General features: G+C 60.5%; 212 protein-coding genes, 1 tRNA gene and 4 pseudogenes (1 of these 217 cut by a window edge). 113 read left to right on the top strand and 104 right to left on the bottom strand.

The genetic code is table 11. The features are described from left to right. A protein-coding gene (locus tag EEQ99_RS07175) for a hypothetical protein (protein ID WP_063474527.1) crosses the window boundary here: on the bottom strand, positions 1-279 show its beginning. Its footprint begins 795 nt before the window's first position; 279 of the gene's 1074 nt are visible here — the first part of the coding sequence; its start codon is at positions 277-279; its stop codon lies off the left edge, out of view. Between the two features lie 81 nt (positions 280-360). Between EEQ99_RS07175 and EEQ99_RS07170 the strand changes: the two genes are divergently transcribed. Both EEQ99_RS07170 and EEQ99_RS07165 read left to right on the top strand, forming a co-directional pair. Next, a complete protein-coding gene (locus EEQ99_RS07170) occupies positions 361-831 on the top strand; it encodes a MaoC family dehydratase (RefSeq protein WP_063474526.1) in 471 nt (156 codons plus the stop codon). Next, on the top strand, positions 828-1295 hold the full coding sequence (locus EEQ99_RS07165) for a MaoC family dehydratase (RefSeq protein ID WP_063474525.1): 468 nt from the start codon (positions 828-830) through the stop codon (positions 1293-1295). Before EEQ99_RS07170 ends, EEQ99_RS07165 begins: the two co-directional genes overlap by 4 nt. Positions 1296-1319: 24 nt before the next feature. Here EEQ99_RS07165 and EEQ99_RS07160 read toward each other — a convergent pair whose 3' ends face one another. From EEQ99_RS07160 to petA, 4 genes are all read right to left on the bottom strand, one after another. Next, positions 1320-1862, bottom strand: a complete 543-nt coding sequence (locus EEQ99_RS07160) for an adenine phosphoribosyltransferase (RefSeq protein ID WP_018243044.1) — start codon at positions 1860-1862, stop codon at positions 1320-1322. Between the two features lie 114 nt (positions 1863-1976). Further along, positions 1977-2861 (bottom strand): cytochrome c1, encoded by an 885-nt coding sequence (locus tag EEQ99_RS07155; protein ID WP_047611264.1) that lies wholly within the window; start codon positions 2859-2861, stop codon positions 1977-1979. 25 nt (positions 2862-2886) lie between these two features. Next, positions 2887-4167: a cytochrome b gene (locus EEQ99_RS07150; RefSeq protein ID WP_127430183.1), complete on the bottom strand. Its 1281-nt coding sequence runs from the start codon at positions 4165-4167 to the stop codon at positions 2887-2889. 14 nt (positions 4168-4181) lie between these two features. Next, positions 4182-4760 carry a ubiquinol-cytochrome c reductase iron-sulfur subunit gene (petA, locus tag EEQ99_RS07145; RefSeq protein ID WP_063474524.1) on the bottom strand — a complete coding sequence of 193 codons (579 nt, stop codon included), beginning with the start codon at positions 4758-4760 and terminating at the stop codon, positions 4182-4184. 284 nt (positions 4761-5044) lie between these two features. Between petA and EEQ99_RS07140 the strand changes: the two genes are divergently transcribed. Then, positions 5045-5977: an endonuclease/exonuclease/phosphatase family protein gene (locus EEQ99_RS07140; RefSeq protein ID WP_063474523.1), complete on the top strand. Its 933-nt coding sequence runs from the start codon at positions 5045-5047 to the stop codon at positions 5975-5977. On the opposite strand, the gene EEQ99_RS07135 is transcribed toward EEQ99_RS07140, so the two are convergent. After that, on the bottom strand, positions 5933-7846 hold the full coding sequence (locus EEQ99_RS07135) for an ABC transporter ATP-binding protein (protein ID WP_063474522.1): 1914 nt from the start codon (positions 7844-7846) through the stop codon (positions 5933-5935). The two genes, EEQ99_RS07140 and EEQ99_RS07135, sit on opposite strands and share 45 nt — an antisense overlap. A 162-nt stretch (positions 7847-8008) precedes the next feature. On the opposite strand from EEQ99_RS07135, the gene EEQ99_RS07130 reads away from it, so the two are divergent. Further along, entirely contained in the window at positions 8009-8239 is a 231-nt protein-coding gene (locus EEQ99_RS07130) for a CopG family ribbon-helix-helix protein (protein WP_028757016.1), read from the top strand. Positions 8240-8326: 87 nt separating this feature from the next. Here EEQ99_RS07130 and EEQ99_RS07125 read toward each other — a convergent pair whose 3' ends face one another. Next, positions 8327-10183 carry an ABC transporter ATP-binding protein gene (locus EEQ99_RS07125; protein WP_127430182.1) on the bottom strand — a complete coding sequence of 619 codons (1857 nt, stop codon included), beginning with the start codon at positions 10181-10183 and terminating at the stop codon, positions 8327-8329. 385 nt (positions 10184-10568) lie between these two features. Between EEQ99_RS07125 and EEQ99_RS07120 the strand changes: the two genes are divergently transcribed. Continuing rightward, positions 10569-11030, top strand: coding sequence for a tRNA (cytidine(34)-2'-O)-methyltransferase (locus EEQ99_RS07120; protein ID WP_028757014.1), 462 nt, complete (start codon positions 10569-10571; stop codon positions 11028-11030). Positions 11031-11245: 215 nt separating this feature from the next. Next, positions 11246-12892 carry a Na/Pi cotransporter family protein gene (locus tag EEQ99_RS07115; protein WP_028757013.1) on the top strand — a complete coding sequence of 549 codons (1647 nt, stop codon included), beginning with the start codon at positions 11246-11248 and terminating at the stop codon, positions 12890-12892. Between the two features lie 3 nt (positions 12893-12895). On the opposite strand, the gene EEQ99_RS07110 is transcribed toward EEQ99_RS07115, so the two are convergent. Then, positions 12896-13156: a hypothetical protein gene (locus tag EEQ99_RS07110; RefSeq protein WP_017965345.1), complete on the bottom strand. Its 261-nt coding sequence runs from the start codon at positions 13154-13156 to the stop codon at positions 12896-12898. A 177-nt stretch (positions 13157-13333) separates the two neighbouring features. Here EEQ99_RS07110 and hemF point away from each other — a divergent pair, with 177 nt between their 5' ends. The 3 genes from hemF (at position 13334) to EEQ99_RS07095 (ending at position 14916) form a co-directional block, all read left to right on the top strand. Beyond that, positions 13334-14245 (top strand): oxygen-dependent coproporphyrinogen oxidase, encoded by a 912-nt coding sequence (hemF, locus tag EEQ99_RS07105; protein WP_028757012.1) that lies wholly within the window; start codon positions 13334-13336, stop codon positions 14243-14245. Between the two features lie 103 nt (positions 14246-14348). Further along, positions 14349-14618: a hypothetical protein gene (locus EEQ99_RS07100; RefSeq protein ID WP_028757011.1), complete on the top strand. Its 270-nt coding sequence runs from the start codon at positions 14349-14351 to the stop codon at positions 14616-14618. Between the two features lie 112 nt (positions 14619-14730). Then, the gene (locus tag EEQ99_RS07095; RefSeq protein WP_010029983.1) at positions 14731-14916 is read left to right on the top strand and encodes a DUF1059 domain-containing protein; all 186 of its coding nucleotides are present in this window, start codon (positions 14731-14733) and stop codon (positions 14914-14916) included. Between the two features lie 66 nt (positions 14917-14982). Here EEQ99_RS07095 and EEQ99_RS07090 read toward each other — a convergent pair whose 3' ends face one another. From EEQ99_RS07090 to EEQ99_RS07080, 3 genes are read right to left on the bottom strand one after another with little or no spacing between them, the layout of a single operon-like run. Further along, complete coding sequence (locus tag EEQ99_RS07090) at positions 14983-16236, bottom strand: CCA tRNA nucleotidyltransferase (RefSeq protein ID WP_063474521.1); 1254 nt, start codon at positions 16234-16236, stop codon at positions 14983-14985. Continuing rightward, a complete protein-coding gene (locus tag EEQ99_RS07085; protein ID WP_028757009.1) occupies positions 16233-16883 on the bottom strand; it encodes a CoA pyrophosphatase in 651 nt (216 codons plus the stop codon). Before EEQ99_RS07085 ends, EEQ99_RS07090 begins: the two co-directional genes overlap by 4 nt. Then, positions 16880-17503, bottom strand: coding sequence for a DUF1285 domain-containing protein (locus tag EEQ99_RS07080; protein WP_028757008.1), 624 nt, complete (start codon positions 17501-17503; stop codon positions 16880-16882). Before EEQ99_RS07080 ends, EEQ99_RS07085 begins: the two co-directional genes overlap by 4 nt. A gap of 158 nt (positions 17504-17661) precedes the next feature. On the opposite strand from EEQ99_RS07080, the gene EEQ99_RS07075 reads away from it, so the two are divergent. The 5 genes from EEQ99_RS07075 to EEQ99_RS07055 are packed head-to-tail and all read left to right on the top strand — an operon-like array spanning position 17662 to position 24908. Beyond that, positions 17662-18672, top strand: coding sequence for an AAA family ATPase (locus EEQ99_RS07075; RefSeq protein ID WP_028757018.1), 1011 nt, complete (start codon positions 17662-17664; stop codon positions 18670-18672). Between the two features lie 13 nt (positions 18673-18685). After that, positions 18686-19606 carry a DUF58 domain-containing protein gene (locus tag EEQ99_RS07070; protein WP_029867938.1) on the top strand — a complete coding sequence of 307 codons (921 nt, stop codon included), beginning with the start codon at positions 18686-18688 and terminating at the stop codon, positions 19604-19606. Then, positions 19603-22416, top strand: a complete 2814-nt coding sequence (locus EEQ99_RS07065; protein ID WP_127430181.1) for a DUF4159 domain-containing protein — start codon at positions 19603-19605, stop codon at positions 22414-22416. Before EEQ99_RS07070 ends, EEQ99_RS07065 begins: the two co-directional genes overlap by 4 nt. Before the next feature lies 1 nt (position 22417). Beyond that, positions 22418-24487, top strand: a complete 2070-nt coding sequence (locus tag EEQ99_RS07060) for a membrane protein (protein ID WP_029867936.1) — start codon at positions 22418-22420, stop codon at positions 24485-24487. Between the two features lie 4 nt (positions 24488-24491). After that, positions 24492-24908 (top strand): GNAT family N-acetyltransferase, encoded by a 417-nt coding sequence (locus EEQ99_RS07055; protein WP_029867935.1) that lies wholly within the window; start codon positions 24492-24494, stop codon positions 24906-24908. On the opposite strand, the gene EEQ99_RS07050 is transcribed toward EEQ99_RS07055, so the two are convergent. Further along, complete coding sequence (locus EEQ99_RS07050; protein ID WP_080759849.1) at positions 24909-25472, bottom strand: GNAT family N-acetyltransferase; 564 nt, start codon at positions 25470-25472, stop codon at positions 24909-24911. Between the two features lie 194 nt (positions 25473-25666). On the opposite strand from EEQ99_RS07050, the gene EEQ99_RS07045 reads away from it, so the two are divergent. Beyond that, entirely contained in the window at positions 25667-26653 is a 987-nt protein-coding gene (locus EEQ99_RS07045) for a glutathione S-transferase family protein (protein WP_029867932.1), read from the top strand. A gap of 6 nt (positions 26654-26659) precedes the next feature. On the opposite strand, the gene EEQ99_RS07040 is transcribed toward EEQ99_RS07045, so the two are convergent. After that, positions 26660-27139, bottom strand: coding sequence for an NUDIX domain-containing protein (locus tag EEQ99_RS07040; RefSeq protein ID WP_029867931.1), 480 nt, complete (start codon positions 27137-27139; stop codon positions 26660-26662). Between the two features lie 70 nt (positions 27140-27209). Between EEQ99_RS07040 and EEQ99_RS07035 the strand changes: the two genes are divergently transcribed. The 4 genes from EEQ99_RS07035 (at position 27210) to EEQ99_RS07020 (ending at position 30380) form a co-directional block, all read left to right on the top strand. Next, complete coding sequence (locus tag EEQ99_RS07035) at positions 27210-28118, top strand: metallophosphoesterase family protein (RefSeq protein WP_029867929.1); 909 nt, start codon at positions 27210-27212, stop codon at positions 28116-28118. 159 nt (positions 28119-28277) lie between these two features. After that, positions 28278-28838, top strand: coding sequence for a tetratricopeptide repeat protein (locus EEQ99_RS07030; RefSeq protein WP_029867928.1), 561 nt, complete (start codon positions 28278-28280; stop codon positions 28836-28838). A 187-nt stretch (positions 28839-29025) separates the two neighbouring features. Further along, a complete protein-coding gene (locus EEQ99_RS07025; protein ID WP_029867927.1) occupies positions 29026-29535 on the top strand; it encodes an RNA polymerase sigma factor in 510 nt (169 codons plus the stop codon). Positions 29536-29537: 2 nt separating this feature from the next. Further along, entirely contained in the window at positions 29538-30380 is an 843-nt protein-coding gene (locus EEQ99_RS07020) for an anti-sigma factor family protein (RefSeq protein WP_029867926.1), read from the top strand. 97 nt (positions 30381-30477) lie between these two features. Here EEQ99_RS07020 and EEQ99_RS07015 read toward each other — a convergent pair whose 3' ends face one another. Then, entirely contained in the window at positions 30478-31506 is a 1029-nt protein-coding gene (locus EEQ99_RS07015) for a quinone oxidoreductase family protein (RefSeq protein ID WP_052215152.1), read from the bottom strand. A 5-nt stretch (positions 31507-31511) separates the two neighbouring features. Here EEQ99_RS07015 and EEQ99_RS07010 point away from each other — a divergent pair. Beyond that, positions 31512-31998 (top strand): annotated as a pseudogene (locus EEQ99_RS07010) (winged helix-turn-helix transcriptional regulator). 12 nt (positions 31999-32010) lie between these two features. On the opposite strand, the gene leuA reads toward EEQ99_RS07010, so the two are convergent. The 4 genes from leuA to EEQ99_RS06995 all read right to left on the bottom strand — a co-directional run bounded on the left by leuA (position 32011) and on the right by EEQ99_RS06995 (position 36060). Then, positions 32011-33744: a 2-isopropylmalate synthase gene (gene leuA / locus EEQ99_RS07005; protein WP_029867923.1), complete on the bottom strand. Its 1734-nt coding sequence runs from the start codon at positions 33742-33744 to the stop codon at positions 32011-32013. A 157-nt stretch (positions 33745-33901) separates the two neighbouring features. After that, entirely contained in the window at positions 33902-34027 is a 126-nt protein-coding gene (locus EEQ99_RS35360; RefSeq protein WP_254959063.1) for a hypothetical protein, read from the bottom strand. 60 nt (positions 34028-34087) lie between these two features. Next, positions 34088-35287 carry a benzoate/H(+) symporter BenE family transporter gene (locus EEQ99_RS07000; RefSeq protein WP_029867922.1) on the bottom strand — a complete coding sequence of 400 codons (1200 nt, stop codon included), beginning with the start codon at positions 35285-35287 and terminating at the stop codon, positions 34088-34090. A 188-nt stretch (positions 35288-35475) separates the two neighbouring features. Beyond that, positions 35476-36060, bottom strand: a complete 585-nt coding sequence (locus EEQ99_RS06995) for an ATP-dependent Clp protease proteolytic subunit (RefSeq protein WP_029867921.1) — start codon at positions 36058-36060, stop codon at positions 35476-35478. Between the two features lie 330 nt (positions 36061-36390). On the opposite strand from EEQ99_RS06995, the gene EEQ99_RS06990 reads away from it, so the two are divergent. Further along, on the top strand, positions 36391-37164 hold the full coding sequence (locus tag EEQ99_RS06990; protein ID WP_029867920.1) for a DUF2076 domain-containing protein: 774 nt from the start codon (positions 36391-36393) through the stop codon (positions 37162-37164). 134 nt (positions 37165-37298) lie between these two features. On the opposite strand, the gene queF is transcribed toward EEQ99_RS06990, so the two are convergent. The 6 genes from queF to EEQ99_RS06960 form a co-directional block, all read right to left on the bottom strand. After that, a complete protein-coding gene (queF, locus tag EEQ99_RS06985) occupies positions 37299-37763 on the bottom strand; it encodes a preQ(1) synthase (RefSeq protein WP_029867919.1) in 465 nt (154 codons plus the stop codon). Further along, positions 37763-38677 carry a CDF family cation efflux transporter EmfA gene (emfA, locus tag EEQ99_RS06980; protein WP_047611305.1) on the bottom strand — a complete coding sequence of 305 codons (915 nt, stop codon included), beginning with the start codon at positions 38675-38677 and terminating at the stop codon, positions 37763-37765. Before emfA ends, queF begins: the two co-directional genes overlap by 1 nt. 217 nt (positions 38678-38894) lie before the next feature. Then, positions 38895-39566, bottom strand: coding sequence for a DUF2161 domain-containing phosphodiesterase (locus EEQ99_RS06975; RefSeq protein WP_047611309.1), 672 nt, complete (start codon positions 39564-39566; stop codon positions 38895-38897). A 15-nt stretch (positions 39567-39581) separates the two neighbouring features. Further along, entirely contained in the window at positions 39582-39821 is a 240-nt protein-coding gene (locus tag EEQ99_RS06970; protein WP_029867916.1) for a hypothetical protein, read from the bottom strand. Positions 39822-39952: 131 nt separating this feature from the next. Further along, positions 39953-42142, bottom strand: coding sequence for an anthranilate synthase (locus EEQ99_RS06965; protein WP_127430180.1), 2190 nt, complete (start codon positions 42140-42142; stop codon positions 39953-39955). A gap of 264 nt (positions 42143-42406) precedes the next feature. Continuing rightward, positions 42407-44641: a TonB-dependent hemoglobin/transferrin/lactoferrin family receptor gene (locus tag EEQ99_RS06960; RefSeq protein WP_127430179.1), complete on the bottom strand. Its 2235-nt coding sequence runs from the start codon at positions 44639-44641 to the stop codon at positions 42407-42409. A gap of 271 nt (positions 44642-44912) precedes the next feature. On the opposite strand from EEQ99_RS06960, the gene EEQ99_RS06955 reads away from it, so the two are divergent. Further along, positions 44913-45860 carry an extensin family protein gene (locus EEQ99_RS06955; protein WP_029867913.1) on the top strand — a complete coding sequence of 316 codons (948 nt, stop codon included), beginning with the start codon at positions 44913-44915 and terminating at the stop codon, positions 45858-45860. A gap of 67 nt (positions 45861-45927) precedes the next feature. Here the strand turns inward: EEQ99_RS06955 and EEQ99_RS06950 are convergent, their stop codons facing one another. Then, positions 45928-47607, bottom strand: coding sequence for a formate--tetrahydrofolate ligase (locus EEQ99_RS06950; RefSeq protein WP_029867912.1), 1680 nt, complete (start codon positions 47605-47607; stop codon positions 45928-45930). 157 nt (positions 47608-47764) lie between these two features. Here EEQ99_RS06950 and EEQ99_RS06945 point away from each other — a divergent pair, with 157 nt between their 5' ends. Continuing rightward, positions 47765-48295, top strand: coding sequence for a TIGR00645 family protein (locus EEQ99_RS06945; protein WP_080759844.1), 531 nt, complete (start codon positions 47765-47767; stop codon positions 48293-48295). A gap of 60 nt (positions 48296-48355) precedes the next feature. On the opposite strand, the gene EEQ99_RS06940 is transcribed toward EEQ99_RS06945, so the two are convergent. Then, a complete protein-coding gene (locus tag EEQ99_RS06940) occupies positions 48356-50005 on the bottom strand; it encodes a COG3904 family protein (protein ID WP_127430178.1) in 1650 nt (549 codons plus the stop codon). A gap of 331 nt (positions 50006-50336) precedes the next feature. On the opposite strand from EEQ99_RS06940, the gene EEQ99_RS06935 reads away from it, so the two are divergent. Further along, positions 50337-51062 carry a helix-turn-helix transcriptional regulator gene (locus tag EEQ99_RS06935; RefSeq protein ID WP_029867909.1) on the top strand — a complete coding sequence of 242 codons (726 nt, stop codon included), beginning with the start codon at positions 50337-50339 and terminating at the stop codon, positions 51060-51062. Between the two features lie 46 nt (positions 51063-51108). Then, complete coding sequence (locus EEQ99_RS06930) at positions 51109-51570, top strand: PAS domain-containing protein (RefSeq protein WP_029867908.1); 462 nt, start codon at positions 51109-51111, stop codon at positions 51568-51570. Positions 51571-51617: 47 nt separating this feature from the next. On the opposite strand, the gene EEQ99_RS06925 is transcribed toward EEQ99_RS06930, so the two are convergent. The 3 genes from EEQ99_RS06925 to EEQ99_RS06915 all read right to left on the bottom strand — a co-directional run bounded on the left by EEQ99_RS06925 (position 51618) and on the right by EEQ99_RS06915 (position 54646). Beyond that, the gene (locus EEQ99_RS06925; protein WP_127430177.1) at positions 51618-52748 is read right to left on the bottom strand and encodes a DUF2333 family protein; all 1131 of its coding nucleotides are present in this window, start codon (positions 52746-52748) and stop codon (positions 51618-51620) included. A 148-nt stretch (positions 52749-52896) separates the two neighbouring features. Continuing rightward, positions 52897-53970: a hypothetical protein gene (locus tag EEQ99_RS06920; protein ID WP_047614310.1), complete on the bottom strand. Its 1074-nt coding sequence runs from the start codon at positions 53968-53970 to the stop codon at positions 52897-52899. A 73-nt stretch (positions 53971-54043) separates the two neighbouring features. Continuing rightward, on the bottom strand, positions 54044-54646 hold the full coding sequence (locus tag EEQ99_RS06915; protein WP_029867904.1) for a thymidine kinase: 603 nt from the start codon (positions 54644-54646) through the stop codon (positions 54044-54046). Between the two features lie 237 nt (positions 54647-54883). On the opposite strand from EEQ99_RS06915, the gene EEQ99_RS06910 reads away from it, so the two are divergent. From EEQ99_RS06910 to aptA, 6 genes are all read left to right on the top strand, one after another. Continuing rightward, the gene (locus EEQ99_RS06910; protein WP_029867903.1) at positions 54884-55840 is read left to right on the top strand and encodes a choline ABC transporter substrate-binding protein; all 957 of its coding nucleotides are present in this window, start codon (positions 54884-54886) and stop codon (positions 55838-55840) included. Positions 55841-55913: 73 nt separating this feature from the next. After that, positions 55914-56759, top strand: coding sequence for a choline ABC transporter permease subunit (choW, locus tag EEQ99_RS06905; protein WP_097542069.1), 846 nt, complete (start codon positions 55914-55916; stop codon positions 56757-56759). After that, complete coding sequence (choV, locus tag EEQ99_RS06900) at positions 56756-57808, top strand: choline ABC transporter ATP-binding protein (protein ID WP_029867902.1); 1053 nt, start codon at positions 56756-56758, stop codon at positions 57806-57808. Before choW ends, choV begins: the two co-directional genes overlap by 4 nt. A gap of 31 nt (positions 57809-57839) precedes the next feature. Beyond that, the gene (locus EEQ99_RS06895; RefSeq protein ID WP_029867901.1) at positions 57840-58589 is read left to right on the top strand and encodes a HugZ family pyridoxamine 5'-phosphate oxidase; all 750 of its coding nucleotides are present in this window, start codon (positions 57840-57842) and stop codon (positions 58587-58589) included. Between the two features lie 116 nt (positions 58590-58705). Further along, a complete protein-coding gene (locus tag EEQ99_RS06890; protein ID WP_003561417.1) occupies positions 58706-59023 on the top strand; it encodes an ArsR/SmtB family transcription factor in 318 nt (105 codons plus the stop codon). A 357-nt stretch (positions 59024-59380) separates the two neighbouring features. Beyond that, positions 59381-60706, top strand: a complete 1326-nt coding sequence (aptA, locus tag EEQ99_RS06885; RefSeq protein WP_029867900.1) for an omega-aminotransferase AptA — start codon at positions 59381-59383, stop codon at positions 60704-60706. A 104-nt stretch (positions 60707-60810) separates the two neighbouring features. Here the strand turns inward: aptA and EEQ99_RS06880 are convergent, their stop codons facing one another. Both EEQ99_RS06880 and EEQ99_RS34485 read right to left on the bottom strand, forming a co-directional pair. Further along, positions 60811-61725 (bottom strand): HD-GYP domain-containing protein, encoded by a 915-nt coding sequence (locus tag EEQ99_RS06880; protein WP_047614315.1) that lies wholly within the window; start codon positions 61723-61725, stop codon positions 60811-60813. Between the two features lie 134 nt (positions 61726-61859). After that, positions 61860-62096 carry a hypothetical protein gene (locus tag EEQ99_RS34485; protein WP_155295704.1) on the bottom strand — a complete coding sequence of 79 codons (237 nt, stop codon included), beginning with the start codon at positions 62094-62096 and terminating at the stop codon, positions 61860-61862. A 114-nt stretch (positions 62097-62210) separates the two neighbouring features. Here EEQ99_RS34485 and EEQ99_RS06875 point away from each other — a divergent pair, with 114 nt between their 5' ends. Next, positions 62211-63314: a branched-chain amino acid ABC transporter substrate-binding protein gene (locus EEQ99_RS06875; RefSeq protein WP_047611329.1), complete on the top strand. Its 1104-nt coding sequence runs from the start codon at positions 62211-62213 to the stop codon at positions 63312-63314. 119 nt (positions 63315-63433) lie between these two features. Then, complete coding sequence (ade, locus tag EEQ99_RS06870; RefSeq protein WP_127430176.1) at positions 63434-65131, top strand: adenine deaminase; 1698 nt, start codon at positions 63434-63436, stop codon at positions 65129-65131. Positions 65132-65202: 71 nt separating this feature from the next. Here ade and bglA read toward each other — a convergent pair whose 3' ends face one another. Further along, the gene (gene bglA / locus EEQ99_RS06865; RefSeq protein WP_127430175.1) at positions 65203-66849 is read right to left on the bottom strand and encodes a beta-galactosidase BglA; all 1647 of its coding nucleotides are present in this window, start codon (positions 66847-66849) and stop codon (positions 65203-65205) included. A 285-nt stretch (positions 66850-67134) separates the two neighbouring features. Here bglA and EEQ99_RS06860 point away from each other — a divergent pair, with 285 nt between their 5' ends. The 7 genes from EEQ99_RS06860 to EEQ99_RS06830 all read left to right on the top strand — a co-directional run bounded on the left by EEQ99_RS06860 (position 67135) and on the right by EEQ99_RS06830 (position 74197). After that, positions 67135-68715, top strand: coding sequence for a peptide ABC transporter substrate-binding protein (locus EEQ99_RS06860; protein ID WP_097542066.1), 1581 nt, complete (start codon positions 67135-67137; stop codon positions 68713-68715). 48 nt (positions 68716-68763) lie between these two features. Next, on the top strand, positions 68764-69687 hold the full coding sequence (locus tag EEQ99_RS06855; protein ID WP_047611335.1) for an ABC transporter permease subunit: 924 nt from the start codon (positions 68764-68766) through the stop codon (positions 69685-69687). Further along, positions 69684-70601, top strand: coding sequence for an ABC transporter permease (locus tag EEQ99_RS06850; protein ID WP_127430174.1), 918 nt, complete (start codon positions 69684-69686; stop codon positions 70599-70601). Before EEQ99_RS06855 ends, EEQ99_RS06850 begins: the two co-directional genes overlap by 4 nt. Beyond that, entirely contained in the window at positions 70602-71594 is a 993-nt protein-coding gene (locus EEQ99_RS06845; RefSeq protein WP_047611339.1) for an ABC transporter ATP-binding protein, read from the top strand. Beyond that, on the top strand, positions 71587-72573 hold the full coding sequence (locus tag EEQ99_RS06840; RefSeq protein WP_127430173.1) for an ABC transporter ATP-binding protein: 987 nt from the start codon (positions 71587-71589) through the stop codon (positions 72571-72573). The genes EEQ99_RS06845 and EEQ99_RS06840 overlap by 8 nt, the downstream gene beginning before the upstream one ends. Positions 72574-72739: 166 nt before the next feature. Beyond that, positions 72740-73081: a hypothetical protein gene (locus EEQ99_RS06835; RefSeq protein ID WP_063474504.1), complete on the top strand. Its 342-nt coding sequence runs from the start codon at positions 72740-72742 to the stop codon at positions 73079-73081. A 195-nt stretch (positions 73082-73276) separates the two neighbouring features. Then, entirely contained in the window at positions 73277-74197 is a 921-nt protein-coding gene (locus EEQ99_RS06830) for a sugar kinase (RefSeq protein WP_127430172.1), read from the top strand. 150 nt (positions 74198-74347) lie between these two features. On the opposite strand, the gene gstI is transcribed toward EEQ99_RS06830, so the two are convergent. After that, positions 74348-74536, bottom strand: a complete 189-nt coding sequence (gene gstI, locus EEQ99_RS06825) for a glutamine synthetase translation inhibitor GstI (RefSeq protein ID WP_063474502.1) — start codon at positions 74534-74536, stop codon at positions 74348-74350. 433 nt (positions 74537-74969) lie between these two features. Between gstI and EEQ99_RS06820 the strand changes: the two genes are divergently transcribed. Next, entirely contained in the window at positions 74970-76010 is a 1041-nt protein-coding gene (locus EEQ99_RS06820; protein ID WP_047611346.1) for a glutamine synthetase beta-grasp domain-containing protein, read from the top strand. A gap of 238 nt (positions 76011-76248) precedes the next feature. Then, positions 76249-77430 carry a glycosyltransferase family 4 protein gene (locus tag EEQ99_RS06815; RefSeq protein ID WP_063474501.1) on the top strand — a complete coding sequence of 394 codons (1182 nt, stop codon included), beginning with the start codon at positions 76249-76251 and terminating at the stop codon, positions 77428-77430. 5 nt (positions 77431-77435) lie between these two features. On the opposite strand, the gene EEQ99_RS06810 is transcribed toward EEQ99_RS06815, so the two are convergent. Next, entirely contained in the window at positions 77436-78449 is a 1014-nt protein-coding gene (locus EEQ99_RS06810; protein WP_063474500.1) for an alpha/beta hydrolase, read from the bottom strand. Between the two features lie 161 nt (positions 78450-78610). Between EEQ99_RS06810 and EEQ99_RS06805 the strand changes: the two genes are divergently transcribed. Beyond that, positions 78611-79048 carry a MarR family winged helix-turn-helix transcriptional regulator gene (locus EEQ99_RS06805; protein WP_063474499.1) on the top strand — a complete coding sequence of 146 codons (438 nt, stop codon included), beginning with the start codon at positions 78611-78613 and terminating at the stop codon, positions 79046-79048. A gap of 292 nt (positions 79049-79340) precedes the next feature. Here the strand turns inward: EEQ99_RS06805 and der are convergent, their stop codons facing one another. The 3 genes from der to EEQ99_RS06790 all read right to left on the bottom strand — a co-directional run bounded on the left by der (position 79341) and on the right by EEQ99_RS06790 (position 82356). Then, positions 79341-80756, bottom strand: coding sequence for a ribosome biogenesis GTPase Der (gene der / locus EEQ99_RS06800; RefSeq protein ID WP_047611354.1), 1416 nt, complete (start codon positions 80754-80756; stop codon positions 79341-79343). A gap of 16 nt (positions 80757-80772) precedes the next feature. Next, entirely contained in the window at positions 80773-81456 is a 684-nt protein-coding gene (locus EEQ99_RS06795; protein ID WP_063474498.1) for a tetratricopeptide repeat protein, read from the bottom strand. 315 nt (positions 81457-81771) lie between these two features. Beyond that, positions 81772-82356 carry an NnrU family protein gene (locus EEQ99_RS06790; RefSeq protein ID WP_063474497.1) on the bottom strand — a complete coding sequence of 195 codons (585 nt, stop codon included), beginning with the start codon at positions 82354-82356 and terminating at the stop codon, positions 81772-81774. Positions 82357-82748: 392 nt separating this feature from the next. Here EEQ99_RS06790 and EEQ99_RS06775 point away from each other — a divergent pair, with 392 nt between their 5' ends. Next, a complete protein-coding gene (locus EEQ99_RS06775) occupies positions 82749-83738 on the top strand; it encodes a polysaccharide deacetylase family protein (RefSeq protein WP_097542064.1) in 990 nt (329 codons plus the stop codon). A 210-nt stretch (positions 83739-83948) separates the two neighbouring features. Here EEQ99_RS06775 and sbmA read toward each other — a convergent pair whose 3' ends face one another. Together sbmA and EEQ99_RS06765 are read right to left on the bottom strand one after the other, a co-directional pair. Further along, a complete protein-coding gene (gene sbmA / locus EEQ99_RS06770; RefSeq protein WP_063474495.1) occupies positions 83949-85214 on the bottom strand; it encodes a peptide antibiotic transporter SbmA in 1266 nt (421 codons plus the stop codon). Between the two features lie 126 nt (positions 85215-85340). Beyond that, on the bottom strand, positions 85341-86525 hold the full coding sequence (locus tag EEQ99_RS06765; RefSeq protein ID WP_174824438.1) for a YbfB/YjiJ family MFS transporter: 1185 nt from the start codon (positions 86523-86525) through the stop codon (positions 85341-85343). A 166-nt stretch (positions 86526-86691) separates the two neighbouring features. On the opposite strand from EEQ99_RS06765, the gene EEQ99_RS06760 reads away from it, so the two are divergent. Beyond that, positions 86692-87267 (top strand): PadR family transcriptional regulator, encoded by a 576-nt coding sequence (locus EEQ99_RS06760; RefSeq protein ID WP_047611365.1) that lies wholly within the window; start codon positions 86692-86694, stop codon positions 87265-87267. Between the two features lie 226 nt (positions 87268-87493). On the opposite strand, the gene map is transcribed toward EEQ99_RS06760, so the two are convergent. From map to glpK, 6 genes are all read right to left on the bottom strand, one after another. Continuing rightward, positions 87494-88252 (bottom strand): type I methionyl aminopeptidase, encoded by a 759-nt coding sequence (gene map, locus EEQ99_RS06755; protein WP_047611367.1) that lies wholly within the window; start codon positions 88250-88252, stop codon positions 87494-87496. A gap of 39 nt (positions 88253-88291) precedes the next feature. Beyond that, a complete protein-coding gene (locus tag EEQ99_RS06750; protein ID WP_063474692.1) occupies positions 88292-89353 on the bottom strand; it encodes an LLM class flavin-dependent oxidoreductase in 1062 nt (353 codons plus the stop codon). Positions 89354-89613: 260 nt separating this feature from the next. Further along, the gene (locus EEQ99_RS06745) at positions 89614-90081 is read right to left on the bottom strand and encodes an SRPBCC family protein (RefSeq protein ID WP_063474494.1); all 468 of its coding nucleotides are present in this window, start codon (positions 90079-90081) and stop codon (positions 89614-89616) included. Positions 90082-90181: 100 nt separating this feature from the next. Next, positions 90182-91441: an RNA polymerase sigma factor gene (locus tag EEQ99_RS06740; protein WP_063474493.1), complete on the bottom strand. Its 1260-nt coding sequence runs from the start codon at positions 91439-91441 to the stop codon at positions 90182-90184. Then, a complete protein-coding gene (locus EEQ99_RS06735; protein ID WP_011653034.1) occupies positions 91438-91812 on the bottom strand; it encodes a YciI family protein in 375 nt (124 codons plus the stop codon). Before EEQ99_RS06735 ends, EEQ99_RS06740 begins: the two co-directional genes overlap by 4 nt. 160 nt (positions 91813-91972) lie before the next feature. Further along, positions 91973-93466, bottom strand: a complete 1494-nt coding sequence (glpK, locus tag EEQ99_RS06730) for a glycerol kinase GlpK (protein ID WP_063474492.1) — start codon at positions 93464-93466, stop codon at positions 91973-91975. 158 nt (positions 93467-93624) lie between these two features. On the opposite strand from glpK, the gene EEQ99_RS06725 reads away from it, so the two are divergent. The 4 genes from EEQ99_RS06725 to xdhC all read left to right on the top strand — a co-directional run bounded on the left by EEQ99_RS06725 (position 93625) and on the right by xdhC (position 99241). Next, entirely contained in the window at positions 93625-94401 is a 777-nt protein-coding gene (locus tag EEQ99_RS06725) for a 3-hydroxybutyrate dehydrogenase (RefSeq protein ID WP_063474491.1), read from the top strand. A 28-nt stretch (positions 94402-94429) separates the two neighbouring features. Continuing rightward, positions 94430-95896, top strand: a complete 1467-nt coding sequence (gene xdhA / locus EEQ99_RS06720; RefSeq protein WP_127430171.1) for a xanthine dehydrogenase small subunit — start codon at positions 94430-94432, stop codon at positions 95894-95896. A gap of 79 nt (positions 95897-95975) precedes the next feature. Next, the gene (gene xdhB / locus EEQ99_RS06715) at positions 95976-98315 is read left to right on the top strand and encodes a xanthine dehydrogenase molybdopterin binding subunit (protein ID WP_063474489.1); all 2340 of its coding nucleotides are present in this window, start codon (positions 95976-95978) and stop codon (positions 98313-98315) included. A gap of 107 nt (positions 98316-98422) precedes the next feature. Continuing rightward, a complete protein-coding gene (xdhC, locus tag EEQ99_RS06710) occupies positions 98423-99241 on the top strand; it encodes a xanthine dehydrogenase accessory protein XdhC (RefSeq protein WP_063474488.1) in 819 nt (272 codons plus the stop codon). Here xdhC and EEQ99_RS06705 read toward each other — a convergent pair. Then, a complete protein-coding gene (locus EEQ99_RS06705; RefSeq protein ID WP_047611388.1) occupies positions 99214-99405 on the bottom strand; it encodes a hypothetical protein in 192 nt (63 codons plus the stop codon). The two genes, xdhC and EEQ99_RS06705, sit on opposite strands and share 28 nt — an antisense overlap. A gap of 101 nt (positions 99406-99506) precedes the next feature. On the opposite strand from EEQ99_RS06705, the gene EEQ99_RS06700 reads away from it, so the two are divergent. Next, positions 99507-100403 carry a LysR substrate-binding domain-containing protein gene (locus tag EEQ99_RS06700; protein WP_063474487.1) on the top strand — a complete coding sequence of 299 codons (897 nt, stop codon included), beginning with the start codon at positions 99507-99509 and terminating at the stop codon, positions 100401-100403. Between the two features lie 87 nt (positions 100404-100490). On the opposite strand, the gene EEQ99_RS06695 is transcribed toward EEQ99_RS06700, so the two are convergent. Continuing rightward, entirely contained in the window at positions 100491-100823 is a 333-nt protein-coding gene (locus EEQ99_RS06695; protein ID WP_018243137.1) for a hypothetical protein, read from the bottom strand. A 164-nt stretch (positions 100824-100987) separates the two neighbouring features. After that, complete coding sequence (locus tag EEQ99_RS06690) at positions 100988-101674, bottom strand: Type 1 glutamine amidotransferase-like domain-containing protein (RefSeq protein ID WP_063474486.1); 687 nt, start codon at positions 101672-101674, stop codon at positions 100988-100990. A gap of 115 nt (positions 101675-101789) precedes the next feature. Here EEQ99_RS06690 and puuD point away from each other — a divergent pair, with 115 nt between their 5' ends. The 3 genes from puuD to EEQ99_RS06675 all read left to right on the top strand — a co-directional run bounded on the left by puuD (position 101790) and on the right by EEQ99_RS06675 (position 105600). Next, a complete protein-coding gene (puuD, locus tag EEQ99_RS06685; RefSeq protein WP_063474485.1) occupies positions 101790-103028 on the top strand; it encodes a urate hydroxylase PuuD in 1239 nt (412 codons plus the stop codon). Further along, complete coding sequence (gene guaD / locus EEQ99_RS06680) at positions 103025-104335, top strand: guanine deaminase (protein ID WP_063474484.1); 1311 nt, start codon at positions 103025-103027, stop codon at positions 104333-104335. The genes puuD and guaD overlap by 4 nt, the downstream gene beginning before the upstream one ends. Before the next feature lie 122 nt (positions 104336-104457). Beyond that, positions 104458-105600 carry an alpha-hydroxy acid oxidase gene (locus tag EEQ99_RS06675; RefSeq protein WP_063474483.1) on the top strand — a complete coding sequence of 381 codons (1143 nt, stop codon included), beginning with the start codon at positions 104458-104460 and terminating at the stop codon, positions 105598-105600. A 221-nt stretch (positions 105601-105821) separates the two neighbouring features. On the opposite strand, the gene EEQ99_RS06670 is transcribed toward EEQ99_RS06675, so the two are convergent. From EEQ99_RS06670 to EEQ99_RS06660, 3 genes are read right to left on the bottom strand one after another with little or no spacing between them, the layout of a single operon-like run. Continuing rightward, positions 105822-106262 carry a hypothetical protein gene (locus EEQ99_RS06670; RefSeq protein WP_063474482.1) on the bottom strand — a complete coding sequence of 147 codons (441 nt, stop codon included), beginning with the start codon at positions 106260-106262 and terminating at the stop codon, positions 105822-105824. Further along, complete coding sequence (locus EEQ99_RS06665) at positions 106259-107587, bottom strand: phosphatase PAP2/dual specificity phosphatase family protein (RefSeq protein ID WP_127430170.1); 1329 nt, start codon at positions 107585-107587, stop codon at positions 106259-106261. Before EEQ99_RS06665 ends, EEQ99_RS06670 begins: the two co-directional genes overlap by 4 nt. Positions 107588-107596: 9 nt before the next feature. Then, a complete protein-coding gene (locus EEQ99_RS06660) occupies positions 107597-109381 on the bottom strand; it encodes a bifunctional alpha/beta hydrolase/class I SAM-dependent methyltransferase (RefSeq protein WP_063474480.1) in 1785 nt (594 codons plus the stop codon). A 201-nt stretch (positions 109382-109582) separates the two neighbouring features. Between EEQ99_RS06660 and EEQ99_RS06655 the strand changes: the two genes are divergently transcribed. The 4 genes from EEQ99_RS06655 to EEQ99_RS06640 all read left to right on the top strand — a co-directional run bounded on the left by EEQ99_RS06655 (position 109583) and on the right by EEQ99_RS06640 (position 113824). Beyond that, positions 109583-110194 carry a CDP-alcohol phosphatidyltransferase family protein gene (locus EEQ99_RS06655; RefSeq protein WP_063474479.1) on the top strand — a complete coding sequence of 204 codons (612 nt, stop codon included), beginning with the start codon at positions 109583-109585 and terminating at the stop codon, positions 110192-110194. Between the two features lie 95 nt (positions 110195-110289). Beyond that, a complete protein-coding gene (locus tag EEQ99_RS06650) occupies positions 110290-111429 on the top strand; it encodes a PspA/IM30 family protein (protein ID WP_373289053.1) in 1140 nt (379 codons plus the stop codon). 5 nt (positions 111430-111434) lie between these two features. After that, a complete protein-coding gene (locus tag EEQ99_RS06645; RefSeq protein WP_063474478.1) occupies positions 111435-112082 on the top strand; it encodes an OB-fold-containig protein in 648 nt (215 codons plus the stop codon). Further along, positions 112079-113824, top strand: a complete 1746-nt coding sequence (locus tag EEQ99_RS06640; protein WP_063474477.1) for a flotillin family protein — start codon at positions 112079-112081, stop codon at positions 113822-113824. The genes EEQ99_RS06645 and EEQ99_RS06640 overlap by 4 nt, the downstream gene beginning before the upstream one ends. 120 nt (positions 113825-113944) lie before the next feature. On the opposite strand, the gene EEQ99_RS06635 is transcribed toward EEQ99_RS06640, so the two are convergent. The 8 genes from EEQ99_RS06635 to EEQ99_RS06590 form a co-directional block, all read right to left on the bottom strand. Further along, positions 113945-114685 carry a metallophosphoesterase family protein gene (locus EEQ99_RS06635; RefSeq protein ID WP_127430169.1) on the bottom strand — a complete coding sequence of 247 codons (741 nt, stop codon included), beginning with the start codon at positions 114683-114685 and terminating at the stop codon, positions 113945-113947. A gap of 273 nt (positions 114686-114958) precedes the next feature. Next, positions 114959-115315 carry a hydroxyisourate hydrolase gene (gene uraH / locus EEQ99_RS06620; RefSeq protein ID WP_063474475.1) on the bottom strand — a complete coding sequence of 119 codons (357 nt, stop codon included), beginning with the start codon at positions 115313-115315 and terminating at the stop codon, positions 114959-114961. After that, positions 115312-115812: an ureidoglycolate lyase gene (locus tag EEQ99_RS06615; protein ID WP_028758999.1), complete on the bottom strand. Its 501-nt coding sequence runs from the start codon at positions 115810-115812 to the stop codon at positions 115312-115314. The genes uraH and EEQ99_RS06615 overlap by 4 nt, the downstream gene beginning before the upstream one ends. 4 nt (positions 115813-115816) lie before the next feature. After that, positions 115817-116179 (bottom strand): HepT-like ribonuclease domain-containing protein, encoded by a 363-nt coding sequence (locus EEQ99_RS06610; protein ID WP_047611413.1) that lies wholly within the window; start codon positions 116177-116179, stop codon positions 115817-115819. Continuing rightward, entirely contained in the window at positions 116176-116676 is a 501-nt protein-coding gene (gene uraD / locus EEQ99_RS06605; protein WP_028758997.1) for a 2-oxo-4-hydroxy-4-carboxy-5-ureidoimidazoline decarboxylase, read from the bottom strand. Before uraD ends, EEQ99_RS06610 begins: the two co-directional genes overlap by 4 nt. Next, on the bottom strand, positions 116676-117599 hold the full coding sequence (gene puuE, locus EEQ99_RS06600) for an allantoinase PuuE (protein WP_063474474.1): 924 nt from the start codon (positions 117597-117599) through the stop codon (positions 116676-116678). The genes uraD and puuE overlap by 1 nt, the downstream gene beginning before the upstream one ends. Positions 117600-117710: 111 nt before the next feature. Then, complete coding sequence (locus tag EEQ99_RS06595) at positions 117711-118418, bottom strand: DUF1045 domain-containing protein (protein WP_063474473.1); 708 nt, start codon at positions 118416-118418, stop codon at positions 117711-117713. 114 nt (positions 118419-118532) lie between these two features. Beyond that, positions 118533-119711: an NAD(P)/FAD-dependent oxidoreductase gene (locus EEQ99_RS06590; RefSeq protein ID WP_063474472.1), complete on the bottom strand. Its 1179-nt coding sequence runs from the start codon at positions 119709-119711 to the stop codon at positions 118533-118535. Here EEQ99_RS06590 and mnmC2 point away from each other — a divergent pair. Beyond that, complete coding sequence (gene mnmC2 / locus EEQ99_RS06585; RefSeq protein WP_063474471.1) at positions 119710-120450, top strand: tRNA (5-methylaminomethyl-2-thiouridine)(34)-methyltransferase MnmC2; 741 nt, start codon at positions 119710-119712, stop codon at positions 120448-120450. The genes EEQ99_RS06590 and mnmC2 overlap by 2 nt on opposite strands. Here mnmC2 and EEQ99_RS06580 read toward each other — a convergent pair. Continuing rightward, entirely contained in the window at positions 120447-123812 is a 3366-nt protein-coding gene (locus EEQ99_RS06580; RefSeq protein WP_063474470.1) for a response regulator, read from the bottom strand. The two genes, mnmC2 and EEQ99_RS06580, sit on opposite strands and share 4 nt — an antisense overlap. 295 nt (positions 123813-124107) lie before the next feature. Between EEQ99_RS06580 and EEQ99_RS06575 the strand changes: the two genes are divergently transcribed. Continuing rightward, entirely contained in the window at positions 124108-124416 is a 309-nt protein-coding gene (locus EEQ99_RS06575; RefSeq protein WP_063474469.1) for a hypothetical protein, read from the top strand. Positions 124417-124588: 172 nt separating this feature from the next. Here EEQ99_RS06575 and EEQ99_RS06570 read toward each other — a convergent pair whose 3' ends face one another. Together EEQ99_RS06570 and EEQ99_RS06565 are read right to left on the bottom strand one after the other, a co-directional pair. Then, the gene (locus EEQ99_RS06570; RefSeq protein WP_063474468.1) at positions 124589-125974 is read right to left on the bottom strand and encodes an MFS transporter; all 1386 of its coding nucleotides are present in this window, start codon (positions 125972-125974) and stop codon (positions 124589-124591) included. Between the two features lie 197 nt (positions 125975-126171). Continuing rightward, positions 126172-127119, bottom strand: a complete 948-nt coding sequence (locus EEQ99_RS06565) for a dihydrodipicolinate synthase family protein (protein WP_047611424.1) — start codon at positions 127117-127119, stop codon at positions 126172-126174. A 160-nt stretch (positions 127120-127279) separates the two neighbouring features. Between EEQ99_RS06565 and EEQ99_RS06560 the strand changes: the two genes are divergently transcribed. From EEQ99_RS06560 to EEQ99_RS06550, 3 genes are all read left to right on the top strand, one after another. Continuing rightward, entirely contained in the window at positions 127280-128308 is a 1029-nt protein-coding gene (locus EEQ99_RS06560; RefSeq protein WP_063474466.1) for a LacI family DNA-binding transcriptional regulator, read from the top strand. Positions 128309-128448: 140 nt separating this feature from the next. Next, complete coding sequence (locus EEQ99_RS06555; RefSeq protein WP_127430168.1) at positions 128449-129564, top strand: DNA alkylation repair protein; 1116 nt, start codon at positions 128449-128451, stop codon at positions 129562-129564. 246 nt (positions 129565-129810) lie between these two features. Further along, entirely contained in the window at positions 129811-131490 is a 1680-nt protein-coding gene (locus EEQ99_RS06550) for a DEAD/DEAH box helicase (protein WP_063474464.1), read from the top strand. 160 nt (positions 131491-131650) lie between these two features. On the opposite strand, the gene EEQ99_RS06545 is transcribed toward EEQ99_RS06550, so the two are convergent. Further along, positions 131651-132553 carry a DMT family transporter gene (locus EEQ99_RS06545; RefSeq protein ID WP_063474463.1) on the bottom strand — a complete coding sequence of 301 codons (903 nt, stop codon included), beginning with the start codon at positions 132551-132553 and terminating at the stop codon, positions 131651-131653. Between the two features lie 362 nt (positions 132554-132915). Between EEQ99_RS06545 and EEQ99_RS06540 the strand changes: the two genes are divergently transcribed. The 3 genes from EEQ99_RS06540 to EEQ99_RS06530 are packed head-to-tail and all read left to right on the top strand — an operon-like array spanning position 132916 to position 136103. After that, positions 132916-134325, top strand: a complete 1410-nt coding sequence (locus EEQ99_RS06540) for a circularly permuted type 2 ATP-grasp protein (RefSeq protein ID WP_047611432.1) — start codon at positions 132916-132918, stop codon at positions 134323-134325. Next, positions 134325-135266, top strand: coding sequence for an alpha-E domain-containing protein (locus EEQ99_RS06535; RefSeq protein WP_063474462.1), 942 nt, complete (start codon positions 134325-134327; stop codon positions 135264-135266). The genes EEQ99_RS06540 and EEQ99_RS06535 overlap by 1 nt, the downstream gene beginning before the upstream one ends. 12 nt (positions 135267-135278) lie before the next feature. After that, on the top strand, positions 135279-136103 hold the full coding sequence (locus EEQ99_RS06530; protein ID WP_063474461.1) for a transglutaminase family protein: 825 nt from the start codon (positions 135279-135281) through the stop codon (positions 136101-136103). Positions 136104-136239: 136 nt separating this feature from the next. Here EEQ99_RS06530 and araD read toward each other — a convergent pair whose 3' ends face one another. From araD to chvE, 6 genes are all read right to left on the bottom strand, one after another. After that, a complete protein-coding gene (araD, locus tag EEQ99_RS06525; RefSeq protein WP_047611438.1) occupies positions 136240-137979 on the bottom strand; it encodes an L-arabinonate dehydratase in 1740 nt (579 codons plus the stop codon). A gap of 61 nt (positions 137980-138040) precedes the next feature. Further along, positions 138041-139474: an aldehyde dehydrogenase family protein gene (locus EEQ99_RS06520; RefSeq protein ID WP_047611439.1), complete on the bottom strand. Its 1434-nt coding sequence runs from the start codon at positions 139472-139474 to the stop codon at positions 138041-138043. Positions 139475-139542: 68 nt separating this feature from the next. Then, complete coding sequence (gene araD1 / locus EEQ99_RS06515) at positions 139543-140538, bottom strand: AraD1 family protein (RefSeq protein WP_063474460.1); 996 nt, start codon at positions 140536-140538, stop codon at positions 139543-139545. Between the two features lie 119 nt (positions 140539-140657). Beyond that, positions 140658-141869 carry a multiple monosaccharide ABC transporter permease gene (mmsB, locus tag EEQ99_RS06510; protein ID WP_047614346.1) on the bottom strand — a complete coding sequence of 404 codons (1212 nt, stop codon included), beginning with the start codon at positions 141867-141869 and terminating at the stop codon, positions 140658-140660. Then, positions 141866-143404 carry a multiple monosaccharide ABC transporter ATP-binding protein gene (gene mmsA / locus EEQ99_RS06505; protein WP_047611458.1) on the bottom strand — a complete coding sequence of 513 codons (1539 nt, stop codon included), beginning with the start codon at positions 143402-143404 and terminating at the stop codon, positions 141866-141868. The genes mmsB and mmsA overlap by 4 nt, the downstream gene beginning before the upstream one ends. Before the next feature lie 95 nt (positions 143405-143499). Next, the gene (gene chvE / locus EEQ99_RS06500; protein WP_047611463.1) at positions 143500-144564 is read right to left on the bottom strand and encodes a multiple monosaccharide ABC transporter substrate-binding protein; all 1065 of its coding nucleotides are present in this window, start codon (positions 144562-144564) and stop codon (positions 143500-143502) included. 271 nt (positions 144565-144835) lie between these two features. On the opposite strand from chvE, the gene EEQ99_RS06495 reads away from it, so the two are divergent. Both EEQ99_RS06495 and EEQ99_RS06490 read left to right on the top strand, forming a co-directional pair. Beyond that, on the top strand, positions 144836-145840 hold the full coding sequence (locus EEQ99_RS06495) for a LysR family transcriptional regulator (protein ID WP_047611800.1): 1005 nt from the start codon (positions 144836-144838) through the stop codon (positions 145838-145840). Between the two features lie 74 nt (positions 145841-145914). Then, positions 145915-146385: a hypothetical protein gene (locus EEQ99_RS06490; protein WP_127430167.1), complete on the top strand. Its 471-nt coding sequence runs from the start codon at positions 145915-145917 to the stop codon at positions 146383-146385. On the opposite strand, the gene EEQ99_RS06485 is transcribed toward EEQ99_RS06490, so the two are convergent. Further along, positions 146386-146673, bottom strand: a complete 288-nt coding sequence (locus tag EEQ99_RS06485) for a hypothetical protein (protein WP_127430166.1) — start codon at positions 146671-146673, stop codon at positions 146386-146388. Positions 146674-146986: 313 nt separating this feature from the next. On the opposite strand from EEQ99_RS06485, the gene iolG reads away from it, so the two are divergent. After that, positions 146987-147979: an inositol 2-dehydrogenase gene (iolG, locus tag EEQ99_RS06480; protein WP_127430165.1), complete on the top strand. Its 993-nt coding sequence runs from the start codon at positions 146987-146989 to the stop codon at positions 147977-147979. A 129-nt stretch (positions 147980-148108) separates the two neighbouring features. Here the strand turns inward: iolG and EEQ99_RS06475 are convergent, their stop codons facing one another. Beyond that, entirely contained in the window at positions 148109-149332 is a 1224-nt protein-coding gene (locus EEQ99_RS06475; protein ID WP_097542038.1) for an ROK family transcriptional regulator, read from the bottom strand. Between the two features lie 229 nt (positions 149333-149561). On the opposite strand from EEQ99_RS06475, the gene xylF reads away from it, so the two are divergent. The 4 genes from xylF (at position 149562) to EEQ99_RS06455 (ending at position 153262) form a co-directional block, all read left to right on the top strand. Further along, on the top strand, positions 149562-150602 hold the full coding sequence (gene xylF, locus EEQ99_RS06470) for a D-xylose ABC transporter substrate-binding protein (RefSeq protein WP_047614359.1): 1041 nt from the start codon (positions 149562-149564) through the stop codon (positions 150600-150602). A gap of 264 nt (positions 150603-150866) precedes the next feature. Then, a complete protein-coding gene (locus EEQ99_RS06465; protein WP_047611475.1) occupies positions 150867-152180 on the top strand; it encodes a sugar ABC transporter permease in 1314 nt (437 codons plus the stop codon). Between the two features lie 14 nt (positions 152181-152194). Next, entirely contained in the window at positions 152195-152977 is a 783-nt protein-coding gene (locus tag EEQ99_RS06460; protein WP_047611477.1) for an ATP-binding cassette domain-containing protein, read from the top strand. Positions 152978-153185: 208 nt separating this feature from the next. Next, positions 153186-153262 (top strand) — tRNA-Arg (locus EEQ99_RS06455). A gap of 997 nt (positions 153263-154259) precedes the next feature. Here the strand turns inward: EEQ99_RS06455 and EEQ99_RS35590 are convergent. Further along, positions 154260-154373: pseudogene (locus tag EEQ99_RS35590) on the bottom strand (transposase domain-containing protein); the annotation flags it as partial. A 67-nt stretch (positions 154374-154440) separates the two neighbouring features. Further along, positions 154441-154890 (bottom strand): hypothetical protein, encoded by a 450-nt coding sequence (locus EEQ99_RS06440; protein WP_127430356.1) that lies wholly within the window; start codon positions 154888-154890, stop codon positions 154441-154443. 197 nt (positions 154891-155087) lie between these two features. On the opposite strand from EEQ99_RS06440, the gene EEQ99_RS06435 reads away from it, so the two are divergent. Together EEQ99_RS06435 and EEQ99_RS06430 are read left to right on the top strand one after the other, a co-directional pair. Next, positions 155088-155441, top strand: a complete 354-nt coding sequence (locus EEQ99_RS06435) for an RT0821/Lpp0805 family surface protein (protein ID WP_047611481.1) — start codon at positions 155088-155090, stop codon at positions 155439-155441. A gap of 1122 nt (positions 155442-156563) precedes the next feature. Further along, the gene (locus EEQ99_RS06430) at positions 156564-156890 is read left to right on the top strand and encodes a hypothetical protein (RefSeq protein ID WP_047614374.1); all 327 of its coding nucleotides are present in this window, start codon (positions 156564-156566) and stop codon (positions 156888-156890) included. A gap of 74 nt (positions 156891-156964) precedes the next feature. Here the strand turns inward: EEQ99_RS06430 and EEQ99_RS06425 are convergent, their stop codons facing one another. Continuing rightward, a complete protein-coding gene (locus EEQ99_RS06425; RefSeq protein WP_127430163.1) occupies positions 156965-157903 on the bottom strand; it encodes a sialate O-acetylesterase in 939 nt (312 codons plus the stop codon). A 416-nt stretch (positions 157904-158319) separates the two neighbouring features. Between EEQ99_RS06425 and EEQ99_RS06420 the strand changes: the two genes are divergently transcribed. Beyond that, on the top strand, positions 158320-159696 hold the full coding sequence (locus EEQ99_RS06420; protein WP_127430162.1) for a peptidoglycan L,D-endopeptidase MepK: 1377 nt from the start codon (positions 158320-158322) through the stop codon (positions 159694-159696). Between the two features lie 45 nt (positions 159697-159741). Here EEQ99_RS06420 and EEQ99_RS06415 read toward each other — a convergent pair whose 3' ends face one another. Next, on the bottom strand, positions 159742-160017 hold the full coding sequence (locus EEQ99_RS06415; RefSeq protein WP_047611492.1) for a DUF982 domain-containing protein: 276 nt from the start codon (positions 160015-160017) through the stop codon (positions 159742-159744). 244 nt (positions 160018-160261) lie between these two features. Here EEQ99_RS06415 and EEQ99_RS06410 point away from each other — a divergent pair, with 244 nt between their 5' ends. The 10 genes from EEQ99_RS06410 (at position 160262) to EEQ99_RS06365 (ending at position 173504) form a co-directional block, all read left to right on the top strand. Then, positions 160262-160534, top strand: coding sequence for a BON domain-containing protein (locus tag EEQ99_RS06410; protein WP_063474447.1), 273 nt, complete (start codon positions 160262-160264; stop codon positions 160532-160534). Positions 160535-160674: 140 nt separating this feature from the next. Continuing rightward, positions 160675-161070, top strand: coding sequence for a DUF1236 domain-containing protein (locus EEQ99_RS06405; RefSeq protein ID WP_063474446.1), 396 nt, complete (start codon positions 160675-160677; stop codon positions 161068-161070). A gap of 99 nt (positions 161071-161169) precedes the next feature. Next, positions 161170-162030, top strand: a complete 861-nt coding sequence (locus tag EEQ99_RS06400) for a DUF1236 domain-containing protein (RefSeq protein ID WP_028759114.1) — start codon at positions 161170-161172, stop codon at positions 162028-162030. 831 nt (positions 162031-162861) lie between these two features. Then, positions 162862-163818 carry an NAD-dependent epimerase/dehydratase family protein gene (locus EEQ99_RS06395; protein ID WP_063474444.1) on the top strand — a complete coding sequence of 319 codons (957 nt, stop codon included), beginning with the start codon at positions 162862-162864 and terminating at the stop codon, positions 163816-163818. Positions 163819-163849: 31 nt separating this feature from the next. Beyond that, positions 163850-165070, top strand: coding sequence for a glycosyltransferase family 2 protein (locus EEQ99_RS06390; RefSeq protein ID WP_127430161.1), 1221 nt, complete (start codon positions 163850-163852; stop codon positions 165068-165070). Beyond that, positions 165064-168066 (top strand): trifunctional glycosyltransferase/class I SAM-dependent methyltransferase/polysaccharide deacetylase, encoded by a 3003-nt coding sequence (locus tag EEQ99_RS06385; protein WP_127430160.1) that lies wholly within the window; start codon positions 165064-165066, stop codon positions 168064-168066. Before EEQ99_RS06390 ends, EEQ99_RS06385 begins: the two co-directional genes overlap by 7 nt. Before the next feature lie 2 nt (positions 168067-168068). Beyond that, positions 168069-169142 carry a glycosyltransferase family 2 protein gene (locus EEQ99_RS06380; RefSeq protein WP_174824446.1) on the top strand — a complete coding sequence of 358 codons (1074 nt, stop codon included), beginning with the start codon at positions 168069-168071 and terminating at the stop codon, positions 169140-169142. Continuing rightward, the gene (locus tag EEQ99_RS06375) at positions 169135-170886 is read left to right on the top strand and encodes an ABC transporter ATP-binding protein (RefSeq protein ID WP_028758123.1); all 1752 of its coding nucleotides are present in this window, start codon (positions 169135-169137) and stop codon (positions 170884-170886) included. Before EEQ99_RS06380 ends, EEQ99_RS06375 begins: the two co-directional genes overlap by 8 nt. Positions 170887-170891: 5 nt before the next feature. Beyond that, positions 170892-172007: a glycosyltransferase family 2 protein gene (locus EEQ99_RS06370; RefSeq protein ID WP_210294324.1), complete on the top strand. Its 1116-nt coding sequence runs from the start codon at positions 170892-170894 to the stop codon at positions 172005-172007. A 1290-nt stretch (positions 172008-173297) separates the two neighbouring features. Then, positions 173298-173504: a hypothetical protein gene (locus EEQ99_RS06365; protein WP_028758125.1), complete on the top strand. Its 207-nt coding sequence runs from the start codon at positions 173298-173300 to the stop codon at positions 173502-173504. A 408-nt stretch (positions 173505-173912) separates the two neighbouring features. Here EEQ99_RS06365 and EEQ99_RS06360 read toward each other — a convergent pair whose 3' ends face one another. The 7 genes from EEQ99_RS06360 to EEQ99_RS06330 form a co-directional block, all read right to left on the bottom strand. Beyond that, positions 173913-174161: a hypothetical protein gene (locus EEQ99_RS06360; protein WP_028758126.1), complete on the bottom strand. Its 249-nt coding sequence runs from the start codon at positions 174159-174161 to the stop codon at positions 173913-173915. Positions 174162-174263: 102 nt separating this feature from the next. Next, positions 174264-174971: a TfuA-like protein gene (locus EEQ99_RS06355; RefSeq protein WP_028758127.1), complete on the bottom strand. Its 708-nt coding sequence runs from the start codon at positions 174969-174971 to the stop codon at positions 174264-174266. Continuing rightward, entirely contained in the window at positions 174968-176140 is a 1173-nt protein-coding gene (locus tag EEQ99_RS06350) for a YcaO-like family protein (protein ID WP_127430158.1), read from the bottom strand. Before EEQ99_RS06350 ends, EEQ99_RS06355 begins: the two co-directional genes overlap by 4 nt. Before the next feature lie 42 nt (positions 176141-176182). Continuing rightward, positions 176183-176395, bottom strand: a complete 213-nt coding sequence (locus tag EEQ99_RS06345; protein WP_028758129.1) for a hypothetical protein — start codon at positions 176393-176395, stop codon at positions 176183-176185. A gap of 20 nt (positions 176396-176415) precedes the next feature. Next, a complete protein-coding gene (locus EEQ99_RS06340) occupies positions 176416-178260 on the bottom strand; it encodes a hypothetical protein (protein WP_063474437.1) in 1845 nt (614 codons plus the stop codon). 9 nt (positions 178261-178269) lie between these two features. Next, complete coding sequence (locus EEQ99_RS06335; RefSeq protein ID WP_028758131.1) at positions 178270-178695, bottom strand: helix-turn-helix domain-containing protein; 426 nt, start codon at positions 178693-178695, stop codon at positions 178270-178272. A gap of 171 nt (positions 178696-178866) precedes the next feature. Continuing rightward, complete coding sequence (locus tag EEQ99_RS06330) at positions 178867-179559, bottom strand: class I SAM-dependent methyltransferase (RefSeq protein ID WP_244604783.1); 693 nt, start codon at positions 179557-179559, stop codon at positions 178867-178869. Positions 179560-180073: 514 nt separating this feature from the next. Between EEQ99_RS06330 and EEQ99_RS06325 the strand changes: the two genes are divergently transcribed. Then, on the top strand, positions 180074-180961 hold the full coding sequence (locus tag EEQ99_RS06325) for a DUF6030 family protein (protein ID WP_063474436.1): 888 nt from the start codon (positions 180074-180076) through the stop codon (positions 180959-180961). 6 nt (positions 180962-180967) lie between these two features. Here the strand turns inward: EEQ99_RS06325 and EEQ99_RS06320 are convergent, their stop codons facing one another. After that, positions 180968-181342, bottom strand: coding sequence for a hypothetical protein (locus EEQ99_RS06320; RefSeq protein WP_244604782.1), 375 nt, complete (start codon positions 181340-181342; stop codon positions 180968-180970). A 205-nt stretch (positions 181343-181547) separates the two neighbouring features. Here EEQ99_RS06320 and EEQ99_RS06315 point away from each other — a divergent pair, with 205 nt between their 5' ends. The 13 genes from EEQ99_RS06315 (at position 181548) to EEQ99_RS06255 (ending at position 192815) form a co-directional block, all read left to right on the top strand. Then, positions 181548-182621 carry an endo-1,4-beta-xylanase gene (locus EEQ99_RS06315; RefSeq protein WP_047611512.1) on the top strand — a complete coding sequence of 358 codons (1074 nt, stop codon included), beginning with the start codon at positions 181548-181550 and terminating at the stop codon, positions 182619-182621. A gap of 31 nt (positions 182622-182652) precedes the next feature. Then, positions 182653-183804 (top strand): glycosyltransferase, encoded by a 1152-nt coding sequence (locus EEQ99_RS06310; protein WP_063474434.1) that lies wholly within the window; start codon positions 182653-182655, stop codon positions 183802-183804. Beyond that, positions 183804-184310 (top strand): acyltransferase, encoded by a 507-nt coding sequence (locus EEQ99_RS06305; RefSeq protein ID WP_047611515.1) that lies wholly within the window; start codon positions 183804-183806, stop codon positions 184308-184310. Before EEQ99_RS06310 ends, EEQ99_RS06305 begins: the two co-directional genes overlap by 1 nt. Then, on the top strand, positions 184307-185209 hold the full coding sequence (gene pssM, locus EEQ99_RS06300; protein ID WP_063474433.1) for an exopolysaccharide glucosyl ketal-pyruvate-transferase: 903 nt from the start codon (positions 184307-184309) through the stop codon (positions 185207-185209). The genes EEQ99_RS06305 and pssM overlap by 4 nt, the downstream gene beginning before the upstream one ends. 147 nt (positions 185210-185356) lie before the next feature. Continuing rightward, entirely contained in the window at positions 185357-186859 is a 1503-nt protein-coding gene (locus EEQ99_RS06295; RefSeq protein ID WP_028758138.1) for a lipopolysaccharide biosynthesis protein, read from the top strand. 30 nt (positions 186860-186889) lie between these two features. Continuing rightward, a complete protein-coding gene (locus tag EEQ99_RS06290) occupies positions 186890-187921 on the top strand; it encodes a polysaccharide pyruvyl transferase family protein (protein ID WP_063474432.1) in 1032 nt (343 codons plus the stop codon). A gap of 12 nt (positions 187922-187933) precedes the next feature. Next, entirely contained in the window at positions 187934-188755 is an 822-nt protein-coding gene (locus EEQ99_RS06285) for a galactosyl transferase (RefSeq protein ID WP_028758140.1), read from the top strand. A gap of 84 nt (positions 188756-188839) precedes the next feature. Then, entirely contained in the window at positions 188840-189784 is a 945-nt protein-coding gene (locus tag EEQ99_RS06280) for a glycosyltransferase family 2 protein (RefSeq protein ID WP_028758141.1), read from the top strand. Positions 189785-189808: 24 nt separating this feature from the next. Then, positions 189809-190693 carry a glycosyltransferase family 2 protein gene (locus EEQ99_RS06275; protein WP_063474431.1) on the top strand — a complete coding sequence of 295 codons (885 nt, stop codon included), beginning with the start codon at positions 189809-189811 and terminating at the stop codon, positions 190691-190693. Next, the gene (locus tag EEQ99_RS06270; RefSeq protein ID WP_028758143.1) at positions 190690-191673 is read left to right on the top strand and encodes a glycosyltransferase family 2 protein; all 984 of its coding nucleotides are present in this window, start codon (positions 190690-190692) and stop codon (positions 191671-191673) included. The genes EEQ99_RS06275 and EEQ99_RS06270 overlap by 4 nt, the downstream gene beginning before the upstream one ends. Continuing rightward, positions 191660-191887, top strand: a complete 228-nt coding sequence (locus tag EEQ99_RS06265; RefSeq protein WP_125853694.1) for a hypothetical protein — start codon at positions 191660-191662, stop codon at positions 191885-191887. Before EEQ99_RS06270 ends, EEQ99_RS06265 begins: the two co-directional genes overlap by 14 nt. Beyond that, positions 191884-192342: a glucuronosyltransferase gene (locus EEQ99_RS06260; protein WP_025554622.1), complete on the top strand. Its 459-nt coding sequence runs from the start codon at positions 191884-191886 to the stop codon at positions 192340-192342. Before EEQ99_RS06265 ends, EEQ99_RS06260 begins: the two co-directional genes overlap by 4 nt. After that, the gene (locus EEQ99_RS06255) at positions 192339-192815 is read left to right on the top strand and encodes a glycosyltransferase (RefSeq protein WP_025554624.1); all 477 of its coding nucleotides are present in this window, start codon (positions 192339-192341) and stop codon (positions 192813-192815) included. The genes EEQ99_RS06260 and EEQ99_RS06255 overlap by 4 nt, the downstream gene beginning before the upstream one ends. Positions 192816-192858: 43 nt before the next feature. On the opposite strand, the gene EEQ99_RS06250 is transcribed toward EEQ99_RS06255, so the two are convergent. From EEQ99_RS06250 to EEQ99_RS06235, 4 genes are all read right to left on the bottom strand, one after another. Next, the gene (locus tag EEQ99_RS06250; RefSeq protein ID WP_063474430.1) at positions 192859-193554 is read right to left on the bottom strand and encodes an SGNH/GDSL hydrolase family protein; all 696 of its coding nucleotides are present in this window, start codon (positions 193552-193554) and stop codon (positions 192859-192861) included. Between the two features lie 242 nt (positions 193555-193796). Continuing rightward, positions 193797-195107, bottom strand: a complete 1311-nt coding sequence (locus EEQ99_RS06245) for an HlyD family type I secretion periplasmic adaptor subunit (protein ID WP_025554628.1) — start codon at positions 195105-195107, stop codon at positions 193797-193799. Between the two features lie 15 nt (positions 195108-195122). Beyond that, positions 195123-196889 carry a type I secretion system permease/ATPase gene (locus EEQ99_RS06240; protein ID WP_025554630.1) on the bottom strand — a complete coding sequence of 589 codons (1767 nt, stop codon included), beginning with the start codon at positions 196887-196889 and terminating at the stop codon, positions 195123-195125. 492 nt (positions 196890-197381) lie between these two features. Continuing rightward, complete coding sequence (locus EEQ99_RS06235) at positions 197382-199007, bottom strand: right-handed parallel beta-helix repeat-containing protein (RefSeq protein WP_063474429.1); 1626 nt, start codon at positions 199005-199007, stop codon at positions 197382-197384. Between the two features lie 682 nt (positions 199008-199689). Here EEQ99_RS06235 and rapA2 point away from each other — a divergent pair. Continuing rightward, a complete protein-coding gene (gene rapA2, locus EEQ99_RS06230) occupies positions 199690-200397 on the top strand; it encodes a calcium-binding lectin RapA2 (RefSeq protein ID WP_047611531.1) in 708 nt (235 codons plus the stop codon). Between the two features lie 119 nt (positions 200398-200516). Here the strand turns inward: rapA2 and EEQ99_RS06225 are convergent, their stop codons facing one another. The 5 genes from EEQ99_RS06225 to EEQ99_RS06205 all read right to left on the bottom strand — a co-directional run bounded on the left by EEQ99_RS06225 (position 200517) and on the right by EEQ99_RS06205 (position 207276). Further along, the gene (locus EEQ99_RS06225; RefSeq protein WP_063474428.1) at positions 200517-201221 is read right to left on the bottom strand and encodes a hypothetical protein; all 705 of its coding nucleotides are present in this window, start codon (positions 201219-201221) and stop codon (positions 200517-200519) included. Further along, positions 201221-203497 (bottom strand): polysaccharide biosynthesis tyrosine autokinase, encoded by a 2277-nt coding sequence (locus EEQ99_RS06220; RefSeq protein WP_047611534.1) that lies wholly within the window; start codon positions 203495-203497, stop codon positions 201221-201223. The genes EEQ99_RS06225 and EEQ99_RS06220 overlap by 1 nt, the downstream gene beginning before the upstream one ends. Before the next feature lie 51 nt (positions 203498-203548). Further along, a complete protein-coding gene (locus tag EEQ99_RS06215; RefSeq protein ID WP_082008782.1) occupies positions 203549-204277 on the bottom strand; it encodes a sugar transporter in 729 nt (242 codons plus the stop codon). A gap of 73 nt (positions 204278-204350) precedes the next feature. Next, positions 204351-205562: an SLBB domain-containing protein gene (locus tag EEQ99_RS06210; protein ID WP_047611536.1), complete on the bottom strand. Its 1212-nt coding sequence runs from the start codon at positions 205560-205562 to the stop codon at positions 204351-204353. Positions 205563-205851: 289 nt separating this feature from the next. Next, complete coding sequence (locus EEQ99_RS06205) at positions 205852-207276, bottom strand: O-antigen ligase family protein (protein WP_097594188.1); 1425 nt, start codon at positions 207274-207276, stop codon at positions 205852-205854. Positions 207277-207585: 309 nt separating this feature from the next. Here EEQ99_RS06205 and EEQ99_RS06200 point away from each other — a divergent pair, with 309 nt between their 5' ends. Further along, complete coding sequence (locus tag EEQ99_RS06200) at positions 207586-208185, top strand: transglutaminase-like cysteine peptidase (RefSeq protein WP_029867831.1); 600 nt, start codon at positions 207586-207588, stop codon at positions 208183-208185. Positions 208186-208452: 267 nt separating this feature from the next. After that, positions 208453-209781, top strand: a complete 1329-nt coding sequence (locus EEQ99_RS06195) for a UDP-glucose dehydrogenase family protein (protein WP_097594187.1) — start codon at positions 208453-208455, stop codon at positions 209779-209781. A 223-nt stretch (positions 209782-210004) separates the two neighbouring features. On the opposite strand, the gene EEQ99_RS06190 is transcribed toward EEQ99_RS06195, so the two are convergent. Continuing rightward, a complete protein-coding gene (locus EEQ99_RS06190; RefSeq protein WP_029868398.1) occupies positions 210005-210796 on the bottom strand; it encodes a metallophosphoesterase in 792 nt (263 codons plus the stop codon). A 72-nt stretch (positions 210797-210868) separates the two neighbouring features. After that, a pseudogene (locus EEQ99_RS35585) lies at positions 210869-211018 on the bottom strand (TolC family protein); the annotation flags it as partial. A gap of 391 nt (positions 211019-211409) precedes the next feature. On the opposite strand from EEQ99_RS35585, the gene EEQ99_RS06180 reads away from it, so the two are divergent. Next, positions 211410-211661 carry a KTSC domain-containing protein gene (locus tag EEQ99_RS06180; protein ID WP_029868399.1) on the top strand — a complete coding sequence of 84 codons (252 nt, stop codon included), beginning with the start codon at positions 211410-211412 and terminating at the stop codon, positions 211659-211661. A 207-nt stretch (positions 211662-211868) separates the two neighbouring features. On the opposite strand, the gene EEQ99_RS06175 is transcribed toward EEQ99_RS06180, so the two are convergent. From EEQ99_RS06175 to ung, 3 genes are all read right to left on the bottom strand, one after another. Then, positions 211869-212474 carry an alpha/beta hydrolase gene (locus EEQ99_RS06175; RefSeq protein ID WP_029868400.1) on the bottom strand — a complete coding sequence of 202 codons (606 nt, stop codon included), beginning with the start codon at positions 212472-212474 and terminating at the stop codon, positions 211869-211871. Positions 212475-212485: 11 nt separating this feature from the next. Beyond that, entirely contained in the window at positions 212486-213418 is a 933-nt protein-coding gene (locus tag EEQ99_RS06170) for a VOC family protein (protein WP_029868401.1), read from the bottom strand. A gap of 135 nt (positions 213419-213553) precedes the next feature. Then, the gene (gene ung / locus EEQ99_RS06165; RefSeq protein ID WP_029868402.1) at positions 213554-214255 is read right to left on the bottom strand and encodes a uracil-DNA glycosylase; all 702 of its coding nucleotides are present in this window, start codon (positions 214253-214255) and stop codon (positions 213554-213556) included. Positions 214256-214494: 239 nt separating this feature from the next. Between ung and EEQ99_RS34875 the strand changes: the two genes are divergently transcribed. The 3 genes from EEQ99_RS34875 (at position 214495) to EEQ99_RS06155 (ending at position 217808) form a co-directional block, all read left to right on the top strand. Then, positions 214495-215919, top strand: coding sequence for a phosphomannomutase (locus EEQ99_RS34875; protein ID WP_174824436.1), 1425 nt, complete (start codon positions 214495-214497; stop codon positions 215917-215919). Between the two features lie 39 nt (positions 215920-215958). Next, positions 215959-217386, top strand: coding sequence for a mannose-1-phosphate guanylyltransferase/mannose-6-phosphate isomerase (locus tag EEQ99_RS34870; protein WP_063474422.1), 1428 nt, complete (start codon positions 215959-215961; stop codon positions 217384-217386). 116 nt (positions 217387-217502) lie between these two features. Continuing rightward, the gene (locus EEQ99_RS06155; RefSeq protein WP_047611819.1) at positions 217503-217808 is read left to right on the top strand and encodes a hypothetical protein; all 306 of its coding nucleotides are present in this window, start codon (positions 217503-217505) and stop codon (positions 217806-217808) included. A 56-nt stretch (positions 217809-217864) separates the two neighbouring features. Here EEQ99_RS06155 and EEQ99_RS06150 read toward each other — a convergent pair whose 3' ends face one another. Continuing rightward, positions 217865-218821, bottom strand: coding sequence for an endonuclease/exonuclease/phosphatase family protein (locus EEQ99_RS06150; protein ID WP_029868433.1), 957 nt, complete (start codon positions 218819-218821; stop codon positions 217865-217867). A gap of 282 nt (positions 218822-219103) precedes the next feature. Between EEQ99_RS06150 and EEQ99_RS06145 the strand changes: the two genes are divergently transcribed. Then, complete coding sequence (locus tag EEQ99_RS06145) at positions 219104-220120, top strand: NAD-dependent epimerase/dehydratase family protein (RefSeq protein ID WP_029868434.1); 1017 nt, start codon at positions 219104-219106, stop codon at positions 220118-220120. Positions 220121-220150: 30 nt separating this feature from the next. On the opposite strand, the gene EEQ99_RS06140 is transcribed toward EEQ99_RS06145, so the two are convergent. Further along, complete coding sequence (locus tag EEQ99_RS06140) at positions 220151-220465, bottom strand: hypothetical protein (protein WP_029868435.1); 315 nt, start codon at positions 220463-220465, stop codon at positions 220151-220153. Positions 220466-220713: 248 nt separating this feature from the next. Beyond that, entirely contained in the window at positions 220714-220866 is a 153-nt protein-coding gene (locus EEQ99_RS34480) for a hypothetical protein (RefSeq protein WP_009988813.1), read from the bottom strand. Between the two features lie 448 nt (positions 220867-221314). On the opposite strand from EEQ99_RS34480, the gene EEQ99_RS06135 reads away from it, so the two are divergent. The 6 genes from EEQ99_RS06135 to EEQ99_RS06110 all read left to right on the top strand — a co-directional run bounded on the left by EEQ99_RS06135 (position 221315) and on the right by EEQ99_RS06110 (position 227540). Next, entirely contained in the window at positions 221315-222016 is a 702-nt protein-coding gene (locus EEQ99_RS06135) for a CerR family C-terminal domain-containing protein (protein ID WP_097596444.1), read from the top strand. Further along, on the top strand, positions 222013-223023 hold the full coding sequence (gene hlyD, locus EEQ99_RS06130) for a secretion protein HlyD (RefSeq protein WP_097596443.1): 1011 nt from the start codon (positions 222013-222015) through the stop codon (positions 223021-223023). The genes EEQ99_RS06135 and hlyD overlap by 4 nt, the downstream gene beginning before the upstream one ends. Continuing rightward, a complete protein-coding gene (locus tag EEQ99_RS06125) occupies positions 223020-224777 on the top strand; it encodes an ATP-binding cassette domain-containing protein (RefSeq protein ID WP_047611561.1) in 1758 nt (585 codons plus the stop codon). Before hlyD ends, EEQ99_RS06125 begins: the two co-directional genes overlap by 4 nt. Beyond that, positions 224774-225901: an ABC transporter permease gene (locus EEQ99_RS06120; RefSeq protein ID WP_047611563.1), complete on the top strand. Its 1128-nt coding sequence runs from the start codon at positions 224774-224776 to the stop codon at positions 225899-225901. Before EEQ99_RS06125 ends, EEQ99_RS06120 begins: the two co-directional genes overlap by 4 nt. A gap of 1 nt (position 225902) precedes the next feature. Beyond that, positions 225903-227015 carry an ABC transporter permease gene (locus EEQ99_RS06115; protein ID WP_047611565.1) on the top strand — a complete coding sequence of 371 codons (1113 nt, stop codon included), beginning with the start codon at positions 225903-225905 and terminating at the stop codon, positions 227013-227015. A 129-nt stretch (positions 227016-227144) separates the two neighbouring features. Continuing rightward, on the top strand, positions 227145-227540 hold the full coding sequence (locus EEQ99_RS06110; protein WP_097596442.1) for a DUF1236 domain-containing protein: 396 nt from the start codon (positions 227145-227147) through the stop codon (positions 227538-227540). On the opposite strand, the gene EEQ99_RS06105 is transcribed toward EEQ99_RS06110, so the two are convergent. The 4 genes and pseudogenes from EEQ99_RS06105 to EEQ99_RS06090 form a co-directional block, all read right to left on the bottom strand. Further along, a complete protein-coding gene (locus EEQ99_RS06105; RefSeq protein ID WP_028758592.1) occupies positions 227541-227753 on the bottom strand; it encodes a hypothetical protein in 213 nt (70 codons plus the stop codon). Positions 227754-227851: 98 nt separating this feature from the next. After that, a complete protein-coding gene (locus EEQ99_RS06100; protein ID WP_097622352.1) occupies positions 227852-229381 on the bottom strand; it encodes a winged helix-turn-helix domain-containing tetratricopeptide repeat protein in 1530 nt (509 codons plus the stop codon). 103 nt (positions 229382-229484) lie between these two features. After that, positions 229485-230528: a Gfo/Idh/MocA family protein gene (locus EEQ99_RS06095; RefSeq protein WP_028758594.1), complete on the bottom strand. Its 1044-nt coding sequence runs from the start codon at positions 230526-230528 to the stop codon at positions 229485-229487. Positions 230529-230537: 9 nt separating this feature from the next. Next, positions 230538-230686: pseudogene (locus EEQ99_RS06090) on the bottom strand (ThuA domain-containing protein); the annotation flags it as partial.

Here is a 230686-nt window from a genome sequence, read left to right as displayed (position 1 = left end):
CACGAGGATAGCGGGCGGCACCGCGTAAAGCGGCGCAAGCCCCCAGAGGCCGCCGAGCGCCACGACGACGCCGATGGTGATCAGCACGTCGTGGAAGCCGCGCACGAAACGCGGCGTCTCCGTATCCGACCAGGCCTGTCCTTCAGCCGCCATTGCCGGCTGCGCCTCGGCGACGGCCACACCGTGCGCGATCAGAAACGGCAGAAGCCGCTCTCCGGCCTCCGGCGAAATCAGTCCCTGGCGCCCCGCCTCGTCGAGTATCGACCTCAGTTCCGTCATGCCGGTTTATCTCCCCGGAATCATTGAGCCCGCGCGGATGCTATTGTAAGCATTGTGCGCTGCATATGGCGGGAGGAGCGAATGTCGGCAGAAAAGCTTTCCTTCGAGGATTTCCAGCCCGGCCGCCGCTTCGCGCTCGGCCCGAAGCTGGTGATCGCTGAGGAAATCATTGAGTTCGCAAGCGAATTCGACCCGCAGCCGATGCATCTCGATGAGGCGGCCGGCCGCGCCAGCATTCTCGGGGGGCTCGCCGCGTCCGGATGGCACACCTCTTCGATGTTCATGCGCATGATGGCCGACAGCTATGTGCTGCATTCGCTCTGCGAGGGTGCACCGGGCGTCGATCTGATGGAATGGCGCAAGCCGGTGCTTGCCGGCGACACGCTGTCTGGCCATTCGACCGTCCTCGAAGCCCGGCCGATGCGCTCGCGCGCCGGAATGGGCATCGTCAAGTTTCGTCATGAGGTCGGAAACCAGCGCGGCGAACTCGTCTGCGTCTCGGAGAATTCGGTGATGATCCGTATGCGTCCCACCTCGGAGCTGTCAGCATGAGAATGTCGGAACTTTACGCCGTCGGCGAGAAGGTCGAGATCGGCAGCTACGCCTTTACCGAAGAAAACATCATCCGTTTCGCGACGCGCTACGATCCGCAGCGTTTCCACATCGACAAGGAAGCCGCCAAAGACACGCTCTTCGGCGGCCTCTGCGCTTCGGGCTGGCACACCACGGCCGCCTGGATGCGGACCTTCCTCGCCTTTTGGGAAAGGCAGAGCGCCGCACTCGCGCAGGAGGGCCTGACGTCGCCGAACCTCGGCCCCTCGCCCGGCTTCCAGAAGTTGCAATGGCTGCGGCCGGTCTTCGCAGGCGACGTCGTCACCTATTCCGTCGCCTTCCTCGCCAGCCGGCCGCTCGCGTCGCGGCCGGGCTGGCACCTCAACACCATCCTCTGCGAGGGCGTCGATCAAAACGGCGATGCCGTAATCCGCTTCGAAAGCAGCGTGCTCGAATTCGACTGACGCTGCCGCATAGTAGCCACGGACTCAGTGACCGGAGAATTCGACCAGCGTGTGCACGACGACGCCGAGCTCTTCCAGCTTCTTGCGGCCGCCGAGATCCGGCAGATCGATGACGAAGCAGGCGCCGACCACTTCGGCGCCGATTTGGCGCAGCAGCTTCGTGGCACCCACCGCCGTGCCGCCGGTAGCGATCAGGTCGTCGACCAGGATCACCTTCTCGCCGGGCTGCACCGCATCGCGATGCATCTCCATCTCGTCGACGCCATATTCCAGGCTGTAGGCGATGCGCACGGTCTCGTGCGGCAGCTTGCCCTTCTTGCGGATCGGCACAAAGCCCGAGGAAAGCTGGTGCGCCACCGCGCCGCCGAGGATGAAGCCGCGCGCCTCCATGCCGGCGATCTTGTCGATCTTCATGCCCGCATAGGGCTGCACGAGTTCGTCGACTGCTCGGCGGAAAGCGCGGGGGTTGCCGAGCAGCGTGGTGATGTCACGGAAGATGATGCCCGGCTTGGGATAGTCGGGAATGGAGCGGATGCTGGCTGCGAGCTCCGAAGTCGTATTGTCCATGGAAAATCCATATCTGCGAGCGCATGAAACTGGCCGCACCCTATCAATTGACAGGAATGGAACCAACAAAAAAGGCGGCCTGCAAGCCGCCTTTCGAATTCCGGTAGGGAACGCTCAGTGTTCCTTGTTGGCGTAAACCGAGCGCTTCGTCAGGTAGATCAGCACCGTGAAGATCGCCAGGAAGATCATGACCATGAAGCCGGTGCGCTTGCGCTCTTCGAGATGCGGCTCGGCGGCCCACATCAGGAAGGCGGAAACGTCCCTGGAATACTGCTCGACGGTCGCCGGCGCGCCGTCGTCATAGGTCACCTGGCCGTCGGAGAGCGGCTTCGGCATGGCGAGGACGGCGGCGGCATGGAAATAAGGGTTATAATGTCCACCCTGAGGCACCTGGAAACCGGCCGGCGGCTCTTCATAGCCGGTCAGCAGCGAGTGGATGTAGTCCGGTCCGCTTTCCTGATATTGGGTGAAGATATCGAAGACGAATTGCGGGAAACCGCGCTCGACCTCGCGGGCCTTTGCGATCAACGAAAAGTCGGGCGGAGCCGCGCCATTGTTGGAAGCAGCCGCCGCTTCCGCATTGGGGAAAGGCGACGGGAAGTGATCGGAAGGGACCGCCTTGCGGGTAAACATCTCGCCGGCGGCGTTCGGGCCATCCTGGACCTCGTAATTCGCGGCGAAAGCCTTTACCTGCGCCTCGGAATAACCGAGCTCGTCGAGCATGCGGAAAGGCACAAGGTTCATCGAATGGCAGGCGGAACAGACTTCGGTATAAACTTTGAGGCCGCGCTGAAGCTGAGCCTTGTCGTAATGACCGAACGGTCCGGCAAAGCTCCATTCTTCCTCTTTCGGCTCCTTCAGCGGATAGTGCGGCGTCGCGCCTTCCTCGTGATGGGCAGGTGCTGCTCCATTCGCGGGCGCCGCTTCCTCGGCGAAGGCTGCGCTGCCGAGAACGACAGCGACGGCGAGCGGCAGAATGCTTGCAACAAGCGTTTTCATATTTCTATTCCCTTCCGTCGCGCGCTTACGCATTGGCCGCTGCACTGGCGGCAGCTGTCTTGTTGCGCTTTTCGAGCACCGCTTCGGTGATCGAGTTCGGGATACGGCGCGGCGTTTCCACCAGGCCTAGAACTGGCATCGCGACCAGGAAGAAAGCGAAGTAGAGGAGTGTGCAGATCTGCGAGATCGTGGTGAACAGCCCTTCCGCCGGCTGCGAACCGAGCCAGCCGAGGATGATCGCATTGATCACGAACAGCCAGTAGAACAGCTTGTACCAGGGGCGGTAGACGGCCGAACGGACCTTCGAGGTATCGAGCCACGGCAGGAAGAACAGCACGATGATCGCGCCGAACATCACCAGCACGCCGCCGAGCTTGGAGTCGATCGGGCCGATGTTGAAGGTGATCGAGCGCAGCATCGCGTAGAAGGGCAGGAAGTACCATTCCGGAACGATGTGGGCCGGCGTCTTCAACGGGTCGGCCGGGATGTAGTTGTCGGCATGGCCGAGGAAGTTCGGCAGGTAGAAGACGAAATAGGCATAGACCAGCAGGAAGACCGAAACGCCGAGCGCATCCTTCATCGTCGCATAGGGCGTGAAGCGAACCGTGTCGGTCTTCGTCTTGACCTCGACGCCCGTCGGGTTGGTCTGGCCGACGATATGCAGCGCCCAGATGTGCAGGACGACGACGCCGGCGATCATGAAGGGCAGCAGGTAGTGCAGCGAGAAGAAGCGGTTCAGCGTCGGCTGGTCGACGGCAAAGCCGCCGAGCAGGAACTGCTGGATCCATTCGCCGACCAGCGGGAAAGCCGAGAAGAAGCCGGTAATGACCGTCGCACCCCAAAAGGACATCTGGCCCCAGGGCAGGACGTAGCCCATGAAACCGGTCGCCATCATCAGGAGGTAGATGACCACGCCAAGGATCCAGAGGATTTCGCGCGGCGCCTTGTAGGAGCCGTAGTAAAGACCGCGGGCGATGTGCAGGTAGACGGCGACGAAGAAGAAGGATGCACCGTTGGCATGCATGTAGCGCAGCAGCCAGCCGTGGTTGACGTCGCGCATGATCTTTTCAACGGAGTTGAAGGCGATCGTCGTGTCGGCGGCGTAGTGCATGGCGAGCGTGACACCCGTCAGGATCTGCACCACCAGCATGACGGCGAGCATGGCGCCGAAGGTGTAGGCATAGTTCAGGTTACGCGGAACCGGATAGGCGATGAAGCTGTCATAGACCATGCGCGGCAGCGGAAGGCGCGCATCGACCCATTTCTCGAGGCCGGTTGATGGCTCGTAGCTGGAATGGCCACTCATTAATCAGTCTCCCCTCAACCGATCTTGATTTTGGTATCGGACAAAAATGAAAAGGTCGGAATCGCCAGGTTCTGCGGCGCAGGACCCTTACGAATACGGCCGGCCGTGTCGTAGACCGAGCCATGGCAGGGACAGAACCAACCATTGTATTCGCCGGCCTGGCCGAGCGGCACGCAGCCGAGATGTGTGCAGGTGCCGATCATGACGATCCAGTTTTCCTTGCCCTTGCCGCCCGAACGGTCAACACCCGTTGCCTGAGCGTCGACAGGAAGGTTTGCATTGCGCGCGACCGGATCCTTGAGGTCCGACAGCGGAACATCGGCTGCGGCCGTCACTTCTTCCGGGGTACGGTTACGGATGAAGATCGGCTTGCCGCGCCATTTGACCGTCAGCGACATGCCGGGCTCGAGGCTGGCAACGTCGACTTCGATGGAGGCGAGAGCGAGCGTCGAAGCATCAGGACGCATCTGATCGATGAACGGCCAAGCGACCGAAACGGCGCCGACGGCGCCTGCCATACCAGTGGTGAGATAAAGGAAATCACGGCGAGTGGGTTCGCCCATGCCCTCGCTTGTCGTTTCGTGTTCGCTCACGGCTAACATCCTCTGCGCAATTTTCGCGGAATTCCGCCCTACCCCCTCTACCGGCGAATCTCTCTGGACACAATTCGGCCATAGATTCCCCGGCAATCCGGCGCGTTCTATGCTTGATCGCAAATTATGTCCAGCCTTGACAAGGGGATGAGGGCACAATGTCGCGGGAAATTTCGGATGAATTTTTTAAGGCAAACACGCGCTCGCCATTATGTTGCATTGCAACAAAAAAGCCGGCGTGATAGGCGCAGTCACAACCACGCCAGCGAGCCGGACCGGAGCGGATGAGAGACACGATTTTTTGCGTATTCAGCGTCCTCACCACCCTCGTCCTCGCCATCGTCTCTCTGCGCTATGTCAAAGATTTCTACCTGCTTTCCTTCTTTTACAGCTTCCAGCTCCATCTGGCGGCGGCCGCGGCGGCCGCCTCGATCGCGGCCCTTCTCGTCAAGCGGCACTGGTATGGGTTTCTGACGCTCGGCGTATCGCTGGTTCTTGCCGTCCACGGCGCCGTGATGATGCGCGAATTCGTCGAGCCCGCGGTCGATCAAAGCCGCCCGGTCCTCTTCAAGCTGATGTCCTTCAATATCGAGAACGATAATTTCGCGAACGGGGCAGCGATCGCCGACATGGCCATTGCCTCAGGCGCCGACGTCGTCAACATCCTGGAGGCCGAACCGCTGCTGTCGGAATTGCCGCGGCTGTTGAAGACCTACCCTTATTACATCGGCTGCGGTGTCGGCATGGAGCAATGCGATACGCTGGTCCTGTCGAAGCGCCCGCTTATCGAACCTCGTATCCGCAGCCTCGGGCTCCTATGGCGCAACCGGCTGACGATCTCGACGATCGATTTCGACGGCCAGAAGGTCAATTTCCTCGCCGCGCACCTGACCAAACCCTATTACGACGAATTCCACGGCCTTGAGATCGCAGACCTCGCGGAGATTATCCCTTCCCTGCCGGGACCGCTCGTTCTTGCCGGTGATTTCAATACGTCGATTCTGGCGCCCGACGTGCAGTATCTCATGCGCAGCCAGGGCCTGGGCACGGCATCGCTGGAGCCGGCGACATGGCCAATCCGCGCCGGTGCTTTCGGCATTCCGATCGATCATATCTTCAGCAGGGCGCCCCTGCGGCTGAAATCGGTCCGCCGCATCGAGGACAGTTTCGGATCAAACCATTTTGGCCTCATGGCGGAATTCGTCGTCGACCCTTGAGCCCACATCCTCGTCCGTCGCGAGGAAGCCGCCGGACTGGCGTGCCCAAAGTTCGGCATAGAGCCCGCCGCGGCGAAGCAGTTCGTCATGGCTGCCCTCCTCGATGATCCGGCCGAGATCGACGACGATCAGCCGGTCGAGTGCGGCGATCGTCGACAGCCGATGGGCGATCGCAAGCACCGTCTTGCCTTCCATGATCCGGTGGAGATTGGACTGGATCGCTTCCTCCACCTCCGAATCGAGCGCCGACGTCGCCTCGTCGAGAACAAGGATCGGGGCATCCTTCAGCATGACGCGGGCAATGGCGATGCGCTGGCGCTGCCCGCCAGACAGTTTGACGCCGCGCTCTCCGACATGCGCATCGAAACCTCTGCGGCCCTGCTGATCCTGCAGGCGGGCGATGAAGTCGATGGCTTCGGCGCGCTTGGCCGCCTCGACCAGCCCCTCCTCGCCGGCATCCGGCCGTCCGAACAGGATATTGTCACGCACCGAACGGTGCAGCAGCGAAGTGTCCTGGCTGACGACGCCGATCTGCATCCTGAGCGATTCCTGCGTCACGGCTGCAATATCCTGGCCGTCGATGAGAATGCGGCCGTCCTGGATGTCGTAGAGTCTTAGAAGCAGGTTCATCAGGGTCGACTTCCCCGCGCCCGAACGGCCGACGATTCCGACCTTTTCGCCCGGTCGGATGGTCAGAGAGAAATTCTCGACGACCGGCTGATGACCCTTGCCGTAGCGGAAGGAAACATTGTCGAAGCGGATGCCGGGATGCCGGATCACCAGGTTTTTGGCATCGGCCCGGTCGACGAGCCCCAGCGGCTGCGAGATCAGCTCGGCGGCGTTCTGGATGGTGCCGAGATTGCGCATGATGCCGTTGAACTGCGTCATCAGCCGTCCGAGCAGGAAATTCAGGCGGAGCACCAGCGCCAACGAGAATGCCACAGCACCGGAACTGACCAGGCCGCGCAGCCACAAATCGACGCTCAGCCCCGCCATCGTCACGATCATCAGGCCGGAGAGCAGCGCCATGGAGGCCCTGACACCAGTGATGAACCGCGTGAAACGCAGCACCGTATCCTGATAGATATCGAAGCCCTGCCGCATATAGCGGTCGCTCTCCTCATCGCGCGCAAACAGCTTCAACGTCTGCATGTTGCTGTAGGAATCGACCATCCGGCCATTCAGCATCGATCCGGCTTCCGCCGTTTCGCGGGAATGATGGCGAATTCGCGGAACGAAGTGGCGGGCAAGCAGGCTGAAGGCGCCAAGCCAGAACAGCACGACGGCGGCAAGGGAGAAGTCCAGCCGGGCGACGAGCACGAGCGTCGTTACGGCATAGATGCCGACGAACCAGACGCTTTCCATCAGCGAGGTGACGAGATCACCGGTTGCCTGCCCGGCCGACCAGACCTTGGTGACGATACGTCCGGAGAAATCGCTCTGAAAGAACGATAAAGACTGGCGGGAGACATGGAGATAGGACTGCCAGCGTGCTAGATTATAGAAACCAGGCGTGATCACCTGCTGATCGACGAGCGCGATCAGGAAGGCGACGACGAAGCGCACACCCCCGATGAGGGCGAGCATGCCGAACAGTTCGCCGCCATGGGCTGCGAGAAGTCCGCTCCAGCCGGCGCCGGGCTTGATACTGCCGAGGATATCGACCAGCCGGCCGACGAACCAGAAGAGCGCCGCCTCGATTGCCGCCGATGTCCCGCCGAGAACGAGCATGGCGATGAACGGCATCCTCGCCTGGCCGATATAGAACCAGACGAAGCCGAGCGTCGAACGCGGGGGCTGGAGATTGGCGCGTGGACGGAACGGATCGATCCAGGTTTCGAACAGGCGGAGGATGGGGCGCAGGAACATAGAAGCGATATAGGCGGATTGAGGGGAGCGGCAAAGAGAATGAAAAGCGGACGCAAGCTTATATTTTTGTAATAAACGATAACATCGGCGGCATCGCCATTGACTGCCCCCGAACCCGTCACAATCTGACGTTATGATCGCGTGTCACCGGAGAGAAGGTCCATGGAAACGAAAATGCTCGATGCGCATATTCCGCTTCCGCTTGCAGAGAGGCTGGATGCCCTGGCCATCGACCTGGCGCAGCCGCGCGACGAAATCGTCACCGAGGCCATCACCGCATGGATCGACCAGGAGGAGCGCCGCCGCATCACGGCGCTGCGCACGATCGCCGCCGCCAACACCATCGTCCTGATCGAACATCACCGCGCGATCGACTGGGCCGACAGCCTTTGAACGGATAGCAAACGCGCCGGCAAATTCGAAGCAACCCTGAGAATTCAAGAGGCTCTCCCCGCTTTCGCAGGGAGGGCCTCTTTCATCTTATTCCGCAGCCTCTTCCGCTTCCTCGGCGTGATCGGAGAGGAAGCCGCCGGACTGGCGGTTCCAGAGGTCGGCATAGATACCGCCGCCCTCGATCAGTTCGCTGTGCGAGCCGGCCTCGATGATCCGGCCCTTGTCGAGCACGATCAGCCGGTCCATCTCCGTCAGCGTCGAAAGCCGGTGGGCGATCGCGATCACCGTCTTGCCCTCCATCAGGGCAAAGAGGTTCTCCTGGATTGCCGCTTCGACTTCCGAATCGAGCGCCGAAGTTGCCTCGTCGAGCACCAGGATCGGCGCGTCCTTCAGGAAAACGCGGGCGATCGCGATGCGCTGCCGCTGACCGCCAGACAGCTTGACGCCGCGTTCGCCGACCTGCGCGTCGAGCCCCTCGCGGCCCTGCATGTCGACGAGGCCTTCGATGAACTCCCAGGCATTCGCACGTTTGGCGGCCTCGATTATCTCGACGTCCGAGGCATCGGGACGGCCATAGGCGATGTTGTCGCGGATCGAGCGATGTAGCAGCGACGTATCCTGCGTCACCACGCCGATCAGCGAGCGCAGGCTTTCCTGCGAGACGCCGGCGATGTCCTGCCCGTCGATGGTGATGCGGCCGGCCTCCAGGTCGTAGAGGCGCAGCAGCAGGTTCATCAGCGTCGTCTTACCGGCGCCCGAGCGGCCGACCAGGCCGACCTTCTCGCCCGCCTTGATGTCGAGCGACAGATTGTCGATGACACCCTTGCTCTTGCCGTAGTGGAAGCGGATGCGGTCGTAGTGGATCGCGCCCTTCTTCGCCGTCAAGGTGGGCGCGCCCGGCTTGTCGACGATGTCGTGTTGCTTGCTCATCATCTCCATGCCGTCATAGACCGTGCCGATATTCTCGAACAGCGCCGAGACTTCCCACATGATCCATTGCGACATGCCGTTGACGCGCATGGCAAGACCAATGGCGATGGCGATGGCGCCGACGGAGATCGCTCCGTTCAGCCAGAACCAGATCGACAGGCCCGAAATGACGAAGAGCGCAACGCAGTTGTTCAGATAGACGCTGATGTGGAAGAGCGTCACCTTGCGCATCTGCTTGTGCACGGTCTGCAGGAACTCATCCATGCCCTCCTTGGCATAGACCTCCTCGCGGCCCGCATGCGAAAACAGCTTGACGGTGGCGATATTCGTATAGCTGTCGACCACGCGCCCCGTCATCATCGAGCGCGCATCCGCCTGGGCGGCCGCGATCTTGCGAAGCCGTGGCACGAAATAGGCGACGATGCTGATATAGACGGCGAGCCAGACGAGGATCGGGATCATCAGCCGCCAGTCGGCCGCTGCGATGACGATGATCATCGTCAGGAAGTACGTCACGACATAGACGAAGACGTCGAGGATCTTCATCACCGTCTCGCGCACGGCGAGCGACGTCTGCATCACCTTGGTGGCGACACGCCCGGCAAACTCGTTGGCGAAGAACGACATGCTGTGGCGCAGCAGGAAGCGGTGCATCTGCCAGCGTGCGATCATCGGATAATTGCCGAGCATCATCTGATGCATGATGAGAGAATCGAGCCCCGCCGTCAGCGGCAGACCGACCAGCACAAGCGCCGCCATCCAGAAAAGCTTGTGACCCTCCGTCTGCAGGAAGGTGGCGCGGTCGGCATTGGTCAGCCAGTCGACGATGTCGCCCAGGAACTGGAACAGCGCCACTTCGCCGACGGCGATCAGCGCTGTCAGCAGCGCCATCAGGCCGAGCCAGGGGGCTGCCGGCTTGCTGTAATGCCAGCAGAAGGCAAAGAGACCCTTCGGCGGGGCGACAGGCTCCTCGCTCGGAAAGGGATTGAGTCGCTGTTCGAACCAGCCAAACATGAAATTGCTCCGAAACGTCAGCGTTTCGGCTCCCGGCTTCGCGCCATCCCAGCGCCATGCAAGCACATATGGGAACCGAACGTTCAAGGGGCGAGGCCGAAACAGCCGCACAATGGATCAAAAGGGGGATTTCAGAAAGAAATGCGCACTAGCGGCGGCGTGTCGCCTTAATCGGCATCACGGCGGGAAGGCGCATATCGAGCAAAATATTCATTGTGACCCTCCCTGCTGGCGATTGAAGATAGGCATGGATAACGCGAAAACCGCGAAAATTCCAGCCCTGTATTGCCGTAAATTGAACGTTTCCTGGTCAAAACGCGCCCTGTTGCGCCGAAATCACAGTTGCATTAGGCCTTTGACGGCGAAAGCGGAAAGACGGCGCATCATGACTTTACTCAGACTGGCACTCTATCAGCCGGATATTCCTGGCAATACCGGCACGATCCTGCGCCTTGCCGCCTGCCTTGGCTTCGCGGTCGATTTGATCGAGCCCGCCGGCTTCGATGTGTCCGACCGCAACCTGAAACGGGCCGGCATGGATTATATCGCCGCCGCGGCCCTCACCCGCCATGTCAATTGGGACCGCTTCGAAGCGTGGCGCCTGACCACCGGCGGCCGCCTGATCCTCGCCTCGACCAAGGCGGCGGAGCGCTACACTGATTTTGCCTTCCGCCCGGACGATATCCTGCTCTTCGGCCGCGAAAGCGCCGGCGTGCCGGATCAGGTCCATGAAGCAGCCGATGCACGCATCCTGATCCCAATGGTCGACGGCCAGCGCTCGATCAACGTCGCTGTTTCGGCCGCCATGATCGTCGGTGAGGCAATGCGCCAAACCGTCTGGACCTGACGAACGCGGCGCCGGCGGAGCAAAGCCTGCGGAATTGCCGATCCGCTCCAGAATATGTCGCAAAATAGCGTTGTCTATCTGTGAAACCAGCGTATATTTATTAGCCGGGCAATCAAAAATTCAATATTGGCCTCCATGATTTCAATAAGTTGGAATAGCTATGCGAGGAAAGCAGCACTTCTCCAGATCTGTGAAAGAAGAATAAAAACAACAAAATGGACTCTACAATCATCATGATCAACCTGTTCGGCGCCGTGGCTCTGCTGCTGTTCGGCCTCGCGCAGGTAAAGGATGGCGTATCCAGAGCCTTCGGAGCCCGCCTCAGAACGGGTCTGGCGACCGGTACGCGCGGCAGTCTTCGTTCTTTCCTGTCGGGTCTCGTTGCAACGGTCGCGCTGCAGAGTTCGACGGCAACGGCGCTGATGACCGCCTCCTTCGTCGAACGTGACCTGATCAAGCCGCGCATGGCGCAGATCGTTCTGCTCGGCGCCAATGTCGGTACCGCGATCACAGCCTGGATCGTCGCCACCGGCATCGAATGGCTTTCCCCGCTTCTGATCCTCGCCGGCATCGTGCTTTACCGCGGCCGCTCCAGCACCAGCCAGGGCGGCGGCACGGCGCTGATCGGCATCGGGCTGATGCTGCTGTCGCTGCACCTTCTCGGCCTTGCGACGGAGCCCATGCGCGCCTCTCCCGCCCTTGCGGCCTTCATCGGCCTGCTGGACGGCGCCCTGCCCGTGGCAATGATCGTCTCGGCGGCACTCGCCTTTGCGTCCTCGTCGAGTCTTGCGGTGGTGGTGCTCATCCTGTCGCTTGCCTCGGCCGGCGTGGTCTCTGCCGAACTCGTCATCGTGCTCGTGCTCGGCGCCAATCTCGGCGGTGCGATACCGCCTGTGGTCGCGACATTGTCCGGCCCGGCTTCGGCGCGGCGCGTCACTCTCGGCAATCTCGCCATCCGCACGCTCGGCTGTCTCATCGCCCTGCCGCTGGCGGGCTACGGTGCGGAACTCATCCAGATGCTGCCCTTTGGCCCGGCCAAGCTGCCGGTCGATGCGCATCTTGCCTTCAACCTTCTGCTGGCAGCAGTTGCCTGGCCATTCTCCAGGCCGCTCGCCGCCCTGATGGCCAGGCTGGTGCCGGATCAGGCCGAGCCTGACAGTGCCCCGAAATATCTGGATGCGCAGGAGCTTTCGACGCCGGTCGTGGCCCTCGCCAGCGCCACCCGCGAAGTGCTCGGCGTCGGCGACCTGATCGAGCGCATGCTGATCCGGGTCTCCGAAGCCTTCGAGCGCAACGACGCATCCAAGCTTGCCGAGATCCCCGCCCTCGAAGAGCGCGTCGACCGACTGCAGCAGGCAGTGAAGGTCTATCTCTCCAGACTTGGCCGCGAGGGTCTCAGCGATGAGAACGCCCGCCGCTCGATCGTCGTCATCGACTATGCGATCAACCTCGAACATATGGGCGACATCATCGAGAAGGGCCTGTTGGAGCAGGTGACGAAGAAGATCTCGCTTGGCCTGAAATTCTCCGAGGACGGTCATCAGGAACTGCGCAAGTTGTTCGATCTGACGATCGACAATCTGCGCGTCGCCCAGACGATCTTCGTCACCCGCGATTTCAATCTCGCGCGTCAGATGATGGAGGTGAAGGTCGAGGTGCGCCGGATGGAAAAACAATCTGCCGAGCGCCACCTCGAACGTCTGCGCGATGGCCGCGCCGACAGCCTGCAGACGAGTTCGCTGCATCTCGACATGCTGCGCGACCTGAAGCGCATCAACGCCCACATCGTCTCCGTCGCGCATCCAATCATGGATGAAAGCGGCCTCTTGATCGAAAGCCGCGTACGCACCACTGCGAAGTGACGATCAGTCGGCCGAAGGCAGGCGGCGCATGGTGAATTCGATCTGGTCGCCGTCGAGCTGGCGCCAGCTTTCCACCTCGGTCCAGTAGGCGGCTTTCGGATATTCGTCGAACCATTCGCGCGCCTTGGCCCGCGCGTCCATGAGGCCGAGGCAATATGTCTCACGCACGAAATGGTCCTTCTTGCGCGGAGGATTTTCCGCCCGATGTCTCGCTATCCTGCGCTTCAGCCCATCGAAGGATGGAGGTCCTGGAACTTTTTTCATCTAACCTACCTCTTGGGAAAAGGTAGTATCGAAATACTTGATTTGCGAGTCGAATCTCGGAAGCGCCCAGCCGTGCTTGGCCACGCTTGGCGAGATGCTGCGCCAACTGCTAATCATGGCGCGCAATCAAGAATGAGCGAGTCGCTTCCACAGCGGATGTGACCGCCGGAGGCGCAAATGGAAAGACCGGAACTGCCGATCGGCTTGCCTGACGATATCGAAGAGAAGAAGGCTGCCGCCCGCAATTGGTTCGAGGGATTGCGCGATACGATCTGCGCCTCCTTCGAAGCCATCGAAGACGAATTGGAAGGGCCGCTCTCCGACCAGGAACCCGGCCGCTTCGTCGCCAAGGACTGGTCACGCGAAAACGGCGCCGGCGGCGGTGGCCGGATGTCGATGATGGAAGGCCGCGTCTTCGAAAAGGTCGGCGTCCACACCTCCACCGTTCACGGCGAATTCTCCCCGGATTTCCGGACGCAGATACCAGGTGCCAAGGATGATCCGCGTTTCTGGGCCTCGGGCATCTCGCTGATCGCCCACCCCGTGAACCCCAACGTTCCCGCCGTGCATATGAACACCCGCATGGTGGTCACATCAAGCCGCTGGTTCGGCGGCGGCGCCGACCTGACGCCGGTGCTGTCGCGCCGCCGGACCCAGGAGGACGAGGACAGCCAGCTCTTCCACAAGGCGATGGAGATCGCCTGCCGCAATCACGCCGTCGCCGATTACGATGCCTACAAGGCCTGGTGCGACGAATATTTCTTCCTGAAGCACCGCAATGAGGCCCGCGGCATCGGCGGCATCTTCTACGACTGGCTGCATTCGAGCGAGGAAGCCGGCGGCTGGAACGCCGATTTCGCCTTCACGCGCGATGTCGGCCGGGCCTTCGCCATGGTCTATCCGAAGATCGTTCGCTCCAACTTCAACAAGTTGTGGACAGAGGCCGATCGCGACGAACAATTGATCCGCCGGGGCCGCTACGTCGAATTCAATCTGCTGTATGATCGCGGCACGATCTTCGGCTTGAAGACCGGCGGCAATGTGGAATCCATTCTCTCCTCGCTGCCCCCCGTCGTCCGTTGGCCGTGAGACTGTGATATCTCATCGATAAATTCGAGTTGATAGACCTTCACGAAAATTCAGCGCGTCCTAACTTTATATGTATGTGCGTAACAATCGGAGGAGGATTGTCATGACGATACAAAGTGGCTCGCCTACGTCCACGGATGTCCAGGAAACATCCCGCACGATCGACACATCCGAGTTTTTGACGCGCATCGCGGAGAAACTGCGGGCCAAGAGCGGCTCGGATTTGCCGCTGTCCTGCTTCATCGAGCAGGTCAAGCTGCAACTGGCCGGTGGGAAATCACCGGAACAGCTGCAGAACGAAGCCGCGGCCGCCAACAGCAACATGCCCGGCCAGCTTTCGGATACCTACAAAGCCTGGGCGATGCCCGACTGAAAGACCTTCTCCGGTCGTCATCTTATGCCGGCCGGAACCTTCTCCTCCTCCGCACATTCATCAATCGCGTGAAAGCGCGATGGCCGTTGCGTTTCAGACAGAGGAGAAAACCATGCGACTTTTCGAATGCGGCACGCTCGTTCCCGGCTGCGCTTGGCACACCCGGGCGGATAACGACGCAGAAGTGGTTCGCCGCGCCGTCGAGCACCTGAAGACGGCCCACGGCGAAACGACCATACGCGAAAACATGGTTGATAACATCAAGGCCCGCATCCGCGACGAAGCGACCGCCGCCTAATAGCTGGGCGAGTATCGATATCAACGACCAAAGTCGCCGCATCCGACGGATGCGACGCCGGATTGCCTATTGCACGCGTTCCTGCAGCCGGACGAGCAGTTCCGCCCGGTCGGAGGCGAAATTTTCCTCCACCCACTGGTTTTCCAGGCCGGCAAGCAATTCGCCGACGCGCGGGCCGGACGCCACTCCCGCCGAAATCACGTCGCCGCCGTTCAGCGGAAACTGCGGCTTCTTCCAATGCATTGCCTTGTCCAGCAGCTTGCTGAGCCGCGCCGACCGCGCCATTTCGTCGAAATCGCCTTCAGCCTTGCCGCGTGCCACCGCAAGCGCCAGCTTCAGCCGCGTCGTGATGCCGTCGGCGCCGTTGCGGTAAAGCAGCCTTTCGAAGGCGGCCGGCGACATCTCGTCATTGACGGGCGCTGCCATTGCCCAGGCCTTGAGAGTGGCCGCTTCCGCATTCGAGAGCTTGAGCCGGGCCGCAAGCGCCTCCACGCGCCCCGCGTCAGGCGGCACGATCGCCGCAAGGCGCAGCAACGGATCGGGCGTCCAGCCGAGCGCCTTTTCGGTGGTGATCAGCGATGGGATCGCATCGATGCCCCATCGTTCCGATTCCGGCAGGATTTCCGTCAACACGGCCACCTGCCGCATCCAGAGCAGCGCCCGGCCAGGATCGGCAGCACCGAGCAGCTTTCGCAATTCCGACCAGACGCGTTCTGCCGAAAGCATCTTCAGTTTTGAACGCGCTGCCGAACAGGCCTTCAGCCCCTCGGCGTCCGGCCGTCCTGACCCGTAATAGGCAAAGAAGCGGAAAAAACGCAGGATGCGCAGATGATCTTCGGCAATACGCCTTGCGGCATCGCCGATGAAGCGGATGTTGCGCGTCTTAATGTCGGCAAGTCCGCCGACGAGATCCACCACCTCGCCGTCGGCATCGGCGTAAAGCGCGTTGATCGTCAGATCCCGCCGTTCGGCATCTGCCTTCCAGTCGGTGCTGAAAGCAACCTTGGCATGGCGTCCGTCGGTCTCGATGTCGGTGCGAAGCGTCGTCACCTCGAAGGGTTTGCCGTCGATGACGAGCGTCACTGTGCCGTGCTGCAGGCCGGTTGGTACCGCCTTGATGCCCGCCGCCGCTGCCCGCTCGATCACCGCCTCCGGTCTGAGCGTCGTGGCGATGTCGACATCGCTGACCGGCAGGTCCATCAGGCTGTTGCGCACCGCGCCGCCGACCACCCGTCCTTCCCCGCTATCGGCGTTGAGAAGTGCGAAGATCCGGCCGAGTGCCGGGTCGCGGAACCATGCTTGGTCGGCAAGGCCGGTCATGCATAAAGCCTTTCGTAAAGCGTGCGGACGATGCCGGCGGTGATGCCCCAGATCATTCTGGTTTCATAGGGCACGCGGTAGAAATGTCGGTCGATCCCGTCGATGACACGCCTGTCGCGGGTGTGATTGGCAGGATCCATCAGGAAGGAAAGCGGCACCTCGAACACGTCGTCCACCTCGGTCGGGTTCAGCGTCAGCGCGAAGCCCGGCGTGACGACGCCGAGCACAGGCGTGATGCGGAAGCCCGTCGAGGCAAGATAATTCGGCAAGCGACCGACGGTTTCGACGAAGGAACCGGCCAGGCCGATCTCCTCTTCCGTCTCGCGGATCGCCGCCATTTCGGGCGAGACATCTGCAGGATCGATCGAACCGCCGGGAAAGGCGATCTGCCCGGAATGTTTGCGCAGCGTCGCCGTGCGCTTGGTGAAGATCACCTGCGCCTCCTCGCCGTCGTCGACGACGGGCACCAGCACGGCGGCGTCGCGCAGCTTGAAGGTTTCGACTTCGGCGACGATATCGGGGTTGAGGATATGGTCCCCGTGATCGCGCCAGGCATGATCGACCGGCCCGCCATTCTGGTTGAGCGCACGGCGACGGAATTCGGCTGCTGAGAACAGCGGATAACGTTGGGTAATTGCATCATTCATCGGGAAAGCGCATCCAGTTCGTCGGCCGGCATGACCGGGAAGACCTCGCCCGCGGAGCGGATCGCAAACATCGCGCGCCCTCCCACGTCGAAAGTCTCGCCGAGCGCGACCAGTTCATACATCACCGCACGCGACACCAGCGCCTCCAGCCGCCCGCGCACATGCAGATAGGGTTTCAGTTCGGCGTTGCCGTCCGCAATGGCAAAACGCAGCCGATGGTCTCCTCCCGCCTCCACGACATCGCCGACATTGGTACGGAAGGTCAGCACCTGCTGACCCTCTCGGTCCGTCACGCTCATCTCCACGGCGGTGAAAGGCGCGTCGACGACCCTTATCCCGACCTTTTCCACAGGAGTTACGAGATAGGTCTTCTTATCATCGTCCTTCCTCAAAACCGTCGAAAACAGCCGCACCAGCGCCGGCCGACCGATCGGCGTGCCCATGTAGAACCAGGTGCCGTCGGCCTTGATTTCCATGTCGATATCGCCGCAAAAAGGCGGATTCCACCGCTCGACCGGCGGTAAGCCGCGTTTTTCTCCGCCACTTTCGTCAGATGCACGCGAAATCAGTGCGGCAAGTCCCGCCGCATCCGCCTGTCCGCTGATTTCCTCGGCTGCCATTCTTCCGTCCCGGTTTGTCCTTAACGAAGTGAAGTCACGAGATAGTCATTCGCAACGAACTTGTCAGCCCGTCTCATCTCCATAACTCTATCGGGTATGAGGCACATGTATAAGTCCGCCGATTCGCTGCCGAATGATTTCAGCCGTTGGAGATGCCCGTGGGTATGATGAAGACCGAATCCAGCCTCGATGAAAAGGCGATCGTCGCCGCCGCCGAAAAGGCGCTCTCCGATATCGCCGCCATCCGCGCGGAAGTCTCGAAGGTGATCTTCGGTCAGGAAAGCGTCGTCGAAAACACCATCCTCGCCGTGCTCTCCGGTGGCCATGCCCTGCTTGTCGGCGTTCCCGGTCTTGCCAAAACCAGGCTGGTGACGACGCTCGGCGAGGTGCTCGGCCTTGCCGCCAACCGCATCCAGTTCACGCCGGACCTGATGCCCTCGGATATTCTCGGCTCCGAGGTGATGGACCAGGACGACAGTGGACGCCGCTCCTTCCGTTTCGTCAAGGGCCCGGTCTTCGCCCAGCTCCTGATGGCCGACGAGATCAACCGCGCCTCGCCACGTACCCAGTCGGCTCTTCTGCAATCCATGCAGGAATATCACATCACGATCGCCGGCCAGCGCTATGACCTGCCGGCGCCCTTCCATGTGCTCGCCACCCAGAACCCGCTCGAGCAGGAAGGCACCTATCCCCTGCCCGAAGCCCAGCTCGACCGCTTCCTGCTGCAGGTCGACGTCAACTATCCCGAACTTGCCGCTGAGCGGCAGATCCTGCTCGAAACGACGGGCCTGGGCGAAACCCGGCCGGAAGCCATCATCGATGCGCAGCGGTTGATCGAGATCCAGACCCTGGTGCGCCAGATGCCGGTGAGCGACACGGTTGTCGACGCCATCCTGGCGCTGGTGCGTTCGGCCCGTCCCGGACAGGGCAATGCCTCGACCGACAAGAACGTCGCCTGGGGTCCAGGCCCGCGCGCCGGCCAGGCAATGATGCTCTGCGCGCGTGCCCGCGCCCTTTACGAAGGCCGTCTCGCACCGTCTCTGGACGATATTTTCGCGCTCGCCGAACCCATTCTCCAGCACCGCATGGCGCTGACTTTCGCCGCCCGCGCCGAAGGCATGTCGGTGCGCGACGTCATCGCCGGACTGGTCAAGCAGGCAAAGGGATAAGGAAGCCGGACGCGTGGCATCTATCGGACAGATCGTCAATCCGACACCCGGCAGCGATGCCCTTTCCCGCGCCAGGCAGCGGGCCGCCCTGGTGCCGGACTGCCTGGTGGAAGCCAAGCGCATCGCCAACACGGTGATCGCCGGCTGGCATGGCCGCCGCAAGCGCGGCATCGGCGAGAATTTCTGGCAGTTCCGTCCCTATTCAGAGGGCGAGAGCCTGTCGCGCATCGACTGGCGCCGCTCCGCCCGCGACGACCACACCTATGTGCGCGAACGCGAATGGGAGGCGGCGCACACGATCTGGCTCTGGTGCGACATGTCGCCCTCGATGATGTACAAGTCGAGCTACGGCAATGTCTCCAAGGAAAGCCGCGCGCTGGTCATCATGCTGGCGCTTGCCGAAATCCTCGCCCGCTCCGGCGAGCGCATCGGCTGCCCCGGCATCATGGAACCCGCCTCCGCCCGCAACGCGGCCGAACGCCTCGCATCCGCGCTCATGCACACGCCGCTGACCGGCGGTCTGCCGGAAACGGCGATGATCCGCGGTTGGAGCGATCTCGTCCTCATCGGCGATTTCCTCGACGATGCGCCGGCAATCATGGAACGGCTCGGGCCGCTGGCCCGCCGCGGCCTGCGCGGCCACGTGGTCGAGATATCCGATCCCGCCGAAGAGATATTCCCCTATAGCGGCCGCACCGAATTCACCGATCCGGAGAGCGGCACCAAGCTCGTTTCCGGCCGCGCCGAACACATTCGCGAGGCCTATCGCAACGCCTACCTCGCCCGCAGGGACAGCCTCGGCCAGTCGCTGCGCCATCTCGGCTGGACCTTCGCAAGCCACCGCACCGATCATCTTGCTTCCGAGGCGCTGGTCGCGGTGCACATGTATCTGTCCGGCATGCCGGCCAAGGCGACTCATGGAGGGCAGCTATGAACGCCCTTCCCTTCGCTTTCGCCTATCCCGCCATTCTCGGCGCGCTCGTCGCCCTGCCCGTCATCTGGTGGCTGCTGCGGCTGACACCGCCACGCCCGAAGACCGAGGTCTTCCCGCCGCTGAAGATCCTCGCTTCCGTACTGAAACGCGAGGAGACCCCGGCGCAAAGCCCGTGGTGGCTGACGCTGCTGCGCATGCTGCTCGCCGCCGCCATCATCCTTGCGATCGCCGATCCGGTTTTCAATCCGCGCACCAGTTCGCTCGCATCGGGTGGCCCGCTCGTCCTCTTCGTCGACAACAGCTGGGCAGCGGCACCCGACTGGAAGCGCCGCATCCAGACCGCCGACGCGTTGATAGACGACGCCGAATCCGCCGGCACGCCGGTGTCGATCACCTTTACCGCCGATCCGACCAACGACGCCGTGCCCGGCACCGCCGCCGCCGCCCGAGACAAGCTGCGCGCCGCCGAACCGCGACCGCTGGTGCCAGACCGCGAACGCGCCTTCCAGGCACTGCGCGGCGCGTTGAACGGCATCAAGCCCGGCACCCTCGCCTTCCTCACCGACGGCGCCGCTGCCAAGGCCGACGACGCCACGGTGCGCAGACTCGCCGAACTCCAGCCCGTCGATCTCCGCCTGATCGAGGGCGATGCCGCAAGGACGGTCGCGATCACCGCCGCCAACAATGCGGCTGATGCCATGACCGTCAAGGTCACGCGGCTCAACAGTTCGCAGGCCGCATCGGTGGCGCTGAACGCCGTCGATACCCAGGGCCGCTCGATTGCCAACGGCAGGGTAGATTTCCGTCCCGGCCAGAGCGTCGCGACGAGTTCGATCACCGCCCCCTTCGAGATGCGCAACGATTTCGCGCGCGTCAGCGTCGACAACGGCGCCACGGCTGGCGCCGTCCACCTTCTCGACGACGCATTCAAGCGCCGCCGCGTCGTCTTGCTGTCGGGTGAAGGAGGCGATGAGTTCCAACCGCTGCTCTCGCCGCTCTATTATATCCAACGGGCACTGCAGCCCTATGCGGATCTGATCCAGCCCGCCGATTCCGATCTTTCGGTCGCGATACCAAAACTTCTCGCCAGCAATCCCTCCATCATCATCATGGCCGATATCGGCCGGCTGCCTGAGGAAACCTACGAGCCTCTGACGCGGTGGATATCGAATGGCGGCATGCTGCTGCGTTTCGCCGGCCCGCGCATGGCGGCTGCCCCCGCCGACGATCCATTGATTCCCGTCATCCTGCGCCAGGGGGAACGGGCGCTTGGCGGCACATTGTCCTGGAGCGAGCCGCAGTCGCTTGCCGAATTTCCGAATTTTGGGCCTTTCGCCGGCATAGCCCGCCCCGCCGATGTCGTCGTCAAGCGACAGGTGCTTGCCGAACCGACGCCCGATCTTGCCGAACGCACCTGGGCAAGCCTGGCTGACGGCACGCCGCTCGTCACGATGAAGCAGATCGCATCCGGCCAGATCGTCCTGTTTCATGTCACCGCCGAGGCCACCTGGTCCGATCTGCCGATCTCAGGTACCTTCGTCGACATGCTGCGTCACCTCCTGCAGATATCGCGATCGGGCGGCGTGACGTCGGAGGCGCGCGGCAATGCGCGTGTCTCCGAAACCCTGCCGCCATTCCGCATGCTCACGGCCAAGGGCACGCTCGTCTCCGAGACGGGCTCGGCGCGGCCGCTCATTCCGCAGGCCGGAGCCGAACCGACCGCGAATTTCGACAATCCGCCCGGGCTCTATGGCTCGGAGGATGGTTTCACCTCCCTGAACGTGCTGCCCGAGAACGCCGAACTGACGCCGCTCGACACAACCGGGACCAATGCCGTGCGCGAAGGCCTGATCGGCGGCGAAAGCTGGTCGGCAAAACCCGCACTCTTTTTCGCAGCCTTTCTGCTGCTCTTGGCCGACAGCCTGATCGTTCTCTTCATGAATGGCGCATTCTCACGATTGCGCCCGGCTGTCCGCACCGCAGCGATGGTCGCGGTCGCCGTCGGCGCCGGCTTCCTCGTGCAACCCGGCACGCTTCACGCCAACGATTCCCAACCCGGCGACGACCTCATCCTGCAGAGGCTCGATAACACCCACCTCGCCTATGTCGTTACTGGCGAACAGGAGGTGGACAATATTTCCGAGCGCGGTCTCGAGGGACTGACCCAGTTTTTGACTTTCCGCACGACGCTGGAGCCGGCGCCGCCGGTGGGCATCGATCTCACCAAAGACGAGCTGTCCTTCTATCCGATCATCTACTGGCCGGTTTCGGCAACGGCGCCGATGCCGTCATCGGCGGCGATCAGCCGCATCGACGCCTATATGCGCAATGGCGGCACCGTGCTTTTCGATACGCGCGACCAGATCAGCGCATTGGACAATGGCGGCAATGTCAGCGCCAACGGCGAGAGGCTACAGGCAATCCTCGCCAATCTCGACATTCCGCCGCTGGAGCCGGTGCCATCGGACCACGTGCTGACGAAATCCTTCTATCTCCTCTCGAGCTTTCCCGGCCGTTATACCGGCAGCCCCCTCTGGATCGAGGCGCGGCAGGGCGGCCAGGAGCCGAGCGAAAAATCGGCGGCGACGGCCGACGGCGTTTCGCCGATCCTGATCACCGGCAATGATTTTGCCGGCGCCTGGGCGATCGACGACAACGGCGTACCGATACTGCCGACCGTGCCGTCCGATGAAACGCAGCGCGAGTATGCCTACCGTTCCGGTGTCAACATCATGATGTACATGCTGACCGGCAACTACAAGACCGACCAGGTCCATGTTCCCGACCTTCTCGAACGGTTAGGACAATGAGATGACCTTCGATTTTTCGCCCTTCCTGCCCTGGTCGGTTCTGGCCGCACTGGCCGTCGTCAGCGCTGTTATCGCCGCCTTCGCGATCTGGCGCGGCATTCGCGGCGCCTGGATCAGAACGCTGGCGGCACTCGCCATGCTGACTGCGCTTGCCAATCCCGTGCTGCTGCAGGAGGACCGCGATCAGCTGTCGACGATCGTGCCTGTTCTCGTCGATCGCAGCCAGAGCCAGCAGACGCCCGATCGCGTCAAGATGACCGACGACGCGCTTGCGGCGCTGAAGGGACAGCTCGCTCGCTTCCCGCAGATAGAGCCGCGCTTCGTCGATGTCGAAGGCGACGTCAATTCCGACGTGCCGTCCACGCGCCTGTTCGACGCCCTGTCGGCCAATATCGCCGATGTTCCGCCCGCCCGCATCGGCGGCGCCATCATGCTGACCGACGGGGAGGTCCATGATGTTCCAGCCGCCAATCAGGCGCTCGGTTTCGACGCCCCGATCCATGGCCTGGTCACCGGCAAGGCCAACGAATTCGATCGCCGCATCCAAGTCATCAAGGGCCCGCGCTTCGGCATCGTCAACGAGGAGCAGCAGGTGATCCTGCGCGTCTTCGACGACGGCCCGAGCCCCGGCGGCACAGCCGATGTCACGGTGAAGCTGAACGGTGACGAGATCGCCACCCTGCAGGCGACCCCCGGGCAGGATACGCCCTTCTCCTTCAAGGTGCCGGGTGGCGGCAGCAACGTGCTCGAATTCTCGGTCGCAGCCCTTCCCGGCGAAGTCACCACCGCCAACAACCGCGCCGTCCACGTCATCGACGGCATCCGCCAGAATCTCCGCGTCCTGCTTGTCTCCGGCGAACCGCATGCCGGCGAGCGCGCCTGGCGCAACCTGCTGAAATCGGACGCGTCGGTCGATCTCGTCCACTTCACCATCCTGCGTCCGCCGGAAAAACAGGACGGCACGCCGATCAACGAGTTGTCGCTGATCGCCTTCCCGACGCGTGAGCTCTTCGTCGACAAGATCAAGGATTTCGACCTGATCATCTTCGACCGCTACCAGCACCGCGGCGTGCTGCCGCTGCTCTATTACGATTACATCGCGCAATATGTCGACAATGGCGGCGCGCTGCTGATCGCCGCCGGTCCCGAGCACGCCGGCCCCGATTCCATTGCACTGACGCCACTTTCCTCGGTCCTGCCGGCAACGCCCACCGGCCAGATGATCGAGAAGGCCTTCTATCCCCGCCTCTCCGAGGAAGGCCGCAAACATCCCGTCACGCGCGGCCTTGATGGTTCGGGCGAGGATCCGCCGCATTGGGGCCGCTGGTTCCGCAGCGTCGATGTCGACCGGCCGCAGGGCGAAACGATCATGCTCGGCGCCGACAACCATCCGCTGCTGGTGCTGAACCGCGCCGGCCAGGGCCGCGTCGCCATGCTGCTTTCCGATCAGGGCTGGCTCTGGGCGCGCGGCTTTGAAGGCGGCGGTCCGAACGTTTCGCTCTATCGCCGGATCGCCCATTGGCTGATGAAGGAGCCGGCGCTCGAGGAAGAAGCGCTGACGGCGCGCGCCTCCGGCCGGACCCTTGAAGTCACGCGCCAGACGATCGGCGACAATCCCGGCAACGCCACCGTGCGTTATCCCTCCGGCAAGACCGAAACCCTGCCGCTCACCCAGTCCGAACCGGGCCTCTACAAGGCCGAGAAGAGGATGGACGAGATCGGCCTTTTCGAAATCCGCAACGGCAAGCTATCGACGCTTGTTCATATCGGCGCCGTCGACGCACCGGAATTCAAGGCGATGATCTCGACGACCGATGTGCTGCAGCCGGTCGCCGACAGAAGCAAGGGTCTCGTCACCCGGGTCGCCAATGCGAATGGCGCGATCTCCGTCCCGCCGATCCTGCCGGTGCGCGGCCAGGTCCGCGTCGCCGACAATGATCGCATGATGATCCGCATGACCAGCGAGACGGTCTTGAAGGGCATCAACACGCTGCCGCTCTTTGCCGGGTTCGCCGGCGTCGGCATCCTGCTGCTCGCCTTCGGCGCCATGTGGTGGCGCGAAGGACGGTAATCTCATGCCGGAATTCGAGCTGACCGCCTCACCCTCGCCGGAGGAACTCGCGGCGATCACCGATGCGCTCTCGGCCTTCAACACCGGCGATGTCGGCCCCTCGGATCGCCGGCCGCTCGCCGTCCTCATCCGCGATACCGACGGCAAGGTGACCGGCGGTCTTTCCGGCTTTACCGCCTGGGGCTGGCTCTTCACCCAGATGCTTTATATTCCCGACACGCTGCGCGGCACCGGTCTCGCCGGCGAGATCCTCGCAAAAGCGGAAGACGAGGCGAGAACCCGGGGATGCCGCGGCGCCTGGATCGACACTTTCAGCCCGCTGGCGCTGCGAGCCTATCTGCGTCAGGGTTATGAGGTTTTCGGGGAGCTTCAGGATTTCCCGGAAGGCCGCACGCGCAGCTTCCTCCGCAAAAACCTCTGATCATCCGTGCCAGGCGATGATGCCCTTCAGCCGTTCGTGCACGCCCTCGGCGATCGGAACGACGAGCACGCGGCCGGGATCGACGGGGCCAGGGAAGGACAGCGCGTTGTAGGCGACCTTCTCGAAGCCGAGCGGGCCGTAATAGGGCGGATCGCCGACGAGGATGACGGCTTCCGAGCCCTTGCGTCTAGCCGCCTCCACGGCGATCCGCACCAGCTCCCGGCCGATGCCCTGATTCTTATGGGAGGGGCGGACGGCGAGCGGGCCGAGCAGATGCCCCTTCACGGAGCCTGCCAGCACCGGCGTCATGCGCACGGAGGCGATCGTCTCACCGTCGTCGGCGCAGATGAAGGAGAGCGACAGATCGTGCGGCCCCTGCTCGCGGATGCGCGCGGCGGCACGCGTGAAACGGCCAGGACCGAAGGCTTCTTCGTTGATGTGTTCGATGGCGGCGTCGTGGGACGCGTCTTCGGTGAGGTAGACGAGATCGTGCTTGTACATGATGACAGAAACCGGATGGACAGATTGATGGGTCTCGAACACGCCTTGGGCGTTCGGGAACATCAGCGTCGTCGCGGGTTTCTGGAAATGAACATCAAGCAGGGGTCCGAAAATCGTGAAAAGGCCGATAGCAGGAAAAATTTCCGTCGTCCAACGCAAAATGCACGACGTGACGCTCTGTTCAATCTTTGCCGCCTGTAAAGCCCTGCCATCTGCGATATCTTCCGTTCCAACACGCAATCAAAGGGATGAACACCATGGGAATGCTGGTGGATGGCGTCTGGCATGACGTCTGGTACGACACGAAGGAGAGCAAGGGCCATTTCAAGCGGCAGCCCTCGCAGTTTCGCAACTGGGTGACGTCGGACGGTGAAGCCGGCCCTTCCGGCGCCGGCGGCTTCAAGGCCGAGGCCGGGCGTTACCACCTCTATGTCTCGCTTGCCTGCCCCTGGGCGCATCGCACGCTGATCTTCCGCAAGCTGAAGAAGCTCGAAGGGCTGATCTCGGTCTCCGTCGTCGATCCGCTGATGGCGGAGAATGGCTGGGAGTTCAAGGTCGGCGACGGCGCCACCGGCGACCAGCTCTTCGGTGCGTCCGCGCTCTGGCAGATCTATGTCAGAGCCGATCCGCACTATTCCGGCCGCGTCACCGTTCCCGTGCTCTGGGACAAGAAAACCGGCACGATCGTCAGCAACGAATCCGCCGAGATCATCCGGATGTTCAATAGCGCTTTCGACGGCTTGACCGGCTCGAAGGCCGATTTCTATCCCGAGGATATCCGTGCCGAAATCGATGCGCTTAATACTACCGTCTACGACACCGTCAACAACGGCGTCTACAAGGCGGGTTTTGCCACAACCCAGGCGGCCTATGAGGAAAACGTCGGCAAGCTGTTCGAAACGCTCGACATGCTCGACGAACGCTTGGGCAAGGGCCGCTACCTCTTCGGCAACAGATTGACCGAGGCCGACTGGCGCCTGTTCACCACGCTGGTGCGCTTCGACCCCGTCTATGTCGGCCATTTCAAGTGCAACATCCGCCGCATCGCCGATTACCGCAACTTACCCGGTTATCTCAGGGACCTCTACCAGACGGCGGGCGTTGCCGGGACGGTGAACCTGCACCACATCAAGCAGCATTATTACCGCAGCCACAAGACGATCAATCCGACCGGCATCGTCCCTGTCGGTCCGGCGCTCGATCTCGACAGCCCGCATGGCCGCGCCAGGCTAAATGCCGCCTGATACTTCTTACCAGCGGTGATCGGGCTCCTGCTCGCCCCGAAGCTCGGCGAGGCGGCGATGCGTCGCCTCGGTCGTACCCTCGGGCAGGCTGTCGAGGAAAAAGAACCCGCTGTCGGAGATTTCCCAGTCCGGCGGACGGGGCGCCGTCTGCTCGACGGTCGCCCTGTAGAACACGACATGGTCGCGCCGGGTCGTCGTGGTATTGAAGTAGACCTGGACCAGTTCCGGCTTGCCGATGATCCTGAGGTTGCCCTCCTCGCGTAGCTCCTTGACCAGCGCTTCTTCTACCGTCTCGTTACGCTCCAGTCCGCCGCCCGGCATATGCCAGCCACCGATATAACTGTGACGCACGAGAAAAATCCGGCCGTCCGCATCGAAGCAGGCGGCCCTGACGCCCATCGTCATGCCGCGGGCGAAGGAGAAATAAACATGCAGCAGGCGCAAGGCCAGCCTGATATGAGGGGGGCGCTTCTCTTTATCCACCATGGTTCCGTTTCGGCTATTCATCGCGCCGGATGTGTTTGATTTGTCAATAAGCTGGTCTATGTCTCGTAGCATGTTCAAGCTCGCGCATATTTCCGACGTCCACCTCGGACCGCTGCCCCGCCTTTCCATTCAAGAGCTGTTTTCAAAACGCATAACCGGCTTTGTGAACTGGCATCGAAACCGACGCAAGCACCTTTTCGGCAGCACGCTGGATCTGCTGCTTGAGGATATCCGCGCCCGCCAGGCCGATCACCTGGCCGTCACCGGCGACCTCGTCAATCTGGCGAGCGGCATCGAGATCCGCGCCGCCGCCGCCTGGCTGCGCACGCTCGGCGATCCCGCCGACACCTCGGTCGTTCCCGGCAACCACGACGCCTATGTGCCGGGCGCCTATGAGAAGTCAATGCGCGCCTGGTACGATTATGTCCGCGGCGATCTCGCCCCGCCGCAATGGCAGGAGGATCGCCACGTCTTCCCCTATCTGCGCATCCGCGACAAAGTCGCGATCGTCGGTTGCTCGACGGCGGTCGCCACCCCTCCCTTTGCCGCTTCCGGCTTTTTCGGCGCGCGCCAGGCCCGCGACACCGTCAACATGTTGCGCGCGGCCGGCGAAGCCGGTCTCTTTCGCGTCGTCATGATCCACCATCCGCCGATCCGCGGCGCCACGGCCTTCTACAAACGGATGATCGGCATCCGCCGCTTCGCCGCCGTAATTTCGACGGGCGGCGCCGAACTCGTGCTGCACGGCCATACGCACCTGAACACGCTGCACTGGCTGCGCGGCCAGGTGCAGCCGGTGCCCGTCGTCGGCATCGCGTCGGCGTCGCAGGGACCCGGCAGCATCAAGCCGCCTGCCGCCTATAACCTCTTCTCCATCGAGGGCTCTCCAGGTGCCTGGGAACTCCGCGGCGAGCGTTTCAGCCTCAACAGGGCCGGCGACGCGGTGATACCGGAAAGCGCCGATATTTTCGCGCGTTAGCACCAGTTCCAGACTCTGTTTGTGCCGCACTTGAATCGATCTGCGAAGAGATCAGACCATCGTCGCGACATTTGCCGTGGAGGTTGCTTACCCTCTTGGTATTTTTAATGGTAAGCGTACAATTCCAGCAACAGCATCGCCTGAGAACGGAGCCCGCCCATGACTTCTCCTTTCCGTCGCCTGTCCAGATTTTCGCTCGCCGCCGGCTTTGCCTTCGGCATCGCCACGGCCGCTTTCGCGGTCGGCGACAACAACGATGACACCAATCCGCCGCCGAAGACGCAGACGACCAAGACCTGCACCGGCGGCAAGGTCTGGGACAAGGCCAAGAAGGAATGCGTCAACCCGAAGAAGAGCAGCTTCAACGACGACGATCTCTATAAATTCGCCCGGGAATTTGCCTATGCCGGCCAATATGACAACGCCATCACCGTGCTCAATCTCGCCCGCAACCAGAACGACCCGCGCATCCTGAACTATCTCGGCTACGCCAACCGCAAGGCCGGCCGGATGGAGCTCGGCATGTCCTACTACCGCAAGGCGCTGCAGGCGGATGAGAATTACATCCTCGCCCGCTCCTACATGGGCATGGCGCTGGTCGAACAGGGAGACATTCAGGGCGCCCGCGTTCAGCTCGTCGAAATCCGTGATCGCGGCGGCGAAGGCACCTGGGCCTATCGGGCTCTGCTGCAAAGCTTGAACGGCTACAAGACATATTGACGCAAGCTTGGCGGGCCATAATACGAAATTCCCTTGGGAAAGAGGGATGAAGACGACCGGATGCTTGCGCAGTGCAGGAGACTTGTTTCATAAAGCACATGCATCGCCGGCGTCGATAAGGTCGGCTTCGCGCCCGAGGGCAATCCCTTCGTCCGCGAAACCATTGTGAATGCTTCTTGGATAGACAATGCGTCAACCCGCAACGACCATCGATCTCCGACGTGATCTCGTCGGCCTTCTGCCCCGCCTTCGCCGCTTCGCGATCACGCTCGCGGGTGAGGTTTCCGTGGCCGACGAACTCGTTCAGGCCGTCTGTCAGCGCGCCATCGCCAAGGGTCATCAATGGAGCGGCGAAGGCCGGCTGGAAAGCTGGATCTACACGCTTGCCCGCCAGCAATGGACTGACGACAGCCGCAAGCGCAAGCCGAAGGCTTCCGTCCGCGGCAACGTCACCGATCTTCGTGAGGCTGCACGCGAACGCTCGGCTGCCGTCGATCCCGACGCCATCCATCACATGATCGCCGATATGCCGGATGGCGTTTCCAGCATGTTCCTGCTTGTCGACGTCGAAGGCCACAGCTACCAGCAGGCGGCCGACATTATGGGCATCCCAGTGGCAAGCGTCGTTTCGCAGCTCGCCGCCGCAAGGCTGCACTTTGCCGAGCTTGCCGGCACCCACCCGATCCACAGGTACTGAATTTGCTCGATCTTAGGAAATTGCCGCTCGAAGTCCAGCTTACCGCCCTTCTCGACGGCGAAGTCTCGCCCGAACAAAGGCACGAACTGGAGCAGCGTCTGGCAAGCGACGAGAATGCGCGCCGGCTGCATGAGAAGCTGCGCCACGGTGCCGATTTCGGCCGCCGGCGCCTCGACGATATCCTGAAGGAGCCGGTGCCGCTCGCCCTCGTCCGCTCCATCAAGAGCACGCAGCCGCCGAAGACGCCGATCGCCCAGCGTGCCACGCGCCCGCAGGTGAAACTGGCGCCGAGCGGCCCGCAGGCGCTGGCCGCCGCTCTGATCCTCTTCGTCGTCGGTTGCGGCATCGGCTATTTCGTCGGCACCAGCCCCGATGCCGACGAAATCGCCACCACGACCGCCGCCACGGCGCCGGCCAATACCAGCGACTGGTTGGGCGACGTCACCGCCTATCAGCGCCTGCTGATCCGCCAGCCCCGTCACCTCGTCGAAGTGCCCGCCTCGCAAGCCGAGGAAATCTCCAGCTGGCTGACGACCGCGATCGGCGTGCCCTTCCGCGTGCCCGATCTCAGCGCCGAAGGCTGGACCTTCCAAGGCGCGCGCGTCATCCTCGGCGACAGCCGCCCTGTCGGGCAGCTCGTCTATTCCAACGCCGATGGCGACGTTATCTCCATCTGCTTCCGCAAAGACGCGCAGCCGCCGGAGACCGACGACTTCAAGGAAACGATCAAGGACGAGATCGGCCTGGTAACCTGGCACAATGCCGGCACCTCCTATGTGCTGGCCGGTCCCTCCGCCGAAGCAACGCTCGGCCAGCTCGCCATGGAGATCGCCACGGCGATCTAGCGCATCGCCCGAAAATCGGAATCGATTTTCGGAAAGCACGATGCGTCGGTTCAAACTGTTAGAGCGTCCTTTGTGCGTCCGAAAGGACGCACGGTGCTTAAGGGGCCAAGTTTTTTGGCATCGCGTCGGGCTCGCTTTCTTGGATTGACGGCGTCAACACCACTTTTCCGACCGCCCTCCGCTCCTCAATGACGCGATGCGCCTCCGCGGCTCGATGCAGTGGGAAGCGACCGCCTTCGACAACCGTCAGCGCGCCCGTCGCCGCAAGATCGAAGAGCGCGCCAAAATCCTTTGGCACAGCTTGGAGCGTCAGCAGCGGCAACAGCGAAAATCCCTTGATCGACTGGTTCTGATCAAGCATGCGCTCGATATCGGCGACCCCAAGCCCGAATCGTCCCATCGCCGTCAGCACCAGCTCGCCGCAAGGCGCCAGCGCATCGAGCGTCGCCCTTGAAACCGCGCCGCCGACGGTTTCATAGATGATATCCGCGCCGAGCCCTCCGCTCAGCCCCTTGACCTCCTCCTGCCAGCGGGGCGCCGTATAGTCGACCACATGATCGGCGCCGAGAGACAGGGAAAGCGCCCGTTTCTCCTCGCTGCTCGCCGCCGCGATCACCATCTTTGCGCGGTCGCGTCTTGCAAGCTGCAGCAGCAGCGAGCCGACACCGCCGGCTGCCGCATTGACGAGGACGATTTTGCCATTGACGGGGCTGCTGCGCAGGAGATGCAGCGCCGTCAGTCCCTGCACCATCAGCGCCACAGCCATCGTGAAGGAGACAGCATCCGGCAGCGGCACCACCGCCCCGCCGTCGACCGCGACGAACTCGGCATAACCGCCCGAACCGCGGCCGATCGCAAAGAGAGGAACGGCAACCCGCGTGCCGATGAGCGAGCGATCGGCACCGGGCCCCGCCCGCTCGATGATACCCGCGACCTCGACACCGGGAAACATCGGCAGGTCGGGCGATACGGCATAGCGATCGGCCCGCATCAGTACCTCGAAGAAATTCACGCCGGCCGCATGAACGCGGATGAGAACCTCACCCGGCCCCGGCTCGGGAACCGGCAGTTCCACCACCTCGAGGACTTCGGGCGGACCGAAGCGCGTGAATTGGATCGCTTTCATAACAGATGAACCTCACGTCTGATTTGGCGTGGGGCAGGTTTAGCAATAGGATATCCTGTAAAAATACACACTCTTTCGTGCCATACCCACCAGGAGGTGACCATGGCTGAGCCGATGAAAAGACTCCCCGAGCTGCCGGTCGAGCGCGCGCTGAAAGTGATTTCAGGGCGCTGGAAGCCGGTCATCCTCTACTACGTCTTCTCCGGCCCGAAGCGTCTTTCGGAGCTAAAGCGCATGATGCCTGCCATTAGCCAGAAGGTGCTGATCCAGCAGCTGCGCGAAATGGAGGAACATGGGCTGGTTGCGCGCCGGATCTTTACCGAAATCCCCGCCCGCGTCGAATACAGCGCGACCGAACTCGGTCTCGGCCTCGAACCGGTGCTGCTGGCGCTCTGCCAATGGGGCCAGCGCCATGCCGAGGCGCGCAACGAAGCCCGCGATATCGCCGACTGCATCGTCAGACCGCGCCGCACCGATACGATCGCGGCCTGAGTTCCTTTGAGATCAGGCCTTGCCGGCCTTCACCTCGAGCACACGGTTGGCGGCCGAGACGATCGCCTCCAGCGACGCCGCGACGATGTTGGTATTGATGCCGGCGCCGAAGAGCTTGCCGCCGGGATAGGAGGTCTCGACATAGGAGATCGCCGCCGCATTCGAGCCGTGCTGCAGCGAATGCTCGGAATAGTCCTCGACCGACATCTCGATGCCGAGATAATGCGACAGCGCGTTGATGAAGCCGTCGATCGGGCCGTTGCCACGCCCTTCGATGCGCTTGATCTCGCCATTGTCGGTGATCTCGGCGGCCACGACCCGTTGGCCCTTGCGCTCAGTATCGGGATAGGTGTGGTGGTCGACGAATTTCAGGCGCGCGCTCGGCTGCGTCACGTAGCGCTCGATGAAACGATCGTGAATGCGCTTCGAAGGAAGCTCCTTGCCCTCTACGTCGGTAATGCGCTGAATGTCCTCGCGGAACTCGACCTGCAGGTTGCGCGGCAGGTTCAGCCCGTAATCCTGCTGCAGGATGTAGGCAATGCCGCCCTTGCCGGATTGCGAGTTGATGCGGATGATCGCCTCGTAGGAACGACCGACATCACGCGGATCGATCGGCAGATACGGGACCTCCCATACGGGATGGTTGGCGACCTGTGCTGCCTTCATGCCCTTGTTGATCGCATCCTGATGCGAGCCGGAGAAGGCGGTATAGACCAGTTCGCCGACATAAGGATGGCGCTCGCCGATCGCCATCTGGTTCGAATATTCGAACACTTCCTTGATGCGCTCGATATTCGAGCAGTCGATCCCGGGATCGACGCCCTGGGTGAACATGTTCAGCGCCATGGTCACCATGTCGACATTGCCGGTGCGCTCGCCATTGCCGAACAGCGTGCCTTCGACACGGTCGGCGCCTGCCAGCAATGCCAGTTCGGCAGCGGCAATGCCCGTGCCGCGGTCGTTATGCGGATGCAGCGAAATGATCAGGTTCTCGCGATTGTCGAGATTGCGGCACATCCATTCGATCTGGTCGGCATAGACGTTCGGCGTCGCCATCTCGACGGTGGACGGCAGATTGATGATCAACTTGTTATCGGGCGTCGGTTTGACGACCTCGATGACGCCGTTGCAGATTTCCAGCGCCACCTCGAGTTCGGTGCCGGTGAAGCTCTCTGGCGAATATTCGAAACGGTAGCCGCCGCCGGCCTTGGTGGCCATATCGGTGATCATCTTGGCGGCATCGACGGCGATCTGCTTGATGCCCTGCACATCCTTGGCGAAGACGACGCGGCGCTGCAGCTCGCTGGTCGAGTTATAGAAATGCACGATCGGCCGGTTTGCGCCTTCCAGCGCTTCGAAGGTACGGGTGATGAGTTCCGGGCGGCATTGCACCAGCACCTGCAGGGAGACGTCGGCGGGCACATTGCCCTCCTCCACGCACCAGCGGGCAAAATCGAAGTCGGTCTGCGAAGCCGAGGGGAAGCCGATCTCGACTTCCTTGAAACCCATATCGAGCAGCAGTTGGAACATGCGCGCCTTGCGGTCGTGGCCCATCGGATCGACCAGCGCCTGGTTGCCGTCGCGCAGGTCGACCGAGCACCAGACCGGCGCCTTGGTAATGGTCTTCGTCGGCCATGTGCGGTCGGGAATGTTTACCTGCGGATAGGCCCGGTATTTCACCGCGGCGTCAGGCATGCCTTTTGCGGGGGTGGTCTTGTTCTGGGAGGATTGCGTCTTCGCGTCCATCGTATCGTCTCCTCGTCCCGGCATTTGCCCCGCCTCTTAGCCGATCGTGTCGGGCTTGGCGATAAACAAATGCGGACCTTTGTCGGTCGTTAGGTCAATTTTGAAAGTGAGTCGCGAGGAGCGATGGCCGGGCGGGCTTTCGGCCGCCGGGCGCTCCTCAAAGGACCCGGCAACCGCGCGTAAGGCCGAGGAGAAGAAGCGAGGTCAGGGCGCGCGTATTGTCACGCAGGGCGATGCGGCCGCGTGCAATGCTGTTGGAAATCTTGGCGCCAGTGGTCTTCATGGCCGCGCTTATAACCTCGGGCAGTGGAACTGGCAAGCCCTCAGGCACAACGACCTTCCGCTATCTCGACGAGGCCCGGTCTTTCCAAATCTTCACTAGCCGGGACAGGGCGAGCATCAGCCCGCCCGCGATCAGGCCCCAGAAGGCGCCTGATATGCCGCCGAAGGAAACGCCGGAGGCGGTGACGAGGAAGGTGATCGCCGCCGCCTCGCGCGAATCCGGCACCTGGAACGCCGACATTGCCGAGGACGAGAAGGCGCCGACCAGGGCCAGCCCCGCCACCGCCTCGATCAGGATCGAAGGCGCGAGCGCGACGAAGGCCGTTACCGCGCCGGCGAGCAGCCCGAGGATGACATAACCGACGCCGGCGATCAGCGACGCCCAATAGCGCCGCTTCGGATCGGTATGGGCATCCTGCCCGGCACACATCGCCGCGGTGATTGCCGCCAGATTGACGGCGTGGCCACCGAATGGCGCCGACAGCAGCGAGAAGAAGCCGGTGACGGCAAAGAGCGGACCGGGCTTGGGATCGTAGTGATTGACCTTCAGGACCGCGATACCCGGGATATTCTGTGAGGCCATGGTGACGATGAAAAGCGGCAGCGCGATCGAGACGAGGCCGGCAAGATTGAACACCGGCCGGACGATCTCCGCCGTCGGCACCAGCGATTGTTCCAGCGATCTGAGCGCACCCTCGGGGATATCGACGCCGAAGGCGAGCACCAGCGCGAAGGCTGCGAGTGCCGCCGGCACCGCCCAGAGCCGCTTGAAGGCGCCGACGACGATCCAGGCGACAACGATCGGCAGGCCGAACAGCGGATTGAAGCCGATTGCCTTCACCGGCGCGAAGCAGAGGCCGATCAGCACGCCGGCGAGCATCGCATTGGCGAGCGGCGCCGGAATGGCGGCCACCGCCCGACCGAGCGGCTTGAAAAGCCCCGCGACGATGATCAATACAGCACAGATAAGGAATGCCCCGACCGCCGCATTGAAGCCGCCCTCGATAGCCCCGGTGCTTGCCAGCAGTGCGGCGCCCGGCGTCGACCAGGCAATGCTGATCGGCAATCGGGTCACGGCGCTCAGCACGATCGCGCAGATGCCCATGGAAATCGACAACGCCATCAAGCCCGAAGCCGCCTGAGCATCCGTGGCGCCGACCGCCTGCAGCCCGTGCAGCACAACGGCAAAAGAGCTGGCGGAACCGACGAAGGCAGTCAGCAGCCCCATGAACAGGGCCTGGACGGAAAAATCTTTGAGCATGGCGGACTCGTGGGCTGCAGGAGTGACGCATGGAGCATGATGGCTGCCGCAGGCGCAAGTCCGGAATCAGCGCTTTCCGTTCAACCCTTGCGGATAACCGTCTTCATTCAAACCAGCCGAAGATAAAACGCCCTCGCCTGCGATCGGCAGGCAAGGGCGGCTTCTTGGCAGCTTTTGGCTGAGAAAGCTCAGATGTCGGACTGCGACGTCACAACCCGCGAAACGAGGCCATAGTCCTTCGCCTCTTCGGCAGAAAGCCAGTAGTCGCGATCCGTATCCTTGGCGATCTTGTCGAGCGGCTGGCCGGTGGCCGCCGCCATGATCCTGTTCAGGCGCTCATTCATCTTGATGATCTCGCGCGCCTGGATCTCGATGTCGGATGCCATGCCGCGCGTGCCGCCGGAGGGCTGGTGCAGCAGGAAGCGCGTGTTCGGCAGGCACAGGCGCCGCTCTTTCGGAACCGCGACATAGATCAGCGCGCCGGCCGAGGCGACCCAGCCCGTGCCGATCATCCAGACCTTCGGCTTGATGAACTTGATCATGTCATGGATGGAATCGCCGGATTCGACGTGGCCACCGGGCGAATTGACATAGATGCGGATGTCCTCGTCACTGGCTGCGGCAAGCGCCACCAGCTGCGAGCAGACCTTCTGCGCCAATTCCTGATTGATCGGTCCGTAGATGAAGATCGAACGCGACTTGAAAAGATTCGCCTCCGTTTCCTTGCCGAGCGGCAGTTCCTTCGTCTTGTCGTCCTGGTCTTCGTCGTTCATTCGAACCTCTTGGAGATGAATTCGGGTTCCTCGCACATAGTGCGACTCAATGCCTAAAACAATGCGGGAAAAACACAAGGCACCGAAGCGATGCAGATATCCTTAAGAAGCCGCGCGCCGTTCTGCAAGCCTTACTGAATTGTAACGGTGAAAGGCTTTGAAAAGCCAAAATCGGTTCCTACCTCAGCCTCACGCGGCAAACGCCGCCAGCGCATAACCCCGAAATCGGAATCGATTGTCGGAAAGGATTATGCGCAGTTTTAAATTGATAGAGCGTCCTTAGCGCGTCCTATCGGACGCGCGGCGCTCTAGATCATTAGGAGACAGGACATGTCACCGGAAGAACGCCAACTGCTGACCGCCCTCTTCGACCGCGTGCGCACCGCCGCGGCCACACCGCGCGACCGCGAGGCTGAAGCGCTGATCGACCAGGCAACGCGCGAACAGCCATCGGCCACCTATTATCTGGCCCAGGCCGTCATCGTTCAGGAAAAGGGGCTGGAGGCGGCCGCCAATCATATCAAGGAACTCGAAGAGCATATCCGCCAGCTGGAAGCCGGCGCCAGTGAACACCACCAGGCCGAACAGGGCGGCGGCTTCCTGAGCTCGATCTTCGGCAATACGCAGACCCAGCAGCCCGCGCCTGTCCCCTCCAACCCCGGCCCATGGGGCCAGGCCTCCCGCGGTTATGACGAGCCCCGTGGCTACGACCGTGATGCCCGCCAGCCGCCGCAACAGCCGTCCGGCCCCTGGAGCCAGCAGGCCTATGCGCCATCGGCCGGCGGCAGCTTCCTGCGCGGCGCGCTCGGCACGGCAGCGGGCGTTGCCGGAGGCATGCTGCTTGCCAATTCGCTGAGCGGCATCTTCGGCAACCACATGTCCTCGCTCGGCTGGGGCTCGCCCTTCGGCGCCAACCCCTTCGGCAATGCCAGTGCGCCGACCGAAGAAACCGTCATCAACAATTATTACGGCAACGACGACACCCGCCAGGCCTCGGACAACGCAAGTGACGACAAGGACGCCAACGTGCAGCAGGCCGACTACGACGATGGCGACGACGATTATGTTGACGATTCGTCCGGCAACGACGTCACTGATGCTTGAGGTTTAAGGGCCAAGGAACGGCGCCAGTTGGTTTTACATGCCGCGCTGTTGCCCGGCCCTTCGCTTGGGCTCAGGGCGTTCGCCGCTGCAATCGATTCACTGGATCGATTGCTCGGGCTTTGCCCGACCGCGGCTCACCCACGCCCGCGATAGGTGGCAACACCCTGCTCCGGCAGCCACACGCCTTCCGGCGGCCTGCCCGTCTGCCAGAAGACGTCGATCGGAATGCCTCCGCGCGGATACCAATAGGCGCCTATCCTCAGCCACCGGGGATCGAGCAGCTCGACGATGCGCTTGGCGATGTAGATCGAACAATCCTCGTGGAAAGCGCCGTGATTGCGGAAGGAATGCAGGAAGAGCTTCAGCGATTTCGATTCCACCAGCCATTCGCCCGGAATGTAGTCGATGACGATATGGGCGAAATCCGGCTGCCCGGTCATCGGGCAGAGCGAGGTGAATTCCGGCGCGGTGAAGCGCACAACGTAGTCGGTACCGGCATGGTTGGACGGCACTTTTTCAAGCACCGCCTCCTCCGGCGATTGCGCGGTTTCGGTTTGCTGACCCAGCATCGACAGGCTGGAAACATCGGTACTCGGCATCATGCCTCCTTGACGACTTTGACGCGGATGCCGTGAGCCTTTTCGCCCTCGGGCTCCACGTGAATTGCGATAGTGGCGCCCTCGTGCACTGCCCTGATGGCATCCTCAAGGCGATCGCATATATCATGCGCCTGTCGCACGGACATCCCGCCGGGCACCACCATGTGAAAATCGATGAAGGTGACGGTGCCCGCCCGCCTCGTCTTCAGGTCATGCACGCCGATGGAGCCCGCCGCATGGGTGGCGATCGCCTGCTTGATCGCCTCCTCTTCCTGTGGCTCGACCGCCTGGTCCATCAGCCCGCCGATCGATTGCGAGATCACCTTCCAGCCCTGATACAAGATGTTGACGGCAACGAGGATGGCAAGCACCGGGTCGAAGATCGCATAACCTGTCGCCAGCGCCAGCAGCAGGCCGACGAGCACGCCGATGGAGGTCACCACATCGGACATGATATGCTGACCGTCCGCCATCAGTGCCGCCGAGCGATGCCTGCGCCCAGTGCGGATCAGCAACCGCGCCCAGATCGCGTTGATGACGCCGGCCGCGAAATTGATCGCAAGGCCGAGGACGGGTGCATCCAGCATGCGCGGCTCGGCGAGATAACCGATCGCCTCGGTGACGATCAGCAGGGCAGCGACGACGATCAGCACGCCTTCGGTGACGGCAGACAGATATTCCGCCTTGTGATGGCCGAAGGGATGGTCGTGATCGGCAGGCTTCTGCGCATAGCGGATGACGAAGAAGGCGACGAAGGCGGCAACGACGTTGACCGAGGATTCGAGCCCGTCGGACAGCAGCGCCACCGATCCGGTCACCCACCAAGCCACCATCTTCAGGCCCATGACACCGAGCGACAGCGGAATCCCCCACATCGCCAGCTTCCGAACCGTAAGATCGCCATTGTCACTCATATCGTTCCCCTGCGGTTGCGAATGAATTGCAGAATTCAAGCCGTTGAAACGCAAAACCGCCCACGCGAATGTCGCGCAGGCGGTTCAGTTAAGGGTGATATGGGCGATGACGGCGGATTTGTCAAAGGGGAATGACAAGTCGTTCACAGGCGTTGCCGTGTCCGGTCGGAAAGCGGCATACTGAGCGATCCCGCCGATGCTCCCTACAGCGCAGCTTTCAAGGTGGCGGGTCGGAAAATACAGGCTGCGGCCAGCGTAGAAGAGCGGCCTGCCCTGCAGGCGTCAGGGCATAAACGCCTTTTTCCATGCGCTCGAACCATCCGTAGACGTTGTCGCGCAGGATCGGGCCGGCCTTGGGCGTAAGCGCCTTCATATCCCGCGGCCGCGCCAATCCCCGCTCGAGTGCGGCGGCGCACAACAGCGCCTGCTGGCGATAGGCGGTCATGATCGGCGCCCGCGAGCCGCCGCCGACGGCCGGATCACCGCGGCGGCGCTGATGCTCCTTGACGAGGCGCGAGCGCCGCTTCGGATTGGTGCGCGGCATCGGCGAGACGGAGCTGACGATGACGCTGACCTCGCCGCCATCGGAAACGCCGAGCATGCCGATGCCGAGGCGCCGGCAGAGGTCGCGGTAGCGTCTGTCGGCCTCTCGCCCGCGCCCCTTGGCGGAAACGCGGGCCGCGATCCAGACCTCATCGCTCATCGCCGCCCGGTCGACCGCCTGCAGAAGCAGTTCGAGGTTGAAGGAGAGTTTGAGTTCGCAGACCACCACGACCGGCGGCTCGCCATCGCTCAACCCCACGAGATCGCATCCGCCGACCTCGCCCTTGACGACATAACCGGCCGCCTCCAGGAAAGCTTTGACCGGCAGGTAGAGTGATGTCTCCATGCTGAAAACCGCGCCTCAGGCGGCGTTGAGATCGGCAATCTCGCCATATCGCGCGAGCAACCGCGGCGACGACATGTCGCCGGTTTCTTCATCGACGATTACGGCATAGGCCGCCACGCCGACGAAACGCTGCGCCATCGCCGAAGCGATCTTTTCCGCGCTGACGGAGGTCGATGCCTGGCGCATTTCACCGGGCACGAGATTGCCGCGGTTCTTACGATAAGGGAGAATGATGAACTTTTCAGCATTGGCCACGGCGACGGGCTCCGATTGATCGTTCCTGAAATGTTCTGATTTACGGGAAGAAGTCAACCGAACTCTGATGTGAACGCCGCTGACCCGCCTTTCCCTTCCCGCAAAGCAGGAAGGGAGAGGTGGAATTGCGCTCAGGCAGCTTTGGTCTTCACCTTGCGCGCCAGATGCGCCACCACATTCTCGATCATCCGCATGCCGGCATCGCCGCCGAGCGTCATGATCGATTCGGGGTGGAACTGCACCGCGGCGATCGGCTCCTTTTCATGTTCGATGCCCATGATCGTGCCGTCTTCGCTTTCCGCCGTGATGATGAACTCGCGCGGCAGCGTCGAAGGATCGGCGAAGATCGAGTGGTAGCGGCCGACCGTCACCTCCTTCGACAGGCCGGAGAAGACGATGCCCGGCTCCAGCACGCGGATGCGCGATGGCTTGCCGTGCATCGGCAGGGCCAGATGGCGCAGTTCCCCACCATAGGCTTCGGCAAGCGCCTGCAGGCCGAGGCAGACGCCGAAGATTGGCAGATTGCGCGCCCGCGCCTTCTTGATCGTCGCCTTGCAGTCGAAATCCTTGGGGGTTCCGGGGCCAGGCGACAGCACGACGAGGTCGGGATTCAAACGGTCGAAGATTTCCTCCGGCACCGGCGTGCGCACGGTCGAAACCGTCGCCCCCGTCTGGCGGAAATAGTTGGCGAGCGTGTGAACGAAGCTGTCCTCATGATCGATCAACAGGATGCTGACACCCTTGCCGACGCTTGCGACGTCGCGCTGGATCTTGCCGGAATTACCGGTCTTGGCATCGCGGATGGCGGAAAGCATGGCGGAGGCCTTCAGTTCGGTTTCGGCTTCTTCTTCCTCTGGAATGGAATCATTCAGCAGCGTAGCACCAGCGCGCACCTCGGCGATGCCGTCCTTGATGCGCACGGTGCGGAGCGTCAGGCCGGTGTTCATATCGCCGTTGAAGCCGACCATGCCGATCGCCCCACCATACCATGCCCGTGGGCTCTTTTCATGGCTTTCGATGAAGCGCATCGCCCAGAGCTTCGGGGCGCCGGTGACTGTGACGGCCCAGGCATGGCTGAGAAAACCGTCGAAGGCATCCATGTCGTCGCGCAGCCGTCCCTCGATATGGTCGACCGTGTGGATGAGGCGCGAATACATCTCGATCTGCCGGCGGCCGATCACCTTGACCGAGCCCGGCTCGCACACCCGGCTCTTGTCGTTACGGTCGACATCCGAGCACATGGTGAGTTCGGATTCGTCCTTCTTCGAATTCAAAAGCTTGAGGATCTGCTCGCTGTCGGCAATCGGATCGTCGCCGCGCTTGATGGTGCCCGAGATCGGGCAGGTCTCGATGCGGCGGCCGGAAACGCGCACGAACATTTCGGGCGAGGCGCCGACCAGATATTCCTGATGGCCGAGATTGATGAAGAAGGAATAGGGCGACGGATTGATCGCCTTCAGCCGCCTGGAAATATCGGAAGGCTTGCTGTCGCAGCGTTCCATGAACTTCTGCCCCGGCACGACTTCGAAGAGGTCGCCCTTGCGGAAACTTTCCTTCGCCTTGGTGACAAGATCGGCATATTCGCCCGGCCGGTGATCGCTCTTCGGCGGAATGGAATCCGTATGCTGGAAGGGGTCGGGCGCGATATCCTGGGCCTTGCGCTCGGTCGAAACCCCGCCTTTTTCGAAATCGTAACGGTCGATCCAGGCCTTGGCGGCATAATTGTCGACGACGAGGATCTCGTCCGGCAGGTAGAGCACCATGTCGCGCTGGTCGGCGGGCCGCGTCAGCTTCAGATCGATCGCGTCGAACTGGAAGGCGATGTCGTAGCCGAAGGCGCCGTAAAGCCCGAGGCTCGCATCCGCCTGCGAATAGAACAAATCGGTCACGGCGCGCAGCACGGTGAAGACCGTCGGCATCTTCGAGCGCTCTTCCTCGGTGAACACCCGGTCCGGTGTCTTGACGGTCAGGTCGAGGCGACGGGCAGAGGAAGCGCCGAGCACAAGGTCGGCCACCGTCTTCAGCCGCTCGGTTACGAAGCCGAGGATCACTTCGCCACGTTCGTTAAAGGCTTCGATCCAGACGTCGCGCCCGAAGGAGGAGATGCCGAGCGGCGGATCGACGACGGCAGTATCCCAACGCGTGTAACGGCCCGGATATTCGTAGTTCGACGAGAACACCGCACCGCGGCGCTCGTCGAGCTTGTCGACATAGGAAGAGACCGCATCGCCGTAGGGAATCGCCCGCCGCTGCCGCGTGACGGATATCCCGCCCTTGGTCTCGTAGATTTCCGCACCATCATCCCGCAGGATCGTTACCATTGTTCCACTCCGTTATCGGGGCCCGGACGACAGGCGGCCATAAAACAAAAAAGCCGCCTCGAAGTTTCGGGCGGCTCACTCGTCGTCTTTGGACACGATTGGTCGAGGCCGCCTTAGCGAACCCACCACCAAACAGCAATGTTCAAGGACTTGATCATGAAAAATTGTTAGCCTGAGATCAGCCATTGCGCAAGAGGCGATTGCGGGATTGAAAAAGGGCGGCCCGAAAGCCGCCCTCCCCCAGCCTTGAAAGCGTGATCGCGATCAGAAAGTCTTGGTGATCGACACCTTGAACGTACGGCCCGGCTCCGAATACCATTCTTGCGGCTGCGACGCAGTCACCGAGGTCAGGTTGACGTCGCGCACGGCGAGCGCGTTGTAATGCTCCTGATCGAAGATGTTGTAGACACCCCCCTGGATACGCAGACCCTTCAACTGTTCCGGCGTCCACCATGCCGTCAGATCGACGACACCATAACCTGGCGCATCGAATGTGGTCGCAACATCGTCGTCAGGCATGGCTGCCGAGAGCGTCGAGGAAAGATCGAAACCGTAGTTGTCGTTGCTCCAACCGCCGCCGATGATCGCCTTGAAGGGAGCAACCGATCGCAAGTATTTGCCCGTATCCTCGTTGCGGCCATAGGCATAGGCAAGCGACGCATGCAGGTTGATGCCATTGTTGAATGTCTTGACGGCACTGGCTTCAATACCCGAAATTGTGGCCGCAGAAACGTTCGTGTAGTTGAACTCCGTAAAGCCGGTCGCGTCCCGGCTTGTCACCGTCTCTATAAAGTTCTGGTAGCGGGTGTGAAAAGCCGCAACCCGACCGGTAAAATCGCCCGTGTCGAAATTGGCGCCGATTTCGACGCCGCGGCCGATTTCCGGCTCCAGATCGGGATTGCCGAGCTGGGCGTAGCGGCCCGTCGGATTATAGAAGCGGCTGTAGAGCTCGTCCACGGTGGGTGCGCGGAAGCCAACGGCCAGCTGTGCGTAAAGCTGCACGTCGGGCGTCAGGTCATATGTGGCAAGGATCTTCGGCGACAGGCCGGCTTCCGTCCGGTCGTTCAGGTCCCCGAAACGAGTAAGCCCGGTATTGCTTGCGAAACTTCCGCCGGTCGACGGATTGTAGTTGAACCAGTCGAAGCGGAAGCCGGGTGTCAACGCGAAGCCGGTATTGCCGATTTCGATCTTGTCTTCGAAGGTCAGCCCCAGGTTCTGGCTGTCGACATTGGGCACTTCCGCCTGGTTGTTCAGCGCCGGGCACGTTGTGGGCGTCGGGCAAAGTGCCCAGCTATACTGGCTCCAGCTGGAAATGCCGACGTCGAGGCCCACGCGAACGGAGTGGCTGAGACCGGAATATTCGAAATCCTTCGTCGCCGTGCCGCTGAAGCCCCAGGTTTCGTTTTCTATCTGGTTGTTACGGCCATAAGCCACATTGGTGGTCGTACGGCCCCGGCTGCCGGCTTCCTTCTTCAAATCCAGCCAATAAAGCGTTGCGCGCGCACTGCTGAAGAATGCGTCGGAAGACTGCGCCTCATAATCGTAATCGAGAGAAACGCGGTCGCGGTCGCGCAGTTCGCGGCCGTCATAATTGTCGATCCGGAAGTTGCGCGGCGTCGTGCCGCCCTGGAGCTCGCGCAGGTCGGTCTTGAGATCGCGGCGGAAGCGTTCGGCCGTCAGGCCGATGCGATGACCGCCTTCCAGCTCCTGTCGCAGCTTGAAGAGCAGGTTGTGCTGGTCGAAATCGGCGGGATCCGCCTCGGTGCGAGAGCGGCCATAGCTGTCGTTGTCGCCCATATTGTCGCGTTCATGGCCCTTGCGGTAGCCGCCCTGAAACAGGATCGACGCGTTGCCGATCTTCTTGGCAGCGGCGGCCGAGCTGGAAATGCTGCGATTTTCGCTGTCGTATGTCGACTTGACGATCGCACCCCAATCCCGGCCTTCGGGAATGAGATCCTCCGGCTCGAGCGTATTGAGAACGATGGCGCCACCGAGCATGCCCGAGCCGCCCTTGCTCGAATCTGCGCCACGCACGATATCGAGCGACGACAGCGAATCGAAATCGAAGGTATCGCCGCCGCCATTGGCGTTGGCCGGCGCGAAAGCACCCTGGCGCGAACTGTTCGAAATATATGGGATCGGAATGCCGTCAATGGTGGTCAGGATGCGAGCGCCGGAGAGGCCGCGCAGGTTGAAGCCCGCGTCGCCACGCGAGTAGTTCACACCTGCATCGACGCTGCGGCCAATATCGTCGAAATTGGTGACCTGCTTCTCTTCGAGCGTCTTGGCGGTGATCTCGGTCGCAAGCGGCGTGTCGGCGACGCTGCCCGGCGCCACGCGTTTGCCCTTGACGACGATCTTCTGCAGGACGGTGCTGTCTTCTGCGGTGGCTTGCGGCGTCGTTGCCGGAGCGCTTTGCGCGAAAGACTGCGAAACAGGAAAAACAACTGTGGCTGCCGTGCAGACCAACAAAACCGAACGCCAATGCCGGACGATCATAACCTACCCTCTAATGATGATTACCGGGCTGGCTGGTCGTGGCGCGTCAAACGCTCGAGGGGCTGGCTGGGCTTTTGCGGATGAAGGCGACGCAGAATTTCTGCCTTCTTTTTGCCGCATAAAAAACATGAGTTCTATTGTCAACATAATCCGGCGATTTATGTTGAATAATATTATCAAGTTTTAACGATCTTCCTAAACGTTGCGCATTTGCAACGAAAACCGCCCTCGCGCATTATCCCTAACTATCGGCAGCAGGGAATCGGATGCGTTGAGAAAACTTTCGATACTGGCGATCCTGATCGCCGCTACCGCCTTTCTTGCCGGCGCCCGCTTGCCCCCACAAGGTCCACTGCCCCAACCTCGGCCCGATGCCGGCGAGACGAGCAGCCCCACCTCTGTCCCGCCTGCGGAGGCGGAACCGCCCGCGCCTGAAGAGGTGCCGGCCCCTCAGCCGAAACCTGATGTAAAGGCTCCGGAGGCACCGAGCCAGCCGTCGACGCCGGGGGCCGAACCGGCCCAGCCTGCGCCGGCCGAACCCATGCAAGGCCCGCCGCTGCCCCCGGGCAAGCTTGAAAGCCCGCAGACCCCGACTGAAGAAAACAAGCCGCCAGCCGAGCAGACGCTCGAAGAACAGCATCTGACGATCGAACCCGAAAGCGACACCGAGCACGCCGAATGCACGGCCGCACTCCGGGCTTTGGGCGTCGTCTTCAAGGAAACGCCGCGTATCGATGACGGCAACGGCTGCGGCATCGACAAACCGATCATCGTCTCCGAAGCCCTGCCCGGCATCAGCCTGAAGCCGGAAGCGACGCTCCGCTGCCCGGCAGCACTCGCCCTTGCCCGCTGGATGAAGGACAGCGTCATCCCGACCGCCTCCGCCGCCTTGCCGGAGCAGGGCCGCATCACCACCGTCAACCAGGCAACGGCCTATATGTGCCGCCTGCGTAATGGCGCCGGAACAGGCAAGATCTCCGAACATGCCCGCGGCAACGCCATCGATATTGCCAGTTTCCATTTCGAAAAGGGCGAGGATGTCGCCGTCCGCTCCCGCCGCGAGGATCCGACGCTCACCGGCGCCTTCCAGCGCACCGTCAGCGCCGCCGGCTGCCTCTATTTCACCACCGTCCTCGACCCCGAAAGCGACGCGGCCCACGAGACGCATTTCCATCTCGACGTCATCGAGAGGAAGGGCGGCTATCGCTATTGTCACTAATCATTTCAACGAGTTGCGGTTCACGCTTGAATCAGGCCGTCGAACAGATGAGCAAGCGTTCTGAAGATCAGAACAAGCCCTCGATATAACCCTGATCGTTCAGGAAAATCCGCTCCGCCGACGGCGATTTCGGCAGGCCGGGCATCGTCATGATCTCGCCGGTGATGGCGACGACGAAGCCGGCGCCCGCCGAAAGCCGCACCTCCCGCACGGTGACGACATGGCCTTCCGGCGCGCCGCGCAGGTTCGGATCGGTGGAGAAGGAATATTGCGTCTTCGCCATGCAGATCGGCAGATTGCCGTAGCCCTGCTCCTCCCATGTCTGTAGCTGGTCGCGCACCGCCTTGTCGGCCGTCACCTCGCCGGCATGGTAGATCTTCGAGGCGACGATCTCGATCTTCTCGAACAGCGAAATGTCGTCGCCATAGAGCGGCTGGAATTTCGCTTGGCCGGATTCAGCCAGTTCCACCACCTTGTGCGCCAGTTCCTCGATGCCGGCCGAACCCAGCGCCCAGTGGCGGCAGAGGATCGCCTCGGCGCCGAGTCTTGAGACGAATTCCTTGACCGCCGCAATCTCGGCGTCGGTATCCGAGACGAAATGATTGATCGCCACGACGACGGGCACGCCGAACCGGCGCACATTGGCGACGTGCCGTCCAAGATTGGCGCAGCCCTTCTTCAACGCCGCCACGTCCTCGGTGCCGAGATTCTCCTTCTTCACCCCGCCATTCATCTTCAGCGCCCGGACGGTCGCGACGATGACCGCCGCATCCGGTTTCAGCCCGGCCTTGCGGCATTTGATGTCGAAGAATTTCTCCGCTCCGAGATCGGCCCCGAAGCCTGCTTCCGTCACCACATAGTCGCCGAGCTTCAGCGCCGTCTTCGTCGCCGTCACCGAATTGCAGCCATGGGCGATGTTGGCGAAGGGTCCGCCATGCACGAAGGCCGGATTGTTCTCCAGCGTCTGCACGAGGTTCGGCTGCATCGCATCCTTCAAGAGCACCGCCATGGCGCCGTCGGCTTTCAGGTCGCGCGCATGCACCGGCGTGCGGTCGAAGCGATAGCCGATGATGATGTCGCCGAGCCGCCGCTCCAGATCCTTGAGATCGGTGGCGAGGCAGAGGATCGCCATCACCTCGGAGGCGACGGTGATGTCGAACCCGCCCTGGCGCGGGAAACCGTTGGCGACACCGCCGAGCGAGGAGACCATGCTTCTGAGCGCCCGGTCGTTCATGTCCATGACCCGCCGCCAGGTGATGCGGCGAATGTCGATATTCTCTTCGTTGCCCCAGTAGATATGGTTGTCGATCATCGCCGCCAACAGATTGTGCGCCGAGGTGATCGCATGGAAATCGCCGGTGAAATGCAGGTTGATGTCTTCCATCGGCACGACCTGCGCATAACCGCCGCCGGCCGCCCCGCCCTTGACGCCGAAACAGGGGCCGAGAGAAGCCTCGCGGATGCAGATGATGGCTTTCTTGCCGATCCGGTTCAGCCCGTCGCCGAGCCCGACGGTGGTCGTCGTCTTGCCCTCGCCCGCCGGTGTCGGATTGATCGCAGTGACGAGAATCAGCCTGCCGTCCTTCTTGCCTGCCTGCGCCGCGATGAACTCAGCGCTGACCTTCGCCTTGTCGTGACCATAGGGAGCGAGTTGCTCAACCGGAATGCCGAGTTTCGCCCCGATCTCGAAGATCGGCTTCTTGGCAGCTGCGCGCGCGATTTCGATATCGGATTTGATGGCTGGCATGGATGTCCCCCGTCCGACCCCCGCGGACGCAGAGTCGTTGTTTTCCCCTTATCGAGATAGCGAAATATCGGCGAAGTGTGAATAGCGCCACGCCTTGCGGCAACCACGCTGGGCGTTTATGTGGCGGTCAACGATTGCGGTTTCACAGGGTGAAAACATGAAGTCACTGGAACTCATCATTGAGCGCATCATCCTGTCGAGCCGCTGGCTCCTCGTCGCCTTCTATATCGGCCTGGTAGCGGCGCTCGCCGTCTATGCCGTTTCCTTCGCCTACAAGCTCCTGAAGATCGCCTCCGGCGTCTTCGAGCTCGACGAAGCGGAGATGATCCTTGCCATGCTCAGTCTGATCGACGCAGCCCTCGTCGCCAGCCTGATCGTCATGGTGATGATCTCGGGCTACGAGAATTTCGTCAGCCGCTTCGATGAGGCCAGTGAGGCTGACAACGAGGTTTCCTTCCTCGGCAAGCTCGATTCAGGCAGCCTGAAGATCAAGGTCGCCTCCTCGATCGTCGCCATTTCCTCCATCCATCTGCTGCAGGTCTTCCTTAATGCCGACAAATATGCCGACGGCAAGATCATGTGGCTGACCTTCATGCACCTCGCCTTCGTCGCCTCCGCCGTCATGCTCGGCTTCCTGGAGAAGCTGATGAGCGTGACGTCGAAAAATGATTTGAAGGACAAGGGGTAAAGGGACGACGAACTGATTGTCCCACGTCAGTGAGTGGGCACACCGGCGTTCTTTTCCGCATCAATTCGAGGCCGCAGCAACAGGAGCGATCTCTGCCTCAGCTTTTCTGGGGCATCGAAGACTTTCCTTGGCATCGGGTCCACATAGGCGATCACCGGGCTCATCACCGTAAGGGATGATCCCGTTGACGATGCCAAGCTCGAGCGCCTGAGAACGAGGAATATTCTTTCGCTCAATCGAGGTCGCGAGCATCATCGTCTCGAAAGACTCGGCATTAACGCCCATCTCGTCGAAATAGGCGAAGAATTTCCTATCTTCAGCCGTCGTGGGTCTGACAAGGCCGATATCGGAATATCCGACAATCCGCGGCGTTCCGCTCATCAAGACGAGAGTACAGGTCGAAAGGCAGTATGCACCGCCGGCAGAGACCTCCCCCTCCGTCGGACCGCTTTTGGCCATGCTCGCCTTGCAACGCGGATCGAGCGTCGGGCAGTTCGGCAACCGCGTTCTGCCAATCGAGGTCTCCAGACCTGCCGCACGGATCACACGCCCCATCGCGAAAGCCGCATCCATGTCCCCGCCATTGGACTGAAGAACGAGCGGCAGCTTTCTTTCGCCGAGCGTCTTCAAGATTGCCGCCAGCCGAGCCGGGGTATCCGGCGTGATGTCTCCTTCCGCAGAAATCCACTGCGTGCACTCCTCCTGGCAATTGCCATGATACATCAGGAGAAAGTCCATCGGCAGGGTTGTCGGCTGTTTCTCGCTTGTGTCTGCAGTTGCGGGCGCCCCAGCCGCTTCGACCGCCGAATGGCCGTGGCAGGCGGCATCAGTGGCTGCACCCGCCACGCAGAGCGGCATGCCCGGCCACTCATTGTAAGCCAGCATGTCGGTGTTCAGCCCCATGCGAAGTGCATCTGCTGGCGGCACGATAGTGATGCGATCAGGAGGGGTACTCATCATCAAACCGATCAGATCGGCACTGACGCCCATCTCCTTCAAATAGCCCGTCAGGGCAGCGGCCGCCTTCTTTCCAAGTTTAGTGGAACTACTCTGCCCCGCGGATTTGCGTCCAACCTCCTTGCGGGAAATTTCCGTCTTCTTGCCATTCACGATCTTGTATTCGATGCGATAGGAGACACGCTCTCTCTTGTAGACGGTCGTGATCTGGTGGACACCGATGAAAGCCCATTGCGACGAGACGCGCGAGGTACCGCCGGCGAAAGCCAGAGGACATGCGGAAAAGCAGTATGCGCCATCCGAATAGGTGACGCCGACCGGGCTGCCATCCTTTTCGATAGCGGCGGCGCAGCGCGTATCGTCCGCTGGGCAATCCTTCAGTCGCGTGCCTCCTACGGCTGTTTCCAGACCGGCCTTGCGGATCATCCGGCCCATCGCATAGGCAGCATCGACCTCACCACCTTCCGACTGAAAGACCACCGGCAATTTCCGATCCCCGATTTTCTTCAGAATTTTTCGGAGCTGGCCGGGAGTATCGGTGGTTATGCGCCCCTCTGCCGATATCCATTCAGGACAGTCTTCCATGCAGAGGAGGCTTCGTACGATGATGAAACGCATTGGCGCCTGCCCCGCCTGCTTCTTCTTCTCGGCAGCCTGTGAGATCGCGGCACCGATCGGCAAGCTCAAAAATAACAGGGCAAGTAATATAAGGAAAAACAGATGCTTGCGAAAAACAAAAATTGCAAAGCGCACGATTAAATCGCCTCAGTTATACATGAGAATACGATTAGCAATTGCATCGAACCGCAGCAAGCCAGATTTCGCTGGTGTTACCGCCCAACCTCTTTCCCGAAGTGATTCTCTTCCTGTCCGGCTGCGTGAGATCCATCGCTCTGCGGCCACGCGGGAGCCAAAGATACCGCAACGCTATTTTTGCAAGTCGAAACTCAACCAAGACGCGATCTACTGTGACTAATTTTTCACAATTTGAATGAATCGGCTTGCGCCAAGTCGGTTGGGACTAGCATCCCGCCGCCTTTCTGTGTTTGATAGCGGTAACATTGGGGCTGCCGGAGGCGTACAAATGTCTTACATGACTACCTCTGAAAGACAGTCATTGCTTTCGGCAGAGCTTGCGACTGCACGAACACGTGGCCTCTTTGCACAGGCGCTCGGCAGAATCTCCACAGCCTTCGGATTGTCGCATGCGACGCTGATGCACGCCCCTTCTCCCGAAGACCTTCTTTTGAAACCGCTGCTGATCGAGAGTTCGCTTCCGGCCGCCTATGTCAGGGAGTTTGATCGCGCCCACATGATGCGCGGTTGTCCATTTGGCGTGCGGCTGAGAGAGTCCGCTGTGCCGCCGGTCTGGCACCTCAACGACACCGTCAATGGTCAGGCCTTTCCTGCCGAACTGCGTGCCCTGATGCTGCGCCATGCCATACCGGCAGGCGTCGCCATGCCGACCATCGCAGCCGATGGCCAACGGTTGGTCTTCTGGTTCTGCGGCGACCGCGCCGCACTCGGCCAGAGCGAGATCAATGAGTTGGCAATGATCATTCTGCATGCACTCGATGCATACAATGCAGTCAAACGCAACGAGGAATGCGCGCATAACGCGCTGTCGACTCGCGAACTAGAAGTTGTACGCTGGACTGCCCAAGGCAAAACCTCGATCGAAATCGGCCAGATCCTGGCGCTCTCGGACCATACGGTGAACGCCTATATGACGAACGCGATCAAAAAACTCGATTGCGTCAACCGCACCCAGTTGGTAGCTAAGGCAATTCGATTGAAGCTGATCAACTGAGGCATCAGAAGAGAGTCGGCACGTCGTCCCGTGATCTGGGGGAATCGTGTCTCTTCGTTTCGAACAGCCCGTCATTGACAAGACAGCGCAATCCCGCGCCCACATCGGCATCACCGATGCGGAAATTGTCCAGATGCTTGCTGCCTATCGCCTTTTCGGCTTCTGGCGCATCGACATCGAGACTGGACATTTCTTTGCAAGCGAGGATGTGCACACGATCTTCGATCTCCCCTACAGCGACGGCCCCGTCAATCTGACAGAGCTGATGTCGCGCATTCATGAGGAGGACCGCAGCCTCATCGCTCAAACCTTCGAAGAGGCGAGCCTTCACCGCGCCGGTTTCCATTTTGTCTATCGTGTCGACAACCGGCTTGGCGGCTACAAGGTGGTGCGCAGCGTCGGCCGCTTCCGTGACGATGAAAGTGGCAGCGGCATCGTCGGCATCACCTACGAATTCGTCGAGAAACTGCGTGTCGTCGGCTTCGAGGACAACACGGCGTCTCGCTGACTCGACAGCGATAACGCCTGATTAGCTCGTCTGTTGGACGCGCGGGATTAGCGGTCGAGCACCGAGCGGATTTCGACGAGGTTCGAGCGCACCCTCAGAATATAAAAGCCCATGGTGGCGAGATGGCTCGGCATGATCCAGCCATCCTCGCGCCCGTTCGAGATGATCGCCGGCTGGATGCGCAGCGCCGCCTGGAACTGTCGCATGGTCCCGCCCCAGATCGCTCCGAGATTGCGCTCCGACACAACTTGCGAGAAATCGGCCTGGGCAGCCGCCATGATCGCGTAATAGCCGTAGAGCTGGCCGTAGGCGAACCAGAACCGGTCGTCGGCGCGGGTATCGAACCAGCCGCGATTGTGGTTTTCCGAGCGCTCGGCAAGCATATCCGAGGTGCCGCCGAGATCGTTGGCGATGCGGTCGATGAACTGCACCAGATTGTCGGCACGGCCATCGAAAATGGCGTTGCAGAGGGCGAGATCAGTGTTGAACTTGCGCAGGCTGCCGATCGCCGAGCGGTAATAGGAAGGCGTCGGCGTCTTCGGCCCGAAGGGATTGAACCCGAAATACCAGCTATATTCGTCGAACTGCAGATTGCCCCGCGCGCGCTGCAGGTCGTTGTTGATACCCGATGTGCCGCGCACGCGCCCGAGCGTGTCGACAAGCTCCACCGAGGTCCGCCGGACCGCCTGGTTGACGCCGCGCTGGAACGACGCCTTGTTGTCGAGGAAGGGCGTGTGATCCCAGTCGATGCCGAAGAAGCCCATCTTGTAGAGCAGCATGGAGGAAATCCATGCGTTCTGGTTGACATTGAAATCGGTCAGATCGGCCGCGACGTCGACGATCGCCGAGCGCTGGCAGGTCTTTGGCGCGGTCGCATCGGCTCCTTCAGCGACCGGCACGTCCTGCCCGGCGGCAACCTTGCGTTCGGAAAGCCGGTACTGGTCGACGAAGGCGGTGTTGAAATTCGTCCAGATCTGCGTCTGCCAGAAGAAATAGCCGTAAAGCACGACGAACAGCGCCACGAACGCGATGACCGGCAATCGGATCAGCCAGCTCCGGCGCTGATACCAGCCATGCGCGGCAAGAAAAGGCCAGAAGGCCCAAGCGGCAAACAGGCGGGCCCAGCGGCCGATCGTCTGGCCGATCAGCCTGAAAAAACCGGCAATCCCGTCAAGCATCGTCGTCTCCTGTCAGGGCGAGGCGAACATCGGGACATTGCCGCCCCGCTGCTTCCACATATGCGCTCGATGGCCCGAGCACAACAAGAGCCTCTCGATTTTTCGGATTGAAGTTATGGCGAAAAAGGGCGCGCAACGCGCCCGGCGATCAGGAACGCAGGAAAGGCAGGTTGAAACGGAAGGACCTGCGCGCCGTGTCGATCAAAGGCGCTCCCAATGTCGCCGGCGGCGGCTCGGCATAGGTCGGAAACCGCCTGGCGAATTCGAGATCGGCGCGGCTCTTGCGTCGCTCCAGATCCTGGGCGACCAGCATGCCCTTTTCGAACAGCCGGATCGGCGCGGCGATATCGGGAAAGAGTTCCGGCTTGATCCGCATCTTCATGCCCGGCCGGTCGGTATCGACCTGCGCCTGGTAGATGATCAGCCGCTCCTCGACATCGATCATCAGCTTGCGCAGCAGCACGTTGCAGGCGGCGATCCGGCCGTTCAGCGAATCGACAAAAGCCTGGAACAGGCCGATGAAGCGCTCGCGCCGCTGGCTATCGTCGCGCATCTCGTGCTCGCCGGCGGAAATCCGCTCGGCCTCCGCCTTCAACGCCCGCCGCTCCGCCTCCATCTGCTCCCAATGCGCCCTGTTGCCATAGACGCCGATACGGCCCTGCGTCGTCAGCGCCTTGGCATTGAGCTCCTTCATCTTGAGGCGGGCGATATCGATGGAAACGACCAGCCGGCGCCGCTGCTCGACAATGTCGACGAGGCTGAGTTCGGCCGCCTTGTGCCGTTCGGTGAGCAAGGCGCGCTGGCCGGCGATCAGCCTGGCGAGCGCGTCCGATTTCGCCAAAAGATCGAGCAGCCGTTCGATGACGGGCGCCTCACGTACACGTGAGGTATACATGCGCCACATCCGCTGGCGCGACAGCCAGCCGGCCATCTTCTCGCGCAGCGTCAGCCCCCGGAAGCTGTCGAGATCGGCCGAAACCTCGGCCGTCAGCCGGTCGAGGGCAAAGACCAGCTCGGCCAGTTGGGCGTCGAGCCCCGCAGCATCGGCGATATGGGCCTGGAAGCGGACATTCTGCTCGATGAAGATCTCGTCGGCCGACCGTGTTTCGTCACCGCTAAAGGCGCCGATCGCAGCCACGCAATAGGCTCCCTCCGCCGCAATGCTCTCGGCAAGTCTGCCTGCGACTTCGTACTGGCCGTCGAATGGCGGGGGTTTGCGCACCTGATCTCTCCAGGGAATCTCCTGCTCAAGCTAGTCGCTTGCGGCGCCAAAGAAAACAGGCAGCTTCGCGGCTTCAGACCGGCTCGGCGATCCAGGCACCGTTCATCGCGTCGTCCCAATGCCTGCGGCAGAGCGAGACATATTTCTCGTTTCCGCCGACATCGATCTGCGCGCCTTCGTGCAACACTTTTCCCTCTGCGTCGTGTCGCACCACCATCGTCGCCTTGCGCCCGCAATGGCAGATGGTGCGCACCTCGCGCATTTCGTCGGCGATCGCCAGCAGTTCCTGCGAGGCCGGAAACAGCTTGCCCTGGAAATCGGTTCTCAGCCCGTAGACCATGACGGGGATACCGAGCCTGTCGACGACCCTGGCAAGCTGCCAGACATGGACAGGCGTCATGAAATGCGCCTCGTCGACGAAGATGCAGGATATCGGCGCCCCTTCGCCGCTCAACGTCGCGACCAGCCGAAACAGATCCTCGTGCGGCTCGAAGGGAATGGCGCTCGCCTCCAAGCCGATCCGCGAACCGATCACGCCCCGGCCCGCGCGCTCGTCGAAAGCGGCGATCAACTGCACGGTGCGCATGCCGCGCTCCTGATAATTATAGGAGGCCTGCAGCAGCATCGTCGACTTGCCGGCATTCATCGTCGAGTAGTTGAAATAGAGTTTTGCCATCCGATTTCTCCTTAATCGGCTTATTGAAAGCTCGGAATGGCAAAGAAAAGCCCCGTGGCGGCGATAATCACAGGAATCCACGCTCAAAAACCGCCGAAAGCCCCGAAAACAGGGCGTCGCGAAAAAATCCGCCGACGTCGCAATCGCATGGGTCGATACGACGCAAACGCACTGAGGTCGCTTGTCAAACTCGGTTATTGATGGTTGGCTTGGGAACTTAAAGACTGGGAGTCTAAAATGAAAACAACAAGCACATTCAAACTCGTCACTGCAACTGCCGTCGCCGCCCTCTCCGTTGCGACCGCCGCCTTCGCCGCAGATCCAGACAGCTGCTCTACGGTGCATTTCTCGGATGTCGGCTGGACTGACATCACTGCCACCACCGCCACCGCATCCGTCATTCTGAAGAGCATCGGCTATCAGACCGATGTTAAGGTCCTTTCGGTGCCGGTCACCTACACCTCGCTGAAGAACAAGGACATCGACATCTTCCTCGGCAACTGGATGCCGACACAGGAAAAGGATGTCCGTCCCTACCTCGACGATAAGTCGGTCGAATCCTTCGGCCCCAACCTTGTCGGCGCCAAGTACACGCTCGCCACCAACGCCAAGGGCGCCGAGCTCGGCATCAAGGACTTCAAGGACATCGCCGCTCACAAGGACGATCTCGACGGCAAGATCTATGGCATCGAGCCTGGCAATGACGGCAACCGCCTCGTCATGGACATGATCGAAAAGAACACTTTTGACCTGAAGGATATGGAAGTCGTCGAATCCTCCGAGCAGGGCATGCTCGCTCAGGTCGCGCGTGCCGACAAATCCGGCAAGCCCGTTGTCTTCCTCGGCTGGGAACCCCATCCGATGAACACCAACTTCAAGCTGACCTACCTCACCGGCGGTGACGATATCTTCGGTCCGGATTTCGGCGGCGCCAAGGTCTACACCAACGTGCGGGCCGGTTACCTCGACGAATGCCCGAATGTCGGCGCGATGCTGAAGAACCTGACGTTCTCCCTCGACATGGAGAACCACATCATGGGCAAGATCCTCAACGACGGCAAGGAGCCGGAGGCTGCGGCTTCCGAATGGCTGAAGGCGAACCCCTCGGCGATCGAACCCTGGCTTGCGGGCGTCAAAACCCGCGACGGCAAGGGCGACGCGCTGGCGGCCGCCAAGACCGGCCTCGGTCTCTGATGACATGAACGGGGCGGCTCGCCGCCCCGTTTCATTTTTGTCCGATTGTTGTTTTTCTGGATAGGCGCGCCCCTTGAATTGGATCACCGAATTTAAGATTCCCGTTGGCCCCTGGGCCAAATCCTTCGTGGATTGGCTGACCTCGAACGGCGAATGGTTCTTCAACCAGATCGCCTTCCTGCTATCGAGCGCCATAGACGGCCTGCTCTTCGTGCTGCAGAAGCCTCATCCGCTGATCGTCATCGCTGCCATCACCGCCATCGCCTTCTGGCTGCGCCGGTCGATCGCGGTCGCCGTCTTCACCTGTCTCGGGCTGCTGCTCATCGTCAACCAGGACTATTGGAAGGAGACGACGGAGACGCTCGCCCTCGTGCTCGCCGCCACCTTCGTCTGTATGGTGATCGGCATTCCGCTCGGGATTGCCGCCGCCCGCCGCCCTTGGGTCTATGCCGCCATGCGCCCGGTGCTCGATCTCATGCAGACCATCCCGACATTCGTTTATCTGATCCCGGCGCTGATCCTGTTCGGCCTCGGCATGGTGCCCGGGCTGATCGCCACCGTCATCTTCGCAATCCCCGCACCGATCCGGCTGACGCGGCTCGGCATCATCTCGACGCCGCCGTCGCTCGTCGAAGCCGCCGTCGCTTTCGGCGCGACGCCGATACAGGTGCTACACAAGATCGAGCTTCCGTTCGCCACGCCGCAGATCATGGCGGGCCTCACCCAGACCATCATGCTGTCGCTGTCGATGGTCGTCATCGCCGCCCTTGTCGGCGCTCCCGGGCTTGGCGTGCCGGTCGTCCGCGCGCTGAATACCGTCAATATCGCCAAGGGTTTCGAGGCGGGTTTCTGCATCGTCATCCTGGCGATCATTCTCGACCGGATGTTCCGCACGGCGGGTGAAGGAGGCGGCGCATGACCGCGGTAAGCTTTAACAATGTCAGCATCATCTTCGGCGACCGGCCGGAAACCGCGCTTGCCATGGTCGACCAGGGCAAAACGCGCGACGAAATCGGCGCCACGACCGGCCTGGTGCTAGGTGTCGCCAATGCCTCGCTGACGATCGAGGAGGGCGAGATCCTGGTGCTGATGGGCCTTTCCGGCTCCGGCAAATCGACGTTGCTGCGCGCCGTCAACGGGCTCGCGCCCGTGGTACGCGGCGATGTCGCAGTCTCGGCCGCCACCGGCTCCGTCAACCCCTACAAATGCAATGCCAAAGCCCTGCGCGACCTGCGCACCCACACCGTCTCCATGGTGTTCCAGCAGTTCGCCCTCCTGCCCTGGCGCACCGTCGCCGACAATGTCGGCTTCGGTCTCGAGCTCGCGGGCATGCCGGAGGCCGAACGCAAGGTCCGCGTCGGTGAGCAGCTCGAACTCGTGAACCTGACGAAATGGGCGGACCGCAAGGTCAACGAACTGTCAGGCGGCATGCAGCAGCGTGTCGGCCTTGCCCGCGCCTTTGCCACCGGCGCCCCGATCCTGCTGATGGACGAGCCCTTCTCGGCACTCGACCCATTGATCCGCACCCGCTTGCAGGACGAACTCCTGGAGTTCCAGCGGCGGCTGAAGAAGACCATCCTCTTCGTCAGCCATGATCTCGACGAGGCCTTCCGCATCGGCAACCGCATCGCCATCATGGAGGGCGGCCGCATCATCCAGTGCGGAACGCCGCATGACATCGTCAAGAACCCGGCCGACCAGTATGTCGCGGATTTCGTGCAGAACCTCAATCCGATCAATATGTTGACGGCGGCCGACGTGATGCAGCCCGGCCTCGGCCAGACTGCCGCCGGCATGAGCGTCAGCGCCACGGCCCGTGCCGCGACGCCACTCGTCGATGTCCTCGATGCCCTTGCCCGCCAGCCGGGCAGTATCGGCATCGTCGAGAACGGCGCGATCGTCGGCACCATCTCGGCCCAGGATATCGTCGCCGGCCTCACCCGCCATCGCCGCAAGCAGGACGCTTGATGTTTTCCGTCCGCTTTGCCACAAAGCGGATATGAAAGATCAGCCCTCGCCCTTACGCGAAACCGACGACGAGGCCCGCAAGCTCGCCCGCGTGCTTCTGCGCTCCGCGCGGCACGCGGCGATTGCCGTTCTCGACCCCGAGACCGGCTTTCCCTTCGCCAGCCGCGTGCTGGTCGCGATCGACATCGACGGCACGCCCGTCATCCTGGTTTCGAGGCTGTCGGCCCATACCAGGGCGCTCGGCAGCGACCCGCGCGCCTCGCTCCTGACCGGCGAGCCCGGCAGGGGCGATCCCCTCGCCCACGGGCGTCTGACGACCCAATGCCTGGCGGAAGCCGTCGAGCGCGGGCACCCGTTTTACGAACGTATCCGCACACGTTTTCTCGATCGCCACACCAAGGCGAAGCTCTATATCGACTTCCCTGATTTCCTCTTCTTCCGTCTCAAGCCGGAGCAGGCCAGCCTCAATGGCGGCTTCGGCCGCGCCTACCAGCTCGATGGCAACGATCTGATAATCCAGTCGGCCGCGAATGAGGAGATCGCCGCCGCAGCGACGGCAGCAGTGCGAGATTTAGTAGAACGTCACCCCGATGTGGCCGAAAGGCTCGCTGACCGCCTAAAGGCGCCGGAATCGGGTTCTTGGCGTATTTGTGGTATCGATTCCTCAGGTTTCGACATGATTTCCGGCGATTTTCTGCTGCGACACGAGTTCGAAACCCTCGCTGTGGATGCCGATCACATTTGTTCAAACATATCTAAAATAGCATACTCGATACCTTAAATTTAGGTATATACAATCTTCGACCCCAGTTGCTAGTTTTTGGCATCAGTCAAAATCTCGGCTGAGGGGCCAGTGCCAGCACGCATGATGTACGTTTCGCATTAGGAAGATAACATATGGAAACCTCTGATTTGGCCGATCACACGAACGTGGCGGCAGCTTTATTGTCGGCCATGGCCAACCCGAAGAGATTGCTGATCCTGTGCAGCCTCGTGAAGGGCGAAGTCGCCGTCGGTGTGCTGGCGACGCAGGTCGGCCTCAGCCAGTCGGCTCTCTCTCAGCACCTGTCGAAACTGCGCGCTCAAAAGCTGGTCAAGACCCGACGGGACGCACAAACCATCTACTATTCGAGCACCTCCGAGCCGGTCATGAAAATTCTGGCAACGCTCGAAGATATCTACCTCGTGCAAAACAGGAATAGATCCGCCGCTTGATGATAGCGCTGACATGAATGTCGGCCGATGCCCTGCCGCAAGGGGATGTTCCCGGAGGCGTGGCAGCGATATTTCAGCACCTGAACATTAATGGCACGACCGGCAAATTTGCGATTTGCCGGTCGTGCTTTTTTCTTGAAAGCCATATTCTTCCTGCTCCCCTCACCGGAAAGACTTGCAGCATGACCGCGCCGAGGCGCTCGCCCGTGATCGAGCGAAGCAGCTTGAGCCTGCCGTCAGGAGGGGCTCCGGGACTTTTCCCGTTGACGCCTTGGGAAGCCCTGATAATTTGACCGGGCAGTAAAAATATGGGCGAGAAGCCCCCGGGAAAGGGCCGTCAGCGGCCAGGAGAACAGCATGTCCAACCGCCTCAACGCACCGAACGATCTTCGCGCCTTCTGGATGCCGTTTACGGCAAACCGCCAGTTCAAGAAGGAGCCGCGTTTGTTCGTCGGCGCCAAGGACATGTATTATACGACCCATGACGGCCGTCAGGTGCTGGACGGCACGGCTGGCCTCTGGTGCGTCAATGCCGGCCACTGCCGCCCGAAGATCACCGAGGCGATCCGCGAGCAGGCCGGCGAACTCGATTACGCGCCGGCCTTCCAACTCGGCCACCCCAAGGCCTTCGAACTGGCAAACCGGCTGGTCGATATCGCCCCGGAAGGCCTGAACCACGTTCTCTACACCAATTCCGGTTCTGAATCCGTCGAGACGGCGCTCAAGGTGGCGCTCGCCTATCACCGGGTGAAGGGCAATGGTTCACGCTTCCGCCTGATCGGCCGCGAGCGCGGCTATCACGGCGTCAATTTCGGCGGCATCTCGGTCGGCGGCATCGTCACCAACCGCAAGATGTTCGGCACGCTTTTGACCGGCGTCGATCACATGCCGCACACCCACCAGCCCGGCAAGAACAGCTTCACCCGCGGCGAGCCCGAGCATGGCGGCGACATCGCCACCGAACTCGAGCGTATCGTCACTCTGCATGACGCCTCTACCGTCGCGGCCGTCATCGTCGAGCCGGTGGCCGGCTCCACCGGCGTCTTGATCCCGCCGAAGGGCTACCTGCAGAAGCTGCGCGAGATCTGCACCAAGCATGGCATCCTTCTGATCTTCGACGAGGTCATCACCGGCTTCGGACGCCTCGGCGCCCCCTTCGCCGCGCAATATTACGACGTCAAGCCTGACATGATCACCGCCGCCAAGGGGTTGACCAATGGCGTCATTCCGATGGGCGCCGTCTTCGTCACCTCCGAGATCCATGATGCCTTCATGAACGGCCCGGAGCACATGATCGAGTTCTTCCACGGCTATACCTATTCCGGCAACCCGATCGCGTCTGCCGCAGCACTCGCCACGCTCGACACCTACAAGGAAGAGGGTCTGCTGACACGCGCCGCCGAGCTCTCCGACTACTGGGCCGATGCTCTGCACTCGCTGAAGGACTGCCCCAATGTCATCGACATCCGCAACACCGGGCTGATCGGCGCGATCGAACTCGACCCGATCGCCGGCGAACCGACCAAGCGCGCCTTCACCGCTTTCCTGAAAGCCTATGAAAGCGGCCTGCTGATCCGCACCACCGGCGATATCATCGCGCTCTCTCCGCCACTGATCATCGAGAAGCAACACATCGACGAGCTCTTCGGCAAGCTGCGGACGATCCTGCAAAACAACATCTGAAAAAGCTCGCAAGCTTCCGGCAACAGCGCCTGCGTCGCGCGTCAGAAAAGAGGCGCGGCGCTGTAAGCCCGTGCAGGCCCTTTTGTTGCGAAGATGGATGGATTTCAGTTCACGGCGGCGACGGAAAGGCAGAGGGCGAATTTCTTCAGGAGCCGGCGATCAAAATGCCCTTCATTGCCAAGCATCCACTTCAATGCCTGGCTCGCGCTCCATGGCGCTCTGTACGGCCGCACGGAGGTGATGGCGTCATAGACGTCGCAAATCGCGGCAAGGCGCGAATGGAAGCTGACCTGCTCTTCGGAAAGCTTGCGGGGATAACCCTTGCCGTCGATACGCTCATGATGGTTGAGGCAGACGTCTAGAACGATCTCCGATATGCCTTCCTGGCGTGACAGGATTGCGTGTCCCTTTTCCGGATGATCGCGGATCATCTTGATCTCGTCCTCGTCCAAGGGACCTTCCTTGTTCAGTATCTCGAGCGGAATTTCGAGTTTACCGACATCGTGCAGCAATCCCGCCGTGCCGAGCGCCTGCACGGTAGCCTCGTCAAGCCCGAGATGACGGCTGAAAAGGATCATCAGCGCACTCACCGAAATGGAATGCAGGAATGTCGCTTCGTCCCTGGATTTCAGACGCGTAACGCTCAAAAAGACAGTGGGATTCTGATCTATCGACTTGGAGACCGAGGAAATCACCGGAGCCACCTGATCTATGCTGATCCCGTCGCCGTGCTGGAGTCGACCAAAAACACTTTCCAGCACCTGCACGGATTTCTGGATGGTCTCGCGTGCCGCCTTGGTATCGATCTCGATATTGCCGCCCGGCAGGCCATCAATGTCGAGGCCTCTGCTGGTGTTGATGATAACACCTGTCATGCCGCTCTTGCGAAGCTTCTGGGCATCGATTTCACGGCGCAGGAGAAATCTTCGTTTAGACAGAAGAGGATCCTGCCAGGCACCCTCGATCGCCTCTACAAACATTCCGGTGCGCACCTGTCTGGCTTCGACCCGCTTGAGCATCCAGCTCTCTATTCCTGAAAATATCTCTCTGTTTATTTCGACCGCTCTTTTGCATCGCAGCAATATATGCGCGCACAATGGTTCTACACTAACTGGTAGAATCAAGTGTTAATCTCAAAGCGGAATTCGAATAGTCAGACAGATAGAGAGCTTCCGCGAAATTCGGGAGGGTTCATCGGCGCGCCGCTGACGCGGGGTACCGGCACCAAGAAAAAATGGAAAACGGCGCCGAGATCGATGATTTTTCGACGATTCGCGCCGAATCGGCTCGATTTTCGTTTCATTTTGTTATCATCTTGCGGAATCTCACCAAAATTCCTAGAAATCTTGGCGTTGCGCCCGTTCGAGCCAAACATGGCCGGAGGGCGCATTGATCGCGCCGATATCGATCGTCCTTGGCACGGCCTGAGGGTCGTTGAACGATCCGGAAAAACCGGCGCGGCACCTCATCGTGGGTCGAATGACCCCATCCAAGGAGACAGACAATGACCCTCAAGACATTGACGGCGACCCTAGTCGCGTCACTCGCCTTTGCGCCGCTCGCCCATGCCGATATCACCATCGGCCTGATCGCGCCGCTGACCGGCCCCGTCGCGGCCTATGGCGATCAGGTGAAGAACGGCGCTCAGACCGCCGTCGACGAGATCAACAAGAAGGGCGGGATTCTCGGCGAGAAGGTCGTCCTCGAACTGGCCGACGATGCCGGCGAACCGAAACAGGGCGTTTCCGCCGCCAACAAGGTCGTCGGCGACGGTATCCGTTTCGTTGTCGGCCCGGTGACCTCGGGCGTCGCCATCCCGGTTTCGGACGTGCTTGCTGAAAACGGCGTGCTGATGGTCACTCCGACTGCGACGGCCCCTGACCTGACCAAGCGCAGTCTCACCAACGTGCTGCGCACCTGCGGCCGCGACGACCAGCAGGCCGAAGTCGCCGCCCAATATGTGCTGAAGAATTTCAAGGACAAGCGCGTCGCCATCGTCAACGACAAGGGCGCCTACGGCAAGGGCCTTGCCGACGCCTTCAAGGCGACGCTGAACGCCGGCGGCATCACCGAAGTCGTCAATGACGCGATCACCCCAGGCGACAAGGATTTCAGCGCGCTCACCACCCGCATCAAGTCCGAGAAGGTCGACCTCGTCTATTTCGGCGGTTATCACCCGGAAGGCGGTCTGCTCGCCCGCCAACTGCATGACCTCGCCGCCAACGCGACGATCATCGGCGGCGACGGCCTCTCCAACACCGAATTCTGGGCAATCGGCACGGATGCCGCCGCCGGCACCATCTTCACCAATGCCTCGGACGCCACCAAGAACCCGGACTCCAAGGCCGCAGCCGAGGCGCTCGCCGCCAAGAACATCCCGGCCGAAGCCTTCACCCTGAACGCCTATGCCGCCGTCGAAGTGCTGAAGGCTGGCATCGAGAAGGCCGGCAGCGCCGAGGATGCGGAAGCAGTCGCGACCGCGCTGAAGGGCGGCCAGGAGATCCCGACCGCCATCGGCAAAATCACCTACGGCGAAACCGGCGACCTGACCTCGCAGAGTTTCTCGCTCTACAAATGGGAAGCCGGCAAGATCGTTGCTGCCGAATAAACCATCGCTGACCGTCGACGACCGGGCGCCCTTACGGCGCCCGGTTTCGTTTTGCGGCACTCGCTTGTGGCGGCAGATCGGTTATAAGTTTCGGAATCGGTTGCAATGTGAGCAATGCCATGACCACCAAGCTCGAACGTCTCATCGACCAGGGCGTCGGCCGCGTGCCGGCCGATATCGTGCTGAAGGGTGGCCGCTTCTTCGATCTCGTCACCGGCGAACTCGTCCTCTCCGACATTGCCATCGGCGCCGATCGCATCGTCGGCACCTCAGGCAATTATGATGGCGAGACCGAGGTCGATATTTCGGGCAGGATCGTCGTTCCCGGCTTCATCGACACGCATCTGCACATCGAATCCTCGCTGGTGACGCCGCATGAATTCGATCGCTGCGTCCTGCCCTATGGCGTCACCACCGCGATCTGCGATCCGCACGAGATCGCCAATGTGCTCGGAAGCGCCGGCATCGAATTCTTTCTCGAATCGGCGCTGGAGACGATCATGGACATCCGCGTCCAGCTCTCCTCTTGCGTTCCAGCGACCCATCTCGAAACCTCCGGCGCCGATCTGCCGATCGAGCGCCTCCTGCCCTACCGCCACCATCCGAAAGTCATCGGCCTTGCCGAATTCATGAATTTCCCCGGCGTGATCCACAAGGATCCTGTCTGCATGGCCAAGCTCGAGGCCTTCCAGGGCGGCCATATCGACGGTCACGCGCCGCTGCTGTCCGGCAACGACCTCAACGGTTACCTCTCGGCCGGCATCCGCACCGAGCACGAATGCACGACGGCCCGCGAAGCACTGGAAAAGATCCGCAAGGGCATGCACATCCTCGTGCGTGAAGGTTCGGTATCCAAGGATCTCGCCGCGCTGATACCCATTATCACCGAGCGGCTGTCGCCCTATCTGGCGCTCTGCACCGACGACCGCAATCCGCTCGATATCGCCGAACAGGGCCATCTCGATCACATGATCCGCACGGCGATCGCAAGCGGCGTCGAGCCCCTGGCGATCTACCGCGCCGCCTCGATCTCGGCTGCCCGCGCCTTCGGCCTCAGGGATCGCGGTCTGGTCGCACCGGGCTGGCGCGCCGATCTTGTGGTTCTCGGCAGCCTGGAAAATTGTCGCGCCGACATGGTCTTCTCCGCCGGCCGCCGGGTCACCGATGCACTCTTTTCCTCGCGCAGACCGGTTGCTCCGATCGGCCTCGACAGCGTCAAGGCCCGGCCCGTCAACGCCGCCCATTTCGGCGTGCCGGTCGCCGAGGGTGAAACGCCTGTCATCGGCGTCATGCCGGGCAAGATCATCACCGAACATCGCCGCTACCGCCTGCCGGTCAGGGGCAACGAGACGACGGTCGATCTTGCCAATGATATCATCAAGGTCGCCGTCATCGAGCGCCATGGCAAGAACGGCAACCATGCCAACGGCTTCGTCCAGGGCTTCGGCCTGAAGAAGGGCGCGATCGCCTCCACCGTCGGCCATGACAGCCACAACATCTGCGTCGTCGGCGTCAGCGAGGACGATATGGCGCGCGCGGCAAACCGTCTCGGCGAGATCAAGGGCGGCTTCGTCGTCGTCGAAGACGGCAAGGTCACCGGCGAAATCGCCCTGCCCATCGCCGGCCTGATGAGCCTTGAGCCCTATGAGACGGTCCGCGATACACTGCACCACCTGCGCAAAGCCGCCTTCGCGCTCGGCGCCACGCTTGAGGAACCCTTCCTCCAACTCGCCTTTCTGCCGCTGCCGGTCATTCCGCACTTGAAAATATCCGACCGCGGCATGGTTGACGTGGACAAGTTCGCGTTGATCGGGTGATGCAATTCTAGGGCTGATTTCGCAGTGGGCGACCTTTGAATGTTGCCTTCATGGTTACGGCAGAAAGAACATCAAACCCGCGCGCAAAACCCGTCGAGCGCCGCAAGCTTCACCGATCCCACGCCAGCCACCGCCGCGAAGCCCGGCATCTCGAGCGGTTCCTCAAGCACTACGCCATCAGGCAGATGGAATTCCGCCGGTTCGCGCGTCAGGTTGAAGACGAAGAGCAGTTTTTCTCCGTCCTTTTCGCGGGTGAAGGCGAGCAGATCCTGGTTGGTGCCGATGAAGGTCATATCGCCGTCGATCAGTGCCGGATGGCTCCTCCGGAAAGCAAGCGTCCTGCGGTAGTGATGCAGCACCGAGCCGTCGCTTGCCTCCTGCATATCCACCGAAAGTGCTGCCTGCTCGTAAGGCACCGGCAGCCAGCTCTTTTCCGCCGAGGTGAAGCCCGCATGCGCTTTGCCCGCCTCCCAGGGCATTGGCGTGCGGCATCCGTCGCGGCCCTTGAAGGCCGGCCAGAAGCGGATGCCATAGGGGTCACGCAGATCCTCGAAGGCGAGTTCGGCCTCCGGAAGCCCGAGTTCCTCGCCTTGATAGAGGCAGATCGAGCCGCGCAGCGCCGCAAGCACCGAGATCGCCAGCATGGCGATGACGGGCCGCTCTTCCTCCGTCCGCGCAAAGCGGCTGACATGGCGCATGACGTCGTGGTTGGAAAAAGCCCAGCAGACCCAGCCGTCGGTCACCGCTTTCTGAAAAGCCTCGACGCAGCCGCGAATATGCACGGCGGTGAAATCCGGTCCGAGCAGATCGAATGTGTAGCACATGTGCAGCTTGTCGCCGCCGCTCGTATAGGCGCCGACCGTCTTCAGCGAACGCGCGCCGTCGCCGACTTCGCCGACGGTCGTGCGATCTTCGTATTGGTCGAGCAGCGCCCGGAAGCGCTTGAGGAAATCGACATTTTCCGGCTGCGTCTTGTCGTAGAGATGGTTCTGCATGCCGTAGGGGTTGGTGTCGGGCGCATCGAGGCCTGCGTCGTCCTCGTCCGGCTCGTGCGGCGGATTGCTCCTGAGCTGCTTGTCGCAGAAATAATAGTTCACTGTGTCCAGCCGGAAGCCGTCGACGCCGCGGTCGAGCCAGAACCTCACTGTCTCCAGTACCGCATCCTGCACTGCCTTGCTGTGGAAGTTGAGGTCCGGCTGTGAGGTCAGGAAATTATGCTGGTAATATTGGCGACGCACGCCATCCCATTCCCAGCCCGGTCCGCCGAAGATCGACAGCCAGTTGTTCGGCGCCGTACCGTCAGGCTTCGGATCGGCCCAGACATACCAATCCGCCTTGGAATTGGTCCGGCTCGACCGGCTCTCGACGAACCAGGGATGCCGGTCTGATGTGTGCGAGATCACCTGGTCGATGACGACCTTGATGCCGAGCCTGTGTGCCTCGGCCATCATCTCGTCGAAATCGGCGAGCGTCCCGAAGATCGGATCGACATCGCAATAATCGGAAACGTCGTAGCCCATATCGGCCATCGGCGACTTGAAGAAGGGCGAGAGCCAGATCGCGTCGACGCCGAGGCTGGCAATATGCGGCAGCCGGCGGGTGATTCCCCTGAGATCGCCGAGCCCGTCGCTGTTGGTATCCTGAAACGATCGCGGATAGACCTGATAGATCACCGCGCCGCGCCACCAGTCCGCACTCCCGCCTGCCTGCAATGCCATCGGCTACATCTCCTGCCTCGTTTGCGCCCGCCACACTAAAGCGGAAGAAACAAAAGACAACCATGTGAAGCCGTTATGAAGGCGCTGCGAAGGCCGCGAGGCATCGTCGCGATCCGACAAGGGGGAGACGTATATAGGCTTGTCCACAACCCCTTTCCACCCTCCGGATTTGGGGTTGCAACGCAAAGCCTTTGCGATAATGTGCGCACTGACCTGCACGTAAGAGGTCAAACACCGGGAACAAATGTCTAATAAAGGCGCAAAGCCTAGAAAGGTGGACCCACCATGAACCAATTCACGAAAAAATTTCTCGCCTCTGCAATGCTTGGCACATTGCTGGCGTTTTCGGCGCATGCGGCCACGCTGAACATTCACAATGGTGGCGACCCGCAGTCGCTCGATCCGCAGAAACTGTCAGGCGACTGGGAGAACCGTATCGCCGGTGACATCTTCGAGGGCCTCGTCACCGAGGACGCCAAGGACAATCCGATCCCAGGCCAGGCCGAAAGCTGGACGATTTCGCCTGATGGCAAGGTCTACACCTTCAAGCTTCGCGACGGCATCAAGTGGTCCGATGGCCAGCCGGTAACGGCAGAAGACTTCGTCTTCGCCTTCCAGCGCCTCGTCGACCCGAAGAACGCCGCTGATTATGCCTATCTGCAATTCACCATCAAGAATGCCGAAAAGATCAACAAGGGCGAGATCACCGATCTCAACCAACTCGGCGTCAAGGCGATCGACGACAAGACGCTCGAAATCACGCTCGAAAATGCCACGCCCTATTTCCTCAATGCCCTGATGCACTACACCGCCTATCCGCTGCCGAAGCATGTCGTCGAGGCGAAGGGTCAGGATTGGGTCAAGATCGGCAACATCGTCACTAACGGCCCTTACAAGCCGGTCGAATGGGTTCCGGGCTCGCATGTCACGACGGTCAAGAACGACCAGTGGTACGACACCAAGGACCTGAAGATCGACGGCGCGAAGTTTTTCGTGCTCGAAGACCAGGAAGCCGCGCTGAAACGCTATCGCGCCGGCGAATTCGACATCATGACCGACTTCCCGACCGACCAGTATGAGTGGATGAAGAAGAACTTGCCGGGCCAGGCCCATGTCGCGCCGTTTCTTGCCAGTTATTACTATGTCGTAAATGCCCAGAAGCCGCCCTTCAACGACAAGCGTGTGCGCCAGGCTCTTTCGATGGCAGTCAACCGTGAAGTGATCGGTCCGCAAATCCTCGGTACCCAAGAACCGCCCGCTTATTCCTGGGTTCCGCCGGGCACCGCCAATTATGGGCAGCCAGCCTATGTCAGCTGGAAGGATCTGCCCTATAGCGAGAAGGTAGCAGAAGCCAAGAAGCTGCTGACGGAAGCCGGCTTCGGCCCGGATCATCCGCTAAAGGCGCAGCTCCGCTACAACACCAACGACAACCACAAGCGCGTTGCCGTCGCGATCGCCTCTATGTGGAAACCGCTCGGCGTCGAGGTTGAACTCTATAATACCGAGACCAAGGTGCACTACGACGAAATGCAGCGCGGTCAGGTAGAAATCGGTCGAGCAGGTTGGATCGCTGACTACAACGATCCGGATAACTTCCTGAATCTGCTAACAACAGGTGTCTCGATGAATTACGGTCGCTGGAGCAATCCCGAGTACGACAAGCTGATCAAAGAAGGAAACGCCGAAAGGGACATTGGCAAGCGCGCTGAAATCTTCAAGAAGGCCGAGCAGTTAGCTCTAGACGACAGCGCTGCCATTCCACTCTACTACTATGTTTCGAAGAACGTCGTTTCTCCAAAGGTTGAAGGTTTCGTCGATAATATTCAGGACATCCACCGCACCCGCTGGCTGTCGATGAAAGAGTAAGGGAAAACGGTCCTTCCCGCGCATTGCGGGAAGGACCGGCCCACGACCATGATCAAATACGCCCTCCGTCGCCTGCTGTCGACGATCCCCGTTCTGTGGATCGCCGTGACAGTCTGTTTTTTTGTTTTGCGCCTTGCCCCCGGCGGCCCTTTCGATGGCGAAAGGCCATTGCCGCCGGTGATCCTGAAGAACCTTGCGATCCACTACAATCTCGACAAGCCGCTCATCCAGCAGTACCTGATCTATGTCGGTGACCTGCTCCGGGGCGATCTCGGCCCCTCCTTCGCCAGCGAGGATTTCACCGTCGCCCAGCAGATCATGATCGGTCTGCCCTACACCTTCACCATCGGTACGGCTGCCTTCCTGATTGCCATCATTGTCGGCGTGGCCGTCGGCTGTCTTGGGGCGCTCTATCAGAACAAGGCACCGGATTATATTCTGGGCGCGCTCATTCTAGTGGGCGTCGTGCTGCCGAACTTCCTGATTGCGCCCATCCTGCAGCTCGTCTTCGGCATCCATCTCGCTTGGTTTCCGGTCGGCGGCTGGGGTGACGGCTCGATCAAATACCTTATCCTGCCGATCGTCGTTCTGGCGCTGCCGCATGCCGGCCGTATCTCGCGCATCACCCGCGGCTCGATGATCGAGGTGATGAATCAGAACTTCATTCGCACCGCCAAGGCCAAAGGCATCGGTCCCCGCCTGACAGTCATGCGCCATGCGCTGAAGCCCGCCATGATGCCTGTCGTCTCCTATCTGGGTCCAGCGGCAAGTTACCTTCTCACCGGCTCGCTGGTTGTCGAGAGCATCTTCGGATTGCCCGGCATCGGCCGCTATTTCGTCAACGCAGCGCTGAACCGTGACTACGGCATGGTTCTCGGCACGGTCATCTTCTACATGGTGCTGATCGTGTTCCTGAACCTTCTCGTCGATATCGCCTATGCGTGGCTCGATCCGAAAGTGAGAAACCGATGATCCTCAATCCCGCAAAACGCGAGTTGCTCGCCCAGGAACTGCTGGAGGCGGAGGGCCTTGCGCCCGAAAGCCGTTCGCTCACCAGGGATGCGCTACGCCGCCTCGGGCGCAACAAGGCAGCCGTCCTGTCGATTTTCGTCCTGGCGCTGCTGATCCTTGCGGCCTTCGTCGGCCCCTGGTTCATTCCCTTCAACTATGAGGATCCAGATTGGGCGGCCTTCCGCATACCGCCCTCGATCGAAACCGGCCACTATTTCGGTACCGACCCGAACGGCCGCGACCTTCTCGCCCGCGTCCTTTACGGCACCCGGGTCTCGCTTGCCGTGGCGCTGACGGCGACCGTCGTCTCCGTCTTCATCGGCGTGCTCTACGGCGCCGTATCGGGCTATATCGGCGGCAGGCTGGATGCGATCATGATGCGCTTCGTCGACATCATGTATGCGCTTCCCTATATCCTCTTCGTCATCCTGCTGATGGTGATCTTCGGCCGCAACGTCTATCTGCTCTTTGCGGCGATCGGCGCGCTGGAATGGCTGACCATGGCCCGCATCGTGCGCGGCCAGACGCTATCGATCAAGCATCGCGAATTCATCGAGGCGGCCCGCGCATCCGGGCAGCGGCCGTTCAAGATCATTATCAAGCACATCATCCCGAACCTCGTCGGCCCGGTGGTGATCTTCGCAGCACTGACGGTGCCTGAAATCATCGCCACGGAAAGCTTCCTTTCCTATCTCGGCTTCGGCGTGCAGGAGCCGCTGACCTCGCTCGGTACGCTGATCGCCGAGGGGACCGATGCCATGGAAAGTATGCCCTGGCTGCTGGTCTTCCCGGCCAGCTTCCTTGTGGCCCTGCTGCTCAGCCTGCTCTTCATCGGCGACGGCCTGCGCGACGCGTTCGACCCGAAGGATCGTTAAATGACGGATACCCTCCTCGAACTCAAAGACTACTCGATCACCTTCAAAACACCCGATGGGGAGGTGAAGGCGGTCTCGAACATGAACCTGACGGTCAAGCGCGGCGAGCGCATCGCCATCGTCGGCGAGTCCGGCTCCGGCAAGAGCCAGACCTTCCTCGGCATCATGGGCCTGCTTGCCAAGAACGGCAGAACGACGGGACAGGCGCTGCTCGAAGGCAAGGACGTGCTGGCGCTGAAACCGCGCGAACTCGACCAGATCCGCGGCAAAGACATGGCCATGGTTTTCCAGGACCCGATGACCGCCCTCAATCCATCGCTGAAGATTTCCCGGCAACTGACGGAGCAGCTCGAGGTTCACGGTGGGCTCACGGCGCGCGCCGCATCCGCCGCCGCACTCGACATGCTGAAACGCGTCGGCATTCCCGACCCGACGCGGCGCTTCCACCTCTATCCGCACGAGCTATCCGGCGGCATGCGCCAGCGCATCGTCATCGCCATGGCGCTGCTCACCCGGCCGAAACTTCTGATCGCCGACGAACCGACGACGGCGCTCGACGTCACCATCCAGGCGCAGATCCTCGATCTCTTCAACGACCTGACGGCGGAGATGAACACGGCGCTCGTCATGATCACCCACGATCTCGGCGTCGTCGCCGGCCTCGCCGACCGCGTCGCCGTCATGTATGCCGGCCGCATCGTCGAGGAGGCGCCGGTCGACGAGCTCTTCGACAACCCGGCCCATCCCTATACCGCAGCACTGCATGCCTCGATCCCGCGCCCTGACCAGGATGTCGACGACCTCGTCGTCATCCCGGGCCGCCCGCCGAACCTGCAGCACCTGCCGAAGGGCTGCAATTTCTCGCCGCGCTGCTCGCAGGTCCAGGACGATTGCATCGATCGCCCGCCGCCGCTCGAAACGCTGGCGCCGCACCATTGCGCCGCCTGTTACCACCCTTTCCCGCGTCGCGAGGAGCTGCTCAACCATGGCTGAACGATCGCTTCTGAGGGTCGAGAACCTGACGACCCAATTCGAACTGCCGGCGAAAGGCCTCTTCAAGCCGCCGATCTTCCTGACTGCCGTCAACAATGTCAGCTTCGACCTCAGCGAAGGCCGCACGCTCGGCATCGTCGGCGAATCCGGCTGCGGCAAGTCCACGCTCGGCCGCTCCATCCTGCGGCTGCTGAAATCGCAGAAAGGTCGCATCCTCTGGCAGGGCCGGAACCTTCTCGACCTGTCGGACGAGGAAATGCGCGCCGCCCGCCGCGACATGCAGATCATCTTTCAGGATCCGATCGCCTCGCTCGACCCGCGCATGACGGTCGGAGACATCATCGCCGAGCCGCTCACCGTCTTCGAGCCGAAACTCTCCAAAACCGAGCGCACCGAGCGTGTCCGCGAGATCATGACCGCCGTCGGCCTGGTGCCGGAAATGATCAACCGCTATCCGCACGAATTCTCCGGCGGCCAGGCGCAACGCATCGGCATTGCCCGCGCGGTCGTCACCAAACCGAAACTCATCATCTGCGACGAGCCGGTTTCGGCCCTCGACGTCTCGATCCAGGGTCAGGTCATCACGCTTCTGCGCAAGCTGCGCAAGGAGTTCGGCCTGACGCTGATCTTCATCAGCCATGACCTTTCCGTCGTGCGCCTGATCTCCGACGATGTGCTGGTGCTCTATCTCGGCAGGGTTGTCGAAGCCGGCGACTGCGCCACCGTCTTTGACCATCCCGCCCATCCCTATACGCAGGCACTCTTCTCCGCCGCGCCGATCCCGGATCCGAAGCTCGCGCGCCTGCGCACCCGGATCCGGCTGCAGGGTGATCCACCTTCACCGCTCAACCCACCGAAAGGCTGCGTCTTCTCACCGCGCTGCTGGAAGGCGACCGACATCTGTCGCACCGAAATGCCGCCGACCGAGGAGGTCCGTCCCGGCCAGAAGGCCGCCTGTTATCATATGGACAGGCCATGAACGGAACGAGGGCCGCGTGAGAGCGGCCTTCGCCTTGGATGCCTGATGCGCCATCCATTGTCAGAACGAAGCGGACTATTTTTGGATCTAAAGTCCCCAATAAGAAAGATTTTATGAGCGCGTGCTATCCCATTTCGGCCTAATCGCAAGCCAGGGGAACGCTTACATGAAATCGAAAATATCAGCTTTGATCGCACTCGCCGCCACGATGATCGCCGCCTCCGCCGGTTCGTCGCATGCCGAAGATCTGAACTTCAAGCTCACCAACGGAACGAACTCCGTCCTGACGCGCTTCTACAGTTCGCCGACCGGCGTCGGCGAATGGGAAGAAGACGTCTTCGGCGACGACGTTCTCAATCCGGGCGAGAGCATCGATATCACCATCGCCGATGGCCGCACCGTCTGCAAATACGACATGCGCTTCGAATTCGAGGAAGGCTCAAACCTCGCAACCACAGAAGATACGCAGGATCTTTGCGCGATGGGCAGCTATACCATCCACGAATAGGCATCCTTCTGAAAGCCCGCCTTCGCCTCGTCGGTGAAGGCGGGCTTTCATCTTCCGTGATATCGGCGCTTGTCACTCCGCCCGGCTCCGCGTATCAGCGAATGAAGAGCAGCGGATAATCCGCCAATTCAAAGTGATAGAGCGTCCGTAGCGTGTCCTGTTGGATCTGCAGCGCTCTCATGCCGGGAGGACAAGGTGAGCAGACGGTTTCTATCGATCGGTGAATGCATGGTGGAGCTCTCGCAGGCAGGCGATGGCCTGCTGCGCAAAGGCTTCGCCGGCGATACCTTCAACACCGCCTGGTATGCCCGCGCCTGCCTTGCCGCCGATTGGTCGGTCGATTATTTCACCGCTCTCGGCGACGATGCCATGTCGGACGAGATGCTGGCCTTCATCGACAAATCAGGCATCGGCACGAGCCTGATCCGCCGCATCAGGGGCAGGACGCCCGGCCTCTATATGATCAACCTGAAAGACGGCGAACGCTCCTTCAGCTATTGGCGCGACAGCTCTGCCGCCCGCAGCCTGGCCGCCGACCCGGATCGTCTGCGCGAGGCGGTGGAAAGCGCTGCCGTTATCTATTTCTCGGGCATCACCCTTGCCATCCTGCCGCATGAGGATGCTGAGACGTTGCTCGCCGAGGTCCGCCGCGCCAAGGCCGCCGGCAAGCTCGTCGTGTTCGATCCGAACATCCGTCCCCGCCTCTGGTCGAGCTACGACGTCATGCATACGACGATCAGCGAGGGCGCCCGCTCCTCCGTGATCGTCATGCCGAGCTTCGACGACGAGGCCGCCCATTTCGGCGACGATTCCATCGAGGCAACGATCCACCGCTATCGCACGCTGGGCGCTGTCGATATCGTCGTCAAGAACGGCGCAGACGGAGTAAGGTTGAATTTTGCCGGCGAGGAGACCTTCGTTCCAGCCGAAAAGGTGAAGAAAGTGGTGGACACCACCAGCGCCGGCGACAGTTTCAACGGCGCCTTCCTTGCCCGCTACCTTGAGACCTCGGACGCACTGGCCGCCGCCCGCTTCGCCGCAAAGGTCGCAGCCCGCGTCGTCAGCGAACACGGCGCATTGGTCGCAAAGGAAAAGCTTGGATTGGATCGCGGCTGAACCCGCGCTGAGAACACCCTACGAACGCTGCCCCCGCCTTGTCGGCATCTCCTGCACCGCGCGCCAGGGAAGCACCGCTGCCTTAGATCCCCGCACGAGCCAAAACTCCGCTTTACCGGGTCGGGTGCCAGGAAAATCAGGATTTCGAAATCAGGACTTCTTCGGCCGATCGGACTCGCGAACCGCCTCGTCATGATACCAGCAGCTGTCGAGCGCATCGCAGACATCGGCCGCCTCACGCTCCATCAGCCGGGCGCGTTCGAACCGGTTGGTGGCCCGCATCGGCTTGACGGGAAACTGGTAGATCGTTGCGGATTCACGATGGAAACCGGTGGGCATGAGATCGCCTCCATTCAGCACGGCGCATCAACATTCAGGACCATTACCATAGCATGATGCACATAGTTTATGCAAATTGCACAATATATATGCATTGTTGTAATTATAGCCGCTCGACATGCTGACCAGGCCGAAAGCTTCCGCCTATTTGTTCAACACTTCATCATTTCAGCCCTAACGCCTCAATTTTCATCCGGTTCCGAAGCGAAAAAGCCGCCTTCTGCTTGAAGATAGGGCCCTCGACCGTCAAATCGGGCTGTTTTTGGAAAAAGAAAAATGCGCGTCGACTGGCTGATTCGCGATTTTTCTTTGGCCCGGCAGCTGAACTGGCACGCTACATGCTTTTAAAGCGTCATCCCCTGGCGGTCGGATGCGCTTGCGCGCCGAGATCGTCTCCGGATTTGCTCACCTTCGTAGCATTGAGAGAGTCACGATGACAAAATATAAGCTCGAGTATATTTGGCTCGATGGGTACACTCCGGTACCGAACCTGCGTGGCAAGACGCAGATCAAGGAATTCGACGCATTCCCGACGCTGGAACAGCTTCCGCTCTGGGGCTTTGACGGCTCCTCGACGCAGCAGGCTGAAGGCCGCAGCTCCGATTGCGTGCTGAAGCCGGTTGCCATCTATCCCGACCCGGCCCGCACCAACGGCGCTCTCGTCATGTGCGAAGTCATGATGCCGGATGGGGTCACGCCGCACGCATCGAATGCCCGCGCCACCATCCTCGACGACGAAGATGCCTGGTTCGGCTTCGAGCAGGAATATTTCTTCTACCAGAACGGCCGTCCGCTCGGCTTCCCCGAGCAGGGCTACCCGGCTCCGCAGGGTCCTTACTACACCGGCGTCGGCTATTCGAATGTCGGCGACGTCGCCCGCGAAATCGTCGAAGAACATCTCGACCTCTGCCTCGCTGCCGGCATCAATCACGAAGGCATCAATGCCGAAGTGGCCAAGGGCCAGTGGGAATTCCAGATTTTCGGCAAGGGCTCCAAGAAGGCCGCCGACCAAATCTGGATGGCACGCTACCTCTTGCAGCGCCTGACCGAAAAGTATGGCATCGACATCGAGTATCATTGCAAGCCGCTCGGTGACACCGACTGGAACGGCTCGGGCATGCATTGCAATTTCTCGACCAAGTACATGCGCGAAGTCGGCGGCAAGGCCTATTTCGAAGCGCTGATGGCGCAGTTCGAAAAGAACCTGATGGACCACATCAACGTCTACGGTCCTGACAACGACAAGCGCCTGACCGGCAAGCACGAAACGGCTCCGTGGAACAAGTTCTCCTACGGCGTTGCCGACCGTGGTGCTTCGATCCGCGTGCCGCACTCCTTCGTCAAGAACGACTATAAGGGCTATCTGGAAGATCGCCGCCCGAACTCGCAGGGCTGCCCCTACCAGATCGCTTCGCAGGTTCTGAAGACGATTTCGGAAGTTCCGACAGCAAGCTCGGCTTCCGCTGCCGCTTAACCTCCCAAACGGCGCCGGTCCATGACCGGCGCCGTCATTCTTTCCGTAAGAGAACTGCGATCGACCGCTGACATATTCGCGGGGATCGAGCCGCTAAGGCCCTGCAGATGCTGGCATGCGGCTGTAATATTTCCATCATGGTCATGCCTCAAAATAGAGAAGCGGGAATCGCCGTTCCGGAACCCCGCTTTGGGGTTGAGCGTTGCCAGATCACTGCAACGCAGATGGAAATCGTGACATGTTGCAACGTCCGGCAAACACTTATAGCGGCGAAAGCTGGGCCAGTGCCGCAGCCGCCGGTAATCTGCCGGAACGGCTGGTAATCGTCACCGACGCTTGGCATCCGCAGGTGAACGGCGTCGTGCGCTCGATCGAGAACACCAATCGCGAGCTGGCGAAGATGGGCGTCGAGGTTTCGATGGTGACGCCGGAGCGCTTCCACAGCATCCCCTGCCCGACCTATCCCGAGATCCGCCTGTCGATCGCCAATTACCGCCGCGTCGCCCGCGAGATCGAAAAGCACAATCCTTCCTACGTGCATATCGCCACCGAAGGCCCGCTGGGGCTCACTGCCCGGCGCTGGTGCCTGCGCAAGCGCATGCCCTTCTCGACAAGCTATCACACGCGTTTTCCGGAGTATGTTTCTGCCCGCTTGCCGATCCCGCAGAGCTGGCTCTATGCCTTCGTGCGCTGGTTCCACAATGGCGGTGCCGGTTGCATGGTGGCGACACCGAGCCTTGCCCGCGAGCTATCGGCGCGCGGCATCAAGAACCTGATGCCTTGGACCCGTGGCATCGACGCCTCGCAATTCCACCCCATGCCGCTTGAAGACGAGCCTTTCGGCCTCCCCCGTCCGATCTTCATGACGGTCGGTCGCGTCGCCTTGGAAAAGAACCTGCCGGCCTTTCTCGATCTCGACCTGCCCGGCTCGAAAGTCGTCGTCGGCGACGGCCCGGCGCGCGCCGAACTGGAGCAACGCTATCCCCAGGTACACTTCACCGGCGTGAAATTCGGTGAGGATCTGGCGAAAATCTATGCCCAGGCCGATGTCTTCGTCTTTCCCTCGCTCACCGACACCTTCGGCAATACTATCCTCGAGGCGCTGGCATCGGGCGTTCCGGTCGCAGCTTATCCGGTCACCGGCCCGCTCGACATCATCGGTGAGGACAGTGAAGTCGGGGCACTCGATGCCAACCTGCAGATCGCCTGCCTTGCCGCCCTCTCCGCCTCGCGGCAGAAGGCGCGTGAGCTCGCCATGCAATATTCCTGGGAAGCAGCGACCCTGCAGTTCATCAACAATATCCGCGCCGCCAACGGCATCATCACGCCGAAATGGAAGAAGGCCTGGCAATTTGCCAAATCGCTTCCAAGAAGCAGAAAGCCCGGCGAAACCGCCGGGCCTCTCCCCTCCGCAGACTGATTGGTTTACTTGTGAAGCGCGCTGCGAAGCGTGTCGTTGGCGACCGCAATCGCGCTGCGTGCGGCAGGCGTTTCGGCAATCGCGTTCAGCAGCACGAAGTCATGGATCGTGCCGTTATAGCGCATCGACGTGACCTTGACGCCAGCTTGGCTAAGCTTGCGAGCGTAAGCCTCCCCCTCGTCGCGCAGCACGTCGTTTTCGTCAACGATGACGAGCGCCGGTGGCAGGCCGTTCAGCTGCTCCAGCGAGGCCTGCAGCGGTGAGGCCGTCGGCTCCTTGCGCTTGGCTTCATCAGGCAAATAGGCGTTCCAGAACCACTTCATCGCTTCCTTGGTCAGCCACGGGCCATCGGCGAACTGGTTGTAGGACCCGTTGTCGAAATTGGCGTCGGTGACTGGGTAGAACAGCACCTGCTGATCGATGGCAGGACCGCCGCGTTCCTTGGCAAGCAGTGTCACCACCGCCGCCATGTTGCCGCCGACGCTATCGCCGGCGACCGCGAGCCTGCTGGCGTCGACCTTGAACTCCTTGGCGTGTTCGGCGACATATTTGGTCGCAGCATAAGCCTGCTCGATGGCGACGGGATAGCGGGCTTCCGGCGAGCGTTCGTAATCGACGAAGACGACAGCGGCATCGGCGCCGTTGGCGATCTCGCGCACCAACCGGTCATGCGTATCCGCATCGCCCAAAACCCACCCGCCGCCATGGAAATAGAGAATGACCGGCAGCGTGCCCTTGGCATGTTCCGGGCGGATGATGCGCAGCTTGATGCTGCCTGTCGGGCCTGCCTTGATGACCCTGCCCTCTTCCTGGGCAGCAAGCATCTTCACGTCGCCCTTCTGCGCCCCGGCCAGGACATCGCGGGCATCGGCCGGCGAGAGCGTGTAGATCGGCGCGCCACCGGCAAGCCCGTCGATGAATTTCTGCGTTGCCGGTTCCAGTACCGGATCAGCAAGCGCGCCAGCGGCGGAAGCTGCGAGCAGTGCGACTGCGGAAACTGCGGTCTTGATGGTCGACATTGTCTTGTCCTCTCGGTTTCGATGTTCGTTGTGAACACCGAGTTTATATCGCGCACGATTATTTATCGGACAATTTAAATTTAGTCATGGCTGCCATGCATAAAAATCGCTTCCGATTATTTATTGCGCGATATAAATTTCGTCAGTTTCGGAGACAAGCCATGCAGGATCAACTGAAGCTCGACAATTTCATCTGCTTCGCCGTCTATACGGCAGGCCACGCACTGAACCGCGTCTACAAGCCGCTGCTCGATGCTCTGGGACTTACCTATCCGCAATATCTGGCGATGGTTTCTCTATGGGAGCAGGATGGCCAGACCGTCGGGGGCCTCGGCGAAAAGCTCTTCCTGGAATCGAGCACGCTGACCCCGCTGCTGAAACGCCTGGAAACCGCTGGTTATGTCAGACGCGAACGCAGCCGGGAGGACGAACGCGTCGTCGTCATCCGCTTGAGCGAAGAAGGCCTTCGCCTGAAGGAAAAGGCGATCGGCATTCCCGGCTGCATCGCCGCTGCCAGCGGCCGCGATGCCGTCGATCTCACTCGGCTGCAGAGCGAGATCGTGGCGCTGCGCGAGGCGTTGAATAGAAGCGTGGCTTAGCTGTTGAACAGCAGATGGCTATCACAGAGCTTGTGATAGCCCCTTCTGCCCTGCCGGGCTCGGGGTCGAACCACGGGTCTGACCCGTCCTTCGGACCCCCTACAGGTTGGGAGATCGGCTGGGCGTGATGGCTTCCCCAAACAACTGGCCATCACATGAACCGCAAATTTAAGGCGAGGCATAGCTTCTTGCCGATCTCCCCTTGTGGGGGAGATGTCAGGCAGGCCAAGCGTGTGCCACACGGCACACGCCCTAACTTCACAAAACGCCGGCAATCATTGCAAGCCCAGCTCTACGTCCGCCTCTTCTTGCCTTCGAACGGATTGTCCGGCGAGCGGAAATGGATGCGGATCGGCACGCTCGGCATGTCGAAATCGGCGCGCAAGCCATTGATCAGGTAGCGCGTATAGGATTCCGGCAGCGCATCGGAGCGGGTGCAGGAGATCATGAAAGCCGGCGGGCGGGCTTTGACCTGCGTCATGTATTTCAGCTTGATCCGTCGGCCGGAAACCGCCGGTGGTGGATGTTGGATCTGCTGCGTCTCCAGCCAGCGATTGAGACGCGCCGTCGAAATGCGTTTGTTCCAGACCCTGTCGGTATCGATGATCGACTGCATCAGCTTGTCGAGTCCCCAGCCGGTCTGGCCGGAGATCGGCACGGCGCGGATGCCGCGCGCCTGCGGCAGCAGCCGGTCGGTCTTTTCGCGCAGGTCGGCAAGCACCGCCTGCCGGTCTTCGATCATGTCCCACTTGTTGAAGGCGAGCACGGCCGCGCGCCCCTCGCGCAGCACCAGGTCGACAATCTGCAGGTCCTGCTTCTCGAAGGGGATCGTCGCATCGAAGACGATGACGACGGTTTCGGCGAAGCGGATGGCGCGCAGCGCATCGGCGACCGAGAGCTTCTCCAGCTTCTCGATCACCCGCGCCTTGCGGCGCATGCCTGCGGTGTCGAACATCTTGATGGTGCGGCCACGCCAGTCCCATTCGACCGAGATGGAGTCGCGGGTGATGCCGGCCTCCGGCCCGGTCAAAAGCCTGTCCTCGCCGAGGAAGCGGTTGATTAGTGTCGATTTGCCGGCGTTCGGCCGGCCGACGATCGCCACCCTGAGCGGCTTGGTGTCGTCATAGACGGGCTCTTCGTCCTCGTCCTCACCCGCAGTCTCGGAAATGTCGACGTCGGTGACGGCAACATCTTCCTTCGCATAGGCCCGGTCCTCGCCGATCGCCGCGACGATCGCGTCGCGCAGGTCGATCATGCCCTGTCCGTGTTCGGCCGAAATCGGCGTCGGTTCACCGAGGCCGAGTGTATAGGCGTCGTAAAAGCCGCTGTCGGATCCGCGCGCTTCGGATTTGTTGGCGACCAGCACCACCGGCTTGCCGCGCCGGCGCAGCATTTCCGCAAGGGCGGTGTCCACGGGCGTCAGCCCGCTTTTGGCGTCTACGACGAAAAGCGAAAGATCTGCCTCATCGATCGCCGCTTCTGTCTGCGCGCGCATCCGGCCCTGCAGGCTTTCCGCGTCGGCCTCTTCCAGACCGGCGGTATCGATGATCGTGAAGGTCAGGCCCATCAGCCGCGCATCGCCCGGCCGGCGGTCGCGGGTCACGCCCGGCGTGTCATCGACAAGCGCCAGCTTCTTCCCCACCAGTCGGTTGAAAAGCGTCGACTTGCCGACATTCGGACGACCGACGATGGCGACCGTGAAACTCATTCTTTTTCCTTAAAACTCAGCCCTGTGCGGCGGGCGCCTTGCCGGATGCGGTAATGAGATCAAGCATCATATGGGCGCGATTGGCAACATTGCGCGGGCTATCGGTATCATCGACGATCGACTGGAACCACTGGCGCGCCTGCGCCATGTTGCCGGCCTTATAGGAGGCAAGGCCGAGCGCTTCGCGCGCCGAATGCCGGAAGGCGTTGCCCGGCACGGCCATTTCCTCGATCGCAGCCGAAACCTGCTCGTAGCTGCCATTTTCGATGAGCAGCCAGCCGGCGCGCATTCTGGCGGCATCGCGCACGGCGGCAGGAACACCATTGTCCTTGCCGATCTCGTTGAAGGCGGCGATCGCCGCGCTAGCGTCGCCCTTCTGCGCCTGGACCGTCGCGGCCCGCATGCGCGCCAGCACCGGATAGGCGCCGTGGCCTTCCTTCTCAAGCTTGTCGAGCGCGGCCAGCGCCTCGTCGTTCTTATTCTCGTCGGCAAGCTTCATCGCCGCCAGGAACTGGTCGCCGGTGCCGGAGGAGCGGTTGTTGTCCCAATATTCGTAGACGACCTTGCCGGCGGTGCCGACGACGATCAGGATGGCAACGGCAATGATATAGCGGCCGAACCGGCGCCAGACGCCCTTCATCTGGTCAGACCGCAATTCCTCATTGACTTCACGGATGAAGCTGTCGTCGTTGAATGCCATTCTCGTCTCCGGCCGCGGAAATACCCATACACATGCAAAACGCATATTGTCGGCCTTCTACTCCATTTTGCCGCTGTTGTAAGGGGGATGTGAAAGATTAGAGCAATTCCAGGAAAAGTGCGAAGCGGTTTCCCAGGCAAAGCGCGAAGCGCTTTTGCCGGGAATTGCCTAAAACAAAAAATTAGAGCGGTTCTGCGCTTCCATGAAAAGCTGAACCGCCCTATCCCTAACGCGTCCGACAGGACGCTCTAACACTTTGAATCCGCGCATAATCCTTTCCGAAAATCGGAATCGATTTTTGGGGTTATGCGCCGGTCACATCACGAGCGGCGAGACCCCGATCAACCATTCGTGCAGCTTCCAGATGATCAACGCCCAGGCGACGACGCCGATGACGACGGCATAGAGGTCGTATTTGGCCGAGACGAAGGGCCGGACCACAATCTCGCCCGCCCGCTGCCGCCGTTTGAGCGAGATGCGCAGAATGACGCCCCAGGCGAGAAAGGCTGCAAACAGCAGCACCGAGGACGTCTCGCCATTGGCGAGCAGATGCGCCAGCGCCCAGATCTTCACCGACAGCACCATCGGATGTTTGGTCTTCGTCGCGATATGCCCCGCCGGCAGCAGCGAGGCGACGAGACAGATCAGTGCGATCAACATTAGCGTAATCGCGATATGCGCCGTCCAGACCGGCGGATTGTAAAGCATGCCGGTCACCGCGCGCGCCTGCCCGAAACCGTAGATCAACAGGATCAGCGTGGCCAGACTCGCGATCGAATAGGCCGCCCGCCAGCCCGTCTCGCCGAGGCTTGCGATCATCGAACGCCGGAAACCGGGGGCCACCACCCGCACCAGATGCACTCCGAGGAAAAGTATGATGCCGACGATAAGCAATGTCATTGCGAGTCCCTTCCGTGCCGTTTGTCATGGCTTAGAGCCTTTCCTGGTCAGATTGAAGCATTCTGTTGGCTCAAACGGAGTCGGATGGTCGACCGGCCGGCGCGCGTCGTAGCCCAGTTCTACGGCCAAGCCGGCCGGTCGATCAGCCGGCCCGTTTCAGCCAACCCGAAGGGCCGGGCATCTTTCCGCCAGGATCAAAGGCGATCGGCTCGGACGTACCGTGGGGTATGCCCTTCGCCAATCGCCTCTGCCCTGACGAAAACCTGCTCCGGCAGAATGCTTCAAGCTGACCAGGAAAGGCTCTAACGGCTGGCGTAAATAAATGCCAGCGAGACCGCAGCTTCGCCGCATTTCTGTTAGAGGGAAACCGCGAACAAATTGTCGCGGTGTCCATGTCCCGTTTTTTCCTCTCCGCCTGTCTGGCTGCCTCGTTCCTGCTCCCGGCAACCGCCGAGGCGGCCGACCGGCCGAAACAGCTCGTCATCATTTCCTTCGACGGCGCCCACGACAATGCGCTGTGGTTGAAGAGCCGCGAGATGGCCGCGAAGAACGGCGCCCACTTCACCTATTTCCTCTCCTGCACCTTCCTGATGAACGATGCGGCGAAGAAGGCCTATCAGGCGCCGCACCAGAAACGCGGAAAATCCAATGTCGGCTTCGCCCAGAGCGACGACGAGATCCGCGAACGCCTTGGCAATATCTGGCACGCCCATCTTGAAGGCCACGACATATCGAGCCATGCCTGCGGCCACTTCGACGGCCGCCAATGGAGCGAGGCCGACTGGTCGGCCGAATACGCGACCTTTCACGCGACGCTGAAGAATGCCTGGAAGAGCGTCGGCCTCGAGGAGCCGGCCGGCTGGCAGGATCTGGTCGACCACGGCATCAAGGGCTTTCGCGCCCCCTATCTCTCGGCGACAGCGGGCGCCGACATGACCGCCGCAGAAAAGAAGGCGGGTTTCAGCTATGATGCGAGCCTTGTCACCAAGGGCCCGGCCATGCCCGTCGAGGAAGACGACATCATCCGCTTCGGCCTGCCGCTGATCCCCGAAGGCCCGAATGAAAAGCCGATCATCGGCATGGACTACAATCTCTTCGTCCGCCATTCCAAGGGCGAGGAAGACACGGCCGATTCCGCTGAATTCGAGGCGCGCGCCTATGCCGCCTTCAGGGAGGCATTCGACAAGCAGTATGCCGGCGCCCGCATCCCGCTCCAGCTCGGCTTCCACTTCGTCGAAATGAACGGCGGCGCCTACTGGCGCGCCCTCGACCGCCTGGTCAGCGACGTCTGCCACCGGGCTGACGTCGCCTGCATCAGCTATTCGGAAGCGATCCCGATGATCGAGGCGCGCGGGAAGCTGGAGCGGGCGTCGGGTCTCTGACGGCGTGGCACCACATCAGGATTGATGGCACCATCGCCGAGACGGCGTATCATGCCGCCCCTCATCGCCCTACGGGGCATCTCTCCCCAAGGGGAGAAGGAGGAATCGAGACCCTGCGGCAAGTCTCTTCTCCCCAACGGAGGGAAGGTGCCGGCGGGCAGATGAAGAGCCCCACGCGCCGACATTTGGATCACGGACAAGTCCCGTCCATCAACCGTCAGCATGCACGACGCCCGCGTCACGCTCCAGGTAGCGCTGGTCGATATCCGGCAGCGGCTCGTCGTCGATTGCCGCTTCGAAGGCCTTGAGGCGCTTGTGGATGGAGAGCAGCTCGATGATCGTTGTCCAGGAGTTGACGAGATACTGGAACGAGTTGCTGACCTGTCCGAAGGCGGTCGAGATCTGCTGGAAGATCCCGTAGGTGATGGCGCCCGCCACGATCGTCGGCACCAGCATGAAGACCACGAAGAGCGCGTCGGCCTGGATATAGAAATAGCGGGCGACATTGAAATACATGTAATGAAAATACATCCGGTAATAGTTCCTACGAACGTTACCGAAGAGCTCACTGACTGTCAGCGGCTGAGCCCGTTCCGCATGGTCCTCGCCATAGACCAGTTCCTTGCGATAGGCTGCTTCGACGCGCTGGTTGCGGAAGTTCAGGCCCGGCAGCTTGACACCGGCGACCGCCAGCAGAACCGTGCCGAACGCCGACCAGAAGAGCGCCAGCCAGAAGAGTGAATTCGCCACCGGGCCGACGAATGGCAGTTCCGTCACATAATGCGATAGCGCCAGAAGGATCGGCAGGAATACCACGAGCGTCATCACCGAGTTGATGAGGCTGATACCAAGACCTTCGAGCGTGCTCGAAAAGCGCATCGTGTCTTCCTGAACGCGCTGTGAGGCACCTTCGATGTGACGCAGCTTTTCCCACTTCGACATATAGAAATTGTTCATCGCTGTTCGCCAGCGGAAGATGTAGTGGCTGGTGAAGAAGTCGGTCATGATCGACACGAACATGCTGAGAAATGCGATCTGACAAAAGATCCACATCAGGCTGTAGAAATTGTCGACGGAAATGCCCGGCTGCTTCGACAATGCGTTCTGCAGAAGATCGCCGAACGGCCGGCGCCAGTTGTTGATCACCACGGTGATCTGAACGCCGAAATAGGTCACGAAGATGATCAGTGCCGAACCCCAGATCGACCACAGTTTCCAGGGGTGGCGCAGCGCCTTCAGATGCCATGCGCCGCAGAAGATCACTGCCGAAAGGAAGAAATAGCTGTAAAACCAGACGTTTTCTGGGAGCAGGAAAAACGAAAGGTCGATCGGCTGCTGTTCCTCGGCAACCGGTGCGAAGCCCAGCGATGCGCCGAGACCGGCAGCGAAGAGATACCAGCCGGCAATGGAAATCAGGGTCCAAACGACGAGTGAAGTAAAGAACGCCTTTGGCTGTGGAAAAAAGGAATGAAACACGGGAGGGCTTTGCTTTCCTGAACTGTGAGTCTCGGGAGTGTCGTGGAACACGGATTGTGCCGGAAACTAAGGCAGTTCCAAGGAAGCAGCAATGGGTTCGGCCCATTGTTACGGAGATGTAACCGGTTAAGCGATTTTCCTGATCACCGGCATGACAAGCGCTGCGCAGGCGACGAGCGCGATGGCGGCAATCACCGTCGGGACGGTGAAACTGCCGCTGCGCTCGGCAATCCAGCCGGCAACAACAGGCCCGACGATCTGGCCGACGCCGAAGGCGGCCGTCATCATCGCCAGGATCCGCCGCGGGCTCTGAGGCGAAAGCTTGCGGCCGATCTGCAGCCCGTAAGCCGTGATCGCCAGGAAGGTCGCCCCAAACAGCGCCCCGCCGATCAGCGGTGCGACGGCAGGCGGCAGCGCCACGGTCGCGGCCACGCCCGCGGCCTCGACCAGAAGGGCCGCGACATAGACGCCGCCAAGCCCCAGCGATCTGACCAGTGGCTTCCAGGCAAACAGCGCGACCGCCGCCGTCAGGCCGGCGATGAACCAGCAGAGGAATTCGACGAAGGGCCCGGTTGCAGAAAGGCGCGCGATGGTGACGAGGAAGGTCGCGGTGATGACGTAGCCGAAACCGAACAGGCCGTAGGAGAGCGTCAGCAGCACCATCGGCTGGTTCCAGACCAGCGCCGGTTCCCTGCCCGCCTGCGCCGATTGCGCCGGCGCCGCCGGCAGCAGCAGGAAAACGACGACGAGGCTTGCCGCGCAATAGAGCGCCCCGCCGATCCAGTCGGCCCGCCAGCCGCCCGACCCATCGTGAAAGCCGAGGCCGATCAGAAACACCATGACTGAGGACAGCGCGATACCCACTCCCGGCCCACCAAAATGCGCCGCCTGCACGTGGTCATTGCCGGCAGCAGCTCCGTGACTGAGCACGATCGACGAGGTGAAGACCAGCGCAAAAGCGCTGGCGAGGCCGGCCAGGAAGCGGATGACAGAGAAGATCGCGACGGAATCGGTGGCAGCCATGGCGGCAAGCAGGATCGCCGTTGCCAGCAGCGACAGCAGCGCAACCAGCCGCTCCCGACCCGCCGCCCAGCCATAGGCGGCAAGCACTGCGCCGACGAGATAACCGACGAAATTCGCCGACGCAATGAAGCCGGCATCCGCGGCCGAAAGCGGCACGCCGCTGATCATGCCCGGCAGGATGGGAGTATAGGAGAAGCGCCCGAAGCCCATGGCGGCCGCCATCGCAACGGCGCCGGCAGCGGCAGTGGAGACAAGGTTCGGCCGGGAGTGACGGGTGCGCTCGAGCATGCAGCGCTTATCGCGCCGCAACATCCGCACCACAATCAAGTAATTCTGATCGATCGATCAATTTCCCCGAACGTCAAAAATTCTCGGCCGCACTTGAAAGCAGTTATCGTAAGATATATGTTTTACGACATAGCTAACGATACATCCAACGATGAAAGGAAGGGCAATGAGAGGTTTTAAAGGCGGCATGTTCGGCGGAGATTTCCGCATGGGCCGCAAATTCGCGGCGGGCGATCTGCAGCTCGTCATCCTGGCACTGCTCGCTGAGCAGCCGCGCCACGGCTACGAATTGATAAAGATATTGGAAGAACGTTCGGGCGGCTTCTATGTGCCGAGCCCAGGCGTCATCTATCCCGCACTCACCTATCTCGAGGAAACTGGCCTTGCCGAGGTGGAGGCTGAGGGCGCCAAGAAGCTCTACCGCATCACCGAGGCCGGCCGCAGCCGCGTCGAGGAAAACCGCGCCATGATCCTGCATACCTTCGCCAAGCTGGAACGCATCGGCGAGAAGATGGCCCATGTGAAGCGCGTCTTCGAAACCGATCGTCACGGCGCCGACGAGGGCGATGACGGCGATTTCATGCAGGATGGCGGCGATATTCGCGCCGCCCGCATGCTGCTGCGCTCAGCCCTGCGCATGCGCTATCCCTGGTCGAAACCCGAAGCCGCCCGCATCGCCGGCATATTGGAACGTGCCGCCACCGAAATTCTGCAGGGCGGCAGGCCGGAAACGCGGGGGTGAAGACGGGGTTGGCGCCGACGTGCGTCGGGTTCGAGGACGCCGCGCCCCCAAGAGAGCCTCTCATCCTGGTGCGCCCCGCAGGGGCCTCGAAGGGCGAGGCGGGTGTACTGACGCCGGATGAATGCAAGAAGCGACAAGCAAGTATGATCCTTCGAGGCTCCGCCCTACAGGCTGCGCACCTCAGCAACGGCAACCTACAAGGATGAGGAACGTTGGCGAGCTGCCCCTACCCCCGCGCATCCGGCAAGGTCAAAACCACCGGGCCGTTGCGAGTCGCCACCACCGTGTGCTCATATTGCACGGTCGGCGCCTTGGGATCGGCATAGAGTGTCCAGGCATCGTCGCCGCCCTCGGCCCATGTCGCGCCGAGCGAAAGGAACGGCTCGACGGTGAAGACGAGGCCTTCCGTCATCATCCGCTTTTCCGAAGGGTCCGGCCAGGTCGATAGCTCGGCCGGCTCCTCGTGCAGCGATCGCCCGACCCCGTGGCTCGCCAGATTGGCGACCAGCGTATAGCGGTTCTTCTGCGCAAAGGCGCCGACTGCGGTGCCGATCTTGGCCAGCGGTTCGCCCGATTTCACCTGGTTGAGCCCGACCCAAAGCGCTCGCTTGCCGTCGCGGCAAAGCCGTTCGATCTTCGGCTTGACCGGCGGCATCGCGAAGGAGGCGCCGGTATCGGCGAAGAAACCGTCCTTCTCCGCCGAAACGTCGATATTGATGAGATCGCCGGCGCGGATGACGCGCGGGCCGGGAATGCCGTGGGCGATTTCCTCATTGATGCTGATGCAGGTAGCACCCGGAAACTGGTAGCAGAACTCCGGCGCCGAGCGCGCACCTGAATCCTCGAGCACCTTGCGGCCGATCCCGTCGAGCTCCAGCGTCGTCATGCCGGGCTCCATCGCTGCCGCCATCACCTGGATGGCGTTGGCGCAGATGCGGCCGATCTCCTTGAGCTTTGTCAGTTCGTCGTCGTTTGCGATAACCATTCGTCTGTCCCGGCCGTGCGCAGGGCGGCCGCGGCCACCTCAAGCTGAGGCTTTCGCCCCTTCACCCTTTTCAGTCAATGCCTTTCTGACGATCGGCGCGACTTTCGTCCCGTACAGTTCAATACCACGCATGATCTGATCATGCGGCATCAGGCCGATCGCCATCTGCAGCAGGAAGCGGTCGTTCCTGAAAAGCGCGTGATGGGCGATGATCTTTTCGGCGACCGCCTCGGGATCGCCAACGAAGAGCGCGCCGTTCGGCCCGCGCGACATATCGAAATGCGCCCGGTTCGTCGGCCCCCAGCCGCGCTCGCGGCCGATGCGGTTCATCACTTCGGCCTGCGGCCCGTAAAACTGGTCGGCGGCGGCCTCCGTCGTATCGGCGATAAAGCCATGGACATTGATGCTGGTCTTCAGCTTCGCCTGGTCCTGCCCTGCCCGGCGCGCAGCCTCGCGGTAGAGATCGAAGAGCGGCGCGAAACGGCGTGGCTCACCACCGATGATCGCCAGCGCCACCGGCAGCCCGAGCGCCCCGGCGCGCGCCACCGACTGCGGCGTGCCGCCGACGGCGACCCAGAGCGGCAGCGGATCCTGCAGCGGCCTGGGATAGACGCCGCGCCCGTTGATCGGCGCGCGAAGCTCGCCCTTCCACTCCACAACCTCGCTGTCGCGCAGCGCCAGCAGCAGATCGAGCTTCTCCTCGAAAAGCTGGTCGTAGTCTTCGAGATTATAGCCGAATAGCGGGAAGGACTCGATGAAGGAGCCACGCCCGGCCATGATCTCTGCCCGGCCGTTGGAGAGCAGGTCGAGCGTCGAAAACTGCTGGAAGACGCGCACCGGATCGTCGGAGGAGAGCACGGTGACCGCACTGGTCAGCCGGATGTTCTTGGTTTTGACCGCGGCCGCGGCCAATACGACAGCAGGAGCGGATGCCGCATAGTCCGGCCGATGATGCTCGCCGAGCCCAAAGACATCGAGCCCCACCTGGTCGGCGAGCTCGATTTCCTCGATCAGGTTCTTCAGCCGCTCCGCCCCTTCGACACCTCTGCTGCCGGCAGGGCTCGGATTGACGTCGGCAAATGTGTAAAGCCCCAGTTCCATCATCGGCATCCTATTGAATTCCCGGCTGAGATAAGGATGGCTGGGATGGAGCGCAAATACAAATTGTGGAACGGAATGTTCGAGAATTTCGATGGCGGCATGATGTGTTTGGTGATCAGGCAGAGCGATCGATTAATTCGAATCTGAATTCAACCACTTCGAAGCGCCGGCGGATTCATCTTTCGAACCGCCTTAGATCGTACTTGAAGCGGGGGGGGGGGGGGCCCCCCCCCCCCCCCCCCCCCCCCCCCCCCCGCCGCTCACATCTTCGCCAGCAGCTCCGCCAGCTGATCGGCAGCCTTGCCCCACCCTTCGTGGAAGCCCATCTTCTCATGCGCTTCCTTGTCCTCGGCGCGCCAGTGCAGCGCCTTGGCCGTATATCTGGTGCGACCGTTGCCCAGATCTTCGAGCAGGATGACACCTGTAAAGAAAGGTTTCTCGGATGGTACCCAGGCGCTGGTATAGGCATCTGTGAAGACGATCTTCTCATTCTCGATGATCTCGAGATAGACGCCGCGGTTCGGATACTGATTGCCCTCGGGATCATGCATGACGACGAGACTGGAACCGCCGGGGCGGACGTCGAGCGTTGCGTCCGCCACACCCCAGGGACGCGGCACGAACCACTGCTTCAGCAGATCGGGATTGGTCCATGCCTTGTAGATCTTCTCGCGTGGCGCGTCGAATTCGCGCACGAGGACGAGTTCATGTTGCGTGCTGGCGGTCATTGCGACATCTCTCCATTTGAATGAAACCTGTCTCCTGTCAGGTTGTTACAAGGACGTGTCGACGTTCGCCGTTCCGACAGCGTACCGGCCTTTTCGGATTTTATTTTGCGATCGGCTGCGTGGCCTCTTCCTGCATCTTGTCGATCTGCCTGCGGATATGGGCGGCCTCGGCGGCCGAGTGGGCCAGGGCAATGGCGCGCTCGAAGGCTTCGCGCGCCTGGCTGGTCAGGCCAAGCTGCTTCAGCAGCCCGCCCCGTAAGCCGTGGTAGTAAAAATAGCCGCCGAGTTTTTCGCCAAGCGGATCGATGAGATCGAGCGCATCCTGTGCACCTTGGAGCTTGGAGACGACGACGGCCCGGTTGAGCGTTATTACAGGCGACGGCTGAAGGCGCTCCAGCGCGCGGTAGAGCAGGTCGATCTCCACCCAGTCGGTATCCCCAGCGCGTTTTGCCCGGGAGTGAACGGCGGCGATGGCTGCCTGCAACTGATAGGGGCCGGGCCGACGATGGCGCAGCGCCTTGTCGAGCAGCGCTAAGGCCTCGTTGATGAAGGGCTGGTTCCAGAGCGACCGGTCCTGATCCTCGAGCAGCACGATCTCGTCCTCGGCGCTGAAGCGCGCCGGCCGGCGCGAGATCTGCAGGAGCATGAGCGCAAGCAGCCCCATCAGCTCCGGTTCCGACGGGAAGATATGCAGCATCAACCGAGCCAGCCGGATCGCCTCGTCGCTGAAGGCAGCCGCCTCATGCCGGGGATCGGCCTGGCTGTAGCCCTCGTTGAAGATCAGATAGATCATCGTGCTGACGATCGAGAGCCGTTCGGCCCTTTCCTCAGGGCTCGGCGTTTCGAAAGGCACCCCTGCCTTGGCGACGCGCGCCTTGGCCCGGGTGATGCGCTGCTCCATGGCGCTTTCGGACACCAGGAAGGCACGCGCGATCTGCGGCACCGAAAGGCCGGAGACGATGCGCAGCGCCAGGGCGATCTGTTGGGTCGCCGGCAGGTCCGGGTGGCAGCAGATGAAGAGAAGCCGCAGAATATCGTCGCGATAATGGGAATCATCGAGCCGCTCGACAATATCGCTTTCGGCATCCTCGGTATCGGAGATGACGTCCTCATCCGGCAGAGCCTGGGTCTTCGCCCGCTTGCGCACAGCATCGATGCCGCTGTTTCGACCGACGAAGATCAGCCAGGCTGTGGGGTCACGTGGCGGCCCTTTCTCCGGCCATGTCCGGATCGCCCTCAGGCACGCCTCCTGAAACGCCTCTTCCGCGATATCGAGATTGCGGAAATAGCGCAGCAGCGCGCCGAGCGCCTTCGGGCGGGCCGATGCAAGCGCGAGGTCGATCCAGGCAATGTCTGTCATGATGAAGCATCTCCGGGCCTGAAGACGTAGAAAGGCCGAATTTCGTAAGAGGTGGAACCTGGATTGACGGATGAAAGCTGCTTCGAGAAGGCGATCGCCTCGTCGAGCGTTTCGAAGTCGACCACATAGAAGCCGAGAAGCGCCTCCTTCGTTTCCGCAAAGGGCCCGTCGATGACCAAGGGTTCGTCCTTGCCCTTGCGCACGGTGGTCGCAGCGGTCGTCGGCATCAACCGGCCGACGGGGCCGAGTTTGCCGGATGCGGCAAGCGGCTCCTGCACGGCATAGAGTTTCTCCATGACGGCAGCTTCCTCCTCCTTGCTCCAGGCAAAGACGGTTTCCTCATGGGCGTAACAAAGGATTGCATAAAGCATCGCTCACTCCTCTTTCCGAATGACGAAGGAGTACCGCCTTGACCGACAGCGCGCATCAAAAAATTATGGGCGGAGATTCGTGATCTCCGGAGCACGGGCGGCGCCGTAGCTGAAGAATAGCGGTGCATCTCCTGGGACGAACGGAACTACATCCCGCTGATCACCCCTCGCTCAAGGTCCGCTTGACCGCGTTCTTCCAGCCCTTGAGCTTTGCCGCCCGCAGCTTCTCATCCATATCGGGCTCGAACCGCCGATCCCGCTTCCACCTCGCCGAAAAACCGTCCTTGTCCGGCCACACCCCTGCCCGGCTGCCGGCGAGCCAGGCGGCCCCCAGCGCCGTCGTCTCGAGAATGACCGGGCGGTCGACCGGGGCATCGAGCAGGTCGGCAAGGCGCTGCATCGTCCAGGTTGAAGCGACCATGCCGCCGTCGACGCGCAGCACCGTGTCTTCCGTGCCGTTCTTCCAGTCCTTTTGCATGGCGTCGAGCAGGTCACGGGTCTGGTAGCAGACGGCTTCCAGTGCCGCCCGGGAGAGCTCCGCCGGACCGCTGTTGCGCGTCAGCCCGAAAATTGCACCGCGCGCCTTGGCATCCCAGTGCGGCGCGCCGAGGCCGGTGAAGGCGGGCACGAGATAGACTTCCTGTGTCGGATCGGCCTTTTCGGCCAGCGCGTTGGTTTCGGCGGCGCTGTCGATGATGCCGAGCCCGTCCCGCAGCCATTGCACGGCGGCACCCGCGATAAAGATCGAACCCTCCAGCGCATAGGTCGTCTCGCCGTTCAGGCGATAGGCGATGGTGGTCAGCAGCCGGTTTCTGGAACGCACCATATCGGCGCCGGTGTTGAGCAGTGCGAAACAGCCGGTGCCGTAAGTCGATTTCATCATGCCCGGCGCAAAACACGCCTGGCCGATGGTCGCCGCCTGCTGGTCACCGGCAACACCGAGAATCGGGATCGCTGCACCGAAGATGTCGGGATTGACCGTGCCGAAATCGGCGGCGCAATCCTTGACCTCCGGCAGCATGGCGGCCGGCACCCTCAGAATGTCGAGCAGATCCTCGTCCCACGCATTTTCGGCAATATTGTACATCAGCGTGCGCGAGGCATTGGTGGCATCGGTGACGAAGCTCTTGCCACCCGTCAGCCGCCAGATCAGGAAAGTGTCGATCGTGCCGAAGCAGAGATCGCCCCTGGCGGCGCGTGCCCGCGCGCCCTTTACGTTAGCCAGCATCCAGGAAAGCTTCGTGCCGGAAAAATAGGGATCGAGGATCAGGCCGGTCTTCTTGGTGAACAGCCGCTCCAGATCCTGCCTTTTCAGATTGTCGCAATAGCTTGCCGTGCGCCGGTCCTGCCAGACGATGGCATTCTGGATCGGTCGCCCTGTTTCGCGCTCCCAGACGACGACGGTCTCGCGCTGGTTGGTGATGCCGAGTGCTGCGAGATCCTTGGCCTCGATCCCGGCGTCGCGCAACGCCATGTGGACGGTGGAGACGACCGAATCCCAGATTTCCTCGGGATCATGCTCGACCCAGCCGGAACGCGGATAGATCTGGGTGAATTCCTTCTGGCCCTTGCCGGCGATACGCATATCGCCGTCAAAGACGATCGCCCGCGTCGATGTCGTTCCCTGATCGATCGCCAGAACATATCCGCTCATGAAAACCCTCCCTCAACATGTCAATTGTCGAGGCAAATCAATAGGACACGGATGCGGGCGAGAAAAGCGAATAAAGCGGAATTGCCAGCCCGACGGCTTTGGGCATAACCTCGCAAATAACGCTGCAACGCAGCATCGCGATTTCAGGAGTGAAAAGCATGAGCAGAACAGTCGTCGTCACCGGCTCCACCAGCGGCATCGGCCTTGCGATCGCCACGGCCTTCGCCGAAATGGGCGACAACGTCGTCATCAACGGCTTCGGAAAGGCCGATGAAATCAAGGCGATCGTCGAGCGGCTTGAATCATTGTCCAAAGGCCGGGCGATCTATCATCCGGCCGACATGACGAAGCCCGCCGAGATCGCCGACCTGATCGAAACGGCTGACAAGACCTTCGACACCGTCGACGTCCTGGTCAACAATGCCGGCATCCAGCATGTCGAGAAGATCGAGGATTTCCCGGTCGAAAAATGGGATCAGATCATCGCGATCAATCTGTCGAGCTCCTTTCATACCATGCGCGCCGCGATCCCGCTGATGAAGGCCAGGAAGTACGGCCGCATCATCAACATCGCCTCGGCCCACGGGCTCGTCGCCTCCCCCTTCAAATCCGCCTATGTCGCGGCAAAACATGGTATATTAGGCCTGACGAAGACGGCAGCACTTGAACTTGCCGAATTCGGCGTGACCGTAAACGCCATCTGCCCCGGCTATGTGCTGACACCGCTCGTCGAGAAGCAGATCCCGGATACCGCCAAAGCCCGCGGCATGACCGAGGAGCAGGTGAAGAGCGAAGTCATCCTCAAGGCGCAGCCGACGCGTGAATTCGTCAAGGCCGAGGAAATCGGTGCACTGTCGCTCTACCTCGCCAGCGACGCGGCCCGCCAGGTGACCGGAACGCATATCTCGATTGACGGTGGCTGGACGGCGGCTTAACCATTTGGAAAAAATAACCGGGAATATCATGAACGACAGCATCCGCTTCATCCTGAATGGCGAGGACATCACGCTCACCGATGTCAGGCCGACCGAGACGCTTCTCGATTTTCTGCGGTTGAAGCGACGGCTGACAGGCACCAAGGAAGGATGTGCGGAAGGCGATTGCGGCGCCTGCACCGTGCTCGTCGGGCGGCTTGCCGACGGTAAGCTCGCCTATGAATCCGTCAATGCCTGCATCCGTTTCATCGGTTCACTGCACGCCACCCATGTGGTGACGGTCGAGCATCTCGCCGGCAGGGACGGCGCGCTGCATCCGGTGCAACAGGCATTGGTCGATTGTCACGGCTCGCAATGCGGCTTCTGTACCCCGGGCTTCGTCATGTCGCTCTATGGCCTGTGGCTGACCAGGGAAAACCCCAGCCGCTACGAGATCGAAAAGGCGCTGCAAGGCAACCTCTGTCGTTGCACCGGCTATGAGCCGATCGTCAAGGCTGCCGAGCAGGTGAGCCTGATGCGGCCAAGCACCCTCTTCGATCCGCTGGAACGGACGCGATCCGAAATCGTCGCCCGGCTCTGGGCGATGCAGGCGAGCGGCACGATCCGGATTGCCAATGGCGACGACCGGCTGATCGTGCCGGCTTCGGTCCAGGCGCTCGCCGAAGTCCTCTCGCAGGAGCCTGATACGATTATCGTCGCCGGCGCGACGGATGTCGGCCTCTGGGTGACGAAGCAGATGCGCAGGCTGAGCCCGGTGGTTTTCATCAGCCACCTCAGCGAATTGCAGTCGGTTGGGGAAGGCGAGGATGGCATCACCATCGGCGCCGGCGTCAGTTACACCAAGGCTTTCGAGGCGATCTCCAAGAAAATCCCCGCGCTCGGGCGGCTGATCGACCGCATCGGCGGCGAGCAGGTGCGCAATATGGGCACGATCGGCGGCAATATCGCAAACGGTTCGCCGATCGGCGATAGCCCACCGCCGCTGATCGCGCTCGGCGCGACGCTGACGCTGCGGTCCCTGCAAGGCCAGCGCAGAATGCCGCTCGAGGATTTCTTCATCGCCTATGGCAAGCAGGACCGGAAACCCGGCGAATTCGTCGAAAGCGTTTTTGTGCCCTATCCGGCAGCAACCAGCCGCTTTGCCGCCTACAAGATCACCAAGCGTCGCGACGAGGACATCACCGCCGTGCTCGGCGCCTTCCTGCTGACGCTCGACGATGCCGAGATGATCACCGATATCCGCATCGCCTACGGCGGCATGGCGGCAACGCCGAAACGCGCCCGCACGGTGGAGGCCGAACTGATCGGCAAACCATGGACGGAAGCGACGATCGAGGCGGCCCGTCCCGCCTTCGACGCCGATTACCAGCCGCTGACCGACTGGCGCGCCTCGGCGGAATACCGCCAGCTGACGGCAAAGAACCTGCTGACGCGGTTCTACCTCGAGACCGTCGGCGCGCCGGCGGAACTGAAGCGGTTCGAGGAGGTGGCGTGATGGAAAGATTGACCGTCGGCGCTGAGCCGCGAGCGCCCGGAGCATCGGCTGCGGGCAATCTCTCGACAGGGAGGCGCTAATGGACAAGTCCACCTTCGACGACCGCAAGGTTATCATATCAGGCCCGATGCACGGCGCGCTGCGGCATGATTCCGCGCATAAGCACGTCACTGGAACCGCCGATTATATCGACGACATTCCGGAACCCGCAGGCCTGCTGCACGGCGCCCTCGGCCTCTCCGACCGGGCGCATGCCGAAATCGCCGGCATCGACCTTTCCGCCGTCGCCGCCTATCCCGGCGTCGTATGGGTCTTCACCGGCAAGGACGTGCCCGGCGTCAACGACGTCAGCTCGAACGGCAGCCATGACGAGCCGCTGCTGGCCGAAACTTTAGTTCAGTTCCACGGCCAGCCGATCTTTGCCGTCATCGCCGAAACGCGCGACGCTGCCCGCCGCGCCGCGCGGCTGGCAAAGATCGACTATCGCGACCTGCAGCACTGGAGCGATATCGATGGTGCGCTCGCCAATGGCAGCCCGCTGGTCATCACCCCGATGACGCTCAGGCGCGGCGAGCCGGAAACGGAAATGACCAATGCCGCCATGCGTCTGAAAGGTCAGATGCGCATCGGCGGACAGGAGCATTTCTACCTCGAAGGCCATATCGCCGTAGCGATCCCCGGCGAGGACGACGAGGTCACCGTCTGGTCCTCGACGCAGCATCCGAGTGAGATCCAGCACATCGTCGGCCATGTGCTCGATATCCCGTCCAACGCCGTGACCGTTAATGTGCGCCGCATGGGCGGCGGCTTCGGCGGCAAGGAGACGCAGGGCAATCAGTTCGCAGCACTCGCCGCCATCGCCGCCAAGAAGCTCGGCCGCGCGGTCAAGTTCCGCCCGGACCGCGACGAGGACATGAGCGCCACCGGCAAGCGCCACGATTTCCTCGTCGATTACGAACTCGGCTTCGACGCCGAAGGTCGCATCCACGCGGTCGACGCGACCTATGCGGCCCGCTGCGGCTTCTCCTCCGACCTCTCCGGACCGGTGACCGACCGCGCCCTCTTCCATGCTGATTCCAGCTACTTCTACCCCCATGTGCATCTGGTCTCGAAACCGCTGAAAACGCACACCGTTTCCAACACCGCCTTCCGCGGTTTCGGCGGGCCGCAGGGCATGCTCGGCGCCGAGCGCTTCATCGAGGAGATCGCCTATGCCCTCGGCAAGGATCCTCTCGACGTCCGCAAGCGGAATTTTTACGGCCAGCCGGGCTCCGGGCGCACGCTCACCCCTTACCATCAGGAGGTCGAGGACAATGTCATCGCCCGCGTCGTCGAGGAGCTGGAAGAGACCGCCGGATACCAGGCGCGGCGCAACGCCATCATCGCCTTCAACCGCGACAGCCGCTATATCAGAAAGGGCATCGCGCTGACGCCGGTCAAATTCGGCATCTCCTTCACCATGACCGCCTTCAACCAGGCCGGCGCCCTCGTCCACATCTATCAGGACGGCTCGATCCATCTGAATCATGGCGGCACCGAAATGGGCCAGGGCCTCTACACCAAGGTGGCGCAGGTGCTGGCCGACAGCTTCCAGGTCGATATCGACAGGGTGAAGATCACCGCGACGACAACGGCCAAGGTGCCGAACACCTCGGCGACGGCGGCCTCCTCCGGCTCGGATTTGAACGGCATGGCAGCCTTCGACGCCGCCCGCCAGATCAAGGAACGGCTGGTGGCGTTTGCTGCCGAAAAATGGGATGTGGCGCCTTCCGACATCGTCTTCCTGCCGAACCGGGTGCGCGCCGGCGAGATCGAGATTCCCTTTCCCGATTTCATCAAGCAGGCCTATTTCGCCCGCGTCCAGCTTTCCGCCGCCGGCTTCTACAAGACGCCGAAGATCCACTGGGACCGCAAGGCCGGCCGCGGCACGCCCTTCTATTATTTCGCCTACGGCGCCTCCTGCACCGAGGTGTCGATCGACACGCTGACGGGCGAATATCTGATCGACCGTACCGACATCCTCCACGATGTCGGTCGCTCGCTGAATCCGGCGATCGATATGGGCCAGGTCGAAGGCGCCTTCGTGCAGGGCCTGGGCTGGCTGACGACGGAAGAACTCTGGTGGGACGACAAGGGCCGGCTGCGCACTCACGCCCCCTCGACCTACAAGATTCCGCTCGCCTCCGACCGTCCAAAGATCTTCAACGTGCGCCTCGCCGAATGGTCGGAGAACGCTGAGGCCACCATCGGTCGCTCCAAGGCGGTCGGCGAACCACCCTTCATGCTGGCGATCTCGGTGCTGGAGGCACTGTCGATGGCGGTGGCGAGTGTGGCCAACTACAAGGTCTGCCCGAGGCTGGATGCGCCGGCGACGCCCGAGCGGGTACTGATGGCAGTCGAGCGGATGAAGCGGGTGTAGGAGATGCGAATGCGTCCCGCTTGTTTATTGGCCTCGGCGGCTGATCGGGGCGGGCAGAGAGACTGGAACCGCCGTGAGACACCCACGAACCTACCGGTCATTCACCCATGACCGCCATCCGCCGCTTCCTCGCCGCCCACCCGGACAGCATCCTCATCGACATCACCGGCACACAAGGTTCGACCCCGCGTGAGGTGGGCGCTTTCATGCTGGTCTCGCAAACCGCCTTATGGGGCACGATCGGCGGCGGCCGGTTCGAGTTCATGGCGATCGGCAATGCGCGAGACATGCTGGCGGGAACCGGCGGGATGGCGGAGATGGATATCCCGCTCGGGCCCGACATCGGCCAATGCTGCGGCGGGCGCACGCAATTGCGGTTTCGCCGGGTGACACAGGCGGTTGCCGAAGAAATCGAAGTCAGGCTTGCCGGCGAGACCGAGCGTCTGCCGGAGGTCTATCTCTTCGGCGCCGGTCATGTCGGTCGGGCGCTGGCCGCGGCCTTGGCGCCGTTGCCGCTGTCAATCACGGTCGTCGAGACGCGGCAGGAAGAAATCACCAGCCTGCCTCCCGAAACGAAGACGCGGCTCGTGCCGATGCCGGAAGCGCTGGTGAAGGATGTTGCGGCCGGCGGCGCGCTGGTCATCCTGACGCACGACCATGCGCTGGATTTCCTCATCGCCCGCGAGGCGCTGGAACGGACCGACCTCGCCTATATCGGCATGATCGGCTCGGCGACGAAGCGCGCCACGTTCGTAAGCTGGCTTTCCCGCGAGGGCGGCGGAGAACGTGGCTGGACAGAACGCCTGACGCTGCCGATCGGCGGCTCGGCGGTCAGGGACAAGCGCCCTGAGGTGATCGCCGCCATGACCGCCGCCGAAATCCTGACGGCGCTTGCGGTCTACCGCATGCGTTCGTCCTCGCAGTAGGGATCGCGCCCGTCGAGGAAACCGAGATCACGCTTGACGCGATCCGGCGCCGTGTCGAGATCGAGGCTGGGCATGCGCCAGATCCGCGCCAGCTGGCCGCCGATGCGCCGGAAAATTCCGATGGTCGGCTGCGGCGGGCTTTGTTCGATAGCATAGCAATCCATGACATCACCTCAATAGTTTGATGGTATGAGTTGCAGTTTGCAGCTAAAAATGCTGCAATTCCAATCGAACGACCGTCTGCATGCATCAAGAGAACTTATCCATGAAACTTTCCAAGCAATTTCCACTGAATGCGCTGCGCGTCTTCGAGACCGCTGCCCGGCTCGGAAGTTTCACCAAGGCAGGCGACGAACTCGGTATGACGCAGACGGCCGTTAGCTACCAGATCAAGCTGTTGGAGGAGAATGTCGGCGAGCCGCTCTTCCTGCGCCGTCCCCGCCAGATCGCGCTGACGGAGACCGGCGAGCGACTGGCGCCGAAGGTAACCGAAGCCTTTGCCATGCTGCACGACGCGATGGCGACGGCCCGCGACAGCGTCGAAGGCACGCTCGCCATCAGCTCGACCCATACCTTCGCCTCGAAATGGCTGGCGCCGCGCCTCGGCTCTTTCCACTTGAAGCATCCGGCGATCGCGGTGCGCTTTCAGGCAAGCTCTGACATCATCGATTTCACCCGCGAGCAGATCGATGTCGGCATCCGCTGGGGCGACGGCAACTGGCCGGGGCTGACACTGCACCGGCTGATGGGGCTGGAGTTCACGCCGATGCTGAGCCCGAAGCTGGCGGAAGCGGCCGGCGGCATCAAGGAGCCGCGCGATCTCCTGAAGCTCGATCTCTTCGACGCCGGCGATATCTGGTGGAAACAATGGTTCGAGGCAGCCGGCGTCACGGAGACGGATCTCGATCGGCGCCCGCGCAACCAGCTTGGCTCCCAGGCCGTGGAAGCCGATGCGGCCATCGCCGGCCATGGCGTCGCCATCCTCCATCCGGCCTTCTATGAGGCCGAGATCACGCTCGGCCGGCTCTACCAGCCCTTCGAACTGACCCGCAGCGACGGCAAGGCCTACTGGCTCGCCTACCCCGAAAACCGTCGCAACGTGCCGAAGATCAAGGCCTTCCGCAACTGGATCCTCGAGGAGATGAAGGCAGCCGGAAATTGATGCACGCCGCCTGAATTGTGCGGTGATTTTCTGACGACGCCATGCCGGACCCGGTTCGCGAGCCGGGTCCGGTGCTGTGGTCCGCCTTCAATATCCCATTTCCGGCGCATAAAAACAGCGCGGCGTATCCTCGTTCGGGAACAGACAGAGATGATAGTCGTTATCGCCGGATTGCATCGCCTTCGTCATCGGCAGCAGGAAGACATGAGCATGCGTGACCAACCGGTGGTCGCCAGGCATCAACGTCACACGATATCCGCCCGGCGTCACCGCCACGCTTTTCGAAGGGATCATCTGGCAATCGCCATTATGACTGTCGCCGTTGCAACAATAGGGGTCATAACTCCACCCCGAAGGTGCGTCGTGGGCCGTCGCCAACGACGCATACGCAATCATCACACACGTCAGAATGCTGCGCATGGGCATCTTCTCCGTCGATGAATGCGCCGCCGATGATCCAACGGTTCTTATTTTATTCCGGCGGCCTGCAAAAATAATTGTAATCGAGTCGTCGTAGTTCAAGGTCTGCTATTTTAGCAGGCGCAGTATAAGTCAGGGATAATGCACAGTCTTCTCGGCAGCTTTTAGGCACGCGACAGCAGATCGGCGATACGACCGTGATCGGCGGCTTCGGCATAACCGTCGAAAATCATCAGCGGAGCGCCGAAGATCTCGACGAGCCCATTGCTGATGATGACTCCTTCACCATCCCGGCACGCAAGAATGGGGGTCGCCGTCGTCTCACTATAGCGCAGCAGCGCGGAGAAATAGCCGGGATCATCATCGAGATGCGGGAAGAATTCGAAGGGCAGCATATTGAGAGCCGCGCCATCCCGCACCGTATTGGGCGAACCGCCAGAAAAGAGGGCGTCGACAGCGATTGTCGGCGTCATCAAAATCGCCCCGGCGCTAGTTCCGATAAGAATTCCGTCATTCAGTGCCCATGCGCGCAACTTGTCCAGCATGCCGCTTTGGCGCAGCCTTCTCAGAAAATCGCCGGTGTGGCCGCCGGAAAGATGAATGGCGTCACAGGAGAACAGCCGGCTGATCTCCTCATCGCCGGAGAGCGCATCGAGATCGACAAAGAGATCAAGCGAAAGCCCATACTTGGCGTAATATTGCCGTTTCTCATCAAAAAACGCGCGCTCCGGGTCTGGACCCGACGCGATATAGCCGATGCGGTTTCCGCGAGCGCGGACGAGTGCTGCAATCCTGCGGTCCATCGGCGCGTTTTCGGCGATGAGCTGATCGCTGTAGAGGGCGGTGATCATTCCCTTGCTCCTTTGGCGCGCCGGGTCGTCGCGCGTGTGCAGTCCTTCAATCTCCTCTTCCCTCCCCGCCAAAATTTCCGCAATGTCACGAGTCGGAGGAAGATAGGGGAACTCGATGTATGAATATGCCATAGCATGGGAATGGTTCGCCTTCGCGGCGCGCTGGTTTCATGTCATCACCGCGATCGCCTGGATCGGATCGTCCTTTTATTTCATCGCGCTCGATCTCGGACTGGTGAAACGCCCGCATCTGCCGCCCGGCGCTTATGGCGAGGAGTGGCAGGTCCATGGCGGCGGCTTCTACCATATCCAGAAATATCTGGTGGCGCCCGCTCAGATGCCCGAGCATCTGACCTGGTTCAAATATGAGAGCTATTTCACCTGGCTTTCCGGCTTCCTGATGCTGTGCATCGTCTATTACGGCGGCGCCGATCTCTTCCTGATCGACCGGCATGTGCTCGATATCAGTGCGCCCGTCGCGATCCTGATCTCGCTGGCGTCGCTGGCGCTCGGCTGGGTCGTCTACGATGTGCTTTGCAAATCCCCGCTTGGGCGGCACACCTGGGGTTTGATGGCGGTGCTCTATATCGTGCTCGTCTTCATGGCCTGGGGCTATACACAGCTTTTCACCGGCCGCGCCGCCTTCCTGCATCTCGGCGCCTTCACCGCGACGATCATGTCGGCCAACGTCTTCATGATCATCATCCCGAACCAGAAGATCGTCGTCGCCGATCTCATCGCCGGGCGCACGCCCGACCCCAAATACGGGCAGGTCGCCAAGCAGCGCTCGCTGCACAACAACTACCTGACGCTGCCCGTCATCTTCTTCATGCTGTCGAACCACTATCCGCTGGCCTTCGGCACGCAGTTCAACTGGGTGATCGCCGCCCTGGTCTTCCTGATGGGCGTCACCATCCGCCACTGGTTCAATACCACGCATGCCAGGAAAGGCCGGCCGACCTGGACCTGGATCGTCACCGTCATCCTCTTCATCCTGATCATGTGGCTTTCGACCGCGCCGAAGCTGCTGACCGGCGAAACGGATGCGGCAGCAGTCGCGCCCGCCTTCCAGCAATTCGCCGGCGACCCGCATTTTCCCGCCGTCAAGCAACTGGTGTCGACGCGCTGTTCCATGTGCCATGCCGCCGAGCCGGTTTATGAGGGCATCGTGCGACCGCCAAAGGGCGTAATCCTTGAAAACGACGCCGAAATCGCCGCCCATGCCCGTGAAATCTATATACAGGCCGGCCGCAGCCATGCCATGCCGCCCGGCAACATCACCGACATCACGCCGGACGAGCGCAAGCTGCTCGTCGCCTGGTTCGAAAACGCAGTCGAAGGCAAGAAACAATGACGACGACACTCCTGCGCGGCCGCCTGCTGTCCTTCCATCGCGCGCCGCTGAGCCTGACCGACAGCCAAAGCTATCTCTATGAGGAAGATGGCGGCCTGCTGATTACGGACGGGCTGATCTCGGCAATCGGCCCCTATGCCGATGTCAAGGCAAAGGCAGCCGCTGATGTGGCCGAGATCGACCACCGCCCGCATCTGATCATGCCCGGCTTCATCGACATGCACCTGCATTTTCCGCAGATGCAGGTGATCGCCTCCTATGCCGCCAACCTGCTCGAATGGCTGAACACCTATACTTTTCCCGAGGAATGCCGCTTCGTCGAAAGCAGGCATGCTGAAAGGATCGCCACGCATTTCTACGACGAGCTGATCCGCCACGGCACGACGACGGCGGTTGCCTATTGCTCCGTGCACAAGACCTCGGCCGACGCCTTCTTCGCCGAGGCGATGAAGCGCAACATGCGCATGGTCGGCGGCAAGGTGATGATGGACCGCAATGCCCCGCAGGGCCTGCTCGACACCCCCGAAATGGGCTATGACGAAACCCGCCAGGTGATATCGGACTGGCACGGCAAGGGCCGCAATCACGTCGCCATTACCCCGCGCTTCGCCATCACCTCGACACCGGCGCAGATGGAAGCGACATCGGCCCTGGCCCGTGAATTTCCCGACCTGCACATCCAGACGCATCTTTCGGAAAACCACGACGAGATCAAATTCACCTGCGAGCTTTATCCCGAGGCGCTCGATTATACCGACATCTACGCCCGCTACGGCCTGCTCGGGGCGAAAAGCCTCTTTGGCCATGCCATCCACCTGTCCGAGCGCGAGGCCGATGCCATGAGCGAGGCGGGCGCCGTCGCCGTCCACTGCCCGACCTCGAACCTCTTCCTCGGCTCGGGCCTGTTTCCGCTGAAGGCGCTGGCGCGGCGCCAAAAGCCGGTCCGTATCGGCGTCGCCACCGATATCGGCGGCGGCTCCAGCTATTCGATGCTCAGGACGATGGACGAGGCCTATAAGATCCAGCAGTTGCTTGGCGAACGGCTGAACCCGCTGGAAAGCTATTACCTGATGACGCGCGGCAATGCCGAAGCGCTGTCGCTGACAGACCGAATCGGCACCATGGAACCTGGCACCGAAGCCGATCTCGTCGTGCTCGATGCGACGGCGACACCGGCCATGGCGCTGAAGATGGAGGTGGTGAAGACGCTGCCCGAGGAGCTATTCCTGCTGCAGACGATGGGCGACGACCGGGCGATTGCCGAGACCTATGTTGCAGGTGTGGCGCTGAAGGCGGGACTTCGATAACGCGCGCCGTTGCTCTCGAAATCGGTCCGTGAAAAGCTGCCTCACACGGCCAATTTCCCATAACACTGCCGCCAAATTCATGTTATGGCCGATGGCCGCATTCAGATGTGAAGGTTCAATTCATGGCCACCCCGCTCACCATCGCCGACCTGAAAAAACTCGCACAGCGCCGCGTGCCGAAGATGTTCTTCGACTATGCGGATTCGGGCGCCTGGACGGAATCGACCTACGCGGCGAATGAGAGCGATTTCAGTCAGATCAAGCTGCGTCAGCGGGTGATGGTCGACATGACCGACCGCACGCTGGCAACGACGATGGTTGGCCAGAAAGTGTCGATGCCGGTGGCTCTGGCGCCGACGGGCCTGACCGGCATGCAGCATGCCGACGGCGAGATGCTGGCGGCGCGCGCCGCCGAAGAATTCGGTGTTCCCTTCACGCTCTCGACGATGAGCATCTGCTCGATCGAGGATGTCGCTTCGGTGACGACCCGCCCCTTCTGGTTCCAGCTCTACGTGATGAGGGACAAGGATTTCGTCCTCAACCTCATCAACCGCGCCAAGGCGGCCAAATGCTCGGCGCTGGTGCTGACGGCCGATCTGCAGATCCTTGGCCAGCGCCACAAGGATCTGCGCAACGGCCTGTCGGCGCCGCCGAAATTCACGCCGAAGCATATCTGGCAGATGGCGACCCGGCCCTTCTGGTGCCTTGAGATGCTGCAGACCAAGCGCCGCACCTTCGGCAATATCGTCGGCCATGCGAAGAATGTTTCCGACCTCTCGTCCCTCTCCTCCTGGACGGCCGAACAGTTCGATCCGCGGCTGTCTTGGGCGGATGTCGCCTGGATCAAGGAACAATGGGGCGGACCGCTGATCATCAAGGGCATACTCGATCCGGAGGATGCGAAGGCAGCCGCCGATACCGGTGCCGATGCGATCGTCGTCTCCAATCATGGCGGTCGGCAGCTAGACGGCGCCTCCTCCTCGATCAGCATGCTGCCGAAGATCGTCGACGCCGTCGGCGACCGTATCGAGGTCCATCTCGACGGCGGCATCCGCTCTGGCCAGGACGTGCTGAAGGCCGTGGCGCTCGGCGCCAAAGGCACCTATATCGGCCGCCCCTTCCTCTACGGCCTCGGCGCCATGGGCAAGGAAGGCGTGGCGCTGGCGCTCGGCATCATCCGCAAGGAGATGGACATCACCATGGCGCTCTGCGGCAAGCGCGACATCAACGACGTGAATTCGTCGATCATCGACGGACGGCAGTGAAGCTGCTGGAGAAGCCAGCTGAGAGCGGTTCAACTTTTCATGGAAACGCAAAACCGCTCTAAGCTCTTGTTTTGACGCAATTCCGGACGGAATACCGCTTCGCACTTTTCCTGGAATTGCTCTAGAAGGGTCACGGATCCCGGAATCGCCGTCGCGATTGGCGCGCGCAAGACCTGCCGGACACGTGCCGGAGCGCTTGCATCAATCGCCTGCCGTCATATTCAGCAGAGCGGCTGCCCATCGGTCGCATCGAGCACCAGGATCGCGAAAATCACGAGACAGATGGCGAGCGCAAAACGCTGCCGCCAGACGATGCGACGCGATCCGGCAATCCGCCTCTCGAGCCCAGACGGTGTCCCGTCAGGCTTGCGAAGCCGCATGCGGGACAACAGGTCGTCGACGGCAGCAAGACCGGCCGTCTCGGTCTCGTGGCTCGCCGCGAGGCGAAACAACAGCGCATCGAAGAGAAGATGGATCGCCAGCGCAAGAACAATCACGCAGAAAACCAGCATCAAGAGCCAGCCGAACTGTGGAACGAAGCCTCGATATTCGGCAGTGATCGGGCCGACAATCAGTGGCAACAGTGCCGTCAGCCCGCAGAAGATCGAATTACGGCCGAGATTTCGCGCCGCCGCCGAGGCCGTGCTATTCCACTGCGTCATTGCACGCCCTCCGTCACGGCATGGATACTTTCCGCGGGCAGATGAACACGCCGCCCCGCCCGTTCGATCAGCCGCACTGCTTCGGCCGGATCTTCGCAACGTCGGCTGATGAGCAGCCAACGCACGATGACGCAAGCGCTCCGCTGGAAACCTAGCGCACAGCAGACGAGAACCGGTCCCTGCTCGCGCGCAGCCTCGACGAGGTTCGCCGCGGCGAGCGTCTGGATCTTGTCGAGGGCGGTAAGATCAAGGGTGGGAAAGCTGCACCAGCGCGCGCGTGTCGCGCCGGGGCGCTGAAGTTCGCCGGTAATGTCGATCACCGTGGCAAAACGGTCGGCCTCGTAGCGACGCGGAAAACGACCGAGATGGACGCCGTCGGCGATCGCCACCGACGCCGGCATTCCCCGGGTCCAGAGCCAAATATTGATGTGAGCGCCGAGCCGGTAGGGTGCCAGCAGCCAGCGGCTGGCAAGGGTGGCCCGGCCATCGACGCGTTTCTGGAATATCTGCGGGCCGGCGCCGAGATATCCGAGCGAGACGATCGCCAGCGCAACAGCCGGCCAGAGCAACAGCAGGGCCGCGGCCGATAGAGGTGTGCAGAGCGTTGCAAGGCCGAGAAATGCGATGGCGCCGCATAGATAATAGATGCCGAGGCGACGCGACTTCGGATCGCCGCTCATCGCAAAATTCGCGAGAGGCGAACCGGCATCGCGCGGAAAAAGCCAGGCGGCAAACAGGCCGAGCAGCATGCCGGTCGGTATGTCGATGACGTGATGCTGCCACGTGGTCAGCACGGAGGCACCGATCAGGAGGCACCAGAAGTGCCACAGAATCCGTGCCTTGCGCGGCAGCCGGCCGCGCAGATGGTCCCAGATCACAACCAGGAGCGCGATATGCAGCGACGGCGCCTGGTTGAACGGCTTATCGAAGCCGCCGAGCACGGCGAACATGAAACTGGGCAGGCCGCTCGTTGCCGGCCGCACGAAGGTCGCTTCAAGCGGAAACGCGACAAAGCAGGCGACGGCTATTATCTGGATCGTTAGATAACGCCTCGCCAGCATATCCACACCGCGCGGCGTCGTGTTGATGAACAGGCAGAGTGCATAGAACAGATTGATCGACCAATAGGGAATGATCGTCCATCCGAGGAACGGAATGGCGCTTTCCCATGCGAAGGCGACGTTCGGCACATGAGCGCGCTGCGACGCCAGCCAATTGGCGCCGCCATAGCTCAGATAGAAGAACGGTCCCAGGAAGGCGAGCCAGAGCGCCGCCCGCTTCTGGACCGGTGCTGCCCGGGAAAAAGGTGAACGTGCCTTCTCCACGCTTTGCCCTCAAACTCGCTCGGCCAACGAGACAGTGAAAATGCCCCACTGGTCGATGCGCTGTTCGATCTTGCGGAAACCGGCTGCGGCGACCAGTTGGTCCATTTCCTCTTGCGTCCGCCGCCGCATCACCCACGCCTCGCCGCCGCGGTGGGAGGTCAGGGCGCGGGCAATCATCTCCAATTGTGGATGCCATGGCTGGTTGGTGTAGACTAGCAGACCACCGGGCCGCATCGCGCGGGCGATCCCGTTGAGGGAAGCGGCGATCATCGCATTGTCGGAAAACAGCTCGTAAAGGCCGGAGACGATCGCGAGATCCGGAGCCGGCGTGGTTGCTGCCAGCCCCTCGCCATCAAAGGCATCCTGCTGGCGGAAGTTGACGAAATCGCCCAGTCCACGTGCGGCAATGCTGTTGCGGCCGGCATCGACGTTAATGGGGGAATAGTCCTGCAGCCGCGCACTGTCGGGACGCACGGCAGCCGCCTCGATCGCATCAAGCACATAACGGCCGTGCCCGGCCGCTATGTCGAGCATATGGGTGCTGCGGCCGGCTGCTTTCAGGCGCTGCAGCGCGCGGTCGATCAGCTCCTGCAAGTGCAGCTTTCGCTGCCTGATACCGCGCCAGCCGATCGCCTCGAGGAACACCTTGTCGATCAAACGCCCGCCGGGACCGAGCCCGCGCGGCTTGTTCTCGTAGACGTAGTCGAGCGTCGAGCCGGAATCAAAGCCGGTCTTGACCCCGGTCTTGATGCCCTCGGACACCAAGGCGCCGATCTTGATGTTGAGGCGGCTGAGCGCCCAGTAGATGCCACGTGGGGATGTCGCGTCCAGCGGGCTCGCAAGCCGGTCGGCCTCGTCCTTTGTATAGCCCTGGATATGGGCGTTGCGAAGGTCGGCAGGTGCCCGGGGCTCGGCAAAACGCGCATCTATAAAACGGCGGACCTCGGCGAGCGCAATCGCGCGGTCCTTTTCGCCAAGCGTATCATGGTAGAAGCCGGCAAGCACATGCCGTTCCTTGATCCGGCTGCCGAGGTTTTCGTAAAACCGGTGCTGCGGCGCCTGTCGCACCACCCAGTCGCTGCCGGAGATCAGCAGTTGGGTCGGGACGGTGATGGCGCGGGCGTCGCCGACGACGCGGGCTGCCGCCTCATAGAGCTGCACCAGGATGTTGGAGGCAATCGGCCTAGATATCAATGGGTCGGTTTCGTAGGAGGCGATGCGCTCGGGATCATGCGTCAGGAACCTCGCCTTGACATAGGAATTGACGAAGAATGTACCTTTGAGCTTTTCCCAGAACGCGATGCCTTCTTTGGCAAAAGGCACGTAGAGCTTGACGCTGAAGGCCGGCGAGGCAAGCACGAGCGCACGGATCGGCGGCGCATAGTCGTGCACCCAGGTGCTGGCGAGGACCGCGCCGACACTCTGCGCAATGACGGCGATGTCTTCGACTGAAGTACCGCTTGTCTCGCTGACATGGCGGACGAAGCAATCGAGATCATGCGCCGAGGCAGCAAAGGATGGAGAATAGCCGCGCTCTCCCGGTGAACGCCCATGGCCGCGTGCGTCCCAGGCGTAGAAGGAAAAATCATCGAGACCGAGTTCGGTGGCGAGATGAGCGACGCGGCCACTATGCTCGTGGCCGCGATGGAGAAGAATGATCACGCCCTTCGGTGCAGCGCTCGTCGAAGGCCACGCCCGATAAAACAGCCGAGTGCCATCATGCGATGCGAATTCTGATTCATGCATTGGTCTGGCCGTCGAGGACGGTTGCCCACTATCGGCAGTTTGCAGCACGCTCTTCTCCAATTCTGATGGGTGGATAGGTTGCATCCATTGGCGAGCACAGTGATTTGCTTTCATTGCAAAAGTCTAGTTGCAAATGTAAGTCCTTTGCATGAACCGATATGAAGTGCGGCCTTCCTCACAGCTGCGACGATCTGCACTGCCCGAGCCGGGATAGACTGTTCAAATGCCACGAAATTCCAATGAGGTAGCATGTCTGTTTATCAATTGAAGTCCCGATTTCAGAATATTCTTCGCCCTCTGGTGCGCTCCCTCGCGGCGCGAGGCGTCACCGCCAATCAGGTGACTTCAGTTGCCGCCGCCGTCTCGGTTGCATTGGGCCTTTTTCTGAGCGTCGCCCCGCTTCCGCACTGGTTCCTGCTGGTGCCGGTATGGTTTCTCCTGCGCATGGGCCTCAACGCCATCGACGGCATGCTCGCGCGCGAACATGGGCAGAAGAGCATTTTAGGCGCCTATCTGAACGAGATCGGTGATGTCGTGTCGGATGTCGCCCTGTATTTGCCGTTTGCGCTCATCGATCCGAACGGCTTGGTGCCGGCGTTATCAGTCATATTCCTCTCGGCGCTGACGGAATTTGCCGGCGTTCTGGGTCAAACGGTCGGGGCAAGCCGGCGTTACGACGGGCCGCTGGGCAAGAGCGACCGCGCGGTGCTTTTCGGCGCGCTCGGCATCTTTGTCGCGGTTGGCGGTACGTTTGCAGCATGGACTTCGTGGCTCTGGGCGGTGGTGGCTCTCCTTCTCATATGGACCATCATCAACCGTATCAGCGCCGGTATTCGCGAGGCGCATACCGCCGCCCGATAGGACGCTGCCTCTCCTTCTAACGCCATGTTAAGCTTAGGTTGTATTTTTAGCACAACCCCTTGAAAGCACCAAAGCGGTGCTTTATGTTTTATCCTATGGCGAACACAGGCAAGACACCGCACCTATCGCTGCTGCGCTACACGCTGGCGCCTGATGAACAGGCCCGGCAGGCGCTGGACGATACTCTTGCCGCCTATCGCAGGATGATCGACATCCTGAACGAACGCATCGACGACAGGGCGGGCGCCAATCTCGTCCTCCTGCATGAACTTGCCTATGAAACCGTCCGCGAGCAGACGGGGCTGCCGGCGCGGCTGGTGACACTCGGTCTTCGCGATTTCGCCGCCAATCGCGGCGCGAGTGCCGATCCCCCGCTTCTGCCGCTCGACGACAAGCTTTTCGCCATCAAAGGCCCCGCGGATCTAACGATCGCCACAGTGCACGGGCGCGTTGCCGTACCCTTTGATGTCGCGGGCTATTCCAGGGGATGGGAGAGTATTTTTCCGGCCTATCTTGTGGCCGGCCAGGATCGTTACGAGATTCACATCGGCGTCACGCCGAATTCCGCTCGGATGGAGGAAAACATGACGAATGAAGGCATTCTTTCCCGCATGGGCCGCCTGATCGCGGGCATCGCGAATGCGGCGGTCGACAAGGCGGAAGGCGTCAACAAGATCGCCGTCATCGAACAGGCGATCCGCGAGATCGATGCGGCAGCGGATGAGGCCCGCACCGATCTCGGCAAGGCGCGTGCCGAGGAATATCGCATCCAGAGCCGCAAGGACGAGATCGTCGGAGACATGAACGCGCTCGACCAGAAGATCCGCCTCGCCGTCTCTTCCGGGCGCGATGATCTGGCAAAGGCCGGCGTCGCCCGGCAGATCGATCTCGAATCCCAGATCGCGGCGCTCGACAAGGCGTTGGCCGATGCCAGGGAGCAGCTGGACGAGGGCCAGAAAGCCCTTCAGGCCGTGCTCGCCACGCGCCGCGAGGCGGACGCCCGCCTTGCCGATTTCAAGCGCAGCATCGCCAGGCATCCCGAAGACGCCGCAGCAGGTCACAGCCGGCCCGCGCCGGGCGCCGATGCTGCCCGGGCTGCGGCGGCGGTGTCGCGGCTGACCGGTGTTCCATCAGGCGAGCACGCCCATAGTTCGGAGCTGGACGAACTCGACCGCTTGCACCGCGAACAGGCGATCGAAGCGCGCCTCGCACGCTTCAAGGCGGATAACCGGTAACGGCGATGGCACTTCTCTTCGCCCCCGAATGTGCCCCCTTCGCCATCGCCGCCGCGGTCCTCGCCGGCCTGACCGCGATCGAGATGCTCGCGACCGTCATGGGTTTTTCGATCATGGAATTTCTAGGAAAACCGGATTTCCATGGCCATGACGGGTTTGCGGGCTACCTGTCCTGGCTCAATCTCGGCGGTGTTCCCCTGCTCATCCTCATCATGCTGGCGCTCGGCTTCTTCGCCATGACGGGCTTTGCCATACAGGCCGTCGCCAATGCTTTCTGGGCACCGCTTCCCGCCACCGTCGCCGCTCTTCCCGCCATCTTGGTTGCCATCCCCATGGTCAGGGCGTCGAGCAGGACCGTGGCGCGGCTCGTGCCGCATGACGAGACCTATGCCGTCGATCTCGACGCGCTCATCGGCCGGACGGCCGAAGTATCGCTCGGCCCGCTCGATCAGGGGCTGCCAGGACGCGTCCGCGTCAAGGACCAGCATGGAAACTGGCACGTGCTGAGAGCCAAGGCCGCCAGAGATCAGGAGCCTCTGAAGGTCGGCACCGAGGTTCTCCTCGTCGACCGCACGGCAGATGTATATATCGCCATTCCCGCACTGGCCGACCCGACCGATGCGGACAATCAATCTTTGAGGGACCAGCAATGATATACGACGTTATTCTACCAGCCGGCATTGGGATTGTTCTGATCTTCGGCATCGGTTTTGTCCTCGCCTCTCTTTACACACGCTCCAGCCGCGATGAGGCCTATGTGCGCACCGGCCTCGGTGGCCAGAAGGTCGTGCTCGACGGCGGTTCGGTCGTCCTGCCGATCTTCCACTCGATCGCCAGGGTCAATTTGAAGACGCTGCGGCTCGAAGTTCGCCGCGGTGAAGGTGATGCGCTGATCACCAAGGACCGCATGCGCGTCGATATCGGCGCCGAGTTCTATGTGCGCGTAAAACCCGATGCCTCCTCGATTGCGCTTGCCGCCCAGACGCTCGGCAACCGGACCAATGATGCCGAGGCGCTTCGCATCCTGATCGAAGCGAAATTCGTCGACGGCCTTCGCTCGGTGGCCGCGACGATGAACCTCGACGCGCTGCAGGAACAGCGCATGGATTTCGTCAAGGCCGTGCAGGAAGCCGTCGGCGCCGATCTCCAGTCGAACGGCCTCGAGCTCGAATCCGTGTCGCTGACCCGCCTCGACCAGACCGATATCAAGCATTTCAACGCCAACAACTTCTTCGATGCGCAAGGTCTCGCCGCATTGACCCGCATCACCGAGGGACGCAAGAAGGAGCGAAACGAGATCGTTCGCGATACCGAAGTCGCCATCGCCCAGAAGGATCTCGAGGCCCGCCAGCAATCGCTGACCATCGAGCGGACGAAGCGGGAAGCCGAGCTCAGCCAGGAACGCGACATCGCCAACAAATCCGCGGCGACACGCGCCGAAACCGCGCAGCAGGAACAGGCCGCCAAACGCGCCGAAGAGGAAGCCCGCATCGCCTCCGAACAGGCGATCGCTGAACGCGAGGCATCCGCCAAGCAGGCCCGCGAAAGCGCCAACATCGATTCCGCCCGCGCCGTCCAGCAGCGCGACACCGAAGCCAAGCGTGATCTGCAGATCGTGGCGCAGGAGAGCGCCATCGCCGTTGCCAACAAGAGCCGCGAAGAATCCGAAGCGAAGGCAGCTGCGGAAGCGGCCCGCGCGCTGGCGATAGCGGCGGAGGAAAAGGTCGGCACCGCCAAGGCGATCGAGATCGCCGAACGCGAAAGGCAGATCGCCGTCATCGACGCGCGCAAGAAGGCCGAGACGGAAGCAACCGCCGTCACCGTCGGCGCCGAGGCCGAAAAACAGGCGGCAAGCGACCAGGCCGAGGCCATCAAGACGCTTGCGACCGCCGAAGCGGATGCGGCCATCATCAAGGCCAAGGGTATTCTCGAAACCGGCAAGGCCGCTGCCGAGAGCGAGGCATTGCTTAACGACGCCCGCAACAAGTTGAGCGCTGCCATCATCGAGTTCGAGATCACCCGCGAGCGTATCCGCATCATTCCCGAAGCACTCGCCGAGGCGGTCAAGCCGATCGAGAAGATCTCCGATATCAGGATCTTCGATACCGGCGGCATGCTCGGCCGCGGAAACGGCGCGACCGGAGGAACCGGCATCGGCCTCGGCGAAGGACTGGCAGGCCAGCTCCTCTCCTATCAGGCCAACAAACCGATCCTCGACAAATTGTTGAAGGAGGCCGGCTTCGAGGGCGACGACGCCATCTCGTCCCTCCTTGGAAATCTCGATGGCGCAAAACCGGCAAGACCGGCAATACCTGCCGCAGCCCCGGTAAAGCCGGCAACACCGGCTGCAGCCCCGGCAAAGCCGATCGTCCCCCCGGCACCAAAGGAGAAATGATCGCCGCGCTGACGGGTCTGGACTAGATCAGGCCGGTTCGGCCTAAAATCTGAATCCTGTTCTAAATTAAATAGTTAGCGCACGATGCCGAAAGCCGTTCACACTTTTCGGCATCGTGCTCTATCTCACCCAACCCGCTGCTAGCGCGCCTGCCAAGTCGGCACGGCCCCTTTCGGCGGCCAGTGCCGACATCGCCTTATGGTCATAGGCGACGGCTCGGAACTGCCATGTCCATCCGGTCGCCGTCTTTTCCAGAATGGCATAGCTGGCCAGCGGATGACCGGCCTCCACCTTGTGGTAATAGGGCAGTTCGTCGTCATAGGCCGGGCAGCCGACGCTGCCGGGATTGACGATGAGGCGGCCGTCGGAAAGCATGATAGCTCGGGGAATGTGACTGTGACCGCAGAGGATCAGCGGCAGGTCGACGCCCTCCGCCAGCGCCTCGATCGCTTCGATCGGTTTCTGGAAGACGAAGCCCTCCGGGGAAACCGATTCCAGCCAGTAGAGATTGTCGTCCTTCGGCGTCGCATGGCAGAGATAGACCTCGCCGCGATAGACGGTATCGAACGGCAGGCTACGCACCCAATCGAGATGCGACGACGACAATTGCCGATAGGCGGCGGCATCCGAGGCATGCATGGAAGCCGGATCCTGTTCGATGAGGTAGCGGTCGTGATTGCCGCGAACCGAGGTCAGGCTAAGCGGCATCAGCAGGTCTGCCGTCTTGCCCGCCTCGAGCGGTCCGCTGAAGAAATCGCCGAGATTGACGATCTCATCGATGCCCTGCGCACGAATATCCGCAAGCACCGCCTCCAACGCCAGATGGTTGCCGTGGATATCCGCAATTGCCGCAAACCGCATTTTTAGAGCCTTTCCTGGTCAGATTGAAGCATTCTGCCGGAGCAGGTTTTCGTCAGGGCAGAGGCGATTGGCGAAGGGCATACCTCTTGGTACGTCCGAGCCGATCGCCTTTGATCCTGGCGGAAAGATGCCCAGCCCTTCGGGTTGGCTGAAACGGGCCGGCTGATCGACCGGCCGGCTTGGCCGTAGAGCTGGGCTACGACGCGCGCCGGCCGGTCGACCATCCAACTCCGTTTGAGCCAACAGAATGCTTCAATCTGACCAGGAAAGGCTCTAACTCCCTCGATAGGTGGAATAGCCATAGGGCGAAATCAGCAGCGGCACATGGTAGTGCGCCGTGACATCGGCGATACCGAAGCGGATCGGCACGATGTCGAGGAAGGCAGGATGCGGCAGCGGCGTGCCGCTCGCCCTCAGATAGTCGCCAGCATGGAAGACCAGTTCATAAATGCCGGCCCGGAAGCCTTCGCCAACCAGGATGGGGCCACCGGCGACCCGGCCGTCGGCATTGGTCTCGACCGTCTTCAGATGTCTGCGGATCTCGCCGTCGAGCTGGAAAAGATCGATCCTCAGACCCTCGGCAGGCTTGCCGAGGGCGGTGTCGAGAACATGCGTGGTCAGTCCGGTCATGGGGCTGGCTCTTTGATGATGTAAGGGGTTTCGAAGAAGAATTCTTCCAGATTATTGCCCGTCCCATCGCGGTCGACAACCAGGAAATCTGAGGCTTGGCCGAGCACCATCAGCGGATGATGCCAGACGTTGCGGCGGTAGTTCACGCCCTGATCGCCACGCGCCAGAAACACCTGCGGCCTGTGCGGACGGCCGTTCTCGTCCTCGGAAACGACGACGAGAAAGGAACGGCCAGAGACCGGCGAGAAACTCTGGCTGCCGAATGGGTGCCGCTCCATCATGGTGATTTCATAGGGGAAGGCACGCGGCTGGCCACGAAAGAGGTTGATGATGACGCGTGCGCCTTCGCCTGTCGCTTCAGCGGCGGCCAGCGCGTGAAAACGCTCCGTCGTGCCGCCATTGATGAGCCGCATCGAGGCCGGATCGGCTTCGATCACCTCGCCGAAGGGTGCGAAGGCGGATTTGGTGAGCGGGCGGATCTCGAGAAATTCGGACATGGCTTCACTCGCCTTGGGCATGCCAGTAACGGACAGCGTCGATCGCGGAAAGAAGTTCCGGCAGCGTGCGATACGTCGCCTCCCAGATTTCGGAGGGATTGAGATCGAAGACGTCCTCGAGAATGCGATTGCCCGTGCCACAGATTTTCGTCCATGGCAGGTCGGGATGCTCGGTCGCAAATTCCGGATGTGTGACGAGCAGGCGGGACGCCGCAGCACCGATGGTGAAGTGGCAGAAGGCAACCGCCTTGAAGGTGAGCTTGTCCCCGGCGAACGCCGCCTCATCCATTCCGCCGACGAAAGACAGCGCTTCGGATGCTGCCTCATACATCTCGTTGAGATAATCGATAGCGCGCCGCTCTTTCATTCAGCCTCCGGCAGCATCGATGTCAGCCGTAGCAGCGCGATCCGCTCGACCTGCGCCGTCGCGGTCGCAAATTCCTCGTCCCGATCGTTGCCGATGCGAGTTTCGAACGCCGACAGGATGTCGTCTTTGCCGAGCCCCTTGACGGCGATGATGAAGGGAAAGCCGAATTTTTCGACATAGGCCGAATTGAGTTCGGTGAAGCGGCCGTGTTCGGCCGGGCTCAGCCGGTCGAGACCGGCGCCGGCCTGCTCCTTCCGGCTGTCTTCGGTGAGTTCGCCTGCTATGGCGAGGCGCCCGGCAAGATCGGGATGAGCCAGCAGCACGCCGAGACGCTCCTCTCGGCTTGCCGCCCGGAAGACGGCCACAAGGGCCGCATGCACGCCTGATGCCGTCAGCGGCGCCGGCAGGTGGCCGGCGTCATAGGCGCGCTCGGCAATAAAAGGCGAATGTTCGAAGACGCCGCCGAAGCGGGAGACAAAATCCTCGCGCGACATCATCAGAGCGCATCCGGCTGATGATGCTTGTGCCAGTGCTCGGCGATCTCAATGCGGCGCGGAATCCAGACCTTGTCGTGCTTCAGCACATATTCGATGAACCGCTTCAGTGCCGCCGCCCGGCCCGGGCGCCCGACGAGACGGCAATGCAGGCCGACTGACATCATCTTCGGGCTGCTCGCCTTGCCTTCCTCATAAAGCGTATCGAAGGCATCCTTCAGATAGGTGAAGAACTGATCGCCGGCGTTGAAGCCCTGCGGCGTCGCAAACCGCATGTCGTTGGTTTCGAGCGTATAGGGGATGATCAAGAAGGGTTTCCCGTCGACGCCCTTCACCCAATAAGGCAGGTCGTCGGCATAGGAATCGGAGGAATAGAGAAAACCGCCCTCCTCCTGCACCAGCCGAAGCGTATTGTCGGAAGGCTTGCCCTGATACATGCCGTAAGGCCGCTCACCGGTGAGTTCGGTGTGCAGCCGCACGGCTTCGAGGATATGCTTGCGCTCCAGATCTTCAGGAAAATCCTTGTATTCCAGCCAGCGGTAGCCGTGGCTGGCAATTTCCCAACCGGCCTCCTTCATCGCGGCGACGGCCTCGGGGTTGCGGGCCATTGCCAGCGTCACGCCGTAGACGGTCGCCTGCACCTTGAGATCGGTGAACATCCGCCAAAGCCGCCAGAAGCCGGCACGCGAACCATACTCGTAGATCGATTCCATGTTGAGGTTGCGCTGCCCAGGCCAGGCGGCTGCGCCGACGATTTCCGACAGCAGGTTTTCGGAAGCCGGATCGCCGTCAAGGATCGAACTCTCGCCGCCCTCCTCGTAGTTGATGACGAACTGCACGGCGACGCGTGCCTCGTCCGGCCATTTCGGATCGGGCGTCAAACGCCCATAACCGACAAGATTGCGCGGATAGGTCTCGGATACCATCAAATCACCTTCTGAAAAGACGGGGAACGGTAGCATCCGCAGCCGGAATGTCGAGACGGAAACTGCGCAACGGGATTTTCCCATTACGGAACAAATCTTTAGCCTGGATATTCAGGCGATCTTGCGCGCGCTGACCTTGCCCATCGGATGCAGCGAATGAACGCGGAAAGGGCCGCCGGTGCCCTCCTCGATCATCAGCGCCACGTTGGAAACCGTGACCGGCTCGCATAACACAGGCTCGAAGATCGTCTGCAGCGCCGGCTCGATGCGCGGCATGTCGATCGCGTTGACAGGGCCTGTCACCGGCATATGAAAGCGGAACTCCTCCATCACGTAAGGGCTACCCCAGCGATGCAGATTGGCAAATTGCGTCGCCGACAGCCCGTCCGGATCGCTGCGTTCGATCTCGGCCTCGCTCAGCGGCGCGCGGAAACGATCGAATTCCTGCACGATCGCCGAGGCGAGATACTGGATCTGCTCGCAGGGAATACTCGGCAGCAGGCTGTAGAAATTGCCGAGCCGGGCGACTTCGATACGCGGAATCTGGAAGGGAACGAAGGTCCCGGAAAAACGCATCAGATCGCGCAAGAGTTGCGCTTCCGACATCTCGTGAGACAAGTGAAATGGCGTCTTCAAAACGCCGTGAAAACCATAGCGCCGCGGCACGGCGGTATGGAAGGCGATCTCGTGAATGCCGAGACCACGAACGGCCGGAGGCTCCACCATATCGCCCGAAAACACGTTGCGGCCAAGCCAACTGGCGGCCACGAGCGATAGCGGGTCGCTCGCCGGGGGCGTGAAGCAAATGGCATAGCGCATGCAATTTCCTCCATCAAGGAAGTGAGCGCCGCTGACTTCAGGCGCTGTCGATGCGCAAGCAGATAGGTGATTTGCATGACAGAATAACGAAACGCAGCGGCGCCTAATTCACGTTTAACGTGAAGCCGCCGCGATGTGGCTTGAAATTGCGAAGCTTTCCGGCAACAAAAATCCGCAATCTGTATCGCCTGCGATTGCTATCGCCGCCTCCGCCAGCCGGTGCGCTAGGCCGAAGCTGACCTTGAAGCCACCGGTCAGCGCGATCAGGCGTGGGTGATCGGGGTGGCGACCGGTCATCGGATCCCGGTCGATCGCCTTCGGGCGAAGCCCCGCCCAGCGCTCGACGACCGGGGCGTCGCGAAGGCTTGGCACGATCACCCGCGCCGTCTCGATCAGCATGTCGAGCTGGGCGTCGGTCGACATGGGATCGTCAAAGCGGTTCTCACTGGTGCTGCCGATCGCCACGTGCCCGCCTTCATGTGCGACGACATAGAGCCCGTCGAGAAAGATCGTCGGCAGCGACGGGTCGATATCGGCTTTCAACAGAGCCGCCTGCCCTTTGACCGGCTGGCCGAGCGGCTGCTTCAGCCCGGGCGTCAGCTCCTGCAACAGCGGAAAGGACTGATAGCCGGCGGCAAGGATGCAGCGGCTGAAAGCCAAGCTTTCGCCGCCTATTTCGGCGGTGCCGCGATCGGGATCAAGGCCTGCAACCCTGGCATGTTCGATGATCCGCACGTGTTTTGCCCGCCGCAGGAAGGCGGTAAGCGCCGCGATCAGCAACCGCGGCGCAACGCGCGCGGCGAGCGTGTCGTGCACGAAGCCGCTCTTGCCGGCGGACGGCTCGATCCAGCCATCGACCGGCGGACTGTCGAGCACATGCCAGTGGAAGCGGCGCTCGCCCGCCCGCCAATGGCGCTCGGCGTCTTCGAAATGGCCGCACGCTATGCGGTTGAGATGCGGCTTCGGCAACGGGATCAGCCGCCCGGACCTGGTATAACCGGCGGAAAGCCCGGTCATTGCTTCGAGCGCTGCGATTTCGGCTTCGAGTAGGACCAGCGCATCGAACTGGAACTGCTTCTTTTCAGACCACCGATCCGGCATATGCGGCATCAGCGCGCCGAGCAGGCCGCCGCTTGCGCCTTCGCCCAATCTGCCGGCGTCAGCAATAAGGGTACGGATGCCCCGGCGCTCGGCGTGGACGGCCGCCCAGAGACCCATGATGCCGCCGCCGACGATCAGCAATTCCGAGGATGATTGACCTGAGACCTGCTGAGGATTATCGGCTTTTTCCATGACAGACGTGAACCCCGATCAGATTGGCGCAGGCGCGCCGCAGCCGCTCGAATGGCGCGACGGCGATATGCCCTATTCCACCGCCTTTGGCGATCATTTTTATTGCCAGACGGATGGCCGGCTGGAATGCGGCCACGTCTTCCTCGCCGGCAACGGCCTGCCTGAGCGCTGGAACGGGCGGCAGGAATTCATGATCGGCGAGCTCGGCTTCGGCACCGGCCTGAACTTCGCCGAGACCTGGCGGCAGTGGAAGCTCCACCGAGCCGGCGGCCAGCACCTGCATTTCATCTCCTTCGAGCTCCATCCGATGCGTGGCGAAGAGATCGGCCGGGCGCTGTCGCATTGGCCGGAGATCGATAGCGAGCGCGAGGCGCTGACGGCGGCCTGGCCGCAGACGCCTGCTGGAACCGTCTCGCTCGATCTCGATCCTCAGACGCGACTCAGCGTCGTCTGCGGCCGCGCGCTCGACGGTGTCGCCGCGGCAAAGCCCGGCTTCGACGCCTGGTATCTCGACGGCTTCGCCCCGTCACGCAACGGCGACATGTGGTCGGAGGAACTGATGCGGCTCGTCTGCGAGAAAAGTGCCGCCGGCGGCACGTTCGCCACCTATGCGGCGGCCGGCTTCGTGCGCCGCAACCTCATTGCCGCCGGTTTTGCCGTCGAGCGCCGCCAAGGCTTCGCCGGCAAGCGCGAAATGCTCTGCGGTATCAAGGCGTCCCCCGGTCAGCGCGCGGATTAATAGCTGCTGCGCTCCGGCTGCTGCTCGCTCGTTCCGAGCCATTGCCGGATTTTCTCTTCCAATAGTTCAGGGCTGATCGGCTTCGACATGTAATCGTCCATGCCGGCGTCGAGGCAAAGCTCGCGGTCGCTTTCGAGCGCATGGGCGGTGACCCCGATGATCGGCACGCGGTGCCCCTGGCCCTTTTCCCTTTCGCGGATCGTCTGGGTCGCCTGATGGCCGTTCATGACGGGCATGGAGACATCCATCATGATGATGCGCGGCGTATGCCGCTCCCAGGCAGCGACCGCCGCCTCACCATTCTCGACGACGAGGAAGGAAAGACCCGTTCCCTGCAGGATCTGCGTGAAGACGATCTGGTTGACCTCGTTGTCCTCGGCAACGAGCACGTCGACGAATTCGGCCGCCCGCTTCTGCGGCGCGGGTGCCGGCGGCTTTGCCGGTGCCGCCGCTTCCCTCTGCAGCCGGGCGATCTCGGCCTCGGAGGCCTGCTTGACGCGGCTGGCGCGCACCACTTCGACGACGGTGTTGCGCAGCACGTTGGCGCGCGCCGGCTTCATCAGATGCGCGTGGCCGTTGAGCGCCGCGAATTCCTTTTCCGTGCCGGAAATATCCATCGACGTCAGGAAGATGATCGGCAATTCGACAAAGCGGGGATCGGCGCGGAGCCGGCGCGCGACATCGGCCCCGTTCATATCGGGCATGTGATAGTCGAGCACCACGGCATCGACGGCAATGCCGAGATCGGCCGCCGCCTCGAGGATCGCAAGGCCGGTACCGCCGCCTTCGGCGGCCACGCCGTCGAAACCCCAGAGAGCAAGCTGCTCGGTCAGAATGCGCCGGTTCACGTCATTGTCGTCGACGACGAGGACGCGCGCGCCCTGCACGTTGATCGGCAACGGCTTCGGTTCGATGCGGGCGGCCGCCACCGCAAACGGCAGATTGACGGTGAAGACCGAGCCCTTGTTGCCTTCGCTTTCGACGTTGAGATACCCGCCGAAAAGGTCGACGAGCCCGGCAGTGATCGCAAGGCCGAGGCCCGTTCCCTCATGCCGGCGGGTCGAGGAGGCGTCCACCTGCGAAAACTTGTCGAAGATCGATTCGAGTTTCTCCGGCGGGATGCCGATACCGGTATCCTCGATGCGGATGCTCGCCATGATCTCGCCGCCGTCGGCGGCCTGAAAGCCGAGATCGACGAAGACGTGGCCACGCTCGGTGAACTTGACGGCGTTGCCAACGAGATTCGTGACGATCTGACGGAAACGCCCGGCATCGCCGATCACGGCGGCAGGCAGGTCGGGTGCGGCCCGCACCAGCAGCTCGATGTTCTTCTCGGCGGCATGCGAAGACAAGAGTGTCGCCACGTCCTCCACCGCTTCGGTAATATCGAAGGCGGCCTTGCGCAGTTTCATCTGTCCGGCATCGATCTTCGAGAAGTCGAGGATGTCATTGATAATCGTCAGCAGCGCATTGCCCGATTTGACGATGATGTCGACGAAAGTCTTCTGGCGCGTGTCGAGATTGGTCTTGGCAAGCAGCTCCGCCATGCCAAGAACGCCGTTCATCGGCGTGCGGATCTCGTGGCTCATATTGGCGAGGAATTCGGATTTGGCGCGGTCGGCGGCTTCGGCGCGCGACAGCAGCTGCCGCAGTTCCTCCTCACGGCTCTTCAGCTCGGTGACGTCGGTGAAGAGCGCCACCCAATGCTGCCCCTCGCTGACCGTCGCCTCCATGTTGACCCAGCGTTCCCCGGCGACATGGAAGACGGTGGAAATCGGCTGCCGCGCCGCAATATTGGCGCGCCAGCCCTGCAGGATCTCGGCCGCCGCATCATGGAAATCGCCGCGCACCGCGCAGAAATCGAAGAGCCCGAGCCAGCTCACGCCTGGCTCGATATAGGGGGCCGGAATGCGCAGGATCTCTGAAAGCGCTTCGTTGGATAGCTTGATGATGCCGTCCTGGACGATGGCGATCCCCTGCGACATGGCGCGCGTTGCATCGCGCATCATCTCGCCGACCTGCTCCAGCGCCGCACGCGCCTCGTGGATTTCCTTTTCCCGTTCGCGCACCGCCGAAATATCGGCATAAGAAAGCAGGATGCGGTCGTGGGAGAGGCGGCGGCTGTCGAAGATGACGGATTTGCTGCCCGCCCAGCCGAGTTCGATCGGCTCCGGCTCATCTGTCTCGAACAGGTGCTTGCGGAAGGCGTAGATTTCCTCCGGCGTCTGCGTGCCGTCGTAGCGACCGAGCTCGTAATTGCGGCGGATGACGTCGATGAAGTGGCGACCGTCGAAGCGATCGTCGAGCGGCAGATCCCAGATGCTGTAGAATTCGTCGTTGACGTAGAGAATCCGATGGTCGTTATCGAGGATCAGCACGCCGACCGGCAGCGAACGCAGGATGCTTTCGATATCCCGGTGCAGGATTTCTTCCTGCTTACGCGACGCAATCAGCGCCTTTTCGCGTTCCTTGAGCGGCGAGATGTCGGAAAAAGAGCCGACGACATAAGTGCGGCCGTCCGCCGTCATGACGCGGTTGACGCGCGAGATGACGGGATAGACGTGGCCGCTCTTGCTCGGCATTTCGCTTTCGATCTCCACCGACGTGCCGTACTTCAACGCCAGCAGGTTTTCCTGGTAGATCGCCTCGCCACCTTCCGGCCCGAACATTTCATATTCGGTCATTCCCAGTATCTGGGAGCGGTCGTGGCCGCTGAAGGTGTCGTAATATTTATTGGCATAGACCAGGCGGTGCCCGTCATCGCGCACGAAGACTGCAACCGGTAGGTCCTCCAGGACAGTGCGGAGAACGTCGAGTTCGTTGACGCTCTCGCCCCAGGCCGAATCTCCGGCGGCCGCAGGCTTCGCGCCATTACTGTAGGCGGCGTTGACGACCAGCGGGCGGCCGTCCCCGGCAAAGATGCCGATCGGATGATCAAGCTTTTCCAGCACCTCGCGCACGCGAGCGAAATCGGCGGCGACACCGCTATCGCCAACGGCGCGGCGCGGCGCCTCGCGCACTTCGAAAATGCCGAGCACATAGGCCCGCTCCGGCGACGGAGAGAAGCTTTCGATCTGAATGCGCTCATGGCCAAGGCCTGCCGCATCGAAACAGATGGCGCTTTCCTCGGTGCCGAACACCAGCGCGCGGCGTTCCCTGTCCTCGCGCTCCTCTTCCTCGGGACGGTCGAAGAGTTCGCGGCTGCGTCTGCCGATGAAATCGGAGATTTCGCGGCCCAGAAAACGGGCATAGGCCTCGTTGACGGCGATATAGCGCAGCTCGCTGTTCTTGACATAGGCCGGGGTATCCAGATCAGCGATCCGGCGGCAAGCCAACTCCAGAAGGTCCCCGGCTGATTTCAAAAATATAGCTCCAGCAATGAATGAAATATCGACTACAAAAACTATAACGCCAAGGCTTTTAACAAGGTTTTAACCATAAATTTCGATAGCGAAATTTTACGGGCCGGCTCGCCAATTTCCGGCTCGCCAAGTTGAAGACAACTCACCTTGACCGCCCAGACTTGAAAGCAGGGGATCCGCTGAAATCATGACAAAAATTTAATGCCGAAACCGCTTGCGCGGCCATTGCGGCGCCGTGATCCAGGCCGAGTCTCGACATGGCTTTATTGGAAGCCAGCCATGAAAGGAAAATAGCATGTCCGTTTTTCATAAGACCATGGCGACGGGCCTGATCGCGCTGACCTTTGCCGGCGCCTCGCTCGCCACCGCTACCACCGCCGATGCCCGTCCACGCGATGCCTTCTGGGGCGGCCTTGCCGCCGGCGTCGTCGGCGGCGCGCTGCTGTCCGAGGCCGCCCGTCCCGCCTACCCTGTCTATCCCGCCTATCCTGTTTATCGCCCCTATCCCGTCTATAGGACCTATTACCGGCCGTCCTATTGCCATCTCGAATGGCGGCATGATCGCTGGGGCGATCCCTACCGCGTCAAAGTCTGCCCGGAATAGAGAAGCCTCAATTCGGCGCCGCTTGACCTTCGCAGACGCCGGTCCATGACAGCGCCGCGCGGCTTTCAGACGTGCGGCGCTGTAACACTTTGAATTGCTGCAACGGCAATCAAATGAAACTGGCGGATTTTCATCCGCCAGATCAAAGCCAATCAGACCACATTTTGAACCGTTACGGAGAAAGCTCCTCCAGCACGCGATCCTTGGTTTCTATTGCAAACAGCATGGTGATGATTGCACCGACGATCAGAATGGCTGCGAAGCTCACGAAGACATACTGGATGCCCATGGAAGACATCACCGTGCCGACGAGGATCGGGCCGGTCGATGACCCCAAGCGAAGCCAGGCGCTACCGGTTCCTGTTCCCAGTGCCCTGAGGCGCGTCGGGTAGATCTCTGCCGAGTACAGGTACAAGGAAAATGTGACGGTCTGGACGATCGCATAAGCGAGACCGGCAAGAACCAAAACCTGGATGGGAGAGGTCGCGCCGAGCCATGCGAGGGCCAGCAGCGGCACGGGAGCGAGAAGCAGCGCACCCGTGTACCAACGCTTGCGCCCCACTTTATCGATGAGCAGCGCGCAGATGACAGCCGCGATCACGCCGCCGACTGACGTCAGGAAACCATAGAAGATGCTGGTTTGAAGCGGCAGGTTGAAGACCTGTCGATAAAGGGTCGGCAGCCAGGTGATCGTACCGTTGGCCACCGTATAGGCGGTAAACCACATTGCCCAGATGGAAAGCGTCCGCTTCAGGTAAACGCCCTGGAAGAGCTCGCGCCAGTCCGACGTGCGGCGGACCGGCGCTTGGATGAGCTTCGGTTCGGGCAGTTCCTTGCCGGCGGCACGAGCGCTTTCTTCCATGCGGGTGACGATAGCGTCTGCTTCGCCGTATCGGCCGTTGGCAGCCAGCCAACGCGGTGATTCCTTGAGGAACCAGCGCAGCGGAATCATCAGGATTGCGGGAACGAGGCCGACGACGAACATCGCCTTCCAACCGTAAACCGGTACCATGAAGTAGCCGATCAGCCCGGCGCCGACGAGGCCCAACAAGAACATGACCTCATAAAGGAGGAAGAACTTGCCGCGCCCCTTCGACCCGATCAACTCGTTGATATAGGCGCTGGCGACCGGGACCTCGCCGCCGGTGCCGATCCCCTGGACGAAACGGAAGGCCATCATCATGCCGGCCCCGGCAGCGAACAGGCATGCGACATCCATGCTGACGAAGAGCAGGATCGTGAAGAGAAGAACTTTCAGCCGGCCGACCTTCTCGGCAAGCCAGCCAAACAGGATCGCACCGATCAACTGTCCCAGATAGCCCATCGATAGGATCATGCCGGTCTGTGAGGGGCTCAGGCCCCACTCGCGGACGAGGACGGGCATGGCATAAGCGATAGCGATGACCGTGTAGCCGTCGAAGAACGTTGCGGCGCCGACGATATTGCGCGCCCAGAACACCTCGCGGGTGATGGGGAGGCGCTCCAGACGAGCGCTGATTTCGGCCTGAGGATCAGCGGCATTCGCCGTCTCAGCCGGTATAGGCTGCATGACATTCATTGGTTCCTCCTTCTCGCCCCGTGGCCTACCACTCTCCCGGCCAGGGGCGCTCCTGCTTGATGGTTGCTACTGCGCGTCAGTTTGTCCTGTCAGAGCAATGGCCTTCAAAGACGTTCAAACCTGCCTCGGCGGGTTTCCATGACTTCCTCCTCCCTTTGCAATGCGCCCCTGCGACCTGCGCAGGGGCGTCAAAGAGGTCACTCGGCAGCCAGCAGTTGGTCAACGCGACCAATACCGGCAGCGTCGAAGGCAGCAAAAATCTCCGCTTCTGCCTTGTCGCCAAGGCTCTTCAGCGGCTCGCGGATCGTGGCGTGGTCCAGGATACCGCGGTGCACGAGGCCGAGTTTCAGGGCCACGGTGCCTTCCATATGAGAGCCGCGATGATAGACGGCACGCGTCACCGGAAGAAGGCGCTCGAAGATCTTGCGCGCTTCCGGATAGTCCTGCGCCTTGCCGGCTTTGATCAGGTCGATGAGCAACTCCGGCGCGATATTGCCATAGCCGACGAGCAGGCCATCGACATCGAACATGGTTGGCAGCAGCCATTCATCGTGGCAGCTCAGAACCTGCAGCTTTGGATTGGCCTTCTTCAGCTCTGGAATTTCGACATACCAGCGCTTCATATTGCGCACGCCGTTCTTGGTGGCGACGACGCCTTCCTGTGTGGCAATCGCAAGCTGTGTATCGAGATCGTAAGATGCCTTGGTGGCGTCGGGATATTGGAACAGGATGCACTGGAGGCCGGACTCCTGCCAGATTGCCTTGTAGCGATCCTGAGGCGCTCCCTTCTGAAAGCCGAAACGCAGCCAGCCGTGGTTGGGATAGACGAGTGCGCCGGTGGCACCCGCGGCTTTGCATTTCCTGGCCTCTTCAGCGGCGACCTTCGTGCCTTCACCGGTAATCCCGGCAATGATCGGAACGGCACCGTCGACTGCTTCAACATATGTGCGGATGAGAGCAAGGCGCTCCTCTTCCGTGAGGAAGGTGCCCTCGCCGGCATGGCCGAGGATGACGAGGCTTTTGACGCCTTCCATCGAGACCAGCCATTTGGCGAGCTTGGCGTTGGCTTTGTGATCAACTTCGCCGTCACGGGTGAAAGCGGTAACGGGGGCCGGGCTCAGCCCGCGCATATCCATCGGTTGCATATTGGTCTCCTCCTTCGTGCGATCGCGGTTCACTCGCGATCGCTATAGGATCGTTTACGGGAACGTTCCCACTATCGTTCTTGAATTTCCTGGAGTCAATATCTTTTTTGGTGCATGCTGAGAGCGGCGGCCCAATGCCGACTCGTATGGAAAAGGCTCAATGAATTCAAAAGCGGATGAAGTTCCGGGACAGACCCGCGTCACTATTCACGGCGTGGCTGCCGCAGCCGGCGTCTCCAAGTCTACCGTGTCCCGCATTCTGGACGAGAGGCTTCCGCGCTCCGACAGTGAGACCGCGCGGCGCGTGCGCAAGGTTGCCGAAGAGCTCGGATACGTTCGCGATGTTTCTGCAGCGAGCCTCAGGCGCGGCAACACGATGACGGTCGGGGTGATTGTACCCAGGCTGACGGATACGGTCATGGCCATGCTTTACGAAGCGCTGGCCAAGGCCTGCAGCCGTAGTGGCCGCTTCGCGATTGTCGCAACGACCGACGACAAGCCAAGAGCAGACCGGCTTGCGGCCGAGTCTCTGTTGAAGCGGGGTGTCGATGGATTGATTCTTTCGACAGCGCGGGAAGACGATGACTTTCCGGACGAGCTGGCAAAACGCGGCATTCCCTATGTCCTGGCGCTCCGAACGGATGGCCACAGCCTCTCGTCAGTCGGCGATGACAGGCTCGGTGGCTACCTCGCGGCCCGCCATCTCCTCGATCTCGGCCACCGCAGAATTGGCGTCATTGCCGGTCCATCCTATGCCTCCAGTTCGCGGGGGCGCGTGGAGGGTTTCCGCCACGCCCTGGAAGAGGCTGGATTGAATGCAGATCCCTCATACATCATTCCCTCGACATTCGGCATCGAGTCCGGTGCGGTAGCCGTCGAGACACTGATGCATCTCAGTCCACGTCCAACCGCCGTTTTCGCCGTCAACGACAATACTGCCATCGGCGCTTTGTCGGGACTGACGAAACTTGGCCTTTCCGTGCCGCAGGACATCTCGATCGTAGGCTATAACGACATTCCGATTGTCAGCCACCTCCCCACACCGCTCACGACACTACGGGTGCCGTTCGAGCAAATTGCATCAAACGCCCTTGATCTTCTTGCAGGTGACAACAGTCCTGCCGAGGAGCGCATTCGGATCTCGGCCCCAACCCTCATTCCAAGGAAATCGACGGCACCGTTGCGTTGAAAGGTCGCGAAGTCGCGCGCTTCCGCTATCTGCACCCGATTGCTCGGGTGGATGCGATCACTCTATTCTCCAACAAAGGCCAGCTGTTTCGCAGACCAAGCCGCCCTCATGCGGCCGCCGCATAGAGGAAGGACCCCAGCATGCCGGAACCGCTGAAGAACCTGCTGCATGAAGCGCTGGTCGGCGATATGGCCGATCGTATTGGTGGCAACGCGTCGGCTTTCGACAGAGACCGTTTCGTGACGCTGGCGACCAATGGCCTCACGGCGCTGGAACTGATGGAGCGCTCGGCGCTGATCCGCGACGCCCTGTTTGCGACGCTTCCCGATGATTTGCGCGAGGCCGCAGCCATTCTGATGGCAAGCCTGCCCGCCACCGGCAGGCAGGGGCTCTCCGGCTGGATGCTGTTGCCGGTCAATCAGTTCATCGCTGCGCGCGGCCTTGATCATTTCGATCTCGGCCTCGACCTGCTGAAGGCGCTGACGCCGCATTTCACTGCCGAATTCGGCATCCGGCAATTCATCCACCGCGACCAGCAACGCGCACTCGCCATCATTTCCGGCTGGGTCGGCGATCCCGACCGGCATGTGCGCCGGCTGGCGAGCGAGGGAACGCGGCCACGTCTTCCTTGGGCCATGCGCCTGCCGCAGCTCGTAAAGGACCCGGCGCCGATCCTGCCCATCCTGACCGCGCTGATGGATGACCCGGAGGATTATGTGCGCCGTTCCGTCGCCAACAGCCTGAACGACGTCGCCAAGGATCACCCCGATATGGTCGCCGCCTTCATCGCCTGTCATATCGATGCCGCTTCGCCCGAACGCCGCTGGCTGCTGAAACACGCCTCGCGCACGCTTCTGAAGAAGGGCCACGCGCAGGCGCTCGCCAATTTCGGCTTCGCCGCCACCGCTTCGCTCCAATGCGAACTACGGCTCGTAAACGGTGAGGTGATGTTCGGCGAAGGGTTGGATTTCGAAATCCGGTTGACGAATGCCGGCGAGATCCCGCAATCGCTGATGATCGACTACGCCATCCACAATGTGAAGGGCGACGGTTCGCTCTCGCCCAAGGTTTTCAAGTGCAAGACGATCACGCTCGCGCCCGGGCAAAGCCGGACGATTGAGCGCCGCCACGCCATGCGGCCAATCACGACGCGGCGCTATTATCCCGGCGAACACCGCATCGCCATCCTCGTCAACGGCGCGGAGACCGCATCGGAAAGCTTCGTCCTCGTCATGCCCTCAGCTGACCCAGGCTAAGGCTTTCTTGTGCACCGCACTTGACTTTCCACGCGAACTAGCCCAAATGCGGGTCAGCTTTCACCCTTCCGGCCGCCGCGTGAGCGTGCCCCTGCTAAAAAATACGGACGCAGGAAGAAGGGACAAAAGCGCATTTCGATAGAGCGCCGCACTCCCATGAGCGGCCAGAAGCGCTGGAAAGCTTTTTCCAACTCACAAGTTCCCACTTCACGCGGGGTTCTTGACGCCAGAATGAAACCGGATCGCATGGTGCGTTCCGGCAATAGTCGTTGTGGCGCCCCGAAAGGTTATGCCTTGACTAATTTTGAATCGCTTGGTGTCTCCAAGCCGATCGTCGCTACTTTGTTCCAGCTCGGCATCGAAACGCCGACACCCATCCAGGAACATGCCATTCCTCTCCTCCTCGAAGGCCGCGACCTGATCGGCCTCGCCCAGACCGGCACAGGCAAGACCGCCGCTTTCGGCCTGCCTCTCATCGAAAAGCTGCTCGCCGACGAACGGCGTCCCGACAACCGCACGACGCGGACGCTGATCCTGGCCCCGACCCGCGAACTGGTGAACCAGATCGCCGAGAGCCTGAAGAAGTTCATCCGCAAGTCGCCGCTGCGCATCAATGTCGTCGTCGGCGGCGTTTCGATCAACAAGCAGCAGCTTCAACTCGAAAAGGGCACCGATATCCTCGTTGCCACGCCTGGCCGCCTGCTCGACCTCGTCAATCGCCGCGCGATCACGCTGACCACGGTCCGCTATCTCGTGCTCGACGAAGCCGACCAGATGCTCGACCTCGGCTTCGTGCATGATCTGCGCAAGATCGCCAAGATGGTGCCGAAGAAGCGACAGACCATGCTCTTCTCGGCCACCATGCCGAAGGCGATCGCCGATCTCGCCGGCGAATACCTCGTCGATCCCGTCAAAGTCGAAGTTACGCCTCCGGGCAAGGCTGCCGACAAGGTCGAACAATACGTCCATTTCGTCGGCGGCAAGAACGACAAGACGGAACTGCTCCGCAAGTCGCTGACTGAAAACCCGGATGGCCGCGCCATCGTCTTCCTGCGCACCAAGCACGGTGCGGAAAAGCTGATGAAGCATCTCGAGAACATCGGCTATTCCGTTGCCTCGATCCATGGCAACAAGAGCCAGGGTCAGCGCGAACGGGCGCTGAAGGCCTTCCGCGACGGCAGCATCAAGACGCTGATCGCCACCGACGTCGCCGCCCGCGGCATCGATATCCCGGCCGTCAGCCACGTCTACAACTACGATCTGCCTGAGGTGCCCGACGCCTATGTCCACCGCATCGGCCGCACGGCGCGCGCCGGCCGCGACGGCATCGCCATCGCCTTCTGCGCCCCTGACGAAGCCAAGCTGCTGCGTGACATCGAACGCCTGATGGGCATCGATATCACCGTCGCAAGCGGCGAACCTCCGGCAAACATGAATGCCACACCCCGTCGTGCCAACGGCAACGGCAACAACCGCAATCGCAATGGCGGCCAGGGTCGCGAAAGTAATGGTCGCGGCGAAGGCCGTGGCGACCAGAATCGCTCCGAGCATCGCGGCAGCCGCCAGGAGCGCCGCCCGCGCCCCGAGCGCCCGACCAGCCGTAACGAGGATTTCCGCGGCCAGCGCCGCGGCGAAGTGACCCCGGATCTCGGTCCTGATAACGATCTGGTCGCAACCTCCGACTTCCGCCCCTCGGCAAAGCCGCAGCGTCCGGCGCATCACGGCGCCCACGCCAATGGCGAACCGAGCGGTCATCACCGCGGCAATAATCGCCATGCCCACGGCCGCCCGGCCCGCAAGCACGGCGAAGACCGCGGCCCGCAGCAGGCCCAGGGCGGCGAACCACGCCGCGACGGCAACGGCGGCAACCGCCGCGGTGGCTCAGGCTCCCGCAACGGCAGCGGCCAGCGCCGCGAACGCGCCTGATCGTTGAACGACTGAAAAGCGGAAAGGCCGGGGATATCTCCGGCCTTTTTGTTATCTCCGCATCATGCTTTCCGAGAATCGGAATCGATTTTCAGAAAGCATGATGCGAGGGTTGAAAGTGTTAGGCTGTCTTTTCTGCGTCCGAAAGAACGCACAGGCTCTATACCTCGACCGGCCTATGCTCGCTGACCGCCCGGCGGTTGGTGAGATAAACGCCTGTCACGACCACCACGGTGCCGAGGATCAACGGCAGGGTCAGCGGTTCCCCGAAGGCGATGAAGGCCTCGAGCGCGACGGTCGGCGGCATCAGGTAGATCAGCGAGGCGGCGCGGGACACCTGGCCGCGACGGATCAGATGAAGCAGCAGTCCGACCCCGCCCATCGACAGGCCGAAAACCGACCAAATGAGCGCGCCATAGGCCTGCGCGGCGCCGTCGAAATGCTGATGCTCGAAGATGAGCGAAAGCGGCAGGGTGAGGATCAGCGCGCCGATATATTGCAGGGTCGCGATCGTTCTGAGGTCACCGGATTGCAGGTGTTTCTTCTGGTAGAGCGTGCCGTAGGTGACGGACGCCATGGCGACGAGGTTGATCGCCAGCGGCAGGGCGGCATGGGTGAGATCGGCGGTCGCCGGATCGAGCAGCTTCGGCGAAATCGCAATGGCAATGCCGATGAAGCCGAGAGCAAGGCCAAGTTTCTGTGCCTGCTGCAAGCGCTCGCCGATGAGGAAAGGAGCCGCCATCGCCGTCAACAGCGGCTGCAGCGCCGCGATGATGCCCGATATGCCGGCCGGCACCCCGTTGGCGATCGCCCACCAGAGACCGGCGAGATAGAAACCATGCAGGAAGAAACCGGAATAGATGGCGCGCAGCGCTGTCGCCCGGCTTTTGGGCCATCGCGCGCGCACCGCCAGGCAGAGCGCCAGAAACGCCGCCGCCGACAGCGCGTAACGTATCGAAAGAAAGGTGAAGGGCTCGGAATGCAGCGAGGCATATTTCGCCACCACCCAGCCCGTGGACCAGAGCAGGACGAAAACGGCGGGGGCAAGGCGATCGAGGGACATGGCGGCTCGCAATAAAAGCTTCGCTGTGCTGATAGCGGCACCCCGTAGCCGCAGTCAAAGGCGAAGCGTTGATGCTTATTTGAAATTTCGCTGATGCAAGGACCCGATGGCGGTTCTGCAGAGGTCGGCGAGCCTCGCGCGCATGGCCATATTCGATCGCCTTGGCTGAACGAAAAACGGTCATATGCTCAGATTTTACGCAGGCACCTTGGATGAATATCCGCCATGCCGCAGCGCATCACGTTAAATGCCCAGATTTTCACCCGTTTCTCGCAGCGCAAAATCTTTTCCCCGAACTGCGCATGGTTCTTGCATTGCCATTTGCGTTGTATTCAAATGAACAAAAAAGGGGAGCCGCGCTTTTGGCATTTGATGAAATGATTACCGGGGACGAAAGCCCTCGCCCGCCTTATGACAAATACTTCGAGTGGTACAACAGCCAAGACCGGGCGCATCTGATTGCCAAGTCCCGCGATGCGGAAAACATCTTCCGGAAGACCGGCATCACATTCGCGGTCTACGGCCATGCCGACAGTTCCGAAAAACTCATCCCCTTCGACATCATTCCCCGCATCATCTCCGCCCGCGAATGGCGCAAGCTCGCCCAGGGCATCGAGCAGCGGGTAATCGCACTCAACGCTTTTCTGGACGATATCTACCATAAGCAGGAGATCATCCGCGCCGGCCGCATCCCGCGCGAACTGATCGAGAACAACGTCACCTTCATCCCCGAGATGATCGGCTTCCGTCCGCCCGGCGGCGTCTACACCCATATCGTCGGCACCGACATCGTGCGCACCGGCGAGGACCAGTTTTACGTGCTTGAGGACAACGCCCGCACGCCCTCCGGTGTCAGCTACATGCTGGAAAACCGGGAAACCATGATGCAGATGTTCCCGGAACTGTTCCACAAGAACAAGGTGCAGCGTGTCGAGGATTATCCCTATCTCTTGCGCCAGAGCCTCGCCTCGCTTGCTCCTCCCGGCTGCACCGGCAAGCCGCGCGTCGCGGTGCTGACCCCCGGCATCTACAATTCGGCCTATTACGAGCATTCCTTCCTCGCCGACATGATGGGCGTCGAACTGGTCGAGGGCTCGGATCTGCGCGTCATCGACGGCAAGGTGAAGATGCGGACGACCCGCGGTTACGAGGCGATCGACGTGCTCTACCGCCGCGTCGACGACGACTTCCTCGATCCCCTGACCTTCCGGGCCGATTCCGCGCTCGGCATTCCCGGCATCATGGATGTCTACCGTTCCGGCAACATCACCATCGCCAATGCGCCGGGCACCGGCATTTGCGACGACAAGGCGATCTATTCCTATATGCCCGAGATCGTCGAATTCTATACCGGCCGCAAGGCCCTGCTCGAAAACGTGCCGACCTGGCGTTGTTCGGAAGCATCAAGCCTGAAATACGTGCTGGAACATCTGGAGGAGCTGGTCGTCAAGGAAGTGCACGGTTCCGGCGGCTACGGCATGCTTGTGGGACCGACGGCATCGAAGAAGGAACGCGCCGATTTCGCCGAGAAGCTGAAGGCCAAGCCGAACAATTACATCGCCCAGCCGACGCTGTCGCTCTCCACCGTGCCGATCCTCGTCAACAAGGGCATCGCGCCGCGCCATGTCGACCTTCGCCCCTATGTGCTTGTATCCGACAAGGTTCAGATCATTCCGGGCGGGCTCACCCGCGTGGCGCTGAAGCAAGGCTCGCTGGTGGTCAATTCCAGCCAGGGCGGCGGCACCAAAGACACCTGGGTATTGGAGGACTGATGCTCGGAAGAACCGCAAACGGCCTCTACTGGATGTTCCGTTACATCGAGCGCGCCGAAAATATCGCCCGCCTGATCGATGCCGGGTTGCGCATGTCGCTGACCCGCAGCAGCACCGGCGATGACAACTGGGATGGCGTGCTGCAAAGCGCCGGCGTGCGCGAGGCCTATGACGAGGGCCACGCAAAGCTGACCAATGCCGACGCGATCGACTATCTCCTGCGCGATCGCGCCAATCCGTCGAGCGTCATGTCCTGCATCGAGTCCGGCAGAAACAATGCCCGCATGGTGCGCACGGCTCTGACGCGCGAGACCTGGGAAGCCACCAACGAATGCTGGATCGAGCTGAAGTCTCTGCTCGAAAAGCGCGTCAAGGCGGCCGACATGCCGGAGGTGATCGACGTCATCAAGCGCCGTGCCGGCCTCATCCGCGGCGCCTTCCACGGCTCGACACTGCGCAACGAACTCTATAATTTCGCCCGCATCGGCACCTTCATCGAGCGGGCCGATAATACCAGCCGCATCCTCGACGTGAAATATTACGTGCTGCTGCCCTCGGTCTCATCAGTCGGCTCCTCTCTCGACAATGTGCAGTGGGAATCGATCCTGCGCTCGGTCTCCGCACACCGGGCCTATAGCTGGGCCTATGACGGCGAATACCGGGCGATGAACATCGCCGACTTTCTGACGCTGAATGTGCAGATGCCGCGCTCGCTTGCCTATTGCTATGAGAAGATCGTCAGCAATCTCGGCTATCTCGCCACGGATTACGGGGAGCGGCTCGCCGCTCACGATACGGCGGACGCAATCCGCACCACACTGCAGACGAGAGCGATCCGGGATATCATGGATCAGGGCCTGCACGAATTCCTGGAGGATTTCGTCGCGCGCAACAACAAGCTCGGTGCGGAAATTTCCGACGGCTACCGGTTCTATGTATAAGCGGATCAGAACATGAGAATGAAGATCAGCCATCTCACCGAATACCGCTACGACGGACCGACGCAGTTCTCGCTGCAACGGCTGAGGTTGACGCCGCCGACGAGCCCCCATCAGAAAGTCCTCACCTGGGCGCTGAACGTAGAGGGTGCCGTACCCGAGGTCGAGTATGACGACCAGTACGGCAATCACGTCAATCTGGTCTCGCTGGAAGGCGAGCAGGACGTGACGCGCATTCTCGCCGAAGGCGAGGTCGAGACGGAGGACAACAACGGCGTCACCGGCCCGCATACCGGCTTCTGCCCGCTTTGGCTGTTTCTGCGCGACACGCCGCTGACCAAGGGCGGCAAGCTGGTCAAGGAACTGATCAAGGGTGTCGGAGGCGATAACGAGCTTGCCCGCATGCATGCGCTGATGGCGGCAATCCACGAGACGGTCGACTACAAGCCCGGCACCAGCAACACCGAGACGACGGCCGAACAGGCGCTGGAGAAGAAGAGCGGCGTCTGCCAGGACCACGCGCACATTTTCATTGCCGCCGCCCGCGCCCTGCAGGTGCCGGCGCGTTACATCTCGGGCTATCTTATGATGGAAGAGAAGGTCGAGCAGGCGGCGACCCATGCCTGGGCCGAGGCCCATATTCCCGGCCTCGGCTGGGTCGGCTTCGATCCCGCCAACGAGATCTGCCCGGATGCCCGGTACGTCAGGATCGCCTCCGGCCTCTGCTACCGCGACGCCGCGCCGATTTCAGGCATGCGCATCGGTACGCCGGGCGAAACGTTGTCGGTCACCGTGAAGGTAGAAGACGGCGGCCAGATGCAAAGTCAAAGCCAGAGCTGACTGGACACTCCCGAAATCCACCTTATTTCGGGAGGCGTCGCACGTCAAAATTGCCGCCATCTTCTCATTGAACAAGTGCAAAAAAGGCGGGGTGATGCCCCGCCTTTCATCGATTTCCAATCCTGGATCTACGCTGTCAGTGGCTGTCCTTACCGACAGCGTTTCCGCGACATCCCTTGAGGAAGTCGAGGTCCGCACCGGTATCGGCCCCCTCGACATGCTGCTGATGCAGGAAGGCATAGCCTGATTTGGGCAGATCGTGGTTCGGCTGCCATTCGGCGAGCCGCCGCGCCAGTTCTTCCTCGGAAATGTCGAGATGCAGGCGACGGTTCGGCACATCCAGCTCGATCATGTCGCCATTTTTCACGACCGCCAGCGGTCCGCCGACGGCTGCTTCCGGAGAGGTGTGCAGCACGACGGTGCCGTAAGCCGTTCCGGACATGCGCGCGTCGGAAATGCGCACCATGTCGAGGATGCCCTTCTTCAGCACCTTCGGCGGCAGCCCCATGTTGCCGACCTCGGCCATGCCGGGATAACCCTTCGGCCCGCAGTTCTTCATGACCATGATGCAAGTTTCGTCGATGTCGAGATTATCGTCGTTGATCTTGGCCTTGTAGTCGTCGATGTCCTCGAACACCACGGCCCTGCCCCGGTGCACCAGGAGATGCGGCGAGGCGGCCGAAGGCTTCAACACCGCGCCCTTCGGCGCGAGATTGCCGCGCAGCACGACGATGCCGCCCGAAGATGTCAGCGCCTTTTCAGCCGGCAGGATGACGTCCTCGTTCCAGTTGATGACCTCCTTGACCTCGTCCCAGACGGTTTCGCCGGAGACCGTCAGCGCATCCTTGTGCAGAAGACCTGCCTCGCCGAGGCGCTTCAGCACCACCGGCAGGCCGCCCGCATAGAAGAACTCTTCCATCAGGTATTTGCCCGACGGCATCAGGTTGACGATTGTGGGAACGTCGCGGCCGCAGCGGTCCCAGTCATCAAGCGAAAGATCGATGCCGACACGGCCGGCGATGGCGAGCAGGTGGATGACGGCATTGGTCGATCCGCCGATGGCCGCGTTGGTGCGGATGGCGTTCTCGAAAGCCTGCTTCGTCATGATGTCGGAGGGCTTCAGGTCGTCCTTGACCATCTGGACGATCCGCCGGCCGGTGAGCTGCGCCATGACCTTGCGGCGGGAATCAACGCCCGGGATCGCGGCATTACCTGACAGTGCCATGCCGAGCGCCTCGGCCATGGAAGCCATGGTGGACGCGGTGCCCATGGTGTTGCAGGTGCCCGACGAACGGCTCATCGAGGCTTCCGCCTCGAGGAATTCGGCCTGCGTCATCTCGCCGGCCTTCACCATTTCGGAAAACTTCCACAGATGCGTGCCCGAGCCGACGCGTTCGCCACGGAAATAGCCGTTCAGCATCGGTCCGCCGGTGACGACGATCGACGGCAGGTCGCAGGAAGCCGCTCCCATGAGAAGCGACGGCGTGGTCTTGTCGCAGCCGACCAGCAGCACGCAGCCGTCCATCGGCTGGCCGCGGATCGCCTCTTCCACCGCGAGCGCGGCAAGGTTGCGATACATCATCGCGGTCGGGCGGAAGGTGTTTTCCGACGCCGAGAATACCGGCACCTCAAGCGGGAAGCCGCCGGCCTCCCATACGCCCGCCTTCACCTTTTCGGCGAGTTCTCTGAGATGACCGTTGCACGGGGTCATATCCGACCAGGTGTTGAGGATGCCGATCACCGGCCGGCCATCGAACAGGTCGTGCGGATAACCCTGGTTCTTAAGCCAGCCGCGGTGATAAATCACATCGCGGCTCGTGCCGCCGTACCATTCCTGCGACCTCAGCTTGCGCGGCCATTCCGCTTTCTTCTTCATCGTCTCTATCCTTCAGGATGTCGCCGGACCGCCTCGTACGGTCCGGGACATCGCCTTTGTTTCAAGCCAGCGTGTAGGCGGTCTTGACGGTTGTGTAGAATTCGGCGGCGTATTTGCCCTGCTCGCGCGGGCCATAGGACGAACCTTTGCGGCCGCCGAAGGGAACGTGGAAATCGACGCCTGCCGTCGGCAGGTTGACCATCACCATGCCGGCCTCGGAATTGCGCTTGAAGTGCGTCGCATGTTTCAGGCTGGTCGTGGCGATGCCGGCCGAAAGGCCGAACGGCGTGTCGTTGGCGATGGCAAGCGCCTCGTCGTAATCCTTCGCCCGGATCACCGAGACCACAGGCCCGAAGATCTCCTCGCGCGAAATCCGCATCTGGTTGGTCGCTTCGGTAAACAGCGTCGGCTGCAGATAGAAGCCGGGCGTGTCGCGCGAGATGACCTCGCCGCCGAAGGCGAGTTTGGCGCCTTCCGACTTGCCGATCTCGATATAGTCGGTATCGGTCTTCAGCTGCCGCTCATCGACGACCGGACCGATATGGGTGCCGGCCTTCAGCGCGTTGTCGACGACCAGCGTCTTCAGCTTGTCGGTGAGCGCTGCGACGAACTTGTCGTGAATGCCCTCGGTGACGATCAGGCGCGACGACGCCGTGCAGCGCTGGCCGGTGGAGAAGAAGCCGGAATTGGCGGCGGCCTCGACGGCGACGTTGAGGTCGGCATCGTCGAGCACGACCATCGGGTTCTTGCCGCCCATTTCCAGCTGGAACTTGCGGTTATGCTCGATGGAGGCGGCGGCGACACGCCGGCCGGTGCCGGTGGAACCGGTAAAGGTGATGCCGTGAACGTCGGGGCTTTCGAGCATGGCCTGACCGACGACCGAGCCCTTGCCCATGACGAGGTTCAAGACGCCCTTCGGCAGGCCGGCGCGGTTGAGGATATCGACAATCGCCCAGGAACAGGCGGGCACCAGTTCGGCCGGCTTGAAGACGATGGTGTTGCCGTAGCAGAGTGCCGGCGCGATCTTCCAGGCGGGGATGGCGATCGGGAAATTCCACGGCGTGATGATGCCGATGACGCCAAGCGCCTCGCGGGTGATCTCGACGCCGATGTTCGGGCGAACCGAGGGGAGGACCTCGCCAGCCAGCCGCAGCGCTTCGCCGGCGAAGAATTCGAAAATCTGCGAGGCGCGGATCACTTCACCGGTGGCTTCCGGCAGCGTTTTGCCTTCCTCGCGGGCGAGCAGCGCGCCGAGTTCGTCCTTCCGCGCCATGATCTCGTCGCCGGTCTTCTTCAGGATGACGTGGCGTTCCCAGATGCCGGAACGCGACCAGGCCGGGAAAGCGGCCTTGGCGGCGGCAATGGCGTTTCTGGTGTCTTCAGCGCTGCCGTCGGCATAGAGGCCGACGACTTCGTTCGTGTCCGACGGATTGATATTCTTCGTCGCGTTCGAGCCGACCCATTCGCCGGCGATCAGGTTTTGATAAATGGTCATGGGCTTAACAAGCCTCCTTTACCGTTTACGAGCATGATCCGGCCGCCGGATGCGGCCAGGTCTTGAAATCAGAGCTGCCGGACGGCGATCTCTTCCTCGGCGGCCACTGCAAGCGGATTGCGGAGCGGCAGGCCGAATTCGGCGACTTCGATCTCGAAGATGTCGCCCTCTTCGGTCTTGACGCCATCGGCAAAGGAAAGGGTCGCCGTGCCGAACATATGGACATGAACATCGCCCGGCACACGGAAGAGGCCGTATTTGAAATGGTGATATTCGAGATTGGCGAAGGTGTGCGACATGTTCGCCTCACCGGAGAGGAACGGCTTTTCGAAGATCACCTTGTCGCCGCGCTTGATGCGCGAGGTGCCGCGAATATCGTCCGGGGCGGCGCCGATGCGGATTTCCGGACCATAGGCGGCCGGGCGCAGTTTGGAGTGGGCCAGATAGAGATAGTTGATCCGCTCGGTGACGTGGTCCGAAAACTCGTTCGACAGCGCAAAGCCGATGCGGAACGGCGAGCCGTCCTTGGAAATCACGTAAATGCCAGCCATTTCAGGCTCTTCGCCGCCGTCGAGCGCGAAGGACGGCGAGATCAGCGGGGCGCCGGGGGCTGCCGTGCCATAGCCGTTGCCCTTGTAGAACCATTCGGGCTGCACGCCCTTCTCGCCGGCCTTCGGCTTGCCGTTCTCCAGCCCCATCTTGAACATCTTCATCGAGTCCGTCAGGGTTTCCTCGGCGGCTTCGGTGGTTTTCTTGTGCATGGAATCGCGCGTTGCCGCCGATCCCAGATGCGTCAGGCCGGTGCCGGTCAGATGCAGGTGGGCGGCATCGGGATGGGTGATCGGCGGAAGGAAGCGGCCCTCCGCATAGGCCTTTTCAAGATCGACGGCAGCGCCGTAGCCATGGGCCTCGATGACTGAGGCAAGCGACTTGCCGCCGTCTGCGGCTTCCATCGCCAGCGCATAGACGCTGCCGGCATTGTTGACCGACTTTGCAGCGCCGCCCGGCTCACGCACGGCGACGACGATCTCTCCGTTGGCACCTTTGATCTGGGAAATAAGCACGTCTTCGATCCTTCTCGTTTCGGCGAAGACAGGAAAAAGCTCCGCCTGTCCGGCTCCATCAGGAGCCGGAATCCATCATTCATATGACTGCGAATGCCTGGCTGGCGCTTCGGAAGCGGTCAGCCCTTGTTCTTATTATAGACGTCGAAGAACACGGCGGCGAGGAGCACGGCGCCCTTGACCATCTGCTGCGAGTCGGTGCCGAGACCGTGGATCGACATGCCGTTGTTCATGATGCCCATGATCAGCGCGCCGATGACAGCGCCGGTCACCTTGCCGACGCCGCCCTGGGCGGATGCGCCACCGATGAAGCAGGCGGCGATCACGTCGAGTTCAAGACCGAAGCCGCCCTTGGCCGTCGCCGAGTTGAGACGCAGGGCAACGATCAGACCAGCCAGTCCGGCGAGCAGACCCATATTGGCAAAGGTCAGGAAGGTCAGCCGCTCGGTGTTGATACCGGAAAGCTTCGTCGCCTTCTCATTGCCGCCCATGGCGTAGATGCGGCGACCGATCGTCGTGCGGCGGGTAATGAAGGCATAGGCAGCAACCAGGACCAGCATGACCATCAGCACGTTCGGGAAGCCGCGATAGATCGACAGCTGATAGCCGAGCGCCAGAATGGCGAGCGTGACGAGGGCGTTCTGGGCAAGGAAGAAGCCGAGCGGCTCAACGTCGTTGCCATGCTTCTCGTTCGACAGACGCTTGCGCCATGCCAGATAGAAGAGGGCGACGGCGCCGACGACGGTGAGGATGATCGAGGTCGAGTTGATGCCGCCCATATCGAAAGCGTTTGGCAGGAAGCCGATGCTGATCAGCTGGAAGGCCGGCGGGAAAGGACCGATGCTGGTGCCGGTCCCCGATGCCGTCATCACGAACAGCGTCAGGCCGCGGAAGACCAGCATGCCGGCCAGCGTGACGATGAAGGACGGGATTTTGTGATAAGCGACGAAATAGCCCTGGATGCCGCCGACAAGCGCGCCCATGGCAAGACATACGATACCCGCCAGGACATAATTCGTGTGCCATTGCACCGTCATCACGCCGGCGATAGCGCCGATAAAGCCGACGACCGATCCGACCGAAAGATCGATATGGCCGGCGACGATGACCAGCAGCATGCCGAGCGCCATGATGACGATGAAGGAGTTCTGCAGAATGATATTGGTCAGGTTGAGCGGCCTGAAGAGAACGCCACCGGTCGAGAACTGGAAGAACACCATGATCGCGATGAGCGCGATGAACATGCCATATTCGCGGATGTTGCCGCGAACATAGTCTCCGATGGAGACGACACGCCCCTGCTCAGCGATGGGTTGATTGATCGGTGTCATTGCTTCTTCTCCCCTGAGCGCATGATAGCGCGCATGATGGTTTCCTGGCTTGCTTCTCCCTTCGGCAGTTCAGCGACGATGCGTCCTTCGTTCATCACGTAGATGCGGTCACAAGTGCCAAGCAGTTCGGGCATTTCCGACGAGATCATCAGAACGCCCTTTCCATCGGCGGCAAGCTGGTTGATGATAGTATAGATTTCGTATTTTGCGCCAACATCGATGCCGCGCGTCGGCTCGTCGAGGATCAAAACATCGGGATTGGAGAACAGCCATTTCGACAGCACCACCTTTTGCTGGTTGCCGCCGGAAAGATTGACCGTCTCCTGGAAGATGCTGGAGGAGCGGATGCGCAGCTTCGAGCGATAGTCGGTCGCAACCCGCGATTCCTTGACGCTGTCGATGACGGACGCATTCGACACCGCCTTCAAATTGACGAGCGTCGTATTGTGCAGGATCGTGTCGTTGAGCACGAGGCCGAGTTGCTTGCGGTCTTCGGTAACGTAAGCGAGACCCGCGTCGATCGCCCTGCGCACGGTGCTGACGTCGACCGGCTTGCCGTGCATCAGCGCCTCGCCCGAGATCTTGTGGCCATAGGCCTTGCCAAACAGGCTCATGGCGAATTCGGTGCGCCCTGCCCCCATCAGGCCGGCGATGCCGACGACCTCGCCCTTCCGGACGGTGATGTTGATATTGTGCAGAACCTGACGGTCGCGGTGCTGCTGGTGATAGGCGTTCCAGTTCTTCACTTCGAGAATGGTTTCGCCGATCGGCACCGAACGCGGCGGATAGCGGTCTTCGAGATCGCGGCCGACCATGTTGCGGATGATGATGTCTTCGCTGATTTCGTCCGCGTGACAGTCGAGCGTCTTGACGGTCATGCCGTCGCGCAGGACGGTGATCTGGTCGGCGACCTTGCGGATCTCGTTCAGCTTATGGGAAATGATGATCGAGGTGATGCCCTGCTTGCGGAACTCCATCAGCAGGTTGAGCAGAGCGTCGGAATCGCTTTCGTTGAGCGAGGCCGTCGGCTCGTCGAGGATAAGCAGCTTCACGCTCTTCGACAGCGCCTTGGCGATCTCCACGAGCTGCTGCTTGCCGACGCCGATGTCGGTCACCAGCGTGTTCGGAGACTCCTGCAGGCCGACCTTCTTGAGCAGCTGCTTGGTACGGTTGAACGTCTCGTCCCAGCTGATGACGCCGCTCTTGGCGTTCTCGTTGCCGAGGAAGATGTTTTCGCCGATCGACAGCAACGGCACGAGCGCCAGTTCCTGGTGGATGATGACGATGCCGATTTCTTCGGAGTCCCTCAGGGCCTTGAAGTTGCGCGTCTCGCCTTCATAGACGATGTCGCCGTCATAGCTTCCGGTGGGATAGACGCCTGATAGTACTTTCATCAGGGTCGATTTGCCGGCCCCGTTTTCGCCCACCAATGCGTGGATCTCACCCTGGCGAACCTTGAGGTTCACGTTCTCCAGCGCCTTGACGCCCGGGAACGTCTTGGTGATGCTCCGCATCTCGAGGATGGTATTGTCCATAGTCAAAGTTCCAGCGCCCCCAGCCGTAAATGGCCGGGTAATCATAAAATCGAAGGCCGGAACCCGCAAGCGCGGGCTCCGGCCTCCTGCTCAAGTTACTTCAGCTTGTCTTCGGTGTAGTAACCGCTGTCGACGAGGATCTGCTTGTAGTTGGTTTTGTCGACGGCAACCGGCTTCAGCAGATAGGACGGAACGACCTTGACGCCGTTATCGTAGGTCTTCGTGTCGTTGACTTCAGGCTCCTTGCCGGACATCACGGCATCGACCATGGCAACGGTGACCTTGGCGAGTTCGCGGGTGTCCTTGAAGATCGTCGAATGCTGTTCGCCAGCAATGATCGACTTGACCGACGGGATTTCAGCGTCCTGACCGGTGACGATCGGCAGCGGCTGGGCCGCAGTACCGTAACCAACGCCCTTCAGCGAGGAAATGATACCGATCGACAGACCGTCATAGGGAGACAGGACGGCATCGACCTTGGCATCGGTGTAGTTAGCCGAGAGCAGGTTGTCCATGCGGGCCTGGGCCGTTGCCGGATCCCAACGCAGCGTGCCGACCTTGTCCATGCCGGTCTGGCCGGACTTCACGACGAGCTTGCCGCTGTCGATGTAGGGCTGGAGGACGGACATTGCGCCATCATAGAAGAAGAAGGCGTTGTTATCGTCCGGCGAACCGCCGAAGAGTTCGATGTTGAACGGCCCCTTGCCATCCTTGAGGCCGAGGCCGTCAACGATGGAGCCAGCCTGCAGAACGCCGACCTGGAAGTTGTCGAACGTTGCGTAGTAGTCGACGTTGCCCGAATCGCGGATCAGACGGTCATAAGCGATGACCTTGATACCGGCGTCGTGTGCCTTCTGGAGAACGTCGGAAAGCGTCGTGCCGTCGATCGAAGCGATGACGAGGACCTTGACGCCCTTGGTCACCATGTTTTCGATCTGCGAAAGCTGGTTCGGAATATCGTCGTCGCCATACTGCAGGTCAGTGCCGTAACCGGCAGCCTGGAGCTGCTTGACGATGTTGTTGCCGTCGTCGATCCAGCGGGCCGAAGCCTTGGTCGGCATCGCGATACCGACAGTGCCCTTGTCCGCGGCGAGCGCCGGTGCAACGAACGAAGCGACGCCGAAGGCAGCCGCAGCCATCAATGAGATAATGGATTTCATTTCTCTCTCCCTTGTTAATAGAGCAGCGGACGAAAAATCGCCCGCCCCGAAACTGTGGCAGGTTCCGTATTGGATAGTTACTTCAGATGGTGAGAAACGAAGTAGGTCTCCTCCACGATCTCACACGTGTTGAGTGCCAACCAGCACACGGCGGCAAACTGGTATGGATTCCTATAACTGTCAAATAGAATAAGTGCTAACGTGCATAACAATTTTGGTATATCGTTAAAAAGTATTACTTTTGATGGAGCGCAGCGAGGAGGCTGCAACCATGACGATTGTTTCCGAGCCATTTTCGATGGACTACGTCGATATCCACAGTGATAATTTCGACGATGACAGCCTTCTACGTGCAGGACTTAAGCTGAATCACCTGCGGATGATCGTCGCAATCGAAGATAGTGGACAGATTTCCGCAGCTGCGGAAGTCCTGAACATCTCGCAGCCCGCCGCGTCGCGCATGTTGTCGGAAATGGAATCAATCACCAAGACATCGCTCTATGAGCGCGTGGCCCGCGGCGTGGTGCTGACAACCTTCGGCGCAGCGCTGGCGCGCAGGGCCCGGAAGATCCTTCTGGAGCTGCGCGAGGCGAGCCGCGAGATCGGCGAGTTGAAAAGCGGCAAGGGCGGCTCGGTCTTCATCGGTTCGGTGACGGCGCCGGCCATGAGCCTCGTCGTGCCGGCGATCAACAAGGTGCGCAAGGCCTATCCCGGCATCGAGATCAACATCCAGGTGGAGACGAGCAACGTGCTTGCCCGCGAGCTGCTCGCCGCCCGCCACGACTTCATCATCGGCCGCATCCCCGACGATCTCAACCCGCGCCTCTTCGAGGTGACGGAGATCGGCATCGAGCGGGCTTGCCTGATCGTGCGCGACCGCCACCCGCTGATGAAGCAGAAGGTGAGCAGCCTTTCCGACGTCCGGGATTATGACTGGGTGTTCCAGCCGCCGGGCACGCTGCTGCGCCGCACGATCGAGGACGTTTTCCTGTCGCGTGGCGTGGCGCTGCCTGAGAACATCGTCAACACCTCTTCGCTGCTGCTGACCTGCGCCATCATCTGCGAGACCGATGCGATTGCTCCGGTCGCCGTCGACGTCGCCCAGTTCCTGGCCAGCCAGAGCTCGAATGCCTCGGATGTGCGCATGCTGCCGATCGATTTCGACATCAACGTCAAGCCTTACAGCATGATCACGGCGAGGGAACGGGCGCTGCCGCCGAGCGCAAGGCTGCTCTACGACATCATCCTCGAGGAGAGCCGCAAGCAGGCCGGCTGACACGCCGGCTGACAAGCCCGCAAGCCCTGCGCCATCTTGCTCTCTTCTAATACCTGCTTCGAAAGGAAGGCGTGATGCTGTTCGGGCAGTCGGTATTTCAATCAGTCCTCGAGCGGCTGAAGGCGGAGGACGAGACGGCCGAAGGCGCCGATGCGCCGGCCGCCCATCGCGTCTCCGGCCTCGGCACCGGGTTTGCCTTCGATGTCATGGAGGGCGTCTCGGCTGCCTCGCAGCGCGTCGGCCAGGCCTATTTCGATCATCTGGATCTCGATGCTAGCGCCGGGGTCGTGGAAAAGCCGGCGGCTGCGCCTCCAGCCGAGCCCGCCATGCCGGATCATCTCGCCCGCACGACACCGCACGAGGTTGCCGCCGAACTGGCAATCTCCGCCGCCGATACCCCGCTGACACTGCGCGAGAAGCGCCGCGCCTTCGCCCGGGCCAATCATCCCGATGGCGTCGCGCTGCCCTTCCGCGACAATGCGACGAAGCGGATGATGCTGGCCAACCTGCTGATCGACGAAGCACTGCGCCGAATCGGCCGCTGACTATTCCGCGGGCCCGTCCTTCGAAGGTTTTTCAGCGGTCGCCGCGGGTTCGTCCTCGTCCTCGTCCTCGGCGTCGGGCTGCACGGGCGGCTCGATGACAGGCGGCTGCGGATTGAAGGTCCAGAACAATATATAGAAGGAATAGGCGCCTGCCCCGCCCGCGAGCACGCCCCAGAACGGATCGCCGGTGACGAATTCGACCACGGCCCAGCCGAAGCAGACGGCAATAATGGCAACACGCACCCAAAGATGACGGTATGCCGGATGGTTCGGATCGATGATTTGCATTCCTGCCCCGCGGTCGCATATGTCGCACTGCCTTCGGCCCGTGCTGCGATTGTCTCTAGAACCTTTCCTGATCAGATTAAAGTATTCTCTTGGCTGAAAGGCCGGGCATCTTTACGCCAGGATCAGAGGCTATCGGCTTTGCCCCGGGCAAAACCTGCACTCGCGGAAGACGTCAATCCGACGAGGAAGGCTCTGGTTCGAATCTTGCAAATGTGAAAGATCCGCGGGCTTGACGTGGTCCGCAGAAGATGGAATGAAAATTCCAGATTTTTGGCAATTCGGTTTATTTGTTCCGAATTCAAGGGAGGTTAGAATGACAGTGAGATTTGGTCTTCTCGGCGCCGGCCGCATCGGCAAGGTCCATGCAAAGGCCGTCAGCGGCGACGCCAATGCGACGCTCGTCGCGGTCGCCGACGCCTTTCCGCAGGCTGCCGAAGCGATCGCCTCCGCCTATGGCTGCGAAGTCCGCACCATCGAGGCGATCGAAGCCGCCAAGGATATCGACGCCGTCGTCATCTGCACGCCGACGGATACACATGCCGACCTGATCGAGCGCTTCGCCCGCGCCGGCAAGGCGATCTTCTGCGAAAAGCCGATCGATCTCGACGTCGCCCGCGTCAAGGCCTGCATCAAGGTGGTGGAAGAGACCGGCGCCAAGCTGATGGTCGGTTTCAACCGCCGCTTCGACCCGCATTTCATGGCAGTGCGCAAGGTCATCGACGACGGCAAGATCGGCGATGTCGAGATGGTGACGATCACCTCGCGCGACCCCGGCGCCCCGCCGGTCGATTATATCAAGCGCTCCGGCGGCATCTTCCGCGACATGACGATCCATGATTTCGACATGGCCCGCTTCCTGCTCGGCGAAGAGCCGGTCTCGGTGCTGGCGACTGCCGCCGTACTCGTCGACAAGGCGATCGGCGAAGCCGGCGACTTTGACAGCGTCTCGGTGATCCTGCAGACGAAATCGGGCAAGCAGGCGGTGATCTCCAACTCCCGCCGCGCCACCTACGGCTATGACCAGCGCATCGAAGTGCATGGCGCAAAGGGCATGGCTGCGGCCGAAAACCAGCGCCCTGTTTCGATCGAGGTGGCAAACGGCGACGGCTACACCCGCCCGCCGCTGCATGACTTCTTCATGACCCGCTACACCGAAGCCTATGCCAACGAGATCGCAGCCTTCATCGCCGCGATCGAGAAGGGTTCGAAGATCTCGCCGTCTGGCGCCGATGGCCTCGCAGCGCTGGCGCTCGCCGATGCCGCGGTTCAGTCCGTCAAGGAAGGCAAGCTCATCAAGATCGGCTGACGGCCCTCTCCCGACCGGAAGCCATGCATGAGATGGCCGGGCATTTGCCCGGCCATTTCGCGTTTGGTGGCGTTTGACTCTATGTCGGAGAGAGGACACCTGCTCCCCATGCATTTCAGCAACGCGCCCTCATTCCGCGCTCTGTACGCCCGAGAGTACGATATCCTGATCGATCACCGATAGCGCCCGGTTTAGATGGCCTTCGAAGACGAGGATCTGTTCTTCGGGGACCACCCTGATTTCGGGCATGCCCTCCATGCGCACGACATGCGATTGCCCGAGGCCCTCTTCGATCCCCTGGCGCAGCAGGTCGTAATAACGTGTGCCCGGGCCAGTGATGGCGATCGGCATGCGCTCGGTCAGGCTCAGCATGCGCGACAGGCCGTTGCCGAGCGCCAGCCCTGCCTGACGGAAAGCGAAGGCGGAGATGCGGTGACCCTGGCGCGCCTTGGCGGCGATCTTGTCGAGTTCCGCAACCGGCACGAATTTGGCCGGGATGGTATCGAGCGGCACTTCGAAGGCGCTGCGCAGGATGGCGTAAAAACCGGCATAGGCCTCGATGCAGCCGCGTGTGCCGCAGCGGCAGAGGCCGCCATTGGCCATATGCAGCATGTGCCCGAAATTGGGGGCCGAGATCTCCTGGCCCGTCTGGTTGCCGCGCCTGACGATGCCGAGCCCGATGCTGTGGCCGAGCGAAAGGGCGGCGAGCGAGCGGAAATCGGCGCCCTTCATATTCTCCTCACGCGCGCCGAGCGCTGCGGCGACCAGCAGCGTCTCGTTGTCGAGGATCACCTTGGCCTGCCATTCCGGCCGGAGTGCCGATTCGAAATCGATCTGGTCGCTGCCGAAGATCGGTGACCACAGAAGAACCGGCTCGGTGGAGTTGACCAGCCCCTTGCTGCTGATCGAGATCAGCAGCACCTTTTCCTGCGTAATCTTCGAACGATCGAGAAGGCGCGAAAGCCCGGCGCGTACTGCTGCGACGAAGCGCACGGCACCCGCCGGATCGTGCGAACGCTCCTCGCTGAAGCGGTCGATCAGCTTGCCGGCATAATCCACAAGCGAATATTGCACCGCATCCGAGGAGATGATGACGACGATGAGATAGCCGCAATCGCGCCGCTGGCGCAAAAGCACGCGCGGCCGGCCACGCCCGCTTGCCGGCTGCTGCTCGGATTTCTCGATGATCTGGGCTTTTTCCAGGTCAGCGGTGATCGCCGAGATGGTGGCTGAGGAAAGCCCGGTGGAATCGGATATTTCGGTATGGGCGAGCGCGCCGTGGCGGCGCAGCACGGACAGCACGAGCACGCTGTTTCTCTGCCGGACCAGCTCCGTGCTCGACTTGGTCAGCATGAATGCCGCCCTCTCCTCCTGCTTGCTCTTCCCGTGGTTTCCACTGCATCTCCGGTCGCTGTTGCGCAAGCGAATTAAGCCGGTAGTGCAGTGTTGACAGTTGAAAAAATCTCTGACACTAAATTTCTCGACTGTCGAGAAAAAAATCCAAATCTTTCCCGACAGGCTTTTTCGCGGTGGCCGGAGGAAGCATGGGCTGGGCCGGCCGCAACTCACTCGGGAGGACATTATGAAGTCTATTTTCAAATTGATGGCCGGTGCTGCCATCCTCGTTTCCGTACATACCGCTGCCATGGCTGCCGATCTCGTCGTTGGTGTTTCCTGGTCGAATTTCCAGGAAGAGCGCTGGAAGACGGACGAAGCCGCCATCAAGAAGGCTCTCGAAGCCAAGGGCGCCAAGTATATTTCCGCTGACGCGCAGTCTTCTGCCGCAAAGCAGCTCACCGACGTCGAATCGCTGATTTCGCAGGGCGCCAACGCGCTGATCATCCTCGCTCAGGACTCCGACGCAATCGGCCCGGCCATCGAAAAGGCCGCTGCTGAAGGCATTCCGGTCGTCGGCTACGACCGCCTGATCGAAAACCCGGCTGCCTTCTACATCACCTTCGACAACAAGGAAGTCGGCCGCCTGCAGGCTGAAGGCGTCTTCAAGGCCAAGCCGGAAGGCAACTACGTCTTCATCAAGGGCTCGTCTTCCGACCCGAACGCCGACTTCCTGTTCTCGGGCCAACAGGAAGTGCTGAAGGCCGCGATCGATGCCGGCAAGATCAAGAATGTCGGCGAAGCCTATACCGATGGCTGGCTGCCGGAGAACGCCCAGCGCAACATGGAGCAGTTCCTGACCGCCAACAACAACAAGGTTGACGCCGTCGTCGCTTCGAACGACGGCACGGCCGGCGGCGCGATCGCAGCGCTCGACGCCCAGGGTCTTGCCGGCTCCGTTCCGGTTTCCGGCCAGGACGGTGACAAGGCGGCGCTGAACCGCATCGCTCTCGGCACGCAGACGGTTTCCGTCTGGAAGGACAGCCGGGAACTCGGCAAGCGCGCCGCAGAAATCGCTCTCGACCTCGCCGGCGGCAAGGACATGAGCAAGATCGACGGCGCCCAGGCTTTCAAGGGCGGCCCGAAGGGTGTTGAAATGCAGTCGGTCTTCCTGAAGCCGCTGGCGATCACCAAGGACAACCTGAACGTCGTCATCGACGCCGGCTGGATCTCCAAGGCGGAAGCCTGCCAGGGCGTCAAGGCCGACACCGTCGCTGCCTGCAAGTAAGCCGCGGCTGTAATTGAAATTGCCGGCGCCGCAGCGCAACATCGCTGCGGCGCCGGACGCGGATGAGAATTCCAACGACGAAGTTTTCTCCGCCTCGCCGCACCATCGCGGGTTTTCATTCCCTGCCGGAAGGGTGTCGCGACGCCACGCGACCGGTTTCCGCAAGCATCGCGATGGTTAGTTGAAGAACAGACGCATGACGCCGATGGCAGATTCGGGCACGCCGGCGCGTCCGTCCAAACACAGTGGGGGAACGGCAAACCCATGGCCGAAATGGTAAAATCCACAACATCAAGCGGGCCGCGAACGGCGGAAGCCAATCCGGTGACCCGCTTCTTCCGCGCGACCGAGATCGACACACGCCTGCTCGGCATGATCGGCGCGCTCATCATCATCTGGATCGGTTTCCACATCATCACCGGCGGCCTGTTCCTGACCCCGCGCAATCTCTGGAACCTCTCGGTTCAGACGACCGACATCGCCATCATGACGACGGGCATGGTGCTGATCATCGTCACACGCAACATCGACCTCTCGGTCGGTTCCGTGCTCGGCCTCTGCGGCATGATCATGGGTGTCACCCAGGCCAAGATCCTGCCGGAATATATCGGCTTCGACAGCCCCTTCACCTGGGCGATCACGCTGCTGATCGGCATTGCAGCCGGCTTCCTGATCGGCGCCTTCCAGGGCATCATCATCGCCTTCCTCAACGTTCCCTCCTTCATCGTCACCCTCGGCGGCCTGCTCGTCTGGCGCGGCGCGACCTGGCTCGTCACCAGCGGCCAGACGGTTGCGCCGATGGACCAGACCTTCCGCATCATGGGCGGCGGCGCCGAAGGCTCGATCGGCGCCACCTGGAGCTGGGTCGTCGGTATCGGCGCCTGCCTCTTCGTCATCGCCAGCATCGTCGGCTCGCGCCGGCAGCGCCGTCGCTTCGGCTTTCCGCGCCGGCCGATGTGGGCTGAATATTTCCTCGCCATCCTGAGCTGCGTGCTCATCCTCGGCGCGGTCTCAATCGCCAACAGCTATTACTGGCCAATCAACATCGCCAAGAAATATGCCGAGACCAACAATATTCCCTGGCCCGAGACCGGCCTGGATATTCCATACGGCATCGCCGTGCCGGTGCTGATCGCCATCGTCGTCGGCATCATCATGACCTTCATCGCGACACGCCTTCGCTTCGGCCGCTATGTCTTCGCGATCGGCGGCAACCCCGAAGCGGCGGAACTCGCCGGCATCAAGACCCGCTGGGTCACCGTGAGGATCTTCGCGCTGATGGGCGTTCTGGCCGCTATCGCAGCGGCGATTTCCACCGCCCGCCTCAACGCCGCAACGAACTCGCAGGGCACGCTCGACGAGCTCTACACCATCGCCGCCGCCGTCATCGGCGGAACGTCGCTGGCAGGCGGCACCGGCACCATCGCCGGCGCCATGCTCGGCGCGCTCGTCATGCAGTCGCTGCAGTCGGGCATGGTGCTCGCGCATGTCGACACGCCGCTGCAGAGCGTCGTCGTCGGCACCGTCCTTGTCGTGGCGGTCTGGCTCGACACCGTCTACCGCGCCCGTGCCAAGTGAGAGGAGCCCTGGATATGGCTGATCAACGCACTCCCCTCGTGGAACTGAAAAACATCTCGATCGCCTTCGGCGGCATTCACGCCGTGGACAATGCCTCGGTCGATCTCTACCCCGGCGAAGTGGTCGCCCTGCTCGGCCATAACGGCGCCGGCAAGTCGACGCTCATCAAGATCCTCTCCGGCGCCTACAAGCGTGATGGCGGCGAGATCCTGATCAACGGCGAGCCGGCCGACATCCGCAATCCGCGCGATGCCAAGAAATACGGGATCGAGACGATCTACCAGACGCTCGCCGTCGCCGACAATGTCGACGCCGCCGCCAACCTCTATCTCGGCCGCGAGCTGAAGACCCGCTGGGGCACGCTCGACGACGTGGCGATGGAGGCCTCGGCCCGCGAGGTGATGGGGCGGCTCAACCCCAACTTCAAGCGCTTCAAGGAACCGGTGAAGGCGCTTTCGGGCGGCCAGCGGCAATCGGTGGCAATTGCGCGCGCCATCCTCTTCAACGCCCGCATCCTGATCATGGACGAGCCGACGGCGGCACTCGGGCCCCAGGAGACGGCGCAGGTCGGCGAACTGATCAAGCAGTTGAAGAAGGAAGGCATCGGTATCTTCCTCATCAGCCACGACATCCACGACGTCTTCGACCTCGCCGACCGCGTCTCGGTGATGAAGAACGGCCAGGTGGTGGGCCACGCCCGCACCGAGGATGTGACCAAGGACGAGGTCCTCGGCATGATCATCCTCGGCAAGGTGCCGCCAAAGGCCATTCCCGGCCCCGGCGCCATGCAGATCTGACCGCCATAAGGCGACAGTCCACAACAATCACGCTCCGCCGCCCGCAAGGACGGCGGAGTTTTTTTATGTGGCGTTCCCTGGGGCTGACGGATAAAAACACCCGTCAAACTGCAAGCATCGGTATTTCCGAGAATTTCGCGATTGAAGCCAGCCGCAAGCTAGGCTAAGAACCACCCATCGGACAGGCGATTCAAACCGCCTTCGGCATGCACCCGTAGCTCAGCTGGATAGAGTGTTGGATTCCGATTCCAAAGGTCACAGGTTCGAATCCTGTCGGGTGCGCCACCGTTTTGAAGGCTGACTCATAGCCATAAGCTTCGCCCCCTTACCGTTTTCACCTGTTTGAGGGTCGATGGCCGACGAGAAGACAGCTCACCCTCCACTTCAACAGGCGGGCACGCGCGCCTCGGATGCGAGAGCATGGATGTAGGCCCTGCGCAATCCTTCCTGCGCCTGATTTTTGTAAGCACGTTGATCCTCGAAGCGTCCGCCACAACCCTGACGTAGAGGCACTACGCAACTCAAAGATTGCCTTGTCATGAACGCCTATCCGCGGCGGTGAATACGTGACATTGTACATTCCGGGTTGGGCGATCTGCATCATCCCTTCCCTCCTGGAACGCCTGCCGGAGTTCGCTGCAGACAGGATTCGGAAACGCCCACTTCGCCGCATCGCCGAACCATCCGCGTCTGGCTCACTTCAGCGTGCGTAACGGAAAAACGGAGCAACACGTGCCTGCCACGTCCATTGGTGATCTAGTAGTGCAGCTTCGGTGAACGTAGATACAACGTCCGCTTCGGATCGATCGCGACTGCGGTTTTGATATGCGTTACTCCACCGGATAATTCTACGGTAGGAGCTCCACGATTCGGCTCTGCTTGTGGCCGTTGACGGCAGCAGTGAGCGTGGCGGTCATATAGGCAGACGCATCAAGGGACGCATTGACTGATGGTGTCACCTCGGCTGCTGACATCGACGAATTATTGCGAGTGAGTCGGACTTCGGTCCGATGGTAGACAGCAATCTCTCTGCTAACTTCCGTTCCGCTGAGATTGCAAAACTCAGCACGAAAAGGGTGTCTGCCCCTGATCCGGAGCACCCTTTTCAAACTCGTTTCCGGGAATCCCCCTTACCCCTCGGCACAGACGGTTCGCGGGCGGCCAACCTCCCGATTGATCATGGGCATAGGTACTCTGTCGGAGCATCCTGCGTGCGATGGTGTTGCCAGTTCCAACACATCTTAAGCGGGCCGTCGTCAAAGTCGAAGCCTGTGATTTCCTTCCACGGCAATAGCTCATCTATGGCAGTGAGCGTGGCGGTGAGATAGGTCTCCGGATCGACGGCATTGAGTTTGCCGGTCTCGATGAGCGAAGCGATGGTCGCCAGTTCTCGTGCCTTGCCCTCGCCTTCAAATCGAACGTAGAACGGGTCGCGCGCGTGAACACCACGTCCTCGCGCAACATCAGTCCGGGTCTGGTATCGGCTTACCCTCGTAGCGCACGCGAAAATTCCTCCTGTGAAAATCCTGCTCGAAGCAGACGAAGACGAGTTCCAGGTCGTTGGCGCTGTCACGCTTCCCAAGGAGGCTGAGCGTGACAACGATAACGCCGCTGTATCCGCGCGTCAGGCGGAAAGCCGCGTTACGGATGTCAGTCCCTTCTGGATCCTTCCGGTCTTCGCGGCGCTCATAAATGACCCAGAAGCGGGCAGCATCCCAAGTCTGCCGCAGGATTTGGCTGACTTCTGCCTTGAACTCTTCGGCATGCATTGCCGGACCCCAAGACAATGCCGTCTCGCCCGCATCGCTAACGACATTGAGATAACCGTCATATTGGTAAACACCTGACAGTGACCGTTCGATCATCTCGAATGCGGTGTTTTCGCTGATTGTTGTTTTGAAGAGAATTGCCATGGAATCGATGCGTGCCACTGTCGATATGTCGATGAGACGGCGAGACTACTGGGTGTCGCTTGGGCGAGCAACGGAGACTTGGTCATCACGGTAATCGTAGCGAACGGTTGAAACGCGACCTCGTTTTCTTCAGACCTCGCCAGAATGTGAACTATTCGTAACTTGAAACACAACAGGCAAAGCGCTTTATCCGAGCGATGACTCCAAAGCACTTCATCTCGGCAATGAGCATCGCAGCCTTGGCGGCGTGCTCTCATATCGAGCCGCTTGAGACTCCCCTCGCCCAGTCAGCAATCCAGCACCAGACGCCTTTGACCGATCAAGCGGTGATCGCAGATACGGTCGGTCGCGGTGCCGTCGGTGCGACTGCGCTTGCTTGGGCCAACCCATCGACGGGCAGCGCGGGCGTTATCGAACAGATCGATGCCAGTAACGATGGGCCGGACGGATGTCGCGGTTTTGTAACCAGTCGGCAATCGCTCGACGGCATGACGCGCTTCAACGGCGTAGCCTGTCCGTCTGGGGACAGTTGGAAACTGGGCGGGCAATAGGGCGGCGCCCGACGTCCGGTCTCGCGTCAACGGCATCTTCGCCGTGCTCTCTTCGGATAACGATCAATCGCAAGGGCGCCCCCATGCCCCCGGGGAGGCTATTAGCCTGGACCGCACGGGAACCCGATCAAGGACGATCGCTGTTGCTCTACCGCGACGATGGACGGCGAGAAGCAATCGGAGGCGCCGCCGCGTATCGCCCGTCCGGTGCTCGTTACGCCAGAGGGTGCCATGATCGGCCGACTGGCATTGGTCCCGGCTGATCTCCCTTGGTGGCAGGATGCGCAGTCGGTAGTCCTAGCCGTCCGCGAATACCATGGGATCGATGTAACGACCCTGCGGCTGCTAGAGGCACTTCGCGACCGACCGCACGGCCGGAAGTCGACAAGAAACTGCTAAAGGATGGCTTCGCCAAGACGTGGAGCGCGAAGCGGCGGAACGAATGGTGCGACTGATTAAAAAAATCTGTCGGCGCGGAACAATTTGCTCCGTTGATCGTAATACCTTCGGGCCGTGCGGAGATTTGTTATACAACAGCCACACGACATTTAGCTGTTCGGCCCACCTCAACCTTAGCCCCGCTCAGAAGCGGGGTCCTTTTTTGGCATTAGCAGGTCTCTTGACGTCGACAATACTATTACCGTGCAGAATTGCACCGGAACTGTTGTCATACAAAAGTGTTACTTGGCTCGGAGCGGATCGCGCAGAGGAGTCTCCTGTCTCCAGCAGCACACCCCTTGCAATCTTCGCGATCCGCCCTCTCCTGCCGGTTCGGAGCCATTCATTGGTCAGGAACCTTAAGGAACTTTTCCGGCTATCTACTGTTAGAGCACAAGGATCGCACAGGCGCCCCATAACTGGGGTTGTCCGCTTCCCTTCCTTCCTGTGCGGTCCGTCCTTTCCACAAATAGCCGCGTTTCGGCGGGGCTCCTTTTTGATCCTCGGCGAGCAATGCCGGCGCAACCCGTGCCAATATCCGCAAATTGCCGCCGAAACCGGCGTTAGCACAGTGTTAGCGCGAGCCACTTAATGTGGCTGCGACGTCATGGGACACCCGGTTGTCCGTTGAAAAACAGAACAAGCAGAACGAAGACAAGCCCTGCCGCGGCTTACGGAGATGACATGAAACTGGTTTTAGGCAGCGTGATATTGGCATCTGGCATACTGCTATCCAGTCTGTCGGGATTCGCTGCTTCCGGCGGATGGCATTCGGATGGGCAAGGTACGAGATACTGGCATGTCACTCCGCCGCCCGGGCAATGCAATATAAGCCAAGCGAAAAACCGGGCGATTCGGGCCGGTATCTATCGTAGCGAGATTATACAGCAGGATGAGAATATCATCGTGCTCAGAGGTCTGGATGAATCCGGCGACCGGCGAACGATCGGTTTCGGCAACATCAGGGGGTGCCCTGAGTTGGAGGGCCACGAGAATAGTCCAAACTTCTGAGGACATAGAGTTTGTTCAGCTTTCAGAGCCCGAAGCTGAAGCTCGCTAAGGCGCGAAAACCGGTTCTGGGAAGATTATCGCGAGGTTTCCAGTCGGCCATCGCCGCGCAGAAGGTTCAGCCAGGCCCGCGACAGTTTCTCCGCGCCTGTGCCCCCGATATGGCAATCGTCGTAGCGGTCTTCTCCATCGAGCAACGCGTCGGAATTGACGCCCTCTCGGATACCGGGGCCGCTTCTTGATAGGGCCAGTTGCGCCCGTACTATCGCGTTGTCCGGAATATGCTCCTTGAAGCCGCCGTTGCTCGGTTCGAGGCATTTCGATGCGATCGAAATGTAAACCGGTGCTTCGACGCCGTGCTGACGCAATGTGTCAACCATCGACATGAAACGGTTCTGGTAGGCCTCCGCAGTGGTGCCGATAACGAGGTCCGCCTCTCCTTGCATCCAGAGGACGCTCGTTATCCGATAACCGGAATCCTGAAGCTGTTTCATTGTATCGACCAGCATAGGATTGAGGTCACCGCCTTTCGCCCATCGTGCGACCTCAGATCCGGAATATGCGAGGGGTGCGAGGATGACGCTGTCATTTTGTCCCGATGCGATCAAATTGTTGCCAAGAAGCGTCCAATACTCTCCCTTGGTATCGGTCGATCCAAGGAGTGGCGACGCGGCGATGAAGCACCGTTTGTCAAAGGCGTTTATAACGCGAGCGCCATAATTTGACTTGTACCGTTGTCCACTGTCGTTGGCCGCGTTCGATTGGCCAAGAATGAGTAAGACAGCCGTTCGGTCAGTTTGAGCCGGGCAGTTCACAAGCGTTTTTGATTCATCCCCGATGAGTCGTTCCTTGTCGTCGAACGTATAACGGCTTGGAGCAGTCGCCTTCTCTCCGCCAACCATTTTCCTCATCGCGGAAAGTTGTGGCCAAGGAAATGTCTCATGTCTCGCGCTCATGCCGCCGAGAAAGTACATGGCGATCAAGGCGGCGAGGCCGACTGCCATTGTTTTGCGCATGCCGTTACCTTCAAACATCATCCGATGACATGGAGCCTCAGACCGATCAAGGCTGCTCCAGCCATGAGGGTTCCTTTACACCAGCCACATCCGCTTGCTTCGGGCATGATCTTTAAAAGAGCGTTCGTCGCGAAGATCGAGCCCAATCGACGACTATTTCTCATGGGGTCGCCGAAACCTGCTCAACTATAGACCGGACCGGTGATTTCAATAATCCGGTTGGGTGAGAGATCGCGCCTGCTATGGAGAAAACTCCCGTTGCTCGTCCATAGAAAGGCGGATTGGGGCGGCGAGGACAGTGTAGGAGCGGAGCACCGGTTACGCTTGTTAGCGATTTGTTGACCATAAGCTGGCTTTACTGGGCGTGATGGATGCGGAGGTTCCCGCACATCGTCGCGTGTTTGGTGTAGGCGGGATTGTTCGTGTTAAAGTATCCAGTGCGAGGATTATCGGGCGCAGGCTTGGGCGGAATTGCCACGCTACTGTCGCGTGCGGAACGGTTGGTCGCCAAGACCATTCTGCCGGCTCTGTTTGCGCTGCCGGCGCTTGTCGGCTCGGCATCCTTTGCCTCGGCGGAAGACCGGGCCCTGAAGCTGTTCTTTACCCATACCGGCGAGCGGGCCACGATCACCTATAAGCGCGACGGAAAGTTCGATCCCAAAGGCCTTGCCCAGATCAATCGGTTTCTGCGCGACTGGCGAAGGAACGAGCCGACCCGGATGGATCCGCGGCTGCTCGACCTGGTCTGGGAGGTGTATAAGCGCAGCGGCGGCAAGGACTATATCCATATCGTCTCCGCCTATCGTTCGCCCACCACCAACAACATGCTCCGCAACCGCTCGCGCAGCACGGGCGTCGCCAAGAAGAGCCAGCATATGCTGGGCAAGGCGATGGATTTCTACGTTCCCGGCGTGAAGCTTTCGACGCTGCGGGCGCTGGCCATGCAGATGCAGGGCGGCGGCGTCGGATATTATCCGACCTCGGGATCGCCCTTCGTGCATCTCGACGTCGGCAATGTCAGGGCCTGGCCCCGCATGTCCCGGCAGGAACTCGCCCGACTGTTCCCGAACGGGCAGACGATGCATCTCCCTGCCGATGGCCGGCCGCTGCCTGGATACAATCAGGCGGTTGCGAACTACAAGAAGCGCGGCGGCCCCGCCTCGATCCAGATCGCCAGTGCCGCTGGCGAAGACGAAGAGGTGGGCGCATCGACCAGGCCGAGCGGCGATACTGGAGATAACAACCTCGTGACGGCGCTTCTGCCCACGCCCAAAAGCCGGGCATTGAGTGCGCTGGCGCTGCAGACCGGCGCAGTCGAGCGGGATGACAAACAGTCCGCTCCAGATGTTTCATCTTTGCCGATTCCGATACCGGCGATGCGGCCGGCCACCCTCGAACACGACGCTGATGTGGATGACAAACTGGAGACGGCATCGATCGGCCCAATTGAAGTGCTTCCGGAGAGACCTGCGCCTGCATTGCCGGGCTATGCGCGCTTCGAACCTCTCCGTGTTGCACACCATGCCTCCAAGCAGGGCGCTGATATGATCGCCTCCCTGCCGATGACCGCTTCCTGGGAAGAAGCAAGTTTCTTTCAATCGACGTCCGAGGCGGCGCTGATGAAATGGGCGCTGCATTCTCCCGGCGAGGTGATGGAATTGAACGCGCCTCGCGTTTCCCCCCGCACGGTTCATCGTGAGGTCGATGCCGCGACCTCAGGTCAGGACATCACTCCGGTCGCCGCCATAGACCTGTTCGATGCGAGCCGGTTTGCGTCGCCCCCGGAGGGCTGACCGCAATCATCAAGGCTTGATGCGCTGCACGAGCTTGCAAAAATCTCAGTGAACGACCGCGATGACGCGAATTCCGGCTTCTTCCGCAGCGTGAATGAGTGCTGCGCGGGCTACCGTGGCCGGAATATTGCCCTGGATGGCATCCAGGCATGTTTTTATGGCTGCGATATATTCCTTGCCGTCGTCTGTCGGCCAGGCGGCAATAAGGGCGTCGGCGACCTCATGGAGAGAGCGAACCAGCCTGGGCTTGCCGCCGATGACAAGCATCACAGGCGCGAAGTCTTCGCTCCTGCGCCAATCCACTATGCCGATCTTTTGCATGGATAACCGCCTTTTATCTCGCGCCGATCGGCACCTGATGCTTCACCAGGGAGGTTCTGACTGGAGTTCAGCTGCAACGACCGAACCTCCCTGATGTCCTTTCAACAAGGATGAGGAGAATCTAGGCAGGATGGCAGCGAGGGAAAGCCGGACCTAAGTCGGACTGGCGGCCTGAGGACCCGCTGCTCATATAGTGGTTTGAGGCAACGTAAGGTCCGTGGAGGGGACGGAACAGGAGGAGTATATGAAGTTCGGCCCCGAAAACCACAGCCATGAAGAGCGCTGTCCGCAAGGCCATAGTTCGGCATCGACCATCGCAACAATCGAAGCAGCCCTTTCCGCCGATCCGGATCTCGACAGCAGCGCCATCGAGATCAGGATGCTCGGTCCTGTCGTGCTGCTCGAAGGCTATATAACAAAACCCGAAGCCCGGGAAAAAGCCATCTCGCTGGCAGCGATGATCGTCGGCCCGGAGAACGTTCAGGATCGGATGTTGAGTCGATTCCCGACGCAATGACGGACGCTGTCCGGCCGGGCTGGAGGCTCTAGGACCATAGTCCGGGCCAGCCCCGGCATGAAGTCCCAGCCCGGGAACACTTCCTCCATTTTCAGGTTTGGCTCACCAGCGGAACCAACCGCATTGAAGGAGGAAAACGGATGAATATCAAAGCAGTAGGAATTGCCGCCAGCGTCCTGTTGGCATCGACATCTGCCTTTGCGCAGTCATCGACGGTCACAGGCGCGGCGGGTGGTGCTGCAACGGGCGCGATTGTCGGCGGCCCGGTCGGTGCTGCTGTCGGCGGCATCGTCGGCGGCGTGGCGGGCAGCGTCATCGACCCGCCGCCGCAGAAGGTGGTGACCTATGTACAGCAGGCTCCGGCTCCGGCCGAACGCGTCGTTGTGAAGGAGAAGGTCGTCGTCGGGCAGCCTCTGCCGGAGACCGTCGTGGTGACGCCAATTCCCGACGATCCGAAATATGCATACGCGATCGTCAACGAACAGCGTGTGATCGTCGAACCTTCCTCCCGGAAGGTCATCCAGGTCATCCAGTGACCGACGGGCGGCTGCGGCCGCCCTTTCCAACCATTAGGGCACGCATGCGACGCATGGGAATGCGGGCGGTATGGCGTGTTCAAACTTCGGAGATCGATTATGAAAAGCAACCATCTCACCATGATCCTGGCCGCGCTGTCGCTTGGCGTATCGCCGCTTGCAGCACTGCCGGCCGCAGCCCAGCAGGACACCAAGAGCAGCGGCCAGGCGCAGCCCGGTTCTCAGATGGGCATGGACGCCGGTGCGCAATCCGGCGCCGGCAAGACAGGCACCGACTGCACCCCCGACGCTTCCGGAGCCTGCCCGCAAGGCAAGGGCCAGTCAACGCAGCAGAAATCCGGCCAGGGTTCCGACATGCAGAAGAACGCCGAGCAGCCTTCGAACGATAACGCGAAGAGCGGAAGTGCATCCGGCAAGTCTTCGACCGAAACCAAATCCGGATCGCAAGACGCCAGCGGCGGCGCCACGGCCGAACAGAAGCCAGCCGGAAAGTCCGCCACCACGGATGGCAGCGGCACCGCCACCTCGAAGAGCAGCATGCAGAATGCCAAGCCGGCGGAAGGCACGGATAGCGGCAGCGCCACCAAGAGCGGTGATGCGTCAAAGCAGCCCGCCGACCAGAACGCGACGACGAACAAGAGTTCGTCCGAAACCAACGTGAACAACACCACGACGAACAACCAGCCGAACACCAAGACCAACGTCAACATCTCGGTCGAACAGCAGACCGAAATTCGAACGGCGGTGAAAGAGGTGCATGTCGAGCCGGTGAAAGAAGTGAACTTCACGGTCTCCGTCGGAACGAAGATTCCGAAGAAGGTCCGGCTCGAGCGGTTGCCGACGCGCATCGTGAAGATCGTTCCGCAATATGAAGGCTACCGCTTCTTCATCCTTGCAGACGGCCGCATCGTGATCGTCGATCCCAATGCATTGACGATCGTCTACATTATCGAGGTCTAAACGAAGCAGACGGTGTCGGCGGCGTCTTTTGCGGCGCCGGCACCGATGAATGAAAGTTCGTTTCGGGCTATGCGGAGAGCCGGGCACCGCCACACGTGCTTTCCGAAAATCGAAACCGATTCTCGGAAACAATGAGCTTGATTCAATGCCTTAGCGCGTTATCTCCCCGCCTGAAAAAGACGCGCGTCGGATAGTCGAATGACGATGACGATCGTTTCCACGCGCAAAATTCAGACCAAAGTCCGACCCACCCCGGACTTCGTGCCCATACAAAACGTTCGATCACTGTAATAACAATACTATATCCTCAAGTAACGAAGCGAGATGGCGTGAGAAACGGGTTCGACTTCATCGGATCGTATTTATGTGACGACTTCTACTTGGAAAATGATACCCAGAGACTGGCTGTTGTTGACAATCATTGCAGCGGATCTTTCGAAAATATAGCGCACATCAGGCATGCGGTGTCTGCACCGACAGACATGCTTTTCGTTGAGACAACCTCAGCTCTCTGGGTCCGGAACGCGTCTGAGTGGTTGTCGATACCATGCCGACTCCTTCGTCGAACCGCAAATGGTAGGGCCGTCTCATGGAACGGATAGTCAAGTTCGGGCAGGTCGTGATGATCGCGCGACGATCATCGGCAGCATCCAGTCCGGCCCGGCGGCTCGTGATCGAGTGCGGAATCGGCAGAAACACTTTAAAGTAGGCACATCTAACAATTAACATTAATAGGCGAGTAATTCTTAGAACTCTTCTAAATAATTGTCATGCATTACAGGTAATGCTAATAAACAATCAGCTTAATCTCAAGTCACGAGGCACGAAGCAATGAAAAGCGTATTGATTTCTGGCGGGGCTGGCTTCATCGGATCCCACTTGTGTGATCGACTTTTGCTGAGGACGGATATTCAGAAGTTGGTCGTTGTTGACAACCTCTGGACGGGGCTTTTCGAAAATATCGCGCACATCCGGGATCCCCGTTTCCACTTCGTGAAATCCGACGTCGAGACGCTGCAGACCTCGGATAAGTTCGACGAAATCTATCACCTTGCATCCCCGGCATCGCCGCCGTGGTACATGAAGGAGCCGAAGAGGACGATCTCCGCCAATCTTCTCGGGGCATTCCGGTTGCTCGACTTGCTGAAGAAGGGCGGACGTTTCGGTTTCACCTCGTCTTCGGAAGTCTATGGCGATCCTCTGGTGTCGCCGCAGCCGGAATCCTACAAGGGTCAGGTCGACTGCACCGGTCCGCGCTCGTCCTATGACGAGAGCAAAAGGTGCACGGAGTCGCTGCTGTTCGAGATGCAGCGCACGCAAGGGCTCGATGTCAAAGTCGTCCGCCCCTTCAATATCTATGGTCCGCGGACACGCACCGACGATGGCCGTGCCGTCTCCAACTTCATCACCCAGGCGCTTTCGGGCCGCCCGATTACCGTGTTCGGCGACGGCCTGCAGTCGCGCAGCTGGGGTTATGTCGACGACATTGTCGACGGTTTCGCGCGCTATTTCTGGATCAATCAAACCGACTACAAGGGGCCCCTGAACGTCGGCAACGATCGCGAGATTTCGGTTCTCGAGGTCGCGCAATATGTCTCCAGACTCGTCGGCGGCGTGCCGATCGTCTTCGAGCCGTCACCGCCGCAGGACCCCACGAACAGACGGCCGGACTTGACCAACGCGAATTATGTCATGCCCGAGTGGTCGTGCAAAATCACCTACGAACAGGGCGTGGCGAAGACGCTCGATTGGTTCAGGAGCCAAATGAAGGCGCACGCGGCAGAATAAACCATGATGACTTTCGAGACTCGCGCCCCGGCTGCATGTGGCGTATGTTCACGGGGCGATTGAGAGAGTGACGATGCGAGAACCCATTCCGTCCGATCTGAAGGATATAAGTTTTCCCGTACCGATCCACTATCTTGATCTCGCCACGTCTCACCTCGATGCCGCTTCGCCTTTGGTCTCCGATGGGCTCGTGGTCTTTCTGTCGGATGGTCTTCCCGTCGGACAAGCCTATATCGAAAGGCCCGAGACGGCGGCGGCACTCGCCGAGCGTGTCGTGCGACGCGAGACGCTCGAGCATGCGCGTCACGTTGCGCATACCCCTGTGCGCAACCGCGACGTCAGCATTCTGATCTGCACCAAGGACCGGCCGGAGGAACTGCGCCGGTGCCTGGCCTCGATCCCCGAACAGTCGCTTCAGCCGGTCGAGATCATCGTGGTGGATAATGCCTCAGCAGGCGATGCGACGCGCCGCGTCGTGGAGGAAGCGGGCGCCACCTATGTCCGTGAAGACCGGGTCGGGCTGGATTATGCCCGCAATGCGGCGGTTCGGGCGGCGAGAACCGAATTCGTCGCCTTTACCGACGACGACGTCGTTCTCCACCAGCGATGGCTGGAGAACCTGATGAAGGGATTCGATCTGCCTGAGATCGCCTGCGTGACGGGATTGGTCCTTCCCGGAGAACTGGCAACGCCGGCACAGTTCATCTTCGAAAAGCATTGGAGCTTCGGCCGGGGCTATCTCAGGCAGGACTTCAATCAGGATTTCTATACCAGGGACACGCGTTACGGCGCTCCGGTCTGGACGATCGGCGCCGGCGCAAGCCAGGCCTTCCGCCGCAAGGTCTTCGATGAGATCGGCCTGTTCGATGTCCGTCTCGACATGGGCGCTGCTGGCTGCTCGGGCGATTCCGAATACTGGAACCGGCTGCTCCACCATGGCCACGTCTGCCGCTACGAGCCGACGGCTGTGGCCTGGCACTTTCACCGCAAGGACATGAAGGGACTGGCCAGGCAGATCCACCAATATATGAGCGGCCATGTCGCAGCCCTGCTGGTCCAGTATCAGAACACCGGACATAACGGCAATCTCAGGCGCATCCTCATCTCCTTTCCGAAATATTATGCCGGAAGGCTAAGGAAACGATTTCGCAAAGGCGCGACATCGAACAACTTTTTCCTGAAGCAGGAGATGCTCGGCAGCGTGAATGGCGCTTTCTATGTTCTGCGACGATGGAAGATGCCTGCATGGTGAGTGCTGCGACACCTGAGATCTCATTCCTCATTCCTGCCTATAATGCAGACGATACGCTTGCCGAATGTCTTGCCAGCCTGCAGCAACAGGCACGCTCGAACTGGCAGGCCGTCGTCGTCGATGACGGTTCGAGCGACCGGACCTGGGAGGTTCTCGAGGCCATCGCCGGAAAAGACAGCCGCATTCTACCCGCCCGCCAGCCGAATGCCGGTGCGGCCGCGGCGCGAAATCATGCCGCACACCTGGCGGCGGCGCCCCTGCTCTGCATGCTGGATGCCGACGACTGGCTGGATCCGACCTTCATCGAAAGCATGCTGCCTGTGGCAGAGGATGCCTCCCCGCCTGTCATCGCCTATTGCGCCTACCGCCGGGTCGCCCCGGACGGCAGGCTGTTGCGGGTGGAGCAGCCCCCCGCCCTGGCGGGAGACGCCGCCAAGCGCGAGTTCTCCTCCTTCTGCGCGCTTGCCATCCATACGGTTGTCTTTCCCAAAAGCCTTTTCGAGCAGCTGGGAGGCATGGATGAGACCCTGCAGACCGGCGAGGACTGGGATCTCTGGCTGCGCATGGCCTTTGCAGGCGCAGAATTTCGCCGGGTCGATACGTGCCTGGCTTTCTATCGCATGAAGGCCGGCTCGCTCTCCGGCGATCCGGTCAAAATGGTGCGTGACGCCGTTCGCGTGACGACGAAGGCGCAAGCGCTTCTGAGGCAGCAGGGCTTGTCGGCCGAGGGGCCGCAGACAGGCTGGATCCCGCCCGCCGTCAGCCAGCTGCGCATGCTCGCCTGGGTCGTCGCAGCCAAGCTCGATCCGACCTTGGATGTCGCGGCCCTTGGCGCACTGCTGCCTGACATGCCTGATGCCACGGGCTATGAGGGCTTTCTTGTCGACGTGATCATGCACGGATTGCAGACGGGAGTGTTTTCCGATCGGGCCGACGATCTCATCGATGCACTCGACACATGGCGACCGACTTTTCTTTCGCTCATCGAGCTGATCCAGCGGCATTCCTTCCCCGGCACCGGGCGGAAGATCGTGGAGAACGTCGCTTGGCAGCTATCTGCCGCGAATCTCCTGCGACCTTTCACGCTCGGCAATGTCCAAGTCGTCAGCGTCGAGCTGGGCGCGCTTTCCAGGATCCTCAAGGCCGAGCAGGCCGATACGCTCGTCATGCACGCTTTCTCGGGCGGACAGCATGTCGGCACCTTTGTCGGGCCGCTCTGGGGCGATCTTTCGATCCGGGCGCAGATCCGGCTGATAATGCAGGAGATGCAGGCAGGCGAGCATCTGCAGACGCCGCCGACGCTCGCCTATATCGGTTCCTGGACGAGGGAGGCGCTGCGCGGATACCGAGCCTTCGGCGGGATCATCATCCGGCACGGCCGGCGGCGCGGCCGCCTGGAAAGACTGATGGTGGGCCTTGGGCGCAAAGCTCTCCTTGCCTCTGCGCCAAGCGACAGCGATGACAATGATGCACGGCTCTCCGACAGCCTGCGGACCCTCCAGCGCGACCCGGCGCCACGCCCCCTAAACCCCTCCGGGCCGCGCCCAGAGGAAGAAAAGGCAGCTCCTGCCGTTCACTCGGAGGAGGAATACTGGGAGCATATCTTCGAACGACCGGATCCGTGGAACTACGTCTCGGTCTACGAGCAGGTGAAATATGCGCAGACGCTGAGCCTGATCCCGGAAGGGATCGAGAAGGTGCTGGAGCTGGCCTGCGCCGAGGGGATTTTCACCGAAAAGCTGGCGCAAAAGGTCGGCCGGCTGACGGCCACCGATATTTCCCAGCGGGCGATCGACAGGGCGGTGGAGCGGTGTCGCGACCATCGCAATATCGAGCTTCGCGTTCTCGATTTCGTCAGACAGGATCTTCCGCCCGAACAGGATCTCATCGTCTGCTCCGAAGTGCTGTATTACATGAAGGATGAGGAGATGCTCGCGGCTGCCTGCCGGAAGATGGCGGCCGCGCTGAAGCCGAACGGCTACCTCATCACCGCCCATGCGCATATCCGCCGCGACGAACCCAACCGGACGGGTTTCGACTGGGGCAATCCTTTCGGTGTCGGGACGATCCGGCAGGTGTTGGCCGCGCAACCCGGGATGGCCCTGGAAGAGACGATCGAGACCGAACTCTATGCCATCCACAGGTTCCGAAAAGGCCCTGTTGGCGCGGCTGTCCTACGCAGCGAGGGGCATGGAACCCCATTGGATGCGGATGTGGCAAAACACATCATCTGGGGGCCTGACGGCGTCGACCGCGAAGCGGCATGGACGACGGAGGTCACGACCTCGGTTCCCATCCTGATGTATCACCGGATCGCACGGGATGGCCCCGCCGCACTCCGGCGCTTCCGCACCTCGCCTGATATCTTCCGCAAGCAGATGCAGTTCCTTCGGCGCCAGGGTTATTACACCGTGACGGCGCAGACCCTGGCCGAGCTTTTGCGCAGCGGCAAGCCGATCCAGGGCCGGCCGGTCATGCTGACCTTCGACGACGCCTATCTGGATTTCCTGACGGACGCCTTCCCGATCCTGGCCGAGAATGGCTTCAGAGCCGAGGTGTTCGTCGTGACCGATAAAGTCGGCGGCCGGTCGGACTGGGATTCCGCCTATGGAGAGCCCGCGGCCCTGATGTCGTGGTCGCAGATTCAGGAGTTGCACCAAAAGGGCATCAGCTTCGGTTCCCATCTCGCATCCCACACACCGGCCACTGCGCTGGACAATGAAGCCCTGCTCGCCGAAGCCATGCTGTCGCGCAATGTGCTGCGGAACCGGCTGGGCGCCCCGGTGGACTCCATCGCGCTGCCCTACGGCGCGACGGACTTCAGGGTCCCGGGCATTCTGGCGCTTTCCGGCTACGGGGTCGGCTTCACAACACGGCCGGATAAGGCCGGCTTTTCCGACAATATCTTCGGTCTGCCGCGCCTCGAAGTGCGCGGCGATCATCCGCTCGAAGCCTTCCCTGAGCTTATTGGCCTGCCGGGAGCCTTTATCGGATGACAATATCAGGCGCAGCCGCCCCTCTCATCACCGTCGTCATACCGGCTTACAATGCCGAGAGGACGCTTGCCGAAACATTGCGAAGCGTCTCTGCCCAGTCCTACGACAAGCTCGAAATCCTGGTGGTCGACGACGGATCGCGGGATGGGACCTTCGAACTTGCGAGCGATTATGGCCTGAGCGACCGCCGTGTCCGGGTTCTGCGCCAGGACAATGGCGGGGTTGCACGCGCGCGCAACCACGGCATAAGAGAGGCACGCGGCCCCTATATCGCTCCCGTCGACGCCGATGATGTGTGGCACCCTGAGAAGATCGAGCGCCAGCTTCAGGCGCTGAGGACATTGCCCGGCGGACACGGGGTCGCCTACAATTGGTATGCGGCGATCGACGAGAACGGCATCATCTTCGGCCATTCACGACCGGTCATGCATCAAGGAAATATCTTCGAGCCGCTGCTGCGGGAAAACTTCATCGGCAATGGCAGCACCCCCTTGATGCCGCGGGCGGAGATCCTTCGCTGCGGCGGCTATGACGCCGGCCTGCGCGACAATGGCGCCGAAGGCTGTGAGGATCTGAAGCTTTATCTGGCGCTCGCCGAGATCCTGCCCTTCGCCCTGGTTCCCGATTTCCTCACAGGCTATCGCTTCACCAGGGGCAACATGTCCAGCAACGCCTATCGGATGCTGAAGTCCCATAGCCTGGTCATGGCCCCGATCATCGCGCGTTATCCGCAGCTTGCGCGGGATGTCCGGACAGCCCAATTCCACACGGCGCACTGGTATTTCAACAAGGCGTTTTTCCAAGCCGATTACGCGCAGCTCAGCAAGCTGGCGCCGATGATGGCAAAAAAATACATCCCGCAGCTGACCCTTCATGGCATCAAGCAGGGCTGGCGCCAGACGAAACGCCAGGGCATGCGGATGGCAAGGCATGTTCTCGGAAAGCCAGCCCGGCAAAAGAAGCACTTCGCCGCGGAGATTCCGCAAATCGGAACGGCATTCAGCGATCGTTTCTCGGCCATGCCTGCCGAGCAGGCGATCAGCCCGACCTCTTCGCGGACGGCCGGCCATGAATAGGTTTCGAAAACCAGCTTCCGCTAAACCGACAGGCGCCTATCTGGTGGTCGCGGCCCGGTTCCGTGAGCTTCGCCAACTCGTTCCCTCGTTGCGGCTGAAGATGACGGTGATGATCGTCCTGGGCATCCTCACGGGCTTCTCGGAAATGGTCGGGATCACCTTTCTGGTTAGCCTCGTCTTTCTTCTCGGGCAGGAAGGCCCGGTTGCCGGCAGCGCCGTCGCATGGCTTCCGGCGTTTTTCGGCGGCATCGACCTCAGTCTTTCCAAGCCTGTGCTGATCGGCATCCTCATCAGCTCGATCCTGTTCCGGATTCTTCTCGGATGCGCCAATTCGCTCATTGCAAGCGCGGTCAACCATCGGATCAGCGACAGCATGCGGGACCGCCTCTACGCCAAGGTCCTGACCATGCCGTTCCAGCGCTTTCAGGACTATGAGCGCAGCGACCTGATCAATGTCATCGCCACCGAATCCTACGCGGTGTCGTCTGCCCACGCCAGCCTCGTCCGACTGGGGGTCAATTTCGGCACGATCGTGATCTTCGGCGTCGGCATGCTGGTCATGGCTTGGCCGATCGCCTTGCTCGGGCTGGCCTTCGGCTTCATCCATAATTTCGTACTGGGGTTCTTCGCCGGCGCCTACCGCCGTCTCGGCACCTCCGCCCTGGCCGCAGTCGAAGCCTTGACGCAGTTGAGCTGGACAACCCTGCAGACATTGAAGGCAGTCAAGAGCTTCGGCCTGGAGAAGCGCCACCAGCAACTCTTCGAGACGCTTTCGAGAGACGTCGGCCAGACCTGGCGCCGGTCGGACTGGATGGGAGCGACGACCTCGCTTCTGAGCGAAATCCTGACCTTCGGGGTCATTCTGACGATCATCCTGTCCTCGGAATTCCTGCCGGTCGATTTCAAGGCAGCGCTCTCGGCCACCATCCTGCTTTATCGGCTTCAGCCGCATATCAAGGGATTCGACTCGCAGATCCTCAGCCTTTACGAGATGGAAGCGTCGCTGCAGAACGTCCTGGCGCTGCTTGCCGAAAAGGATGACATCAAGCAGACCGCGCAAGGGGAGAAGGTCACCCGCCTGGCCGAGGCGATCGTCTTTCACAATGTGTCCTTCGCCTACGAGCGCTCGAACGCGCCAGCGGTTCACGATCTGAGCTTTGCGATCAGGGCAGGCGAGACGACGGCTCTGACCGGGCCAAGCGGCTCCGGCAAGACGACCATCCTCAACATGATCCTCGATCTCAACCGGCCGACCCAAGGCGTGATCACGGTCGACGGCCGGGATCTGACAAGCATCGACCGCTCCAGCTGGCTGCAACTGCTCTCCGTATCCGGCCAGGACGTCGAGCTGATGGAGGGTACAGTCCTCGACAACATCCGGTTTCGTCGCGATATCCCGGAGGAGGATATCCGCTGGGCCGCCGATGTGGCGTGCGCCACGGAGTTCATCGAAGATCTGCCCTATGGCTTCGACGAATGGCTGGGCGACGAGGCGATCCGGCTTTCGGGCGGACAGAGGCAGCGCATCGGCCTGGCGCGCGCGCTCGCCGGCCGGCCCCAGATCCTGCTTTTGGACGAGGCCACGAGCGCGCTCGACGAAGACACCGAGATGCGGGTATTTTCGGCGATGAAAGAAGACGCGGGCAGAACGCTGATCGTCGTCAGCCATCGGCCGGCTGTGGCCAGGCTGATGAAGAACCGGATCGATCTGCGTCCGCCCGCACTCACATCCAAGCTCGGGTGACGGTGATGGAGATGCCAACCACATCCAACATTCCAGTGGCGGTGATCGTTCCTGCCTATAACGCCAGCTCCTACCTTGCCGAGACGCTGCGGTCGGTCGTCGACCAGACCCACAAGGCGCTGGAGATCGTCATCATCGACGACGGTTCGACGGATGACACCGCTTCCATCTGCCGCCGCTTCGCCGATGGAGATGCAAGGATCCGGATTCTGTCGACGGAAAACCACGGCGTCGCTGCCGCCCGCAACACCGGGATCCAGGCATCGAACTCCCCCTATATCGCTTTCCTCGATGCCGATGACATCTGGCATCCGACCTATATCGAAAGAATGCTTTCGGCGCTCCATCGCCTGCCGGACAGCTGGGGCGCGGTCTATTCTCTGCACCGCTTCATTGATCCTGAGGGATATTGCACGAAATCCGGCTCGTCGCTGAGCGCCCGGGATTCCATTCTGAGCCGTCATCTCGTATTCCGCTTCGTCGGCAATGGCAGCGGCTTCATGGTTCGCCGGGCCGTCGTCGACACGATCGGAGGCTACGATCCAAGTTATGCAAGACAGGGGATCGGAGGGTGCGAGGATTTCGATTTCGAACTTCGCACCGCCGAGCATTTCAAGATCGAGACGGTGCCGTTGGGGCTGGTGGGATATCGTGTTCACTCCGAAGCCATGTCCGCCGATAGATCGCGCATGGCGCGATCCCTTCTCGCTGTGAGCGAACAGTGTATTGCCCGAAATCCGACACTTCCGGCCTTTGTCGTCAGCTGCGCCCGCGCATCGGCGCATCTTTATGCATTTTCAAAATTTGCCGCGTTGAAAGATTGGCCGAGCGCCGCTGCCTCGCTCAAACAGATTTATCATCATAGCCCACTGCTTGCTTCTGGCATCATAGCCAAATTGATTCTGTCAAAAGCCAACAGGGCCGCACACAGGGTCTTGTCCAAAGCCTGGCCGGCCAGGCAACCAAAGCAAAAGAATTTCGGAAAATTCGAAGAGATAGACCCGCTTATCCCACTGGTTGGCGGCTGGTCGCGCTTTAGAACCAAGGCATTGCTCAGCCGCTTGTCGGAGATCGACCGGTCTGGTGAATCCTCGCCGGCGACCTCGCCGCAGGACGCCTGAGCCTGTCGGCTATTAGCTCTGGCGCCTTTGGCTCTGCGCCCATATCGCGCCAAAGGATCGAGCGTTGTCAAATGTCTAAAGCTTTGACAAATAACACTTCTACCGTCCTCTGAATATCTCGTCATTACACATCCAAAAAATCGATATCAAAGCAGAATAACCGCCAGAAAAAGACAATTAATCTACAAAAATAACAATCATCCCAATAATGATCTGTGACAATATCAAATTTAACTGTAATCATAGCAGCGCACTGTGCAAACATTCCTACCGGAGGACCCGTCATCCACCCCGACGGGTCCTCAACTTTGCCTGATGGCAGGTTGCCGCAAATACGATCACTGTTATCGCTGCATCAAAGCCCGTGGATCGGAGTGGGGGGTGACGATATTGCCCCATTGAGATCGGCCCGACGCGAAACTCCCGCAGCGGCAAATGCCGAAGCGCCGGCTCTCCTTGGTCGATATTTTAGCTAAGGCCCCAATCGATCTCAGGATATTTTCGGAGGCGAAACAGTCTTCATCAATCTGATATCATCACCAGATAGAACTTTATAAGTATCGCAAACCCATCAAGAACAATGCATCCTGAGACTATTGCAATAGAAGATATATATCGTTTTGCAATTGATACTTAAATACAACCATTATTTGAAATCATAATTTTACCTTTTGATAAAATTTGATTTGTTTTGGTAAATTGACCATCTCAGTCTATTCCGTACATTTAATGTTCACGATGTCGGCTTTAGCTTTTCTTTGGAACCGGAAAATCTGCCGAAAGCGATGTCCGCTCCGAATTCTCAACATCCCCCGCAACCTGCCGGTATTACTGGTGAGGTTACGACAGCCGATGGTCCAAAATTCGGGGATGGCCGCGCCTCGGAAACTTGCCGATACAAAGCCACACGGCCAAGCAGAAAGTAACATATTGATAAATATAGATTTTTAATAGATTTCCGCGGGGAGAACCGACAAACCCGGCCAGCAACATTCGCTCTATCATTTCGAACGTCGGCATATGGGCTCGCCCTCGCCGCTTGAAATACCGACGCAAAATCCGCGACGTAGGAAGCATCGGCCGTCTTTGGCGAGTGTCCCGAAACGAAACAATAGATATGCCCGAGCGTAGTCGAAAACCCCTGTTTCAATACGCCGGTTCCTCGATGACATGCTTAACCTGTGTCGAAATGGTCTCACCTCGGCAGCGAATTAACCGTTCATAAAGCATTTGCTTGCTCAACTTATAATTTGTGTCATGGTCACTGTAAGTAGTGAGGGAGCCGACCTGATGAGTGATATAGCATCGCAGATTCCGGAATTTGGTTACGATGAGCGCGTGATGATCTGCCGGAAGCAGATCGAGAAGGCGGTCTATCAGTTCATTGCAAATACCAAGGTCGACGGATGCGATCCGGCGGAAGTGGCAATGGCCATCGCAGACATTGCCGACGATTACATTTTGCTGCTGGCTCAGAAGCGCAATTTGACCCACTGAAAGCAGGGATCGGCCGGCAAGCGGCCGATGTCCAGAGCACAAATGAAACCCGAAATCGCCGCCGCTTCCCTGCCGGGAGGCAACGTCAGCGAAGGCGCTTACCCCTCGCTTCGAAGCCATCCGCGAGATGGATATCGAACAGCTTCTAAACCAAACGCCAGCGGCCGGAAACGAGCCGGCCTTCCCCAACCTAAAATCGACATTAAGCGCCGAAGCATGGGCCCGTACCGGGCGTCGGCTTCAGCGCGTTGCCTCACGGCGGTTGAAACAAGCGGATCCGTTCGATTGACGGTTGCCCGATTGCGCAAGCGCACAAAATAACCCCGAAAATCGAAGCCGATTTTCGGGGTTATGCGCGGGTTTGAAAGCGGTGGAGTTTCTTCAGCCCGTCCGATCGGACGCGCCGTACTAATGACTTCTCACACTCACTTGCGGAACCGGAGAACTTAATTCAGCCAGTTCCCTGGTCAAACCCTCCCCCACCTCCTGCTTGACGGCCTCGAGCGCCAGGTCGAGGCAATTCGTTGCGAATTGCAGTTTGACATCCTGAGCGACCTGTCGCGCATAGGCAATCATTCGCGCCAATGCGACAAGCTCCTCCAGACCGTCTTCCGCCCCTTGGTCTGCGTCTATCTTGACAACCGATGTCACGCCCATGCCCATTTCTCCAACGAATTGAAGGCATGATACGCGCGCAAACGTGATCGAGCCCGTGAAAAAAGCGTGACACAACCCCCGGTGACCATCGTCATCTTCGATTCACAATGCTGGGCGTGTCCGGAACGGGGTTTCGTGCAGTGTCCAGGGCAGGTCGGCATTCGAACGACTGTCGCCGGCCTCCTGCACGGCTTTCAGCAATGCCAAGGCATCGATGCGCTTTTGATCGACGGCATTCGACAGAAGGGCCGCCAACAGTCGCGGACGATCCGGTTCGGTCAGCCCTGCGCATTGCTCGACGATCGCCCGCCATGTCCGTTTCTTGAAAAAGATCGCGCCTGCGGCATCGTCGAGCTCCCGGCGCAACCCGCTTGCCAGCAGTCCGCCATCCTCCATCGCATCGAGCGTTGCGCTGACATTGACGAGGGGCACCGTCAGCGGCTTGCTGCCAAGCGCGCTTGGCGCGTGCGTAAGTGCGACGGCGGCATCGTCAACCAACCGGCCACTGCGATAATCGTCGAAAATGCGACCGATCCCGACCATGCCGAACGAATGGCATTCGGCAGCCCGCAACGCGCCCATGCTTGCCGCCCCGAGAACCGCGACGCCCAGCGAAAGAGCATGGAGAATTTCCTTGTGCCAGACCGGCGCGGCATATTCGAAGCCGCCGTCGATCAGGCCGATGACATTGGCGCCCTGCTCCACCTGAGCCAGGACATCGCCTTGCGTGGCAGGCGGCATGACGCGGATCCCCTCGCCGGCCAGCGACGTCGCATCGGGAAGACTGGGGCCTGCGAAAATGATCTTCAAAAGCCTATCGCCCTGGCAAGCGCCCGCGTTCCAAACCGCCGGGCGCGCGCGCCCTCCGGACTTTCGAGTTCGGGGATGACAACCTTGACGACACTGAAGGGAAGCGCCTCATCGCTGAGGCGCACGGCAATCACCGAAGCGATCTGCCTCTGTCGCAGCGCATCGAGCACGTGCTGCAGCAGCTGCGCCAGATCCCATTGCCGAGATCCGGCCTCCCCACCGCTACCAATGGCGGCAACAGGCGGTGCGGCAACAGCATCGAAGGCCCGCCGCATCAGCGGCGGCAACGATCTTGAGAAAGTTGCAGGGGTAATATCGTCCCTGGCTCCGCTGATATAGGTCAGCCGGGATTGCACGGCCTCCGTCACCGCCCGAATGGCCGCGCGCACGGGGGACGGATGCGCGCCGGCGCCGCCGGTCACCTCGACGAGGCGAATGTCCCTGCCGCCGCCAATATCCCGCGGGCCCAGCATGGCGGTGAAACAGGGGATGCCGATATCGCTGGTGATATCGAAGAGCCTCAGTGCCAATCCCGATGCTTCGATCTTGTCGATCAGCTCGTCTAGGGCGCAATCCTCAAAGCCGCGGGGATCGACGCAGCCGGCATAACGATCCGCTTCCCCGCTCACCTGCCACAGCACATGGGCATCACGCTCGATGCGCTCCAGGACGCCGTGAAGGATCGCCTCCTCGATATTGTTTCCCGATGCCAGACCGTCCGAAGACATCCAGTATCGCGCGTCGCGTGTCCGGTCGAGCACCACCGCTTCAAAAGGGATATAAACCTCATCGCCGGTGAGGATATTAACGCCGGCAACCCATTCAGTCTCCTCGTCCGATCCGAGATCGGATTTATGAAGAGCGGTCAGGCAGTTCAGCGTTTCGGCCTTGTGCCCCATCGCCTGCAGACGGGAAGCAGTGCCGCGGACGAGATCGACGGAGGGTTCGCCCGCAACCGCCCGCTCGAGCGCTTCCATGACGGTGGATACTTTGGCGTCGAGATCGGTCAGGCCCTTTCCCTGGGCAATCACGATCGACCGCGAATTCGGGGCGTATGCGCACCAGACGGGGATTCCGGTGTCATCCAGCCCGGTGTGTCGCGCGACCCTGGTAATGCCGAACCTGGCCAAAAGAGGTTCGACGCGGGAAAGAGTTTCCCGCGGCGACATGCTTCTATCGGAATATATCGACCGGTGCGTCAGAATGCCGGCTCAGCCGTCGACGTGACCGGAAAGGGCGACCTGCGCCGACGAAACGGCGACGCCGAGGTCGACGTTCTTTACGAATGTACCGCCGGCTTTGCGCAGGCCGTTTGCGGTTGCCAAATCCCCCGTCGGATTGAGAGGCTTGACCGTGCCCGCATCGAGGTCGGCGAGCCAGAGACCTGCTTCGCCGGGTATTCCAATAATGACTGCCTTTGCCATGTAATGCCCCTAAGTGATTGTTAAAAACCAGCCCTCAACAGGCCCTCCCGATAAAGCTCCTTTTGCCATTGCTCCTTGAAGGGAACGATGGCGAGCCACTTCTCGACGTCGAACACCGGGTTGATGCTCTCGGCGCGCTGCCGATGGAAGAGCGCCCGTTTTCGATCGCCGATCATTGCGCAACTGGCCGCAGCGATGCGATGGGCCGGCGCTTTGTCTTTCATCGCCTCGACATAGGCAATGGCCTCCTCGTACTGTTCCAGAAAGAAGCTCGCTCCCGCAGCACACCAGAGATAGGCATCAGGCGCGATCGGATTGAGCGAAATCGCTCTCTGGATCTTGGCGAGCGCATCGCCCGGACGGGATGCATGCACGAGCGTGTCGGCATGGCTGTAGATGACGTCGGCAAAATGCGGGCTGAGCTCCTCCGCCAGATGAAGTGCGGCGACGCTGGCATCGACATCGCCGAGATAGAGTTTGGTGACGCCAAGCTCGCGATGGCCCGCCGCCGATGCCGGATCCCGCTCGATCGCCCGAAGCGCATTCTGCTCTGCCAGATGCAGCAGCTCATTATTCCCCTGCGCCGTCACAAGCCATTCGCTGGTGAAGGTTCTCGCCAGCCCGGTAAACGATGGAGAGAAATCCGCCTTATGCGACAGCGACTGCTTGAAAGCCTTCCGTGCCCGGCGGATATGCGGCAATGTTAGCTTGCTCATCAGGCTCGAGCCGACGAGATAAGCGTGATAGGCCTCAGGGTTGGCTTCGAAGCGTAAGCGCTCTTCCTCCTTTTCAGCCAGTTCGCGGGCCACCGACAAGGTCAACTGCTGCGCGATCAGCCGTCTCTGCCGGGGCAGCGTATCAGGCGTCATCACAAAGCGATGGGCCCAGATGATCTCGTCCGTGGGGAAGTAAATCAGCTGCGCGAACAATCCTTCGTCGGAGAACCGCGTATCCAGGAGATAGGCGATCGAATGGCGGGCGACGACGGTCGCCTTCTCGGAATCCCGGCGGATTTGTCCGGCCGTATGCGGTGCAACGATGGAAATATTTCGAAGCGCGCAGAGTTCGATCGTGACGTCTTCGATCAGGGCGCTCGCAAGCGCCAGCCCGGCATCTGCGTGTATCGAAGTCGGGGGAAGCAACACCAGCCGAGGCAGGATCAGCGGCAGCGATGCGCGTTCGATATCGGCAGAGGTCGCGCCACCGGTCTCAGCGCGCTTCACCTCCACCCTTGCAGGACCATTGCCGCTTGGCAATCTCTCGCCGAACGATGAACCGCCCGATAGCTGTTGCAGCAAGGCTCGGACCTGCTCGTCGTTCGGATCCCGTTCGAGGATCTGCAGAGCGGCGCTCGAAATGATGCGCGCAGCCCCCGACTTCTCTACATCAGGCAGCGCATCCAGCAATGCTTGCCGCAGTTGCAGCGCCTGAGCGTCCCGTTGCGCCCTCATCCAGGTATCTATTAGCTTTGTCGCTGGTTTGATATTTCCGATGAAGCCGCGCTGGGTCAGTTCGGCGATCGCATTCAGCCGCTCCAGCGGCGGACCGGCGGTGCGAAAGACATCCAGATCGCTGGAAACCGCCTGCGTGTTGAGACGAACCGTGGTGGCGGTGAAATCGAAGGGTATTTCGGCCCGCCCGCCGTCCGTCTCGCGGATGCGGGAAATCAGTTTGCGCAGATTGAGCCGCGCCAGTTCGGCTTCGACATCGCTCCATAGAAACTGCGCCAATTCATACCGGCTGAGCTCATGGCTCGCACCCGCGTAGAGATGGGCCATCATCAACAGGCCCTTGATCGGATAGCGAACCGGTTCGCCATTCGCGTCGATCAACCGTAGATCGCCGAACGTCTGCAAATGAAGCAAGGTGCACCTTCAGCCGTTCACAACCGGATCCTGCAACTCACCGTCGATGTCAGTCAATCCCGCGACCGCCAGGCTTTTGGCCAATGCTACCAGCTTTTGCCGGATATTCGGGTCCTCGATGGCGATGAACGCCTTGTTGAGCGCCAGCCCCTCCTTCGAGGACAAAAACTTGTTCAACTCGCTCGTCTCGCCCTCGATCGGTCCAGCGCCGCCGTTCTCGAAGAAAAAGCCGACGGGCACGCGAAGAATCTCGGATATGCGCTGAAGACGGCTGGCGCCGATTCTATTCGTTCCCTTTTCGTATTTCTGGATCTGCTGGAAGGTAATGCCCAGAAGTTCGGCCAAACCGTGCTGGGTCATCCCGAGCGTCTTTCGCCGAACTCTCACGCGATTGCCAACATAGACGTCGATAGAATTCGGCGATTTAGCCTTCATGTGAATAAGTCTCCCGCTTTATCAGCACGCCAGCTGTATAATGGAGAGTTTAAGCAAGAATGCAACTAAAAGTAAATATTTCGTAAGGATTTTTTTCAGCATCACACACAGTAAAAAACAACCTGTGGATTATTACAGCGGGCGCCGCTTGGCGCGGATATGCGCTGCGCTCTATCGCCCATTTCGCGGGAACGAATGCTCTCTGGGAGATGCGCCACTGCGACGCCGCCGCCAAAGAGGTTTTTGAGCGACGGCGATCATCGACTTGGCGAAAACAGGAATCCTTCCGACATATTCAAAACGAATATTGTCGAAGCCGGCATCCAGCAGCAGCGTGCTCAATGTGCTTTTCGACCAGAACTTGATATGACCATGTTCCTTCAACGGCATGAAATGGTCGTCCATTTTCCCCAGCGCAGCCAGGGCAAGATTCTTCAGGTAACCATGATAGGGCGTCGACATGACTGCGATACCGCCCGGCTTCACGAGATCGTACACCGTCGAGATGAATGCCTTCGGATCGTAGACATGCTCCACCACCTCAAGGCTGATCAGGGCATTGAATGTGCCATATTCCCTGGAAAGGTCGCCATAGGCCGAGCCGACATTCAACGGCAGGTCGGGATAATTGACATTGGCCTTGGCGATGCCGTCGCTGGAAGGATCGACGCCGACGACATAATACCCATGTCGCGCAAGAGCCGCTGCTGCGCCGCCGGTGCCACATCCCAAATCAAAGACGTCGTTTTCTGCAGAACCTTCGAAATGGCTCTCGAGCACGTCGAGCACGGAAGGCAAGATGTAGGAATGCGCGGTTGTCGGCTTGGCGTGAATATAGGTGGTTGCGTCTAGCTCGACGGACATGCCCCTCCCCCTCGGCGATTGCGCGGCAGACCCTATCCAGGAATACGTCGAAAATTTGATTAAACCTGACCAGCAACCGACAGACAATAATAATAGTCAAATTATAATCTAAAGTTTTATAATAAAAAACAAAACCTATACGCGATAAAGGAATTTACAACGCAGAATAGGCAAAAACAATTGTAAGTATTATTTACTTAAACTAGGTTATACATAAATAAACGCCCAACATCCGAAATAACGCTAAAAATCCGTGGGGTTGCCAAGAAAACAAAACGATACAATCGCTTCGAGGTCATCCTGGTATCCATCCCTGCAATTGCAGGGCTGCATTGGAGATTGTCGCGTGTGACGGTGTTGAAGCGTCCCTGCCGAAATCTGCAGCCCTCCCCTGATGCCGGCCCTTAAAGTGCCCAATTGCCGACACGAAGCCAAAGATATTTAACGGATGAATGTATACTGCTTGATTTAGACAGCCGATCGAAACCCTTCTCGCGTGCCGGAGAAGACAAGCTTGCCCGATAATTCGTCGTCCGCATATGCGAAACAGCCGTTGGGGAAACCGCGGGTTCCCGTGGTCTTCTGGTTGCTGCTGACGATTTCCCTCTCGCTAATCATGGGAACGGTGCTTCTTTCCAACGACATGAAACACTTGAAGACGGTCGGCCATTATTTTGGCTACGATCTCTTTCCTCCTGAGGTTAGGCCTCCGCCCAAAGCCCTTCCCCGCCCGAAACCACCTGTCACCTTCACGCTTCCCGTGCATCTCATCGAACCACCGGCGGCGCAGACCGCGTCGACTTTTCTACGGACATGGCGGATATCCGGCGCCGCAATGTGCGCGGCGCTGCGCGATGCCGGTATAGAAACCAGCGATTGGGCGGCGGCGAGCTTCAACGCCGATACGTTCGAATGCTTTTTTGAGCACAGCGGCAAGCGACAGAAGGACCAGCTCCCGAACTCTATCTTTGTGATCGTTCGGGGTGACGCCGCTGGCACGATCAACAATATGCGCGTGAAAATCATCAATCCCGAGACGGATCAAAATGGCCAGCTCGATCCCGGCATTCTGCAAATCTTCCAAATCATGCTGCGGCAGCCACAATGGCTCGATTTTCACGAGACGCTCGACGCGATCAAGAATCTGAAGGACATCAAGGAAGACGGCTTCGGAGCGAGCATCAGCTTCACCCGCGAGGTGCTCAATCCCGGGAATTATAATTTTACACTGTCGTTGGATGCCACTTCAGGACCTCAGAAAAGAACGAGAAATTACTTTTCGAGCAAAATATGGCTTCCATCGCCAGACCCCGCAGCCGAGATCGGCAGCGAGCAACCGGAATCGGTCTCCACGCCACCCGATCGCGAGGCGCCGGCAGAGAGCCGTGAGCATCCGCATTAGCGCTGATCACGCCATGTAACTTGCATCGTCGTGATGTCTGGCCAGAAGCCTGTAAAGCTCTTTCAAACTGTCCGCACTCGGCCGTTCGGTGCTGTCCCCACCCGCCAGACGCCAGACACGCTCGACATTGAGATCCTGCGTGACTTGCGCAAGATCTTCGTTCAGCGAGCGGATGACGATCTCCGACCGACGCAGCCGCCACGACATTCTGACGAGCGCTGCAGAGAGGAGGAAAATGATGCCGATGACGCCGAGAGCAAGGGCTATGAACTGCCAGTCATCGAGAAGGGATAGAGCGTTTCGTGCAGTCGCCATAAAAAAAACGGCATTATGAAATGCCATAGGAAAACAGCTCATCAGATAGCTAAACCAATCTTCCATCACGAGCGCCCCTCCGCAAAGATTCATATCTTGGAGCATCCTGAAAAGTCTATCAGATACTGACAATATCCCCTGCGGCGAAAGTATATTTGAGGTTGCATTACTCTACTCAATTGAACGCGAACCCCGCGATGGATCATTGCCGACGAGCCCGGCCCTTCAATTTCCACCGCGGACATGAAAAAAGCCAACAGTGAGAGATAGAATGAATAGAAGACGTTTCCTCGCCTCGGTTCCGCTCGCTCTGTTATATGCCAGGGCGGGCCACGCCTTTGCACAGGTGCCTCCGGCTGCAGGGCTACGCGCCCTTGCCGACAGGAAGTCGTTCCGATTCGGATCGGCAATCGATCTGCAAAACATCAACGATCCAATCGCTTCCGAGATCTACATCGACAACGTCAATTCAATAACGCCGCGAAACGAGCTGAAGTGGAATGCCACGGAAAAGAGACCCGGCGTTTTCAGCTTCGGCAGCGCCGACCGTATGGTTGCATTTGCACGCAAAAACAACATGAGGGTTTATGGACATACGCTGATCTGGTATCGCGTCCCGGAGTGGGTGTCTGATATCACGGATGCAAAGACCATTCAGGCGACCATGAACCGTCACATAAAACAGGTTGTCACTCGCTATAAGAACTCGATCGATGCTTGGGATGTGGTCAACGAGCCGTTGGAGTATGATGCACCGGACCTGCGGGATTGTGTTTTCCGACGCCTTCTTGGCGATGAATATATCCGCATGAGTTTCGACATGGCGCACCAGGCCAATCCCGACGCGACGCTGGTGCTCAACGAAACGCATCTGGAGAAAAAATCCGACGTGTTCGAACAGAAGCGCGCGCGGATCCTGAAAATCGTCGAGGATCTCGTCGCGAAGAAAACGCCGATCAATGCGGTCGGGCTGCAGGCGCATTTCCGCCCCGGCCTCGACCGGATCGATCCGGAGGGAATGGGGCGCTTCTGTGCGGCGCTGAAGGAGATGGGAATCGGCGTTTTCATTACCGAGCTCGATGCCTCCTGCCACTTCCTGAACCGCGACAAAGGCTTCACGCCGGCGTCCTACGCCGATATTTTCAGCGACGTAATCACCGTGGCGGCTGAGCATGGCGACTTGAAAGGCGTGACAGTATGGGGCATGTCGGAAAAATATGCCGATCGCGATGAGAAGGGGGCCGATCCCAATGCGGCTTGCACTAAGCGCGTTAATCTTTACGACGACAATAATGCGCCGAGAAGTGCGATTGATGGTATCCGGCGGGCAATAGAGGCAATGTGATGCGCAAGACAACGGAGACGCGAACAGATTCATGAAAAAGGCCGTTATTTATGTGGAAAAATTTTTGCCTGCCAGCCAGGCATTTGTTCTCAACCAGGCAGTAGCGTTTCGTTCTTTCGAAGCTGAAATTCTTGCCGGCTCGCGCATTTCTTCGGCCCATACAAAAAAATCCACTGTTCCGGTTCATGACATCCGTCGATCCCCCGTTGCGCGAGTCGGTGAACTGCTTCTGAAAATCCCGCAGATCGGCCTTCCCTTCCTCTTTCCTGCGATCGGCAAAGCCGATCTCGTTCACGCCCATTTCGGCAAGAACGGTTATGTCATCGGTCCCTTGGCGCGCGCCGCCGGCAAGCCGCTGGTCACGACGTTCCACGGCTTCGACGCCACCTATGGCGGCGATCCGAAAAAGCCGGGCGGCTTCAATCAGGTGCGCTTCTTCGCCAAAGGCCGAAGCGAGATGGCCGGCTGGAACAGCTGGAACATCGCCGTTTCCGATTTCATCCGCGACCGGCTGCTAGCGCTCGGCTTTCGCGCCGAGCGCGTCTATCGCCATCATATCGGCATCGACCTCGACCTCTTCAAAATGGAGCCTCGTCCGCGAAAAAAAGGGCTCGTGGTTTCCATTGCCCGTTTCGTCGACTACAAGGGCCATCGTTTCATGATCGATGCGCTTTCGCGCGTGGCTGCCGCCGGTACCCCGGTCGAATTCGTCATGGTCGGCCAGGGTCCGTTGAAGGAGGAAATCGAAGCACTGGCACGTCGTTCCTTGCCAAGCGTCACGATCCATGAAAATCTGTCGCAGACTGAGATAAGGGATCTGCTCGCCAGTGCGGAGCTTTATCTCCATGGAAGCGTGACCCTCGATAATGGTCACGCCGAAGCTTTCGGCCTCGCCAATCTCGAGGCGGAAGCCGTCGGGACTCCGGTCGTCGCATTTCGCTCGGGAGGCGTGGGCGAAGCGATCGAAGAGGGGAAAACTGGTTATCTCGTGGAGGAGCGGGATGTCGCGGGAATGGCGGAGGCGGTCGGAAGGCTGCTCAACGACCAGGCCTTGTGGACAGCCTTTAGCGTGCGGGCACCGCTTCTGGTGGCCGAGCGCTTCGACTTACGTCGTCAGACGGGGATGCTCGAGGACTATTACAGTTCCGTGCTAGACGAATTTGCCAGCCGGGGTCGGACTTGATGGTGCAGACAGGAAAAAAGCCGAAGTGGGGACTGAACGTATTTCGCCCGCTGCGGAACGGATTTGTGAAGGCCAAATGGCTCTATTATACGAAGTTCTGGGGAATGGACATCGATCCGACGGCCAGCTTTTCGTTGAGCGTGCGGTTCGACAAGACCAATCCGAAGGGATTGCATATCGGCGCGGAAACCTATGTCGCCTTTGAGGCGGCTATCCTGACCCACGATCTCACACGCGGGCTCTATCTTCACACGAGAATCGGCAAACGCTGCTTCATCGGCGCCCGCAGCATCATTCTGCCCGGCGTCGAGATCGGCGACGAATGCGTCATCGGCTCCGGCTCGGTGGTGACCAAGAGCGTTCCGCCGCGCTCGCTCGTGGCGGGCAACCCGGCCAAGATAATCCGCAGCGACATCAAGATCATTTCGCGTTACGGACGCATGGCCCGCGAAGACGACACGGTCTCGCAGATCGTGACGCACTTGCCGACTGGAGAAGCACGATGAAGATGTTTGCCTACCGGGGGAAACACGAGAATTTTGGCGACGAACTGAACCATTGGCTTTGGGAGCGTCTGCTGCCCGGCTTCTTCGACGAAGACGAAAGCCAGCTCTTTCTCGGCATCGGCTCGATCCTCTACGACAATTTCGATCCGAAGATGCAGAAGATCGTCTTCGGCTCAGGCTATGGCGGATATACCAACCCGCCGAAAGTCGACGGCAACTGGACGTTCTATTTCGTGCGCGGAAAGAAGACCGCGGAAATCCTCGGCATCGACCCAAGCTACGCGATCGGCGATTCGGGCATCCTCACGCGCAGCTGCTGGGATGCCAAAAGCATCGAGAAGCGTTATCCCGTCTCCTTCATGCCGCACTACGAAAGCGCCATGTACGGCAGCTGGGATAAAGTCTGCGATCTCGCCGGCATCCACTATATCGATCCCCGCTGGTCGGTGGAAAAGGTTCTAACCGAGATCAGCGCATCGCATAAGGTCGTCTCCGAGGCGATGCATGGCTGCATCATATCCGATGCGCTCCGCGTTCCCTGGCGGGCGATCCGGCCGATCGCACCCGGCAATCGCGCCAAATGGTATGATTGGGCGAGTGCGCTGGATCTGGAGATCGATTTCGATCCGATCGGCCCGTCGAACCTGGTTGAAGCCGGAGCGTCGCTGGTGCGGAAGAACACCTACCTGTTGAAAAACATCACGTTCCGCCACCGCCGCATCCGGCAGCTGACCGGTAACTATGTCTTCGGCTCTACCGTCCAGACGCTGCAGCGGGTAGCCGCGAAGCCAGGACAGCTCAGCTCCGACGAGGCTATCGTAAGAGCGCACGAGAAAATGCTGGCCGAACTGGGCCGGCTGAAGCAAGATTTTTCCACGCAGACGGCAAGCGCCCTTTAATGTCGCAGACCCCGTGACGAGGCAACAAAGCATGATGCTTTCCAACTCCATCAACACCCTTTGCTCCTGCAAGAGGGAGACGCACTCGGAATGGGTGTGCAGCCCGCTTGGACGGTCGATGTTGTTGACCTCAGGAGCCGTTCGCCCATGAGCAGTGTTACCGACCGCCTGATTCAGGGCAGCATGTGGCTGAGTCTGTCCCGCGCCATCGTCAACGGACTTTCGGCACTCAGCACCTTTGTGCTCGCATGGTATCTCGTGCCGGCTGATTTTGGTCTCGTCGCCATTGCAACGACGATCCAGGTCATCTTGAGTTCGGTCACCGAACTCTCGCTCAATCAGGCGCTTATCCGCCACGAATCTCCAAGCGAAACGCATTTCAGCGCGGTGTGGACGTTGAGCGTGACGAGAAGCGCGGTATTGGCGCTGCTGTTTGCCGCCGCCTCCTATCCGATCGCCGAATTCTATAACGAGCCGCGGCTGACGAGCGTGATGCTTGCCTTGAGTTTCAGCCTGCTGCTCAGCGGGCTAGCCAATCCGCGCCGTGTCATGCTCCAGCGTGACCTGATCTTCTGGCAGGAATTCGTCCTCAACGTCTCGCAAAAGCTGGTCGGATTTGTCGTCACGGTAGGAATCGCGGCCATCTATCACAGCTATTGGGCGCTCGTTATCGGCACCCTCGCCTATCAGGTGACCAATATTATCGTTTCCTATACCGTCCTGCCGTTCTGGCCTCGCATCACCTTCCGTCATGCACGCGAATTGTTTTCGTTCTCGGTGTGGCTGACGGCCGGACAGATCGTCAACACGCTGAACTGGCGCATCGAATATCTGCTGATCGGCAAGATGCTGGGCGCCACGCAGCTTGGCCATTATACGGTCGGCAACACCCTGTCGACGCTGCCGACGCGCGAGGCGACGGCACCGTTGAACCAGACGATTTACCCTGGCTTTTCGAAGGTCCGCAACGACCCGGTCCGCCTGATCGCGGCCTATCAGCGCGCCCAGGCGCTTTTGGCGGCGGTGGCGCTTCCGGCGGGAATCGGCATGGCCGTCGTGGCCGATCCAATGATGCGGCTTGCCCTGGGAGAGAAGTGGGTTCCCGCGATCTTCATCGTCCAGGCGCTCGCATCGGTCTTCGCCCTGCAGACCCTGGGTTCGCTCGTGCAGCCGCTGGGCATGGCAAAGGGCCATACCAAGATGCTGTTCATCCGCGACACGCAGATGCTGGTGGTTCGCGTTCCCATCATCATCGCTGGTCTCATGATGGCCGGGCTTCCCGGCGTCGTTTATGCGCGCGTGTTGACGGGCCTGATTTCCACCGTGGTCAACATGCTTCTCGTCAAGCGCTTGATCAACCTGCCATTCTTCCAACAGCTCGGCGCCAACTTCCGCGCGCTTGCCAGCGTTGCCTTGATGGCAGCCGGCGTCCTAGGATTGTCGCATTTCCTCAGCATGCCTACTGATAAGCTGGGCTTGACCCTTCATCTGGCCATTCTGCTCATCACCGGCGGCATCATCTATATCGGTTCCAGCTTTGTCCTTTGGCTCGCGATGAACAAGCCAAACGGGCCGGAAACCGAAGTTCAGCGTATCTTTGTCAAGTTCCTGTCAAAAGCCAAACGTATTGCCGTAGCCAAGTCGGCCTGAAGCTAAACGAACACAAACAAGAGAGGCAGAATGACCAGCCAATCCAGATCGGAGCTGATCGCAAAACTCAATGGCATGATCCATGATTGCCTGAAGGACTATGTCTCGCGCGACGAACCGCTTGCGATTCTCGATTTTCCCGACATCCGCAATTGCGGCGACTCGGCAATCTGGCTGGGTGAGATGGCCTATCTCAGGGATCGCTTCGGCAAGCGCCCGGACTATGTTTCCAGGCTGTACGACTTCTCTGCCGACGAACTGAAACGGCGGGTACCGACCGGCCCGATCTTCATTCACGGCGGCGGCAATTTCGGCGATATCTGGGTTGCCCACCAGGATTTTCGCGAAGCCATCATGGAGCGTTTTCCGGATCGGCAGATCATCCAGTTCCCGCAATCGATCCACTACAGCTCGTCTGAACGCATCGAGCAATCCAAACGGGCAATCGGGCGCCACAAGAATTTCGTGCTGCTTGTGCGCGACGAGGAATCGAAGGAGTTTTCCGAAAAACACTTCGACTGCGCCGTACGACTGTGCCCCGATATGGCTTTTGCCATCGGCCCGCTGCCGGAAAGGGCGACACAGATCCCCGTCCTCGCCATGTTGCGCGAGGATGCGGAACGGGTGGGCGGTACCGATCGCGAGATTCCTTCCGATATTCCTGTGGAAGACTGGATTACCGAGTCGAAACGGAAGGTCGATATCGCCAAGAGGTTGGGGGTAGCTTCGGCTTATCTCGCATTGAAGCCGAGCGAAGTTGCCTTGCGCAGGTTGGATGCTGCGGCACACAACCGCTTCGAGCGCGGCATCAGTCAGATTTCGCGCGCCCGTGCAATCGTGACCGATCGCCTGCACGTCCATATCTGCTCGCTGCTGCTCGGTCGCCCGCATGCCGTGCTTGATAACAGCTATGGAAAGATCCGCCGCTTCATGAATGCTTTCTCCGGCGGAACCGACCTTTCATATAAGGCAACCTCGCTCGAGGACGGAATCGAGTGGGCGCGTGGTCAGGCGTCCAAGGGGCGTGCCGATCAAAAAGAAGCTGTGAGCTTGCGGGCTTAAGGGGGTCATTCGATGCCACTTGTCACCTTCATTATCCCGGTCCGACATCAGGACAATGCCCGTGATTGGAGCAGGCTGAAGGCGAACCTCAGCCAGACCGTGACCTCCATTTCCAACCAGACCAATGGAGATTGGCGCGGAATCATCGTCGCAAACGAAGGGGCCGACTTGCCCGATTTGCCGGAGAAATTTTCCGCGGTGCGCGTCACCTTTCCGCCGAACGACCTGCATGAGCTCGGAAAGGGCAGCAAGGAAGACTTCCTTGATGCGTTCCGGGCAGACAAAGGCCGTCGCGTACTCAGTGGCATGTTGAACGCCACCGACAGTCGCTTCTTCATGATTGTCGATGACGATGACTTCGTCAGCTCCAGGATCGTTCAGCACGTATCCGATCATCGGGACGCCAACGGATGGACGATCGACCACGGTTACATCTGGGACGATGGCGGCAATTTCCTGTTTGGCCACGACGACTTCAGCCATCTCTGCGGTACCTCGTTGATCATTCGTGCCGATCTCTATGAACTGCCGGAACGCTTTGAGGATGCTTCGCTCGACTGGATCAAGTCGATGCTCGGCAGCCATGTCCGCATTGCGAACATCCTTGCCCAACGCGGAGCGCCGCTCACGAAGCTTCCCTTTCGTGGGGCGGTCTATCGGGTTGCCCATGGCGGATCGCATAGCCAGGCACCGAGCCTGCTACGACAGTATTTCCTGAATCGCGGCGTGCTGACCAAACCGCGGCGGTGGTTGCGCAATCTTCGTAAGCTGAGGGTACTCGGTGAAAGTCATAGGCGCGAGTTTTTCGGCAAGACGCGGTCAAACCCCGCGTAAGGAATCAGTCCCGTTCGAACATCGCACAGGCAGTCAAAATATGACGCTTTTCTCTTTCGACTTCACCAAGAGGGTTGGTAACTGATGTCGGATCTATTCGTCAGCGTGCTCTTTGCATCCTACAATGGCGCCAGCCGGCGGCTGCGCCACATGTTGGATTCCTTGGTGCGCCAGGAGCTTCCCCATGACCGATGGGAATTGATTGCTGTCGACAACAACAGCAATGACGGCACCTTTGATCTTTTGAAATCGTATAGCGAGACGCTTCCAATCACCATCCTGCAGCAGCGCAAGCCGGGGAAATCCGGCGCGCTGAATTTGGGTTTGGATCGGGTAAAGGGAGATCTCGTTGTCTTTACGGACGACGACATACGCGCCGAACCGAACTGGCTGAAAGCGATCGTTGATTGCGCCATCGCTCATCCGGCCTACGGCGTTTTCGGAGGCCGTATCGTCCCCGATTGGGAAAAAGAACCGAAGGGCCGCTTTATCGACTGGATTCCGATGGGATCCACCTTCGCGATCGTCGACGAAACGCAAAGCGGACCGTGTGATCCGACGAAAGTCTGGGGTCCGAACACGATCATTCGGCGGGATCTGCTTGGAACGAGCGTGCGCTACCGGGAAGATATCGGTCCTCTTCCCGGAAAGATGTTCGCCATGGGTGAAGATGCGGAGATCATCATTCGCCTGGCGGCAAATGGCGCCAAATCCTATCGATGCGCCGAAGCCGTGGTCCATCACTGGATTCCGGCATCAAGTGTCACCGAGGATTGGGTACAGAAACGGGGCGAACGGCTCGGCTACGGCATGCCGGCACTCTTCCCGGATGAGGTTCCCGAAGGGATGAGGCTAAGTGGCGTTCCGCTGCAAACCTGGGTCGAAAGCGCGCAATGGGCTTGTCGGGCAGCCACGCTTTATCTCCTGCCGCAATCGAAGAAGCGTTTCTGGGCCATCTGGAAATATTACTACATGCGTGGTTATCGCGCCGGAATTCGCAGATACGCGCCCCAGACGCTGGCGCGGTGATCGATTGGTCCAGGAGACGATAATTTGAAACTCTCGGTGCTGATCAACAATTTCAATTATGGGCAGTTTTTGCGCCCATGCATCGACAGCGTTCTGTCGCAGAGCTACCCTGATTTCGAAGTGGTGGTGGTCGACGACGGGTCGACGGACGATTCCCGCGAGATCCTTGCTTCCTACGGGAAACAGATCCGGACCGTATTGAAGGAAAACGGCGGCCAGGCCTCGAGCTTCAATGCAGGCTTCGCGGCGGCAAGCGGCGACATCATCTTTCTCCTCGATGCCGACGATGCGTTTTTGCCCGGCAAGCTCGCGCGGATCACCGAGATCTACGATCGCAACGAGATCGACTGGTGCTTCGACCGGGTGACGACCAATGAAGGCGACCAGCCTCCTGCAGAACTGCAGGTGACGCTGTTCGACAAGCGGGCAACGCTTGGCAAAGGTGGCTTCCCCTCTCTTCCCGTTCCGACATCGGGCTTGAGCTTCCGCCGCGACCTGCTGCGCCAGATCCTGCCGATGTCCGCGGCAGATGGCGTCGTGCTCAGCGACAACTATCTCAAATTCGCCGCTGCCTTTCTCGGCCGCGGCGCCATCGTCGAAACGCCTCTGACATTCCAGCGCATTCATGCGTCGAACCGCTACACGGGCACAAGCAGGGCAAAAACGCTACGCCCGCAGATCATGATCGCGACCGGGCTGGAACTGGCGCGTCGCTATGATGGGCTGCAGGCGCTCGGCAAGAGCCTGGTCGCCGGCGGCATTGCCGAAACGACTTCGCTGCTGAAGCTTCGCAGCGAAGCGCGCAACACGCTGGCCGGCGGTCCGTTCGGCGAGGATGCCGCAACCCAAGTGGCCTTGATGGCCGCGCGCAAGCGCTTGGGAAATATGCTGCGGAGAGGACGGTCATGAACCAGCAAGAAACCTTCCCGCATTCTTCCGTCGGCGCCGGTCAGGCAGGTGTTTCGCCGTTGAAGATCGCCGTCGGCGTGCTGACCTATCGGCGCCTGGACGGGATCGCCAAGCTGCTCGACGTGATGACGCGCCAGGTCAGGCATCCAGATCGTCCCTATCATCTCACCATGGTGATCGTCGACAATGATGCGACCGGCAGCGCAAAGGCGACAGTGGAGGGCTTTGGCCAGACAGGCGCCTACGACCTGATCTATGTCGTGGAACCGAACCAGGGCATACCCTTTGCGCGCAATCGCGCGCTGGATTCGGCGCCTCCCGGCACCGACCTCTTCTGCTTTCTCGATGATGACGAATGGCCGGTCGACGGCTGGCTGGACGCGATGCTGGAGACCCGGGAGAAAAACCGCGCAGATTGCGTCTACGGTCCCGTCCAACCGGTCTATCCCGAAAACCCGCCGGAATATTTCATCAGGGCGAGGGTGTTCGAGCGCAAGAAGAACACCGACGGTCAACGCATTTCCTATGCGGCCTCGAACAACGTCATGTTCGACTATCCGCTGATCCGCTCATGGAACCTGCGTTTTGAAGAGAAGATGCGCTTTACCGGGGGCACGGACTACCTTTTCTTCAACCAGGCCATCCGCCGGGGCATGCAGGTTTTCTGGGCTGACAAGGCACTTGTCTACGACATCGTGCCTGCGAACCGGATGACCTGGAAATGGGTGTTGCAAAGACAATACCGGCTCGGCAATACCTTCGCAGTCAGCGAAGTCCTGCACGGCAACCTGAAGCGCCGGATCTACCGCGCGGCCTATGGCGCCACGAGAGTCGTGCTTGGGTTGGTCATGCTGCCGGCGATCCTGATTTCACCTTATTGGGGCATGCGTGCCCTCACCCATGTTCTGCGCGGCGCGGGCATGGTTAACGGGATTCTCGGACATGCATATCAGGAATATAGGCCCAATGCCGCTCACTGATATCGTTTGCGGGGCGCGCTCGGACGAGTTTGGCCGTTATTCTGTTTCAGACGAAAACGTCATGCCTAATTGGCTGTTTATCAACTTCAAGGCTTCAACCGACCGGGCCAAAAATGGTACACTTCCGTTGAACGATCGTGACACCACCGCTGTTCGAACGGAATGGTTTTTTCGCTTTTATCATCGGTCAAATATAGGAGATGCCTGTCTATGACTGAGAAAAAATTGAAGGTTCTCGCAGCCTCGTCAGGAGGTGGCCACTGGGAGCAGCTGATGGCGATGCGCAGCGCATTCGAGGGCTGCGATATCATCTTTGCAACGACCATCCCAGGGCTGCTTGCCAAATACGACATTCGTGACGGTCTGGTGCTTCCCGATTGCAGCCGCGACTCGATTCCCATGTCGATCCGGTGCTTTTTCAGCGCCTTCTCGATCGTCCTCCGGCACAGGCCAGACGTCGTCATCTCCACTGGCGCCGCGCCCGGACTTTTTTGCCTGCTAGCCGGCAAATTGACAGGCAAGCGAACGATCTGGATCGACAGCGTCGCCAATGTCGAGAAGCTTTCCCTATCGGGTAAATTGGCCGGCCATATTGCGACACTCTGGCTCACGCAATGGCAGCATCTTTCACGGCCGGATGGCCCCCACTACGCAGGAGCTGTGCTTTGATCCTTGTCACCGTCGGAACGCAGTTGCCATTCGATCGCCTCGTCAAGGCTGTCGACACCTTCGCAAAGGATTTGTCCAAACCGGTTCTGGCACAGATCGGCAGGGGCAGCTACACGCCACAGAACATGAAGTGGATCAAGAATATCGAGCCGCAGGACTTCGACAGAGTCTTTCGCGATGCAACCATCATCGTTTCTCATGCCGGGATCGGCACCGTTCTGACGGCCAAGCGTTTTGGGAAACCGATCATTCTCGTCCCCCGGAAAGCGGCTCTCGGCGAGCACCGAAACGATCACCAGCTTGCCACGGTGAGCCAGCTTGCGGGCCGGCCGGGAATCTACGTCGCGCATAGCGATGACGATCTCAGAAACTATCTCCTCGAAGACCTGGATAGTCCGTCTCACGAAGACCCCTCGGAAGCCGGTCGGGCTTCGCTGGTCAGCTACCTGAAAAACTATATCGCAACGGCCTGAACCCGGCTGCAGTCACCGACGGTGACGGGCAAGTGAGGAATTTTCATTCTCCGCAGTTGTTGCCAGCGATATGTTTGACAAGTTCAGGCGCGATGATCCTGGACGCGATGTCGGGCAGAGGATGCGAGCCATCAGGAATCGCCGCGGCCAGGTCATCCGGCGCAAGACGCTGCCAGTTGGGCCGGTGGTCGACAAACTCCAGACCCCGTTTTTGCGCCTCCGCCTGATGAACCGAAATGTAACTATCCACAAAGGGGCGGATCAGCCCACGTAATCCTGAAAACGGATTCATCGCCATGACGATGATCCGAGCTTGCGGCAGGCGCTGCCGAAGCTGGTCGAGAATGTCGCCGATATTCTTTCGGCTTTGTGCGAGCGACACGAACCGCTGCAATGCCGCATCATTGGCATAAAACTCGATGAGGATGATATCCGGCTGCTCGGCAACGACGCGATCAACTTGGGTAAGAGCCCATAGCGACGTCTCGCCGCTCTTTGCAACGCTGTCGACCTTCACGGGCCGGCGCAGACAGGCTGCAAGCTCGGCCTCCAAGGCGGGCTGCCATCCCCCGCGGGCCGTCAAGGATGTTCCGAAAGCCACTATTTTCAACGGCGCAAGACCCTCGGCATAACTGTTCCTGGTGATTGAAAACATCCCGAGGCAAGCCAAAAGCAAAACCAGCCCAGAAGCCCGTCGTCTCCGAATTCGCACTGTTCGCCAAAGCCGCAAACCAATCATCGGGAGACCCTGCAGCTGGCTTGAGACAAATTCGTGAAATGGCCGCTCATGCCTGTTCGATCGTGGCAAAATAACCAAACCCAAGCCTCGAGCATGTTCCGCAGAACTGTGCAGCGGTTACGATATCGACATGCATTAACATAAAGCGCGTCGCGAATCTGAAAGATTCGCGACGCGCTTTAGCGGATGACAACGGCTACTTTGAAACGTTGGCGTTCTTGGCGATCCGATACGACCGCCAATCACTCCTCACGAAATACGTGCTGCATCTGATCGGTCAGCGGCTTCGTGAGATAGGAGATAACCGTCCTGTCGCCGATCTTGATAAAGACTTCAGCCGGCATGCCGGGATAGAGCTTTATTGACTTCAGCTTCGCGATGCTCGCAGCCTCCGGCTTGACGCGAAGAGGATAGTAGCTGATGCCGGTCCGTTCATCCTTGACGATATCAGGCGCAATGGAGGTGATCTCGCCACGCACATCGGGCGTCGTGCGCTGATCAAAGGCGCTGAATCGCACATCGACGAATTGGCCGACGTGAACCTGATCGATATCGCGAGTAGCGACTTTCGCCTCAACCGTAAGGTCGTCATTTTCAGGGACGACGAGCATCAGCGTCTGGCCCGGATCGATGACGCCATTGACCGTGTGGACCGAAAGTTCGTGAACCCGCCCGCTCAGCGGCGCGGTAATGTCGAGACGGCGGAGTTGGTCGACCGCGGCCCCACGGCGCTCTTCATTTTCGGCTATCTTCGCCTCGACGTCGGTCAGATCCTTTGCGATCTCCGAACGACGATCCTCGTCCAGCTGAATCGACTGACGATCGATCTCGATCGCCTTGCCTTCGGCTTCCGCCTTTGCGGCAATTTCCTGGCCACTATTGCCCTGGAGATCGGCGCGCGCGCGCTTGAGCTGATTCAAACGCTGAAGCGTTACGAGCCCCTTCTTGTAGAGAGTGTCGACTCCTTCGAGCTCCTCTTCGATCAAACCCAGGGAATCGTTGGTGGCATTGATCTGAACGACCAACCCTTTGACCTGCTCGGCCAGCTGATCCTTGCGCGACGCCAACTGGCTCTTCATTCCGATAAGCGCCGACCTGCGGCTGTCGAACAGTTTCCGCTCGCCATCGAGAAGATCCTGCGCGGCTGTGCCGGATGATGTGAGATCGCTGATGTTCTCCTGAACCTCGAACGAATCGGCACCGATCCGTTCCGCCTTCAGACGGGCGCGGCGCGCATAGAGCTGGGCGAGCGTGCTTTCGACGATCGAAAGGTTCGCTCTCGTCGACGTTCCATCGAGCCGTATCAGGACCTGCCCGGCCGACACGTGGTCATTTTCGGAGACCAGAAGTTCCGACACGATGCCGCCAGTCAGATGCTGGATTTTCTTGACATCGCCGTTGACGACAACCACGCCCTCGCCGATGACTGCGCTCGAAAGCTCTGTCGTCGCCGCCCAACCGCCAATGCCGCAAACGAGGGCTATCGACAATGCGCCGACAACCGCGACATGGCGATTAAGAGAACGCCTGGATTCACTGATAAGCTTAGTCACAATCTTCCCTCCGGCCTATTCGGCCGCATTCATGCCGTCGACGACGACTTTGAGCTGAGCCACGCGCTCGGCAATCGGCGTGCGCGCCGTTTCCGGTCGGCTAACCCGCGCCATAACTTCCTCTTTGGGACCGAATGCGATCATCCGGCCGTCCTGCATCATCAGCACGAAGTCGCACACCGCCAGAACGCCGGATCGATGCGCGATGACGACGACGATGCCGCCGCGTGCACGCACGCTCATGATCGCGGCACTCAGCGCCCGCTCGCCTTCCTCGTCGAGATTGGAGTTGGGTTCGTCGAGCACGACGAGGAATGGTTCACCGTAAAGGGCTCTTGCAAGTGCGATACGCTGCCTCTGGCCGGCGGAAAGCGCAGCACCGCCTTCGCCGATCTCGGTTTCATAACCGTTCGGCAGACGAAGAATGAGATCGTGAACACGCGCCGCCCGCGCCGCGGCTACCACCGCCTCAGGCGACATTTCCTTCGCAAAACGGCAGATATTCTGCGCGACGGTTCCTGAGAAAAGCTCCACGTCCTGTGGGAGATAACCGATATGCCGGCCAAGTGCGTCGCCATCCCATTGGTCGAGTGCTGCGCCATCGAGACGAATGGATCCTCTGACGGTCGGCCAAATCCCCATCATCGCCCGAGCCAGGGACGACTTGCCCGAGGCGCTGTAACCGATGATCCCAAGCGCGCTTCCTGCCCTCAGGCCGAAGCTGACATCGGAAATGACGAGGCGCTGGCCCGCCGGCGGCCCGCTTGCCACCCCCTCGACCGTGACCTGCTTGGTCGGAGCCGCAAGCGCAAGCGGAGTCGGAATCTCCGGAATTGTCTTCAACAGGTTCGACAGCCGCGCCCAACTCTGCTGGGCGGAAACGAAACCGCGCCAATTTCCGATCGCCGCTTCCACAGGCGCCAGAGCCCGAGACGTCAGGATCGAACCCGCAATGATAATGCCCGAGGACGCCTGCCCCTGGATGACCAGGATCGCGCCGGTCGCCAGCGTTCCCGATTGCAGGGCAATACGGAAAATCTTCGACAGCGTCGCATAGCCGTTGCCGACATCCGAAGCTTGCCGGGTGATGCTGCGATATTCCGCGTTTTTGCGATCCCAGATTTCACCCATGGTGCCGGCCATGCCCATGGCATGAATGACCTCCGAGTTACGGATCGAGCTCTGCGCAAAGGCATTGCGCATATTGGCGGCTTCGGATTGCTGTTTTGAGAGCGTGCGCGTTCCCTGGTTGGTCATGAACGTCAGGATGGCGAGAACCAGCGATCCGCCGATCGCGATATATCCGATCGCCGGATGGAACAGGAAACAGATCACAATATAGAACGGAAGCCAGGGCAGATCGAACATCGCCGTCGGGCCCATGCCGGACAGGAAGGTTCTGATCTGGTCAAAATCGCGCAATGGCTGAAGCCCGTCCCCGCCGATTTTGACCTTCAACGGTGCCTTGATGAGCGCCCGGAACACACGTCCGTTGGTCATCTCGTCGAGCGCGCCGGCAACGCGCACCAACATCCTGCTGCGCAGGACTTCGAACGCCCCCTGAAAAGCGTAGAGAAAGAGCGCAAGTATTGCCAAAGCCGCCAGCGTCGGTATGCTTTTGCTGGGTATGACGCGGTCATATACCTCAAGCATAAAGAACGAACTTGTAAGATAAAGGATGTTGACAAGCGCGCTTGCTATACCAATGAAGACAAGCCCTCCCTTGCATTTCCGCAAGGCTTTGGACGGCTCGTTGACATCCGCTGCTGAACTCTGAAACACGAAATAATCCCTCTCTTACTGCATCGCACACAAGCAAATATGCGAGCGCGCACCGCAGCTACGGGTCCATCAAGCCCGATCAATCACACGACTGCCTTTGGATCCCGGCGTCGGCGCCGAACTCCGCTTGCAAGCCCATAGCTTATTGCATGAATCCAACCGAAAAGTGACCAAATATTCCAATTTATAGCGAGCGATTTCAGGGATTCTAGCCTAACGCTACGCTAAATACACCGGCCGAAGCAAGTGAAAATCGCAAACCGCCCAATAACGGCTCAGAAAGATGAACGTGTCGCGCGCATAGACCGGATGTTTACTAGGCTATTAACTATAAATTCGACCTATAGTTTATTCTTCTGATGAACGGCGGAAATCTTTTGTCATCGACTAGCTCCCCGGTCCCGACCCCCGACATCAATTCATGATCGGGCCTTCAAGCCGGGAACGGTCGGCCGGCCGAAGACGACCGACACTCTCTGGCATTGGCGGGACTCAGACCAGCAGGTGCGAAGCCTGGCTGCTATGGAACGCGTCCACATTGATGCCAACGCTCAACGAGTCCGTATCGATGTGCGACGCACCATCTGAAATCTTGTACTGGAAGGATTCGCTGACTTTTCCGCTAAGGCCGGCGAGTTTAGCGGCATCGACCGTATAGGTATAGTCGCCATCGCTGTCGACATGGATGACGCCGTATTTCCCGGTCAGCGTCAGGCCATGCTTGTCCACCGCGCTGTCACCGAAACGCCGCAGCAGCACGGTCCCGTTGACGGCACTGTCGTTCTCAAGGAGATTGCCGTGATAGGCGCTGCCGGTGTCGGCCGAGATCTTCAGGCTGTCATGGACCGCGACAATCTTCGGAACGACGGCCGCAGCCACCGTGGCGGTAGGCGTTTCGGTCGTAGCCGGCGGGGTGCTTGTCTGCGGCTGCGCCGGCGCTTCCACATGCTGCTCGACGACGGGCACTGCGGGCGTCTGCTCATTGTTCGATGACGTATCGCTGCTTGTGCTGCCAGCGGCGCTGTCGAGTTCGGCCTGCGCTTGTTCGAGCGTTTTGTTTTCGCCGATCGAGAACGTGTTCTGAGCAGCAATTGCTGCCGGCATCGTCAGCGTCGAGACCAAGCTGTCGATGATATTGTCATAGAAGGACCCTGATGCAGGCCTGTCAACCTTCAGCGCTGACGAAGACAGGTCGTCAAAGACATTGTCATGGATATCGATGTTCTCACGGATATAGCTGGGATTGCCAGCGGCGCTGACGAGGACGCCATACACGCCACCATGTACATAATTTCCGCTGATATCATAGTTCTTGGCGTCACCCTGATCGCCAAGGCCGATGCCGTAGGACCAGCTATAACCGCCGTATCCCGAGATATCATTGTCATGGATGGCGATGTTCGTGCCTGCCTGAGCACTCAACCCAAAGCCGCCTCCGACCAGCGTGTTGCCCTCGACCACGGCATTTACAGCCCGAACCAGCACAAGGACACCCTTGGCGCTGTTGGTCTCCGTCTGCTCCAGATGATTGTCCTTGACCAGGATATTGCTGCTGTTGTTGAGTTGGATGGCGTCTGCTGCTGCACCCTGGCTGTTGGTGACGGTATTGTTGATCAGGGTGACACCGTTGACCTTGTCCATCCAAATGCCATCGGCATGTACGCCGGTCAGGGTGCTGTTCTCAATCGTGATGTTTTGGCTGCTTTGGAAGCTGATCGAGCCGGGCTTTCCAGAAAGGCCCGTATTGGTCACCTCGACGTTGCGCACCGTCCAGTTCGACACATTCCCTGCATATATCGCATTGGCGCCGGTATCGGCGATCTTGATATTCTCGATGACGATATTCGAAGCCTTGGAACCGTGGATGCCATCATTGCTGCTGTGAATGACCGGCGCATCGCCGATACCGTAGCTGCCGATCGTGATCGGAGCGGTAATGCTGCCTGAATATTTCAGGTCGAACTGTTCATTGAATACGCTTCCGGCAGCAAGCAGCACGCTGTCGCCGGGGTTCAGCCTCAAGGATTCGACGGCAGATAACGTCGCAAAAGCTGAACTCTCGCTGGTTCCGCTATTGTGGTCGGACCCTGTTGCTGAATTCACGTAATAGACGGTCATGCTGCGATCTCCCAAAGGTATTGGAAAATCTTTTAATCGCGCATCTCTCTCTGCCTGCTAAAATGAAACACTAAAATGCGTGACATCTCGCAATAATTCTTACGCCTTCCACATAAACATCTTTATGTATTGAATATATCGCGTTGCAACAAAGGTGCACCGCACAATTGCGAGATCCGTTACCTCACACCTGTAGAGGATGTAAGTCTATCTTCAAGGTCACTCGGCAGAATTTCGATCAGCAAGAAACGTTACTTGGTAAACATATGTGACAAGGAAATGACATCAGTTACTTCGGCGGATCGAAAGCGCCAAGCTGAGGCTAGTCGAACAAGATCGAACCGCCACATCGATAATCCGAAGTGGTTATATCGAAATTTCATCTGCGCATCAGCCTGGATTCGTATTCTTATAAATTGCTTTTGAATAAAGATTCTTACACCCTGAAGAAATATGAATTCATGTCTACACATCGGCGTTTTCACTTATTATTAATGAAATAATAACCAGGCGTTTCATCGTCTTGTGCACATTGTACGTGTGTCATTATTACACGATACACCCGAAAATGTTCATCTCCTGTTAATTACGCCCTTGACTCTCTGTATTAAGATATCCTTAATCGAGCCGCTCGCTAAAGGTCAGAATTGACCAGTGAAGAACAATTCAAGGAGAGACATTAATGGCCATTCATGCAACCGATGATACTGCAACATTCTTGGAAACTGACGCCATCTCGGGGAATTTGCTTGCCAACGATACCTCCGACGGCAACCTGTTCCTTCGCTTCTTCGACCAGCAAAGCGTTGGCGCCAAGCAAGGCAACAGCCAGGTCACCGAAATCCAGGGCGACTACGGCACCTTCTTCGTCAAGCCGGACGGCAGCTACACCTATGTCCTGAGCGACGCTGCCAAGGTCAACTTCACCAATGGTGAACTGCTTCAGGAGAAGGTCTCCTACAAGATTTCCGACGGAGCAGGTCATACCGACGTCGGCCTGTTTACCCTGAATATTCAGGGCGTAACCCAGGTGAAGCCGATCGCCGTCGACGACCACTACAGCTTCAACGAAGGCAGCGCCATCGGCGGCAACGTTCTGGACAACGACATTGCCGGCGACAATGGTCATCTCTTTCTTCGCCAGTTTGCCGGCACGAACGTTAGCGGCAGCCCGAGCGCAACGACTGACGTCGCCGGCACCTATGGCACGTTCCATGTCAAGGCGGACGGCAGCTTCACTTATGATCTGGCTGCAGATATCGCCCCCGGCGATCACGTCACGGAAACCATCCAGTATTACAAGATCTCCGACGGCGAAGGCCACACCGATGTCGGCGTTCTGACGCTGAATATCACGGGCACGGATTTTGTTTCGGGCGTCAGCGTCTGATCGTCAATAAAGCAATCCAATGAGCAACGCCCCCCTAAGCGGCGGGCGTTGCTGCCCGTAAACACTTGGTCCAAAGCCGACGTGCATCTGGAACTGTTCTCGGAAAAACTGCCGGCGGATTACTTGCGGCAGCGTTGCCGAAATCGCGCTGTCGCTCCATTACCGACGGCTGCCCAGGTTCGATCGAAGACAGGGCGGAGTTGCGGGCTGATCTCTTTTATGGTGGCGTTGACCCGGCAACGATCGCCCCGTTTCAGCATCGTCATAAGATCGCTATCGAGGGCACTCTTTGCCGCCAAAAGCGTCGCATCGGTAAAATCGTTCCAGAAATAGAACCGGGTTAGAATCATCGACTCGTCGTGAGGCGCGAGAGCGACCGAACGCTTCATCATTCCCGCAAGCGAAAGCGGCTCTTCGGCGATGATCGACTGCACGGCCGCAAGACGAAGCCAAAAATTGCTGTTCGTCGGCATGCACGAAAGCGCATACCGCAGGTATCGGTCCGCACTCGACGCCGCAGCGGCCCAGGCGTCGTAGTTGACATTAACGTTCTGGCGGTCAAGTTGCGCCAGAACAAGGGTCACGCCAGCAGCCACAATGTCGGATCGGCAGTAATGCTCGTCAACCACCTCGGCACTGCGTGACGCATATCTGGTCACGACATCGTCACTTACGGTGTCGCCGTGCTCGATCCTTTCGGCGACGATCGAGATGCTGGCCGTTCTGATCGAAGCGTAGAGCTCCCGACCGGCCAGCATCACAAAGACGACGGTGACGATGATGAAAGCGATCCTGCTGACCGAAACGAACTGACTGCGGATCATCAGCTTTCGGTATAGTATCGCGAATAACGCTTATAATAATATTCGCTCGAACCGAATGTCCGGTAAAGTTTCATCTGCGACGGGTCGACCTTGGTCAATATGGTGCCGACGCACTTCGCGTAGAGTTCCGGCTCGGACAGCAGGGTCGACTGCACGACCTTGCGCGACGTCTTGCCCCACTCGATAACGAAAACCACCGCATCGAGCTTCGAATTGATTGCGCGCGCATCCACAACCGGCGCGAGGGGTGGAAGGTCAACGATAATATAGTCGAAGCTTTGACGCGCCGTTTCAAGAAGCTGATCCATGCCGCGTGACGCAAGCAGTTCCGACGAGTGCGGAACACGATACCGTGCCACCGTCGGCAAAAATGCAAGCTTAGTTTTCGGATCGAGAAGGATCAGATCCTTGAGCGGACGACCATCGACGATCGCCTCGAGCAAGCCGGCCTCGGCATGGCGGCCGATCGCCCGGGTGGCGCCGGGATTGCGCATGTCGCCATCGATAAGCAAGCAACGCGCACCCTGCATTGCCAGAAGCTTGGCAAAATTGATGGATGTCGTCGACTTACCCTCGCCGGGCAAGCTCGACACGACGCCGATGACCTTGCAGCGCTGATCGGCTGCACTGAGGTCGATGGCAATCTTGGCGCTTCGAAGCGTCTCGGCAAATGCCGAAAGCGGATGCTCCTCGACATAGGTCGTGGTCTTCCCGCCCCTGGCGATGCTGCGTGGATTGCTGGGATCAACGAGCGTCGGATCCTCGACGTTATTTTCAACCAGCGGCATGACGCCGAGAGACTCGACGTCGAGGACCTCGCGGACATCATCGCCGGTGCGGAAGAACCGATCCCGGAATTCGCGGAAAGCGCCTATGCCGCTTCCGACTGCACATCCCAGGAACATCGCAAAAGCGACGACCAGGGCGCGCTTCGGAGCACTCGGCTTCGTCGGGGTCTCCGCCGTCGTGATGATGCGTGCGGCGGTGATCGGAAAGCTCTGCTGCTGAATGGCTTCCTGGTAACGCGTCAGGAAGCTCTGGTAGAGGTTCTTGTAGGTATCGCGCGTACGCTCGAGTTCGCGAAGCTGCACCTGCGTTTCGCCGGCGCTTGCGGCAATGCCCGTCGCCTGTGTCACACTGTCGCGCAAGGAATTTTCGCGCGATTTCGCGACCTGCAGTTCGCTTTGGTAGCTCTCGGCGATGCGGTTCAACTCATCGAACATGAGCCGTTTATATTCTTCCATTTCCGCACGAAGCCGAACAGCCTGGACGTGATCGGGACCGAGCCGCGCTTCAATTTCGGTCTCGAGCTTGGAAGCCTCCAGATATTTCTTGCGCAGGTCGTTCGAAATCGAGCTGTCGAGCACATCCGTGACGATCGCATCGGTCTGCTTGGCATCGATGATCGACTTGACGCGGGCATATTTCGCCTCGGCCTTTGCCGTCTCGGCCTGTGCATTGATCAATTGAGTGTTGATCTCGGAAAGCTGCTGCTCGCTGATCAGTGTACCGGAGCCGGCCTCGACAAGCCCATGCTCGCTGCGGAATTTCTGAACCGCAAGGTCGGTGTCCAGCGCTTGCTGACGCAGCTCTTCGATACGCTCCTGCAGCCACTCGCCGGCCCGGCGTGTCGCCTCATATTTCGAATTGAGCTTGTCAACCAGATAGACGTCGGCGATGGCAGCCGCGATATCACGCGCCAGATCCGGCGACTGCGAGGTATAGCTGACATCGAGCACATAGGATTTGCCCACGCGTTCGACATCGATATTGCCTGCGACGGTCTCCGCAGCGCTTCGCCGCTTCATTTCCGGATCGGGTGCGACGACTGCGTCATCGGCAAACCATGACCGGAAATTCACAAAGGATTTCAGCGTCGAGACGGAAAAAAGCGAGCTTTTCGGCGCCATGAACACCGGATTGTCGACGAGTTTCAGTTTGTCGACGACGGCATAGGCGATCGTGTCGGACTTCAACAACTCGACCTGACTGAGGACAGTCCCTTCGTCATCGTCCATCTGACCGAAAGCGGCCAGCTGGTTGATCACCTGGTTGTCGCTGCGGTCGATCAGCACGCTTGTATCGGCAGTGTAGACCGGCACCGAGGTCAGCACATAGACAATGCCGAGAATGGCGAAGGCGAAACCACACGCCGCAACCATCCGCCACTGTCGGCGGGCAATTGCGATGAGCTTATCGAAATCGATGAAGTCAGCTTCGTTTCCGGTATCGCGGGAGGGGTCGATACGTGGCGTAAGTTTATCTGGCGATAGCAATTTCGATCTCCAACAAAGGCGTCAAGCGCTAAGATCTAAGGGCAATTCCAGCTATTGTATGACCGGCACACTCTGACTCGTCGACTGCGTCGTATCGGTAGACGACTGCCCTCCCGAGCCTGTGCTAACGATTATAGTCGCGGTCGTAGTCGTTGTCGTTGAACTCGAATCCGAGTCCGAGCCGGCATTCGAAACCTGCAGCGTACCGGCAGTCGTCGCGGCACCCTCGAAGGGCGTGCCATCATCGGCACCCGGCCCCGTCCGGCCGATCGACCCATTGTTGCCGATGCCAGATGCGGCGGCTGCCGCACTTCCACCCGGGCCGAGCGCCGCGGTTCCACCTTCGGCGAGAACCTTCGCAAAAGCGGCAAGGAGCGGCGCAAGATTTGGATCAGCGCTCGCCGCCTCGGCGACGGCCTTTTCGATGGCCAGCTTGAATTGCGGATCCGTTACCTGGCAGCTGTTTGCGGCCCTCCCAAGACCGGCACCGATAGCAGCCATCTGTGCGGCATCGGCCTTCTTGGCCTGCTCGATCACCGGCGACAGCGCGTCATTGCTGCTCCCTACCAGCGCGCGGACGTGCGACGACAGAACCAGCGGATCGGACATTTCAAGGAGAGCGGCGGGGTTGGCTGTAAATCCACTGATATCGACGGAACTCAGATTTGAAAGCCGCACGCAAGCTGCCGCAAAAGCGCTTGAGTTCATGCCGACAACCGTGGTGACGACAATTCCGCTATACGCAAGCTTACGATAAACACCTGACCTTGCCACAACCATCGTCCTTCATCAAATCGCTATATAGGCCGCCGGCATTGATCATTGGTGATCGATGCCGGCCCGCCTATTTCAATCAATTTCCAAGATCTTGTACGGCGTTACGGGTATCATTCGCATCGTCGGCCACTCCGGAAACAGTGGACGATACCGAGTTTACGATGTCAAGGAACTTGACCAGTTCAACAGAGGCCGAATTGGAAATATAGATAATATCCTTGTCTTCCATCTTGAATTGCTGAGCAGCAAATAAGGTGGCCGGATCACGAAGGTTGGCTCGAACTATCACCGGAACCGTTTCACCCGCAAATCTCGTCGTGTCCACATGCATCGCCTGAACCGTTTTCTTGGGGACAAGGCGATAAAGCATGACCTGGGCCGGATCCGCGCGGTCGTCACGCAGGCCGCCCGCCTTCGCGATAGCCTCGCCAAGGGTCAGGTCGGATTCTTCGAAATCGAAGCGCCCGCTGGTACCTGCGGCACCCAGCGCAAGGAATGTGCGACGCTCATGATCGATCGAGATCGTATCATCCGGTGCGACGTAGATGTTTTCCGCCGGGTTCTTCAAGAGCGTGTTGTAGGCGACGGTCGCGATCTTGCCGCGGCGCTGCAGCGTCACATTCGTTTCGATATTGTTGGTCGTCAAACCGCCTGCGGCGGAAATGACATCGAGAACGCGCTCACCGGCCGGGCTGATCTCGATGCGCTGGGGATTGTTGACATCACCGAGCACAGCCACCTGGCTGGAGCGGCTCGTCGTCGTCGTAATGACCACCTGCGGCTCGATCGCGCGGCTCGCCAGGCGATCCTCGACATCCTGCTCCACGGTCTCCTTGAGGCGGCCGGCAGCCGGAACCCTGCCCGCATAGGGAATTGTGATCGTTCCGTTTCTATCGATAGTCTGGCTCGGCAGAGAGATGTAGTTGCCGGGTCGGCTGCCGGCATCGGACGGAATGAAGAGACCGCCGGACTGAGCTTCGAAGATGGCGACCTCAACGACGTCACCGTACCCAAGCGGAATTTCGGGCGCCCCGCCTCGACCGCCGCCAAAGCCCTTGAAGGAAGTTGGCTGGGGAGAAGTAAAATACGGGAGAACGTTCTTGCTGAGATCAATCAGGGCGTAGTCGATACCGACGCGACGCTCCTTCGTTGTCACTTTCACTGCCGCATCCCGATCAACATCTTTGTGATCAGGACCGGATCTTGGCAACGAGGTGCAGCTTGCCAATATAGTCGTTAGCGCTACAACAATGGCGACGCGTGTACTACCGATACGAGAACAACCCATAGAATAACCTGTGTTGACGCCCCTGAAGCTACTGCCCCGCAATCTGACAAAATACAAGACGATCCCCGATCAATAACACTGAAAGCCGATTAACATTCCCCTAACTGTGGCAGGCTGGCAACGCCGAGCCCCTTAGAAAGCGAAAAACGACTTCGGTCCGACTTTTCTGGCGTCGCAACAATCCGAAGGCTGCCCCCGCTATAAAATTTCTTGGGTTTCAGAGTCAACCGTTCGCACCTGCACAATCGATCTTTTCCGAAAATCTTATTAAAATCCATCCATTTAAACTTTAAGTGGTTAACGGCCGCTCATATGCCATGTCCGCGTCTCCATTGTTGCGCCCGAGACTTATCGCGACAACCGCACTGAGAAAGGCCGAATAAAACACGGCGAAACCCGGTATCTGCAGCGAGAAATCGACCGCTGCATGAAGGGCGACCAAAACCGTCCCCGCCAGGCCAAGAAGAACATAATGCCTGAGGCGCCGCCTTTGGGCGAACCCGCGCCAGAAAACTTTGGCAAGGACCGAGAAGGCAAGGATCGCCGCTATCGGGAACAATATTCCGAGGCCCAGAAATCCTTCCAGATAGAAATTGTGTGCGCGGTCGAAGATGCCGAAAATCCCGCAGGCCGGATCGCGGTAGGCGGAAAACACGGTCCGGAAGGTTCCGAGCCCCGTCCCCGTCAACCAATGGTCCGAAACGGCACGCAATATGCCCGGCAGGATACAGAACCGATCATCATCCTCGAGCCGCCGCTCTTGCGCACGCAAAATCGCCTGGCCTGCAAACATCGCCAAGAGCACCACGACGAAACCAATCGCCGAAAGGATTTTCAGCATCGAACGCCATTTTGGCGCCGGTTTCAGATGACGCCTCGATCCGCGCCAATTGAGAACAAGCCATGGAAAATAGATGAGGGCGGCAACAAAGGTGGCAAATATCCCGGCGCGTGAGCGGCTCAGCATCAGCGCGGTGAAGCATGCGCATAAGAGCAGGATGTAGATCCACGATCTCAAGAGAAGCGCGTTTCGGCCCGGTTCGCCGGGCGGATAGTTCGAATAGGCACGGACAACGTCCCGGACCAGGGTCAGCATGAGCAGCGTTCCAAGCCCGAGGAAGGTCGCAGCGGTATTGCGGTTGACGAAGACCGCGGTCAGGCTGTCGAGATAGGCGTGTTTGTCCACGACGATCAGGATGTTGGGAAACAGCGAAAACTGCAACAGACCGAAAACAGCGATGATGCCTGCCGAAAGCCCGAGGCCGGAGAGCACTTTGCGCGCGCGCTGATCTGTATCGCATAACAGAAGCCCGGTCAGGAACGTGACGAAAGGCAGCGCGACCCAGAGGGTCGACGCGAGCGTATCGGCCGGTTCGACCGAGATCGCCGCATACTGGACATCTGCCAGGTCCCGGGCAGCATTCCAGGCAGGATTTGCCAGCCAATCGGAAGGCAGCTCGATGGTCTGGACGAAGGTCCACCCCGTCAGCACGACAAGCAAAAGCAAAGCGACACTGAAAACCCATCGGCTTTGTCGCGGCTCTCCGAACAGCAGTGCTGAAATGATGGCAAGCGCAAAGATTGCGATCGCGGCGAAGGCGAAGGGAAAGGGCGTGACGCTGCCGAACGGAATGAGTGTCAGTATAACCAGGCTAATAAAGGCGGAGAGAAGAACCTCTCGCAAGACCGGCCTGTTGATCAGATTGGACAGCATCAGAGTTTATTTACCAAAGCAAACGCGATCAAAAGCCGTGAGGCAACCGCTGCGATCATTTATTCATGCTAATTTAAGTTGCAGATCAAGCGCTTGAATGTTAAGGTCTGACAGAAATCCATATCGTTTAAAATTGTCGCGAAAGGTTTAAACCAATCGAGACAAGCCCCGGCTATGCTCCTTCAAGCAGCAGGAACGGGACAGACGTTCTGCAGCCAATACTTGGCAGATCACTAAATCGCCATGCCATTGACTGAGACAAAAGGCAAGCCTGATCTCAATCGGTTGCCCGTAACGGGGATTTAAGAGATGAAGAAAACAGTCGTTACACTTCTGGCACTGGCCTTTACAGCCGGCAATGCATGCTCGGCATTTGCCGCCGGTCCCGCAGGATTTGCCCGCGGTCTGACCGATAGTTCGTCGGTCAGCTATATCTCGGAAAAAGACAAGATCATTCCGCCTTTCGCCCAGGTGCTGTTCTGCGCCCAGAACCCGGCCGAATGCCGCGACAACAATGGCTTGGCAGTCATTGCGCTGACGGACAAGCAAATGCTGCAACTGAAGGGTGTCAACACCGCCGTCAATCGTACGATGATCGGCCGGAACGACTCCCGCAGCGAACTGAATGGCGACGTCTGGAAAGTGAATGTGCGCAGCGGCGACTGCGAAGATTTCGCATTGACCAAACGCAGCCGCCTGATAGCGATGGGCTGGTCATCGCGCGCGTTGCGGATCGCGACCGCATATACGCCCTCCGGTGAAGGACATGCGGTCCTCGTCGTCAGAACCGACAAGGGCGATCTCGTCCTCGACAACAGGAAAAGCACCATCAAGAACTGGCGCGAGACCGACCTGCGCTGGGACAAGATTCAATCGGGAACAGACCCCTACGTCTGGTACCGGCTGTAGCAGCCGAGCAACGACACAGACCGATTGATCCTGTTTCCGGATTGAAGTCGAGCCGCTCTGACGAGCGGCTCGACTTGTCATATCTTCCACATAAACCTATGTTTTGGCTGTCGACGGGGTAGCCGGCAGCAAGCTGCGATGCCCGGAGTTCGATGTCCGATGTGGGTACCAAGGCGATCTTCGGTATTGTCTTTTCGTCCAGATTAACTAAGACGAACTCATGCTGCGACGCAGCATGACGTTCTACTCTAATGATTTGAGGGAATTATGCGCATCACGATGATTGGATCAGGCTATGTCGGCCTCGTTTCAGGCGTTTGCTTTGCGGATTTCGGCCACGACGTCATCTGCGTCGACAAGGATCTGAGCAAGATCGAAGCCCTTCGCGAAGGGCGCATTCCGATCTACGAACCGGGTCTGGAGCAACTGGTCGCCGAAAATACCAGCACCGGCCGGCTGTCGTTTTCGACGGATGTCGGCGAAAGCGTCCGCAGCGCCGACGTCGTGTTCATCGCAGTCGGCACGCCGTCCCGGCGCGGCGATGGCCACGCGGATCTCTCCTATGTGTACGCCGCAGCGCGCGAGATTGCCACCTACGTGGAAGGCTTCACCGTTATCGTCACCAAGTCGACGGTTCCGGTCGGCACGGGAGACGAAGTCGAACGCATCATGCGCGAAACCAACCCTGCGGCGGATGTCGCCGTGGTTTCCAATCCCGAATTCCTGCGCGAAGGCGCGGCGATCGAAGATTTCAAGCGCCCTGACCGCATTGTCGTCGGGCTGAACGACGATCGGGCGCGTGAAACCATGACTGAGGTCTATCGTCCGCTTTATCTCAATCAGGCTCCCCTGGTCTTCACCACCCGCCGCACCTCGGAACTGATCAAATATGCAGCCAATGCATTTCTCGCGATGAAGATCACCTTCATCAACGAGATCGCCGATCTCTGCGAACGGGTCGACGCAAACGTCCAGGACGTCTCGCGCGGCATCGGTCTCGATGGCCGTATCGGCGCCAAGTTCCTGCATGCCGGCCCGGGTTACGGTGGCTCCTGCTTCCCCAAGGATACGCTTGCCCTTGCCAAGACGGCGCAGGATTACGACGCGCCGGTCCGGCTGATCGAGACGACGATCTCGATCAACGACAACCGCAAGCGGGCGATGGGACGCAAAGTCATCTCGGCCGTCGGCGGAGACATTCGCGGCAAGAAGGTCGCGATTCTCGGCCTGACCTTCAAGCCGAACACCGACGACATGCGCGACAGCCCGGCGATCGCAATCATCCAGACCCTGCAGGATGCCGGGGCCCAGGTGGTCGGCTACGATCCCGAGGGCATGGAGAATGCCCGCAAGGTGATCGAGAACATCGAATATGCAAGTGGCCCTTACGAAGCGGCGGCCGGCGCGGATGCGCTTGTCATCGTCACCGAATGGAACCAGTTCCGCGCGCTCGATTTCAATCGCCTGAAGCAGTCGATGCGCGCTCCGATCCTGGTCGATCTGCGCAATATCTACCGCAGTGACGAGGTCCGCAAATACGGCTTCACCTATACCGGTATCGGCACCAATCTCTACCAGGACGTGACCCACTCCTGAAATAGATGAACATCTGATCGTCCTGACGCCGCGGAGCATAGCCCGCGGCGTTTGCTTTTAGAGCGTGATGTCGAAACAGTGTAAGCGGTTTTCGGCCGACACCGGGCTCGTCGATTTAGAGCGCCGTGCGTCCTTTTCGGACGCACAAAGGACGCTCTAACACGTTGAACCTGCGCATCATTCTTTCCGAAAATCGATTCCGATTTTCGGAAAGCATGATGCGCTAGAGGATCCCGACCCGCGTCCCCTTTATCGTCAGCACGGTCAGCCGGCCCGTCGCCGAAACCGCGGTGTCGATGCCGATGCGTTGCGGACCGAATGTCGGGGTTCGCGCCGGGGTATGGCCGTGAATCACGAGGACAGGAAGCTGCGGCCCTTCCTCCAGGAAGGGCTGACGGATCCACATGAGGTCGCTGTCCTTTTGCTTCTTGAGGTCGATGCCCGGCTTGATGCCCGCATGGACAAAGAGGACCCTTCCCATCCGCAGCATGATCGGCAGCGATTCCAGGAATTCGATATGCCGTTCGGGAATCATGTTCCGAATGACGCGGGCAATCGTTTCGCTTCCGGCCGCCGACTGCAGCAGATGCTCGATATCGATACCGTATGAGTGCAACGTCTCCGTTCCGGCAAAGCCGAGCCATTCGAGAATGCGCGCCGGTTTGCGATAGAGCTGCACCAGTTCCGAATCGTGATTGCCGCACAGGACGAACCGCTGAAATCCCGGCGGGGGGCTCTTGCTCAGGAACTCCAGCACAGCACTCGAATCAGGCCCGCGATCGACATAGTCGCCGAGCATGACGATGAGTTTCGGTCCCGGAATGCGGGCGGCGTCCGCCTCGATGCGGCGATGCGCCTCGACAAGCTCATTGTAACATCCGTGAACATCGCTCATCGCGTAGACCGCAGCGAATTCGCCTTCGGCAAACGTCAGCCGAGCGCGTCTATTACGGTTGCCAGCCAGTCTCGGTATCTGTTGTCGCCACGGCCCTAGATAGTTAAACATGTAACCCATTTATGAGACCCGACCGGATGACGGGCTGTCGGAAATAATCCATCTCTTGTCCATCGCTGCAACGGCATGAGGCTCAGTGAAGGATGATTGTCCATCCTTGTAGCTGCCGATTGAAAGCGCAAGGGAATCCTGCGTAGTCTTCGCCTGAGCGCGTAGCGCCTGACCGGTTTGCGTGTCGCGGTGAACGGACGACAATGCATTCTCGACCTCTTCGATGGCGCTTTCTCGAAATTTTGCAGGCAGATCGGTTGTCGGAGGCACGTGGCCACGCCCACTCAAGCAACTCGCCAGTGATAGTAGCACTACTGTCGCGAGAAACAGCAATCTGTAATTGTTCATATCTGGGAGAGCGCTACGGTTAATATTCCGCTATATTTTAATATATGACGGTTAATCCGTCGTTAAGCGGAGCGCATATGGTGTTTCACGTCATCTTTGCGGTTAATATTTCCCGAGTGGAAGAATCGCGGCTGTCGGATTTCCACAGGAGAGACCTTCGAAAAAGCTGCATTAATCAACTAAAACGAGAGCGTACACGAAAAAATGAACGTTAAAGAAGATCGCGCTTGACGCCCCCGCGGGGCAGCATAAAGATGGTGCGTTGCGAGCGTGAATGACATTCTTGATTGGGAATCTCAGATCCAAAATTGCGGGGTGCAAAGTGGAAACTGCGGTTGATTCGAAACTTATCGAGGCAATCACCTACGACGAAGACAGCCGGCATCTACGGGTCTATCTGACCAACGGTCAGAGACGAGAATATGAAGGCGTTCCCAAGGGTGTCGTCGTCGGGTTGACGATGGCGGAATCCCCGGGAAATTTTTACATGAAGGCAATCAGGGGCAAATATCCTCCTCGCCCCTAAAGTCTTATCGATAACGGACGATGGGATCATCGTGCCAGCAAAGATGCGGGACCGGCAATCGTCGGTCCCGCAAATCAGTCTCCCGCCAGCTAAAGCTTGTCGCCCAAAAGTGTGCAGCGGTTTTGCGACCACGACATGCGTAAAACCAAGACCTAAAGCGCCAGGAGCGAATCTGAAAGATTGCGACGCGCTTTAGAGGTGTACGCTTCAATAATCGCCGAGAAAATCGCGGACCGCATTGATCTCAAGCGGCGCAATCTCGTGTCCACCGGGATGCCAGACCACCCTGACATCAGCCCCTCGGCTCTTAAGATGGTCGGACAGCGCCTCGGTCATGGGAACGGGAGCGATCGGATCTCGCTGCCCTGCCGTCACCAGCACCTTTTTTCCCGCAAGCGTCGACTGGTCTTCAGGTTGAAACGGAATGAGCGGGTGCATCAAAACCGCAGCATCGAAGATACCCTTCTCGATCAGCACGTTGGCAAGAATATTTGCGCCGTTTGAAAAACCCAGGCCGAGAATCTTGGAAGCCCGGTGCTCGTCGGCAAACGCCTTGACGTAGGCGGCCATCTTTTCCGTCGCTCGCAAGAGGTCGGGCATATCGTAGACCCCCTCCCCGGTGCGGCGAAAGAATCGCGCCGCGCCATGTTCGGAAACATCTCCGCGCGGCGAGAGTATCGTCGCCTCGGGCAGCAGGCGCCGGCCGAAGTCGAAGAACTGGTTTTCGTCACCGCCGGTGCCGTGCAGTACCAACAGGATGGGTTTATCCGGTGCACCGGCATACAGCCGGTGCACATATCCGGTTTCGGTCATATCGCCTCTCCTTACGCTTCGAGCGGCTGCAGATGCTGCTCGAGCAGCGCGCGAAGATGGGCGTGCTGCTGCGGCAGCTTCAGGGCTTCGCCGAGATGGGCCGTATCTTCGTCGCGATCGAAGCCGGGCTCATTGGTCGCGACCTCGAACAGCACACCGCCCGGCGTGCGGAAATAGATCGCCCAGAAATAATCGCGGTCGATCACTGGCGTGACCTGGTAGCCGGTGTCCATCAGTGCCTTGCGCACTTCGAGCTGCTTCTCGCGGTTTTCGACGGCGAAGGCGACATGGTGAACGGAGCCGGCGCCGGGAAGCGCGCGGGCAATGTTCGGCATGGTTTCGAGATCGATGAGATGCGCGCCATTGCCGGAGGGTTTGATCAGCCGCTTGACGCCATCCCTTTCCTCAGACACCTCGTAGCCCATGAACTTCAGGAGTTCGGCCGTGGCGCCCTCGTCCCTCAGCCGCATGGCGACAGAGTGGAAGCCGCGAATGGCATGGTCCTCGCTGATGCCGCCCTGTGCCCAGGGCTGACGCGCATCATCCCTGACCTCGACGAGCGCGAAGCCGTCGCCATCGGGACCGGAGAAGTTCAGCCTCTTTTCGCCGAAACTTTCCTCCGCCTTCAGTCCGCCGAGACCGAGCGCGGCCAAGCGATCGCTCCAGAAGCCGAGCGAGCCTTGCGGAACGGAAAACACCGTCGTGCCGACCTCCCCGGTGCCGGGACGGCCCTGCGCCATCTTCGGGAACGGGAAATAGGTCATCACGCTGCCGGGCGTGCCGATCTCGTCACCGTAGTAAAGGTGATAAACGTCAGGCGCGTCGAAGTTGACGGTCTTCTTGACGCGGCGCAGGCCGAGCGCATTGGTGAAAAACTGGTTATTGGTGCGGGCGTCCTGCGCCATCGACGTGACGTGGTGCAGACCCTTGATCTGATCGAGCATGTGAGACCCCTTTCATGCCCGCCGTTGCGGGCTTTCGATGAGGCTAAGATGCGCGCTGCAGCTCCTGCGGAACAGACCCTTAGATCAAAACGCATTGTCTTCTTTTAGTGAACGAATGCTCGCTTACGTTCACAACTAGGCTTCGTGGGGATTGGCCGGCAATTGCCAGTCGATCGGTTCGCGTCCGCGCGACTGCAGGAAGGCGTTCGCCTTCGAAAAATGCCCGCAGCCGAAAAAGCCGTTATGGGCGGAAAGCGGCGAGGGATGCGGCGCCCGGAGCACGAGATGCCGCGTTGTATCGACGAAGGCGGCCTTGCGCTGGGCATAGGAACCCCAGAGCATGAAGACGACGGATTCGCATTCATCATTGACCTTGCGGATGACGGCGTCGGTGAAGCGCTCCCATCCCTTGCCCTGATGAGCCGCCGCCTGTCCTTCCTCGACCGTCAGCACGCTGTTCAGCAGGAGCACGCCCTGTCTTGCCCAATGCTCGAGAAAACCGTGACGTGCCGGCACTATGCCGAGATCCGTTTCCATCTCCTTGTAGATATTGACGAGGGAGGGCGGGATGCGCACACCCGGCCGGACACTGAAGCACAGCCCATGGGCTTGCCCGAGCCCGTGATAGGGGTCCTGGCCGAGGATGACGGCCTTGACGTTGGAGATCGGCGTCAGATCGAGGGCGCGGAAATATTCGCTGCCCTTGGGGAAAATCCGCTTTCCGACTTGCTTCTGCGCGATGAGGAAGGATTTGAGCTGTTGCATGTAGGGGCTTGAAAACTCCCCCTCCAGCGCAGCCTTCCAACTCTCCTCGAGACTGACGGATGTATCGCTCATCTAGGAAAATCCTTCGCATAGGACGAAACAACAGACACACGGTTCTAACAAAATCGATCTACGCTGCAATGCCTGCTGGATCAGCAATGGGTCTACGCCCTCAGAATTCAGCAAGAGAAGATTGCAAAAGCCTGCGTGAAACATCATCCTCCGTGTTTAACTATATGTGAGCTTTGGTGTTTACGCCGGCAGGCGGCCTGAGTAGAAACTTGATCGTGCAATCGGAGCCATGTCTTCCTATGAAATTCGGCACGAGCGGCCTTCGCGGACTTTCAGTCGATCTCAAGGGACGCGCCTCTGCTCTCTACGCCACCGCGTTCGGCAAATATCTGTCGCAGACCGGCAAGGCGCAGGCCGGCGACGTCATTCTGATCGGCCGTGATTTTCGCGATTCAAGCCCCGAAATTTCGGGAAATTGTGCAGGTGCGCTCGCCGCGCTCGGCTTCCGGATATTCGACTGCGGCAATGTCCCCACACCCGCTCTTGCCCTCTATGGCCTCGAGAGCAACGCCGCATGCCTGATGGTTACGGGCTCGCATATTCCGGCGGACCGCAACGGCATCAAGTTCTATCGTCCCGATGGCGAGATCGACAAATCGGACGAGACGGCAATTACCGCATCGGCGGCCGAGATCGAGCGAACCGGTGAAGCGGTGACGCAGGCGCCGGCCGAGACGGAGGATCATGAAGCGATCTGCCGGCAGCTCTTTTTTGAACGCAATGCCGCCCTGCTTCCGCAAGGCGCGCTGTCCGGCATGAAGATCGGCGTCTACCAGCACAGCACCGTCGCCCGCGATCTGCTGGTTGACGTTCTCGCTCATTACGGCGCTGAGATCACCGCTCTCGGACGTTCGGAGAGTTTCATCCCCGTCGATACCGAGGCTGTTTCCGAGGAGACGATCACGCTGATGAAGCGCTGGGTGTCCGAGCACAAGTTCGATGCAATCGTCTCGACCGATGGCGACGGCGACCGTCCGCTGGTCGCTGACGAAACCGGCGCCCCCTTGCGCGGCGACCTTCTCGGCCTTGTGGCAGCCAATTTCTTGCGCGCCGGGACGGTGGTGACGCCGGTTACGTCAAATTCCGGCATCGAGGCCGCAGGCTCTTTCGCCGTCAGGCGCACCCGCGTCGGCTCGCCCTTCGTCATATCCGGTATGGAAGAGGCCGTAGCCGCCGGCGAAGATCATGTCATGGGCTTTGAAGCCAATGGCGGGCTGCTGACAGCAACCCCTTTCGATATCAACGGCAGAGCCGTGCGCGCCTTGCCGACGCGTGATTGTTTTGTCCCGATGCTCGCAATCCTGTCGCTCGCCGCTATCCGCAGGCAGCCGCTCTCAGCCATTGCCGCCTCCTATCACCTGCCCTTTGCCGCTGCCGATCGGCTGGAGAATTTTCCGGTGGAGACGAGCGCGGCACTGATGGAGCATCTGCGCACCTCGGAAGAAAATCTCCGGGCTTTCCTGCAGCCGATCGGCGAGGTGGCCGCGAAATCCGATATCGACGGACTTCGGGTGACGCTAGGAGACGGCGGGATCATTCACTTCCGCCCATCCGGCAATGCGCCTGAGATGCGCTGCTACGTGGAGGCCGGCAGCGAAGCTGCAGCCCTGGACTTGCTGAAGACAGGGCTCAATCGAATAAGAGACTGGGCAAGCGCCCGGTGACATGTGACGAACAAGCCGTTTATCTCAAGGAACCCGCCTATGACGCAGAAAATCGTTCCCGTGATCATGGCCGGCGGCAAAGGCACGCGGCTCTGGCCGCTTTCCCGTGCCACCGCACCGAAACAATTCATCCAGTTCGTCGGCGACAAGACGTTGTTTCAGGAAACTCTCGAACGCGTTTCCGATCCCGAACTCTATGAAGCTCCGATCGTCGTCACCAATGAGGAATTCCGCTTCCTGGTCGCCGAACAGGCTCGAGAGCGCGCCATCCCGCTCGCAGCGATCCTGCTCGAACCGGTCGCCCGCAACACAGCCGCAGCGGTGGCCGCGGCCGCAACGCTTGCAGCTGACCTCTTTGGCAAGCACACCATCATCCAGATGCTCGCCTCGGATCACGAGATCCTCGCCGACAAGAGCTATTTCGATTGCATCCGCATCGCCCGCGATGCCGCTGCCGACGGCAAGCTCGTAACCTTCGGTATCACGCCGACGGAGCCAGCGACGGGTTACGGCTATATCGAGATCGGCGATGCCCTCGAAAATGGTGCGCACAAGGTCGTCCGCTTCGTGGAGAAGCCGGCATTGGAAACGGCCGAACGGATGCTCGCCGACGGCGGCTTCTACTGGAATTCAGGCATCTTCATGTTCCCGGTGGCGGAGCTCGTCGCCGAACTGCAGGAATATGCGCCCGATGTGCTGAAGGCGGCCAGCAAGGCCGTTTCGAAAGCAAGCCGCGACCTCGATTTCACCCGCCTCGACGCCGACCATTTCGCCAAGAGCCCCGATATCTCCATAGACTATGCGATCATGGAAAAAACGTCCAAGGCGGCTGTCGTCCCCTCACCGTTCAAATGGTCGGACATGGGCAGCTGGGATGCCGTCTGGAAATCAGGCGCACGCGACGACAACGGCAACGTCGCCGCCGCCAACACCACCGTCGTCAATACCCGCAACTCGCTCGTCATGACCCATGGCGTGCATCTTGCCGTCCAGGGCATGGATGATGTCGCCGTCATCGCCAGCGAAGACGCCGTCTATGTCGGACCGCTCAAAGACAGCCAGAATGTCGGACAATTGGTCAAGATGCTGGCCTCTAAGTCCGCCACGGCGAAATTCGCCGAAACCCATCCGACGTCCTACCGTCCCTGGGGCGGCTATACCTCCATCTTCAACGGCGATCGTTTCCAGGTGAAGCGCATCTTCGTCACGCCGGGCAAGAAGCTCTCGCTGCAAAAACACCACCATCGCTCCGAACACTGGGTCGTCGTCAAGGGAACGGCCGAGGTGACAGTCGGCGAGACCGTTCGGATGCTGCGCGAGAACGAGAGCGTCTATATTCCGCTCGGCGAAGTTCATCGTCTCGCCAATCCCGGCAAGATCGTCCTCGAACTCATCGAGGTGCAGACCGGCTCCTATCTCGGCGAAGACGACATCATCCGTATCGTCGATGAGTTCGGAAGAACGTAAAATCGCAGCCGCAGCCGCTGGTCGGCCTGCGGCGCGACCACCTTCGCTGTTGAATTCGCTCTCGGAGTTCTCGTAGAATGGGCGCACCGAAAGACATGACTGGAGATATCCCCCTGATGCGTATCATGACCGCCCTCGCCGGATTTCTTTCAGTCATGTTGCCGGGAATGGCGTTAGCCGAAACGGGAAAGATGCGAACCGCAAGCGAGGCTGAAATTCGCCAGCACCTGCCGGGCACGTCGGAGCTGAAAGAAAGCAGCAACGGTTACGAGTATCGCAAGGGCAACGCCAATGGCTATAAGATCACCAACGGCCAGGTGTGTGTCCGGTTTCCCAACAAGTCGACCGACTGCGTCAGCGTGAAGACCGACGGCGAGAAATTTCAGATGATCGACAAAAAAGGCGGCAGAACGAGATTTTGACTTTGCCCCGGGCAAGCTCTCTTGCCCCCGGCAAGGTCATCTTGCCCCCGGCAAGCTCACTTTGCCGGTGAAGTTTCGCCACCCTTGTCGAGAACGAATTCGGCGATCAGGCCTGCATGGTTCGAGCCGAGATTGTCATCGAGACGTTTCAGCGATCGCAGATGAAGCGGCGTGCGGGCAAATATGTGGTCGATGGCGATCCCGAGCGCGCCGGCGGCAACCGGCCATGTTGCCGGTTCCGGCACGATCGTTATCAGCTGCTGTTCACGCAGAAAACCTTGGATGCTTGGAGCGATCACCGAGGAGTTGAAGTCGCCTGACAACACCAGAGGGCCGTCGATCGAACCCAGCACTTTGCCGAGATCTTCCAATTCGGCCATCTGGAAATCGTCGAAATATGGTTTGGTCAGGTGCGCCGACACCAGATTGATGGTCTCGCCGCCGAAGTCGACGCTCGATATCACCAGCCTGTTTTTTCGGAGGCTGCCCATGCTGGCGACCTGCCGGCTAACGAACGGGCGCTTGGACAGCACCAGCGTATCGCACGTATCTTTCCCACTGTCGCAGCCGATATGATAGGGATAGGCCTTGAACAATTGCTGCAGATGGAATGTCAGCGGCTTGGCTTCGAGCAGATTGACGACATCGGCATTCGACGCAATCACCATATCGGTAATTTCGGTCGAGTTTTTCCAGTTGTCGATCGCAATGTTGAACGACATCAGACGAAAAAGCGGCGGCGTGTCCGCTGCTCTGCCATCCTGCGAGAACTCGCGCAGCATGACGACGCCGTGAGCGATGAGAAGAAGCGAGACAAGCAGAAGGATAAAGCCGTAGATCTGTCTTTTGACGGCCAGAATGACGAGGCTGGCGGCAACGAAGACGACACCGAGGTGGAGTTGAAAGCTGTAGACAAAGGACAGCAGCCAGAAGTTCGTCACATAGCGCAGCGACACGATCGCGATGGCAACGGTCAGAAACGCGCAGAGAATCCAATAGATTATGTTTCTCATCGATCCTGACCTGCTTGCAGACGACCAGCCGGCCATAACATGCAAGCCTCAATGTTGCAATGCAGCATAATGCCCGGGAGGGATGGCTGCCGGCAGGGCAAAGATCGGCGGCCGGCCGTCATCCGGCAAGACAGCGGCGGGCGGGCCGACGGCAGCCGAGACGAAGCTGTTGCCGTCTCTTTCAAAGACCTATCGACTCGGCCTCTTTTTATCTTGTAAGTGGGGGCACTTTGATGCGGAATCGGCTCTTTGCCGTCGGCAGGGAGCCGAGAAAAGGTGGGAATGCGCTACTTCATTACCGGTACGGCCGGCTTTATCGGTTTTCATCTGGCCAGGCGCCTGCTGCAGGAAGGGCATGACGTCACCGGCTTCGATGGCCTCACTCCCTATTACAACATCAAGCTCAAGGAGATGCGCCATGCGGCACTCTCCCAGTTTCCGGCGTTCAAACCCGTCATATCAATGCTCGAGGACCGGCCGGCGCTGGAATCGGCTGTTCTGGCAGCCAAGCCCGACATCCTGATCCACCTCGCCGCGCAGGCCGGCGTGCGTTACAGCCTGGAAAATCCCGAGGCCTATCTCCGTTCGAACGTCGAAGGCTCGTGGAACATCATGGAAATCGCGCGGCGCGTCGACGTCCGTCACCTGATGCTGGCTTCCACGTCATCGATCTACGGCGCCAATGAGACCGTCCCCTTTCGCGAGACCGATCGGGCCGACGAGCCGCTGACCATCTATGCCGCGACGAAGAAATCGATGGAGTTGATGGCGCACAGCTATGCCCATCTTCACAAGATTCCGACCACGGCCTTTCGCTTCTTCACCGTTTATGGCCCATGGGGCCGGCCCGACATGGCGCTGTTCAAATTCACCAAGAACATGCTGGAAGACCAGCCGATCGAGATCTACGGCGAAGGCAATATGAGCCGTGACTTCACCTATATCGACGATCTCATTGAAGCGATCGTCAGATTGTCGGCAATCACCCCGAGCGAAGAAAACCGCCTCGACGACGCGGGCATCGAAACGCTTTCGCGCCAGGCACCCTTTCGTGTCGTCAATATTGGCGGAGGCCAGCCGGTCAGCCTGATGAATTTTGTCGAAACGGTGGAAAAGGCGCTCGGCCGTCCCGCTATCCGCAAGATGCTGGCGATGCAGAAGGGTGATGTGCCGCGCACATTCGCCGCCCCCGATCTGCTCGTCGCGTTGACGGGATACAAGCCGGATACGACCCTGGATGTCGGCGTCAAGGCCTTCGTCGACTGGTATCTCGACGTACGCGGCGAACTTGGCGCCTAATTATTGCTGAACTGTTTCCAGTCGATCCCGTCAGCGGAGAAATGTCACCGCGCTCACGACATCGACCGCCTTCGAAAACATATAGTCGACGACAACGCTCAGGCTCCGCGAATAGGTCTTGAGCCGATAACCCTCACCCTCGACCGTCACGGGGCTGTGCAGGACGAGGGGAATGCCGGGGCGCACGAAACCGGCGCGTGTGGTCAAGGGAACCTCAGGCGAATGGCCGATGGCGGATGTGTACATCAGGTCGCGGGCAAGGCTGGCGGGGCCCATAGCGAACGCCGGCCCGGCAGCGGCACTGATGGTCACGGTCAAGGCGATGGCGGCAAGAGTTCTGCGCATGTCGAGGTCCCCGTTTGCAGATCGGCGGGCTTTCAGCCCGGCTCCAAACGATCGATGCGTCTGTCCACGCTTCGGTCGCTTTCATGAGATCACTCTACACATCAGTATTTTCAGCGCTTTTAAGCGGATCGGTCAAATTTTAAGAAATTTGATTTTCTGTCCGGAAGGGCTCGATACGCAGAAAGAAACAGGGTCCCGGCCGCGGGCCGAGAACGCAATCGGCAAGGACCTGGGAGCTACATCGCAGTCTACAGAATGCGATCCAGCTTCTTGTTGATATGCAGGTTCGGCATCAATCCCGCGCTTTGCGCGGCATGATAGGATTCCCGGGCCGCATCGAATGAGATCGACCACATGATGGCGCTGAGCAGGAGCGCAATGATATAAATCTGAATACGCATCGAACCGGCGATACGGAAAGAGCAAGGCAGTTTTGTGTCAAAACATGGCCATAGGCTTCACGAAAAAGTGGCAGGCTTTTGGGTCGCAGCCGGCTGATACCAGACACATTAGCGTCGTGAAAATTAGCGATATTGCAGCGCTACCCTGTTAGCAGCCGACCCCGAGGCTTGGTTCCTCTTCCCACTCCGAGAACCCTAAGAGGTCCGTTCCCCACGGGCCTCTTTGCTTTCTTTCGAATCGTTTTCCAGAACAGCCGAGATCACCTGTTCCGATCCACGCTGAACCGCTGAACGCCCATCTCGATCCCAATCCGGCCAACGCATCCACCACGAAACGATGCCACGTTTCTGCCTTTGCCTTTGTACCAGCGAAGGCGTAGACCGCCGGCTCGGCTTAATAATATATCAATCGATTGACTTATTTGTTTGGCGGCGTTATAAATCTGTCATGACCCAAGAACATGACACACAGCCACCGGCCCCCGCCCGCGCCGATATCGCGCGGCAGAAGATGCTCTCCGCCGCTCTCGACGTCTTCGGCCGGTATGGCTTCGACGGTGCTTCGACACGCCAGCTGACAGAGGCGGCCGGCGTGAACCTGCAGGCAATCCCCTACTATTTCGGCAGCAAGGAAGGTCTCTACATCGCCACCGCCGAGTATCTGATGGCCCGCATCGACACGCATGTCGGCGACATGAGGGCGCGCATCGGCACGCATCTGCTGGCGCTCGACGCCGCCGGCGAACGCCTCGCCGAAGCTCAGGCCCGCCTCTTCCTCACCGAAATTCTACAGACCATGGTGACGCTTTTCGTCGGCAAGGAATCCGAATCGTGGGCGCGCTTCCTGATCCGCGAGCAGATGGAGCCGACCGAGGCTTTTGCGAAGGTCTACCAAGGTATTATGCGGCCGATGATCGAGATGGGCCGGCGGCTGATCGGCGCGATCCTTCGCGAAGACCCCGCCTCGGAACATGTGCGCCTGCGCACCTTCAATCTTCTCGGCAGCATCCTGGTCTTTCGCGTCACCCACGCGGCCGTGCTTGCTCAGATGGAATGGGACACCATCGGCCCGGAACAGGTGGAAACCCTGCGCGGCCTCGCCGCCGAACTGGTTGATGTCCTCGGCCCGCCGAAGGGAGGCGCAGCATGAAACGCATCCTTCCTCTCGCCATCCTCCTCCTTGCGGCGAGTGCCGCCGCCTGGTGGTACGGCCTGCCCGAAAAGCTCGGCTGGCAAGCCGAGGCCCGCCGAGAATTCGTCCTTTACGGCAATGTCGATATCCGCCAGGTCTCGCTCGGCTTCCGCGTCAGCGGACGCCTCTCCGAACTGCGCGTCGACGAGGGCGATGTGGTCAAGAGCGGAACGGTTCTGGCGAAACTCGACGCCGCCCCCTATGAATTCGCCGTCCGCTCCGGAGAGGCCAATGCAGCAGCCCTTCGAGCGACGCTCGACAAGCTGAAGGCCGGCCCACGGCCGACCGAAATCGCCCAGGCGCGCGCCGCCTATGACGAAAGCCTCGCCGATCTCCAGAATGCCAACCTTGCCTATGACCGCGCCCGCCAGTTGCGCCCGCAGGGCACGATTTCCGAGGCGAGCCTCGACCAGGCGACCGCTGCACGGGCGATGGCCGCCGCCCGCTCCCAATCCGCCAACGAGGCGCTGAAACTGCTGCAGGAGGGGTCACGCGTCGAGGATATCGCGGCCGCCGACGCGCAGGTGAAGGCTGCCGAGGCAACCCTGGCCTCGGCCCGCACCTCGCTGGAAGATGCCGAACTGCGCGCCCCGAACGACGGCGTCATCCTTTCCCGCGTGCGGGAAAATGGCGCCATCGTCTCGCCGGCGGATACCGTTTTCGTGCTGTCCTTGACCGAGCCCGTCTGGGTGCGCACCTATGTTGCGGAGCCCGATCTCGGCCGCATCCACCCCGGCATGAAGGTTTCGGTCGCCTCCGATACGGCGCCCGACAAGCCCTACGAAGGCACGATCGGCTTCATCTCGCCGGTCGCCGAATTCACTCCGAAATCGGTGGAGACGCCGGAACTCCGCACCGACCTCGTTTATCGCCTGCGGATCGTCATCGACAAGCCCGGCCCGGATCTGCGCCAGGGCATGCCGGTCACCGTGCGCCTTCCCATGCCGACGGCAGGCGGACAATGATTGCCGCCGAGACCGGCTCGCTGACAGGTTCGGACGACAAGCCGCTCGTCCGGATCGACGGCGTCACCAAGCGCTTCGGCGACGCACCCGCCGCCCTCGACACCGTCTCCGGCACGATCGGCGGCGGCGCGATCACCGGCCTCGTCGGCCCTGACGGCGCCGGCAAGACGACGCTGATCCGCCTGATGACCGGTCTGATGCTGCCCGACACGGGAACGATGGAGGTTCTCGGCTTCGACACCAGGAAGAATGCAGCCGGCATCCAGGCGGCGATCGGCTACATGCCGCAGCGCTTCGGCCTCTATGAGGATCTCTCGGTGCGGGAAAATCTCGATCTTTATGCCGATCTGCGTGGCTTGCCGAAGAGCGAACGCGCGAGCGCCTTCGACGAACTGCTCACCTTCACCGATCTCAAGCGGTTCACCGGCCGGCTGGCCGGGAAACTCTCCGGCGGCATGAAGCAGAAGCTCGGCCTTGCCTGTGCGCTTCTGAAGAAGCCGCGCCTGCTGCTGCTCGACGAGCCGGGCGTCGGCGTCGATCCGATCTCGCGCCGCGACCTCTGGAAGATGGTCGAGAACCTGACGAAGGAAGGCATCGGCGTGCTCTGGTCGACCGCCTATCTGGACGAAGCGGAAGCCTGTGATCACGTGCTGCTTTTGAACCAGGGCAAGCTGCTCTTTTCGGGAAAACCGATGGAGATGACCGAGCGCGTCAAGGACCGGGTCTTCAGGGTATCCAATGTCACCGGCCGCCGCCGGCAGGTGCTCGCCGAACTCCTGCAGGCCGATGGCGTCATCGACGGCGTGATCCAGGGCGAGGCGATCCGCCTGGTCGCGGCGAAGGACAAGAAGCCCGATATCAGCAAGGCCGGCGATGGCGCAACACTCGCCCCTGCACCGCCGCGCTTCGAGGATGCCTTCATCGATATGTTGGGCGGCGGTCCGGGTGGCCGCTCCAGGCTCGCAGAAGCTCAGCAGTCGCTGAAGGCTGAGAACGACCGGCCGGTAATCGAGGCCAAGGGCCTGACCAAGCGCTTCGGTGATTTCACCGCTGCCGACGATATCAGCTTCGATATCCGCCGCGGCGAGATCTTCGGCCTGCTCGGTCCGAACGGCGCCGGCAAGTCCACCACCTTCAAGATGCTCTGCGGCCTGCTGAAGCCGACCGGCGGCGAAGGCCGCGTTGCCGGTTTCGATCTTCGCCGTGATGCCGCCGAAGCCCGCAACCAGCTCGGCTACATGGCGCAGAAATTCTCGCTCTACGGCGATCTCACCGTCATGCAGAACCTCGAATTCTTCTCTGGCGTCTATGGCCTTCGCGGAAAACACCGGCGCGAGCGCATCGACCTGATGGCGGACATTTTCGATTTCGGTCGCCATGCCGGCGAACCCGCCAAAGATCTGCCGCTCGGCCTGAAGCAGCGCCTGGCGCTTGCCTGCGCCGTTATGCACGAGCCGCGCGCCCTCTTCCTCGACGAACCGACCTCCGGCGTCGATCCGATCACCCGGCGTGAATTCTGGACGCATATCAATGCGCTGGTCGAAAAGGGCGTCACAGTGCTCGTCACCACCCATTTCATGGACGAGGCCGAATATTGCGACCGAATCTCACTGATCTATCGCGGCCGCTCGATTGCGCTCGGCTCGCCCGATGAATTGAAGGCGCGGGTCGCGACCAAGGAGCAGCCGGACCCGACGATGGAGGATGCCTTCATCGCCCTCGTGCAGCAATCGGAAGTGGAGGATGCCGCATGAGTGTCTCCTCCGGTCGGCTTCGGCGTCTTTCAGCCCTGGTGCGCAAGGAAAGCTTGCAGGCGATCCGCGATCCGAGCAGCATCCTCATTGCCTTCGTGCTGCCGCTGATCCTGCTTTTTCTGTTCGGCTACGGCGTCTCGCTCGATACCACCCGCACCCGCATCGGCCTCGTGACCGAGGAGATGACGCCGCTGACGCAGGATCTGTCGGCCAGTTTCCAGGCCTCACGCTATTTCGATGTGGCGATGGGCCGTGACCGGCGTCTTTTCGAAGAAGACCTCGTGGTCGGCAAGGTGCGCGGCGTCGTCGTCATCCCGGCCGATTTCACCACGCGCTACACCGCCGGCAACCGTCCCGATATCCAGGTGATCGTCGACGGCTCCGATCCGAACACGGCGAATTTCGTGCAAAATTATGCCCAGGGCGCCGTCGCCAACTGGGAGCGGCAGAGACAGGCGGACGTCGCCTCGCATAGTCCCGCCATCGCGGTCGAGCAGCGCTTCTGGTTCAATCCTGAACTGACAAGCCGCAATTTCCTCGTGCCGGGCTCGATCGCCATCGTCATGACGCTGGTTGGCACGCTTCTGACCTCGCTCGTCGTCGCCCGCGAATGGGAGCGTGGCACCATGGAGGCGATGATGGCGACGCCGGTGACGGCGGTCGAACTGCTCGCCGGTAAGATCCTGCCCTATTTCCTGCTCGGCCTCACCTCGATGACGCTCTGCGTGCTGCTTGCGGTCTTCCTCTTCGGCGTGCCGTTCCGCGGCTCCGTCGCCGCCCTTTATACACTCTCGGCCGCCTTCCTGATCCCGGCGCTCGGCCAGGGCCTGTTGATCTCGACGGTAACGAAGAACCAGTTCCTCGCCTCGCAGTTGGCGCTGATTACAGCATTTCTGCCGGCCTTCCTGCTGTCGGGCTTCCTCTTCGAGATCAATTCCATGCCGACCGTGATCCAGTGGATCACCTTCATCGTGCCGGCGCGTTACCTGATCCCCAGCCTGCAGACGGTCTTCCTCGCCGGCGACATCTGGCCGATGTTCGTGAAGGCGATATCGGTCATGCTGACGATCGGCGCCATCATGTTCATGCTTGCCGCCCGCAGCACCAGAAAGAGGATCGGCTGAGATGGGATGGACAAGGCTTTACGCCCTCATCGTCAAGGAACTGCTGGCCGTGCTGCGCGATCCCAAGGGTCGCGCCATCCTGATCGGCCCGCCGATCGTCCAGCTTCTCGTCTTTTCCTACGCCGCAACTCTCGAAGTCCGTAATGTCGATATCATGATCCTCAACCGCGACAGTGGTCACTGGGGCCAGGAACTGATCGAGCGTATCGATGGCTCGCCGACCTTTCGCCGGATCGAGATGGCGGGAAGCCAGGCGGATATCCAGGTGGCGATCGATACCCAGACAGCCATTGCGGCGATAGAGATCGGCCCGGATTTTTCGCGCAATATCGAGGCGGGAGCGCCGGCCGACCTGCAGGTGGTGCTCGACGGCCGCCGCTCCAACGCCTCGCAGATCGTCGCCGGCTACCTCTCACAGATAGGCGCCGGCCTTGCTGCCGAGACGCCGGCCGGCAAACGGGCCGGCGCCGACATCGTCTCGACAGTGCCGCGCAACTGGTTCAATCCGAACCTCACCTACCAATGGTTCATGGTGCCGAACCTGATCGCCAGTATCGCGCTCCTGATCGGGCTTATCGTCACGGCGCTGTCGATTGCTCGCGAACGCGAGCTCGGCACCTTCGACCAGCTGATGGTCTCGCCGCTGCGCATGCACGAAATCCTGATCGGCAAGCTGATCCCGCCGATGATGATCGGCCTCTTCCACATCACCGTCTATATCCTGGCTGCCGTCTTCCTCTTTGAGGTGCCGCTGCGCGGCTCGCTCTTCCTGCTTTACGGCAGCGCGATCTTCTATCTCGGTTCGGTGGCCGGCCTCGGCCTGTTCATCTCGGCGCTGTCGATGACGCAGCAGCAGGCGATCCTCGGCGCCTTCCTGTTCATGGTTCCGGCCATGCTGCTCTCAGGCTTCGCCACGCCGATCGAGAACATGCCGAGCTGGCTGCAGCCGATAACCCTCATCAATCCGCTGCGCTATTTCCTGGTGATCGTCAAAGGCGTTTTCCTCAAGGATATCCCCTTGAGCGAGGTAGTGAACCAGACGATCCCGCTGGCGCTGATCGCCGCCGTCACACTCAGCGCCGCCGCCTGGCTCTTCCGCCGGCGGCTGGAATAAGGCATCCCGACCCATGCCTGGGCCACCTCACACAATGTGAATCAGCCTTCCAAAGCGTGACCCTCTCCTGCTGGAACCTCGAATTGGCGCGGTCGTTACCCAAACGCAACCCCAGTAAGGAGAAGCAAAATGTACAAGGTCCTACTTGTCTCCAGCGCTATTGCGCTGTCGTCTCTTGCAACCAATGCGCTCGCTGATGGCGCCGTGACCGGTGCAGCCGGTGGCGCCATCACCGGCGCGATCGTCGGCGGCCCCGTGGGTGCTGCCATTGGCGGCGTGGCCGGCGGTGTCGCCGGTGCCGTTGTCGACCCGCCGCCGCGCGAGGTCGTGACCTATGTCCAGCAGCAGCCGGCCCCGACTGCTTCCGTGGTCGTCCAGGAACCGATCGTCGTCGGCAAACCGCTTCCGGCAGACGTCGTCGTAACGCCGGTCCCTGACAACCCGAGATATGCTTATACGGTCATCAACAATCAACGCGTGATCGTCGAACCCCGCACCCACCGTGTGGTGCAGGTCATCGAATAATCAGGCAACCGAAGCCGCCTGCTGCGGCTCGGCAACTTCCGGCCCCGCTTCGGTGGGGCCTTTTTTCGTACGCTCGCGCCAGCTACCGATCAGCGAGAACAGAAGAATAAGGCGCTGTGGCAACTTGAACTCCTGCGGTAGCGTCTCTATTGGAATTCGCTCGCCATAAAGCTTGCCCTGTTTGAGCGACAGAATATGCATGCTGGAAAGCATCAGCCGACCCTCCATCCCGATTGATGGGATCAGCGTGGCTGACGCAACGGGGCTGGGTCCTTAAAGTCCGACTAAAAACTGCAAAAACTTGCAAAAGCCTATGGCCGCGGCCGCATCCCGGCGCGCGCCAGCCCTTCCAGAACCGGCGCAAAACGCTGGGGATTCTTGGCCGGCTGACCCGCCAGAATGCCTTCCAGCGTCACATCAGGTGCCATTTTCTCGAGCGCGCGCAGGAACTGCCGCGCCTGCTCCATATTGCCGAGATGCGCGTGTGCGGCGATCAGCATCCAGTAAGTCGGATCGAAATGGGCGTTCAGCGCCCGCGAGCGTGACGCAAATGAAAGTGCTTCCTCGTAATTGCCGCGAAAGATTTCGGCCATGGCGATGCCCGTCAGAGAAAAACGCGCATCCGGATCGCGGGGTCCCAATTTCAGGGCGCGATGCATGCGCTCGAGCGCATGCTCGATATCGCCGCAGTGCAAAGCCGCAATGCCGGAGCAAGCCGCGACCAGAAGATCGTTGGGATTGGCGGCAGCGGCCGCCTCCAGCACAGCCATGCCGCCTTCATAATCCTTGCCTGTCTGCAGCAACGCCATACCGCAATGGGCCATCACGCGGGGATCGCCGGCCGAATGCTGAAGCCCGCGCCGGGCAAGACTGACGCATTCCGCCTTGTCGTCCGTCCCGAGCCGCGGCCAGCCCATGGTAATGCGATGTTCGAGCACCCAGGCGGCATGCGAAAGCAGCATCGCATTTTCCGGCTCCATGGCGAGCGCCTCCTGCAGCAAGGCATAGGCGGCGGCATTGCTTTCGATCGACTCGTCGATGATCGCGGCAAGGGCGCGCAGATAGAGATCGTAAACTGCCGGACTGTTCGGCCGGTCACGTCGTGACCTCTGGATTTCGGCGATCTCGATCGCCGGCTCGACGATCGAGGCGACGCGTTCGGTGATATGGTCCTGGAAAGCGAAGACGTCGCTGATGCCGTCTTCAAAATGATCGGCCCAGAGATTGGCCGCGGTCACGCCGTCGACCAGCTGTACATTGATACGCACCTGCGCCCCTTCCCGCCGGATGCTGCCTTCGAGCACATAGCGCACGCCCAGTTCTCGGGCCACCTCTCGCACATCGACACTGCGTCCTTTGTAGACGAAGGCGGAATGACGCGAGACAACGGAAAAGGAGCGGAAGCGCGCAAGGGCGGTGATGATCTCCGCCACCACACCATCGGCAAAATAATCCTGGTCGGCATCGCCGCCGAGATTGACGAAGGGAAGAACCGCGACGGAAGGCGGCTGCGACGCCACGGGCCCGCCATCCTCCTGGCGCGGCAGGCGGTAGCCGACCCTGGGAACGGTGACGATCCACTCCGTGCCATCCGGCCTTGCGCCGAGAAGCTTCCTGAGCGCGGCAATCTGAACCGTAAGGTTGCCTTCCTCCACGGCAAGCCCCGTCCAGGCCCTGTCAATCAGATCCGCCTTGGTGACGACCCGGCCCTCAGCTTCCAGCAGCAAGCCGAGCAGCGCCGCCGGTCGCGGTCCCGCCGCAACGGATTTCCCGTCCCGCCACAGGCTTCCTGTCACGGGATCGTAAAGGAACGGACCAAAGGAGAGCCTCGAGCTGCCCATGCAGAAGCATAGCGTCAAAACCTCGCAAACGAAAAGCCGATGACGCGCCGATGCGCTGCGTAAGCCGCCGTCGGATGAACGGCGGCTTATCCAGCGGACAGGATCAGACCTTCAGCTCGCGCCGTTCGCGCTCGGTCACCATGGCGAGGTCGAGCACCTTCTGCAGGTTGGCGGCGTGGCGGAAGTTCGGGTCCGGCTGGATGCCGCTTGCCACGGCCTCGGCAAAACGCTCATAGTTGGTCGCCACCGGTTCAACCTCGATCTTCGTCCAGGTGGCGGTTTCGACATCCTCGCCGAGGCAGCCATGCAGCTCGGAACCGTTGGGACGATGGATGACCTCGAGGCTGCCCCTCTCGCCATAAATGCGCAGCTTCAACTCGTTCAGATGCCCTGTCGCCCAGCGGCTGGCATGAATGACGCCGAGTGCGCCATTGGCGAAATCGACGGACATGGTGAAGCTGTCATTGGCGTCGAGCAGATATTCGCCGATCTGACCGCCCGGCGCCTTGTTGAAGGTCTTCAGCCGCGCAAAGACGTGGTCGATGTCGGTCGCCGCGCCATAGGCGGCGAAATCCAGAATATGGATGCCGACATCGCCGAGCACGCCATTCGAGCCGTGGCCGGTGGAAAGCCGCCACAGCCAGGTGGACTCGGTGCGCCAGTCGCCCCAGGCGCGCGACACCAGCCAGCTCTGGAGATAGGATGCTTCCACGTGTCTGATCGTGCCGAGCTCGCCGGCGAGCACCATCTCACGGGCGCGCTGCAGCGGCGCGACGTTGCGATAGGTAAGGTTCACCATGTTGATGACGCCGGCCTTTTCGGCCGCCTCCGTCATCTCCAGCGCCTTCGCATAATTCTCCGCCAGCGGCTTTTCGCAGAAGACGTGCTTGCCCGCAGCAATCAGCGCCATCGTCGTCGGGTGATGGATGCGGTCGGGCGTGACGTTCGTCGCCGCATCGAACTCGCCCCAAGCGATCGCCTCCTCCAGGGAAAGAAACCGCTTTTCGATGTTGAATTTGTCGGCGAAGGCCGAAAGCCGATCGGGATCGGTGTCGACGGCGCCAACCACTGTCACGCCATCGATGAGGGGGAAGCGGGCGAGCTGGTTTTTCGCCATCACGCCCGTGCCAAGAACGAGTAATCGCATGGATGCTCCTCAGCGGTAACCGGCTTCGCCGGCTTGGTGTAGTTTCGGGCCGCGTTCGACGATCGGCTCCAGTGCTTTTTCTACCGGCACATTTGGAGCGTCGGTGATACCCGTCAACGAGCCCTCAGGGTTATAGGCCCACTTCACGCCGTTGATCA

It is taken from the genome of Rhizobium anhuiense, assembly GCF_003985145.1.
Taxonomy (GTDB): domain Bacteria; phylum Pseudomonadota; class Alphaproteobacteria; order Rhizobiales; family Rhizobiaceae; genus Rhizobium; species Rhizobium anhuiense.
The sequence above is the reverse complement of the archived record's forward strand: the minus strand, read 5'-3'. Positions and strand labels throughout refer to the sequence as shown.

Coding starts and splice junctions, on each gene's coding strand:
- EEQ99_RS06925 (WP_127430177.1), bottom strand. CDS start 52,748: ATGCTTGACGGGATTGCCGGTTTTTTCAGGCTGATCGGCCAGACGATC.
- EEQ99_RS06890 (WP_003561417.1), top strand. CDS start 58,706: ATGGAAACCTCTGATTTGGCCGATCACACGAACGTGGCGGCAGCTTTA.
- EEQ99_RS06180 (WP_029868399.1), top strand. CDS start 211,410: ATGACATTCTTGATTGGGAATCTCAGATCCAAAATTGCGGGGTGCAAA.
- glpK (WP_063474492.1), bottom strand. CDS start 93,466: ATGAGCGGATATGTTCTGGCGATCGATCAGGGAACGACATCGACGCGG.
- EEQ99_RS06260 (WP_025554622.1), top strand. CDS start 191,884: ATGACTGAGAAAAAATTGAAGGTTCTCGCAGCCTCGTCAGGAGGTGGC.
- EEQ99_RS06740 (WP_063474493.1), bottom strand. CDS start 91,441: ATGACAGACATTGCCTGGATCGACCTCGCGCTTGCATCGGCCCGCCCG.
- EEQ99_RS06520 (WP_047611439.1), bottom strand. CDS start 139,474: ATGACCATTTATCAAAACCTGATCGCCGGCGAATGGGTCGGCTCGAAC.
- EEQ99_RS07170 (WP_063474526.1), top strand. CDS start 361: ATGTCGGCAGAAAAGCTTTCCTTCGAGGATTTCCAGCCCGGCCGCCGC.
- EEQ99_RS06655 (WP_063474479.1), top strand. CDS start 109,583: ATGTCTGTTTATCAATTGAAGTCCCGATTTCAGAATATTCTTCGCCCT.
- ade (WP_127430176.1), top strand. CDS start 63,434: ATGACCACCAAGCTCGAACGTCTCATCGACCAGGGCGTCGGCCGCGTG.
- EEQ99_RS34870 (WP_063474422.1), top strand. CDS start 215,959: ATGACGCAGAAAATCGTTCCCGTGATCATGGCCGGCGGCAAAGGCACG.
- EEQ99_RS06975 (WP_047611309.1), bottom strand. CDS start 39,566: ATGGAGACATCACTCTACCTGCCGGTCAAAGCTTTCCTGGAGGCGGCC.
- EEQ99_RS06590 (WP_063474472.1), bottom strand. CDS start 119,711: ATGGAAAAAGCCGATAATCCTCAGCAGGTCTCAGGTCAATCATCCTCG.
- EEQ99_RS07065 (WP_127430181.1), top strand. CDS start 19,603: ATGAACGCCCTTCCCTTCGCTTTCGCCTATCCCGCCATTCTCGGCGCG.
- leuA (WP_029867923.1), bottom strand. CDS start 33,744: ATGGACGCGAAGACGCAATCCTCCCAGAACAAGACCACCCCCGCAAAA.
- pssM (WP_063474433.1), top strand. CDS start 184,307: ATGAAGATGTTTGCCTACCGGGGGAAACACGAGAATTTTGGCGACGAA.
- EEQ99_RS06405 (WP_063474446.1), top strand. CDS start 160,675: ATGAATATCAAAGCAGTAGGAATTGCCGCCAGCGTCCTGTTGGCATCG.
- EEQ99_RS06190 (WP_029868398.1), bottom strand. CDS start 210,796: ATGGGTTACATGTTTAACTATCTAGGGCCGTGGCGACAACAGATACCG.
- mmsB (WP_047614346.1), bottom strand. CDS start 141,869: ATGACACCGATCAATCAACCCATCGCTGAGCAGGGGCGTGTCGTCTCC.
- xylF (WP_047614359.1), top strand. CDS start 149,562: ATGAAGTCTATTTTCAAATTGATGGCCGGTGCTGCCATCCTCGTTTCC.
- EEQ99_RS06095 (WP_028758594.1), bottom strand. CDS start 230,528: ATGCGATTACTCGTTCTTGGCACGGGCGTGATGGCGAAAAACCAGCTC.
- xdhC (WP_063474488.1), top strand. CDS start 98,423: ATGACCGCCATCCGCCGCTTCCTCGCCGCCCACCCGGACAGCATCCTC.
- ung (WP_029868402.1), bottom strand. CDS start 214,255: ATGAGCGATACATCCGTCAGTCTCGAGGAGAGTTGGAAGGCTGCGCTG.
- EEQ99_RS06945 (WP_080759844.1), top strand. CDS start 47,765: ATGAAGTCACTGGAACTCATCATTGAGCGCATCATCCTGTCGAGCCGC.
- EEQ99_RS06465 (WP_047611475.1), top strand. CDS start 150,867: ATGGCCGAAATGGTAAAATCCACAACATCAAGCGGGCCGCGAACGGCG.
- EEQ99_RS06550 (WP_063474464.1), top strand. CDS start 129,811: ATGGTGCGTTCCGGCAATAGTCGTTGTGGCGCCCCGAAAGGTTATGCC.
- EEQ99_RS06295 (WP_028758138.1), top strand. CDS start 185,357: ATGAGCAGTGTTACCGACCGCCTGATTCAGGGCAGCATGTGGCTGAGT.
- EEQ99_RS07060 (WP_029867936.1), top strand. CDS start 22,418: ATGACCTTCGATTTTTCGCCCTTCCTGCCCTGGTCGGTTCTGGCCGCA.
- EEQ99_RS07040 (WP_029867931.1), bottom strand. CDS start 27,139: ATGGTGGATAAAGAGAAGCGCCCCCCTCATATCAGGCTGGCCTTGCGC.
- EEQ99_RS06150 (WP_029868433.1), bottom strand. CDS start 218,821: ATGAGAAACATAATCTATTGGATTCTCTGCGCGTTTCTGACCGTTGCC.
- mmsA (WP_047611458.1), bottom strand. CDS start 143,404: ATGGACAATACCATCCTCGAGATGCGGAGCATCACCAAGACGTTCCCG.
- EEQ99_RS06840 (WP_127430173.1), top strand. CDS start 71,587: ATGGCTGAACGATCGCTTCTGAGGGTCGAGAACCTGACGACCCAATTC.
- araD (WP_047611438.1), bottom strand. CDS start 137,979: ATGAAGAAGAAAGCGGAATGGCCGCGCAAGCTGAGGTCGCAGGAATGG.
- hlyD (WP_097596443.1), top strand. CDS start 222,013: ATGAAACGCATCCTTCCTCTCGCCATCCTCCTCCTTGCGGCGAGTGCC.
- queF (WP_029867919.1), bottom strand. CDS start 37,763: ATGCCGAGTACCGATGTTTCCAGCCTGTCGATGCTGGGTCAGCAAACC.
- EEQ99_RS06990 (WP_029867920.1), top strand. CDS start 36,391: ATGTCACCGGAAGAACGCCAACTGCTGACCGCCCTCTTCGACCGCGTG.
- EEQ99_RS06675 (WP_063474483.1), top strand. CDS start 104,458: ATGGCCACCCCGCTCACCATCGCCGACCTGAAAAAACTCGCACAGCGC.
- EEQ99_RS07100 (WP_028757011.1), top strand. CDS start 14,349: ATGACGATACAAAGTGGCTCGCCTACGTCCACGGATGTCCAGGAAACA.
- EEQ99_RS07120 (WP_028757014.1), top strand. CDS start 10,569: ATGACTTTACTCAGACTGGCACTCTATCAGCCGGATATTCCTGGCAAT.
- EEQ99_RS06875 (WP_047611329.1), top strand. CDS start 62,211: ATGACCCTCAAGACATTGACGGCGACCCTAGTCGCGTCACTCGCCTTT.
- EEQ99_RS07110 (WP_017965345.1), bottom strand. CDS start 13,156: ATGAAAAAAGTTCCAGGACCTCCATCCTTCGATGGGCTGAAGCGCAGG.
- EEQ99_RS06790 (WP_063474497.1), bottom strand. CDS start 82,356: ATGACATTGCTTATCGTCGGCATCATACTTTTCCTCGGAGTGCATCTG.
- EEQ99_RS35360 (WP_254959063.1), bottom strand. CDS start 34,027: ATGAAGACCACTGGCGCCAAGATTTCCAACAGCATTGCACGCGGCCGC.
- EEQ99_RS06265 (WP_125853694.1), top strand. CDS start 191,660: ATGCCGCTCACTGATATCGTTTGCGGGGCGCGCTCGGACGAGTTTGGC.
- EEQ99_RS06610 (WP_047611413.1), bottom strand. CDS start 116,179: ATGAAAGAGCGGCGCGCTATCGATTATCTCAACGAGATGTATGAGGCA.
- EEQ99_RS06210 (WP_047611536.1), bottom strand. CDS start 205,562: ATGGGTTGTTCTCGTATCGGTAGTACACGCGTCGCCATTGTTGTAGCG.
- uraH (WP_063474475.1), bottom strand. CDS start 115,315: ATGACCGGACTGACCACGCATGTTCTCGACACCGCCCTCGGCAAGCCT.
- EEQ99_RS06365 (WP_028758125.1), top strand. CDS start 173,298: ATGAGTGATATAGCATCGCAGATTCCGGAATTTGGTTACGATGAGCGC.
- EEQ99_RS07125 (WP_127430182.1), bottom strand. CDS start 10,183: ATGTTTGGCTGGTTCGAACAGCGACTCAATCCCTTTCCGAGCGAGGAG.
- EEQ99_RS06615 (WP_028758999.1), bottom strand. CDS start 115,812: ATGTCCGAATTTCTCGAGATCCGCCCGCTCACCAAATCCGCCTTCGCA.
- EEQ99_RS06385 (WP_127430160.1), top strand. CDS start 165,064: ATGGTGAGTGCTGCGACACCTGAGATCTCATTCCTCATTCCTGCCTAT.
- EEQ99_RS07095 (WP_010029983.1), top strand. CDS start 14,731: ATGCGACTTTTCGAATGCGGCACGCTCGTTCCCGGCTGCGCTTGGCAC.
- EEQ99_RS06935 (WP_029867909.1), top strand. CDS start 50,337: ATGTCTTACATGACTACCTCTGAAAGACAGTCATTGCTTTCGGCAGAG.
- EEQ99_RS06280 (WP_028758141.1), top strand. CDS start 188,840: ATGTCGGATCTATTCGTCAGCGTGCTCTTTGCATCCTACAATGGCGCC.
- EEQ99_RS06745 (WP_063474494.1), bottom strand. CDS start 90,081: ATGACCGCCAGCACGCAACATGAACTCGTCCTCGTGCGCGAATTCGAC.
- der (WP_047611354.1), bottom strand. CDS start 80,756: ATGAGTTTCACGGTCGCCATCGTCGGTCGTCCGAATGTCGGCAAGTCG.
- EEQ99_RS06635 (WP_127430169.1), bottom strand. CDS start 114,685: ATGCGGTTTGCGGCAATTGCGGATATCCACGGCAACCATCTGGCGTTG.
- EEQ99_RS06535 (WP_063474462.1), top strand. CDS start 134,325: ATGCTCGGAAGAACCGCAAACGGCCTCTACTGGATGTTCCGTTACATC.
- EEQ99_RS06690 (WP_063474486.1), bottom strand. CDS start 101,674: ATGATCACCGCCCTCTACAGCGATCAGCTCATCGCCGAAAACGCGCCG.
- EEQ99_RS34875 (WP_174824436.1), top strand. CDS start 214,495: ATGAAATTCGGCACGAGCGGCCTTCGCGGACTTTCAGTCGATCTCAAG.
- EEQ99_RS06410 (WP_063474447.1), top strand. CDS start 160,262: ATGAAGTTCGGCCCCGAAAACCACAGCCATGAAGAGCGCTGTCCGCAA.
- emfA (WP_047611305.1), bottom strand. CDS start 38,677: ATGAGTGACAATGGCGATCTTACGGTTCGGAAGCTGGCGATGTGGGGG.
- EEQ99_RS07150 (WP_127430183.1), bottom strand. CDS start 4,167: ATGAGTGGCCATTCCAGCTACGAGCCATCAACCGGCCTCGAGAAATGG.
- EEQ99_RS06400 (WP_028759114.1), top strand. CDS start 161,170: ATGAAAAGCAACCATCTCACCATGATCCTGGCCGCGCTGTCGCTTGGC.
- EEQ99_RS06895 (WP_029867901.1), top strand. CDS start 57,840: ATGAAAGATCAGCCCTCGCCCTTACGCGAAACCGACGACGAGGCCCGC.
- EEQ99_RS06695 (WP_018243137.1), bottom strand. CDS start 100,823: ATGCGCAGCATTCTGACGTGTGTGATGATTGCGTATGCGTCGTTGGCG.
- EEQ99_RS06200 (WP_029867831.1), top strand. CDS start 207,586: ATGAAGAAAACAGTCGTTACACTTCTGGCACTGGCCTTTACAGCCGGC.
- EEQ99_RS06555 (WP_127430168.1), top strand. CDS start 128,449: ATGCCGGAACCGCTGAAGAACCTGCTGCATGAAGCGCTGGTCGGCGAT.
- EEQ99_RS06490 (WP_127430167.1), top strand. CDS start 145,915: ATGCTGTTCGGGCAGTCGGTATTTCAATCAGTCCTCGAGCGGCTGAAG.
- EEQ99_RS06430 (WP_047614374.1), top strand. CDS start 156,564: ATGAAACTGGTTTTAGGCAGCGTGATATTGGCATCTGGCATACTGCTA.
- EEQ99_RS06765 (WP_174824438.1), bottom strand. CDS start 86,525: ATGCTCGAGCGCACCCGTCACTCCCGGCCGAACCTTGTCTCCACTGCC.
- EEQ99_RS06645 (WP_063474478.1), top strand. CDS start 111,435: ATGGCACTTCTCTTCGCCCCCGAATGTGCCCCCTTCGCCATCGCCGCC.
- EEQ99_RS06115 (WP_047611565.1), top strand. CDS start 225,903: ATGGGATGGACAAGGCTTTACGCCCTCATCGTCAAGGAACTGCTGGCC.
- EEQ99_RS07055 (WP_029867935.1), top strand. CDS start 24,492: ATGCCGGAATTCGAGCTGACCGCCTCACCCTCGCCGGAGGAACTCGCG.
- EEQ99_RS06125 (WP_047611561.1), top strand. CDS start 223,020: ATGATTGCCGCCGAGACCGGCTCGCTGACAGGTTCGGACGACAAGCCG.
- EEQ99_RS06595 (WP_063474473.1), bottom strand. CDS start 118,418: ATGCGCTATGCCATTTGCTTCACGCCCCCGGCGAGCGACCCGCTATCG.
- EEQ99_RS06170 (WP_029868401.1), bottom strand. CDS start 213,418: ATGCTCGATCAGATCAAGGGTCTGCACCACGTCACGTCGATGGCGCAG.
- choV (WP_029867902.1), top strand. CDS start 56,756: ATGACCGCGGTAAGCTTTAACAATGTCAGCATCATCTTCGGCGACCGG.
- EEQ99_RS06120 (WP_047611563.1), top strand. CDS start 224,774: ATGAGTGTCTCCTCCGGTCGGCTTCGGCGTCTTTCAGCCCTGGTGCGC.
- EEQ99_RS06570 (WP_063474468.1), bottom strand. CDS start 125,974: ATGAATGTCATGCAGCCTATACCGGCTGAGACGGCGAATGCCGCTGAT.
- EEQ99_RS06290 (WP_063474432.1), top strand. CDS start 186,890: ATGACCAGCCAATCCAGATCGGAGCTGATCGCAAAACTCAATGGCATG.
- chvE (WP_047611463.1), bottom strand. CDS start 144,564: ATGAAATCCATTATCTCATTGATGGCTGCGGCTGCCTTCGGCGTCGCT.
- EEQ99_RS06965 (WP_127430180.1), bottom strand. CDS start 42,142: ATGGTAACGATCCTGCGGGATGATGGTGCGGAAATCTACGAGACCAAG.
- EEQ99_RS06215 (WP_082008782.1), bottom strand. CDS start 204,277: ATGGTTGTGGCAAGGTCAGGTGTTTATCGTAAGCTTGCGTATAGCGGA.
- EEQ99_RS06135 (WP_097596444.1), top strand. CDS start 221,315: ATGACCCAAGAACATGACACACAGCCACCGGCCCCCGCCCGCGCCGAT.
- EEQ99_RS06145 (WP_029868434.1), top strand. CDS start 219,104: ATGCGCTACTTCATTACCGGTACGGCCGGCTTTATCGGTTTTCATCTG.
- EEQ99_RS06225 (WP_063474428.1), bottom strand. CDS start 201,221: ATGATCCGCAGTCAGTTCGTTTCGGTCAGCAGGATCGCTTTCATCATC.
- EEQ99_RS07085 (WP_028757009.1), bottom strand. CDS start 16,883: ATGAATGATGCAATTACCCAACGTTATCCGCTGTTCTCAGCAGCCGAA.
- EEQ99_RS06250 (WP_063474430.1), bottom strand. CDS start 193,554: ATGATTGGTTTGCGGCTTTGGCGAACAGTGCGAATTCGGAGACGACGG.
- EEQ99_RS06315 (WP_047611512.1), top strand. CDS start 181,548: ATGAATAGAAGACGTTTCCTCGCCTCGGTTCCGCTCGCTCTGTTATAT.
- EEQ99_RS06960 (WP_127430179.1), bottom strand. CDS start 44,641: ATGATCGTCCGGCATTGGCGTTCGGTTTTGTTGGTCTGCACGGCAGCC.
- EEQ99_RS06915 (WP_029867904.1), bottom strand. CDS start 54,646: ATGGCAAAACTCTATTTCAACTACTCGACGATGAATGCCGGCAAGTCG.
- EEQ99_RS06575 (WP_063474469.1), top strand. CDS start 124,108: ATGTCCGTTTTTCATAAGACCATGGCGACGGGCCTGATCGCGCTGACC.
- puuE (WP_063474474.1), bottom strand. CDS start 117,599: ATGGTATCCGAGACCTATCCGCGCAATCTTGTCGGTTATGGGCGTTTG.
- EEQ99_RS06475 (WP_097542038.1), bottom strand. CDS start 149,332: ATGCTGACCAAGTCGAGCACGGAGCTGGTCCGGCAGAGAAACAGCGTG.
- EEQ99_RS06485 (WP_127430166.1), bottom strand. CDS start 146,673: ATGCAAATCATCGATCCGAACCATCCGGCATACCGTCATCTTTGGGTG.
- EEQ99_RS06705 (WP_047611388.1), bottom strand. CDS start 99,405: ATGGATTGCTATGCTATCGAACAAAGCCCGCCGCAGCCGACCATCGGA.
- EEQ99_RS06760 (WP_047611365.1), top strand. CDS start 86,692: ATGAGAGGTTTTAAAGGCGGCATGTTCGGCGGAGATTTCCGCATGGGC.
- EEQ99_RS06850 (WP_127430174.1), top strand. CDS start 69,684: ATGATCCTCAATCCCGCAAAACGCGAGTTGCTCGCCCAGGAACTGCTG.
- EEQ99_RS06810 (WP_063474500.1), bottom strand. CDS start 78,449: ATGTCGACCATCAAGACCGCAGTTTCCGCAGTCGCACTGCTCGCAGCT.
- EEQ99_RS06880 (WP_047614315.1), bottom strand. CDS start 61,725: ATGCTCAAGCGGGTCGAAGCCAGACAGGTGCGCACCGGAATGTTTGTA.
- EEQ99_RS07035 (WP_029867929.1), top strand. CDS start 27,210: ATGTTCAAGCTCGCGCATATTTCCGACGTCCACCTCGGACCGCTGCCC.
- EEQ99_RS06370 (WP_210294324.1), top strand. CDS start 170,892: ATGGAGATGCCAACCACATCCAACATTCCAGTGGCGGTGATCGTTCCT.
- EEQ99_RS07000 (WP_029867922.1), bottom strand. CDS start 35,287: ATGCTCAAAGATTTTTCCGTCCAGGCCCTGTTCATGGGGCTGCTGACT.
- EEQ99_RS06995 (WP_029867921.1), bottom strand. CDS start 36,060: ATGAACGACGAAGACCAGGACGACAAGACGAAGGAACTGCCGCTCGGC.
- EEQ99_RS06560 (WP_063474466.1), top strand. CDS start 127,280: ATGAATTCAAAAGCGGATGAAGTTCCGGGACAGACCCGCGTCACTATT.
- EEQ99_RS06775 (WP_097542064.1), top strand. CDS start 82,749: ATGTCCCGTTTTTTCCTCTCCGCCTGTCTGGCTGCCTCGTTCCTGCTC.
- EEQ99_RS06415 (WP_047611492.1), bottom strand. CDS start 160,017: ATGCAAAAGATCGGCATAGTGGATTGGCGCAGGAGCGAAGACTTCGCG.
- hemF (WP_028757012.1), top strand. CDS start 13,334: ATGGAAAGACCGGAACTGCCGATCGGCTTGCCTGACGATATCGAAGAG.
- EEQ99_RS34485 (WP_155295704.1), bottom strand. CDS start 62,096: ATGCGCCCTCCGGCCATGTTTGGCTCGAACGGGCGCAACGCCAAGATT.
- EEQ99_RS06495 (WP_047611800.1), top strand. CDS start 144,836: ATGACGATTGTTTCCGAGCCATTTTCGATGGACTACGTCGATATCCAC.
- EEQ99_RS06640 (WP_063474477.1), top strand. CDS start 112,079: ATGATATACGACGTTATTCTACCAGCCGGCATTGGGATTGTTCTGATC.
- EEQ99_RS06375 (WP_028758123.1), top strand. CDS start 169,135: ATGAATAGGTTTCGAAAACCAGCTTCCGCTAAACCGACAGGCGCCTAT.
- EEQ99_RS06330 (WP_244604783.1), bottom strand. CDS start 179,559: ATGTCCGTCGAGCTAGACGCAACCACCTATATTCACGCCAAGCCGACA.
- EEQ99_RS06650 (WP_373289053.1), top strand. CDS start 110,290: ATGGCGAACACAGGCAAGACACCGCACCTATCGCTGCTGCGCTACACG.
- EEQ99_RS06530 (WP_063474461.1), top strand. CDS start 135,279: ATGAGAATGAAGATCAGCCATCTCACCGAATACCGCTACGACGGACCG.
- EEQ99_RS06105 (WP_028758592.1), bottom strand. CDS start 227,753: ATGCTTTCCAGCATGCATATTCTGTCGCTCAAACAGGGCAAGCTTTAT.
- EEQ99_RS06175 (WP_029868400.1), bottom strand. CDS start 212,474: ATGACCGAAACCGGATATGTGCACCGGCTGTATGCCGGTGCACCGGAT.
- EEQ99_RS06700 (WP_063474487.1), top strand. CDS start 99,507: ATGAAACTTTCCAAGCAATTTCCACTGAATGCGCTGCGCGTCTTCGAG.
- EEQ99_RS07165 (WP_063474525.1), top strand. CDS start 828: ATGAGAATGTCGGAACTTTACGCCGTCGGCGAGAAGGTCGAGATCGGC.
- EEQ99_RS06195 (WP_097594187.1), top strand. CDS start 208,453: ATGCGCATCACGATGATTGGATCAGGCTATGTCGGCCTCGTTTCAGGC.
- EEQ99_RS06205 (WP_097594188.1), bottom strand. CDS start 207,276: ATGCTGTCCAATCTGATCAACAGGCCGGTCTTGCGAGAGGTTCTTCTC.
- bglA (WP_127430175.1), bottom strand. CDS start 66,849: ATGGCATTGCAGGCAGGCGGGAGTGCGGACTGGTGGCGCGGCGCGGTG.
- EEQ99_RS07135 (WP_063474522.1), bottom strand. CDS start 7,846: ATGTTCCTGCGCCCCATCCTCCGCCTGTTCGAAACCTGGATCGATCCG.
- EEQ99_RS06815 (WP_063474501.1), top strand. CDS start 76,249: ATGTTGCAACGTCCGGCAAACACTTATAGCGGCGAAAGCTGGGCCAGT.
- guaD (WP_063474484.1), top strand. CDS start 103,025: ATGACGACGACACTCCTGCGCGGCCGCCTGCTGTCCTTCCATCGCGCG.
- EEQ99_RS06345 (WP_028758129.1), bottom strand. CDS start 176,395: ATGGCAAAGGCAGTCATTATTGGAATACCCGGCGAAGCAGGTCTCTGG.
- EEQ99_RS06425 (WP_127430163.1), bottom strand. CDS start 157,903: ATGCGCAAAACAATGGCAGTCGGCCTCGCCGCCTTGATCGCCATGTAC.
- EEQ99_RS06725 (WP_063474491.1), top strand. CDS start 93,625: ATGAGCAGAACAGTCGTCGTCACCGGCTCCACCAGCGGCATCGGCCTT.
- EEQ99_RS07160 (WP_018243044.1), bottom strand. CDS start 1,862: ATGGACAATACGACTTCGGAGCTCGCAGCCAGCATCCGCTCCATTCCC.
- EEQ99_RS06350 (WP_127430158.1), bottom strand. CDS start 176,140: ATGTCGCCGCGGGAAACTCTTTCCCGCGTCGAACCTCTTTTGGCCAGG.
- EEQ99_RS07140 (WP_063474523.1), top strand. CDS start 5,045: ATGAGAGACACGATTTTTTGCGTATTCAGCGTCCTCACCACCCTCGTC.
- EEQ99_RS06360 (WP_028758126.1), bottom strand. CDS start 174,161: ATGGGCGTGACATCGGTTGTCAAGATAGACGCAGACCAAGGGGCGGAA.
- EEQ99_RS06845 (WP_047611339.1), top strand. CDS start 70,602: ATGACGGATACCCTCCTCGAACTCAAAGACTACTCGATCACCTTCAAA.
- EEQ99_RS06565 (WP_047611424.1), bottom strand. CDS start 127,119: ATGCAACCGATGGATATGCGCGGGCTGAGCCCGGCCCCCGTTACCGCT.
- aptA (WP_029867900.1), top strand. CDS start 59,381: ATGTCCAACCGCCTCAACGCACCGAACGATCTTCGCGCCTTCTGGATG.
- uraD (WP_028758997.1), bottom strand. CDS start 116,676: ATGATGTCGCGCGAGGATTTTGTCTCCCGCTTCGGCGGCGTCTTCGAA.
- EEQ99_RS06950 (WP_029867912.1), bottom strand. CDS start 47,607: ATGCCAGCCATCAAATCCGATATCGAAATCGCGCGCGCAGCTGCCAAG.
- EEQ99_RS06855 (WP_047611335.1), top strand. CDS start 68,764: ATGATCAAATACGCCCTCCGTCGCCTGCTGTCGACGATCCCCGTTCTG.
- EEQ99_RS07130 (WP_028757016.1), top strand. CDS start 8,009: ATGGAAACGAAAATGCTCGATGCGCATATTCCGCTTCCGCTTGCAGAG.
- EEQ99_RS07090 (WP_063474521.1), bottom strand. CDS start 16,236: ATGACCGGCCTTGCCGACCAAGCATGGTTCCGCGACCCGGCACTCGGC.
- EEQ99_RS06110 (WP_097596442.1), top strand. CDS start 227,145: ATGTACAAGGTCCTACTTGTCTCCAGCGCTATTGCGCTGTCGTCTCTT.
- EEQ99_RS07080 (WP_028757008.1), bottom strand. CDS start 17,503: ATGGCAGCCGAGGAAATCAGCGGACAGGCGGATGCGGCGGGACTTGCC.
- EEQ99_RS06100 (WP_097622352.1), bottom strand. CDS start 229,381: ATGGGCAGCTCGAGGCTCTCCTTTGGTCCGTTCCTTTACGATCCCGTG.
- EEQ99_RS06440 (WP_127430356.1), bottom strand. CDS start 154,890: ATGGCAATTCTCTTCAAAACAACAATCAGCGAAAACACCGCATTCGAG.
- rapA2 (WP_047611531.1), top strand. CDS start 199,690: ATGGCCATTCATGCAACCGATGATACTGCAACATTCTTGGAAACTGAC.
- EEQ99_RS06395 (WP_063474444.1), top strand. CDS start 162,862: ATGAAAAGCGTATTGATTTCTGGCGGGGCTGGCTTCATCGGATCCCAC.
- gstI (WP_063474502.1), bottom strand. CDS start 74,536: ATGCCCACCGGTTTCCATCGTGAATCCGCAACGATCTACCAGTTTCCC.
- EEQ99_RS06820 (WP_047611346.1), top strand. CDS start 74,970: ATGACAAAATATAAGCTCGAGTATATTTGGCTCGATGGGTACACTCCG.
- EEQ99_RS07015 (WP_052215152.1), bottom strand. CDS start 31,506: ATGAAAGCGATCCAATTCACGCGCTTCGGTCCGCCCGAAGTCCTCGAG.
- EEQ99_RS06835 (WP_063474504.1), top strand. CDS start 72,740: ATGAAATCGAAAATATCAGCTTTGATCGCACTCGCCGCCACGATGATC.
- EEQ99_RS06860 (WP_097542066.1), top strand. CDS start 67,135: ATGAACCAATTCACGAAAAAATTTCTCGCCTCTGCAATGCTTGGCACA.
- EEQ99_RS06335 (WP_028758131.1), bottom strand. CDS start 178,695: ATGAAGGCTAAATCGCCGAATTCTATCGACGTCTATGTTGGCAATCGC.
- EEQ99_RS06805 (WP_063474499.1), top strand. CDS start 78,611: ATGCAGGATCAACTGAAGCTCGACAATTTCATCTGCTTCGCCGTCTAT.
- EEQ99_RS06310 (WP_063474434.1), top strand. CDS start 182,653: ATGAAAAAGGCCGTTATTTATGTGGAAAAATTTTTGCCTGCCAGCCAG.
- EEQ99_RS06155 (WP_047611819.1), top strand. CDS start 217,503: ATGCGTATCATGACCGCCCTCGCCGGATTTCTTTCAGTCATGTTGCCG.
- EEQ99_RS06750 (WP_063474692.1), bottom strand. CDS start 89,353: ATGGAACTGGGGCTTTACACATTTGCCGACGTCAATCCGAGCCCTGCC.
- EEQ99_RS07045 (WP_029867932.1), top strand. CDS start 25,667: ATGGGAATGCTGGTGGATGGCGTCTGGCATGACGTCTGGTACGACACG.
- EEQ99_RS06235 (WP_063474429.1), bottom strand. CDS start 199,007: ATGACCGTCTATTACGTGAATTCAGCAACAGGGTCCGACCACAATAGC.
- EEQ99_RS06735 (WP_011653034.1), bottom strand. CDS start 91,812: ATGCTTTATGCAATCCTTTGTTACGCCCATGAGGAAACCGTCTTTGCC.
- EEQ99_RS07030 (WP_029867928.1), top strand. CDS start 28,278: ATGACTTCTCCTTTCCGTCGCCTGTCCAGATTTTCGCTCGCCGCCGGC.
- iolG (WP_127430165.1), top strand. CDS start 146,987: ATGACAGTGAGATTTGGTCTTCTCGGCGCCGGCCGCATCGGCAAGGTC.
- EEQ99_RS07050 (WP_080759849.1), bottom strand. CDS start 25,472: ATGTTCCCGAACGCCCAAGGCGTGTTCGAGACCCATCAATCTGTCCAT.
- map (WP_047611367.1), bottom strand. CDS start 88,252: ATGGTTATCGCAAACGACGACGAACTGACAAAGCTCAAGGAGATCGGC.
- mnmC2 (WP_063474471.1), top strand. CDS start 119,710: ATGACAGACGTGAACCCCGATCAGATTGGCGCAGGCGCGCCGCAGCCG.
- EEQ99_RS34480 (WP_009988813.1), bottom strand. CDS start 220,866: ATGCGTATTCAGATTTATATCATTGCGCTCCTGCTCAGCGCCATCATG.
- EEQ99_RS06795 (WP_063474498.1), bottom strand. CDS start 81,456: ATGGCATTCAACGACGACAGCTTCATCCGTGAAGTCAATGAGGAATTG.
- EEQ99_RS06910 (WP_029867903.1), top strand. CDS start 54,884: ATGAAAACAACAAGCACATTCAAACTCGTCACTGCAACTGCCGTCGCC.
- EEQ99_RS06460 (WP_047611477.1), top strand. CDS start 152,195: ATGGCTGATCAACGCACTCCCCTCGTGGAACTGAAAAACATCTCGATC.
- EEQ99_RS06670 (WP_063474482.1), bottom strand. CDS start 106,262: ATGACGCAGTGGAATAGCACGGCCTCGGCGGCGGCGCGAAATCTCGGC.
- EEQ99_RS06435 (WP_047611481.1), top strand. CDS start 155,088: ATGACTCCAAAGCACTTCATCTCGGCAATGAGCATCGCAGCCTTGGCG.
- EEQ99_RS07115 (WP_028757013.1), top strand. CDS start 11,246: ATGGACTCTACAATCATCATGATCAACCTGTTCGGCGCCGTGGCTCTG.
- EEQ99_RS06140 (WP_029868435.1), bottom strand. CDS start 220,465: ATGCGCAGAACTCTTGCCGCCATCGCCTTGACCGTGACCATCAGTGCC.
- xdhA (WP_127430171.1), top strand. CDS start 94,430: ATGAACGACAGCATCCGCTTCATCCTGAATGGCGAGGACATCACGCTC.
- xdhB (WP_063474489.1), top strand. CDS start 95,976: ATGGACAAGTCCACCTTCGACGACCGCAAGGTTATCATATCAGGCCCG.
- EEQ99_RS07025 (WP_029867927.1), top strand. CDS start 29,026: ATGCGTCAACCCGCAACGACCATCGATCTCCGACGTGATCTCGTCGGC.
- puuD (WP_063474485.1), top strand. CDS start 101,790: ATGTATGAATATGCCATAGCATGGGAATGGTTCGCCTTCGCGGCGCGC.
- EEQ99_RS06285 (WP_028758140.1), top strand. CDS start 187,934: ATGCCACTTGTCACCTTCATTATCCCGGTCCGACATCAGGACAATGCC.
- EEQ99_RS06270 (WP_028758143.1), top strand. CDS start 190,690: ATGAACCAGCAAGAAACCTTCCCGCATTCTTCCGTCGGCGCCGGTCAG.
- EEQ99_RS06320 (WP_244604782.1), bottom strand. CDS start 181,342: ATGGAAGATTGGTTTAGCTATCTGATGAGCTGTTTTCCTATGGCATTT.
- EEQ99_RS07155 (WP_047611264.1), bottom strand. CDS start 2,861: ATGAAAACGCTTGTTGCAAGCATTCTGCCGCTCGCCGTCGCTGTCGTT.
- EEQ99_RS06305 (WP_047611515.1), top strand. CDS start 183,804: ATGGTGCAGACAGGAAAAAAGCCGAAGTGGGGACTGAACGTATTTCGC.
- EEQ99_RS06545 (WP_063474463.1), bottom strand. CDS start 132,553: ATGTCCCTCGATCGCCTTGCCCCCGCCGTTTTCGTCCTGCTCTGGTCC.